At 66.6% G+C, this 213,289-nt stretch carries 189 protein-coding genes, 4 tRNA genes and 1 pseudogene (1 of these 194 only partly in view); 32 read left to right on the top strand and 162 right to left on the bottom strand.

The features are described 5' to 3' along the window. Positions 1-643 carry the 5' portion of an MFS transporter gene (locus KRX55_RS02965; RefSeq protein ID WP_248113357.1) on the bottom strand. Its footprint begins 584 nt before the window's first position, so the window shows 643 of its 1,227 coding nt (coding positions 1-643); its start codon is at positions 641-643; the stop codon falls past the left edge of the window. A 290-nt stretch (positions 644-933) separates the two neighbouring features. On the opposite strand from KRX55_RS02965, the gene KRX55_RS02970 reads away from it, so the two are divergent. Beyond that, positions 934-3,147 (top strand): NADP-dependent isocitrate dehydrogenase, encoded by a 2,214-nt coding sequence (locus KRX55_RS02970; protein WP_218406350.1) that lies wholly within the window; start codon positions 934-936, stop codon positions 3,145-3,147. A gap of 216 nt (positions 3,148-3,363) precedes the next feature. Here the strand turns inward: KRX55_RS02970 and KRX55_RS02975 are convergent, their stop codons facing one another. The 10 genes from KRX55_RS02975 to KRX55_RS03020 form a co-directional block, all read right to left on the bottom strand. Then, on the bottom strand, positions 3,364-3,810 hold the full coding sequence (locus KRX55_RS02975) for a hypothetical protein (protein WP_218406351.1): 447 nt from the start codon (positions 3,808-3,810) through the stop codon (positions 3,364-3,366). Between the two features lie 329 nt (positions 3,811-4,139). Beyond that, positions 4,140-5,273 (bottom strand): hypothetical protein, encoded by a 1,134-nt coding sequence (locus KRX55_RS02980; RefSeq protein WP_218406352.1) that lies wholly within the window; start codon positions 5,271-5,273, stop codon positions 4,140-4,142. Positions 5,274-5,284: 11 nt separating this feature from the next. Further along, a complete protein-coding gene (locus KRX55_RS02985; RefSeq protein ID WP_218406353.1) occupies positions 5,285-6,277 on the bottom strand; it encodes a hypothetical protein in 993 nt (330 codons plus the stop codon). Between the two features lie 6 nt (positions 6,278-6,283). Further along, positions 6,284-8,920, bottom strand: coding sequence for a GAP1-N2 domain-containing protein (locus tag KRX55_RS02990; RefSeq protein ID WP_218406354.1), 2,637 nt, complete (start codon positions 8,918-8,920; stop codon positions 6,284-6,286). Between the two features lie 7 nt (positions 8,921-8,927). Next, positions 8,928-11,711 (bottom strand): hypothetical protein, encoded by a 2,784-nt coding sequence (locus KRX55_RS02995; RefSeq protein ID WP_218406355.1) that lies wholly within the window; start codon positions 11,709-11,711, stop codon positions 8,928-8,930. Positions 11,712-11,759: 48 nt separating this feature from the next. Then, entirely contained in the window at positions 11,760-14,582 is a 2,823-nt protein-coding gene (locus KRX55_RS03000) for a hypothetical protein (RefSeq protein ID WP_218406356.1), read from the bottom strand. Next, a complete protein-coding gene (locus KRX55_RS03005) occupies positions 14,582-18,199 on the bottom strand; it encodes a tubulin-like doman-containing protein (RefSeq protein WP_218406357.1) in 3,618 nt (1,205 codons plus the stop codon). Before KRX55_RS03005 ends, KRX55_RS03000 begins: the two co-directional genes overlap by 1 nt. 54 nt (positions 18,200-18,253) lie before the next feature. Beyond that, positions 18,254-21,106 (bottom strand): vWA domain-containing protein, encoded by a 2,853-nt coding sequence (locus KRX55_RS03010; protein WP_218406358.1) that lies wholly within the window; start codon positions 21,104-21,106, stop codon positions 18,254-18,256. A gap of 65 nt (positions 21,107-21,171) precedes the next feature. Beyond that, positions 21,172-21,750 carry a hypothetical protein gene (locus tag KRX55_RS03015; RefSeq protein ID WP_218406359.1) on the bottom strand — a complete coding sequence of 193 codons (579 nt, stop codon included), beginning with the start codon at positions 21,748-21,750 and terminating at the stop codon, positions 21,172-21,174. Between the two features lie 757 nt (positions 21,751-22,507). Next, positions 22,508-24,118 (bottom strand): inorganic phosphate transporter, encoded by a 1,611-nt coding sequence (locus tag KRX55_RS03020; RefSeq protein WP_218406360.1) that lies wholly within the window; start codon positions 24,116-24,118, stop codon positions 22,508-22,510. A 201-nt stretch (positions 24,119-24,319) separates the two neighbouring features. Here KRX55_RS03020 and KRX55_RS03025 point away from each other — a divergent pair, with 201 nt between their 5' ends. Further along, on the top strand, positions 24,320-25,090 hold the full coding sequence (locus tag KRX55_RS03025) for a hypothetical protein (protein ID WP_218406361.1): 771 nt from the start codon (positions 24,320-24,322) through the stop codon (positions 25,088-25,090). A 175-nt stretch (positions 25,091-25,265) separates the two neighbouring features. Next, a complete protein-coding gene (locus tag KRX55_RS03030) occupies positions 25,266-26,582 on the top strand; it encodes an O-acetylhomoserine/O-acetylserine sulfhydrylase (RefSeq protein ID WP_218406362.1) in 1,317 nt (438 codons plus the stop codon). A 589-nt stretch (positions 26,583-27,171) separates the two neighbouring features. Here KRX55_RS03030 and KRX55_RS03035 read toward each other — a convergent pair. The 6 genes from KRX55_RS03035 to KRX55_RS03060 all read right to left on the bottom strand — a co-directional run bounded on the left by KRX55_RS03035 (position 27,172) and on the right by KRX55_RS03060 (position 35,031). Continuing rightward, positions 27,172-28,476: an HtaA domain-containing protein gene (locus KRX55_RS03035; RefSeq protein ID WP_218406363.1), complete on the bottom strand. Its 1,305-nt coding sequence runs from the start codon at positions 28,474-28,476 to the stop codon at positions 27,172-27,174. Positions 28,477-28,712: 236 nt separating this feature from the next. Further along, complete coding sequence (locus tag KRX55_RS03040; RefSeq protein ID WP_218406364.1) at positions 28,713-29,687, bottom strand: HtaA domain-containing protein; 975 nt, start codon at positions 29,685-29,687, stop codon at positions 28,713-28,715. 254 nt (positions 29,688-29,941) lie between these two features. Next, on the bottom strand, positions 29,942-30,763 hold the full coding sequence (locus tag KRX55_RS03045; RefSeq protein WP_218406365.1) for a heme ABC transporter ATP-binding protein: 822 nt from the start codon (positions 30,761-30,763) through the stop codon (positions 29,942-29,944). A gap of 1 nt (position 30,764) precedes the next feature. After that, entirely contained in the window at positions 30,765-31,799 is a 1,035-nt protein-coding gene (locus KRX55_RS03050) for a FecCD family ABC transporter permease (protein ID WP_218406499.1), read from the bottom strand. A 45-nt stretch (positions 31,800-31,844) separates the two neighbouring features. Further along, entirely contained in the window at positions 31,845-32,891 is a 1,047-nt protein-coding gene (locus KRX55_RS03055) for a heme/hemin ABC transporter substrate-binding protein (RefSeq protein ID WP_200260490.1), read from the bottom strand. Positions 32,892-33,033: 142 nt separating this feature from the next. Further along, the gene (locus tag KRX55_RS03060; RefSeq protein ID WP_200260185.1) at positions 33,034-35,031 is read right to left on the bottom strand and encodes an HtaA domain-containing protein; all 1,998 of its coding nucleotides are present in this window, start codon (positions 35,029-35,031) and stop codon (positions 33,034-33,036) included. A 239-nt stretch (positions 35,032-35,270) separates the two neighbouring features. Between KRX55_RS03060 and KRX55_RS03065 the strand changes: the two genes are divergently transcribed. Continuing rightward, positions 35,271-35,795, top strand: coding sequence for a hemin receptor (locus tag KRX55_RS03065; RefSeq protein WP_218406366.1), 525 nt, complete (start codon positions 35,271-35,273; stop codon positions 35,793-35,795). A gap of 109 nt (positions 35,796-35,904) precedes the next feature. Beyond that, positions 35,905-37,053, top strand: coding sequence for a homoserine O-acetyltransferase MetX (metX, locus tag KRX55_RS03070; protein WP_218406367.1), 1,149 nt, complete (start codon positions 35,905-35,907; stop codon positions 37,051-37,053). A gap of 22 nt (positions 37,054-37,075) precedes the next feature. Here metX and KRX55_RS03075 read toward each other — a convergent pair whose 3' ends face one another. After that, entirely contained in the window at positions 37,076-37,408 is a 333-nt protein-coding gene (locus KRX55_RS03075) for a DUF3017 domain-containing protein (protein WP_218406368.1), read from the bottom strand. A gap of 14 nt (positions 37,409-37,422) precedes the next feature. Continuing rightward, a complete protein-coding gene (locus KRX55_RS03080; RefSeq protein WP_218406369.1) occupies positions 37,423-38,280 on the bottom strand; it encodes a bifunctional methylenetetrahydrofolate dehydrogenase/methenyltetrahydrofolate cyclohydrolase in 858 nt (285 codons plus the stop codon). An 87-nt stretch (positions 38,281-38,367) separates the two neighbouring features. Between KRX55_RS03080 and KRX55_RS03085 the strand changes: the two genes are divergently transcribed. After that, a complete protein-coding gene (locus tag KRX55_RS03085; RefSeq protein WP_218406370.1) occupies positions 38,368-38,856 on the top strand; it encodes a tRNA (cytidine(34)-2'-O)-methyltransferase in 489 nt (162 codons plus the stop codon). Positions 38,857-38,866: 10 nt separating this feature from the next. Here the strand turns inward: KRX55_RS03085 and KRX55_RS03090 are convergent, their stop codons facing one another. From KRX55_RS03090 to KRX55_RS03125, 8 genes are all read right to left on the bottom strand, one after another. Next, complete coding sequence (locus KRX55_RS03090) at positions 38,867-39,568, bottom strand: metal-dependent transcriptional regulator (RefSeq protein ID WP_200260204.1); 702 nt, start codon at positions 39,566-39,568, stop codon at positions 38,867-38,869. A gap of 25 nt (positions 39,569-39,593) precedes the next feature. Further along, complete coding sequence (locus KRX55_RS03095) at positions 39,594-40,469, bottom strand: metal ABC transporter permease (protein WP_234034723.1); 876 nt, start codon at positions 40,467-40,469, stop codon at positions 39,594-39,596. Further along, on the bottom strand, positions 40,466-41,374 hold the full coding sequence (locus KRX55_RS03100; protein WP_218406500.1) for a metal ABC transporter permease: 909 nt from the start codon (positions 41,372-41,374) through the stop codon (positions 40,466-40,468). Before KRX55_RS03100 ends, KRX55_RS03095 begins: the two co-directional genes overlap by 4 nt. 49 nt (positions 41,375-41,423) lie before the next feature. Beyond that, positions 41,424-42,200, bottom strand: a complete 777-nt coding sequence (locus KRX55_RS03105; protein WP_218406371.1) for a metal ABC transporter ATP-binding protein — start codon at positions 42,198-42,200, stop codon at positions 41,424-41,426. A 142-nt stretch (positions 42,201-42,342) separates the two neighbouring features. After that, positions 42,343-43,545, bottom strand: a complete 1,203-nt coding sequence (locus KRX55_RS03110) for a metal ABC transporter substrate-binding protein (RefSeq protein WP_200260210.1) — start codon at positions 43,543-43,545, stop codon at positions 42,343-42,345. A 235-nt stretch (positions 43,546-43,780) separates the two neighbouring features. Then, positions 43,781-45,250 carry a PH domain-containing protein gene (locus KRX55_RS03115; RefSeq protein WP_218406372.1) on the bottom strand — a complete coding sequence of 490 codons (1,470 nt, stop codon included), beginning with the start codon at positions 45,248-45,250 and terminating at the stop codon, positions 43,781-43,783. Next, a complete protein-coding gene (locus KRX55_RS03120; protein WP_218406373.1) occupies positions 45,247-45,723 on the bottom strand; it encodes a PH domain-containing protein in 477 nt (158 codons plus the stop codon). Before KRX55_RS03120 ends, KRX55_RS03115 begins: the two co-directional genes overlap by 4 nt. A 39-nt stretch (positions 45,724-45,762) precedes the next feature. Beyond that, positions 45,763-48,942 (bottom strand): error-prone DNA polymerase, encoded by a 3,180-nt coding sequence (locus KRX55_RS03125; RefSeq protein WP_218406374.1) that lies wholly within the window; start codon positions 48,940-48,942, stop codon positions 45,763-45,765. Positions 48,943-49,197: 255 nt separating this feature from the next. On the opposite strand from KRX55_RS03125, the gene KRX55_RS03130 reads away from it, so the two are divergent. The 3 genes from KRX55_RS03130 (at position 49,198) to KRX55_RS03140 (ending at position 51,965) form a co-directional block, all read left to right on the top strand. Then, a complete protein-coding gene (locus KRX55_RS03130; RefSeq protein WP_218406375.1) occupies positions 49,198-50,091 on the top strand; it encodes a MetQ/NlpA family ABC transporter substrate-binding protein in 894 nt (297 codons plus the stop codon). A 150-nt stretch (positions 50,092-50,241) separates the two neighbouring features. Then, positions 50,242-51,285 carry a methionine ABC transporter ATP-binding protein gene (locus KRX55_RS03135; RefSeq protein WP_218406376.1) on the top strand — a complete coding sequence of 348 codons (1,044 nt, stop codon included), beginning with the start codon at positions 50,242-50,244 and terminating at the stop codon, positions 51,283-51,285. Between the two features lie 2 nt (positions 51,286-51,287). Next, positions 51,288-51,965 (top strand): methionine ABC transporter permease, encoded by a 678-nt coding sequence (locus tag KRX55_RS03140; RefSeq protein ID WP_218406501.1) that lies wholly within the window; start codon positions 51,288-51,290, stop codon positions 51,963-51,965. A 149-nt stretch (positions 51,966-52,114) separates the two neighbouring features. Here KRX55_RS03140 and pelF read toward each other — a convergent pair whose 3' ends face one another. The 5 genes from pelF to KRX55_RS03165 all read right to left on the bottom strand — a co-directional run bounded on the left by pelF (position 52,115) and on the right by KRX55_RS03165 (position 59,799). Next, entirely contained in the window at positions 52,115-53,977 is a 1,863-nt protein-coding gene (gene pelF, locus KRX55_RS03145) for a GT4 family glycosyltransferase PelF (RefSeq protein WP_218406377.1), read from the bottom strand. After that, complete coding sequence (locus KRX55_RS03150; RefSeq protein ID WP_218406378.1) at positions 53,974-55,476, bottom strand: hypothetical protein; 1,503 nt, start codon at positions 55,474-55,476, stop codon at positions 53,974-53,976. The genes pelF and KRX55_RS03150 overlap by 4 nt, the downstream gene beginning before the upstream one ends. A gap of 632 nt (positions 55,477-56,108) precedes the next feature. Further along, positions 56,109-57,155 carry a putative glycoside hydrolase gene (locus tag KRX55_RS03155; RefSeq protein ID WP_218406379.1) on the bottom strand — a complete coding sequence of 349 codons (1,047 nt, stop codon included), beginning with the start codon at positions 57,153-57,155 and terminating at the stop codon, positions 56,109-56,111. Beyond that, positions 57,152-58,765: a glycosyltransferase gene (locus KRX55_RS03160; RefSeq protein WP_218406380.1), complete on the bottom strand. Its 1,614-nt coding sequence runs from the start codon at positions 58,763-58,765 to the stop codon at positions 57,152-57,154. The genes KRX55_RS03155 and KRX55_RS03160 overlap by 4 nt, the downstream gene beginning before the upstream one ends. Further along, complete coding sequence (locus KRX55_RS03165) at positions 58,762-59,799, bottom strand: sucrase ferredoxin (protein ID WP_218406381.1); 1,038 nt, start codon at positions 59,797-59,799, stop codon at positions 58,762-58,764. Before KRX55_RS03165 ends, KRX55_RS03160 begins: the two co-directional genes overlap by 4 nt. A gap of 154 nt (positions 59,800-59,953) precedes the next feature. Here KRX55_RS03165 and KRX55_RS03170 point away from each other — a divergent pair, with 154 nt between their 5' ends. Then, positions 59,954-60,625: an AMIN-like domain-containing (lipo)protein gene (locus KRX55_RS03170; RefSeq protein WP_218406382.1), complete on the top strand. Its 672-nt coding sequence runs from the start codon at positions 59,954-59,956 to the stop codon at positions 60,623-60,625. Positions 60,626-60,636: 11 nt separating this feature from the next. Here the strand turns inward: KRX55_RS03170 and KRX55_RS03175 are convergent, their stop codons facing one another. The 4 genes from KRX55_RS03175 to KRX55_RS03190 form a co-directional block, all read right to left on the bottom strand. Continuing rightward, on the bottom strand, positions 60,637-62,271 hold the full coding sequence (locus tag KRX55_RS03175; protein ID WP_218406383.1) for a Y-family DNA polymerase: 1,635 nt from the start codon (positions 62,269-62,271) through the stop codon (positions 60,637-60,639). Then, positions 62,268-63,089, bottom strand: coding sequence for a hypothetical protein (locus KRX55_RS03180; RefSeq protein ID WP_218406384.1), 822 nt, complete (start codon positions 63,087-63,089; stop codon positions 62,268-62,270). Before KRX55_RS03180 ends, KRX55_RS03175 begins: the two co-directional genes overlap by 4 nt. Before the next feature lie 115 nt (positions 63,090-63,204). Further along, positions 63,205-63,900: a response regulator gene (locus KRX55_RS03185; RefSeq protein ID WP_218406502.1), complete on the bottom strand. Its 696-nt coding sequence runs from the start codon at positions 63,898-63,900 to the stop codon at positions 63,205-63,207. 48 nt (positions 63,901-63,948) lie between these two features. Beyond that, entirely contained in the window at positions 63,949-65,154 is a 1,206-nt protein-coding gene (locus KRX55_RS03190; RefSeq protein ID WP_218406385.1) for an ATP-binding protein, read from the bottom strand. Positions 65,155-65,267: 113 nt separating this feature from the next. On the opposite strand from KRX55_RS03190, the gene KRX55_RS03195 reads away from it, so the two are divergent. Then, positions 65,268-66,593: a PspC domain-containing protein gene (locus KRX55_RS03195; RefSeq protein ID WP_218406386.1), complete on the top strand. Its 1,326-nt coding sequence runs from the start codon at positions 65,268-65,270 to the stop codon at positions 66,591-66,593. Positions 66,594-66,602: 9 nt separating this feature from the next. Here the strand turns inward: KRX55_RS03195 and KRX55_RS03200 are convergent, their stop codons facing one another. After that, complete coding sequence (locus KRX55_RS03200; RefSeq protein ID WP_218406387.1) at positions 66,603-68,834, bottom strand: hypothetical protein; 2,232 nt, start codon at positions 68,832-68,834, stop codon at positions 66,603-66,605. 309 nt (positions 68,835-69,143) lie between these two features. Between KRX55_RS03200 and KRX55_RS03205 the strand changes: the two genes are divergently transcribed. Beyond that, a complete protein-coding gene (locus KRX55_RS03205) occupies positions 69,144-69,605 on the top strand; it encodes an excalibur calcium-binding domain-containing protein (RefSeq protein WP_255567518.1) in 462 nt (153 codons plus the stop codon). A gap of 72 nt (positions 69,606-69,677) precedes the next feature. Here KRX55_RS03205 and guaA read toward each other — a convergent pair whose 3' ends face one another. From guaA to guaB, 3 genes are all read right to left on the bottom strand, one after another. Then, positions 69,678-71,264, bottom strand: a complete 1,587-nt coding sequence (guaA, locus tag KRX55_RS03210; RefSeq protein WP_218406389.1) for a glutamine-hydrolyzing GMP synthase — start codon at positions 71,262-71,264, stop codon at positions 69,678-69,680. Positions 71,265-71,340: 76 nt separating this feature from the next. Beyond that, positions 71,341-72,549, bottom strand: coding sequence for a GuaB3 family IMP dehydrogenase-related protein (locus KRX55_RS03215; RefSeq protein ID WP_218406390.1), 1,209 nt, complete (start codon positions 72,547-72,549; stop codon positions 71,341-71,343). Between the two features lie 52 nt (positions 72,550-72,601). Then, positions 72,602-74,128: an IMP dehydrogenase gene (guaB, locus tag KRX55_RS03220; RefSeq protein WP_218406391.1), complete on the bottom strand. Its 1,527-nt coding sequence runs from the start codon at positions 74,126-74,128 to the stop codon at positions 72,602-72,604. A gap of 241 nt (positions 74,129-74,369) precedes the next feature. Here guaB and KRX55_RS03225 point away from each other — a divergent pair, with 241 nt between their 5' ends. After that, positions 74,370-74,741, top strand: a complete 372-nt coding sequence (locus tag KRX55_RS03225) for a DUF5319 domain-containing protein (RefSeq protein WP_218406392.1) — start codon at positions 74,370-74,372, stop codon at positions 74,739-74,741. A gap of 103 nt (positions 74,742-74,844) precedes the next feature. Here the strand turns inward: KRX55_RS03225 and KRX55_RS03230 are convergent, their stop codons facing one another. From KRX55_RS03230 to glmS, 23 genes are all read right to left on the bottom strand, one after another. After that, on the bottom strand, positions 74,845-75,786 hold the full coding sequence (locus tag KRX55_RS03230) for a hypothetical protein (RefSeq protein ID WP_218406393.1): 942 nt from the start codon (positions 75,784-75,786) through the stop codon (positions 74,845-74,847). Continuing rightward, positions 75,783-76,352 (bottom strand): sigma-70 family RNA polymerase sigma factor, encoded by a 570-nt coding sequence (locus KRX55_RS03235; RefSeq protein ID WP_200260277.1) that lies wholly within the window; start codon positions 76,350-76,352, stop codon positions 75,783-75,785. Before KRX55_RS03235 ends, KRX55_RS03230 begins: the two co-directional genes overlap by 4 nt. Positions 76,353-76,704: 352 nt before the next feature. Continuing rightward, complete coding sequence (locus KRX55_RS03240) at positions 76,705-77,163, bottom strand: YbjN domain-containing protein (protein WP_218406394.1); 459 nt, start codon at positions 77,161-77,163, stop codon at positions 76,705-76,707. Further along, positions 77,163-77,588, bottom strand: a complete 426-nt coding sequence (locus KRX55_RS03245; protein WP_218406395.1) for a YbjN domain-containing protein — start codon at positions 77,586-77,588, stop codon at positions 77,163-77,165. The genes KRX55_RS03240 and KRX55_RS03245 overlap by 1 nt, the downstream gene beginning before the upstream one ends. Before the next feature lie 74 nt (positions 77,589-77,662). After that, a complete protein-coding gene (locus KRX55_RS03250; protein WP_218406396.1) occupies positions 77,663-78,133 on the bottom strand; it encodes a YbjN domain-containing protein in 471 nt (156 codons plus the stop codon). Further along, complete coding sequence (locus KRX55_RS03255) at positions 78,133-78,573, bottom strand: YbjN domain-containing protein (RefSeq protein WP_218406397.1); 441 nt, start codon at positions 78,571-78,573, stop codon at positions 78,133-78,135. The genes KRX55_RS03250 and KRX55_RS03255 overlap by 1 nt, the downstream gene beginning before the upstream one ends. A gap of 120 nt (positions 78,574-78,693) precedes the next feature. Then, on the bottom strand, positions 78,694-81,372 hold the full coding sequence (locus KRX55_RS03260; protein ID WP_218406398.1) for a hypothetical protein: 2,679 nt from the start codon (positions 81,370-81,372) through the stop codon (positions 78,694-78,696). A gap of 32 nt (positions 81,373-81,404) precedes the next feature. Next, positions 81,405-83,234, bottom strand: a complete 1,830-nt coding sequence (locus KRX55_RS03265; protein WP_218406399.1) for an HSP90 family protein — start codon at positions 83,232-83,234, stop codon at positions 81,405-81,407. Between the two features lie 152 nt (positions 83,235-83,386). Beyond that, positions 83,387-85,000 carry a chaperonin GroEL gene (gene groL / locus KRX55_RS03270; RefSeq protein ID WP_218406400.1) on the bottom strand — a complete coding sequence of 538 codons (1,614 nt, stop codon included), beginning with the start codon at positions 84,998-85,000 and terminating at the stop codon, positions 83,387-83,389. 12 nt (positions 85,001-85,012) lie between these two features. Next, the gene (groES, locus tag KRX55_RS03275) at positions 85,013-85,312 is read right to left on the bottom strand and encodes a co-chaperone GroES (RefSeq protein WP_200260508.1); all 300 of its coding nucleotides are present in this window, start codon (positions 85,310-85,312) and stop codon (positions 85,013-85,015) included. A gap of 174 nt (positions 85,313-85,486) precedes the next feature. Next, positions 85,487-87,037, bottom strand: a complete 1,551-nt coding sequence (locus KRX55_RS03280) for a PKD domain-containing protein (RefSeq protein ID WP_218406401.1) — start codon at positions 87,035-87,037, stop codon at positions 85,487-85,489. 73 nt (positions 87,038-87,110) lie between these two features. After that, a complete protein-coding gene (locus tag KRX55_RS03285; RefSeq protein ID WP_218406402.1) occupies positions 87,111-87,554 on the bottom strand; it encodes a hypothetical protein in 444 nt (147 codons plus the stop codon). Positions 87,555-87,692: 138 nt separating this feature from the next. Further along, on the bottom strand, positions 87,693-88,727 hold the full coding sequence (tsaD, locus tag KRX55_RS03290; protein WP_218406503.1) for a tRNA (adenosine(37)-N6)-threonylcarbamoyltransferase complex transferase subunit TsaD: 1,035 nt from the start codon (positions 88,725-88,727) through the stop codon (positions 87,693-87,695). Positions 88,728-88,804: 77 nt separating this feature from the next. Then, on the bottom strand, positions 88,805-89,344 hold the full coding sequence (locus tag KRX55_RS03295) for a GNAT family N-acetyltransferase (RefSeq protein WP_218406403.1): 540 nt from the start codon (positions 89,342-89,344) through the stop codon (positions 88,805-88,807). Next, positions 89,344-90,078: a tRNA (adenosine(37)-N6)-threonylcarbamoyltransferase complex dimerization subunit type 1 TsaB gene (gene tsaB, locus KRX55_RS03300; RefSeq protein WP_218406404.1), complete on the bottom strand. Its 735-nt coding sequence runs from the start codon at positions 90,076-90,078 to the stop codon at positions 89,344-89,346. Before tsaB ends, KRX55_RS03295 begins: the two co-directional genes overlap by 1 nt. A gap of 201 nt (positions 90,079-90,279) precedes the next feature. Continuing rightward, entirely contained in the window at positions 90,280-91,140 is an 861-nt protein-coding gene (locus KRX55_RS03305) for a hypothetical protein (protein ID WP_218406405.1), read from the bottom strand. A gap of 112 nt (positions 91,141-91,252) precedes the next feature. After that, on the bottom strand, positions 91,253-91,747 hold the full coding sequence (gene tsaE, locus KRX55_RS03310) for a tRNA (adenosine(37)-N6)-threonylcarbamoyltransferase complex ATPase subunit type 1 TsaE (RefSeq protein WP_218406406.1): 495 nt from the start codon (positions 91,745-91,747) through the stop codon (positions 91,253-91,255). A 37-nt stretch (positions 91,748-91,784) separates the two neighbouring features. After that, positions 91,785-92,897 carry an alanine racemase gene (gene alr, locus KRX55_RS03315; RefSeq protein ID WP_218406407.1) on the bottom strand — a complete coding sequence of 371 codons (1,113 nt, stop codon included), beginning with the start codon at positions 92,895-92,897 and terminating at the stop codon, positions 91,785-91,787. An 86-nt stretch (positions 92,898-92,983) separates the two neighbouring features. After that, positions 92,984-94,459 carry a bifunctional ADP-dependent NAD(P)H-hydrate dehydratase/NAD(P)H-hydrate epimerase gene (locus KRX55_RS03320; protein WP_218406408.1) on the bottom strand — a complete coding sequence of 492 codons (1,476 nt, stop codon included), beginning with the start codon at positions 94,457-94,459 and terminating at the stop codon, positions 92,984-92,986. 78 nt (positions 94,460-94,537) lie between these two features. Then, entirely contained in the window at positions 94,538-94,849 is a 312-nt protein-coding gene (locus KRX55_RS03325) for a helix-turn-helix domain-containing protein (RefSeq protein WP_370625742.1), read from the bottom strand. 57 nt (positions 94,850-94,906) lie between these two features. Then, positions 94,907-95,260: a hypothetical protein gene (locus KRX55_RS03330; RefSeq protein WP_218406409.1), complete on the bottom strand. Its 354-nt coding sequence runs from the start codon at positions 95,258-95,260 to the stop codon at positions 94,907-94,909. Positions 95,261-95,430: 170 nt separating this feature from the next. Then, positions 95,431-96,654, bottom strand: coding sequence for an MFS transporter (locus tag KRX55_RS03335; protein ID WP_218406410.1), 1,224 nt, complete (start codon positions 96,652-96,654; stop codon positions 95,431-95,433). A 122-nt stretch (positions 96,655-96,776) separates the two neighbouring features. Next, the gene (gene glmS / locus KRX55_RS03340) at positions 96,777-98,642 is read right to left on the bottom strand and encodes a glutamine--fructose-6-phosphate transaminase (isomerizing) (protein ID WP_218406411.1); all 1,866 of its coding nucleotides are present in this window, start codon (positions 98,640-98,642) and stop codon (positions 96,777-96,779) included. A gap of 163 nt (positions 98,643-98,805) precedes the next feature. Here glmS and KRX55_RS03345 point away from each other — a divergent pair, with 163 nt between their 5' ends. Beyond that, positions 98,806-99,642 (top strand): dienelactone hydrolase family protein, encoded by an 837-nt coding sequence (locus KRX55_RS03345; RefSeq protein ID WP_218406412.1) that lies wholly within the window; start codon positions 98,806-98,808, stop codon positions 99,640-99,642. 106 nt (positions 99,643-99,748) lie between these two features. Here KRX55_RS03345 and KRX55_RS03350 read toward each other — a convergent pair whose 3' ends face one another. From KRX55_RS03350 to eccCa, 10 genes are all read right to left on the bottom strand, one after another. Further along, entirely contained in the window at positions 99,749-100,171 is a 423-nt protein-coding gene (locus KRX55_RS03350) for a hypothetical protein (protein ID WP_218406413.1), read from the bottom strand. Between the two features lie 597 nt (positions 100,172-100,768). Further along, positions 100,769-102,013: a hypothetical protein gene (locus tag KRX55_RS03355; RefSeq protein WP_218406414.1), complete on the bottom strand. Its 1,245-nt coding sequence runs from the start codon at positions 102,011-102,013 to the stop codon at positions 100,769-100,771. After that, the gene (locus tag KRX55_RS03360; protein WP_218406415.1) at positions 102,013-102,351 is read right to left on the bottom strand and encodes a hypothetical protein; all 339 of its coding nucleotides are present in this window, start codon (positions 102,349-102,351) and stop codon (positions 102,013-102,015) included. The genes KRX55_RS03355 and KRX55_RS03360 overlap by 1 nt, the downstream gene beginning before the upstream one ends. A 258-nt stretch (positions 102,352-102,609) precedes the next feature. Continuing rightward, entirely contained in the window at positions 102,610-103,953 is a 1,344-nt protein-coding gene (gene glmM / locus KRX55_RS03365) for a phosphoglucosamine mutase (protein WP_218406416.1), read from the bottom strand. Between the two features lie 239 nt (positions 103,954-104,192). Then, positions 104,193-104,738, bottom strand: a complete 546-nt coding sequence (rpsI, locus tag KRX55_RS03370; protein WP_218406417.1) for a 30S ribosomal protein S9 — start codon at positions 104,736-104,738, stop codon at positions 104,193-104,195. After that, positions 104,735-105,178 (bottom strand): 50S ribosomal protein L13, encoded by a 444-nt coding sequence (gene rplM / locus KRX55_RS03375; RefSeq protein ID WP_198739066.1) that lies wholly within the window; start codon positions 105,176-105,178, stop codon positions 104,735-104,737. Before rplM ends, rpsI begins: the two co-directional genes overlap by 4 nt. A gap of 691 nt (positions 105,179-105,869) precedes the next feature. Then, complete coding sequence (locus KRX55_RS03380; RefSeq protein ID WP_200260350.1) at positions 105,870-106,160, bottom strand: WXG100 family type VII secretion target; 291 nt, start codon at positions 106,158-106,160, stop codon at positions 105,870-105,872. A gap of 36 nt (positions 106,161-106,196) precedes the next feature. After that, complete coding sequence (locus KRX55_RS03385) at positions 106,197-106,514, bottom strand: WXG100 family type VII secretion target (RefSeq protein ID WP_218406418.1); 318 nt, start codon at positions 106,512-106,514, stop codon at positions 106,197-106,199. Between the two features lie 204 nt (positions 106,515-106,718). Continuing rightward, the gene (locus KRX55_RS03390) at positions 106,719-107,747 is read right to left on the bottom strand and encodes a type VII secretion-associated protein (RefSeq protein ID WP_218406419.1); all 1,029 of its coding nucleotides are present in this window, start codon (positions 107,745-107,747) and stop codon (positions 106,719-106,721) included. A 38-nt stretch (positions 107,748-107,785) separates the two neighbouring features. Beyond that, the gene (eccCa, locus tag KRX55_RS03395; RefSeq protein WP_370625748.1) at positions 107,786-111,202 is read right to left on the bottom strand and encodes a type VII secretion protein EccCa; all 3,417 of its coding nucleotides are present in this window, start codon (positions 111,200-111,202) and stop codon (positions 107,786-107,788) included. Positions 111,203-111,722: 520 nt separating this feature from the next. Here eccCa and eccD point away from each other — a divergent pair. Both eccD and KRX55_RS03405 read left to right on the top strand, forming a co-directional pair. After that, a complete protein-coding gene (eccD, locus tag KRX55_RS03400) occupies positions 111,723-113,150 on the top strand; it encodes a type VII secretion integral membrane protein EccD (protein WP_218406420.1) in 1,428 nt (475 codons plus the stop codon). Beyond that, on the top strand, positions 113,147-114,379 hold the full coding sequence (locus KRX55_RS03405; RefSeq protein WP_218406421.1) for a S8 family serine peptidase: 1,233 nt from the start codon (positions 113,147-113,149) through the stop codon (positions 114,377-114,379). The genes eccD and KRX55_RS03405 overlap by 4 nt, the downstream gene beginning before the upstream one ends. Here KRX55_RS03405 and eccB read toward each other — a convergent pair. The 46 genes from eccB to rpsJ all read right to left on the bottom strand — a co-directional run bounded on the left by eccB (position 114,373) and on the right by rpsJ (position 152,739). Next, positions 114,373-115,632 (bottom strand): type VII secretion protein EccB, encoded by a 1,260-nt coding sequence (gene eccB, locus KRX55_RS03410; RefSeq protein WP_218406422.1) that lies wholly within the window; start codon positions 115,630-115,632, stop codon positions 114,373-114,375. The two genes, KRX55_RS03405 and eccB, sit on opposite strands and share 7 nt — an antisense overlap. 203 nt (positions 115,633-115,835) lie before the next feature. Then, the gene (locus KRX55_RS03415; protein ID WP_218406423.1) at positions 115,836-118,400 is read right to left on the bottom strand and encodes a DUF6541 family protein; all 2,565 of its coding nucleotides are present in this window, start codon (positions 118,398-118,400) and stop codon (positions 115,836-115,838) included. 161 nt (positions 118,401-118,561) lie between these two features. Continuing rightward, positions 118,562-119,524 (bottom strand): tRNA pseudouridine(38-40) synthase TruA, encoded by a 963-nt coding sequence (gene truA, locus KRX55_RS03420; protein ID WP_370625743.1) that lies wholly within the window; start codon positions 119,522-119,524, stop codon positions 118,562-118,564. Positions 119,525-119,692: 168 nt separating this feature from the next. Continuing rightward, positions 119,693-120,247 (bottom strand): 50S ribosomal protein L17, encoded by a 555-nt coding sequence (gene rplQ / locus KRX55_RS03425; RefSeq protein WP_218406424.1) that lies wholly within the window; start codon positions 120,245-120,247, stop codon positions 119,693-119,695. 94 nt (positions 120,248-120,341) lie between these two features. Next, positions 120,342-121,358: a DNA-directed RNA polymerase subunit alpha gene (locus KRX55_RS03430; protein ID WP_198739056.1), complete on the bottom strand. Its 1,017-nt coding sequence runs from the start codon at positions 121,356-121,358 to the stop codon at positions 120,342-120,344. A gap of 156 nt (positions 121,359-121,514) precedes the next feature. Continuing rightward, a complete protein-coding gene (gene rpsD / locus KRX55_RS03435) occupies positions 121,515-122,120 on the bottom strand; it encodes a 30S ribosomal protein S4 (RefSeq protein WP_218406425.1) in 606 nt (201 codons plus the stop codon). Between the two features lie 23 nt (positions 122,121-122,143). Then, positions 122,144-122,548 (bottom strand): 30S ribosomal protein S11, encoded by a 405-nt coding sequence (gene rpsK, locus KRX55_RS03440; RefSeq protein ID WP_200260379.1) that lies wholly within the window; start codon positions 122,546-122,548, stop codon positions 122,144-122,146. Positions 122,549-122,551: 3 nt separating this feature from the next. Next, complete coding sequence (rpsM, locus tag KRX55_RS03445) at positions 122,552-122,920, bottom strand: 30S ribosomal protein S13 (RefSeq protein ID WP_198734920.1); 369 nt, start codon at positions 122,918-122,920, stop codon at positions 122,552-122,554. Positions 122,921-123,144: 224 nt separating this feature from the next. After that, positions 123,145-123,366, bottom strand: coding sequence for a translation initiation factor IF-1 (gene infA / locus KRX55_RS03450; RefSeq protein WP_075724780.1), 222 nt, complete (start codon positions 123,364-123,366; stop codon positions 123,145-123,147). Positions 123,367-123,597: 231 nt separating this feature from the next. Next, positions 123,598-124,326: a L,D-transpeptidase gene (locus KRX55_RS03455; RefSeq protein WP_218406426.1), complete on the bottom strand. Its 729-nt coding sequence runs from the start codon at positions 124,324-124,326 to the stop codon at positions 123,598-123,600. A 64-nt stretch (positions 124,327-124,390) separates the two neighbouring features. Next, positions 124,391-125,185: a type I methionyl aminopeptidase gene (map, locus tag KRX55_RS03460; protein ID WP_218406427.1), complete on the bottom strand. Its 795-nt coding sequence runs from the start codon at positions 125,183-125,185 to the stop codon at positions 124,391-124,393. Between the two features lie 147 nt (positions 125,186-125,332). Beyond that, on the bottom strand, positions 125,333-125,878 hold the full coding sequence (locus KRX55_RS03465) for an adenylate kinase (RefSeq protein WP_218406428.1): 546 nt from the start codon (positions 125,876-125,878) through the stop codon (positions 125,333-125,335). Beyond that, complete coding sequence (gene secY / locus KRX55_RS03470) at positions 125,875-127,194, bottom strand: preprotein translocase subunit SecY (RefSeq protein ID WP_218406429.1); 1,320 nt, start codon at positions 127,192-127,194, stop codon at positions 125,875-125,877. Before secY ends, KRX55_RS03465 begins: the two co-directional genes overlap by 4 nt. A gap of 312 nt (positions 127,195-127,506) precedes the next feature. Continuing rightward, positions 127,507-128,304 (bottom strand): sulfite exporter TauE/SafE family protein, encoded by a 798-nt coding sequence (locus KRX55_RS03475; RefSeq protein WP_255567544.1) that lies wholly within the window; start codon positions 128,302-128,304, stop codon positions 127,507-127,509. Between the two features lie 316 nt (positions 128,305-128,620). After that, on the bottom strand, positions 128,621-129,073 hold the full coding sequence (gene rplO / locus KRX55_RS03480) for a 50S ribosomal protein L15 (RefSeq protein WP_198734926.1): 453 nt from the start codon (positions 129,071-129,073) through the stop codon (positions 128,621-128,623). 8 nt (positions 129,074-129,081) lie between these two features. Beyond that, positions 129,082-129,267, bottom strand: coding sequence for a 50S ribosomal protein L30 (gene rpmD, locus KRX55_RS03485; RefSeq protein WP_198734927.1), 186 nt, complete (start codon positions 129,265-129,267; stop codon positions 129,082-129,084). A gap of 3 nt (positions 129,268-129,270) precedes the next feature. After that, positions 129,271-129,918: a 30S ribosomal protein S5 gene (gene rpsE, locus KRX55_RS03490; protein ID WP_200260400.1), complete on the bottom strand. Its 648-nt coding sequence runs from the start codon at positions 129,916-129,918 to the stop codon at positions 129,271-129,273. Between the two features lie 40 nt (positions 129,919-129,958). Beyond that, on the bottom strand, positions 129,959-130,360 hold the full coding sequence (rplR, locus tag KRX55_RS03495) for a 50S ribosomal protein L18 (protein ID WP_218406431.1): 402 nt from the start codon (positions 130,358-130,360) through the stop codon (positions 129,959-129,961). Then, the gene (gene rplF / locus KRX55_RS03500; protein ID WP_198739048.1) at positions 130,360-130,896 is read right to left on the bottom strand and encodes a 50S ribosomal protein L6; all 537 of its coding nucleotides are present in this window, start codon (positions 130,894-130,896) and stop codon (positions 130,360-130,362) included. The genes rplR and rplF overlap by 1 nt, the downstream gene beginning before the upstream one ends. Positions 130,897-130,913: 17 nt before the next feature. Continuing rightward, entirely contained in the window at positions 130,914-131,312 is a 399-nt protein-coding gene (rpsH, locus tag KRX55_RS03505) for a 30S ribosomal protein S8 (RefSeq protein ID WP_198734931.1), read from the bottom strand. Between the two features lie 363 nt (positions 131,313-131,675). Further along, on the bottom strand, positions 131,676-132,902 hold the full coding sequence (locus KRX55_RS03510) for an acid phosphatase (RefSeq protein WP_218406432.1): 1,227 nt from the start codon (positions 132,900-132,902) through the stop codon (positions 131,676-131,678). A 102-nt stretch (positions 132,903-133,004) separates the two neighbouring features. Continuing rightward, positions 133,005-133,829: an ATP-binding cassette domain-containing protein gene (locus KRX55_RS03515; protein ID WP_218406433.1), complete on the bottom strand. Its 825-nt coding sequence runs from the start codon at positions 133,827-133,829 to the stop codon at positions 133,005-133,007. Further along, the gene (locus KRX55_RS03520) at positions 133,830-134,915 is read right to left on the bottom strand and encodes an ABC transporter permease (protein WP_218406434.1); all 1,086 of its coding nucleotides are present in this window, start codon (positions 134,913-134,915) and stop codon (positions 133,830-133,832) included. Then, on the bottom strand, positions 134,912-135,874 hold the full coding sequence (locus KRX55_RS03525) for a sugar ABC transporter substrate-binding protein (RefSeq protein WP_218406507.1): 963 nt from the start codon (positions 135,872-135,874) through the stop codon (positions 134,912-134,914). Before KRX55_RS03525 ends, KRX55_RS03520 begins: the two co-directional genes overlap by 4 nt. Before the next feature lie 239 nt (positions 135,875-136,113). Then, a complete protein-coding gene (locus tag KRX55_RS03530; RefSeq protein WP_218406435.1) occupies positions 136,114-136,626 on the bottom strand; it encodes an ArsR/SmtB family transcription factor in 513 nt (170 codons plus the stop codon). Further along, positions 136,623-137,693 (bottom strand): serine hydrolase, encoded by a 1,071-nt coding sequence (locus tag KRX55_RS03535; RefSeq protein ID WP_218406436.1) that lies wholly within the window; start codon positions 137,691-137,693, stop codon positions 136,623-136,625. The genes KRX55_RS03530 and KRX55_RS03535 overlap by 4 nt, the downstream gene beginning before the upstream one ends. A gap of 83 nt (positions 137,694-137,776) precedes the next feature. Further along, positions 137,777-138,718: a methionyl-tRNA formyltransferase gene (locus tag KRX55_RS03540; protein ID WP_218406437.1), complete on the bottom strand. Its 942-nt coding sequence runs from the start codon at positions 138,716-138,718 to the stop codon at positions 137,777-137,779. 178 nt (positions 138,719-138,896) lie between these two features. Further along, positions 138,897-139,466, bottom strand: coding sequence for a 50S ribosomal protein L5 (gene rplE / locus KRX55_RS03545; RefSeq protein ID WP_200260423.1), 570 nt, complete (start codon positions 139,464-139,466; stop codon positions 138,897-138,899). Between the two features lie 2 nt (positions 139,467-139,468). Then, on the bottom strand, positions 139,469-139,783 hold the full coding sequence (gene rplX, locus KRX55_RS03550; RefSeq protein WP_198739034.1) for a 50S ribosomal protein L24: 315 nt from the start codon (positions 139,781-139,783) through the stop codon (positions 139,469-139,471). Beyond that, entirely contained in the window at positions 139,784-140,152 is a 369-nt protein-coding gene (gene rplN / locus KRX55_RS03555; RefSeq protein WP_198734946.1) for a 50S ribosomal protein L14, read from the bottom strand. It abuts the gene before it with no gap. A gap of 462 nt (positions 140,153-140,614) precedes the next feature. Then, complete coding sequence (locus tag KRX55_RS11960; protein ID WP_218406438.1) at positions 140,615-142,405, bottom strand: siderophore-interacting protein; 1,791 nt, start codon at positions 142,403-142,405, stop codon at positions 140,615-140,617. Between the two features lie 106 nt (positions 142,406-142,511). Next, positions 142,512-143,609 (bottom strand): thioesterase domain-containing protein, encoded by a 1,098-nt coding sequence (locus KRX55_RS03565; protein WP_218406439.1) that lies wholly within the window; start codon positions 143,607-143,609, stop codon positions 142,512-142,514. A gap of 62 nt (positions 143,610-143,671) precedes the next feature. Then, positions 143,672-145,276, bottom strand: coding sequence for an amino acid adenylation domain-containing protein (locus KRX55_RS03570; protein WP_218406440.1), 1,605 nt, complete (start codon positions 145,274-145,276; stop codon positions 143,672-143,674). A gap of 62 nt (positions 145,277-145,338) precedes the next feature. Then, complete coding sequence (locus KRX55_RS03575; protein WP_218406441.1) at positions 145,339-146,652, bottom strand: SidA/IucD/PvdA family monooxygenase; 1,314 nt, start codon at positions 146,650-146,652, stop codon at positions 145,339-145,341. Between the two features lie 265 nt (positions 146,653-146,917). Continuing rightward, a complete protein-coding gene (locus KRX55_RS03580; RefSeq protein ID WP_218406442.1) occupies positions 146,918-147,361 on the bottom strand; it encodes a hypothetical protein in 444 nt (147 codons plus the stop codon). A gap of 189 nt (positions 147,362-147,550) precedes the next feature. Further along, entirely contained in the window at positions 147,551-147,841 is a 291-nt protein-coding gene (gene rpsQ, locus KRX55_RS03585) for a 30S ribosomal protein S17 (RefSeq protein WP_218406443.1), read from the bottom strand. A gap of 2 nt (positions 147,842-147,843) precedes the next feature. Beyond that, positions 147,844-148,074: a 50S ribosomal protein L29 gene (gene rpmC / locus KRX55_RS03590; RefSeq protein WP_198739025.1), complete on the bottom strand. Its 231-nt coding sequence runs from the start codon at positions 148,072-148,074 to the stop codon at positions 147,844-147,846. After that, on the bottom strand, positions 148,074-148,490 hold the full coding sequence (gene rplP / locus KRX55_RS03595) for a 50S ribosomal protein L16 (protein WP_198734954.1): 417 nt from the start codon (positions 148,488-148,490) through the stop codon (positions 148,074-148,076). The genes rpmC and rplP overlap by 1 nt, the downstream gene beginning before the upstream one ends. Positions 148,491-148,494: 4 nt before the next feature. Further along, positions 148,495-149,247 carry a 30S ribosomal protein S3 gene (gene rpsC / locus KRX55_RS03600; protein WP_218406444.1) on the bottom strand — a complete coding sequence of 251 codons (753 nt, stop codon included), beginning with the start codon at positions 149,245-149,247 and terminating at the stop codon, positions 148,495-148,497. Further along, complete coding sequence (rplV, locus tag KRX55_RS03605; RefSeq protein ID WP_200260440.1) at positions 149,247-149,612, bottom strand: 50S ribosomal protein L22; 366 nt, start codon at positions 149,610-149,612, stop codon at positions 149,247-149,249. The genes rpsC and rplV overlap by 1 nt, the downstream gene beginning before the upstream one ends. Positions 149,613-149,615: 3 nt before the next feature. Then, positions 149,616-149,894: a 30S ribosomal protein S19 gene (gene rpsS, locus KRX55_RS03610; protein WP_013241207.1), complete on the bottom strand. Its 279-nt coding sequence runs from the start codon at positions 149,892-149,894 to the stop codon at positions 149,616-149,618. 13 nt (positions 149,895-149,907) lie between these two features. Further along, positions 149,908-150,750 (bottom strand): 50S ribosomal protein L2, encoded by an 843-nt coding sequence (gene rplB, locus KRX55_RS03615; RefSeq protein WP_200253893.1) that lies wholly within the window; start codon positions 150,748-150,750, stop codon positions 149,908-149,910. Between the two features lie 30 nt (positions 150,751-150,780). Then, the gene (rplW, locus tag KRX55_RS03620; protein WP_198739022.1) at positions 150,781-151,086 is read right to left on the bottom strand and encodes a 50S ribosomal protein L23; all 306 of its coding nucleotides are present in this window, start codon (positions 151,084-151,086) and stop codon (positions 150,781-150,783) included. Beyond that, the gene (rplD, locus tag KRX55_RS03625) at positions 151,086-151,742 is read right to left on the bottom strand and encodes a 50S ribosomal protein L4 (RefSeq protein ID WP_218406445.1); all 657 of its coding nucleotides are present in this window, start codon (positions 151,740-151,742) and stop codon (positions 151,086-151,088) included. The genes rplW and rplD overlap by 1 nt, the downstream gene beginning before the upstream one ends. Continuing rightward, on the bottom strand, positions 151,739-152,395 hold the full coding sequence (rplC, locus tag KRX55_RS03630; protein WP_218406446.1) for a 50S ribosomal protein L3: 657 nt from the start codon (positions 152,393-152,395) through the stop codon (positions 151,739-151,741). Before rplC ends, rplD begins: the two co-directional genes overlap by 4 nt. A gap of 38 nt (positions 152,396-152,433) precedes the next feature. Then, positions 152,434-152,739 carry a 30S ribosomal protein S10 gene (gene rpsJ, locus KRX55_RS03635; RefSeq protein WP_003854291.1) on the bottom strand — a complete coding sequence of 102 codons (306 nt, stop codon included), beginning with the start codon at positions 152,737-152,739 and terminating at the stop codon, positions 152,434-152,436. A gap of 780 nt (positions 152,740-153,519) precedes the next feature. Between rpsJ and KRX55_RS03640 the strand changes: the two genes are divergently transcribed. The 6 genes from KRX55_RS03640 to KRX55_RS03665 are packed head-to-tail and all read left to right on the top strand — an operon-like array spanning position 153,520 to position 157,569. Then, a complete protein-coding gene (locus KRX55_RS03640) occupies positions 153,520-154,035 on the top strand; it encodes an Asp23/Gls24 family envelope stress response protein (protein WP_218406447.1) in 516 nt (171 codons plus the stop codon). Positions 154,036-154,045: 10 nt separating this feature from the next. Then, positions 154,046-154,354 (top strand): hypothetical protein, encoded by a 309-nt coding sequence (locus KRX55_RS03645; protein WP_218406448.1) that lies wholly within the window; start codon positions 154,046-154,048, stop codon positions 154,352-154,354. 60 nt (positions 154,355-154,414) lie between these two features. Further along, positions 154,415-154,600, top strand: coding sequence for a hypothetical protein (locus KRX55_RS03650; protein WP_200253904.1), 186 nt, complete (start codon positions 154,415-154,417; stop codon positions 154,598-154,600). 5 nt (positions 154,601-154,605) lie between these two features. Beyond that, positions 154,606-156,462 (top strand): Asp23/Gls24 family envelope stress response protein, encoded by a 1,857-nt coding sequence (locus KRX55_RS03655; RefSeq protein ID WP_218406449.1) that lies wholly within the window; start codon positions 154,606-154,608, stop codon positions 156,460-156,462. After that, positions 156,455-157,003 (top strand): DUF6286 domain-containing protein, encoded by a 549-nt coding sequence (locus KRX55_RS03660; RefSeq protein ID WP_218406450.1) that lies wholly within the window; start codon positions 156,455-156,457, stop codon positions 157,001-157,003. Before KRX55_RS03655 ends, KRX55_RS03660 begins: the two co-directional genes overlap by 8 nt. Continuing rightward, positions 157,000-157,569 (top strand): alkaline shock response membrane anchor protein AmaP, encoded by a 570-nt coding sequence (locus KRX55_RS03665; protein WP_218406451.1) that lies wholly within the window; start codon positions 157,000-157,002, stop codon positions 157,567-157,569. The genes KRX55_RS03660 and KRX55_RS03665 overlap by 4 nt, the downstream gene beginning before the upstream one ends. 612 nt (positions 157,570-158,181) lie before the next feature. Here KRX55_RS03665 and tuf read toward each other — a convergent pair. The 18 genes from tuf to KRX55_RS03755 form a co-directional block, all read right to left on the bottom strand. Then, positions 158,182-159,372, bottom strand: a complete 1,191-nt coding sequence (tuf, locus tag KRX55_RS03670) for an elongation factor Tu (RefSeq protein WP_218406452.1) — start codon at positions 159,370-159,372, stop codon at positions 158,182-158,184. Positions 159,373-159,804: 432 nt separating this feature from the next. Next, positions 159,805-161,934, bottom strand: a complete 2,130-nt coding sequence (gene fusA, locus KRX55_RS03675; protein WP_218406453.1) for an elongation factor G — start codon at positions 161,932-161,934, stop codon at positions 159,805-159,807. 337 nt (positions 161,935-162,271) lie between these two features. Continuing rightward, positions 162,272-162,739, bottom strand: coding sequence for a 30S ribosomal protein S7 (gene rpsG, locus KRX55_RS03680; RefSeq protein ID WP_198734970.1), 468 nt, complete (start codon positions 162,737-162,739; stop codon positions 162,272-162,274). Between the two features lie 3 nt (positions 162,740-162,742). Next, a complete protein-coding gene (gene rpsL / locus KRX55_RS03685) occupies positions 162,743-163,114 on the bottom strand; it encodes a 30S ribosomal protein S12 (protein ID WP_198734971.1) in 372 nt (123 codons plus the stop codon). A gap of 405 nt (positions 163,115-163,519) precedes the next feature. After that, positions 163,520-167,524, bottom strand: a complete 4,005-nt coding sequence (locus KRX55_RS03690; RefSeq protein WP_218406454.1) for a DNA-directed RNA polymerase subunit beta' — start codon at positions 167,522-167,524, stop codon at positions 163,520-163,522. A gap of 144 nt (positions 167,525-167,668) precedes the next feature. Further along, complete coding sequence (gene rpoB, locus KRX55_RS03695; protein ID WP_218406508.1) at positions 167,669-171,166, bottom strand: DNA-directed RNA polymerase subunit beta; 3,498 nt, start codon at positions 171,164-171,166, stop codon at positions 167,669-167,671. Between the two features lie 377 nt (positions 171,167-171,543). Further along, a complete protein-coding gene (locus KRX55_RS03700; RefSeq protein ID WP_218406455.1) occupies positions 171,544-172,530 on the bottom strand; it encodes a DUF3068 domain-containing protein in 987 nt (328 codons plus the stop codon). 175 nt (positions 172,531-172,705) lie between these two features. Beyond that, a complete protein-coding gene (rplL, locus tag KRX55_RS03705) occupies positions 172,706-173,092 on the bottom strand; it encodes a 50S ribosomal protein L7/L12 (protein ID WP_198734974.1) in 387 nt (128 codons plus the stop codon). A gap of 99 nt (positions 173,093-173,191) precedes the next feature. Next, the gene (rplJ, locus tag KRX55_RS03710; protein WP_218406456.1) at positions 173,192-173,713 is read right to left on the bottom strand and encodes a 50S ribosomal protein L10; all 522 of its coding nucleotides are present in this window, start codon (positions 173,711-173,713) and stop codon (positions 173,192-173,194) included. A 447-nt stretch (positions 173,714-174,160) separates the two neighbouring features. Then, positions 174,161-174,877, bottom strand: coding sequence for a 50S ribosomal protein L1 (gene rplA / locus KRX55_RS03715; RefSeq protein WP_218406457.1), 717 nt, complete (start codon positions 174,875-174,877; stop codon positions 174,161-174,163). Between the two features lie 115 nt (positions 174,878-174,992). Continuing rightward, positions 174,993-175,430 carry a 50S ribosomal protein L11 gene (rplK, locus tag KRX55_RS03720; protein ID WP_218406458.1) on the bottom strand — a complete coding sequence of 146 codons (438 nt, stop codon included), beginning with the start codon at positions 175,428-175,430 and terminating at the stop codon, positions 174,993-174,995. Positions 175,431-175,812: 382 nt separating this feature from the next. Continuing rightward, the gene (gene nusG, locus KRX55_RS03725; RefSeq protein WP_218406509.1) at positions 175,813-176,616 is read right to left on the bottom strand and encodes a transcription termination/antitermination protein NusG; all 804 of its coding nucleotides are present in this window, start codon (positions 176,614-176,616) and stop codon (positions 175,813-175,815) included. Between the two features lie 269 nt (positions 176,617-176,885). Then, a complete protein-coding gene (gene secE, locus KRX55_RS03730; RefSeq protein ID WP_218406459.1) occupies positions 176,886-177,233 on the bottom strand; it encodes a preprotein translocase subunit SecE in 348 nt (115 codons plus the stop codon). Positions 177,234-177,275: 42 nt separating this feature from the next. Further along, positions 177,276-177,348: transfer RNA gene (locus KRX55_RS03735), tRNA-Trp, on the bottom strand. 155 nt (positions 177,349-177,503) lie between these two features. Beyond that, positions 177,504-177,575 (bottom strand) — tRNA-Met (locus KRX55_RS03740). Positions 177,576-177,632: 57 nt separating this feature from the next. Then, positions 177,633-177,705, bottom strand: a tRNA-Thr gene (locus KRX55_RS03745). Positions 177,706-177,941: 236 nt separating this feature from the next. Next, positions 177,942-178,023: transfer RNA gene (locus tag KRX55_RS03750), tRNA-Tyr, on the bottom strand. Positions 178,024-178,119: 96 nt separating this feature from the next. After that, positions 178,120-179,163 (bottom strand): polyprenyl synthetase family protein, encoded by a 1,044-nt coding sequence (locus KRX55_RS03755; protein WP_218406460.1) that lies wholly within the window; start codon positions 179,161-179,163, stop codon positions 178,120-178,122. Positions 179,164-179,428: 265 nt separating this feature from the next. Here KRX55_RS03755 and KRX55_RS03760 point away from each other — a divergent pair, with 265 nt between their 5' ends. After that, positions 179,429-180,685: a geranylgeranyl reductase family protein gene (locus KRX55_RS03760; protein ID WP_218406510.1), complete on the top strand. Its 1,257-nt coding sequence runs from the start codon at positions 179,429-179,431 to the stop codon at positions 180,683-180,685. 4 nt (positions 180,686-180,689) lie between these two features. On the opposite strand, the gene KRX55_RS03765 is transcribed toward KRX55_RS03760, so the two are convergent. The 6 genes from KRX55_RS03765 to KRX55_RS03790 all read right to left on the bottom strand — a co-directional run bounded on the left by KRX55_RS03765 (position 180,690) and on the right by KRX55_RS03790 (position 187,005). After that, a complete protein-coding gene (locus tag KRX55_RS03765; RefSeq protein ID WP_218406461.1) occupies positions 180,690-181,379 on the bottom strand; it encodes a demethylmenaquinone methyltransferase in 690 nt (229 codons plus the stop codon). A 20-nt stretch (positions 181,380-181,399) separates the two neighbouring features. Further along, positions 181,400-182,566, bottom strand: coding sequence for a glycosyltransferase family 4 protein (locus tag KRX55_RS03770; protein WP_218406462.1), 1,167 nt, complete (start codon positions 182,564-182,566; stop codon positions 181,400-181,402). 72 nt (positions 182,567-182,638) lie between these two features. After that, positions 182,639-183,766, bottom strand: coding sequence for a glycosyltransferase family 4 protein (locus KRX55_RS03775; protein ID WP_218406463.1), 1,128 nt, complete (start codon positions 183,764-183,766; stop codon positions 182,639-182,641). Further along, positions 183,759-184,244, bottom strand: a complete 486-nt coding sequence (locus tag KRX55_RS03780; protein ID WP_218406464.1) for a DUF3592 domain-containing protein — start codon at positions 184,242-184,244, stop codon at positions 183,759-183,761. The genes KRX55_RS03775 and KRX55_RS03780 overlap by 8 nt, the downstream gene beginning before the upstream one ends. Further along, positions 184,241-185,884 carry a 2-succinyl-5-enolpyruvyl-6-hydroxy-3-cyclohexene-1-carboxylic-acid synthase gene (menD, locus tag KRX55_RS03785; RefSeq protein ID WP_218406465.1) on the bottom strand — a complete coding sequence of 548 codons (1,644 nt, stop codon included), beginning with the start codon at positions 185,882-185,884 and terminating at the stop codon, positions 184,241-184,243. Before menD ends, KRX55_RS03780 begins: the two co-directional genes overlap by 4 nt. Before the next feature lie 38 nt (positions 185,885-185,922). Then, entirely contained in the window at positions 185,923-187,005 is a 1,083-nt protein-coding gene (locus KRX55_RS03790) for an o-succinylbenzoate synthase (protein ID WP_218406466.1), read from the bottom strand. Positions 187,006-187,039: 34 nt separating this feature from the next. Here KRX55_RS03790 and KRX55_RS03795 point away from each other — a divergent pair, with 34 nt between their 5' ends. The 6 genes from KRX55_RS03795 to KRX55_RS03820 all read left to right on the top strand — a co-directional run bounded on the left by KRX55_RS03795 (position 187,040) and on the right by KRX55_RS03820 (position 192,538). After that, positions 187,040-187,981 (top strand): 1,4-dihydroxy-2-naphthoyl-CoA synthase, encoded by a 942-nt coding sequence (locus tag KRX55_RS03795; RefSeq protein WP_218406467.1) that lies wholly within the window; start codon positions 187,040-187,042, stop codon positions 187,979-187,981. 303 nt (positions 187,982-188,284) lie between these two features. Next, on the top strand, positions 188,285-189,553 hold the full coding sequence (locus KRX55_RS03800) for an inorganic phosphate transporter (RefSeq protein WP_218406468.1): 1,269 nt from the start codon (positions 188,285-188,287) through the stop codon (positions 189,551-189,553). Next, complete coding sequence (locus tag KRX55_RS03805; protein WP_200257811.1) at positions 189,550-189,825, top strand: hypothetical protein; 276 nt, start codon at positions 189,550-189,552, stop codon at positions 189,823-189,825. Before KRX55_RS03800 ends, KRX55_RS03805 begins: the two co-directional genes overlap by 4 nt. A gap of 241 nt (positions 189,826-190,066) precedes the next feature. Further along, entirely contained in the window at positions 190,067-190,381 is a 315-nt protein-coding gene (locus tag KRX55_RS03810; RefSeq protein WP_218406469.1) for a hypothetical protein, read from the top strand. Between the two features lie 33 nt (positions 190,382-190,414). After that, positions 190,415-191,587, top strand: coding sequence for an o-succinylbenzoate--CoA ligase (gene menE / locus KRX55_RS03815; protein ID WP_218406470.1), 1,173 nt, complete (start codon positions 190,415-190,417; stop codon positions 191,585-191,587). 57 nt (positions 191,588-191,644) lie between these two features. Further along, positions 191,645-192,538 (top strand): 1,4-dihydroxy-2-naphthoate polyprenyltransferase, encoded by an 894-nt coding sequence (locus KRX55_RS03820; protein WP_218406471.1) that lies wholly within the window; start codon positions 191,645-191,647, stop codon positions 192,536-192,538. 21 nt (positions 192,539-192,559) lie between these two features. On the opposite strand, the gene KRX55_RS03825 is transcribed toward KRX55_RS03820, so the two are convergent. Then, on the bottom strand, positions 192,560-192,880 hold the full coding sequence (locus tag KRX55_RS03825) for a DUF4229 domain-containing protein (protein WP_370625744.1): 321 nt from the start codon (positions 192,878-192,880) through the stop codon (positions 192,560-192,562). 75 nt (positions 192,881-192,955) lie between these two features. Here KRX55_RS03825 and KRX55_RS03830 point away from each other — a divergent pair, with 75 nt between their 5' ends. Together KRX55_RS03830 and KRX55_RS03835 are read left to right on the top strand one after the other, a co-directional pair. Beyond that, positions 192,956-193,261, top strand: coding sequence for a hypothetical protein (locus KRX55_RS03830; protein ID WP_218406472.1), 306 nt, complete (start codon positions 192,956-192,958; stop codon positions 193,259-193,261). 289 nt (positions 193,262-193,550) lie between these two features. After that, positions 193,551-193,952, top strand: a complete 402-nt coding sequence (locus tag KRX55_RS03835; RefSeq protein ID WP_218406473.1) for an ArsR/SmtB family transcription factor — start codon at positions 193,551-193,553, stop codon at positions 193,950-193,952. A 40-nt stretch (positions 193,953-193,992) separates the two neighbouring features. Here KRX55_RS03835 and rfbA read toward each other — a convergent pair whose 3' ends face one another. From rfbA to hemE, 14 genes are all read right to left on the bottom strand, one after another. Next, the gene (gene rfbA, locus KRX55_RS03840; protein WP_218406474.1) at positions 193,993-194,862 is read right to left on the bottom strand and encodes a glucose-1-phosphate thymidylyltransferase RfbA; all 870 of its coding nucleotides are present in this window, start codon (positions 194,860-194,862) and stop codon (positions 193,993-193,995) included. Further along, on the bottom strand, positions 194,859-195,491 hold the full coding sequence (gene rfbC / locus KRX55_RS03845; protein ID WP_218406475.1) for a dTDP-4-dehydrorhamnose 3,5-epimerase: 633 nt from the start codon (positions 195,489-195,491) through the stop codon (positions 194,859-194,861). The genes rfbA and rfbC overlap by 4 nt, the downstream gene beginning before the upstream one ends. A 28-nt stretch (positions 195,492-195,519) precedes the next feature. After that, positions 195,520-196,524 carry a dTDP-glucose 4,6-dehydratase gene (gene rfbB / locus KRX55_RS03850; protein ID WP_218406476.1) on the bottom strand — a complete coding sequence of 335 codons (1,005 nt, stop codon included), beginning with the start codon at positions 196,522-196,524 and terminating at the stop codon, positions 195,520-195,522. A 30-nt stretch (positions 196,525-196,554) separates the two neighbouring features. Further along, positions 196,555-197,193 carry a LysE family translocator gene (locus tag KRX55_RS03855; protein ID WP_218406477.1) on the bottom strand — a complete coding sequence of 213 codons (639 nt, stop codon included), beginning with the start codon at positions 197,191-197,193 and terminating at the stop codon, positions 196,555-196,557. A 34-nt stretch (positions 197,194-197,227) separates the two neighbouring features. Further along, positions 197,228-197,524, bottom strand: coding sequence for a hypothetical protein (locus KRX55_RS03860; RefSeq protein ID WP_218406478.1), 297 nt, complete (start codon positions 197,522-197,524; stop codon positions 197,228-197,230). After that, positions 197,521-197,649 (bottom strand): hypothetical protein, encoded by a 129-nt coding sequence (locus tag KRX55_RS11805; protein ID WP_255567522.1) that lies wholly within the window; start codon positions 197,647-197,649, stop codon positions 197,521-197,523. The genes KRX55_RS03860 and KRX55_RS11805 overlap by 4 nt, the downstream gene beginning before the upstream one ends. A gap of 366 nt (positions 197,650-198,015) precedes the next feature. Then, positions 198,016-199,005, bottom strand: coding sequence for a c-type cytochrome biogenesis protein CcsB (ccsB, locus tag KRX55_RS03865; protein ID WP_218406479.1), 990 nt, complete (start codon positions 199,003-199,005; stop codon positions 198,016-198,018). A 106-nt stretch (positions 199,006-199,111) separates the two neighbouring features. Next, positions 199,112-200,710 (bottom strand): cytochrome c biogenesis protein ResB, encoded by a 1,599-nt coding sequence (locus KRX55_RS03870; protein ID WP_218406480.1) that lies wholly within the window; start codon positions 200,708-200,710, stop codon positions 199,112-199,114. A 188-nt stretch (positions 200,711-200,898) separates the two neighbouring features. Next, on the bottom strand, positions 200,899-201,633 hold the full coding sequence (locus KRX55_RS03875) for a cytochrome c biogenesis CcdA family protein (RefSeq protein ID WP_218406512.1): 735 nt from the start codon (positions 201,631-201,633) through the stop codon (positions 200,899-200,901). 83 nt (positions 201,634-201,716) lie between these two features. Next, complete coding sequence (locus KRX55_RS03880; RefSeq protein ID WP_218406481.1) at positions 201,717-202,322, bottom strand: TlpA disulfide reductase family protein; 606 nt, start codon at positions 202,320-202,322, stop codon at positions 201,717-201,719. A 2-nt stretch (positions 202,323-202,324) separates the two neighbouring features. After that, a complete protein-coding gene (locus tag KRX55_RS03885) occupies positions 202,325-202,927 on the bottom strand; it encodes a histidine phosphatase family protein (RefSeq protein WP_218406482.1) in 603 nt (200 codons plus the stop codon). 37 nt (positions 202,928-202,964) lie between these two features. Further along, positions 202,965-204,281 (bottom strand): glutamate-1-semialdehyde 2,1-aminomutase, encoded by a 1,317-nt coding sequence (hemL, locus tag KRX55_RS03890; protein WP_218406483.1) that lies wholly within the window; start codon positions 204,279-204,281, stop codon positions 202,965-202,967. Positions 204,282-204,445: 164 nt separating this feature from the next. Continuing rightward, positions 204,446-205,870, bottom strand: coding sequence for a protoporphyrinogen oxidase (locus KRX55_RS03895; RefSeq protein WP_218406484.1), 1,425 nt, complete (start codon positions 205,868-205,870; stop codon positions 204,446-204,448). Positions 205,871-205,991: 121 nt separating this feature from the next. Next, positions 205,992-207,065: a uroporphyrinogen decarboxylase gene (hemE, locus tag KRX55_RS03900; RefSeq protein WP_218406485.1), complete on the bottom strand. Its 1,074-nt coding sequence runs from the start codon at positions 207,063-207,065 to the stop codon at positions 205,992-205,994. Between the two features lie 186 nt (positions 207,066-207,251). On the opposite strand from hemE, the gene KRX55_RS03905 reads away from it, so the two are divergent. Further along, positions 207,252-208,418, top strand: a complete 1,167-nt coding sequence (locus KRX55_RS03905; RefSeq protein WP_218406486.1) for an NAD(P)-dependent malic enzyme — start codon at positions 207,252-207,254, stop codon at positions 208,416-208,418. 33 nt (positions 208,419-208,451) lie between these two features. On the opposite strand, the gene KRX55_RS03910 is transcribed toward KRX55_RS03905, so the two are convergent. The 4 genes and pseudogenes from KRX55_RS03910 to KRX55_RS03925 all read right to left on the bottom strand — a co-directional run. Next, positions 208,452-211,124 carry a heavy metal translocating P-type ATPase gene (locus KRX55_RS03910; protein WP_441303212.1) on the bottom strand — a complete coding sequence of 891 codons (2,673 nt, stop codon included), beginning with the start codon at positions 211,122-211,124 and terminating at the stop codon, positions 208,452-208,454. A 110-nt stretch (positions 211,125-211,234) separates the two neighbouring features. Continuing rightward, positions 211,235-211,783: a hypothetical protein gene (locus tag KRX55_RS03915; protein WP_218406487.1), complete on the bottom strand. Its 549-nt coding sequence runs from the start codon at positions 211,781-211,783 to the stop codon at positions 211,235-211,237. Between the two features lie 168 nt (positions 211,784-211,951). Beyond that, positions 211,952-212,965 carry a porphobilinogen synthase gene (gene hemB / locus KRX55_RS03920; protein WP_370625745.1) on the bottom strand — a complete coding sequence of 338 codons (1,014 nt, stop codon included), beginning with the start codon at positions 212,963-212,965 and terminating at the stop codon, positions 211,952-211,954. A gap of 104 nt (positions 212,966-213,069) precedes the next feature. Further along, positions 213,070-213,289, bottom strand: a pseudogene (locus tag KRX55_RS03925) (bifunctional uroporphyrinogen-III C-methyltransferase/uroporphyrinogen-III synthase); the annotation flags it as partial.

The raw sequence follows: 213,289 nt of genomic DNA on the forward strand, positions 1-213,289 counted from the left end.
GCGCCCCGAGCTCCGTCGCGGGGCGGGTCGCAGGCATCCGGGTCATGTGCGGCATCAGGCGCCACAGGGCGACGAGTGTGCCGGTGCCGATGGCGGCCACGAGTGCGTAGGCGGCCTGCCAGCCCAGCCATTCCCCGAGGGCCTGGGCCGCGGGGACACCGATCACCGTCGCGACCGACAGTCCCATACCGACGAAGGCCACGGCCCTCCCGCGCTGCCCCTCGGGAGCGAGGGAGGCCGCGGCCAGCCCGGCGATGGAGAAGTACGCTCCGTGCGGCAGCCCGGCGATGAACCTCGCGGCGAGCAGCAGATGGTAGTTCTCCCCCAGCATCGACAGCCCGTTGCCCACGGTGAAGGCGAACATGAGGATGAGGAGCAGGCGTCGCCGCGGGATCATCCCGGTCACCGCGGTGATCAGGGGCGCGCCGACCACGACGCCCAGAGCGTACGCGGAGATGATCCGCCCGGCGGCATCCTCCCCGATGGAGAAGTCGGATGCGATGAGATTCAGCAGACCCATCGACACGAACTCGGTGGTGCCGATCCCGAAGGCCCCGGCGGCGAGGGCGAGCATCGTCCACCGCCGCCGGATGTCCGAGATCTCGGTCTGGTCGGGAAGCGGGCGGCGTCTGGGTTCGGTGATTTCACGGATTCTTCGCAACTGCACGAGGGAACCGTACTCTCAACTAACGGTGTCAGCCTCACCACGCGGAGCGATCGTGGCGGAGTCGATGGGTGGGTGGTCGCTGTGAGCTGGATCCGGATCGCCCCCGAACCGGGTTGTCCCTCTGTCTCCCGGATAGCGGGACCCGCTGCCCCGGGCGTGCCCCGAACACCATTTCCACCCTTTTCATGGGTGAGAACGCCACCGGCCGAACGTTGAACAGGTATTCTGAGGAGTCGAACCATATCCGATAATCCTGGGAGTCCCTCTTGGCTAAGATCATCTACACCCGCACCGACGAAGCACCGCTGCTCGCGACCTATTCGCTGAAGCCGATCATCGAGGCCTTCGCCTCCACCGCGGGAATCGATGTCGAGACCCGCGACATCTCCCTCGCCGGCCGGATCCTTGCCCAGTTCCCGGACCGCCTGTCCGAGGACCAGCGCGTCGACGACGCCCTCGCGGAGCTCGGTGAGCTGGCGAAGACGCCCGAGGCGAACATCATCAAACTCCCGAACATCTCCGCCTCCGTGCCGCAGCTGAAGGCCGCGATCGCCGAACTGCAGTCCCAGGGCTACGATCTGCCAGATTACCCGGACAAGGTCGAGACCGACGAGGACGCCGACGTCCGTGCCCGCTACGACGCCGTGAAGGGCTCCGCGGTCAACCCGGTCCTGCGTGAGGGCAACTCCGACCGCCGCGCGCCCGAGGCCGTCAAGAACTTCGTCCGCAAGTTCCCGCACCGCATGGGTGCCTGGACCGCCGACTCCAGGACGAACGTCGCCACGATGGACGACGGCGACTTCCGTCACAACGAGAAGTCGGTCATCATGCCCGCCGCCGACACCCTCACCATCACGCACGTCGCGGCCGACGGCAGCGAGACGGTACTGAAGGACAACCTCAAGGTCCTCGAGGGCGAGGTCATCGACGGCACCGTGATGCGCGCCGCCGCACTGCAGGAGTTCCTCGCCGCGCAGGTCGCCCGCGCCAAGGAGGAGGACGTCCTGTTCTCCGTGCACCTCAAGGCCACGATGATGAAGGTCTCCGACCCGATCATCTTCGGTTACGTCGTACGCACCTTCTTCGCCGACGTCTACGCGGCCTACGGTGACCAGCTGATGGCGGCGGGGCTCGACGGCGAGTCCGGCCTGGCCGCGATCTACTCCGGCCTGGAGAACCTGGACAACGGCGCCGAGATCAAGGCCGCCTTCGACAAGGCACTGGCCGAGGGCCCGGCGCTCGCGATGGTCAACAGCCACAAGGGGATCACCAACCTGCACGTCCCGTCCGACGTCATCGTCGACGCCTCCATGCCGGCCATGATCCGCACCTCCGGCCACATGTGGAACGCGGACGACCAGGAGGAGGACACCCTCGCGGTGCTGCCCGACTCCTCCTACGCCGGTGTCTACCAGGCCGTCATCGAGGACTGCCGCGCCAACGGCGCCTTCGACCCGACCACCATGGGTACCGTCCCGAACGTCGGCCTGATGGCGCAGAAGGCCGAGGAGTACGGCTCCCACGACAAGACCTTCAAGATCGCCGCCGACGGCGTCGTCAAGGTCACCAACTCCGCGGGCGAGACCCTCATCGAGCACGAGGTCGCCTCCGGTGACATCTGGCGCGCCTGCCAGGCCAAGGACGCCCCGATCCGTGACTGGGTCAAGCTCGCCGTGGATCGTGCCCGTCAGTCCGGCATGCCCGCCGTGTTCTGGCTCGACCCGGAGCGCGCCCATGACCGCAACCTCACCGAACTCGTCGAGAAGTACCTCGGCGAGCACGACACCGAGGGCCTGGACATCCGCATCATGAGCCCGGTGGAGGCCACGAAGTTCTCCATCGAGCGCATCCGCCGTGGCGAGGACACCATCTCCGTCACCGGCAACGTCCTGCGTGACTACCTCACCGACCTCTTCCCGATCCTCGAGCTCGGCACCTCCGCCAAGATGCTCTCCGTCGTGCCGCTCATGGCCGGCGGTGGACTGTTCGAGACCGGTGCCGGTGGCTCCGCCCCGAAGCACGTCCAGCAGCTCGAGGCCGAGAACCACCTCCGCTGGGACTCCCTCGGTGAGTTCCTCGCCCTGGCCGAGTCACTGCGCCACTTCGCCCGCAGCGGCTACGAGCGCGCCAACGTGCTCGCCGGTGCCCTGGACCGAGCCACCGAGCGTGTCCTGAACGACGGCAAGTCCCCGTCACGCAAGGTCAACGAGATCGACAACCGTGGCTCGCACTTCTACCTCGCCACCTACTGGGCGGACGAGCTGGCCAAGCAGACCGAGGACACCGAGCTCGCCGAGCTGTTCACCAAGGTCGCCGGCGAACTGAAGGACGCTGTCGACGAGATCGACGCCACCCTCATCGAGGTTCAGGGCGCGCCCGTCGACCTCGGCGGCTACTACCAGCCGGACGATGCCAAGACCTCCGGCGTCATGCGCCCGAGCGAGAAGTTCAACAGCATCATCGACGGTCTGAAGAAGTAGTTCTCCCGGACAGTCACCCGACGGGCCCCGCCACTCCATCCGGAGTGGCGGGGCCCGTCGTCGCGTGCGGGGAACCGCTCTCATCCACGGTCATCCCGCATGCGGCACCGATGTGATGTACCACAGTTCCGTCACGGAACGTCGGCGTCCTAGTTCGCGCGATGCACGGCGCTCCCGCCCTCTCCCCCGACCGGTACACCGATCCCCGGTCCGGGATCAGGGGGTGGTGTCGGCGATTTTACCCGAGCGCCCCAGAATCTCGATCAGTTCCTCGTTGACGAGTTTCCTGCCGTCAGCGGTCTCGATGTAATTGTTGGTGTCGTTGAACAACTCCAGCCAGAAGAGCTGCTGCCAGCCCCACACCATGGCGGCGACCACGGCCACCGAAGCCGCCAGTGCCGTCGAGATCTGTACCCACCGGGCCGCACCACGTTGCCGGAGCTCGGTCTGTTCGATGCTGCGGGCCTCCTCCTGTCGGAGGGCCCGGCCCATGTCGGTGCCGGAGGCTGCGGGATCCCAGGAGGGTGCCGGGTTCGGGCCGTTGCTCCAGCCGGGGGCCGGTGCCGAGGGGCCGTTCGGGCCGTTGCTCCAGCCGGGGGCCGGTGCCGAGGGGTCGTACGGGCCGGGGTTCCAGCCTTCCCGGGGTGAATTGGGTGTGTTCATGGTTACTGTCCGATCGGTGGGAGGTGGTGGTGGGTGCTGTCGTGGTGATTGCGGAAGGGGAGGCTGGACCTGAACTCAGCGATTCCCGAATGGAAAGTGTCTGCGGCCGGTTTTCTTCTCCATCTGTGTCCCCTCCCTCCCGGGGCCCGGGCGCGACTCCCCCGGCGACTGCTGTGGCCGGAGACGGGGATTATCTGTCCGTCCCTCCGACGGATGCGCCGTGGTCCGGGGAGGTTGCGCGGGGAACTGCCGCGGGGAGGGTACGTCGTCGGGCCCCGGGGCGAGGTCGGCCACCGCATCGTCGAACCAGAACTTTCCTCCATTCATCCCTACGCTCCCGGATCCGTCCGGTCACCGTTGAGCAGACCCCACTGCGCCAGGACGTAGCGGAAGGGGTCGAGACAACGGAAGGGCGCGATCCCCGACCGTGACACCGACGAACCGGTCTCCGGTGGGGTCCCCAACGCGGATACCGCGAAACAACGGTACCGCAGGCGGCGGCCGGGTTCATTGAGCCGATTCAGGAAGGCCATCGCGTCGAGACAACGCAGGAGACTCAGGACCTCGTAGTGGAGCAGTTCCGCATTGGGGAGACTGTAAGGCTGGGTGACGTCACCGGACTCACGACGGAACCCGGCACCGAAGTTGTTCATCACCCGTTGCCAGTTCACCTTGTCCTCGGCCCCGTAGTACATGTCCACCTGATCGACCTTCGCCAGCTCCTGCATCGTGTCGAACTTCGCCAGCATCAGGGCGATGAGCGTATCGTCCTCCGGCTCGATGAGGCTCAGCAGGTTCGACAGGACGGTGGCCGGGTCTTCGGTGTCGTGGGTGTCCAGCTTGGGGAGGGACGGGATCGAGCCCTCGAGGAGATTGTTGATCTCCGGCACGCGCACGGGGTCGAACATGAAGATGATCTCATCGGCGAACCGGAAGAACCGCATGCGCTCACGCATGTTGGGGAAGTGGTCCTGCGCGAAGTCCTCACCCGCGACGTCCCTGATGACGATGTGAATCGGCTGGTGGACCCGCTGCCCGTTCGCATCTGTTCTCAGGTGGGTACCGATGCGGAAGATCAGCGGCTGGTTCTGGTAGGCTCCCTCGTTCTCACCGGTACTCGTCGGTGCGGGCAGGCCCATCTGTTCGAAGAGAGGCTCCTCGAACTGCTCGCGGTAGATCTCGCGGGTCGGATCATCGGCGGGTTCGAACACGAACCCGTTGTTCTCGACGAGCTGTTCCAGCAGCTTCACGACTACGGCGATGTAGAGGGATTTGCCCGACGCGCGGGCACCGGCCATCGCGAAGGTCAACGTACCGGTCCCCGCCCAGCCGTCAGGGAGCGGGTAGCGCTCCGGGTTCGTCTGGCACGGTAGGTTCGTGCCCTCCCCCATGATCTGGAAAGTGTACGGGCAGCGCGTCGGAAGCAGAGCCGTCCTACGGTCTCCGGTGAGTGTGTTCGTCATGTCGTTGCCCTCTAGAGTCTTCCGCCGACCAGGGTGCGGGCCATGGCATGCACGTCTTCGGCGATCATGGAGGTGTCTCCGGCGGCCAGTGCCGCACAGACCTCCGGGGTGAACAGTGTGTGGGAGCAGTCGCCGGCACCGACCGGGGTCCGGGTCGTCAGCAGGTGCACGGGACCGTTGTGCCGCGCCAACGGGGCGGGAAGATCGTCGGAGACGACGAGCACCGCCTCACCGTCGCGGAGTGGCCGGTTCATCCGGAATCCGACCTCGTTGTACGGCAGTTCCAGCTGCGCCAGGCCGGCGATGTCGGCGGGACTCCCGAGCGAACGCTGCGGCTCCCCCGCGGAGCTGGAGACCATGATCCTCTTCCCCTGGGAGACCACGGACAGCACTCCGCAGGCGACGGTGTACATGGCCGCCAGCGCCTCCGGGGGCGTCGTCCGCGCCATGGAGGCTGAGGCGTCGATCACCAGGGACACGTCGCGACGGAGGTCGGCGGGGAGCGTGTCCGCCCCCACCGCGGTACACAGCGTTCCACGGACACGGCTCGACAGATCATCGAGCTCGACACCGACGATCTGCTGGTTGACCTCGATGACGACGGTCCCCGACTCGCCGGAGAGGGTGCACAGCGGAAACGAACCGAGTCCACCGACGTTGTACCGCGGGAACTGCAGACTGGTGTTCTGTGCGGCGGTCTCACCGTGCAGGAGGTACGACACCTGGGCGCTGGCGTCGTGGGGAAATGATGTGCCCCCCTGCCCCGGTGTCAGCAGAACTCTGACGGATCCCGTGAGATTGCGCATCCGGAGCCTGTCCCCACGGAACCGGAACTCCACCGAGCCGCGCTCCGGGGGGCTGGTGATGTCCGGTCCCCGGAGCTGCAGCTCAATGGGCAGCACGGTCTTCTGCTTCGTCAACACCTCGCAGGTCAGTTCGCCGAAAGCGGATGCGGGTTGACCGGTGTCATGGCGGTCACCGGGTTGCAGCTGGATGGTGGGCATTGCGTTCTACTGCCTTTCCTCGGCGGCAGGCGTGCTGCCGCCGGACAAGTGGAGTTCGATGATCTGACGGCGGACCGCCCAGTACCGTGAGTCCGGGTTCCGGGCGATGGCTTCCGGGTGCCCCAGTCTCTCGTATTCAGCTTCGAGCATCTTCCGGTGCCTCTCCAGGAATTCCCTGTGAGCGGTGGCCGTGGCGAAGTCGTCCCTGAGACAGCCGATGTAGAAGTCCCTCACCGTGGCGGCCACCGTGTCGTGCGCGGTCTGCTCCAACGCGTTCCAGTCGACGACGTCGATGAGCATGTGGTCGAGGGCATCACGGAACTTTCCGTCGGCCGTGCCGTCGGTGCTCAGCAGCGGCCTGATTCGACTGAAGTCGGCGACGGTGAAACGCAACCGCAGCAACGCCAGTACGGCGTCGGTGTCGCGGGACAGCGGCCAGTGGTCCTCCTCTGGGGAAACGAGGAAATGGGGGTGCCCCGCCCGCAGTCTGGTGATGACCCGGCCGATGTCGACCCCGGGCCCGAACGACGCCGTGAAATTGAGGACGGAGTACCCCGAGTCGTTCGCGGCCCTGATGATCCTGTCGATCCGTTCCCGGTTCTCCCACTGGCTGTACCACTCGTCCCACTGCGCGGCGAGGCGGCCTCCGACGGGCGCGGTCCCGGGATGCAGCCGGAGTTGCCGGGTGAGTTTCTCCGCCACGAGTCCGTACAGTTCGGGGGCGTCACGGTCCGGGAGGGACCCGGAATCGTGCAGCACGCGGTGCCCGAGGACCTCTATCCTGCGCAGGCCGCTCGACGTCCCGGGGAATCCGAGGGCCTCGCGTTTGTCGCTGCTGGTCAATGAACCGGGATTCCCCAGAAGCCTGCCCATCGTGTGGACATCCGATTCGACGATGCTGTTCCACCATCCCGAGACAATTGCCTGCGTGCCCCGATCGAGTGACGGGCGTCCCTCGGCGACGAACCAGCCCATGACCGCTTCCCTGTGCACCGTGACCGCCGCCCAGATCTCCTCCGGAGGATCTTCGGGATCCACCAGTCCCCTCCGCACGGCGACATCGAGCATCTCCACCGCGGCGTCCACGCAGGCGGTGGAACGGGGGGATCCGTACGTGTCGGCGGTGGCCAGGGAACCGGAGACACCCGCGTACAGCATCCCAAGTGCCCGACCTGCCGGGTATCCCGGTTCGCGGTACCCGAACTCCGGGATGCGCCGCCGCTCACGTGGCGGCTGTTCCCAGCCGTCACCGGTGCACCCGAGGCTCCGTAGTTCGTCCATCATCCGGGTCTCCCACACGACCGCGGGATCTGTGGGATCCGGATCCCCGGAACCGGCTGCGCCCCACGCCTCCGCACCATCCGGGTCACCGGCACCGGGGCCACCCCAGTCGGTGTCCCCGAACGCCTGCGACCCTCCGGGCGCGGGAACCCGGGAGCCACGGCCTGCCGAATCTCCGCCGGGCGCCGACTCCCCGAATCCGTCGAGATCGACCGCGGCGGCGAGGACTCCCCCGCGGTCCGTGGTGCCTCCGGCGATACGGGGGTCCGGTTGACCATCGCCCCAGGAGAAGGCTCCGTCCCCGGACCAGGAGATGTCCCCGGGGTCTCCGGCGGGACCCGCCAGGACGTCGCGGAATGCCGCCAGACCGGCGCCGAACCGGGGCACTTCATGCCGACTCCTCAGCGGCTCGGTCTCCTCCCGGAGTACGTCGATGATGTCGTCCATACGGTGGCGGGGGCCGCGGCCCCCGCGGATCAGGAGCTCGGCGGTGTCCGCCGACCAACCGGTCCCCGGGTCCGCTCCCCCGTCGTCGAGGGAGATGACCGTGATCCCGGGGCGGACCGGAACCAGGTGCACGTCCACGTCGGGGACGCACACCAGCGCCGGTGCGCCACCGTGATCCGCACCGGACACGGTGTTGCCACGCATGAAGGTGGTGAAACGCAGGAGGCGTTGTGCCTCGAGGGGCGACATCGTCACCGACACCGCTTTGAGCCACGAGGCCGCGGTCGCGCGGTCCGGGACGGGGAGCACGACGGTGGCGACCTGCGACTGCAGTGCGTCCTGGATCCGGTACAGCGACGCGGCCCGCCGCTCCTCGCGGAGGATGAACTCGATGGCCTCCTCGGCGGTGGGAACGCACTCCCAGCCGGGCCGGGGGCCACCGTCCGGAGTCCGGGCGAGTTGGACGTTGTCGACCATCCTGATCGTGAATGGTCGGAGAAAATCGGGTGACCCGAAGCAGTCGACCGGGTACCACGGACCATCGTCAGCCCAGGGCTGCGAGTCCACGAAGGCGTGCGTGAAGATGTTCCCCTGTCGGTTGGTGGAATCCCGTCCCGCGGGAACCGCCTGGAGATACACGCTCGCCGCCGTACCACCGATGTGCGCCTCCGGGAGGTAGGTGAAGCTCCTCGGCAGCGCATCCACCTGCGCATCGCTGATGTAGTCGCTGATCGGCTCCAGCGGCGACAGCTGGGTCACCGCATTCTGTTTTATCCACTCCCGCTGTTCCGGTGAGGCGTCGAGAGACGGGCCGACCTGCCAACCGCCGGTCCGGCGGCCGGCGGACGCGCCGAAGGACGCGAACGTCACCTGCGCCCAGCGCCCGCCCGGGTCGGGGGAGTTCATCCGTGTCATGCGGTCGTCACCCCTGCGCCCGGAGGTGCTGGCCGGCGGCCGCCGCCCGCTGCCGCAGGTAGCCGACGTTGAGCCACGCGATGAACGGATCATCCAGCGCGATACTCTGCCCCGTCTCGTCCTGCAGCTCGTCGGGGAACACCCGGAGAAACGCACCATCGGGGTAATCCTTCAGCGAGTCGAGGGTGAACCTCCAGTAGACCGGCGGCTGCTCCCCGCGCCCGGCGAACTCCCTGGCGAACAGCCCCTGCTGACCGGGCCGGGACTGGTCCTGGTGGATGCAGTCCACCGCGACGCGCACACCGTCGGCCTTCTCCAGTGGCAGCCGGTCTCTCTGGACGACCAGGGTGAAGGACCGCTCCCGACCGGTCATGGGTCGTTCGCCGAAGATCCCGATCGCGAACAGGCCGGGCTGCTGACTGACCGGCTGGATCTCGTAACTCATCCGCACGCATCCGCGGTAGGCGACGGCACCGCGCTCACCGAGAATGGATTTGCGCTGGTAGACCGTGGAGGGCTCGAGTATCACCGTGCCCCGGCTCGGCAACGGCGGGTGGAGCATCATTCCACCGCGTTTCGTGTACTCCTTCCGGTCGATCGTGCCGATGGCGACGGGATCGCCGACCCCTCCGTCTCTACAGTCATCGGGATGTTCCTGGTGGTACGCCGTCACCCGCGATGCACCGTGCGGCCATCCGAAGGTGAGCAGCTGGTGGGTGACCCGTTCGTGCAACTCGATGTTGGTTGCACCACCGACCCGTTTGAAGGGCCGGGGATTCCCGACCCGGCACACCTGTCCGTCGACGTGCACGGGGGTGAGGACGATCGAGTACCAGTCCCGTGGCCACCCCACCGTGCATCCGTGGTCGGTCCCCTCGATGCTGTTCTGCCAGTCCTGGTCGTCGAAGGTCCTCCGCAGTCCGGAGAGCTCGAGGGAATCGAGCCCCGTGATCTCCGGGGGCGGTTCCTCCTTCGTCCGGTAGATCCGGACCTCGCCGGAGGGAGGTGGGGACCAGGACACCTCGAACTCGGTGCCGTCGAACCCCTCCCGTTCCGTCACCGTGATGTCGACCGCCTGCACCTCCGCATCCACCAGGACACTCTTCTCCTCCGATGCGTCGGACATGATGGAGTCGTCGCGGATCCGCACGACCCGCGCGACGACGAACCTGTGCCGCACACCGCCCTGCGCCGTCTGCCACTTGAACCCCTTCCGGTTCGGGAGATCCGCGCAGATCTCGTTGCGCCGGTGGAACACCTGACCGTCATCGGCGCAGCTGAAGACAGCCACCCGCTCGGTGGGCTCCACGTCCTCCCACTGTCCGGTGATCTCCTGACCGACGGCACTGAGAGTGAAGTTCGTGACGGGACGGATGACGTAGGTCTCGCCGACGAGCTCGGGTTCAGCACGGAGTGCCCTCTGTTCGTCCCCGCCGCTGTTGACCCACACCTGATACATGGTGACGGCGCCGTGCTGTGGTTCGGTCTCGGCCCAGGCATTCCCGACGGTGACGCACTGCAGGTAGCCGTCCTCCGGGTCCCGCTCGAGTACGCGGTTGTCACTGACGACACGGTACAACCGGACGGTGTCGTCCCCGGTCTCCTCCGGATCGTCGGCGGGCACGCGCCAGTCGAGCCGCACCGTACCGTCCCCGTTGATCGTGCGCTGCAGCGATGCGCCGACGATCGGCTGAGGTTCGTCCATCGCCGTCATCGACCGGAAGTTGTTGAAACCGTAGCCACGGATGTCCTCCGGACGTGGCACGGTCTCATCGACGGTCCCGGTAGGCCCGTCTCCGGTCGCGGGTGTCTCCCGGGAATCCGCCGACTCCGTCGAGCCGGTCTGATCACCATCGGCCACCGGGAGTTCGGCGTCGGAGTCCCCAACCGCAGGCTCCCCGGCGATGTGTCGGGGACCACCTGCCGGATCCGGTGCCACGGATGCGCGCTGCCGCGGCTCGTCGGTCGTTCCTGCTGCGACCGAATCCTGTTCCCCGGTCCTCGGCCCCGGGTTCTCCATCACGCCATCCGTCCCGGGTGCATCCGCCTGTGGGTCTGAATCCACGGGGAGGGAGGGCCGCGACGGTTTCCGTTCGTGCCGGCTTCGGGTGACTCCGGCGCCGTCTCCCCGCTTCAGGGGCCCGTTGCCGTTGAAGGAGATCAGGGGGACACCCGAGGTGCCGTACGGTAGCTGCGACCGGGCGGATCCGGGGTCCTGATCCGCGGAACGGTCCCGGCCCTCCCCCGGGCCGCCGGGAGCTCCCAGCGTCAGGAACCGGTCCATCGAACGGTTGATCTCCCGGTTTTTGTGCGCTTCGCGGAGATCGAGCATCTCCTTGAGCTGCGGCACCCAGTCCTCGACCTGTCGGGGCCGTCCCCGGACGCCCGGTCTCAGGGCGACGGGAAAGTCGTGGGCGATCTTCCTCAGGTGCGAGTCGGTGGGGAGCATGGACTCGTCGTAACGTTTCAGCGCGAGGTTCCGCCACCGTTTCAGGAGCCCGTAGCGCGACACGATCGGGCCGCAGAACGCCGTCGGATCGTCATCGAACTCCGCCTCCCTGCCGTCGTCCGCCAGGGTCACCAGCTGGTTGAGCTCACCGTGCCAGGCCCGTACCGGGTCCGGGGCGTTGGTGAAGTCGATGGCTCCGGTCATGTCCGCGATCCGTTCGAGATGGGCCGGGGCCGGTAGCGCGGTGGCCGGATAGAAGGTCAAAGCGTAGTTGTACCACCTGCGCAGGAGCTCGATGCGGGTCTGGCGGGAGTTGAGGTTCGACATATCTGATGCTGCCACCGTTTCAGAGTTGGAGGTTCATTCCGTGGCCCGATCGCCACCGCGAAGCTACAGGTCCTTCGTCAGATCACTGTCCAGGAAACCGAAACCATCGTCCGCCGCGTGACGACCCGGGGCTCCGGGTCCCCCCGCAGGGAACTGTCCCTGACCGAAACCGGTCTCCGTCGCGGAGCCATCCTGATCGGTGGAAAACGCGTCGAGGTCAAAGTCCATCGCCGTCAGTCCGACCCCTGATTCCTCCCGGGGACCCGAGTCCCGGAGAGCCAGATAGCTGCGGTTCCCGGAGCCCGACAGTTGGACCAGTACCTGACTGCTTCCGAGACAATCCAGCGGCGAGGTTCCGGACACGATGGTGCCGGAATACACCCCGTGGAAATTCGCCACACGCCCCTGGTGGGTGATGAACGTGCCGTCGAAACGGCCGCTGTCCTTCACCGCGGGGAAGTCCACGAGGCGGTCCTCCCCGAGAACCTTCCCGTCGGTCGTCGCCAGTGGTCTCAGGAGCTGTTGCCTGCGGGCGTCCGTCTGGAGGGCGGAGGATATGCGCTCCCACCGATCCCCACTGCGGTCGACACCGAAGAAACCCGGGTCTGACATGTGGCGGGACACGACATCGAGCAGGCTGCCCGATCCGCGGCCCAGCTGGGACAGGAGAGCGTCGGTGTTGACGTCGTTGTCTATCCGGCCCTCACTCTCGTCGATCTCCGCGACGACCCGCTGTTCCGCCTTCCGGAAACACTCGTCGAGCCATCCGGTCTGGTAGATGCCGACGCGGTACCGCTGTGCGACCGCCTGGATGGCACTCTCGTCCGGGCGTGCCTCGGCCAGCAGCACCGAGTCCGGCAGTTGCGTCGCAGGACACACGGTGTCGACCGCGGCCGCCCGAACCGTACCGAAGGGGTACTGGACGACGGATCCGACGATGTCCGACACGGCGAGGAACTGGTTGTAGGCCACCTCGCAGCGGCGGATCCCGAGCTCGCAGGCCTCCAGGTTCATTTCGGCGGCCCTCAGGTCGCTCAGATACTGGTCACGACGGTTGAGCAGACGGATCTCCTCACCGGTGAGCGCGACGATCTGGAGTGAGAAGAACACCAGCCACATCACGAGCCAGCCACCGAAGTAGCGGGCCAGGGTCGATCCGGTGACTGAGTTCAGCGCGGCGAGCCACAGCGGTTCGGGTTGCGTCTCATCGCCGCCGAACATCTGGTTTCCGCCCCACCAGGCGAGCAGGAATCCGACGAGCGAAAGCACCGTCACCCAACCCAGCCAGCGCATCGTCGAGGCGAAGGTCGAGTGGTCGACGTCGGTGCGCCTCCGTGCCCGGAGCTCCGCGAGTCTCCGTTCCCGGTCCGCGTGCTCTCTCCGGAGTTCGGTACCGGTACCGAGGATCGAGCGGCCGACGAGATTGGCGAAACTGTCGGCGTGCTCGTCACGCCAGGTGTGGAAGCTGTTGATGATCTTCGGAATGTTCCGGCCCTGTCCGATGGTCGGGTCGCCCAGTGACCTCTGGAACCGGTCCGCACCCGCGATGTCGTAGGGAGCGACCGACGACATGTTGATGCGGTTGAGCAGATGGTGCGGAAGGTCGCGTCCGAAGTGACAACCCGGGCCCGGAACAACGTCGTTGGCGGAGCGCACCACGCGCGCCTCATCCGGGGCGGAGGGAACCTGCACGGCGACGGGCAATCTGGGCCGTGGGTCCTGTCCGATGCTCCTCGGTTTGCCGTCGATCATCGTCAACGACATGTTGACGTAGGTGCGCCACATGCCGCGCAGTTCCCTGGCGAGCTCGTCATCCCGGACGACACGGGACCGGGGGGCGGAACCCCGGGAACCGGGGTCCACTCCGCGGGGATCACCGCCGACCTGGATGCGGCTGCCGGACATACCGTAGAGCTTCTCCTGCAGTTTCAGCTCAGCGCTGCGTCTGCCCTCTGCGGTCAACGTCCCGAAGACCCGAACGGGGTGTTTGACGAAATTGACTGCGAACGTCTTCATGAACGTCCCGATCGCCTTCCCGGCCGTGATCCTCTGGGTACCCTCCACCTTCGGATTGACCCTCGGCCCGCGCAGCTGGTCCCGGTGGTGGTGCATGAACTCGTCGGTGGCGGTCTTCGTGAATTTCTCCTTGTCCGGAGCGTAATCCCCGTAGACGAGGCGTCCCCCGACGCTGGACGCCGGGCGCGGATTCGTTCCGGTGTCCAGGATCCCGAACTTGAGCTTCTGCTGCACCGCCTGGGCGTCGATACGGCGGTAGTAGCTACGGACGAGATGGAAGTTGCCGTCCCGTGATCGCGGGAAGTCGTGCGTGGGGTTCCCCTCGATGCCGGACCAGGCCCCGAAAACGCTGGTGACCCCGGCCGCACAGTGCAGCATGAAGTCCTCCGCGGAACTGTCGACGTCGAAGGTCACCGCGTTGTTGTTGGGCCCGAGGGAGTCCTCGGGGGCGAGCAGGAGATTGACGCAGTCCTCGAAGACGGGAAGTTCATCGTCCGTTCGGCCGCCCACACGGGTGATCATCAGGTTGGTCCGCGTGATGCCTTCGTCGAGTCCGGCGTTGAAGAACGGATCTGTCAGCCTGCGGAACATCCGCCGGTTGACGGTCCCGTCCTCCTCGTCCACGACGTTGACACAGCCGAAGCTGATCGTGTCGGGGTGAAAGCGCTGCAGAGCGTGCTGCAACATCTCCCGTTCAACGAACGGCGTCTCGCCAACCCCCATCGAGGTGACCGTGGAGTGCTGGTCCTCGAAGGTGTCGACGTCGATCCAGACGATGTCCTTGACGAGGCCCAGCAGCGCGAAATCCTCGAGGATCTGGCGGACACCGTTGGCGAAGGTACCCCGGGAAATGAGAACCGTCAGTTCCATCACAGGTCATCGGCTCCATCCAGGAAATCGGTGGTCGGGCTGTCGAATTCGGTCTCCCGGGGGGCCGCACGGAAGGAACTGCCGAACAGGTCACTCTCGGAGGACTCCGGTTCCGGTGGCCCCATCTTGTACGCCTCATCGAGCATGAGACTGATCTGCTTGGTCACCTCCGTGATGTCGAAGGCGATGTCCCTGAGGAACGGGAACCGCACCGCATCGTCACGTTTGCTGATGTCCCCCAGGTTCTTGGCGCCGTAGTTGATCCGCTGTCCCCGCGCGGCCAGATCGCCGGGCATGATCTTCCGCGCGAACTCGAAGTTCCTGCCGAGCCAGGCCTTCGCCGCCTGCACGCGCTCCTCGGGGCTGACGTCCGGCCCGGTTCCCTGGATCCGGTCCTCGGGCCGCACCGATGACGCGACACCGGGCAGCGTGCTGGTGGTCTCGTCCGGATAGAGCCCGTCGAACACCCATTGGTTGAGCAGCCGCACGCCCGACAGCACGCGGGCTCCCCGGGTAGGGGTGGTCCCGTCGTCGTAGAGGCCACGCATCACGGTGTACGGCCGTACCGATTCCATCAGGGGATAGCTTCCGGCCCGCATCCACGCGAGGGTCGAGGACTCCAGCAGGGCCGGCAGCCAGTCGATCTTGTGCCGGAACCTGCTCGGGGGAGTCAGCATCGGGGCTTCGAAGGCGATCCACGCCTGGTTGGTTCCGTCGTAGACCTGAACCGGGTTGTCGTCGTCCGTGTCGAGGGTGTTGGGGAATCCGATACGGCCGGTGAGTCGGCCGATGTACCATCCGCCGATCAACGCGTAGCGCTCCGCATCCGACATCGGCATGGCGCCCGTCATCGGCCGGGCACGACGCCACTTCCAGAACGCCGGATCCTGACCGTGGGTCGAGTCCCACTGGGCACGGATCGGTTCCATGACGGAGTCGAACACGATCGGCGCGTAGTTCGGGTAGGAACCGAAGATGTCGATGGAGCGTTCGATGCCCTGTGTCGAGAGGTTCTCCCGCAGGGGTTCAGCCCTGTTCTCGGGCTTGTAGTGGTCGTATCCACCCGCGACGTCATTCAGCGCCTTCTCGAGGGCGGCGTCACCCGCGAGCGGGATCTTCGAGAAGTTGAAGTGGTAGCTCACGGACTCGCCGTAGAGACGCTGCACGAGCTCGTTGTTGACCTGTGCGAGCGGCAGTGCCGCGGTCATCGTGCGCTTGAAGCAGTCGGCCAGGCGCAGGATCCGCTCGTTGCGCTCCGCGTCGGTCTGCGCGTTGTAGATGTAGTCCCGCAGCGACACCGAGATGAACCGTTCGAAGGAGTAGTCGCGGCGGAGCACGTAACTGCGCGCCCGCGACAGCACCTGCCTCGGGCTGGCGTGCAGTTCCAGACGCGCCGGTTGGGGGTCCCGGTTGTCGTCACCTGAGCCGGGGGTGCGCACGAGTTCGCTGGGCACCCAGGGCTCGATGAGAACCAGGAGGTCGTTCGGCGCCTTGTCCGATCCTGCCGCGGAGTCCCAGTCTCCCGCGACGATGGTGCGCGCCGCCTCCTGCAACGCGGCACTGTAGTCCACCGCGTCGCGGACGCAGGCGAGGACATCCCCCTGGAACTGCTGCGGGAACGAGCCCACGTCGGTGAGGAACACCTCGTTAGCGGCCTGGTAGAACCGCTCCGGTACGCGATCCATGGACTCATCCGGCCACAGGTTCGGAACATCGGTCTTCACCTGTGCCGCGCCGAGATTGTCGTCCTTGGTGATCTTCATCGCTGCCTCGAGATTGCGGTGTCCGGCACCGAGTATCTGCGCGAGCGGGACGAGGAAGGACTTGTCGAAGTCCTCGGCGATGGGCACCATCCGGCGCGCGGTGTTGATGATCGCACTGTGCCGAAGTTGCGGGACACAGCTCTCGATGATGCGTTCCTCGAAGCCCTGACCGTCCTGGATACGGTTCTTGTTGCCCTGCAACTGACCGCGGAGCTCATCCGACACCCGGAACCCCGGGCTCGTGGACGCGATGGCACGCAGCGCGTTGAGTGTGTTCTCCCGGAAGTCGTTGCGCAGTTTCTCCAGTAGAGCCGCGGCATAGGGTACGCCGTACCGTGCGATCTCGGCCCTGAGGATGTCGAGGAACTTCTCCTGGAGATCATCGGCCTGCGCCCAGTTCCAGAGCCCCTGGTAGAGGATCCCGCCGAGGTCGTTGCCCACCTCACCGTTGAGCTGGGCGACGGCACCGTCGATGTCGTGGATCCACTGGTTGCCCGGTCGCCCGTTGGGAGCCGGTATCCGCTCCCGTAGCCGCCCGGCCATTCCCTGGGTCCACCGGTTCACCTCCGTGTTGAAACGCCAGTCGAGCCAGGCCGGGACCCGGTCCGAAGGAGGCAGGAGACGGTTGAGCTTGTCCCGGATGATGACTGAACGCTTCTCGATGAGCTCGTTGATCTGGGTGTCGCCGTCCTCGGCGCTCGTCTCATCCAGGTGTCCCTCGAGGAGACGCTGCACCGACTCGGAGGCGAGCCGCTGCGCGGCGTATTCGCCGTACCTGTCCCGCCCCATCGACAGCTGCGCGTAGCCGAAGGACGCCCACGGGATGACGTCCCGGTTGTTCACCCCCCAGCCGTATTCAGCCGACTTCATGGAGGTTCCGCCGGTGTTGGTGATGTTGTAGTTGATGAGATCATCCAACGCGGACTGGTCCATCATGAGCGCCGCCAGTCCACGCCCGAGTGCACGGTAGACGGTTCTCGGCTTGCCGTCACCGAGCAGCGTGCCCTCGACGCCCGCTTTCACTCCGACGGGGAAGATCCGCTGCAGCGGCATCGGGTTGTGGTTCGCGAGCGGTACACCGAGCGCCCTGAACAGGGTCGCGTCGTCACGGAAGGCGGCCCCGAACTGCGCGGCGGTGAACTCCGCGAAGACGGAGAGAGCGTTCGGGTTGGTGCCCGGGCGGGCCGCGGGATCGAACGACGAGAAGATGTCGGGTGTCACGGCGAACATCGCGATGCGCTGCGGTGGTATCAGGTCCGCGAGGATCCGGCAGACGTCCAGGGCCATGGATGCTCCTGCGCCACCGGCCATCGAGGAGACGACGAACACGATCGGCTGGTTCGGTGCATCCCCCTGGTGGAGCTTCTTGTGCAGCAGGCTGACGTCATTCGCCCGGGTCAGTTCATCGACCGCCCGCCCCAGCTGCTTACGGATCTCCTGCGCCTTGGAGAGGAACAGCATACGGCCGATCCGCCGGTACTGACCCGCTCCCGACGAGATGGCGACACTGACGTCGTCGGGTTCATCGACGAGCCACGATGAAACGGTGCCCAGCTGTGCCTGACTCCCGATTGTGGCCGTGACCGTCGTGTCGATCGAGTTGTACTGTGCGTGCGCACCGCACGAGATGTAGGAGCCGCCCGCCTGCGAGACGTTGGGCAACTTGTTGATCGTCTCGCAGTCGAGGGGGACGTCGATGTTGATGAACTGCCAGCCCTTGGGCAGGGTCACCGACGCCGGGGTCGGGTAGTCGTCCGGGAGACGTTCCGCGAGCATGGACTTGAGCTGGTCCATCATGAATGCCAGGGTCTTTGCGCCCGAGCCTCCGCAACCGACGATGAGTGCCTTATGCATAGCGCGTTCCTAATCTGATTGTGTTTGTCTGGATCTCGAGAGGTTGACCGGTGATCAGGGGTGACGCCATTGTGTGGTGTCATCGTCGTCGCTGGGCGGGGCCTGTTTCCCGAAGTACCGCCCGTCCCCGAACTCTCCGGGGTCACCCGCCGCGGGGCTCTCACCGAAGTCTCCGTGGTAGCCACCGAAACCACCGGTGTGGTCACCGGAGCCACCGAATGAAGGGGGATCGCCGAAACCACCGGGGTCTCCGAAAGACGGAGAGTCGCCGGCCTGAGGGCCCTCGCCGAAGCCACCCCGGTAGCCGCCGGAGTCACCGAATGACGGAGAAGCACCGAATTCACCGGGTGCCTGGCCGAAGGAGTCCGGTCCCGCCGGAGCCGCGTACGGTTCAGCCCCCTGCATGCGGTCCCGGCCTCCCGATGTGTTCTGTGTCGTGGCCTCCTCGTACTGGTGGTTGAGCAGCTCCACACGCTGAGGAAGGCTGTTCGCGATGTTCCCGCAGAGTTTGTCCAGTTCCGCCGCGGAGGTGATCGGGAGGCGGGGAAGGATGACCAGGTCGTGGTGACCGGGCTGATCGGGACGTGCGACGAGGAAGGATGAACCTTGCACGGCCAGGGGCAGCTTCGCCCGCAGGTTCTTCTGGTCACCGTTGGTGTTGACTGACGGTGTCTGCTCGACCTCCACATAGGCCGGCGCGATCGGGTTGGGGTGGAAATGCCTGACCGTGAGCGTGTACGGGCCGGCGGTGACCGTCGTGCCGTCGTGGCCGGGCACCTGTTTGCGGGACGCGTCGTCGATGTCGATGTGCGGAGCTTCCTGACCGTCGTATGTGGGGTATCCGCTGGTGGTGTCGACGTCGATGATGACGGCGGAGAAGGGTGTGTCCGGGATCTTCGCCGCGAGCCTGCGCACGAGATAGAGCAGTCCGAGCGGAATGAGCAGTGCCAGCAGGAGTGCACCCATGAGGGCGGCGACGAAGGTCGTCTTGTTCAACGGCACGGTCACGTTGCCGCTGGCCGGGACGTGGACGATGGCCTCGTTCGTCCCGTCCAGCTTCGACACCTGGATGGGAATGGTTCCCCTGACAAGTCCATCTTTCACCTCCGCGACGGTCAGGGTGACGGGGAGCACCGTCTCCTGTCCCTTCTCCAGGCTCAGTGCGTCACCGGCCCCGGTGTGGGCCCCACCGACCCGGATGTCGCCGAAACCGTCCGGTTCCGAGGTGGTCTCGACGACCGTCCCCTCATCCACCCAGACTTTTCCGGGCCCGGTGACGGGAATGTCGACCGTGACCGTGGGCTCGGTCATGGTGAACACCACCGTGTCGGATATCTGCGGCATATCGACGGGGGTCACCGAGAGCGGCCGGCTGACCGATACCGGTGCGAGCTTGGTACCGGGAGTCTCACCGGTACCTCTGGTGGTGATGGAGAGTGTGGCATCAATCACGCCATTGGCGGGGATCCGGTCGATGGCGTCGATGGGGACATCCACCGGCCTGCCACCCGCCACGTCGATGTTCCTGGCGAGGATGACCGGTTCCGTGGCACCACCCGGGGTGAATGCGATGTCCGCCACGGCACTGCCGTCGAGTGCGTGTGGTTTACCGTCGGAGCCCACGACGGACAGGGTCAGCGACTGATCCTCACGGACGGCGAGGGAACCTCTGGAATCGTTGTCGCCGGCGGACGAGGCGAAGCTGAGGCGCAGGTCGGGTTGGATCCGCACCGAGTTGAATACACGACCGTCACCCGATGCCCCCTTGAAACGCAGTTTCCACGCACCGGCCCAATCAGCACCGGTCCTGTGCATCTCACCCACAGCCTCCTGAACCGGTGCGGTCGAGGCATTCCAGGTCACCTCCGCGCCAGACAGGGAACCGGAGTTGGCGTCGTCGAAGACGAGTTCCTCTCCATCGGGACTGACCAGAGCGAGCTGCGCACCCTGCCCGAGATCATCGAGCCCGAGGCCGACGAACCGTACGGAATCGATGGAATTGTCGAGAACGAAGGTGAAATCCTCGCGGACTCCGGTGACCCCACTGAGATCACCACCCGTGGACAGTGCCCGGTGGAAAGCCGCGAACAACGATCCCACGCTGTCCGCGGGGAAGAACGCTCCCCGCCCCGGCAGTGAACCGCAGTCACCACCGGCGGTCATCGCCTCCAGAAGACTGAAGTCCGAGCGGTTGTCGGGTGTGTCGAGACCGATGCCGACATGGTAGACACCGGCTTTCCGGAGTCTGTCCGCGATCCCGTCGGCGGCGCAGAGCTGTTGCCTGGCCCGGACATCCGCTTCGGCGGGCCCTTCGGCGGTGAGCGCGCCATCGGTGAAGGTGACCAGAAGCCTGCAGCTGTCGGGGGATCCCGAGCGGGAGAAGTCCGCGTACGCGCCGTCAATCGCATTCGCGTAGTTCGTGTACTGCTCGCCGGTGCGTTCACGGGCTCCGTCGATGATCTTCGTGACGTCACCGATGCTCTTCGCGTTCAGCGGCGTCCAGGTGCCGTAGATACCGGCGGTGTCCGACGAGGCGTTGTAGTTCTGACCGAATCCGGCTATCCGGATGTTCGTGGTGAAGCCCTGGTCCTGCTGCCGTTCCAGCAACTGCTCGACGAAGGACCGGGCCGCGGGGATACGGTTGTGTCCGGCATCCGCACCCGGCCGACCGGGATTGATGGTCCCGCCCTTGACCTCGTGGATGAGGGATTCCGTCTCATCCATGAGCAGGAGAACATCGAGCGTCCCCTTGGACGAGACGCACGCTCCGAGCTCGGTCAGTGAGTCACCCGGGGATCCGGACGCCGGCGGCTGTGCCGGGGCACCGACGGCACCGGAGTACAGAATGCACGCGGCGGCGGAGCCGACAGCTGTGGCCCGACGGAGGGTGCGGCGGTATTCATTCATGTGACTGCGTGGTCCTTCGGAGGTACGTGCGGCGGGTTCTTGACGGGGACGGAAACCTGCGGGCGTCACAGTTTGCCCACCCAGAGACCGATTTCCACGGCCGACCACACCACCGCCACGAAGAGGAGTACCACGGTCGCGAAGTACACGGCCTGTTTCCAGCTGACAATCTGGTAGAAACCGAGCGCTCGGCGCTTTGTGTCGGCGATGAAGTACAGGGACATCGCGGTGATGCCGACGACACCTGCCGCAGCCCAGGCGATGAGGGACATCGCGCGATAGGAGGAATCCGTGGGACCCATGGAACTGAAGGTGATGACGCCGGAGAGAATCAGGCTGACGACCGCGAGGACGAGACTCGGAACGAGACTCACGACGGGGGCCGAATTCTCGCTGATGGTTCCGGACGACGTCCCTGTCGGCACCGGTTCGCCGAAGTCCGCCGAGCCCGTCGTGCCGTAGTCTGGGTAGGAGCCACCACTTCCGTACTCCGCCCCGTACGGAGGTACCGCGCCACTGTAATCCTGCGGTTTAAAGTCGGAGCTCCACTCCGAGGCTTCTGAATCCCCCGGGAAGTACTGTCCACCGTCGGAATCCTGACCGAATCCAGGTGTGTAACCGTACGGGGGCCGGGTTCCGTTCATCGGTGCATCCTTCAGCTTCTGTCGGTGGCGCGTGAAAACGCAGTACTGAACCGTCCACGTCTGACGGCCGGGGAAACCAGCCCGGTCTTCGACCCAGGCGGTTCTCCCCAACTATTTTCTGCATACTCGTACGAAAATATCTTATTCCCCTTGTAGCGGTACCGCAGTGGCCACTCAGTCATGGGGGTAGATCCCGCTAAATTTCATCGCCGAAATATCCGTACCGACGGCACATCACCTGGGGTTGACCGCAGCAGCCATATGGAGAACCTGAGCGGTTGAGGGTAACCCGAAAAAGCCGCATTCCCCCTCTCCCGCCCCGAATTCTGTCCCTGTGGACCGGTTGCCACCACTGCGACAAGGTCCGCATTTGTGACTTCTCTGTTGCTGCCGAAATCCCGGGGGTCTAGAAAGACGGTCCGGGAAGACCCTGTGCCCGGAAAACTGGAGGAAGATGAGTAGTGGGCGCTTTCGTTCCGCCGCTCATTCCCGTCCTCCGTCCCCGGACAGAGACGTCACGGATTCTCCCCGGAACCGGATCGTCGGTCCGGGAGCCCGGGGTGCCGCCTGTCACACCGTGGATCACGCGGCTCCGCAGAGCCACCACCGAAGTCCGGGAACGCCGCCGGGTCCACTGGTTCCGGGCCGTCCCGGGACAGCACCGTCCCCGGGTTGGATATGACGGGGCCTCAGCGACGCAAACGGGTGGGTACGGCCATCCGAGCCCCGTACCCACCCGTCGTACACCTCTAGCCGACTAGCCGAAGATCATCGGCAGAACGAGAACCGTCCCGGACGCGACGAGCGCGGCGCAGGGAAGGGTGATCACCCAGGCCAGAGCGATGGGCTTCATGAGGCCCCAGTTGGCGGCCTTGTTGACCACACCGACTCCGAGAACCGCGCCGATGAGGATGTGTGTGGAGGACACCGGCAGCCCCAGCACAGAAGCCCCCATGACGACGCCGGCTGCCGCGAGCTCCGCGGAGAATCCGGACGCCGGGTGCATCTTCGTCAGACCCGAACCGACGGTCTTGATCACGTAGCGCCCGATGAACCACAGGCCCGCGATCAGCGCGATACCGAGTGCGAGCATCGCCTGCGCCGGAACCGCAGCCTTCGGGTTGATCGCCTCCGTCTTCAGTACGTCGAGCACCGCCGCGAACGGGCCGATGGCGTTCGCGATGTCATTGGAGCCGTGGGAGAAGGCGAACGCGGAGGCGGTGAACACCTGCATCCAGGAGAACAGCAGGAACGTCGATCGCGAGAGGTTCGTCTTCTGGAGTGTCTTGGCGAAGATGAAGACCGCCATCCAGACAGCAGCGGCGATCATCCCGAGAATGAGGTAGTTCCCTACCGCCGAAACCCCTAGGTGCAGATTCTTCAGCCCCTTGAAGAGGAGCATCGAGCCGATGACGATTGACCCGAGAGCAGCCAGGACTGGCACCCAGGTGACCAGTGCCTTGTGCGCCTCGACGTCGTCGGCCTGCGAGTTGATCCGGTGCAGCTCACGGTAGTACTCGGATTCAAGCTCATCCGGATCGTACTCGCCCTGTTCCACGAGAACGGAGTCACGGACCATGGCATTGGTGTAGGAGATCTGCTGGAGTTCGTTCAGACGCTGGAACGCCGACTTGTGCTCCTCGCGGAGCTCGGCGCGTTCCTCCTTGATCTTCCGGAGCTGTTCGTCGGCACGCTCGTTGTAGGAGAGGATGTGCCGTTTGACGAGCCAGAAAAGACCGTAGGCGACGATGCCGCCGAGCAGCGGTGACAGCACCCAGGACAGTGCGATGAGCCCGATCTGCGACCACTGGACCATCTCCCAGCCACCGGTGCCGGTGGTGAAACCGAGGGTGAGGGAAGCACCGACTATACCGCCGATGATGGAGTGGGTCGTGGACACCGGCCAGCCCATCCGGGTGGCGATGAGCAGCCAGATCGCCGCTCCGAGCAGCGCGGACATCATGATCCACACGAACTGCATCGGCTGCAGGTCGATACCCTCCAGGTTGACGATGCCCTTGCGCACCGTGTCGGTGACCTCGCCACCGGCGATGACCGCACCACCGACCTCGAAGACCGCCGCGACGATGAGCGCCTGCTTGATGGTCAGGGTGCCTGCTCCGACCGACGTACCGAAAGAGTTGGCGACATCGTTGCCGCCGATATTGAACGCCATGAACATGGCGAAGAGGATCGTGGTGAAGAGAACCATCTTGTTCGCGCCGTCACCGACGAATCCGTGGCACCACAGGGTGAAGCTGACCAGAGCAATGGCGAGCATTGACCCGAAGCAGAGATGCCACCACTTGTCCGTCCGTGTATCGGTCTCAACGACCTTCTGGACGGCTTCTAACGTGCCTGTCGACATACGGTTGTTCTCTTTCGCTTTCACTTGGCTGGATGATGAGTGCCAGGCAGACGTTAGAGAGCGCTCATGAACCGATGGTGAATGGACCCGATACCGTGGGTGTCCCGGTGGCGAATACTTGGGTGATCCGCAGGCCCCACCTCCGACGCTACCGCCGGACGAACACAGCCCGGATACGTCGATCTGGAGGATAATGAACCCATGGACACAAACCTCCCATCCCCCTTCCGCCCCCTGCTGCATCGCCTCCGTCCGTGTGGAATCACCGCGGTGCTCATGTGCGCGTTCACGATGCCCGGGCCGATGACGCCCCGGGCGGAGGCGTACACCATCACGGCGGACACCGAACGGATGGTGTGTGTGATCGACCCGGAGGAACCGGGATCGGATGTCGTCCGGTTCTGGACCTCCCTGGAGGATGACGCCCGAGAGCTGAGGTTGGTCGAACTCGACGAGGCTGATCCGGGACTACGGGCCGCGATCGAAGCCTACGACGCTGACGCAACCGGTCCGGATGCACCGGGCCCCGCCGATCTTCAGCGTCGAATCAGCGACGCCGGGGGAACCGAGGGACTCGGAATGCTGACGACACTGACCGCAGAGGAGGCCGGCGTGGTCAGTGAGCCCGATGAGCACAAGACCGAGTACACCGAGCAGGAGGCCCGGGAGGCCGCGACCGCCATCGGAGCTGATCCGGGCGCGCAGATCGCGGAGGCACTGTGGGGACAGGCCGCAGCGGGACCACGCCTCAACGAGATCAAGGCAGAACTATTCACGGCGAGAGCCGAGGAGTACAACCGCACCCAGGAACACCTGCGCCGGAGCCTGGTGGACTGCGCGGACGAACTGGAGGACGCCAGACCACTACCCACCTGGATCTGGGTACTCGGCGGTGCCGCGGCGTGCGCCCTCCTCGCGATCATCGCCGCCGCAATACTCAACTCCCGCCGACCCAACCGGCACGCGGCCTGAGCCAGATTCCTCAAACACCCCCGAATGAGAACCAAGCTGTCTATTTTTTTCAAAGCTCTGACCTCTATGTTTACCAATTAGTAGACAGAGCTGTTTACTTTTTTTCAAGTTCTCCACTACGGTGATCCCCAGCGCAGAACAATGCACCCGACACCGACAAAGGACACTGATCACCATGACCCGATACGACAACAGCATCGCAGACTCCTGGGGTTTCGAGACCCGCTCCGTGCACGCGGGACAGCCGGTCGACTCGGAGACCGGGGCCCGGAACCTGCCGATCTACCAGACCTCCTCCTACGTGTTCCGCTCCGCCGAGCACGCCAAGCAGCGGTTCGCGCTCGAGGATCTGGGGCCGGTCTACACCCGCCTCACCAACCCCACCGTTGAGGCGGTCGAGAACCGCCTGAATTCACTCGAGGGTGGTGTGCACGCGGTCCTGTTCGCATCCGGCCAGGCTGCGGAGACCGCGGCAATCCTGAACATCGCTCGCGCCGGTTCGCACGTCGTGGCATCTCCCCGACTCTACGGCGGGACGCTCACCCTGCTGAGCGTCACCCTGCCGCGCCTCGGTATCGAGACCACCTTCGTGGAGGACCCCGACGATCCCGCTTCCTGGCAGGCGGCGGTCAAGGACAATACCGTGGCCTTCTACGGCGAGACTTTCGCCAACCCCCAGGCCGACGTCCTGGACATCCCGGCCATCGCGGAGGTCGCCCACACCAACCAGGTCCCGCTGATCATCGACAACACCCTCGCAACCGCAGCGCTCGTTCGGCCCCTCGATCTCGGCGCAGACATCGTCGTGGCCTCGACCACTAAGTTCTACACCGGCAACGGCTCCGCTCTCGGTGGAATCCTGGTCGACGGAGGCAAGTTCGACTGGACCGTCGAGCGCAATGGTGAACCGGTCTTCCCCGACTTCGTCACCCCGGACCCGGCGTACCACGGCCTGAAGTACGCCGACCTCGGTGCCGCGGCATTCGGCCTCAAGGCACGTGTCGGACTTCTCCGCGACACAGGTGCGGCCCCCTCCCCCTTCAACGCCTGGGTCACCGCCCAGGGACTGGACACCCTTTCCCTGCGGGTGGAGCGCCACAATGAGAATGCCCGAAAGGTCGCGGAATTCCTCGCCGGAAACGACAAGGTCGCCACAGTCAACTACGCCGGCCTGCCGGATTCCCCGTGGTACAAGGTCAAGGAGAAGCTGGGGCTCAGGTACACCGGCGCCGTCCTCTCCTTCACCATCAACGGTGGCCGCGAGGAGGCATGGGCTTTCATCGACGCCCTGAAACTCCACTCGAACGTGGCCAATGTCGGTGACGTACGGTCACTCGTCGTTCACCCGGCGTCGACCACCCACTCGCAGTCCGATGAGGCGGAGCTGCTCCGCGCCGGCATCACCGAAGGCACGATTCGACTGTCCGTCGGAATCGAGGACATCGACGACATCATCGCCGACCTGCAGCGTGGTTTCGAGGCAATCAACTGACAACTGATGCAGTAGCACGACACAGCCCCACTTCGCTGATACAGCCGAGGTGGGGCTTCGTCGTGGCACCATCCCGATCAGGAGACACAGGCAGCTCCACCACCCACGGTCCTTTGTCCGAATTCTTCCTCACGTGTGCACCCGACGGCGGGTCATCCGGATAACCTGCCCCACCGGGCGAGCTCGCAATCACCTTCCCCGTTCGTCTACGTGGAGGTTCAGGGGGAGAACCAACAGATGAGTTCGAAGTTCACGGATAAGTCCCCGGACGGCGGTAAGGCATTCAACCACAGACGACGGAGGGCCGATCCTCTGTACCTGAAGCGGCGGGTTGTCTACGGCACACGCTTTAGAACCGTGGGCACCCAGGTTCTTGAGGGCCGGAGGACATCCAAGACTATTCGCGACGCGATTGCTCCGAGCGTTGCCTGGACCTCCGTGAGATCGAGGCATCTGGGGCCATCGATAGCCCTTTTCATTCGGAGGCGGTCCCGATCGGATGGACTCCCAGAAATGACGAAAGCGACCCCAGGATTTCCGGGGTCGCTTTCACTGAACTGTCATCTGCCCAATCGAGCAGTCAGCAGGATCAGCGGAACAGAGGCATGTTGAAGAAGTACAGGATACCCGCAAGCATCGCCAACGCGGCACCGATACCGAAGCCTCCGAAGATGCCGTTGGTGTTGTACAGCCTGTTGAGCAGGCTCTTCAGACCGTTCAGGATACGACTCACAAAATCGCCACCGCCATTGGAGTCGTCGGGATTCGTCGTGGTCGTCGGTGCGGGCTGCTCAGTCGACGTCATCGGCGCCACAGAAGTCGTGGTCACCTCCGTTGACGTCGTCGCCGGTACCGTAGCCTCAGTCGTGGTCGACGCCATCGTGGTCGACGTCGGCACCTCAGTCGTAGTCGACGACATCGTGGTCGTCGTGCCCGGCACCGTAGTCGTCGTGCCCGGCATCGTGGTCGTCGTGCCTGGCATCGTGATCGTCGTGCCCGGCACCGTGGTCGTCGTGCCCGGCATCGTGATCGTCGTGCCCTGCATCGTGGTTGTCGTGCCCGGCACCGCGATCGTCGTGCCCGGCACCGTGGTCGTCGTGCCCGGCACCGTGGTCGTCGTGCCCGGCATCGTGATCGTCGTGCCCGGCACCGTGGTCGTCGTCGGCATCTCAGTCGTGGTCGACGGCATCGTGGTTGTGGTGGCCGGGGCCTCGGTCGTCGTCGGATCCGGAGACTCACACTGCTCAACCAACGTCGCCGAAACACTCACCGGCGCCAACACCTGGCCCATCCCGTAGAACTTGGCGAAGAGCTCCGAAGCCCCCACCTCAGTCAACTTCACATCAGCCCCCGACAGACTGACATCACCGGCAGTCAGATTCGGCGCAGAATCCCACGTCACATTCGCGATGACCGCATCATCACCGGAATAGGGCGGAAGATTGTCCGGGTTGGGGTAACGCGCCGAAGAGAAGTCCATGATGATCTGGCCCTCGGTACCGTCGACCGCGATCTTCACATCCGACAAGGTCTGATCAAGCTCCCACTTGTCACCGGACTTGTGCCCGTGAATGTCGATCGTCCCCTTCAACCCGAAGACACCCTTCGACTCGGACTCGATCGTCGAACGATCAGCATCAACCTCGAACACGAACGGACCCGTCTTCGGGTTATCGATGGTCACGCCATCAGAGACAATCACCTCACCCCTGGTGATCGGAAGCGTCAGGTAATTCAGGTAACTCTTCTTGATCGACCACGACGCAGAACCCTGATCCACCGACGTGACACACCCCGCTCCTTCCTCCTCCGCAAACGCGGTCGGAACCAGAACGGAACCGGCGACCATGGTCAGAGTGAAGATCCCGGCGGTGTAATAAGTTGTTTTTTTCAAAGGAAAACTCCTGGAATAGTGTCTCGACCAAGACGGTCGAATTTGAGATGAGGCTGGGAAATATGGTCGCTGCTCGGATTTCCACGCCTCGACAGGCGGCGAAAGAGACCCGAACTCACCTGCCGACCGGAACGAAGAGCAGGGTGGATGATCCGTGTCGAGCGCCGAGGCGCACCTGCCGCATGGAAGCAGCGGGAACGCGCACGGGAATCAACACCCTGCATCAACATCAACAGCTACCGCCGGAAAAGCACCGCGAGATGCTGGAGGATGACGCCGAAGATCGTCGCTGCTCCGAGCATCGCGAAAATGCTCATGATCCCGTCGATGGGATTCCTTATCAGTGTCTTGATCAGATCTGAACCGATCGTCGATCCCTGAACTTCACCACCGTCACCCGGCTCTTCGGTCGTGCTCGTGGGGTTGGGCGATGTCGTGGTCGTCGGTGCGGGAGCCTCGGTCGTCGTCGGTGCCGGCGCCTCGGTCGTCGTCGGTGCGGGGGCCTCGGTCGTCGTCGGTGCGGGGGCCTCGGTCGTCGTCGGATCCGGAGACTCACACTGCTCAACCAACGTCGCCGAAACACTCACCGGCGCCAACACCTGGCCCGTCCCGTAGAACTTGGCGAAGAGCTCCGAAGCCCCCACCTCAGTCAACTTCACATCAGCCCCCGACAGACTGACATCACCGGCAGTCAGATTCGGCGCAGAATCCCACGTCACATTCGCGATGACCGCATCATCACCGGAATAGGGCGGAAGATTGTCCGGGTTGGGGTAACGCGCCGAAGAGAAGTCCATGATGATCTGGCCCTCGGTACCGTCGACCGCGATCTTCACATCCGACAAGGTCTGATCAAGCTCCCACTTGTCACCGGACTTGTGCCCGTGAATGTCGATCGTCCCCTTCAACCCGAAGACACCCTTCGACTCGGACTCGATCGTCGAACGATCAGCATCAACCTCGAACACGAACGGACCCGTCTTCGGGTTATCGATGGTCACGCCATCAGAGACAATCACCTCACCCCTGGTGATCGGAAGCGTCAGGTAATTCAGGTAACTCTTCTTGATCGACCACGACGCAGAACCCTGATCCACCGACGTGACACACCCCGCTCCTTCCTCCTCCGCAAACGCGGTCGGAACCAGAACGGAACCGGCGACCATGGTCAGAGTGAAGATCCCGGCGGTAAAACGGGCGGTTGTTTTCAAAGGAAACTCCTGGAATGGTGTCTCGACCAAGACGGTCGGGTTAGATAAGGCTAGCCTCAACCTACTAAGGTTAGGCAATATAGTCAATCCTCAGCTTCAGCCGCTCGGCCGGTGGTGAAGTTGGCCTGAGCTCACCTTCAGAGCGGGACGAAGACGCCGGGTGGGTGAACTGTGCCGAGTATGGAGGCGCGCGCTGACACATGGGCGAAGCCGGAACGCCCGCCGGAATCAACGCCCCTCACCAGTTGGGGTTTTCAGGCGTGTATGAGGTCGAGGAGCTCGCTGGCTGCGGAACTGATTCTCCTGCCCATTCCCCGTTCGGGGACGACCTGGATCTGGTTGGGGTGAGGATGCAACACCTCGATGGGCCAGTCGTAGACGTCGCTGAGAATCTCCTTGGTGTAGACCTCTTCGACGGTGCCCTGGGCCGCAACCCCACCCCTGGCGAGGCATGCGATCCGGTCGCAGTAGGCGCCGGCGGCGTTGAGGTCGTGGAGAACGATCACCACGGCGGCGCCGGCGCGTGCCATTCCCCGCGCGAGACCGAGAGCCTGTTCCTGGTGCCCGATGTCCAGGGCGGCGGTGGGTTCGTCGAGCAGGACGACGGGTGTCTGCTGAGCGAGCACCCTGGAGAGCGCCACACGGGCACGTTCTCCACCGGAGAGGGTCATGATGTCCCGCTCCGCGAGGTGGTCGACCTCCGTGGCTCTCAGTGCGGCGTCGATGAGCGCCTCGTCTTTCTGCGCCCGTGGTGTGCGGGCCCACGGACGCCGTCCCATCGCGACGACATCGCGGACGAGGAAGGAGAAGGACACGGAGACGTCCTGGAGCATCACCGAACGCGCTCTCGCGAGCTCGAGAGGCGTTGCCGTGGTCGGGTCCAGGCCGTTGACCGAAATACTGCCGCTGCGTACCGGAAGGTCGCCGCTGATGGCGGAGAGAAGTGTCGACTTTCCGGCACCGTTCGGGCCGATCAGCCCGAGCACCTCTCCGGCGTTGGCGTTTATCGAGACATCGCTCAGCAGGATCCGGTCGCCGAAAGCTATGCTCACATCGCGTGTTTTGAGGATACTCACGTCAGCCCCTCCCCCGCCGCATCATCCGACGCAGCAGAATGAAGAATGTCGGGCCGCCGACTATGGCGGTGAAGATGCCGATGGGCAGATCGGCGAACGCGATGAGCGTCCGGGCGGCGATATCCGAGAGGCCGATGAGCACGGCCCCGGCGAGAGCGGAAGCCGGCATGAGGATCTTGTTCGACGGTCCGGTGATCCCCCTGAGGAGATGCGGGATGATCAGCCCGACGAATCCGATGAGCCCCGCGTAGGCCACCGCTCCGGCGGTCAACAGAGTCGATGCCCCGATCGCTGCGATCCGCACGGTCTGCACGTTGACACCGATGTGCCCCGCGGCCTTGTCCCCGAGAGCGAGAATGTCGAGGGCGCTTCCGAGGAGCAGGGAAATGATCACTCCGATGACGATGATCGGTAGCACGACCGTGACGTACTTCCACTGGGCACCGTTCAGGGAACCCATCTGCCAGAAGATGATCTGCTCCCTCGAGGTGGCGGGTGCTATGTAGACCAAGAGTGAGATGGCGGCACCGCACACCGCGTTGACGGCGATTCCGGTCAGGATCAGATTGAGGACGTGGACCTGTCCGTCGTGTCGCGCCAACTGGTAGACAACCACCGTGGTGATGACGGCCGTCACGAACGCTGCCGCGGGAACCGTGGACGTGCCCAACCAGTTCCAGTTGAAGACGATCACGACCGCTGCGCCGACTCCGGCACCTGACGTGACTCCGATGACACTCGGTTCTGCGAGGGGGTTGGCGAAGACGGCCTGCATCAGCGCGCCGGCCACGCCCAGAGCGGCGCCGACGACGATGCCGAGGACCATCCGGGGTAGCCGGATGTTCCACAGGACGGACTGCTGGATCGAGTCCTGACCGGGACCTGCCATGAGGAGCGCCGGTAGTTCGGATGCGTTCAGTGTGTACTGACCGACGATGACCGAGAACACCGTCGTACCGACGAGCAGCAGCACGAGAACGATGAACAGGAGGACCCGGTTCCGCCGTCTGATCTGGAAGGCATTCCGGTCGCGGATCGAATCGGTGCCCTCCCTCGGAAGTGATGTTGTCGGGGCCGGCACCTACTTCTTCTCCGGGGCGTAGAGCTCGATGGCGAGACGTTCGAGGAGGTCTCCGGTCTGCGGCCCGAAGGCGAGCGCCTGGCCGTCGGGAACCGTGACGATCCGCCGGTTCTGTCCGGCGATGGTCTGGGCGACACCGGGGCGTTCCAGCAGACCGTCGATTCCGTTGGTGGACTCGAGCCCCTTCTCCATCATGATGAATACATCTGGGTTGAGTTTGGCCAGGGATTCGGCGTTGGCGGGGGACGCGGTACGTATTCCGTTCTCCGTGGCGACGTCGATACCGCCGACACCCTTGATCAGTTCATTGACTCCGTCCTCTTCGCCGAGGATGAAGAAGACACCACCGGTGCCCCGCGCGTACAGGAACGCCATGCGCAGGGGATCCTCCGGGGTGATGGTGCGGATGTCCTCGACCGCCCGCTCATATTCCTTGACGGAGCGCTCGGCGAGCACTTCCGCGTCCTCGGGCAATCCGACGACGCCGCCGAGGGTGATGATGTCCTCGCTGATCCCGTCGACGGTGTGCAGGGGTTCCATGACCACAACGGGAACGCCCACGTCCCGAATCTGGTCGATGGCCTCGCGCGGCCCGATCGAGTGATCGATGATGACGAGACTGGGATCGAGTTCGAGAATCGCCTCGACATTGATGTTGTGGCCGCCCTGGGTCACCACCGGGAGATCGGCGAGGGAGGGTTCATCGGAGCTGACGGTCCGCCCGATGATCGACTCCCGCATACCCAGGCCGATGAGGGTCTTGGTGTAGGCGCCGTAGAGATCGAGTGCGAGTACCCGGGAGACGTCATCCACTACCACGTCGTACCCGTCCGCATCGGTCAGTTCGACGGGCAACATGGGCTGGGGATCGTCGGTGACGGGCACAGGTTCCCCGACCCCGGTCACAGCGTTCACACCGGTGATCGTGCGGGGATCAGGTAGATCCGCGGGATCGGGTAGTTCCGGCAGTTCAGCGCCGACCGCGGCCGCCGCGGGCGCCCGGTCCGGTTCTGCACCGCCGTCGGTTCCGGAACAACCGGCCAGCACGGTGGCCGTGCACGTCAGGGAGACGACTGTGGCGAGCGCTTTTCGGGTGAGCCGCGATCGGAGGGTGTGGCGGGTGTTGAACAACGTGGAGGACCTTTCGCAGGGGGATCGTGAATCAGTGTGGAGCGTTCCGGTTGTCCGGCTATCCCATTGGGTTCCGGGACACGAATGAGGTCAGGGTGGCGCCAGCGACGACGAAGGCCGCGAGGATCAGCAGGAGCGGTGTGGTCAAAGTCCCGGTCTGGCTGCTGACCGCCACATTCTCGGTGTCCTGGGGTTCGGAGGAGGGACCGGTCGACTTGATCTTGAACTTCCCCGAGCCACCCTTCTCCGCTTTGAAGCCGCCATCGGTTTTTCCTGCGGCGCCGGGCATACCGGGCTTGCCGGAGGTTCCCCCCGCTTTCGCACCGAGCCGCTCGGCGGCACCGCCACCACCGCCCGTTCCGCCGGACGCTGACGCATTTCCGCCCTGTCCTGCGGCGCAGCTGGCGGATCCGCCGAGTACCGCCGCGAAACTCAGCGGAGCCATCTCCTGCCCTTCAGGGTAGAAGTCGGCGAAGGCGGACGCCCCGGCCTGCGTCAGGGTGACCGAACTGGTCTGCCCGGTCACCGAATCCGATGAGACGTCCAGCTGGCTGAACGCCAGGTTGGCGACGGCGACACGGCCGTAGCTGTTCGAGACACCCTCCATGTCGTTGGAGGTGATGTCCGCTATGAGAACTCCGGAGTTTCCGTTCCACTGGACCTCGAGATCGGCGATGGTGAGATCGAGTATTCCACCGTGGCCGGTGAACCGGACCGATCCGGGCATGAGCAGGGAACCGGTCCCCGTGGACGGGTTGACCGCACCGGAATTGCCGGAGAAGAGGAACTCACCGTTACTGTGACCGACTCCGTTGAGCTCCCAACCACCGTTGGCGATCGTCCCGGAGATGTAGGTCTGGAACGAGGTCTTCACCCCCCAGGCGGCCTGGGCTTCGACCACCCCGAGTGAACCATCGTCGGTACAGACGTCGCCCCCCGCGGCTCCGGCTCCGGCGGAAGCTCCACCACCGGCGTTCCCACGATTCCCCGCGGCGCCGACGGCGACGCCACCGGTCTTTCCGGCACCGGCGGTTCCCCCGGCTCCGGCAGTGCCTCCGGCTGCGGCACCGGCGGCTTTGGCACCACCCGCGGTGGCGCCCTTGGTGCCGGTGTTACCGGGCTTCTTCGATCCCCCGGATGCGTTCCCCTGTGCGGCTCCGCCACCGTTGAGCTCGTCTCTGTCCTCGGCGAACCGTTTTTGCAGCTTGTCGGTGTTGTCGAGGAACTTGTCGGTGGTCCCCATCAGGTTATTCAGGGAATCGAGGTGATCATTGACGGAGTTGACCGCATCGATGCCGACCGATTTGGTTCCGGTGTTCTTTCCGCCGCTGGCGCCTCCACCGGTTCCGCCGCCGGTGGAGGGCTGCTTGCCACAGACCTTCTCGAGCGTGGCGCTCAACGCGATGTCGTCGAATTCCTGACCTGCCTGGTAGAAACCGGCGAAGATCGCCGCACCGGCGGACGACAGGTTGACACTGCCGGTGAAGTCGAGGGATCCGGAGGTGAAGTCGGGGGCGTTCGAGAGCCGGATGTCCATGAACTCCGCGTCATCGGCCGTGATCTCACCGGCGACGTTCGTCGTGCCCGGTTCGAGTTCCAGACCCTTGTAATCGACGACGAGCTTGGCATTCGTGCCATCAACAACGAGTTTCATGTCGGAGAGCGTGAAATCGAGGGCGTATTCGCCGGGCCCCTGTCCACCCTCACCTTCATGCCCGAAGAAACGCAGGGATCCCTGGAGCGGAATCGTCCCGGTGTCTTCGTCGACCACCTTCATCGCGTCTGGGTCTGCGGTGAATATGAACTGTTCGGGTCCGCTGTCGAAGCTCACTCCGTCCAGATCCCAGCCACCTCGGGTGCCTCCGGAACGGATGTACGACATGAAGGATTTCTTGAAGCCCCACCGCATGGCACCGTCGATCCTGGTGTAGGAGTCCGAGCAGTCCTCGGCGACAGCGGGGAGGACGGGCAGGACCATGAACCCCATGGCGGCGGTGGCGGCGACGGTGGCGGTGATGCGGCGTACCGGTCGAATGAATGGCGAACGCAAGGTCATGCGTCGTCCTTTCTGGAGTGCTGTTGTTCTTGGGTTGTGGAAACGGGGTTTCCACGAAATGCTCCCGGGATTCTTACCCGGCGCCGAGATCGGTGGGTGTGCCTGTACACCGCTTACCGCGGACGACTGGGTCACGAATCTATCACTGTGTTTTTCACCAGGCTAGACTAACCTAACGAATTCGTCGCTAGCTAAAACCCCGAACCCCACCCCCTGCACCGAGGACAGCCACACCAACCATGAACGAGAACACATTTGAACACCTCTACCCCGACATCGACCCGGACACCCCTCTCCCCCCGACCAGGGGGGAGAGGTTGGGAATGACCGTTTCTGTCGCGGTATTCGCGTTCGGAGCGGCTGCGGGGGAACTCATCATCGCCGGAGTCGGTTTCGGCCTGCTGATGTTCTGCCTCGTCGCCAACAGCCTCAAGATGCGGCGGAAGATCCGAAACGAGGCCCGCTCGCGGTTCCCTGGTGAGGACTGGGCCGAGTACGGGGTGGTCAGGAGCCTTCGACTCGACATTCTCGTTCCACTCCTCTGGCTGATAGCGACCGTGGCGTGCGCTCTCGTGTTCTTCTTCACCCCGGCCAGCTGGTATCCGTGGGCGCCTGCGGGCGCGGCACTGCTGTGCGCGGCGATCATGTGGTTCATGCCGGGGATGTCTCCCGTATGGTCGAGCCGGGAGCCGGGCCCGGATGACGGGCTTCCGGACCTCGCGATGCCCCCATACCCGGAGGAGAGCGAGACACAGACCGCATAGTCCGACACCCCCGGTTCCGGGCACGCCGGGCGGGTTTTCATCTGCATTGAACTAGACAGAGCGGTCCGTCTACGATGGTTGCACAGTGCGCCGACCAACGGAGACCCCCATGAACAGCCAACCATCAGAGCAGTCAGTATCTTCTCCGCGATCAGCACCCTTCCCGGAATACGGAAAGGTGGCGGTACTCCCCGTGGGTGACGTCCACACCGAAGCAGGCGGGGTGGTTCATGACGCGAGAATCGCCGTCCAACGGTGGGGTGAGCTGCGCAGTGAGCCCGACGGATCGACGAACATCATCCTCATCGAACATGCCCTCACCGGCGATTCCGATGCCGTGAACTGGTGGAACGGGCTGATAGGGCCCGGCCTGCCCCTCGACACGAATCTGTTCTGCATGGTGTGCACCAATGCACTGGGCGGATGTGCCGGCTCCACCGGGCCTGCGTCCCCGCACCCCGACGGCGGGCCCTGGGGATCACGGTTCCCCGCACTGTCCATCCGGGATCTGGTCACCGCCGAGCGTCAGCTTCTCGATGCCCTGGGTATAGGCAGAGTCGCTGCCGTGGTCGGTGGTTCGATGGGCGGGGCGCGGGCACTGGAGTGGACCCTCATGCATCCGGAGCGGGTGGGGGCGGCCGCGGTGCTGGCAGTTTCCGCGCGTGCCAGCGCCTGGCAGATAGGTATCCAATCGGCGCAGATATCGGCGATAACGAATGACCCGGAATGGCTGAAGGGTGACTATCATTCATCCGACGGATACCCCCGACAGGGGCTGGCCGCCGCCCGGCGGATAGCACACCTGACGTACCGCGGGGAGCAGGAGATCGACGAGCGCTTCGGCACCGACGCCCAGGACGGAGAAAACCCGCTCGGGATTTTCCGGGATCCCGGCCAGCGATTCGCGGTGCAGAGCTACCTCGACTACCAGGCCAGGAAACTGGTCGAGCGCTTCGATGCGGGATCCTATGTCGCACTGACCGAGGCACTCAACCGCCACGACATCGGCCGCGGACGCGGCGGACTGAACAAGGCCCTGTCGGAGATACGCGTTCCGACTCTTGTCGCCGGAGTGGACACGGATATCCTCTACCCGTACCACCAGCAGGAGCACATCTCACGCAACATCGGGAATCTGCTGGGGATGGCGAAGATCGTCTCTCCGGTCGGACACGACGCATTCCTCACGGAGACCCGACAGGTCGCCCGGATACTGAGGCGATTCCTGGCGCTGGCGGTCGGCGGGGATCAGGAATGACGCCTCGGACTACGCTCCACCGCTAGCTGCCGAGCGGATCGACCGACATCGCCAGGAACGCCATCGATCCCCCCATGAGGAGTGTGAACGGGGTGTCGAACTTGCGGGAGCGGACGGCGAACACCCCGAGTGTGCGGGAGTCGCAGGTGACGCGGATGACACTGAGCCAGATCAACGCACATCCGAGCAGGAATGTGGCCCTCCGCCAGTGTTCGGTCAGCGCGAAGCCGATTACCACGAGAAACGCGGCGAAGAGAAGAGCCATGAACGCCCGTTGGATGACGTGGGGAACCCGGGAAGGTGGCAGACCGACATCGTGCGGGTTGTCGATCCCCGGGATGTAGGAGGAACCCATGGGTCGTTTCCCGGTCACTCCATCCCGGCCAGTAGCTCCGCGCGCTCCACGACGTTGCGTACGAGAAAAGCTCTGGTGAGCGGACCGACACCACCGGGATTCGGGGACACCGCACCGGCTACCTCCCACACATCCGGGTGAACGTCCCCGGCGAGCTTGCCGTCCTTGCGGGACACCCCGACGTCGAGGACCGCGGCGCCCGGCTTCACCATGTCCGGCGTGATCATGTGCGGGACACCGGCTGCGGCGACGATGACATCGGCGGCGCGGGTCTCGGCTGCCAGATCCTTCGTACCGGTGTGACATAGCGTCGTGGTCGCGTTCTCGCTGCGCCGGGTGAGCATCAGACCGATGGGACGGCCGACCGTCACTCCGCGCCCGATCACGACAACCTTCGCACCGTTGAGATCGATTCCGAATCGCCGGAGGAGGTGAATGGCGCCGTTCGGGGTGCACGGCAGCGGAGCCGGCTCGTTGAGCACCAGTTTGCCCAGATTGACGGGGTGCAGGCCGTCGGCATCCTTGTCTGGGTCGATACGCTCGAGGACGGCGTTCTCGTCGAGGTGCTTGGGCAGCGGCAACTGGACGATGTAACCCGTGCAGGCGTCATCCGCGTTCAGTTCGTCGATGACGGCGTTGAGTCCCTCCTGGCTGACGTCGGCGGGGAGGTGCCTGCGAATCGAGTTCACACCGATCTGCTCGCAGTCGCGGTGCTTCATCTTGACGTAGCTGTGGCTCGCCGGGTCGTCGCCGACCAGGACGGTGGCGAGTCCGGGGACCACCCCACGCTCGGCGAGCCGGTCCACTCTCCTCTTCAGGTCCTCGAAGATCTCGTCGCGATAGAGCTTGCCGTCAAGTTTCTGTGCAGTCACGCGGACCATTATTCCACGGCCCGGGGTGTGACCGCAGGCCCCGACCCGGATCGGGGAGAAAGAAGACCCCCACTAGGATCGGGACCTATGAGTGAGACCGGTGATCACGCAGTTCTGCATGTCGTCTTCGACCGCCCGTGCATACCGCCGAACACGGGCAACGCCATCCGCATGTGTGCGGGCACCGGAGCACATCTCCATCTGGCCGGCCCCCTGGGCTTCAATCTCGAGGAGAAGAACCTCCGCCGGGCCGGCCTCGATTACCATGATCTCGCGGAGGTGAGCGTCCACGAGAACCTTGTCGCGGCACTCGACTCGATCCGCGGAGCCCGGGTGTTCGCATTCACCACCTCCGCCACACGGTGGCACGATGACATCAGCTACCGGCCCGGCGACGTCCTGCTGTTCGGCACGGAGCCCGACGGCCTGGACGACGCAGCGCTGGCGAACCCGAGGATCACGGAACGGGTACGCGTCCCGATGCTCCCGGAGAGACGGTCGATGAACCTGTCCAACTGCGCGGCGGTGGCGACCTATGAAGCGTGGCGCCAGCTGGGGTACCCGGGGGCGGTGTAGCCGGAAAACCTCAGTCACGGGTGACGTAGATGGCCGCCATGCCGGCCGCCGTCATCGGTACATCGGTTGAGGCGTGTTCCCCGTGGGGTCCCTCCGGCCGTTCGACCCGGACGACGGACATCCCCGGGAACAGAGGGGGGAGCACAGTGAGTCCGGCGCCGGGCCGGATTCCGTGGTCCGCGAGGTAGCGCAGGAGTTCCGGATCACGGTCGCTGACCCTGCCCACCGTCACCTCTACTCCCTCTTCAACGCCGGTGAGAACTTCTGCGGGGATGTCGACCATCTCCCCGTCGACATCGGGGATCGGATCTCCGTGGGGGTCACGGACCGGGTGTCCGAGATGGGTGTCGATGCGTTCGATGAGTTTATCGGAGACGGAATGCTCCAGTACCTCCGCCTCCTCGTGGACCTCGTCCCAGGTGTAGCCGAGGGTCGTGCAGAGGAACATCTCGAGAAGCCGGTGCCTGCGCATCATCCCCAGCGCCAGGCGACTCCCCTCCCCGGTGAGGGCCACCCCCGAGTACGGTCGGTGACTGACCAGACCCCGGTCGGTCAGTCTCCGTACCGCCTCTGAGGCGGTCGATGTCTTCTGGCCGGTCTGCGCCGCCACGTCCTTCAGCGCGGCCGGTTCACCGGTGCGCTCGCAGATGTCCCAGATGACCTTGAGGTAGTCCTGGGATCTGTCGGGCAGATCCGAGAGGCTTGTTCCCACTGTCTCTCCCTTCCCCGTGTTCCTTCTATCTCCGGCTTGCGATCAGACGTCCGGCCGCGAGGCATCCCACGTAGAAGACACCGGCCGTCAGCGCGATCATGCCGCCCGCGGAGAGATCCGCCTTCACCGCGAAGGCGAGTCCGACCGCTCCGATGGCCACACCTGCCAGAGGTGCCGCGATGAATAGACCCCTGGTTGATTTCATCAGGGGCTGCAGTCCTGCGGCGGGCGCGGCCACGAGCGCGATGGAGAGAATCGTACCGACCGCGGGAATGATCACGACGATGGCGGCGCAGATCAGGCCGAGGATGATGCCCTCGGCGATGGTTGCACTGTGTCCCGCGGCGCGGTACCCACCCCCGTCGAAGGCGTAGAAGATCAGCTGCCGTCCGAAGGTGACGAGTACGACCAGGGTGATCACGAGGACCACGGCTGCCGCGAGGATGTCGGTCCGGTTGACGCTCAGCACGGAACCGGTGAGGAACGACTCGATCTTCAGCGGCAGGGGCTGGAACCATTTGCTGAGGAAGTAGCCCAGTGCGAACCCGAGGGTGAGCACGATGCCCGCCGAGGCCTGGGACGACTGCCCGGCGATCCGGGTGAGCCGGTGCATCAGCCAGGACAGGGGTACGCACGCCAGAAGAGCCCCCGCGAAGAGGAAGAGTGAGAGCACCGCGTGTTGTGTGTCATTGTCGAGATTCCAGCCTTCAGCAAGCCCTTTTCCGAGCACGACGCCCAGGATGGCCCCGGGGAATGTGCCGTGGGAGACGGACTCGACGAAGAAGACGCGCTGATGGAGGACCGCGAGAACGCCGACGAGTCCGGCGAGGACGCCGACGATGATGATCTCCAGGATGGGTAGCTGGAGAATTGTCCACAGGGTGGAGTCGAAGAAACTCATGCCACACCTCCGGTGGGTACGTTGCCGTATGCCGTGGAGCCTTCAGGGTCGACGACTCCGACCCCGGAGAACTTCGTCCGCAGCCACCGGACAGGCAGGGCCAGGAAGAACAGGGCTATGACGGACAGTGCGACCGACGCCTGGGGGGAGACGGGGTGCGGGGTGTCCAGAGTCATGATGATCATGCCCGCGTATCCGCCGATGACGCCGACCGCGATGGCCACCGGGATCATGAGTGACACGCGTTCCACCAGCAACCGCGCGGTGGCACCGGGAACGACGAGATAACCGATGACCAGGAGGACACCGACGGCGGAAGCCGAGGACACGACGACGGCGGCGATGGCGCCGTTGACCATGAGGTCCACAGCGAACCCGGAGATCCCGGCGGCACGGGCGCCATCCCGGTCGAACGCGGTGAATATCTGTTCCTTCCAGGACACCGTGATGATGGTGAGAGCGACCAGACAGACGAGGACCGATTCGACGAACCTGTCCGGGGTGACCTCCAGCAGACGTCCGAACATCAGGGCCTCGAGCTGACCGGAGCGGTCACCCTTGTAGAGGGACAGCACGATACCGGCGGAGAAGAACGAGGTGAGCACGACGGCGGTACCGGACTCGGAGACCTTCGTGGTGCGCCTTCCGACGGCGGTGAGTGCGATGACGATGAACACGGCGCAGATGGCGGCACCGGGGATGATCATGTCGAGTCCGCCGTAGACGGCGCCCGCGACGATCCCGGGGAACACGGAGTGCACCATGGCCTCGGCGTTGAACTCCAGGCACCGGAGGTTGATGATGACCCCGACGAGTCCGGCGACGACACCGAGGAACATCAGCATGAGGAAGGGACGGAAGAGGTAGGGGGCTGCGGCGATCGTCTGCAGACCAGGGACATCCATGACGACGAGTCTGAGCGACTCGACGGCGTCGGTGACACCGGCGATGAGGCTATCCCACATGAAGTGCCTCCTCGAGTCCTGATCCGACGAATTCGTCCGTGCTGCGACTGCCGTAGGCCTTCTGGAGGTTGTCCGGTGTGAGGACGCTGTCGATGGGCCCGAACGCGATCTGCTGCCCTGCCAGGAGGGCGACATCCTCGCAGCATTCGTAGGCGAGTTTGAGGTCGTGTGTGGACACGACCACCGCCACCCCCTCCTGTTTGACGGAGTGGATGATCTCCAGCAGGGCCTCCCGGTTGGGCTCGTCGAGTCCATTGAACGGTTCGTCGAGGAGGATCATCCTGGGTGACGCGACGATGGAACGGGCGAGGAGGACCCGCTGGCGCTGTCCACCGGAGAGTTCACCGAAACGGAGGTTGGCGCGATCGGTCAGTCCGACCCGGTCGAGTACGGCGTCGACACGTCCACGGTGTGACGCCCCGGGGCGCCGGAGCCAGCCGAGCTCCGCGTAGAGCCCCATCATCACGACCTGCCGCACGGTGACCGGGAACGTGGCATCGAGATCCGCGACCTGGGGTACGTAGCCGATGGCCCCTTTGGGGACCTTTCCATCGCCACGCCCGAGGATCTCCATCGTGCCGGAGACCCGGACCGTACCGAGGATGCCGCGGAGCAGTGTGGTTTTCCCGGCCCCGTTGGGGCCGATGAGTGCGAGGGCCTTTCCCGGCTGGACTTCACCGGTGACCCCGGTCAGCGTCGGGGAGCCGCCGTAACTGAAGCTCGCGTCAACGTAGCGCAGCGCCGGGACAGACTGTGATGTGGCCATTGATTTCTCCCTTGATGGAACCGGTATCTGTTATTGGTGAAAGTGAATGCGGTTAAGGTCCCTAACGCACGAGAGCCGCATCCCGGCGGACGGGACGCGGCGAACTCGCTTCAACGTGAGGTCGAGGGGAAAAAGCCCTGTCTCACAGATCTTTCGGGGTGTAGGGTTCGAGGATCTCCGGAACGGGAGCCACGGTGCCGCCCCATGCACGGACGAGGTTGGTGACGTTGTGCATGATGGATCCGATGTAGGTCTCCCCGTCGGTGCCGACCGGTCCGAGCGAATCTCCGTAGAGTGCGTCGTCACCGATGACGGCTTTCACTCCGGCGGCACTCGCGATCGCCTCGATCGACTTGGAGTTGTTGGAGTTCTCCGCGAACAGGGCCTTCGCGCCGGACTCACGGACCTTGTCGGCCTCGGAGGCGATGTGGTCCGCGGTGGCGTCGGCCTGGTCGTTGAAGTCGGTCAGCGCCGTACCGATGAAGTCGATGTTGAACTCATTGGAGAGGTAACCGAAGGCGTCATGCGACGTGAACAGAACCCGGTTCTGGTCCGGGACGGAGGCGAAGGACTCGGCGGCCCACTCATCAAGGGCCTCAAGCTCCTTCTCGAAGCGGCTGACATGCTCCTTGAACAGGTCGGCGTTCTCGGGGGACGCCTCCTCGAGCGCGGCTCCGATGTTCTGCACCTGGACCATCGCATTGTGGGGCGAGGTCCACACGTGCGGGTCGAAGATGAACTCGGGTTCCTCACCTGCGGCGGTGGCGAACGGCCACTCGCTGATGTCGACCTGTTCCACACCACGGTAGATCTTGTACGGCAGATCCTTCTCGGCGGCGAGGACCTTCTCCTTGTCCGACTTCTCGTCCGAGGTCAGGACGCCGCTGGTCACCACCATGGTGCCGTGGAATCCGGAGGACTCGACGGCGTTGTCCAGGAAGTGTTCGAGATCCACGCCGTTGACCATGAACAGGTCCGCATCGGTCATCGCCGCCATCTGCTGAGGCGTCATCTCGTGGTCATGGGCGGAGGCGTTGGGTGCCAGGATGCAGGTGAGGTCCAGTTCCGACTCGGCGGCACCGGGATCGGCACCGAAATGGGTGGTGTTCCCGTCTGATCCGGTCTTGTTGAAGGACAGCTCCGCATCAGCCGACTTGTCGGTGGCGATCTGGGTGACATAGTCGCAGATCTGGGTGGTGGTGGCCACCACCTTCACGGATTCACCGGAGACCTTCTCGACTTCTCCGGTTCCGGCGTCGCCGGATCCGGAATCGGATCCGCACGCGGTCATGACGAGCGAGGCAGCGGTGCAGGCGGCGAGAGCCGCAACTTTTCCGAGCTTCATGGTTCGCAGTCTCTTTTCAGCAGTTTCCGGGTCGCCCTCCACCGGATCGAGGAGAATCCGGGGGCCACCCACCAGTAAGTACATGGTAACCATACCCAGAAACAGCGGCGCCACAAACCTGAATCTTCAACGCATTGAACTTCATTGTGTCGAACGAACTTTAATTGCACATGAATCCCATTATTCTCCCAGCACACGCACACGGACCCCCTCGCGGCAGCTCTGCCACTCCCCCTCATTCAGGGGTGTTCACCCCTTTCCCCACCGACGGTGGATCGGGCAGCCGACGGCGTCGCAGCAGCTCGAGCAGCCACTGGGCATCGGTGTTCCGGAGATCAGCCGCCACCATCTGCACCGGCCCCTCCACCAGGTGCAGCTGCACGGAGGCGAGGTCCAGCAAGCGCCCGATCGGTCCCGTTTCCAGGGTGATCTCCTGGATGTGCGGTAGTGCAACCATCGACACCCGACGGGAGAAGCGACCTCCGTGAAGAATCACGGCATCCGGAAGATCCCGGTCATCTGCCCCCACCCCACCTGCAAACGTGACCGCCCGGCGACCCCAGCAGATCGGCGACACCCATCGGGCCCGGCGCGGGCTCCGCAGGTCCGGACGGGTCCACCCCTCCGGTTGCGCTGATTCCTCGACCTCCGGAGCCGTCAGCGGGCTGAGCAGTGCCGCAACCCGGATCGCCTCCTCGCGGGTCCCCACCGGGAGAATCTTCGTCGTCCCCCCTCCCTCGGACATCCCGTAGCCAGCCACACAGACTTGTACCGACCACCACCCGGCGAGCCTCCACAAGGCCTGCTGACGGATCTCCACGGAGTGCACCCGGGACATCTTCAGCGTCTGCCTGCGGCGATCGGCGAGTCCGTAGGCGATGTCCAGATCCTCACCGCCTTCTTGCCGGACAGTGAACCGCCAGGAGTTGTCGATGAGATTCCACATGGCGGGGATCGCACCGATGAACAACGGCCACAGCATCCCCAGAAATCCCGGTTGGATGATGACGATGATGAAGGCCGGTGCGGCGAGCAGGAACCACCCGGAGAGAAATGTCGCAACGAGAGACCTGACCACGGGGATCGGGGCCACGATGAGCTCTCCGGCATCCGCCCCCGGATCCGGTTCCGTATCCGGGTCCCCAGCGGACGGGATATCCCGCACTCGGGTTCCGGTGCCCCCCTTCCCCAGGAGCTCGAGGATCTCCATGCGGAGCCGCTCGGCCGTCCTCCTGTTCAGATAGGAGATCTCGATGACGGAGTCGTCCCCACCTGCGGTCTCGATACGGACCGCCGCGAGTCCGAAGATCCGGGCGATGACCGATTCCACGAGGTCGACCGCCTGGATGCGGTCATAGCGGGCGGTCCGGACCCGGACCCCCACCACCCCCTGCCGGTGTACGACCTCTTCCCCGGTGAGCCGGTATCCGGCGGCCCGCCACCAGATGCCGGAAACCAGCCAGACCAGTGCGCACACCGCGGCGAACCCACCGATCCCGATCAGCAGCGGGCGGACGTCCACGTGGATCTTCCCGGAGACCAGGCCCCGCAGGGCCTCGAACACCGACTCCACCGTGTTTCCCACCACGACGGCGACGAGGGCGAGCAGAACCGTCCAGAACCTCAGCAGTGGACTGATCCGGTGCACACGTCGGTATCCATCGGTCCCGGAGTCACGGGCATCAGCTTCCGGGGAAGTGCTCACAGCCCGCTCATCCTCTCCCGGGCCTTGACCGCCAGGCGGTCCCTCAGAGCTTCGGCGGTGGCCGTGTCCAGCCCCGGGATCTCACTGTCGGAGGTCGAGGATGCGGTGTGCAGGGTGAGGGTCCTGAGCCCGAAGCGGCGCTGGACGGGCCCCGAGGTGAGGTCGACGAACTGCACCCGGCCGTAGGGAACGACGGTGAACGTGTACCAGACCCGCCCCTTGGTGATGAGCAGCTCATCCGTGGTCTCGGCCCATCCCAGCAGCCGGACCTGCGCGGGGATCAGCCATGCGAGATACACGGTGGTGAGGAGCATGAGCACGAGACCGATCCAGAACCAGGGGGTCCACCACCAGACCGCCGCCGCGCATCCCAGCGCGAGGAGTACCGGTACCGGGAGCACGGTGATCAGCCGGGCCTTCGCGAGCGCAGGGGACACAGGATTGAGCGGAATCGAATCAACGGGGGCTGCCATGGGATCCATTGTGCCGAACCTCGCGGTGACCGTACACGGTCACCGGAAGTCCCGGGAACCGGTGGAGAGCAGCTCCGCCGCGGGGAAGGGTTCCAACAGGTCCGCCAGGATCGCCGCGGAGCCTGACGCGTTCTGGACGATGCCCCGGATGACCAGGGCGTGGGCGGTCCTGGCGAGCAGTCGCTGCCTGGCCCAGAGACCCGGGGGGACGATGATGTTCATCAGTCCCGTCTCATCCTCCATCCCGAGGAAGGTCACGCCGCTGGCGGTCCGGGGCCGTTGCCGGTGGGTGATGATGCCCGCGACCCTGATCCGGGCACCGTCGCGTTGGCTGAGCAGACGGTCGGCCGACACGATCCCCCGGGCATCGAGCGCGGCGCGCAGGAGCGCGACCGGCTGCCGGTCGTGGGTGACTCCGGTCGCGGCGATGTCGGCCGCCAGCAGTTCGAAGGATGTCATCCCGGGGAGTGCTGGGGCCTCGATCCCGGAAACCCCGGGCAGCATCCCTTCCTTCTCCGTCGCGGCGACACCTGCCTCCCACCGGGCCCGACGACGACCCACCCCGAGGCAGTCCGTCGCCCCGGCCCCGGCCAGCGCCTCCGTCTGCGCGACACTCAGGCCCGCCCGCCGGGCGAGGTCCGCGATCCCGGTGAACGGACCACCGGTGGTCCTCGCCCCGATGATCCGTTGCACCGCCTTCTCCCCCACTCCCCGGACGAGATCCAGCCCGAGCCGGATGCGGCCGTCAGGGCAGTCCGCGACGGCGGCCGAGTCGTTGACGGAGACCGGGTCCACCGGTACTCCGTGGCGTCGCGCATCGGCGATGAGGGACTGCGGCGAGTAGAAGCCCATCGGTTGCGCCCGCAGGAGACCGGTGCAGAACTCCGCCGGGTAGTGGTACTTGAACCACGCGGAGAAGTAGACCAGCGACGCGAAGGACTGGGAGTGGGATTCGGGGAACCCGTAGGCGGCGAAGGCGACCATTTTGTTCCACAGGTTCTCGGCGACATCGCCGGTGATGCCGTTGTTCTCCTCGAGTCCGGTGAAGAACCGGTCGCGGATGCGAGCCATGCGTTCCGGGGAGCGTTTGGACCCCATGGCCCGCCTCAGTGCATCAGCCTCGGCACCGGTGAAGCCCGCGGCGTCACGGGCCATCTGCATGAGCTGTTCCTGGAACAGGGGCACCCCGAGGGTCTTGGCCAAGGCGGGTTCCAGGCAGGGGTGGTCGTAGGTGACCGGCTCCTCGCCGTTGCGCCGCCGGATGTAGGGGTGCACACTACCGCCCTGGATGGGGCCAGGACGGATCAGCGCGACCTCGACGACAAGGTCGAAGAACTCCCGGGGCTTCAGCCGCGGCAGGGTGGACATCTGGGCCCGGGACTCGACCTGGAACACGCCGACGGCGTCGGCGCGCGCGAGCATGGCGTACACCTCCGGTTCCGCGAGATCCAGCTCCCAGAGGTTCACCGTCCTGCCACGGTGTTCAGCGACGAGATCGATCATGTGGTGCAGCGCCTCCAGCATGCCGAGGCCGAGGAGATCGAACTTGACCAGCCCGGCCACGGCGCAGTCATCCTTGTCCCACTGCACGATGCTGCGTCCGGCCTTGCGGGCCCACTCCACGGGCACGACATCGGCGATGGGGCGGTCACAGATGACCATGCCCCCGGAGTGGATGCCCAGGTGCCGGGGTTGTCCGATGAACCGTTCCGCGAGTGCGACGACCTCCGCGGGCGGCTCGGCCGTTCCCTTCGACCACGCGTCGCAGGCACCCTGCGGGTGTCCGAGCGCCCTACCCGCGTCACGGACGGCCCCGCGGCGACGGTAGGTGATGACGTTCGCGACCTGGGCGGCGTTGCCCCTGCCGTAGCGGGAGTAGGCGTACTGGATGACCTCCTCGCGACGGGTGGACTCGATGTCGATGTCGATGTCCGGCGGGCCGTCCCTCTCCGGGGAGAGGAAGCGTTCGAAGAGCAGGCCCGCTCCGACGGGTTCGACATTGGTGATGCCGAGCGCGAAACAGACCGCGGAGTTCGCCGCCGAGCCACGCCCCTGGCAGAGGATGTCGCGTTCCCGGCAGAAGTCGACCAGATCACAGACGATGAGGAAGTAGCCGGGGAAGTCCAACTGTTCGATGATGTCCAGCTCATGTTCCAGTTGTGCGTGGACGAGGGATCTGAGGTCTGCCCCCCTGCGGGCGTACCTCTTCCGTGCACGCCGCTCCGTGAGCTCCCGGAGCCAGCTCATCTCGGTGTATCCGTCGGGGGTGTCGAAGCGGGGAAGCTCCGGGGCGATCAGGTCGAGGGTGAAGGCGCATTCGGCGGCGATCTCGATTGTGGTCCTGCGTAGCCGGTCGCTGCCGGGAAGAGCCCGGGCGATGTCTCCACCACTCCGGAGCCAGGTGCCGCCCATCGGATGAAGGCGAGGTTCCGCCTGCTCCAGCCCGGACCGGAGGCGGAGAGCATGCTTCGCTCCCGCGACACGGGCATCGTGACGGGTGGCCGCCCGGGGAATCGAGCTGACCACGGCCCGCAGCCCGAGCCGTTCGGCTTCTGCGAGCAGGTGTTCGTTTCCGTCCACGTCACCGGGACACATCGTCCAGGAGAGCTGGACCGCGACGCATCCGGCACCGAATGCGTCGATCAGTTCGGGCAGACGTTCCGTCCAGGTGGAGTCGGCGAGAATCTGCCAGGTACCGGACGCCCGCTCACCGAGGACCGGGAGCGGTGGATACACGGGTGCGCCCTTGGCGCCGGCAGCCATGTGCGCGTCGGTCACGGCGTGGCTGAGTCGCCGGTAGCCGTTCGCACCGCGGCAGAGCACACAGAGGATCGCATCTTCGCCGAGGGTGAGCTCCGCGCCGAAGACGGTGGCGAGCCCGGTGCCCGCGGCGGCCTCGGCGAAGCGGACCGCCGAGTAGAAGCCGTCGCGATCCGTGATCCCGAGCGCGGTGAGCCCGATCTCGACAGCCCGTTCGACGAGACTGTCGGGGTCCGAGGCACCGGAGAGAAAACTGTAGGAGCTCCGGGCGCGCAGTTCCGCGAAGGGGAACCCACCTCCCGGAGCAATGGGGGTTTCGGGAACTGATCCCAGTTCAGGAAGGGTAGAAGCCGGAAAAATCCGCCCTTTCACCCCTCCGGAGAGAATCCTCTCCAGCATTCTCCAGTCCATCGGACGACCATTGAATCCGAGACCACCACCCCATTCCATATAGAACATATTAGCGATTTGACCGTCGTCGCGACACCCCGCCCACATGCGACGCCCTTACCCGCCCGGCCGGTCACGACTCTGCTCCCCATACCCCGACACTAGACCGAGCTGTACACGAACAGGACACACTGCTACGGTAATACGAGCGGAATGGCAGAATGCTCTGTCTAGCCCCCACCGGGACACCCGCTTACCCCTCCACCGCGTCAGCCGGGTGGAACAGATAGACAACAGTCAGACCCCGACAGAAAGCTTGAACCCATGAACCTCCGCCGTTTCACCACCATCGCCGCCGCCGGCATCTTCGCCGCGGGTTCCCTCGTCGCATGCGGTGACGACTCCGCAGACTCCACCGGCGCCTCCGGTGAAGAGAGCACGAAGATCACCATCGGCACCACAGACGCCGGCGGCAAGGCATGGGAGGTCTTCGAGGAAGAGGCCGACAAGGCCGGCATCGACCTGGACATCGTCAACTACTCGGACTACAACACCCCGAACAAGGCACTGTCCGAGGGACAGCTCGACGTCAACCTCTTCCAGCACCTGAAGTTCCTCTCCGAGTACAACGTCGGCACCGGCGACGACCTCACCCCCATCGGCTCCACCGAGATCGTCCCGCTGGCGCTGTTCTGGAAGGGCCACGATTCCCTCGACGGGATCGAGGGCGAATCCGTCGCCATCCCGAATGACTCCTCCAACCAGGGCCGCGCCATCAACGTGCTGGTCCAGGCCGGTCTGGTCACCCTCAAGGAATCGGGCCTCATCACGCCGACCCCCGCGGACATCGACGCGGACAAGTCCAAGGTCTCCGTGACCCCGGTCGCCGCCCCGCAGACCACCACCGTCTACCACGAGGGCAAGCCCGCGATCATCAACAACACCTTCCTGGACCGGGCGAACATCGACCCGAAGTCCTCGGTGTTCCAGGATGACCCGACCTCCGAGGAGGCCGAGCCCTACATCAACGCCTTCGTCGTCCGCTCCGAGGACGTCGACAACGAGGGTATCCAGGAGCTCGTCGAGATCTGGCAGAGTGACGCCGTCACCGAGGCCGTCGCCGAGGAGTCCAAGGGCACCTCCGTCCCCGTCAAGCGCTCCGCCGCCGATCTGAAGGAAATCCTGGATCGCCTCGAGGACAAGCTCAAGAACCAGTAGGCGGAATCCTCTTCCGCGGGTGATCCCCGTCACTGACGCGGATCACCGGCCACCGGCCCCGGCGGAGTACCGTCGGGGCCGGTGGCACGCCGTGACGACGGTATCCATCCAGCAGACACCTGCTCCTCCCCACAGAATCGAGCAAACACCGTGGCAGACACCGACACCTCACAGCCGGGAACCAGGGTCGAGTTCCGGAACATCAGCAAGGTGTTCACCAACAAGAGAACCTCGACCACCGCTCTCGATGACGTCTCCCTGACCGTCGAACCGGGCGAGATCATCGGAATCATCGGATACTCCGGTGCCGGTAAATCGACACTGGTCCGGATGATCAACGGCCTGGACACCCCCACCTCCGGGGAACTGCTCCTCGACGGCGTCAATGTCGTCGGCATGTCGGAGAAGAAGCTGCGTCAGCTGCGACGCCGGATCGGCATGATCTTCCAGCAGTTCAACCTGTTCAGCTCCCGCACGGCGGCGGGCAACATCGCCTACCCGCTGAAGCTCGCGGGGGTCGGCGCCTCGGAGCGTAAACGCCGGGTGCAGGAGCTCCTGGAGTTCGTCGGCCTGGGTGACAAGGGTGACAGCTACCCCGAGCAGCTGTCCGGTGGGCAGAAGCAGCGTGTCGGCATCGCCCGCGCGCTGGCGACGAACCCGTCACTCCTGCTCGCCGACGAGGCGACCAGCGCCCTCGATCCCGAGACCACCCACGATGTGCTGGACCTGCTCCGGAAGGTCAACCGGGAACTGGGTATCACGATCGTCGTGATCACGCACGAGATGGACGTGGTGCGCAAGATCGCCAACAAGGTGGCCGTGATGGAGAACGGCCGCGTCGTCGAATGGGGCAGCGTGTACGAGGTGTTCTCCGATCCGCAGACCGAGGTCGCCAGGAAGTTCGTCGCCACGACCCTGCGCAACACCCCGGACCAGGTCGAGGCCGACGATCTCCTCGCCGGCGAGGGGAGACTGTTCACCATCAACCTCACCGAGAACTCGGGTTTCTTCACCGCTGCCGCCCACGCACGCTCGGCCGGGGTGAGCATCAACATCGTCCACGGCGGTATCACCACTCTGGAGCACCACTCCTTCGGCAAGGTCACCGTCAGACTCACCGGCGATGACGCCCCCATCGAGACGTTCCGTGACGCCCTGGACCGCACCACCGACATCGAGGAGATCCTCAGATGACCATCACCACCCAAGCACTGGACTTCGACTGGAACCGTTTCGGCGGAACATTCATCGACGCGATCGGCGACACGCTGCTCATGGTCATCGTGACCATGATCGTCGGTGGATTCCTCGGACTGATCATCGGCGTCCTTCTCTACAGCACCCGCTCCCAGGGGGTGCTGCGGAACAAGTTCGTCTACACCGTGCTCAACCTGCTGGTGAACTTCATCCGCCCGATCCCCTTCATCATCCTCATCGCCGCGATCGGTCCGCTGACCCTGAAGGTCATCGGCACGACCGTCGGTACGAACGCGGTCATGTTCGTCATGTCGATAGCCGCGACATTCGGTGTGGCCCGGATCGTGGAGCAGAACCTGGTGTCCATCGATCCCGGTGTCGTCGAGGCCGCCCGCGCGATGGGGGCCTCCCCCCTGAAGATCATCACCTCGGTGATCATCCCCGAGGCACTCGGACCACTGATCCTCGGCTACACCTTCCTGTTCATCGCCGTGGTCGACATGTCCGCGATGGCCGGAATCATCGGCGGCGGCGGTCTCGGTGACTTCGCCATCACCTACGGCTACCAGTCCTTCAACTGGTCGGTCACCCTGGTCGCCACCCTGGCGATCATCGTGATCGTGCAGATTGCCCAGCTCCTGGGGAACTGGCTGTCCAGGAAGGTCATGCGCCGCTAGTTCTTCTCCCCGGTGCCGTTCGCCACGGTCGATCCCGGTGGCAGGGAACCCACGAACCGGTGAACCCCGGTGCCGGGCCCGATATCGGGTCCGGCACCGGGGTTCACCGGCTGTCCCGGGACGGTGCCCGCGGGAGAGAACTCCGTCAGTCAGCGTCCAAGTACGCGGAGTACGGCCCTTCCCGCGGCGCGGGCGGTCGCTCCACCGGCATCCCGGACTCCTCCCGTCATCTTCTCCATGCAGTTACGTATCGCGGCGGAGCGCTGGGCACCGGCCTGTATCCGTCTCCTGCCCCGGTCCTGTTTCCGGCGCCGCAGCCAGCGGCGTTTCGGGTAGTCGCGCCTCAGTTCGGCGACGCTCGTGGCACTGACGATGTCCTCCGAACCACGCCCGAGGTCGGCCGTCCGGTTTCGGACGACCTCGGGGCTACCGGCCCCGAGGCGGCGGTAGATCGCGTTGTAGCGGGCCATCACGGTCGGCATGAGGAATGTTCCCCGGAGCCTGGCCAGCGCATTGAGGTGCCAGGTCTTGTACAGCTCACCGGACTCGACGACCGATGCGATACCACGGGCCAGCGCCTCGGTGTCCCCGGGACTCACCAGGACACCACAGGGACCGACCACCTCACCGTCCGGCCCCGGGAGCGGCAGACACACGAGCTCATCCATGCCACCCACATTGGTGCCCACGATCGGGAGACCACAGGCCATGGACTCGAGGACGACGATCGGCTGCCCCTCGTTGAAGCTCGCGAGGACAAGACCGTCGTAGGTGTGCAGACGTTCCCGGATGTTGACCGTCCCCTCGAAGTTGACGTAGTCCTCGATGCCCAGTTCGCGGGCGTAGTCGAGGCACTCCTCGTAGTACTCGGGTAGATGGTTCGTCGGTCCCAGGACATCGATGATGATGTCCTCGTGGCCTCCCCGCACGAGCGTCGAGATGGAGCCCAACAACTCGTGGATGCCCTTGATGGGGACGACCCGCGCGATGCAGGCGAAACGCCATTGTTTCTTTACCCCTGCGGCGATCTCGGCCAGCGCCTCTTCGCGGATGGCGCGCCCCTCGGCGAAGTCCTCCCAGCGCATTCCGTTGGGCAGGACCTCTGACTTGGCGGGATCGCCGCCGAGAGCCGCAGCTTCATCGATGGCGGTGGGGTACAGATAGGTGATGTGGTCGGCCGACGGATACAGAATCGCGCCCATCTCGATCCACCACCGGGTCCACAGGTAATCCGGGGTGTTCGTGGGCAGCTCCAGGTGACTTTCCCTGGTGACCGGAAGACTCATCGTGCGGCCGAGAAGGGTGTTCACCGTGTCACGGACGTACAGGTTGTGCTCCGTGAGCAGGAAGGCCCCGTCATGTTGCCGGGCCGCCACGGCCGCGACGAGGCTCGCGTAACCCGTCGTATGGGCGTGATAGACCTTGGCGGGCGGGTGGACGCGGTCGATGAGGGCGTAGGCGAGTGAGAAGAAGTCCCGGACCGTCCAGAACAGATCACCCACAGTGGTGTCATCGTGGTTCGGCATCGCTCCTATCGCGGCCTCCATCATCGCCCGGGTACGGATCACCGGCCAGAGCCGCCAGGTCCGGGTGACGGGGTTGACGGATTCCTCCCACAACCGCCACAAGCTGTCGGGGTCCCCCTCGATCCCCGCCTTGAGGGCGGACACGAAACGCTGGGTCACCTCCTCATCGGATCGCTTCCCCCACCCGGTACGGTCGTGGACCGCGGCCCTGAAACCGTCGTGGTTCTCCTCGAGGGAGAGATACACGACGTCAATCCACGCCACGTTGTCCGGCACTCCGTAGAGATCTTCACTGGGGCGCTGAGAGTCCCAGGCGATGTGGATGATCCCGTACGTGAATTCCGGGTTGTGGGTGATGATGTCGTGGACCACGGCGGAAACCCCGCCCCTGAGGAAGGGGTAGGTCGATTCCATGACTATGGCGACATCGACCGCTTCGAGTTCTCTGTCGTCTCCCGGGAAACGGATCTTCGGGTTCGAATTCACCACTCCACCGCCTGCTTCCAGAACAGTTCGAATGAGGCGTCGGAGACGACTCTCCGGCACTCCCGGGTCCCCCACATCGCCGCGGCGACATCGACGACGGCCAGGATGAGCAGCGCCGGCGCCAGCGGAGCGAGACTGATGAGGAGGACCGCGGCGACGAGATGCACCGCACAGAGCCCTGCGGCGGACCAGCGACTCTGCAACTGGGCCATCTGGAATGTGACCAGCATGAGTGTCAGCATCGCCAGGGGGCTGACGGTCAGGGCGAGCAGTTCGGGCGAGTACACGAAACCGAACCAACGGAAGGCGAACATCATGCCGAGGCCGACCGCTGCCGCCACCCCCACGGTGACGATGACCGTGTTCTCGACGCGGCGGGCGACCTGCCGCAGGCTCTCCTGCAGGTGACGGGCGGGAACAACGTCAACCAGGTTCTGCATGTCGTCCAGGGCCCTGCGGAGTACCTCGTACTGACCGGCGAAGTAGACACCGGTGGCGACCACCATCGGTACGAGTGCGACGTAGACGACGTAGATGTTGACGCCCCCGGGATAGAGATGCCCGACGATCAGGAACTTGTCGGACCACAGGACACAGGCGTAGAGCAGACCGAGAACCAGTGCCTTTCCGGCGGTCCCGGCGGGTAGCACGGTGGGGTTGAGCAACCGGAACAGCCCACGCCCGAGGACGAGGGTCGTGGGAATGATCCCGACGACCGGAGCGAGCCACCACAACCCCGGGGCGATGAACAGAAAACCCGCGTAGCAGCTCCAGGCAGCGATCATCGTCCGGAATCGGCGGGTCTCCTGCAGCGGGATGAGGGACTGTGCGAACAGCATGTTGGTGAAGACGCCGAGTGCGTAGAACGCGGTTTCCGGAGCCCCCCACCCGAAGAACAGGTTGATCACGAGGGTCGCGGCCGCGAGTGGCGGCAGGATCCACGCCACGAGGCTCGGCCACACCGAACAGAATTCACCGTAGAACCGGGCCCGTTCCTCGGAGCGGACCCCCTCCGGTCCGCGGTCTACACCGGAGAGCGGCTCGTAGACGGGCATGCAGACACCTCCGGAGAGCCACGGAACGGTGACCGAGACCGCAAGTACCACGGTCATCGTCGTCGTCTGCCCGATGGATGTCCGGAGAAGAGTGTCGGTGATCGTGGGAAAGACCGTCATGAGCAGGATGGTCGGGGAGAGCACCGAGGCCAGCTGGACCAGACTCGTCCGGCTCCCCCCTCCACGTCCGGTGATCCAGACGGCACCGACACCCGCAGCGACGAGGATGCCCACAGCGAGGACGGCGGACATGGCGGACGGGATGTGCTGTCCGGCGAGCAGGAACCATGCACCGACCGTGAGGACGGCCAGTCCGGCGAGCACGAACCACCTGCCCCAGGTCGTGAAAAACCCGTTGCGGGATGCGGAGTCCTCCGGGCCATCCGATGGCGCGGAGGCTTCGGGCCTACTGGTGATGTGAATATCTGGGATGGTTCTGTGCATAGCTGGCCGCTCCTCGGGCAATCGTGTCGGACGGGGCGTCGGGTGGGACCTCAGAAGACGCGCCCTGGGGAGCATCACTGAGACGTCAGGGATACCGGCAGATCGGGCACCGTACGGCACCGGGACTGTGGCTGGTCGTTGGAGATGGATGGGGGCCGATGTCGGCAACAGCGGACGCACACACCGTTCGCCGTCTCCGACAGCAGAGCGTCGTCCGCCGGGTGATCGGAAACGCTGCCCTGTTCCACCATCTATGCCGATAGATTCCGGTCACGCAATGTCCGGCCCATGGGCAGCACCCCCGCGGCACATAAACCGAATTCTCGTATTGCCCATGAACGTTTGTGGTCAATACTCATACGCCTAAAGCTTGCGACCTGCGGTTAGCTCTTAGAAACGAACATGTCGGAATTGGCCGCCCTCCGGCCACGGGGAAGCCACCCCCCTACGGCTAACGCAATTAGCCGTAGGGGTATTATATTACGTGTAAGATATCAAAAAGGTCACGATTGCGCATTCCCGGCTCCCCAACTGATGAAAACGCCGAAATCACCCCTCAAATGAGTTACCAATGCACACACTGAGAGCTTTCCACACACCGGAATGGAGTTTCAGCTTGATTTTCCTGCCGATCAATGATCCGAACAAATAACCCCACGCCACGGATCGAGGGATTCCCCTCCCCATCGGGAGTCCAGATACACCCGTTCAGAACACAGGTTGATAACAGCACGGCCACGGGTCAGCCGTCTCCCGTATACGCCCTCCCTCAGCTCGACCACCCCCTCCGGACACGGGTCACCCAGATCCAGGTCCACCAGTTCCGTCCACGGGGCCGCATCGTATCCGTCGTGGTCCGTCGCGGTGACCGCGAGGTCCGACGTCGGGGCGAACACCCAGGCGGCGGCCAGCGCCAGGGTGAGGTACGGATCCCCGGGGTGTCCTGTCCCCGGGGTCCGGGCGATCGTGAGTCCCGGCGCGGTCAGGCTCTCGACCTGTGCGAGAACAGCAGCCGTGTCCAGTCGTTGCCCGGCGGTTGTCCCCCAGGCCATCCAGCATTCCTCCAGCCCCCCTCCGTACCTGCTGTGTCTCCGCCACCGCCCCTCCTCCCTCCGGGATTCGGCGATGTTGGGGACGAGAACCTTGTCCACGTCGTTGAGTGCCCGGCCCGCGGCGCACACCAACCGGTCGAGCGCATCGCGGATCACCGGCAGTCCCGTCCCGCCCTCCAACGGCGGACACAGGTCGTAGTAGTCGTCGAACACGTCGTTGTCGGCCATCACCCCGTCGAACGGGGAGTCCCGGAAGTTCGCCACCACCGCTTCGACCCAGGCGGCGCGGTAGCGGGGATCCCAGACCCGCTGCTGGAGATGGCCCGGATACCGGGCCCACTCGATGAGGGAACCGTCGAGTCTCCGGGCACAGGTGTCGAGGGCCCGGGCCTCGGCCGGAGGTAACCCGGAACTGTAGACGGGGCCCGGCTCATAGGTGCGTATCGACGACAGACACTGGTAGGCCAGCACCGTCACATCGCTGTTGCGTGCCTTGAGCTGTTCCGCGAAGCGGGTTTCCCAGGGTTGGAGGATCACCGCGCGGTAGCGCCGCGCCGCCAGTGCGAGCTGTGCCTCGGTCAGCGGACCGCCGTAGCGGATCCAGGCGAGTCTGGGACGTGGTTTCACTGGTGCTCTCCTCGGTGGGGACGGTTGTAGCCGGTGCCGAACATGTGTCGTGCGGTCGGTGCCCCGGATGCCCGGGGCGCACCCCGATCCGCGGCGCGGCCGGGGGGCATCTTCCCCAGAACCACCGGACCATGACGTGGCGTCTCATCCGGTGAAGGTACGCGAGTTTCCGGGATCGCGAGGCCGATCTCCCGCCACACATCGCGATAGCCGGTCACTGTCCGGGTTGCAGGGCGCGCGGCGCCCCGCCGTCGGGCCCCCCTCACCCAGCCACGGTACCGGGAGCCACCCGCGGTCAGTGTCTCCAGCGCATCCACCAGATCCATCACGGACCCGGGAGCCACGACGGGTCCTGCGGGCAGGTGTCCGGGGCCCGCGACCAGGTCGGCGACATCACCGACGTCGCTGACGACGACAGGTAAACCACATGTCATGGCCTCGAGGACCGCCAACGGCTGCCCCTCCGTCAGACTCGGTAGGACGAGTGCGTCATACCCGGTGATCACGGGCCGCAATCGGCGGGGGACGACGGCGCCCTCGAACCTGACCAGGTCCCCGATCCCGGCATGGTCCGCACGTTCCCGGCACCGCGCCACGAGTTCCGGATCATCCAACGGGCCGATGAAGTCGACGGCGATCTCCTTCCCCTCAGCAGCCAACCGTTCGACCGCGGCCACGAGAACCTCGATCCCCTTGTCCGGTACGAGCCGGGCGAGACACAGCAACCTGTTCCGTCGTGTGGGAATGAATGCCCTGGACAGATAGCGCATCAACGACGTTATCCGGGCGATCCCCTCCACCCGGTGGGCGCCGTTGGGCACGATCCTGGTCAGTCGCGGCCGACACCCGAACCTCCCGGCCCGTTCCGCCGCCCGCTCGGACAGAAACACCGACGCATCAGCGGCACCGTGAACCGCCACCGCCAGCCCGCGGTACCAGTGCAACCACACCTGATCCGCGGAGTGCACCCCGTCGAGATCCCGCGCGGCGTCATCGACCGTCAGGGAGTGCTCACTGACCACGAGCGGTGCTCCGGTCCGGAACGCGACCAGCACCCCGAGGGCACCCGCCCACCGCGCGGACTGTGCATGGACGACACCGGTCTCCGGATAACTCCGCGCGGACAGTCCCAGGACCACATCCACCAGTGCCCCTACCGCCACCCGGGCGGTCCCCGTCGTGCACCAGTGTGAGGCCAGCGCATCGACGACCACCCTGACGGGTGCCCCCGCGTCAGGTGCACCGCCGGTCAGGTACCCGAGCAATCGGTCCAGCGCTACCGTGTCGCCGGTGGCGGCGGTCTCCAGCAGTGCGGGGAGCTGTTCGATCGGTCCGGTAACCGGGCGGTGACGGGTGGCGGTGTCGACCAGCGACAGTACGTCGATCCAGCGGACCGACGTCGGCACCCCGTAGCAGTCCGTTTCCGGTTCGGTCAGGCACAGGTGAACGATCCCGAAGCTCAGCTCCGGGTTCCCCGCCAGCAGCTGATCGACAACCGTCCCGACGCCACCGATGTGGAACGGATACCCGGAATCGACGATGAGCAGCACATCGACCGGAGGCAGTTCAGTCGTCCCGTCATCCGCCCTGCGGATGATCAGCTGATTCACTCCCCCGGATCCAGACGCAGGAATCCGGTCACTTCCCAGGTGTCGGCCGCCGCCGGTTCCTTACCGCAGGACTTGAGGACCGGAGGAAGGTCCCGGTGCCGGAGTTCCACCGACCAGCGGCCTCCACCGGGCCGGACGACCGTGCGTCGCACGGTGTCCGCGGTCGGGGCCCCGTCCCAGAACACGGCGAGTTCCCCCGGCGCCACGGGACATTCCCTCGCGGCCAGCTCCGCGGCCACGTACACCTCGGCCGCCTGGCCGGGACCGTCATAGCAGCCCCTGCCTCGCAGGCCGGGCAACGGAAGTTCACCGCGCGCCAGGGTCGCCAGCATCGCCATCCCCTGATCCGTGCTGATCCGACCGTAGGAGTAACCCCAGGGAAGGAGAATCATCGACGGTGCGAAACGGTGCCCTCCGGTGTGCGAGGATTCCCACACCACATCAGGTGACTCGCCGGTACCGGATTCACTCCCGGCACCGTCGACGGAACACGGCCCCGTGCTTCCATCACGGAGAAGAGCCTCCATCGAGGAGGCTGCGGAACGCATGGCACTCGCCATCGGGCGCCCCTTCACCGCGCAACACAGATCGCGCTTGCCGTGCGTGCAGACGAGTACCAGGGGGTGGGAGACCGGACGCATCCCGAGTACGGCGTTGCGCCCAGGCCCGCTCAGGTCGAGGGCCAACACGTCCTCCATCCCACCGGGCAGGTCACAGGCCTCGATCGACGGGGGCGGAGCGTCCGGGGACGGCGATGAGGTGAAGATCAGGTAGGCCCGGATCGGCACCCCCTCGTGGGAGTGTCGCCCCGGCCTGCGGATCAGGTGGAACGCGGCTCCGGCCCCCTCCACGAATTCCCGGATCCGGTCCGCGAGTTCCCCACCGAGAGCCTCCCCGTCGAGCACGTCCCGCCCCCACCCGTGGGAATGCTCGACGATGAGATAGGTGGTGCCTTTCTTGGCGGTTCCCGGCAACGGCTCACCGTGGGCATCGGAGCACCTCGGGGGGCGGGCGGAATCCGTTCTGGAACTCATGTGCCAAGAATAACCACGACGGGACCGGACGCATCCGGGTGGGCGGCCACGGGCCGACGCCGCGGACGGTGTCTTTCACAACAATTCTCTCACGATCCCACACAATTCGACCGAGAACTTTCCCTGATGCCCCGGCGACAGTTACCGTGAAGCCATGACTCTCCCACCTGTGAAAATCTCGCCGCGACACACTGTCGGGGTGATCGGGGTGGCCAGCGCACTCGCACTGTCCGCCTGCGGCACCACCGACGGCGGCGATCGCTCGGTCGACCCTGTCACCGCGGTGGGCACCGTCACCTCCACCATGACGAGGACGTCCTCCCCGAGCGGTCAGGATGAATCGGGAACCACCGGGGCCACACGTGCCGACGCCGGGCTCACCCCGCTGGGGGACGCCGACACCACGATGAAGACTCTGCGCCCGGAGCCGGGGGCGCAACTCGTGGTCACCGGGGTCCGGCTGGGAACGCACGAGGGCTTCGACCGTGTTGTCTTCGATCTCGCCGGCGACGGATCCCCCGGCTGGTTCATCGACTACAACGACCGCCCGGCGGAGCAGGGGAGCGGATTCCCGATCGAGTTCCCCGGAGACTCCGCGATCGAGGTCAACATCGACGGCACCACCTACCCCTTCAACCTCGGCATGGAAGCCCCGCAGATCGGGACGACCACAGGCCCCGGCCCCATCGTGGCGGGTGTGACCTCCGGGATCAGCTTCGAGGGCCGAACCCAGTTCGTCATCGGGGTCAACGGTGGCAGACACCCCTACTCCGTCCAGACCCTGGAGAATCCCTCCCGGCTGGTCATCGACATCCTGCGGGGCTAGGGCCGACCCGGTCAGCGGTAGCTGGCCTCGATGAGCCACCGTTCCTTCAGCCACATCAGCAGCCACGCCTGGCACCCGGCCCCCTCCCGATCCGACGTGTCTTCGGCGATGATCTGCACCCGCGCGCACCTGAACCGGGCATCCGGGTCCCACCACCGTTCGTCCACGGGCCACGGCCCGGCCCATCCGGTCACCCGGTACCGGGCCGTACCCCAGTGCACCGTGTGCGGTGGTCGGTCGAGCAGGACCTCAGCCGTCACCTTCACCGGATGATCCCCGGCGTCGAGGAGTCGCACCCGGGACGCCGGGTGCGCGACTCCCCCTCCGCACCTGGCCGGATGCGGGCCGGGCACCGCACCGGGCCATCCGGAAGCATCACGGACCGGGCCGCGGTCCTCCCCCACCGGGACGAACTCGATGCGTTCGACCGGACTCCGCCCTCCGGTGGGCCGGGGACGGAGAACCGCATCCGTCCCCAACACCGACTGCACCCGGGTGATCACCCGCCCCGCGGCACCATCGGCCGCGGTACCGGTGTCCCACAGTCCCGTCCCCTCCGGGGCCGTGACCTCCACCGGGTCGAGTGTCAGCCGGACGATCCCGGAATCCGGGGCCCCGTCGTCCGGGACTCCGGCACCGGGGGTCTCCGCCATGCGGGACGTGAGCCATCCGTCGAGCTGCCACCGCACCCTCTCCGCCGTCGACTGCTCGGTGAGCGGTTCCCGGGTGCGCCAGATCCGTTCGAGCACACTCTCCCGTCCGTCCACGAGGATCCTGGCCTGCACCTTGAGTCGTCGACAACACAGGCCGGCATCAGCCAGCCGCAGGTGCAGCCTCGTGGCCAGCGCGCGGGCGAGGAACGCGGCCTCGTCGACCCTGGCGACGGGAATGTCCGGTTCATGGTTCACCGCCAGTGGGGTCGCCGGGAGTACCGGTGCGATCGCCCCGGCGGTCTCCGCGCGGGCCAGTCGGTGCAGCGCGGCCCCGGATACCCCGAAACGGGTCATCACCGCCGGCCCGGGGAGAGCCGCGAGTTCACCGAAGGTCCGCACCCCGAGCTCCACGAAGGTCTCGACGGTGCCCGGAGCACAACCGAGCGCATCCTCCGCGACAGCGAGCCGGAGGTCCCCGGGTGCGAGGAACTCGGCGGAGCCGCCCTCCGGGACCACCGCCCCCACACGGGCGGCGATGAGTGCGGTGGCGATCTCGTCGGCGATCCCGGCGAAACAGTCCACACCGGCGAGCGCCGCCGCGTCGATGAGCCGCTGCGCCGCGGTGTCCTCCCCTCCGTGGTACCTCGCCGCCGCGGCCGCGTCGACGATGAGCAGCCCGGGGCGCAGCACCTCGACGGACGCGGCGACATCATCCACCCCGGCCAGCACCTGCTCGAACATGCGGGCGTCGCGCTCCGGGACGTCGTCGATCAGTGTCAGTGCCGGACAGATCTCGCGGGCCCGCCGCAATCTCATCCCACGACGCACACCGGCCTTCCTGGCCTGAACCCCGCAGACCTTCACCACGCCCCGCACCGGGCCCGATCCCGCGACGGCGACCGGGGCACCGCCATCGGGCACATCACCGGCGAGCACGGCCGCCTGGATCGGCCAGTCGGGAAACCACAGCGCCAGAATCCGGGTGGCACTCATCCCGCCCGGACCACCTGCAGCCCCGGAATCCGGGGTGCCCGTCGGGCGACCCCCGGCGGATCAGTCCCCGGATCCCGCCCCACCCGCAGGAGAACCTCCCGCGGCGGCGCCCCTTTCGTCACGACCTCCACGGAGAGATCGAAACCTCTGATCCGGCCCGAACCGGCACCGACGCCGTGATAGGCCGTGATGTCCGCGTCGATCCGCACCGCGGGTGCCGGGAACCGGGCGCCGACGACGAGAAGGGCGGCGGTCCCCCGCCGCACCCTGGCGAGCAACGACCTGGTCTGCGTGGCACTGACCCGGACGTTCCCGGCACTGCGGTGGACGACGAGGTCCATCCCCTCGACGAGCATGCCTGCGACGGAGAAGGACCTGTCCCCCGGGTCCGGGACGACCACGATCGAGTCGAGGACCCCACCGGCGTCGGCGACTCCGGTGAGCAGGAGATCCGGCCACCCGACCACGGCCACGTGGGAGCCGCCTCCTGTCGCGGCGGCGAGGAGCTCGATGATGAACGCCGGGCAGTCCGCCACCGTGGTGATCGCACGACGCGGGAGCCCGCCCCCGGGCAGACAGTCGGCGAGCGCCCCTGGAACCGGGACCACGGAATGCGCGGTGACACCGGCCGCACCGGTTTTCCCGGCGGTATGCAGGGAACGGTGTCTCCCCCCGGGAGCCGCACCGGACACCGGCGCGGAACGGAGATCGGACGCGGTCACCGGGGACGATCCACCGCCCATCGTCGCGAGTGCGGCCTTCAGTGCACGGACACGCTCCGGGCGGTCCAGCCCGGACAGGTCGGGAGCGCGGACCACACCGTCACCGGTTCGAACATGTGTTCCATTCACATCCTCAGTCAACTCGACGTGCGCGGCGATTTCAAGCCGGATCCGGGCGATCCCCGATCAGCACAGGTGGAAGGAGGTTTCGTCAGTCCAGCTTGTGGGACTGCGCCCACCGGGTGAGTGCGTGCCGGTTGGACTGCTGGGTCTTGCGCAGGATGTTCGAGGCGTGGGTCTCCACCGTCTTGACCGAGATGAACAGCTCCGTGCCGATCTCCCGGTAGGTGTATCCGCGGGCGAGCAGGCGCAGGACCTCGAGTTCCCGCCGGGTGAGAGCGTCGACGAGCGGATCCGCCTGCGGTACCGACTGCTGCCTCTCGACGGCGGCGTCCGCCTCAGGTGCATCCACCACACCGGCACCGGCTCCGGCGTCCGGTGCACAGAAGGCGTCGAGAACGAATCCGGCGAGTCTCGGGGAGAACACCGCGTCACCGTCCCGGACCCGGCGCACCGCATCAGCGAGTTCCTCCCCGGAGATCGTCTTGGTCACGTAGCCGCGTGCCCCCTCACGGATCACGGCGATCACGTCCTCCGCAGCATCGGACACGGACAACGCGAGGAACACCGTGTCCGGGCACCGGCGCCGGACCTCCCGGATCACCGCACATCCACCACCGTCCGGCATGTGGACGTCGAGGAGCACGACGTCAGGGGCCGTCGAGACGATCCCCTCGACCGCCTCAGTCACGGTGCCCGCCTCCCCGACGATGTCCGCCACCCCGGACAGTTCCGCCCGCACCCCCGCGCGGAACACCGAGTGGTCATCCACCAGAAACACCGTGATCATGTCCGCTCCGTCCACCTCACCCGTCGCATCTGCACACCCCCGAGATTACCCGTCGACGGGCACACGGAGGATGACCTCGGTGCCGTCTCCGGGGGCGGATCTGATCTGCACGGTGCCACCGGCGCGGGTGACCCGGCCCCGCACCGATTCCACCAACCCGTGGTGTCCGTCCGGGATCTTCTCCGGGTCGAATCCACAGCCCCTGTCCCGGACGTAGACGGACAGTTCCCCGGCGAGGTTCTCGGCGTAGACGTCGATCTCCCGGACACCGGAATGCCGCGCGGCGTTGACCATGGATTCCCGGGCCGCGAGGACGAGCGCCCGGGTGGTCTCGGTGAGGGGGCCGTCCGCACCCACGGTGACCGGTGCGATCCGGACGGAGTATGTGTCCTCGACCTCCCCGCACGCGAGTTTCAGCGCGGCGAACACGGTGGTGGCGGCACCTGCAGCAGCGTTCTCCCGCTGGCCGAACAGCCACTGCCGGAGCTCACGTTCCTGACTGCGCGCGAGTGCGGCGATCTCCGTGTCCTCCCCGGCGCGCTTCTGGATCAGCGCGAGTGTCTGCAGGACCGAGTCGTGCAGTCGGGAGGCGATCTCGGCGCGTTCGGCGGCCGCGAGACGTTCCGCACGTTCCAGGGTGAGTTCCTCCCACATCTTCAAACCGAGTGGCACGCCGAGAACCGCGACCCCCGCGAGGGTGAGCAGCACCGCCATGAGGGTCGTCCCGAAGGCCTGCCGGTTCTCCCAGTTCACCAGCACGAGAACGATCCCGGTGAGCACGAGCGTCCCGCCTGCCAGGAGCGTGGGCACCCCACCGCGCAGCTCCGAGAAATCCATGCCGCGGTCATAGGTGCGCCAGACGATGACGGCTCCGAGTCCGACGATCAGAAGCGGCCACCATCTCACCACCGTCGACCCGGCGACCAGGGCGAAGGCGGCCAGCGACCCGACGACGGCGAGCACGACCAGGAGATGATCCGTCCGTGACGCCTCCGGCGCCCCGGCAGGTGCTCCGGGGGCCGGGGCACCTTCGGTCTGACTGAACAGCACCCAGATCAGCGCGTAGCAGAGCACCCCGGCACCGCTGAGCAGGCAGCTGAGGGCGAGCAGCAACCGTACGATCCGGACATCGACCCCGAGGTGCCGGGACAGCCCTGTCGCCACTCCCCCGATGACGCGCCCCTGACGGACCCGGGTGAAGCGGGGATAGGGCCGTGGTGGTGTCTGGGCCGGAGCAGGGGGTGTCGCCATGATCCCAATGATCGCACCGGTCTCATCAGGGAGCATCAGGGACCACCCTGATTTCCTGATATTCAGGGTGGTCCCTGATGTGCCGCCACCGTTCCGGGTATCAGAATGAAGACATGGACAACACACCTCCCCCCACGGCCCCCGGTACCCGCGACATCAGCGACACCCTGCGTCAGATGTGGGCGACCCGTCCGCCCCGTATCCCCTCCGACCAGGGTGGAAACGGAAAGATCGCCGGTGTCTGCGAGGGAATCGGCACCCGTTACAACGTCGATCCCACTCTCATCCGTGTCGCCTTCACCGTCGCGGCCCTGTGCGGTGGTGGAGTGCTGCTCTACCTCCTGGCGTGGCTCATCATGCCGCGCTGGTCCGTCCCGGTGTCCCCGGTGGAGGCGATCAGCCGGGCGGGCTCCGACCCCAGGTTGAAGAGCGAACGTTCACTCGGCTACACGCTGATCATCGTCATGCTGCTGGTCGCCTGGCCCGCCAGTTCCTCCGACGTGTTGTCCTCGTCGACGCTGCTGACGACGCTCGCCGGCTTCGCCGCATGGTGGCTGCTGCACAACCGGCAGCCGGACCCCCCGGAGGGACTGCTCGTCACCTCCCCCGACACCACCGACAACGGAGCAGACGCCGACACCGGAACCCGGTCACCGGAACCCGGAGACAACGGGATGCGGGTCTCACCGAACCCGGGTCTCGTGCACCTGAAGCCTGCCGAGGGCTACGACATTCCGGACGCACAGCCGGTGCCGCCAGACTGGGATCCGCTGGGCACGGTACCCGAGCTGTGGAACCTCCCGGAGCCGGGTCCCGTCCCGGCTCCGCCGCCAACCAGGAACCGGTGGATCACCGCGGGCGGGATCATCGCACTCGTGATCGGAGCGGCGGGCGGGATCGGACTGATCTCGCTCGGCATCGGTACGGCGTTCTTCGCCCTCACCGTTCCCTCTGTGGCCTGGACGTTCTGCGTCGGGGCACTCCTCGGGGGAACCGGCATCGGCGTGGGGATGCTCTCCCGGGGAGGTCTGCGCAAATCCGCGCTGATCCTGGGAATCGGCACCGTCGTGGCCCTGAGCGTCACGGCGGGCGGTACCCCCAGGATCAACTTCAGGGTCGGGGGTGACACCGCATCGACCCGCATCGCCCCGACGTCCGGGGACACTCTCCCGTCCGACGTGGACAACGGTGTCGGGAAAACCGAACTGGATCTGCGTGGACTGCAACCGCTGACCGAGAGCCGGAAGGTGGCCGTGTCCAACGGCGTGGGCAAGACCGTCGTGTGGTTGCCGACCGATGTGCCGGTCACACTGAACTGCTCGAACGGCGTCGGCAAGTTGGTGTGCACACCGGGTGACTACAACCCCGGTGCCGAGGGCGGACGACTCACCCTCGACGTGTCGAACGGCGTGGGCAAGGTCGTGGTCTACACCGAGTGACCGGCGGGTTCACTCCCGCCCGCGGAGGACGGCCCGGAACCGTTCCCGCAGACCGTCGGACCAGGTGTCGTGGTCCCTGTCGGCGCGGTCGGCATCCGGGTCACCGCCCTCCGCGCGGAGCAGCTCCCTGACCCGCACGAATCCCGGGGACCCGACCAGCAGATGGGCGACGAACACAGCGATCCACACTCCCGCGAGCTGCGCCCCGTACAGCGTGGGGGCGGGGTCACCGCCCGCGATCTGCCGGTAGGCCACCAGGAAACCGGCGGCGACGGGAACCGTGATGAGCACGGCGGTGAACAGCTGACGACGCAGGTGCAGCACGAAACCACTGACCCCCGCGTCCCGGTCCGCCGCGTAGTCGGCACGGCGGCGTTCCCACATCCGGGCACCGGCGGTGAGCGTCAGCAGGTAGAACACGGAGAGGGCCACCGCGAACAGCAGCGCGGTCAGCAGGGCCGCCGTGGCCGAGGACCGCTGGACATCGGTGTACACACCGTCACGCGCGATGGGATAGACACGATCACCCGATTCCTGATCCCCCACCAGTCCGGTGAGGACAAACGCCGTCCCGATGAGTTCATCCGGGTCGCAGAGACACGTGACGGATTCGGCGAGTTCGCGCGTCCCCGGGAGCAGATCGGGGTCGAGAACCGAGAAGTCCCGCGGGGTGAGGGCCACGATGGGCCGGTTGTCCGGACGGTTCGGTGCACCGGTGCCGTCCAGCATCGACACCGCCGCAGGATCGTTCCCCTCCCGGATGACGGTGAGGCCATCGGTGACACCGGAACCGGTGACGGTCTCCGTGTCCCCCCACACCACGGCGACCCCCTGGCGGAGCTGGCCGGTGGCCGGGATCGACTCCGGCTGCCCGACGATGAGCAGGACCCTGTCATCGGCGACGGGGATCTGCGCGGTGAGACCCGGATTCTCCTCCATCTCCCCGGCGAGCACCAGCAGATCGGGGCGTACCTCGAACGCCTTCGAAATCTCCTCCATCCGGGCCTGGAATTCGGGATCCACGTCGGAAGTCCGCAGCACGCTGACGGGCCCGTCCGGTTCATTCGCCGCGACCCCCAGCTCCCGCATCTCCCCGCCACTGCGCGCTGTCGCGAAGGTGAGCGCCATACCGAGGACGAGACCACCGACGACACAGAGCACCGCCCATCCCGGAACAGATGCCAGGTCCCCGGGCAGACCGCGCCTCCGGCCCCCCACGGCTCTCCCCTTCCCGAGGTCGCCGAGGGAGATCTTCGCGGGGATGATCAGGACAGCCCCGATGATCACCGCCCAGATCACGGCGCACAACAGCAGAGACAGCAGCCCGACGGTGAACACCGTCCCGAAACCGACGAGCGTCGTCGCACTGAGCCTGACGAGGTACACCAGCCACACCGCGAGCACCCCGGCCCCGGCACCCGCGGCGAGCACGGAAGCGAACCGGATCAGCCCTGCCCTGCCGTCGACACGACGTAGCTGAGTCACACTGAGAGCGACGCCCACGGCGAGCAGGAGCAGCATCGTCGCGACACTGAACTTCCCGAACGTGGAACCGGCGAAGTCACTGCCGGAGCGGGGCAGCGCCACGGTCGTCTCCACATCATCGAGACCGGCCGACCGGAGAACATCCCCGACGGCGCCGGCGAGCTCGGGTGCCCCGTCACCGGCGAACAGCCACGTGTCCCGGGGGCCCGGGACCTCGAAGCCCTGCAGCGCCACGACCGGGGTCTTGCCCACCAGGGCACCGGCGGGGAATGTTCCCGTGATCGGGTAATCCAGAGGCGTGCTGAACACCGTCTCATGGAGGAATCTCCGCTCCTGCGACGCCGACAACACCGGTGTGCGCGCCGACTCCCCCGGGGTCTCCGGCAGGGCGGTGGAGATCAGGGTGCGGTCCCTTCCCAGTTCCGCATCCAGCTCGTCCAGGCCCGCGACGTGGAAGCGACCGTCCGGATCGTGCACCGCGAACGCCCCGGTACCGCCGCTCGAGAAGGCCAGCACCGACATGCCCCGGGAATCCGCCAGATCGGCGATCTCCCGCTGCAGCTCCACCTGCTCCTCCGGATCGAGGTCGCCGGCACCGGCGGCCGTCGCCCGGAGCGTCGGCCCGGAATACCCCAGCCGCATCGCGGTGGCGATCGAGCCACCTTCGACCACCAGGAGCATGAAGATCATCACGACGACCGCGATCAGAGCACTGATCACACCGGGGAGGACGATACGTGCGGGATTCCTGTCCACGTTGACTGCCACCTGTTCTTCGACGGGTACCGGCCCGGGCCATGACCGGCCATCCGGCGCCCCGGGGCAGAGCTGACCACCCCGGAGGGCGGCTTTCCCCCACAGTAACCCAGACCGGATTCCTCCGTCCGCGGGGTCGTTCCGCGGTGCCCGGACCGGAAGCGGCGGATCCTGTACCTCCGGATGCGGTGCATGACCGGAATACGGCGGATCACCCGGTCAGCATCACCTACCGTGGGAACTGAGAGTTTCTCCGGGCGTTCCCGGGACCCCCACCGCACCGTACAGCCACCCGAATCGAGGAAAACCATGTCACCCCAGCACAGATCCGGACCCGCACGTGTCGCGCGGATCACGTCGCTGACTCTCGGAACCGTCCTGTCGCTGGGTCTGCTCACCGCCTGCGATGACCCGGACGAACCGGCCGGAGACGACACGGGCGGCCGGGTGACGGTCACGGACAGCATCACGGAGGTCCGGACCGAGACAAGCACGGAGACCGAGACCGCCGCCGGGACGACGGGCACACAGACACCGGAACCGGCGCCAGCACCTGAGCCGGGGGCAGCACCTGAGCCGGGGGCAGACACCCGGATGCAGGGCTTTCTCGCCCCCGCCCCCGCTCCCGCGCCGGCACCCGCCCGCCCCGCGTCCACGCACTTCTCGAACTGCCGGGAGGCCCGTGCGGCAGGTGCCGCGCCACTCTACGAGGGCAGCCCCGGGTACAGCCGGAAGCTCGACCGGGACGGCGACGGCGTCGCCTGCGAGTGATCTCCGGCCGGAGACAGGAGGAAGGCCCCGCACAGGGTGTGCGGGGCCTTCCTCACGGAACGGGTGCGGAATCTACTCCCACTCGATCGTTCCCGGGGGCTTCGAGGTGCAGTCGAGCACGACGCGGTTGACGTCGGCGACCTCGTTGGTGATGCGCGTGGAGATGCGCTCCAGGACGTCGTAGGGGATGCGGGTCCAGTCGGCGGTCATCGCGTCCTCGGAGGACACGGGGCGCAGCACGACCGGATGCCCGTAGGTGCGTCCGTCACCCTGGACGCCGACGGAACGGACGTCGGCGAGCAGCACCACGGGGCACTGCCAGATCTCCCCGTCCAGGCCCGCGGCGGTGAGCTCGGTACGGGCGATGAGGTCCGCGGCACGCAGCGTCTCCAGACGCTCGGCGGTGACCTCACCGATGATGCGGATACCCAGGCCCGGCCCCGGGAAGGGTTGGCGGCTGACGATCTCCTGCGGCAGGCCGAGCTGACGACCGACCGCACGGACCTCGTCCTTGAACAGCAGGCGGAGCGGCTCGACGAGCTCGAACTCGACGTCGTCGGGCAGGCCACCGACGTTGTGGTGGCTCTTGATGTTCGCGGTACCGGAGCCGCCACCGGACTCGACGACGTCCGGGTAGAGGGTGCCCTGCACCAGGAAGTCCACCGAGGATCCCTCGGGGGCGGACTCGAGGACACCGGCGACGGCGCGCTCGAAGGAACGGATGAACTCCGCGCCGATGGCCTTGCGCTTGGCCTCGGGATCGGTGACACCGGCCAGCTTCGACAGGAAGGCGTCCTGCTCGTGGACGGTGACCAGCTTCGCGCCGGTCGCGGCGACGAAGTCCCGCTCGACCTGTTCCCGCTCCCCCGCACGCAGCAGACCGTGGTCCACGAACACGCACGTCAGCCGGTCACCGATGGCGCGCTGCACCAGGGCCGCGGCGACGGCGGAGTCGACGCCACCGGACAGCCCGCAGATCGCACGCCCCTCGGGGCCGATCTGCGCGCGGACCGCCTCGACGAGCTCGTCGGCGATGTTCGCCGCGGTCCAGTTCTGCTCGATCCCGGCGATCTCGGTGAGGAACCGGGTCAGCACCTCCTGGCCGTGCGGGGAGTGCAGGACCTCGGGGTGGTACTGGACACCGGCCATGGACCGTTCCGCGCACTCGAAGGCTGCGACCGGTGCGCCCGCGGAGGACGCGGTGACGGTGAAACCCTCCGGTGCGGCGTGCACGGCGTCGCCGTGGCTCATCCACACCTTGTGGGTCGCCTCGAGGCCGTCGTGCAGGACGCCGCCGTTGACGTTGAGGTCGGTGCGCCCGTACTCGCGGTCCCCGGTGTTGGCCACGGTGCCCCCGAGGGCGTGGGTCATGGCCTGGAAGCCGTAGCAGATACCGAACACCGGGATCCCCAGGTCGAGCAGCTCGGGGCGCAGCTCCGGCGCGCCCTCCGCGTAGACCGAGGACGGTCCACCGGAGAGCACCAGCGCGGCGGGGTTCTTGGCCCTGATCTCCTCGACGGTGGCGGTGTGCGGGACGACCTCGGAGTAGATCCGTGCCTCACGCACCCGACGGGCGATCAGCTGCGCGTACTGGGCGCCGAAATCGACGACGAGCACCGGGCGGTGATTCGTTGCGGTAGCTTGCTTTGAGTCAGTCACGGGACGTACTTTACCGCACCCACCGACCCGTACCGTGCCCGGAACAGACCATTCCGGGCACGGGGAATCACGGAGTTCAGAAACCGAAGCCGGCGGAGACGCTGAGCTGCACCCGCTGGAAGCTCTTCAGGTCGGTGTAGCCGCACTTGGCCATCGCCCGGCGCAGTCCACCGACGTAGTTGAGCATGCCGTGCGGATCGGTGGACGGACCGTGGAGCACGGTCTCCAGTGTGGGGGCGTTCTCCGTGGTGTCGGTGCTGTCGAAGTCATTCCCGTTCAGCTCCGCGGCGAGCGTGGCATCCACCCAGGATGGCTCGACGATGCCCCGGGGGAACCGCGGGTGCGCCGCGGAATGGGGCCAGTAGCAGCCCTTCGCAGCGGCCTCGCGCGCCTTCGCCAGCGGATGCCCGAGGATGACGCCGTCCGCACCGCAGGCGATGGCGGTCGCCGCGTCCCCGGAGGTCTCGATCTCCCCGTCGGCGATGATGTGCACGTAGCGGCCACCCGTCTCATCCAGGTAGTCGCGGCGGGCCGCGGCGGCGTCGGCGATGGCCGTGGCCATCGGACAACCGATGCCCAGTGCCACGTCGTTGGTGCTCGCGCCGCCGCCGACGATGACACCGGCCGCGCCGGTCCGCATGAGGTGCAGCGCGGTGGTGTAGTCCGCGACACCGCCGGCGATGACGGGTACGTCGAGGGAGCCGATGAATTCCTTGAGGTTCAGCGGTTCCCCACCGGTGGCCACGTGCTCGGCGGAGATCATCGTGCCCTGGATGAACAGCAGCTCGGCACCCGCCTTGATCACGACGGGGGCGAGTTCCCGGGCGTGCTGCGGGGTGACCCGGACGGCGACGGTGGTGCCGGAGGCGCGGACCTCGGCGATACGGGCGGTGAGCAGATCCTCGTCGATGGGCGCGGCGTGCAGTTCCTGCAGGACACGGGTCGCCTCGGAACCGTAGAACTCGGGACCCGACATCTCGGCGTTGACGGCCTCGCGGACGCGCTCGACGGCACCCTCGAGGTCGGTCTGCCGGCCCCAGAGCCCCTCGGCGTTGATGACGCCGAGGCCGCCCTGGCGGCCCATCTCGATGATGAACTCCGGGGTGGCCAGGGCATCGGTCGGGTGGGAGATGAACGGGTTGTCGAAGGTGTAGGCGTCGATGTGCCAGCTGGTGTCGACGTCCTTCGAGGACCGGGTGCGCCGGGAGGGGATGATCTGGATGTCCGACAGCCGGTAGCTGCGGCGGGCCTCGCGCCCGATTCCGATTTCGACGATGTCACGCATGGTGGTGGTGCTCCTTGGGTGGTGTGCCCGGCCGGAGCCGGGCGGCCGGGGTTCAGCGCTGGTAGTAGTTGGGGGCTTCGACCGTCATCTGGATGTCGTGCGGGTGGGATTCCCGCAGCCCGGCGGCCGTGATCTGGACGAACCGGGCACGCTGCAGGTCCTCGATGGACGCGGAGCCGGTGTACCCCATCGCGGCCCGGAGCCCGCCGACGAGCTGGTGGGTGATCGTGTCGATCGAACCGCGGAACGGGACGCGTCCCTCGATGCCCTCGGGGACGAGTTTCTCCTCGCTCTTGACGTCGGCCTGGAAGTAGCGGTCCTTGGAGAAGGAACGCTTCTCGCCGCTCAGGCCACGGCCCTGCATCGCGCCGAGGGACCCCATGCCGCGGTACATCTTGTACTGCTTGCCGTTGACGACGACCGTCTCACCGGGTGCCTCGGAGGTGCCTGCGAGCAGCGAGCCGAGCATCACGGTGGAGGCGCCGGCGGTCAGAGCCTTGGCGATGTCGCCGGAGAACTGCATGCCTCCGTCGGCGATGATCGGCACACCGGCGGCCTTCGCGGGTACGGCGGCCTCCATGATCGCGGTGATCTGCGGTGCACCGACACCGGCGACGACGCGGGTGGTGCAGATGGAACCGGGGCCGATGCCGACCTTGATGGCGTCCGCACCGGCGTCGATCATGGCCTGCGCCGCGGCGCGGGTGGCCAGGTTGCCGCCGATGACGTCGACCTTGTGGCCGAATTCCTTCTTCACCCGGGACACCATCTCCAGCACCCCGCGGTTGTGGGCGTGGGCGGTGTCCACGACCAGTACGTCCACGCCCGCGTCGACGAGGGCCGCGGCGCGGCCCCAGGAATCGTCACCGGTACCGATGCCCGCACCCACGAGCAGACGTCCGGACGAATCCTTGGATGAGTCCGGGTACTTCTCCGTCTTCACGAAGTCCTTCACGGTGATCAGCCCGACCAGACGTCCCTCGTCGTCGACGATGGGGAGCTTCTCCACCTTGTTCGCGCTGAGCAGCTGGAGGGCATCCTCCTTCGCCACGCCCTCCTTCGCCACGACGAGCGGCATCGCCGTCATCACCTCGGCGACCTTCCGGGAGAAGTCCCGCTCGAAGCGCATGTCCCGGTTCGTGCAGATGCCCACGAGCCTGCGGTCCCCGTCGATGACGGGGAGACCGGAGATCCGGTAGCGGGCGCACAGGGCGTCCACCTCGCCGATCGTCATGTCCGGGGTACAGGTGACCGGGTCGGTGACCATACCCGACTCGGAGCGCTTCACCATCTCGACCTGCTGGGCCTGATCCTCCACCGACAGGTTGCGGTGCAGGACACCCATGCCGCCCTGCCGCGCCATCGCGATGGCCATCCTCGCTTCGGTGACCGTGTCCATGGCAGCCGAGATCAACGGGATGTTCAGCCGGATGTTCCGCGTGAGCTGCGAGGAGGTGTTCACCTCGCTGGGGATCACATCGGAGGAGTCCGGGATCAGCAGGACATCGTCGAAGGTGAGGCCAACGAGCGCGACCTTGTTCGGGTCGTCGCCCCCGGTGGAGACGCGGTTGTCAGTCAAGGTGGGTCATCCTTTTCTCGGGTGGTGGGACTGAATCGGCACGGGGTTCCCCTCCCCGGAACGACGCCCGGAACCTGTTCTCACGGACAGCTCCGGAAAACAGGCACGCACCGAGTCGGTTCGGAGAGGTGCCATGACATACAACAGTAGCGCGCAGGGTGGTCACGGGGGTCACCGACCGCAGGTTCGTTTCGCCTGTCTTTGGTTGCCGTTTACGGGCCGCACCCTTAGGGTGGCCTGTGTGAACTTTGATTCTATGATGCCTCCGGACCCCTTCGCGGGCGACCCGAATGATCCCGCATCGTTCCTCGAGGCGGACGAACCGTTGCCGCCACTCAGCGATGAGGACCGGGAACGTGTCCGGGAGGACCTCGAGCTCGTCGGGGAATTCCGGCGCGCACTGGAACCCCGGGGGGTTCTCGGGGTGTTCTTCATGTGCGAGGACTGCGACGAACAGCACTACTACGACTGGGACATCATGGCCGCGAACATGCGCGCCACCCTCGCGGGGGAGCTGTCCCCGGTGCATGAACCGTCCGTCCGCCCCGATCCCTCGGCCTACGTGCCCTGGGACTACTGCCTCGGATTCCTCGACGGGATGGAGGCGCGGTAGCCGGCACCGACACGGCAACCTCGTTTCTCGCTGACCCGGGACACGGGAAAACCCCGGATCCTCCAGACAGGATTCCGGGGTTTCGTCGTCCGCGCGGGGCAGCTCACCGACCGGGGAACGGATCCGTTCCGGTCGTGGGCGTCCCGGTCGGTACGGGGTCCACTACTTCGCCGACGTTGTCGGCCGTCGCTCCGTGACCACCGTCCGGTGACGGTGGTCGGGTGGTGTCGTCGACACCGTCCGGCACCGGCAGCGGATAGGTTGACGGGGGTATCCCGGACGGCGGGGAGGGTATTCCGGGAACGGCGCCCGGGAGGGTGCTGTCCGGCGGCGACGCGGGCCCCTCGACGGAGGCGGTGACGGTGACCGTCGCGGGTTCCGGCGGCGTCTGCTGTTCAGGTGTGACAGTGACCGTCACGGTCTGGGGGACGGCCGTGTGCCTGGTGGGGTCCGCCTTGGCGGCGTTGCGCGTGTTGATCTCCTTCGCCATGACCCTGGCCTGTTCCAGCAGTTCCAGGGCTCCGGCGACATCACCGTTGGCGTTGCGGTTGTCCGCCTCCTCCAGCGTGCTCGCGAGCTCCACGACGGAGGCGTGGTCACCGAACATGGCGGTGTTGACGCCCCAGAGCGCGCTACCGGGTTCCGCGTTGTACACGGCGGTGCCACCGCCGGCGATGACGAGAGTCGCGGCCGCCGCACCGATCAGTCCGTGGACGAAACCGGGGACCGCCCGGCGACGACCGGCGAGACTGACCACCCGCGCGCCGCCACCGGTGGCGGTCTTCTCCGCAGCGGACCCGGTGACGGGAGCGAACCGCGTCGTCACAGGTGACTCATCCACCAGACCCGGCTGATCGAGCGAGGGAGCCGGCGGCATCGGGGCGTCGACCTCCGCCTTGAGGCCGAGCAGCAGCCCGGCAAGTTCATCGTTTCCCCCGGAGGGGTCGACACCGTGGGCGAGGTCGTTCAGGAAGGCGTCGGTGCGGAACAGGTTGTCATCCTGTCCTGCCCCCACGCCCGCGTCCTCGGGTCGGCGGTCACTCATGCCTGGCGCTCCTGCTCATTCAGCTTCTTCCGCAATGCCGCGAGCGCCCTGTGCTGGGCAACTCTGACTGCTCCTGGGGTACTCCCCACGATTCGCGCGGTTTCCTCCGCGGACAGGCCCACGAACACCCGGAGGGTGACGATTTCGCGAGCCTTGTCACTCAATGAATCGAGAAGTGCGCGCACTCTGTTACTACCGTCGTTGACCAGCGCGTAGTCTTCCGGTGTGTCTCCCTCCCGAATGTAATCGGGAACTTCATCGGTGGGATTCGACAGGTCCCTCGACAGTGACCGGTGCGCATCGGCGACCTTGTTGGAGGCGATCCCGTAGACGAACGCCATGAATGGGCGGCCCCGGTCGACGTAGTTGGCGACGGCCGTCGTGACCGCGAGACAGGTCTCCTGGGCGACGTCCTCGGGCGTGGGGTGCCGCCCGCCCCCGATCCGCGCGCGGGCGTACCGCAGCACCATCGGGTGCACGATCTCCATGATCCGCTGGAGCGCGGACCGGTCACCGCCGGCCGCCAACGGCACGAGTGCCGCCAGTTCGCGCTCTGAATCATTCACGCTGTGGACCTCTGCATGTTCCGACTTTCCTGGTCACATTCACCCGGGATCTCCATCTGCGGCATGGTGCCGGAGGGTGGAGCCACGGGCTCACTGCCTCGACAGTCTAGTTGACGCACCCGACGGGTGAGGCCCGACACAGACCACGGTCGGCACAGGGTCCCGCCCCATACCGGTTCAACCGGCCCCGATACGCCACCACCGGCCAGTGATCGGGCCCCTCCGTCACAGGTGTTCCCGATCTCCTGCCCCCCTGCCGCACCCCTACAGGTCACCCCACCGGCCTCTCCCACCGACCATGGGGTCGTCCCCGGGGAAAACACCTGGAGATCCCTTCGGACCGCCGGGTCTCCTATCCGGTGGTGAGTTCGAACTCCGTGCAGAATCTGTCGATGGCGGGCAGCACACCCCTGAGCATCAGATCGAGCTGCTTGTCCAGCTGCGCGTCCGTGAGACCGGCCTTGATGAAAATCCCGCCCTCGGCCTTGATGTGGATTCCGTCGGCGTCACGTTTCTTCAGTGCGGTGATGAGGTGGTTCCCGGCGTTGAATGCCGTCGTCCAACCGAGAACATCATCCTCCCGGTCGACGGGCAGGCGGGGGCGCATCTCGGCGCTGACGACGGCGAAGGCGTCGGATGCGAGGATGAACATGACCGGAATGTCGTTGAAGAAGCAGTAGTACACGGGCAATTCACCCTGCATCTTCGACACCGCGAGGTTCTGCCTGGCCAGGGACTCCTCCAGGCGTTGCGGGGTGACCGGCGTGGGTTCGTCCACGACCTTCTTCGAACCAAACTTGAACCAGGCCATCAGTTGTCTCCCTCTTCCACCGGCTGCACGAGGCCGGGAAATTCTTCGTCGATTCTGTCGGCCGCGCGGAAACTGACCTCGAACGCGACGTCTATGAAGGTGCCGAGCTGCCCATCCGTGAGCCCGGTGTCGGTGTCGACCACATTCTCGAAAACGATGTTGTTGCCGTCGCCCGAAATGACCGTTCTCGGCATAACCATTTCGGTGTTGAGGGCATTGGCGGCTGCGGCCGCGCGACCTTCATCGTCCTTCAGCTTTCCACGCCGATAACCGGCGATCCGGAGCAGGTCCTCTCCGATGGTGAAGAAGAAGAGGATCTCCTCGTAGCCGACGACGATGTCGTTGTCACCGTCCCTGAAGAAGCTGAGCCCTTTTCCGGTGAGATAGTTCTCCACCCGGGCATCGGTGACCCTGGGTAAAGCCATGTGCTGCACTTCCTTTCACTGGTCTGCGCGGGCCTGCGGCCCGCAGGTATCGGACGGGGGAGTCGACCGCGGGGTCAGTTGTCCTCCCCCGGGGTACCGGGTTCGAGATCGAACTCCTGGCAGAAGTTCCCCATGGTACTCAGGGTTCCGACGAGCATCAGCTCGATCTGCTCGTCGAGCTGCCCCTCCGTGAGTCCACCCTCGATGAAGAGCATCCCGTCGGCCGCCGCGTAGATGCCGTCGTCATCGACGTTCTTCACGGTGGTCACGAAGTGGGTTCCGGCGTTGACCGTCTTCGCCCAGCCGAGGACCTCCTCCTCCCGTTCCACAGGTAGTCGTTCAAAGGTCGAGGCACTGAACACCACGGCGAAGGGGAAGGAGGCGTCGACGATGACCGGGAAACCGTTGATGATGCAGTAGAACCGTGGGGCTCCGTCGTCGGCACGGTCGACCGTGAGCTCCTGGCGGGCCAGTGCCGCCTCGATGCGTTCCGGGGTGACCGGCGTGGGGACCTCGGCGGCCGTCTTCGATTTGAACCAGGCCATCAGTTCTCCTCCTCGGGGGACTCTTCTGCTGCGGGTGCGAGGTCTGGAAGATCGGCAGCGAGGCGTTCCCCCGCCATGAAACTCGTCCGGAAGGACATGACGATGAACGCTCCGAGCTGTTCGTCCGTGCGTCCCGAGGTCGTCTTCAGTGCATTCTCGAAGATGACGCTCGGTTGCGCGCCCGCGATGACCGTCTTCGGTGCCACCAGGTCCTGGTTCAGGGCATTGGCTGCGGCGAGTGCCCGGCCGACCGCATCATCGTCCGTCAGCTCCGCGTGCCACCAGCCCGCGACCCGCAGGAGGTCCTCCTGAACGGTGATGAAGAACGTGAAACCGTCGAAACCGACGACGATGTCGTCATCGTCGTCCCTGCCGAAGTTGAGTCCCTCACCGGTGAGGAAACTCTCCACCCGGGCGTGGGTGACCTTGGGTAACGCCATGTTCGGTGCATCCCTTCATGTCTGGGGTCGTCCCCGGCCGCGGCTTTACCGTCCGGAGTGTGCTGGAGAACACGACCCACTGTAGTTTCATGAGACTATTCTCGCTATATGGGGATCGATTCAGTCGTCCCCCACTTCCCGGATCCGCTGTTCGGCGGCACGCCGTACGGGGTTCCCGATGAACCGCTTCCCGGACAGGGACTCGAGCGCCTCACGGGCGGCCTCCACGGAGGCCGCCGGCTCGTCACCGTAGAACCGCGCGTCCGACACCATCATCAGGGCACGTGCCCGGTCCACGGGCTCACCGAGGCGCCCGAATCCGGCCGCCGCCGCGGTGGCGTAGTCCACCGCGGCGAGGAACCGCATCGCGTAGAGGTTCATGTAGGCCTTGTCCACCAGCCAGTCCGCCTCCCGCCACTCCGGGGTCTTCGGTCCCGGATGCTCCGGATCGTTGACCAGTGCGCGCAGCGTGTCCAGGAGATCATCGACCACGGCCATGTCGGCGTCACCGACGTATCCGGGCTGATTCACCGCTGCGGCACAGCACTTGTACAGGGACATCGCATAAGCCTCACGGTACTTGTCCACCTTCTCCCGCAGCTGCTCGTCCGGGCCGTCTCCCGACGCCGGACGGTCGGCCGCCTCCCGCCACATGGAGCGGGACACCTCGATGATCCGGTGCCAGGTCGACACCGCGCGACGGGATTCCCCGGCATGGTCGAACGCGACGGCCGCCTGCTGCAACGCCCCGAGCTCCCGCTCCCGGTCCTTCCGCCGGGCCATGTGCCCGGCGATCCTGAGCATTTCCTCCCCCGCCTCGTCGTGGAACTCGAGCTTGGCGAACACCCGGACCAGCGACTCACGGAGATCCAGCTCGGCCCGCGATCCGGGGTACCCGGAGATCTTCATCAGCGCCGTCTCGAGGACTTCCGCGGCCTCGTGGTACCGGTGCGCGGAGATCAACAGTTCCCCGAGTGTCTGCGCCGCGATGAAGGTCAGACCGGGTAACTCAGCCGCGGCACAGAGATTGAGCATCTGCCGGGCGCAGTCGATGCCCTCATCGAGGTAGCCGGCGTCGCGGGCGCCCCGGGCGAGGAAGAGCAGGGCCGTCAGTCGTACGCCGACGGGTTCAGCAGACCCGGTCCGCATCGCGGTGTCCGCGGCCTGGCAGGCCTCCATGACCTGCCCCGAGCGGAGGGCCGCCGCGGCGTCCTCGATCAACCGGTACGCGGGGTCTCCGGTCGTACCGGGGAGTTCCTCGGTCTCGGCGTCGAGATCTACCCCGAGGAACCACTCCGCGTCGCCGACGGCACGCTGCCACGCGCCTCGAAGCTCGTCGGGTACCCCGGCGGCCTCCGGGCTGGTGCGCAGCCCGGGGTGGTCGAGCAGGAGGTGGACCGCATGGTGCCAGTGGACGGTCTCGATCTCGTCCCCCACCGCGGCATTCGCGGCGAGTGCCTCCGCGAGATCATCACCGCGCCACCAGCCGGTGACGTCGATGGGGACCACCGGTGGCTCATCGTCCCCGTCATCCGGAGTCTCCGTGGTCTGCCCGGTGGATGCCCCGGGGGAGGTGATGACCTGATAGTCGGCCTCGTCGGGGGTGAACATACCGGACACGTCGGCGACGGTGCCCTCCGCCGGTTCGGGCAGCGGGGTGACCGGTGCCGGGTCGATGAGCCGCTGCAGCGACGTGACGTGTACCGCGTGCTCCATGCCCGGACGGGCGTCGAACTGTTCGGCGATCGTCGTGGCGAGGTCCAGGAACCAGGCGCGCGCCTCGGCGAGGGTCGGGTGGGCCAGTGTCTCGATACCGGTCACCCACGGCAGATTCTCGCCGGGCAGAGTGACATCGAGCGTGCGGTCCGTGGCACCGGGGATCCGGTCGAGGAGCACGACCGCGGCGGCCGCGAGATTCAGCAGGTCCCGGTGGTCCTCGGCGCGTTCCCACCAGGGCAGGTGACGGATGAGGATGGCCTCGGCCCGCTCGAGCCGTTCCGGTCTGCCTGCGGCGCCCGACAGTGCGAGGTAGCGGATGTGGTCCGCGTGCTGGGCGAGATCAGCCGGGTCGCGGCGGTAGCGGCGGTATCCGCGGACGTGGGCGGACCACGCCCTGGCGTCCTGCCCCGTCCGCAACCAGGGTTCGAGCATCTCGGTGAGCAGGCCCTCGGGTTGCGACGAACAGCTGTTCTCCATGTCGGGGAGCGCCGCCTCGCCGATCTCCCGGGCGATCTCCCACTCGCCGCGGCTGGCGTGATACTCGACGCGCTGTTCGGGGCTGCAGCCGGCGCAGTCGGCGAGCTCGGAGTCGGGGAGATTCAGCCACTCGGCGTAGGTGTCCTCGACTCCGTCCCCACCGGTGTTCCGGAGGAATCCCAGGCGGCGCATCGCCACGGCACGTCCCGGATCCCCCAGCTCCCGGTAGTAGTCGGTCATCAGATCGAGCAGCGAGCGGTACTGCGCGACAGGTACATCGGGGTTGTTGGCCACCGCGGAGAGCACGTACTTGAGGTTCCAGGCGTGCTTGTGGTGCAGGCCGGGGCCGAACAGGTCGGGACGGCGTGAACGCATCTCCTCGACGTAGGAGAAGGGCGCGATGCAGCGGTAGTTCCGTCCGTCCATGCAGTAGGCCGTGCAGAGCTCCGCGTGGCAGATCAGTGCCTCCTCCAACCGGTCGGTGTCGACGGCGAGCTGGGCGGCCTCCGCCCAGAGTTCACTGCAGGTGCTCCCCCACGGTGTGCTGTCGGCACGGTGCATGAGGAGTCGGAGTTCGTCGTGCTGGTTGTCGGGGTCGGTCATGGGGTGCTCCTGGTCGTCCGGGTGGTGGTTGTTCATGCGTGGCCGCGATCTTCGAGTGACGCGCTGATCAGGGCGGTGAAGAGATTGGAGGACCAGGCTCTCACCTGGGCGTCCATACGGTGTCTGCCGCTGAGCAGGGCCTGGACGTAGAAGCCCCGGATCGCCGACTCCACGACCACCGGGCTACCGCCTCCGGCGGCGGCCCCGGTGAGCTGGTGGATGATGCCGGCGTTGGCATTCAGGATCAGCTGGGGTGCGTGGTCGTCGGCCTTCTCGGGGTGCATGAGATCGACCAGCCCGGCGAACAGACCCTCGTCGCGCCGCTGCCTCTCCTCCAGCGCCCGGCCCGCGGCGTCCGGGTTGGGCAGGAACAGCACCGCCATCGTGGCGGGCAGAAACTTCCGCACGACGATGTTCAGCTTCTGTCCCTCGAGGGCGCGTTCGGCGGCGTCCACGAGGGGGATCAGTGCCGCCTCGGTACCCAGGTCGACCTTCTCGAGGACACCGAGGACGTCCCGGGGGTCGAGTTCGGCGATGTCCGCTTCCGGCCGGTCGAGTCTGATCTGACCGATGAGCTCCTCGTCGTAGGAGAAACCGGCATTCACGATGCACAGACCGTTGGCCTCGGCCACGGGGCTCAGGGCGCGGAACCGGTCGTCGGTCGTCGCGTAGGCGATCCGCCCGTGTTTCCCGAGGATCTCGTCGAGGGTGAGCATCCCCAGCGAGGTTGAGAACGGGACGCTGGAGGCCACCAGCGCGCGGGTCTCCGCGTCGGTCACGGCCAGGGCCTTCAGCCCGGTGAGGTGGAGGGCGAGGAACTCCCGGAACCGGACGGGCTCCCGCTCTGCGAGGTTGTTCATCCAGTCCCGGATCGCGGCACCGATTCCCTGTCGGGTCTCCTCCAGCAGTTCGTCGTCGAACAGGCCCTCGCGGGAGGCCGTCGGTTTGAGGTGCTCCGCGTCAGCGACGACACGGACGAAGTACGCCCACTCCGGCACGACGTCGTAGGCGCGCCCGGACAACAGCATCCGGCGCAGATACACGCGGTGGTGCTGTTCCTGGCCGGGATGCCCCGCGCGCGCCGACACGAACGCGATCCCGCGGAGACCGGCGACGGGAACATCGAGTGGAACCTGGTCGAAGGGGGTGAAGCCGAACTCCTCGTCACACCAGCGGGCCGCAGCTTCCCGGTCCATCTCCCAGGGCGCGACTGTCTCGCTTAGGCACTCCGGTTCGGCTCCCTTCCGGGCGAGGTTCACCGTCACCGGGAGGTGACTGCCGTAGGACAGGATCCGGCGGCGCAGCACCTCGTGTTCGGCGTGCCGCTCCCCCGGCATCACCTCGAGGGTCACGGTGGTGCCCGGACCGGTGAGTTCCGGGGGCAGATCATCGTCGGTGACCACGGTCGCGGACCAGGTTCCGTCGTTGGAGCCACGCCAGCACACCGGTTGTCCGGGGGTCATGGCGGAGCGACTGTGGACGGTGATCCGCGGGGAGACCATGAAGCAGGACAGCAGACCGATACCGAACTGCCCGATGAAGTCGCTGCGGGACATCCCCCACTCGTCACGTTTCGACGACGCCCCGATGGTGGCGAGCAGCCCCTCGGCCTGCTGCGGGGTCAGGCCGATGCCGGTGTCGGTGACGGTGATCCTGGTGCCGTCGGTGACGACCCGGATCTCGGCGGGGCAGCCCGGGTCGATCGCACGGTGCGCGGTGATCGCGTCGACGCCGTTCTGCAGGAGCTCCCGGACGAAGACCTGGGGGCCTGAGTAGAGGTTCCGGCTGAGGATCTCGACGATCCCGCCGAGATCGACCTGGAAGTTGTGGCTCTCAGCGCGTGCGCCGTCGGGCTGGGTCATGGATCGTTCGATGCCTTTCTCGGACGGTCTCTGTGGGCTGCACCAAGAATACGGTTTCCCCGTGGAATACAGCGGACCCGGCCCCACATTTCACCGTGAGTCTCGCGTTCGGTGTGGTGGGGCCGGGTCCGGGCCGGTGTCAGGCGTTCGGCCTAGTGATGGTGGCCGCCTGCCGGGGAATCCTCTTCCTCGGCGGGCTTCTCCACGATCGACGCCTCGGTGGTGAGCACCATGCGGGCGACGGAGGTGGCGTTGACCACCGCGGAGTGGGTGACCTTCACGGGGTCGATGATGCCCGCGTCGATGAGGTTGCCGTACTCGAGGGTGGCGGCGTTGAAGCCTTCACCGTTCGGCAGCTCGGCGGTCTTGGCGACGACCACGGAACCGTCGACGCCTGCGTTCTCGGCGATCCAGAAAGCGGGCTTGACCAGTGCCCGGGACAGGGCGAGGACGCCCACCTTGGCGTCACCCTCGAAGTCCTCGGCGTAGGTCCTGAGCTCGCGGGCGATCTGCACGAGTGCGGAACCGCCACCGGCGATGACACCCTCCTGCGCGGCCGCGCGGGCTGCGTTGATGGCGTCCTCGACGCGGAGCTTGCGCTCGCTGACCTCGGTCTCGGTGGCGGCGCCGACCTTGATGACGGCGATGCCGCCGGACAGCTTGGCCAGGCGCTCCTGGGCCTTCTCCCGGTCCCAGGAGGAATCCGTGGACTCGATCTCGCGGCGGATCTGGCCGCGACGGTTCTCGACCGCCTCCGCGCTGCCCGCGCCGTCGACGATGACGGTCGAGTCCTTGGTGACGGTGATGCGGCGTGCGGAGCCGAGTGCGTCGAGGTCGATCTCGGAGAGGTTGATGCCGACCTCCGGATCGACGATCGTCGCGTCGGTGACGACGGCGAGATCATCCATGAACGCCTTGCGACGGTCACCGAAGTACGGGGACTTCACGGCGACGATCTTCAGCGTCTTGCGGATCGAGTTGACCACCAGCATCTGCAGCGGTTCACCCTCGATGTCCTCGGCGACGATGAGGACCTGCTTGCCGGAATCGACGATCTTCTCCAGCAGGGGAAGGAAGTCGGGCAGGGAGGAGATCTTGTTGCGCACCAGGAGGACCAGCGCGTCTTCGAGGATCGCCTGCTGCGCGTCGATGTCGGTGATGAAGTACGGGGACAGGAACCCCTTCTCGAAGGAGATGCCCTCGGTGATGTCGAGGGTGGTGTCCATCGTCTGGGATTCCTCGACGGTGACGACACCGTCCTTGCCGACCTTCTCCATCGCGCCGGCGACCATCTCGCCGACCTCCGGATCGCGGGAGCTGACGGTGGCGACGTTGGCGATGTCCGATGCGGAGGCGACCTCGTTGGCGCGTTCCAGCAGCAGTTCGACCGTGCGCTCGGAACCGGCGGCGATACCGCGGTTCAGCTCGATGGGATTGGCACCCGCGGCGACGTTGCGCAGGCCCTCGTTGATGAGCGCCTGGGCGAGCAGTGTCGCGGTGGTGGTGCCGTCACCGGCGATGTCGTTCGTCTTCACTGCGACGGACTTCACCAGCTGGACGCCGAGGTTCTCGAAGGGCTCCTCGACGTCGATCTCGCGGGCGATGGTCACACCGTCATTGGTCACGGTCGGGCCACCGAAGGGCTTGTCCAGCACGACGTTGCGGCCGCGCGGGCCGAGGGTGACCTTGACCGCGTCGGCCAGGGTGTCCACGCCGGCCTGGATGCCCTTCCGGGCCTCCTCGTTGAATGCGATCAGTTTAGCCATGGAAAAACCCTCTTACTTGGTCACGACGGCGAGAATGTCACGGGCGGAGAGAATGAGGTACTCCTCGCCCGCGTACTTGATCTCGGTGCCGCCGTACTTGGAGAAGATGACGGTGTCACCCTCGTTGATGTCCAGCGGGATGCGGTCGCCCTTTTCGTCGAAACGGCCCGGGCCGACGGCCACGACGGTGGCCTCCTGCGGCTTCTCCTTGGCGGAGTCCGGGATGACCAGGCCGGATGCGGTGGTGGTCTCAGCTTCGTTGATCTGGACGAGGATCTTGTCCTCGAGGGGCTTGATGTTGACGTTCGCCACGATGAATTCCTCCATGTGCTCGGGAAGTTGAATGTGATTGTGCCGGTTGAGCTTGCCCAGCACAGCCGTCGTCGCGGGTGAACAACTGTGTGTCAAACAACCTACTGGCACTCTACCCTCGCGAGTGCCAGCACTCAACCGTGCGGGGTGCCACCCGACAACGGCCGCGCCGCATCATCCGGTACTCCCCCACGCCTCCACTCCGGTGCTCCCCGACCGGGCGGGCATCGCCCGCAACGCCGCGTCCAACTCTGCCGCGACGTCACCGGAATAGACCCGCACCCACCGTCGGTCCACCCCGGTACGGCCCCGGGAGTCGGTCACCGTCAACGTCAGCAGGTAGGTTCCCGGATTCCGCCACACGTGCTCCACATAATTCCCGCCCGCGGAATCCACGACCGTGCCGTCCCCGAAATCCAGCCGCTGGTGCACGGGTCCGTCGGCGAACACCCTGGACAGCATCCCCGTCACCCCCGCGGGCTGGCCCGCGAACCAGATGCCCGGCGCGTCGAGGACCGCATTCGGCGCCGTCGCATGATCGGAGACCACCGTGAGTACCGCATCCGCAGTACCGGCCGCGGCACGACCGACGGTCTCCCGTCCTACGCGCACCTCCGTGCCGGCCACCGTGATCATGTTCCGCGTGGACGCTCCGTCGGGCTCCGGATCAGCGATGACGTCACCGACGGGCCGCCCGGCGGGATCGGTCAGTGTCGCCGCGACGGCGGCAGCGTCCCGGGTCGATGGGAGCAGCCACCGATTCACCCCGTCACGCACCACCGCCACCCCGACGCGGGAATCCGGATTCGCCCCGGTGACCGCATCCATGATCCGGGGGATCCCACGCGCCAGCTCAGCGAGTACGGCGGGTTCGGCGGTGTCGATGAGCAGAATCTCGTCGACGGGGCGGGTGACCGCCACGCGCTCCCCACCATCCAGCCGCGCCCTTGCCCCGGCGGTCCAGGCGGACAACGTGTCGGCCACCGCGCGGTCCGCCGCGTCCTCGCCGGGGATGCCGGTGAAGTAGCTGAGGTGGGTCTCCACCGACGTCCCCGCCGGATCACAGAAGACGTCGTTCCGGTAGCAGTAGTCGATGCCCTCCTGCCCCGGGGCGTTGAGCGACCGTGCGGTCTCCCAGGGCCACACGGGCGGGACGGCGCGACCGGGCACCGGCGGTGCGCTACCGGTGTTCCGGGGAGGACGGCCGTCACGGAGCGGGTTTCCCAGGTACAGCACCCCCGGCAGATGAGCCGCTTCGGAGAGTGCCCGCTCGGCGCCGTTGAAGACCATGGCCCCCTGCGAGTATCCGACCGGTATGACCACAGGCTGACAGCCGCCCGCCTGCAGGTCGGCCACCCGGCGCACGGCGGACCGTCGCCCCTGTTCGACGGAGCCCACCAGTTCACCGAGGCGCCACGCCTCGACCGCCGGGTACTCCTCCGGACCCAACGCCCGGACCGAGAATCCGTGGAGGTCGGCGCGTTCCAGCAGTCGGGAGATGGCCGTACCCTCCCATCCCGTCGACGGGCCCGCGGCACCGGGGTACTGCCGTCGGCCGCTGAACTGGGATCCGGATCCCCGGGCGGTGAGTACCACCGGCTCCGGACAGAGGGGAACCCTCGGGGAGGTGGCGGTCTGTGCCGCGGCGATCCCGGTACCACCCACCGACGCCGCCCCGGCGACCACCAGTGCGAGCAGTGTGCGAATGGTCCTGCTGCGGGACATGGGCACTCCTGACGGCCGGCTGTCGTTCGTTTCCCCGACAATCCTAACCGGAATGACAGCACCCGTGCTGAAGCTACGCGCCGTCGGCGTCGTTCTCCCGGCGCGCGATGGCGAGCACCGATCCACGCCACAGGGAGTACTCGTCGGGCTCGTCATCCCGGTAGTTGCGCACCGCCTGGATACCACGGTCGACCTTGGCGATGTCCTTCTCGGTGACATCCGCGCCGTCCGCGCCGATGAAGATCACCGGGCCGCAGATGGCGGACGTCGGATCGGTGAGGAAATTCGCGTTGCCCGTGGCGGCCTTGTTCCGGGCCATCGACGCCACCGGGTTCGGCTCGGCACCACTCGCTTTCGCACCCGCCGAGTACAGGGCCGCCAGGGTCTCTCCGTCGTCCTGGAAGGCGACGTGGACGCGGTCGTTCTCCAGGGCGCCGAGGAAGCGCGCGGCCTCCTCGATCTCGAAGGTGAGGGTGTGGCTGGTCAGATCGGGGTAGACCAGGTAACCGATGCTCATGCGGAGGATACTCCAGGGGTTTCGTCGGGACGGGCGGTGTTCAACGAAGCAACGGTATCCCGTCCGGCACACCCGGAACGCGATGTCGGGGCATCTTCCCCGACAATTCACCGGTGCGTACCCGGTTGTTTGCCGGGGTTATACCTGGGGGATCTCGACGTCGAGCCCGGGATCCGTTCCGGCCACCAGATCACTCGGTCCGGCGCCCGCCGCGATCCGGTGGGCGGCGAGTGCGGCGATCATCACCCCGTTGTCCGTGCAGAGTCTGAGTTCCGGGACCCGGAGCTCGACGCCGGCGGCACCGCAGCGTTCCTCCGCCAGTTCCCGCAGCCGGGAGTTCGCGGCCACTCCCCCACCGAGGAGCAGCACCTTCGCTCCGACGTCCCCGCACGCGCGGACCGCCTTCCGGGTGAGGACGTCGACCACGGCCTCCTGGAAGGACGCACACACGTCCGACACGTCGATGACCCGCCCCTCGCGCTCGGCGGCCTCGACGTGGCGGGCCACCGCCGTCTTCAACCCGGAGAAGGAGAAGTCGTGGCGGGAATCATCGCGGCGCATCATGCCCCGCGGGAAGTCCACCGCCCTGGGGTTCCCCCGTTTCGCCAGACGGTCGATGACCGGGCCACCCGGATATCCGAGCCGGAGCAGACGCGCGACCTTGTCGTAGGCCTCACCCGCGGCGTCGTCCAGGGTGGACCCCAGCTCCCGCATAGGCAGCCCTACACCGTCGACCTCGAGCAGCTGCGTGTGACCGCCGGAGACCAGGAGCGCCACCGAGTGCGGCAGGTCCCGGCCGTCGAGCGTCGCCACCGCGACATGCCCGCCGAGGTGGTTGACCGCGTAGAACGGCACCCCCCACGCCGCCGCGAAGGCCTTCGCCGCGCTCGCCCCGACGAGCAGCGCACCGGCGAGCCCGGGGCCGATGGTGCACGCCACGGCATCCGGACGGTCGATACCCGCCTGCCGGAGAGCCTCCCGGGTGACCGGGCCGATCGACTCCAGGTGCGCACGCGACGCGATCTCGGGCACGACACCGCCGAAACGGGCGTGCTGATCCATCGAGGAGGCGACGACGTCCGCGAGGATCTCCAGTTCGGGTGTCACCCCGGGACCGTGGGTGATGCGCACGATGCCGACACCCGTCTCGTCGCAGGAACTCTCGACGCCCATGACGATGGTGCGGCGGATCGTGTCGTCACCGTTCTGTGCCGGTTCCGGGATGGTCGACGTGTTCACGGGTCGTTTCCTCACAGGTTGTCTCCGGTGGCCGTCCGCGCTGATGCGGGATCGCGACGCATGGTGTACGCGTCCGCACCCGACGGCTGATAGTAGTTGCGGCGCACACCCAGACGGACGAAACCGTACCGCTCGTACAGGGTGATGGCCGGTTCATTGTCGCACCGCACCTCCAGGAACACCGGGCCGGAGCGTTCATCGGCGGCGGCGAGCATGGCCTCCAGCAGCTGACGGCCGATACCGCGACGCTGGTGTGCGGGGTCCACGCCGATGGTGTGCACCTCGAACTCGGGGTCATCAGGAGGACCGGCCATGGCGAGGATCGCGTAGCCCACGAGGCCGCCTGTTTCCTCGAACCCGGCACCCGGACCACGGGACTGATCCGCGTCCCCGGTCTCCACCGCCGCGAGGCAGAGGCAGAAAGGGTTTGCCATCTCCGAACGGAACGCCGCGGCACTCCACGGATCATCCCCGGGAAAGAGGATCCGCTCAAGCTCGGCGCACCGCTGCACGTCGACCGGTGCGAGACGCCGGATGACGACGGACCCCATCACAGTTCCACGTCCGGTACTGCCGGACTGATCGGTTTCGGCTTCGGCGGCACCGCGTCCGGGCGCCGCAGGTAGAGCGGGACGATGGGCTCCGGTTCACGGGCCAGATCGGCCGCACGGACGAGCGACACCGGCGACGGCGAGAGGTCCAACGCCGGCACCTCGGCGAGCGTGTCGACCCGGAGCTTCTCCGCCAGACCTTCCGGGACGCTGAGCGAACCGACGACACCGACGAGTTCAGCGACGTCGGCGGGTTTGTTCACCGCCGGCCCCCCGACGCGGACCGGTACCGCACCGGTGTCCGTGCGTTCGTAGCTGGCCCAGTAGACCTCCCGCCGTCGCGCATCGGTCGCGATAAGAATCCGGGATTGTACGGGGTTCTTTTCCGCGAGCCGGATCGCGATGGAATCCAACGAGCACACACCGTGCACCGGGATACCGAGCGCCTCCCCGAAGGCGGTGGCGGTCGCCATCCCCACCCGCAGTCCGGTGAACGGCCCGGGCCCGCATCCGACGACCACCGCGTCGAGATCCACCGGCTTCAGGTCCGCCTCATCGAGACACTCCAGGATCGACGGCGTCAGGCGTTCACCGTGCTGGCGGCAGTCCGGGAGGATGCGCTCGGCGACGGAGCGGACAGTCGGAGTGGTGCTTCCGTCGACCGGCCCATCGGAGGCCGTGACGATACCGGTGACGATGGTCGGTGTGGACGTGTCGATGACGAGGATGTGCACGTGGGACACTGTAGTGGATGGCCGGTGCCGGCCGGAGGTGCCGGGGAAGACTGTTGACCTCAGCATCAGCAGCACCGGATTATGCCGTGAGGAGAAGGACCACAACATGAGTACCGATGACACCCCCACCATCGACCAGTTTCGCCCGGTGGTTCTCAGGTGAGCATGCTCCGAAACCTGGACTGTCGCCGCACGGACAACTCAGGGCACAGGGAGTTCCACCTGGTCGAGATCGATCTCCCCGTCGGGATCCGACCAGCCGTCTGAACTGCTCCAGATGATGGAGAAGGGCATGGGGTTGCCCGGTTGCGTGAACCACGTGAGGATCGGTCCCCTTGCTCCGAAGACGTACTCGGACGGGAGCTGATCAATGTTCGGGGGAGCTCCGGTGCACATTGTCGTCTCCGCTATGACACGTGCCCCATCCTCATTCAGTGCGGCCGCGAAGCGCTGCAACACGGTCGTTTCTTCCCATTCCTCGACACGGGCACCGCCGGCTTCCGTCGCGTAGGTGAAGTCCAGCGCCGGAACGACGACCCTGTCGAACATCTTCCCCTCACCCCGGGAGTACCCGGACACCAGGTGATCGACACGATGCAGCAGACCGAAGGCGTCGATGTTCTCCGTTTCCGCGGGACATTCCGCGAACCAGACGTTCACCGAGGTACCCGAGGGCAGCCGCATGTGCACGCTGACCACCGGGGTCCCGTCCACGTCGACGACGCTGTGCTCCCCGATTGCCACGCCGTAACGCTCCGCATCCCGGTAATCGGTGAAATCCCGGGGTTCAGCGGGTTCAGACAGATCCCATGCCAGCCTCCCCGTGTCGATGGTCGCGGTCACCGACACCGGAAAGCCGTCCGGAGGGCTGAAGGTGATCACCGCGAGCGCGGCGAGATCAGCGGGAATCCCACGGTCCAGTTCCACCGGAAGGTGGACGTGCAGACCTTTTTCAGAGAGTCCCCGGGCGGCGGTACCCAGGGTCACCGGGTCGAATGCGGCCACGCCCCCGATGACCGGGATCAGGAATGAAGGGGTCGGCAGATCATGCACAACACTCACGGTTGCTCCTCAGTGTGTCGTCCGGGCGCCCGGCCACGGGGTTCGCGTCATTCTCCCACGAACCTACGCCTGCTTTCAGGCGTCCTCCCCGTCACGTTCACGGGGCGGGGACCTATCTCCGCAACCGCCAACTGAGGATCCGCGCCTCCGACTCCGGGTCCTCCCGCACCGCGGTCTCCCGGTCGAAGGTGACCTCGAGCCAGGTGTCGGCTAGTTGTTCCACCAGCCCCCCGCCCCATTCGGCGACGATGACGGCGTCGTCGAGTTCGGTGTCCAGGTCGAGTGAGTCGAGAGCCCCGAGGGCACCGACCTCGGCGTCGGGGTCCTCCCCGAACAACCGGTAGGCGTCGACGTGGATGAGGTCGGGACCTCCGGTGAGGGAGCGGTGCACGCGGGCGATGACGAACGTCGGGGACGTGACCCGGCCCTTCACCCTCATCCCCTCCGCCAGGCCCTGGGTGAAGGTCGTCTTGCCCGCGCCGAGCGGACCGTCGAGAATCACCACGTCCCCCGCTTCGAGTGCTGCGCCGAGTTCCGCCGCGAACGCGCGGGTGTCGGCGGCGGTCTCCAGCCGCGTGGTTCCGGAGGTCGGGAACGTGGACTTCATCGGTGTTCTCCCACTGTGTGTTGCCTGACGGACACGGTCACCGCCCCACGTACCCGCGGACCACGCGCCCGTGCGGGCGGCAGATGATCTCGTAGGGGATGGTCTCCAGCGCGTCGGCGACCTCGTAGGTCGTCATCTCGCCCGAGGTACCGGGCCCGAAGATCAACGCCTCATCACCCGGGTTCACCCCACACGGATTCGACCCGAGGTCGATGACTATCTGGTCCATGCACACGACGCCGACCTGCGGGTAGCGGTGACCGTCGATGGTGACCCCGATCTTCCCGGCGAGCGCACGGGCCAGGCCGTCGGCGTAGCCCATGGACACGACGGCGAGCGTGCCCTCGTGCCCGGCGCGCCAGGTGTGCCCGTAGGAGACGCCCTCCCCTGCGGCGACGGGTTTGACGACGGTGACGGTCGCGGCGAGTGTCATCGCGGGCCGGAGAGCGCTGTCCCCGCCGGCGACGGGGTCGAGTCCGTAGAGGGCGAGCCCGGGCCGGACCATGTCGAATCCGAGGTCACCTCCGGTGAGCACGGCGGGTGAGTTCGACAGGTGGTTGACGGTCGGGTTGAGGCCGGCGTCCCTCGCGGCACGGACAGCGTCGCGGAGCCTGGCGGCCTGGGCGTCATTCTCCGGGTTGGCGGGTTCGTCGGCGCACGCCAGATGGGAGAACACACCGGTGACCTCGACGGCGTCGGAGGCGTCGGCCAGCATGCCGAACACCGGGCCCCAGTCGCAGGCCGGCACCCCGGAACGGTGGAGACCGGTGTCGGCTTTGACGGTGACCCGAGCAGTGGTCCCGAGGGATCTCGCGGCGTCGATGACCGCGTGTGCGTGTTCCGGGGAGCTCACCCCGAGGTCGATGTTGTCGCGGATCGCGGCGGCGATGTCCTGCCCCGGTGTCCAGATCCACGACAGCACCGGGGCGGTGATCCCGCCGGCCCTCAGTGCATGGGCCTCGGTGAGGGTCGCGACCCCGAACTGGTCGGCGCCGTTGTCGGCCATCACCGCTGCGACGCGCGGGGCACCGTGGTTGTAGCCGTCCGCCTTGACGACGGCCATCAGCTGCGAGTCACCGGCACGTCGCTTGATCAGCCGGGTGTTGTGCGCGATGGCGGCCAGATCGATGCGGGCGGTGAGCAGTTCCATGGTGGTCCATTGTGCCACGCGGGCGAACCGGGTTCCCGTTGGTGTCTCCCCGTTCGTCGACGCCCGTCCGTCCCCACCGTCGCCTGTCACCGGTCGGGGTTCACGGCCTCGTGGACGACGCCCCGGACGGCCTCTGCGATGTCACCGGATGGGACCGGGCCACCGCAGGCCAGGGCCGCCTCGGCGTGTATCTTCGCCGCGAGCGCCACCATCCCGGGGTCGGCGCGGTGGGCGATGGCGGCACCGGCGATCCCGGTGAGCACGTCCCCGGAGCCGGGCGTGGCGGCCCAGGAGCATCCGGCGTCGACGAGGAGACAGTCATCGGCGGTGGCGATGACGGTGACCCGCCCCTTGAGCAGGACGCAGCAGTTCAGTTTCTCCGCCAGCGCGCGGGTGGCGGCGATCCGGTCGGGTCCCGGGGCGGTGCCGGCGAGGCGTCCGAACTCGCGGTCGTGCGGGGTGAGCACGGTGAATGCGCCCCGACCCCCACGGGCGGTGACGACCTCGGCGAGTTCCGTGCGGGAGGAGACGAGGGTGAGCGCGTCGGCGTCGAGAAGCACCGGCAGGTCGGTGGCGAGGAGATCCGCGAGGATGCCGGCCTCGTCGTCCCCGGTTCCGGTTCCGGGACCGACGGCCCACGCCTGGACCTGACCCGCCTCACCGGTCGTGGCGGTACCGATGACCTCGGGATGGGCGGTGGTCACCGCGTCGTGGCAGCTCCCGGCGAAGCGGACCATCGGGGAGGTGGCGCGCAGGGCCCCGGCGGTGGCGAGGACCGCCGCCCCGGGGTACCTACCGGATCCCGCGTGGATGCCCACCACTCCCCCGGTGTACTTGTCCGAGGTGCGACCGGGCCGCGGCCAGGCGACCAGGTCCGGACGTTCGACGAGTCGGGCGTACGGGGTGTGGCCCTCCAGTTCCCGGTCGATCCCGAGGCCGTGGCAGGTGACGGTTCCGCAGTGTTCCGCGCCGAACACGTGCACGGGTTTCAGCGCACCGAAGGTGACGGTGTGGTTGGCGGAGAGATGGTCGTCGTGGGCGTACCCGGTCATCGGGTCGACACCGCTGGGGATGTCGACGGCGACGACGGTCGGACCGGTGCCCGTGTCTCCGGTGTCGCAGCCGCGGATGATCCGGGACGCGGCCGCACCGTGCCCCCGAAGACCACCGGATGCACCGATTCCGACGATCCCGTCGATGATGAGGTCGGCATCCAGGATATCTCCGACAGGTTGTTCCCCGGGTTCACGCCAGCGGGCGCGGGGCCCGAGGCATGCGGACGCCTCCCCGTGCAGCGTCGAGCCGACGGGCCACACCGTGACACCTGCACCACGACGGGCGAGCTCGGCTGCGGCGAACAGCGCGTCGCCGCCGTTTCCCCCCGAACCGGCGAGGACCAGAACCTTCGCTCCGGCGGCCCCTGCGCGTCGACGGTCGCGCAGGATTCGGTCGCAGTCCACCGCCAGGGAGTGCGCCGCACGGCGCATGAGGCCCCCACCGAGTTTCTCCAGCAGCGGTCGCTCGGCGGCGCGGACGGTGTCCGGGGTGTGGACGGGGATCATGGTTTCATCTCCTGGAAGGTGACGGCGATGAAATCCATGGTAGATGGTGTGGGCACCATCGACAGAGGAGAAAACCGGTCAGCCGCCGGCCGGGCTGAGGCGTATCTCTTTTCCGAGCGCTGCTGCCAGGCGGGAGACAGTATCGAGGGTCGGGTTTGCGCGACCATTCTCGATCCGGCTGATCTCCGCCTGATCCACCCCGCTCACCTCAGCGAGCTCCATCTGCGTGATTTTCCGTTCCTTCCTGGCACAGGAGAGCTCGCCCGCGAAGGCGAGCTGCATGCTGACCTCCGCCTGAAAAACGCTGGTGGCCGCTTCATTTACTGTGCTGTCATCGTCTGACCAGTCTTTCCTGACGCGTGCTGCGAGATCATGGAAGTTCCTACTCACCGCCACACTCCTCACTATGTGCCATAACCCATAAAGTATTCTCCGTGCATGCACGCATCAATCTTCCTTGCGTCTCTCTTTTTCCCTCCACTTCTTGAGTTCCCTCCTCACGGCCCTGATTTCCCTGTTCTGCCGCTTGGGTGAAGGATCACGCTTCTTGTCATACCCTCCGAGCAGGATGCAGAAAACCCGGAGGAGGACTCTTCGGTCCACGCCGCCGCGGAGATCTTCGGGGAGAGATTTTCCGGCCTCAGAGAGAATCGAGTGCAGGGACCTTCTCATCCGAAACTCGTATATCCCACCCTTGAGGGGCTTGCACCATTCACTCCGACACGTGTCTTTACCCAGGACACCGAGCACGTTGACGAGTGCGGCTTCAAGAACAGCCTGCTCATACTCGGGGAGCTTCACGAAGACGCGCTCAAATCTTCCCCCGTGGTGAGGGTCCACCCACCGTTTCCCGAAGAGTCACGCTCACCCATAGAGAGCCGCATACCCACTACATATGTACGTGGGGCCTGGTGAAACACACCTGGAATCGCGATCCTGTGTACGGAGACGACCGGAAACCCAGGGGTTCTCTACCCCATCTGGCGCACCCTAGACCGTCGCCGCTTGCGCGTGACGCGCGCTCCCACGACGGCGAGTGCGCAGGCCGCGGCTACGCCGAGTCCTGCGACCAGCAGAATCGTCTCGCTGCCGCCGGAGGTGCCGCCGGTGAACAAGGGCAGGGGGTGTTCGCCCGCCTGTCCGCCGATGAAGGCCCCCGAAGCGATGCCGATGTTGAAGGCACCGGAGTTGAGGCCGGATCCGGCCTCGGCGTTGTCTCCGGCGGCGCGGAGCACCCACGCCTGGGAGACCACGGAGATCGCACCGCCGAACAGTCCCCAGGCGAGCATGACCAGGCCCGCGGACAGCGGCGAACCGACAAACAGAGCGAACGCGAGCAGTGCGGCGACGACTCCGGCGGGAATGATCACGACGGTGGCGTCGAGGGAACGTTTCATCAGCGGACCCGCGAGGAAGTTCCCGGCGAGCCCGGCGATACCGAAGATGAACAGTTGGGTGCTGATCCCGGTGACGGGTACCTCGCCGAGATCCTGCAGGAGCGGTGAGGCGTAGGTGTAGGCGGTGAAGTGCGCGGTGACGAGAATGAGTGTGTAGGCCACACCGAACTGGACCCCACGCAGTCGGGCGGTCGCCGCGATGTCGCTCAGACTGACCGCCGTGGTGGTCGTGGCCGCGGGGACGAGCAGGATCAGGCCGAGCGCCACGAGGAGGGCGGCACCGGCCACGACGATGAACGCCTCCTCCCAGGAGGTCCGCTCCCCCAGCCAGGTCGCCAGCGGCACCCCGAGGACGATGGCGGCCGCCGCACCGGAGAAAGCCACCGTGAGGGCCTTCGGGGCGTCCTCCTCCGCCGCGACGCGGACGACCGTCGCACCGAGGAGCGCCCAGAACATGCCGAGCGCCACCCCGACGAGGATGCGGGAGGCCAGGAAGAACCCGGCCGTGGGCGAGAGCGCCGAGAGCACGCCCGAGATCGCGTTCGCGGCCAGGGCACCGGCGAGGATGAATCGCCGGTCGGTGCGCCCGACGAGCTTCGGGGCGAAGATCGCGACGATGCCCGCGAGGATTCCGGGGACGGTGACGCCCAGACCGATCGTGCCGTGGGAGGTGCCGAGGTCATCGGCGACGAGGGTCAGGACACCGATGGGCAGTTCCTCCATCGTGGTCATCACGAAGATTCCCAGGCCCAGCATGACGATGCCCGCCCAGGGTGTGCGGTTGGCCGTGTCGGACAACGGTGTCGATTCCTTTCCTCGGTGTGGTCGCGCGAGTACGCCCCGCGACCACGAGGTGGCGCGGGGCGTGTCGTGACGCCGGTGTGCGGAACCGCGGCGTCGACGGCTGACGAAGGGGGAGACTACTCCACGGTGACTGACTTCGCGAGGTTCCGGGGCTTGTCGATGTCATCGTTGCCGCAGTGTCGGGCGATGTCGGCGGCGAGGAACTGGAGCGGCACGGTCGCGAGCAACGGCTGCATGATCGACGAGGACTCGGGGATGCGGATGAGCCAGTTGGCGAACGGCTCGACGGAGGTGTCCCCCTCTTCGGCGATGACGATGGTCTTCGCTCCGCGGGCACGGATCTCCTGGATGTTGGACACGATCTTGGAGTGCAGGACCTTCACGCCGTTCGGGCTGGGCACGACGACGACCACGGGCAGGTCCTCCTCGATGAGCGCGATCGGGCCGTGCTTGAGCTCACCGGCGGGGAACCCCTCCGCGTGGATGTAGGCCAGCTCCTTGAGCTTCAGCGCGCCCTCGAGGGCGACGGGGAATCCGACGCCGCGGCCGAGGAACAGCATGGTGCGGATCGTGCCGAGGGTGTCGGCGATCCGGGAGATGTCACCGGCGCAGTCGAGCAGCTTCTCGATCTTCGCGGGGATGGCCTCGAGGTCCTCCCAGATGTCGGCGATCTCGTCGGGGTATTTCGTGCCGCGCGCCTGTGCGAGCGCGAGGCCCACGATGTAGTTCGCCGCGACCTGGGCGAGGAACGCCTTCGTCGAGGCGACACCGATCTCTGGGCCGGCGTGGGTGTAGAGCACGGCGTCGGCCTCGCGGGGGATCTGCGCGCCGTTGGTGTTGCAGACGGCGAGGACCTTCGCACCCTGCGCCCTGGCGTGGCGCACGGCCTCGAGGGTGTCGGCGGTCTCCCCGGACTGGGAGACCGCGATGACGAGGGTCCGTTTGTCCAGGATCGGGTCGCGGTAGCGGAATTCGCTGGCCACCTCGATCTCGACGGGGATGCGTACCCAGTGCTCGATGGCGTACTTGGCCAGCAACCCGGAGTGGTAGGCCGAACCGCAGGCGACGACGTACACCTTGTCCAGGTTGCGCAGGTCATCGTCGGTGAGGCCGTCCTCGTCGAGGTGGATACGGCCGTCGACGAAGTGCCCGGCGAGGGTGTCACGCACCGCGGCGGGCTGTTCGTGGATCTCCTTGATCATGAAGGAGTCGTATCCGCCCTTCTCCGCGGCGGCGAGATCCCAGTCGATGGTGAACGGGCGACCCTCGGCGGGGCTGCCGTCGAAGTTGAGCAGTTCGTATCCGTCGGCGTCGATCACGACGACGGTGTCCTGCCCGAGCTCCACCGCGTCGCGGGTGAACTCGATGAATGCGGCGACGTCGGAGCCGAGGAAGGTCTCTCCCTCACCGACACCGACGATCAGTGGTGTGGAGCGGCGCGCGGCGATGATCTCGCCGGGGTGGTCGGCGTGGGTGAACAGCAGGGTGAACGCGCCCTCGAGGCGGTTCAGCACGTCCAGCGCGCTGGCGCGGAAGTCCCCGGCGGTCTCTCCGTCGTTGTACGCGCGGGCGAGCAGGTGTGCGGCGACCTCGGAGTCGGTGACCGACTTCATCTCGACTCCGTCACGCTCCAGCTGCTCGCGGAGCGGGGCGAAGTTCTCGATGATCCCGTTGTGGACGATCGCGACCTTCCCGTCGAAGGAGACGTGCGGGTGCGCGTTCTCGTCGGTCGGGCGGCCGTGGGTGGCCCAGCGGGTGTGACCGATGGCGGTGTGACCGACCAGGTGGTCACGCCCGGTCTCCGCGATCTTGTCCACCAGGTTCGCCAACTGTCCGGCGCGTTTGACGTACTGGATACCGCCGTCATCACCGACGACCGCGATACCCGAGGAATCGTATCCGCGGTACTCCATCCGACGCAGCGCTTCCAGGGCGATGTCGAGGCCCTGCTGTTTACCTACATATCCAACGATTCCACACATGCCGACCACTTTAGTGGACGAACGGACCGGATCGATCTCAAGCACCCGGCGCGCCTCACGCCATTCGGGTGCCGTGATCATTCGGCGGTGGATCGGACCACCCGACTGACGCGGGAACCGGAACGAGTGTGGTGATGTACACAGGTGAACTATCCTGGGTGTCGTGGCTCAGAAACTGAAGAAGCAAATGTCCAAGCTGTCCCGGCGTGGCCCGCACCGGGTGATGGTCGGCGATCTCGATGTGGCGGGTCTCCCCGGCAAGATCTACACGCCCGCCGAGGGGGACGGTGTCCCCGGTGTCGTGTTCGGCCATGACTGGTTGACCGGTGTGGACAAGTACCACCGGACTCTCAGGCATCTCGCGAGCTGGGGGATCGCGGTCGCGGCCCCTGCCACGGAATCCGGTGTTCTCCCCGACCACCGGGGGTTCGTCGCGGACATGGAAACCTGTCTCCAGATTCTCGCGGGCGTGAAGCTGGGAGCGGGGAAGGTGACGGTCGCACCCGGGAAGATCGGTGTGGCCGGACACGGCATGGGCGCGGGCTGCGCCATCCTGGCCGCCGCGGACCGCTCCGCCGTGCGGGCGGTCGGAGCTCTCTATCCCGCCGTCACGAGTCCTTCGTGTGTGGCCGCGGCGAAGGCGGTGTCAGCTCCGGGACTGGTCGTCGGTTCCGGACGCCCGTTCCTGATCGACGCCGGAAGTCCGGCTGAGGTCGCCGCGAACTGGGGGTGCGAGGACGTGGTCTACCGCGTGGTGGACAGGGGGACCCAATTCAGTTTCCCGGAACGTATCGGCACGAATCTCGCGATCGGTGTGGGTCTGCCGAGATTCTCCGCCCAGGAGGCGGCCCGCGCACTGCTCACCGGCTTCCTCCTCCATCAGCTGGACCATGACAAGGACTTCGCCGCGTTCTCGGACCCGGAGGCGGATCCGGGGAAGGGCGTGACCGGATACACCACCGAGGAGCTGGCGGACGAAGCTGAGTCCCTGGTCTCCTGATCTTCGCCCGGTGACCGGGAAGGACGACGCCCTTGCCCGGTCGTGGGTTCCCCCGGATCCGACGGGAACAGCCACATCCCGCGGGCCCCGGTTCGACCCGCTCCCGTCAGGCGAAGGGGATGGCGGCACTGGTGGATACGAACATCACGAGATACTTGATCACCTGGAGCACGAACAGGGCGGCCACGACGATCGCGACCCCACGGAACCAGCTTCTGCGGTCCTCCCGCCTCCGGTTCTCCGTCGGCGGAACACCCCACTGCTTCACGACGACATCGTCCACGTGCACCCGGTACAGGGACGCAGCCGTCTCCCGGATCGCCCGCTCATATCTGTCGGCGTCGACATGCGTCCCCGGCACCCTGGCGTTGAGAACCTGCTCCGCCAGGGGAGGCACCCCGTTCACTTTCGCGGCATCGTGCGCGAGCTTGCCGAGCAGTTCGAGGAGCGATCCCGCCCCTTTGACCGGCATTCTGGGGCCGTCCGGGTATTCCCTGTCGGGGATACTGACCGTGTATTCGGAGAGCACGCCGTCGAGGGTCTCGTCCAGCGGCGTCTTCAGTATTCCTCGTGGTTGGGGTTGATCTGCGCGGCACACGGAGTGGCACACATCCGAAAGCACCGGCAACAGGGCCTGTGCCCGGATCGTCGCAACGGAACCCGCGCAGCATGGACCTGCCCCTCCGGGCCGGGTCACACCCGTGTTTCAGTCGGGTGAAAAGGGCCCCGGCCGAACTGAGCCGGCTGTCGCAGCGTTCCGCTGTGGCCAGCTGTGACGTGACCAGGTTCCCACCGATCACAATTGCAGACACCGGGTTGTCCCACGGCGTCCCGGACTCAAGTCCCCGACGGTGTCAGTTCCATCCCCGACGAAGCACGCCTCTGGTCGCAGTCCGTGGTCGAGGGGCGGCAGCGGGTGGATTCTTCTGAGGCGGGTCCGGGACGTGGGGTTCCCCGCTGCTTCGCGCACCGGGGAAGGGATCTCCGATGCGCTGCCTTTCCCGAGCTTTTTTCTCCGCCGCCTCACGCGCCGATCTGTGCACCCGCTCGAGGGCCTTCTCGAACTCGGTGAGACGCTGGATGGAGCGCTGTTCGAATCCCGCGATGAATCGGTCGAACTCGTCACTCACCACTGCCCCACCTTCCGCGCGGTTCCGGGGTTTTCCTCACCGGATGACGGGTAACCGCCGTCATGCTTGGGCTCGGGATTGGTTACCGGCGCAGGCCCGGGAGACGCGTCTTCCCGTGGTACCCCGTCCCCGGGAGCCGGTGTCTCAGTCTCAGGGGGAGGTCCACCGACGGGATCCGTGGATTCGGGCTGCGGGACGGGTTCCGGTCGACCATCGGCCGCGGTATCCGGTTCCGGGGGAGTCGCGGCCACGGTATCCGGTTCCGGTGATTCCGGGACACCGGGAAGGTCGGGAACCCCTGTACCGCAGGAGAACTGGTCCAGGGCATCGTGAGCCAGTTCAGCGAGGAGTCCGGCACCGATCAGTGCGGTTCCGACACCGACCGCTCCGAGAATTCCGGTGCACGGTCGCGGATCGATGCCACTTCCCGCCCACTCCCCACCGGATGCGGAAACATCGGGTGGAACCGGCCCCGGCGATCCGGGGTCACCATCCGGGAGGGGCCGACGGGGATACCAGTGGGCGGCTGCGTCGAACAGGGCTTCCGCCGCCGGGGTCAGGGGCGCCGGCGGGGCGTCCGCGACCGTGGCCTGACCCGTCATGAGGTGGTTGAGCCCCCCGCACATCGTTTCATCCCGGTCCACGCACAGCCCCCAGATCTCGTGGGCGCATTCATCGACGAGCGTGGCGGCGGCACTCACGAGCCGACGGAAGCACTCCCAGTCCCCGTCGCCGTAGGCCTCATCGATCATGCGCGCCTGTCCCCTGATGGCCGACAGTGTCGCCCGGGCGGTCACCCCGGCGGCCTCCCCGGACATCCGGCACAGGGTCGCGTTCGCGGATATCGCCCGGGCAGCCTTGTCCAGTGCCTGATCCTGTCGCGTGCGGTGCTCGAGATACTCCGTTGCGACGGCACCGAGTCTGTCCCCGATCAGCTTTCCGATTCCCTCATCGCCGAGTTCGTCGATAACCTCGGAGACTCGGTCGACCACCGGTTCAGGCCAGGTGGATCCACCGGCAGCTGTGGCCGATTCGAGAACCGCGGTGGGGTTGAAACCCCTGACGGTCCCGGTGGTCTCCGCCAGTTCCTCCGGCGTCACCCGCGGTCCGGTCCACGTACCGCGGGCCGCGGCGCACAGCTCCTCCACGACAGCGCGGTAGTCCTCCACCGCTCCATCGAGCATCCGGACGCCGGTGTCCGCGTCTTCCGCATCCCCCGGGCACGGCAGCGTTCCCTTCATCACGGCAGCCTTCCCAGATCAGCGCTGAACGCCTCATCCTCCGATGTGAGTTCGGTGATCTGTGCCAGCGCCGCGGCCACGGTGGCGCGAACCGCCTCCAACCGGTGAGCCGTCGACGCGTGAAGGCGCATGAGCTGACTGTCCAGTTCGTCGGCGAAATCCCGGAATCCCGTCCCCAGGCCGTCCCCGACGGGTGCCGGGGACATGCCCGAATGTCGCTCCTGCTGTAGCTGGACCTCGTCCAGGAGCCGTCTCAGAGCCGGAACCGCGCCGTCGCTGATACGGAAGGATGCCGTACCGCCCGTTGCCGGGTGGCCGGGGTTGTGACCGTCATCCACGTTTGAACCTCTTCATCAGTGCCACGGGGGCCTCGCCGGGACCGGGAATCACGGTGTCGGATCTTCCCGATAATCGTTTCTGGCCCTTAGACCGGGTCCTGCGCCGAAACGGTTCCCCGTACCGCTCACGCGAACCGTTCATTCTGGTCGCGCATCGGAAACTCACTGGCGACCAGCGCGAACGCGGTGACCGTACGAACCATCGGGGGTACGCCGGGGGTATCAACGGAGAGGTTCCGGTGGTTCGCGATCCGACACTCAGATCTCAGCGACGACGGCGGCCAGTCTCCCGGCCACGCGGCGGGCGGTCTCGGCGTCCGCCGCTTCGACCATGACCCGGTAGAGCTCCTCGGTGCCCGAAGGGCGGAGCAGCACACGCCCGGTGTCGCCGAGTTCTTTCTCCGCCGCCTCGGTGGCCTCGGTCACCCGGGGACTGGACGAGATGACCGACTTGTCCGACACCGGAACGTTGATGAGAACCTGGGGCAGAACCTTCATCGCGGCGGAGAGTTCCTTCAGGGACTTCCCCGTCTCCGCCATCCGGGCCATGAGGGTCAGTCCGGTGAGCGTACCGTCACCGGTCGTTCCGTTGTCGGGCAGGACGATGTGGCCGGACTGCTCACCACCGAGGGAGAAGCCACCTGCATTGAGATCCGCGAGAACATACCGGTCCCCCACCTTCGTCGTACGCAGGGTGATTCCCGCCTCCTCCATGGCGAGTTTGAGTCCGAGGTTGCTCATAACGGTGGCGACGAGGGTGTTCTTGCGCAGCTCCCCGTTCTCCTTCATCGCGATGGCCAGTATCGCCATGATCTGATCCCCGTCGACGACCGTGCCCTCCGCGTCGACCGCGAGGCACCGGTCGGCGTCCCCGTCGTGGGCGAGACCGAGGTCCGCACCGTGTTCGATGACCGCCTGCCGCACCTGATCGATGTGCGTGGATCCGCACCCGTCGTTGATGTTGTACGAGTTCGGTTGATCGTGGATGGCGATGACCTCGGCACCCGCAGCCCCGTAGGCGAGAGGTGTCACCTCGTGGGCCGCGCCGTTCGCGCAGTCTACGACGACCCTGATTCCCGACAGGTCGCGGGTGACGGCCTGGGACAGGTGCTGCAGGTACCTCTCCTGCGCATCGTGCGCCTCCTCGAGGACCCGTCCGATCCCGTGCCCGGTCGGCCCACCCTCCGGCAGTCCGGCCATCGCCGCCTCGATCTCATCCTCGACCTCATCGGCGAGTTTGTGCCCCCCTGCCGCGAAGAACTTGATGCCGTTGTCCGGCATCGGGTTGTGTGAGGCGGAGATCATGACGCCCATGTCCGCTCCGTAGTCGTCGGTGAGGAAGGCGACCGCCGGGGTCGGCAGGACGCCGACACGCAGGACGTCGACTCCCTGGCTCGCCATGCCCGCGGAGAGCGCCGCGGCGAGCATCTCCCCCGAGACCCGGGGATCCCGACCGACGATGGCCATCGGACGGCGTTTGGAGGTGCGGTTCTCCTTGGTCAGGACATGGGCGGCGGCAGCCCCGAGGCGGAGCGCGAGGGGCGCCGTCAGAGCCTTGTTCGCCAGTCCGCGTACACCGTCAGTTCCGAAGAGTCGAGTCATGTGTCCATTATGCCGGTACGCCTCCCCTGGTACGCGCGTCGGGGTAACCCAGTTCATCGAAGGCGCCCTGATGGGGCCCGAACAGCATTCTCACCATGTCTGATGACGCCGGACACCGGATTGGACCCGGTGAATGAATGCCCACCACCCGGAACGGCGAAGGCCGCCGCACCCACGCGAGTGGGGAGCGGCGGCCTTCGGTTCCCACGGTGTGCGCGGGAAAGAGGATCCGGAGTGGATCAGCGCTTCGAGTACTGAGGGGCGCGGCGGGCCTTGTGCAGACCGGCCTTCTTGCGCTCGACGGCACGGGCGTCACGGGTGAGGAAGCCGGCCTTCTTCAGTGCATCCCGGTCAGCCGGGTTGTAGTTGATGAGGGCACGGGCGATCGCCAGGCGGAAGGCGCCGGCCTGGCCGGTGGGGCCGCCACCGCCGAGGTTGGCGTGGATGTCGAACTGTCCCTCGCGGTCGATCAGGGCCAGCGGAGCCTTGATCAGCTGCTGATGCAGCTTGTTCGGGAAGTAGTCCTCGAGGGAGCGACCGTTGCAGAAGAACTGGCCGGATCCGGCGGTCATGCGGACGCGCACGATGGCACGCTTACGGCGACCGACGGTCTGGATGGGGTGATCCAGCTCAGCGGGTGCAACCGGGGCATCCTGCTCGGCTTCGGTCGTCTCGGGGGCGATCGCGTCACCGATGGTGGTGGTGAACTCCTCGGTCGCGGCCTGTGCGGCGGCGATGTCGGAGGCCTCGGCGGCCTGGGGCTCGTTGGTGTTGTTCTCGGTCACTGGGCCACCTGCTTGATCTCGTAGGTCTCGGGCTTCTGGGCAGCGTACGGGTGCTCGGAGCCGGCGAAAACGCGCAGCTTCTTGACGGACGCACGGGTGAGCTTGGTGTGCGGCATCATGCCCTCGATCGCCTCGAAGACGACACGCTCGGGGTGCAGCTCCATGGAGCGCCCCAGGGTCATGGTCTTCAGACCACCCGGGAAACCGGAGTGGCGGTAACGGAACTCACGGTCCCGCTTGTTGGACGAGATGTGGACCTTGTCGGCGTTGATGACGATGACGTAGTCACCGCAGTCGACGTTCGGCGCGTAGAGCGGCTTGCCCTTGCCGCGCAGCAGGTCGGCGACGTGCGTGGCCAGGCGGCCGAGCACCACGTCGGTGGCGTCGACGACATACCACTTGCGGGTGATGTCACCGCTTCTCGGGTGGTAAGTAGACAAAATGACTCCTCTGAAGAGCGTTGTGTCGAAAACTGCCGGCCACGAATCAACGTGCGGATGATCAGATACGGCGGCCGGTGGAGACCCGCACTGATCCGCTGTCCCCCGCAGAACTCTCGCCGCATCCGTTCGGCCTGAGCCGTTTCGGATCGGTGCGACGGGGTCAGCGGGAGACTCCACACACAGAAACGTCAGTCTAGGGGATGAGTGGGAAAACTCCAACCCTACGGCGTGGGAGGCCGCCCGACGACAGCCCCATCTCCCGGGAACGGAAGACGGGGCATGCGTCCGGACGGCCCGTACCCGGGTTGAGCGGCCCATTCTGATGGAGCTTCCGTCATAGCGCTGGGGGACACTGTTGAACGGATGGACGGGACAGCTCAACCCGGTGACCGAACGGAATCGGTGTCGACCGCACCGCAGACGAAGTCCGGGATCAGGTACCCCGGCCCAGGGTTGTTCCCACACCCCACTCATCGAGGGAGGCGGTCAAGGGACGGGAACACCACGGACGGCGACGGGACGGTCCGATACGCCGCGCAGACGACGCGGGATCGGGGATCCGGCGGACGATGTGTGGTTGCACGGGAAGAGCGGCTCGCCGGATCCGGTGGTCAGGGGCTACGGAACGGAACAGGATCTGTGCGGCATCACCCCCTCGGCCGAGCCGCATGCACGGGCGGACATGACGTCAGCTCCAGCTGGCGGCGGCCCGCCGGTTGATGTCACTCATCCGGTCGTTCCCCTCACCCACGGTGCGGGCGATGGTGTCGAGAATGAGGTTGAGTTCAGCTGCGGCGTTGTCCCATTTCTGTTGGGCGGCCTGGTACTCCACGGCCGAATCGCCTTCCCAGGCTTCCGCCATGGGCCGGATCTGACGTTTGATCTCCTCCAGCTGCTGGCTGATGCGGCCTGACGTCGCGCGGATGTCTCCGACGACAGCGGCGATCTCGCCGAACTGGTAGCGGATGGTGGATTCCATGTTGGGTTCCTTTGGTTGATGATCGGGGACGGGACCTCAGAGCTGCAACCCTGCGACGTCGGTCCGGCGGAGAGCGTCGGCGTTCTGTGCCTCGACGTTCTCGAAGGCTCCGGCGTTGCTCCGGAGATTCTCGGAGATGGCACCCAGGGATTCCTGGAGCTTGACCGCGGCGTTGTTCCAGCGGCCCATGAGTTCATCGAACGACACCTGTGCGGCGCCATCCCACGACCCGCGGACCTGCTCGACCACGGAGCGGAGTCGGCCGAGTTCGTTCCGGATGTCGTCGTTGGTGGTGTCTACATTGGCGGCGGCCTGTTTCATGACGGCCGCTTCGGTGCGGAAGATCTGACTCACTTCTGGCCTCTCTCGTTGCCTGAATGTTCGGGACTATGGAGCACGCGTTCCCGGTGAAGGGACAGACGTCTGGCCGGGTGTCTGTCGCGTGCCTCCCGGATTCCGGACTCCGGGGAAAAAGCTCTCCGCCGTCCGGCTTACCGGGGTGCGGGTCTTTCTGCTCTTTCACTAGGGTGAGACCCACCGAACCACCGGCTGGTTCCGTCATTCGACGAGATTCTCCGGATTCTCTTCTTTCCGCAGGACAACGCTGTTCACCGCCATGCGGCAGATCGCCCGTTGGGCGACGGTGGGAGCGATCCGGGTGTGACATCCGACGCTCATCTGGTGATCCTGATCGACCCAGGTGATCCAGTCCACGAACGATCCGTCACCCGGATCCTCGCGGTAGGCCACAGCCTGCACCCCGGGTCTCAGACCCGCGCGATCCGAACGATGAAGGACGGGATCGGTCTCCACACGCATCGAGGTCTCCTCGAGAATCGTCTCCGGGGGAAGACCCAGGGCCGGATCCGAGGCCAGATGTATCCGGAGGTCCGGATCCGGCCCCGTCGCCATGACGCCACCGGTCTTCCCGGGATTCAGGATGTACCCGGCGGGCAGCGCGACGCTGATGCCGCCGGCCTCGAGCACCACACTGCCCGGCTGCGGGTCCGGTGGCTTCGCGGACACCGCGGGCTCCGGGTGGGGTGAGGTCGATCCGGGCGCGGTCGCGGAGGGCACCGTCGGGGTGGGTACGGGAACGGTGCCCGCCCTCTCGGATTCCTCGACCGGACTGATCTCGTCCCGCAGACTCCACCAGGAGACCGCGACGACACCGAGCACGACGGCCACGATCGCCGAATGGAAGAGGGTCGGCCGGAACGGTGCCCGGTGACGGCTCCCGGACCGTGGCCGCCGGATCGTGGGAACACCGTCCGCCGGCACGTCGGTGACGCGGTGTGCACCGCCACGGTCCCCGACGGATGTCTGGAGGACGCCGTCGTCGACCTCCGCGCCGTCAGCGAGCAGGACATCGGTGAGCAGACCCGCCGAATCAGGGTCGGTCGCGATCACCGTGACCCGGGCCCCCTCCCAGGTCCCGCCGAGGAGATCCTTGGCCTCCGCCACGACGGTATCGAGCCACCGGGGACTGTCCTCGGGAACCAGGTCGTTCCGGAAGATCGTCTGTTGTCCTCCTTCGGTGTCGGTCAGTTCGAAGACTGTGGCGGTCGCCAGGATGGTGATGCGCATCAGTGAGTGACCTTTCTGTCGTTTCCGCGGACCCGGGGTCATGGTCGGGCTGTCTGGCAGGTCCCTTGGACAGTTCCACGGGTCATCCAGGTTCCCCGGCCCGGAGGTTGCGGGACGGGACGGATCCCGAAGAGGGAGCCTTCGTCGCGGTCGGCGTCGAGGAGGAGCACAGCGGGCGATTGATCGCGGAGCTCCGAGATGAACGGGTCGTACAGGGCCCGGGATGCGCCCCCCGACTTGCGGGTCAGCACGACGTGCAGTCCGATGTCCCGCGCGTGCGGGATCAGTGCGCGGAGAGGCGTCAGTACGCCGTCGGCGAGGAGATCATGGTCCTCGATGATCAGGAAGATCTCGGGACCCGACCACCAGGACCTGTCCCGGAGCTGCTGTGCGGTGACATCGATCCCCGGGAGGCGCCCGCTGAGGGTGGCCAGTGTGTTCGTCACCGCCGCCACGACCGCATCAGACGTCGCCGCGTACACGGCGACCATCGATTCGTCGAGCGCTCCCAGATGGGTACGCCGCGGATCGAGCACGACCATGCGGGCGGACTCCGGGCCCAGCGCGGTGATCCCGGAGACGATGGTCGATACCAGGGTGGATTTCCCGGATCCACGCGAACCGAGGCACAGCAGGTGCCCGTCCACTTCCGGGTGCCAGTCGAGAGGTTCAAGGCGCGGTCCCCCCACCCCGAAGAGGATGCCTCCGGCCGGGCCCGCGGCATGTTCGCCGGAGCGGAGATCAGCGAGCGGAATGTTGCCGGGGAGCTCCCGCAGCCGGGGAACCGGGACAGACCCGGACTCCTGTGAACGTCGGAGCACATGCGCGAGATCCTGTGCACCGGAGTTCGCAGTGAGCATTGGCTCCCCCTCACCGGTGATGCCGCGTCCCGGGAGCGACGGGAGACTCTCCTGGGCACGCCTGTTGACGAGGGAATCCAGGGGCTCGGTGAGTTTCAGCTCCATCCGGTGGCTGATCAGGTCGCGGATGGCCGGCCGGATGGAGGTCCACCGCTGGGTGGCCACGATGAGATGCACCCGGCTTCCCGGCCCTTCTGCGGCGATCCGCGAGAAACAGTCCCGGAGGTCATCCGAGATCTCGACGACCGACTGCCAGCCGTCGACCACGAGGAAGGTGTGCCGGTGTTCCGCCTCGTCGATAAGGCCGATCACCTCGTCGATGATGCGTCGTGTCTTCTCCGGCTCGCCCCTGCCCGCGCACCCGGCGACGTGCGGCAGCACCCCCAGATCCCCGAGACTACGGCCACCGTAGTCGAGAACGTAGAAACGGACGTCGCCGGAGCCGTGGGTGACGGCGAGGGACAGCATGATGCTGCGCAACGTCGTCGACTTTCCCGTCTGCGGTCCACCACAGACGGCCATGTGCCCACCGGTTCCGGTGAAGTCGACGCTGTACGGGTCCTGGCGCTGCAGGAACGGCCGGTCGATGATCCCCAGCGCACATGTCAGGAAACCCGGCTCTCCCGGGCGCCGGGGGTGGTCCGGGGAACCGGCGATCCGGTGGATCTCCCCCAGCCCGATCGACGCCGGCAACGGGGGCAACCAGATCCGGTGGGCGGCCATCCCCCTCGCCCGCGCGGCCGTGACGGCGGCGGAGACCACCGAATCAAGAATCGTCGGTCCGGTACCCCGCGACTCGGCGGGGCCGGCAGGAGGCCGCACCTCGTCCACGTCCACATCCGACCAGGCGTCGTAGTGCCGTACCTCCGATCCCGTCCCCCGAGCCGGAGGTCCCGTGTGCGACTCCACCTGAGTCGGTGCCGAGACGTAGGCTGCCCGAAACCGTGTCAGCTGCTCCGCTTCCGCCCGTAGGTAGCCCGTACCGGGTTTCGGAGGCAGGAAATACGCGTCCGGAACCCCCAGCACCTGCCGTGATTCAGCCGCCGAGAAGGTCTTCAGTCCGATCCGGTACGACAGGTGTGACTCGAGTCCCCGGAGTCGTCCCTCATCCAGCCGTTGGCTGGCCAGCAGGAGATGCACCTGCAGCGACCGGCCGAGACGTCCGACCGCGGTGAACAGATCCGCGAAATCAGGATGCTGCCCGAGCAGCTCCGAGAACTCGTCGATGACGATGAGCAGGGCCGGGAGGGGTTCCAGGTCGTCCCGCTCCCGTGCCGCGGCATTGTGCTCGGTGACGTTGGCGAAGCCCCCGGCCCGACGCAGCAGTTCCTGTCTCCGGTTCATCTCACCGGAGATCGCGTCGTGCATGCGTTCGACGAGGTGCGCTTCGTCGGAGAGATTCGTGATCACGGCCGACGTGTGCGGCAGCCCCTCCAACCCCAGGAATGTGGCTCCGCCCTTGAAGTCGACGAGCACGAGGTTGAGTTCCTCGGGGGTGTGGGTGGCCACGAGTGCGATGACGAGTGTCCTGAGGAGTTCCGACTTTCCGGATCCAGTCGCCCCGATGCACAGTCCGTGCGGTCCGACTCCTCCGTGGGCGGATTCCCGGATGTCGAGCACCACGGGTTTCCCGGAGTCGTCCACACCGATGGGTACCGCCAACCGGTCTCCCCCGCGCCTGTTCCAGAGTTCGGTGCCGGACAGTTCGGATACGCGACCGAGGCCGAGGAGCGCGAGCAGGTCCGCTCCGGTATCGGGACCGGTGTCGGAACGCGGCCGCCGGTATCCGGTCATGGACCTGGCCAGGGCCGTGATCTCCTCCTGCGTCAGTGTGTCCGCGGTACCGAGTTCTTCCTGCCCCACGCCCGAGACGACGCTGACGGAGCCGTCGACGTACAGGAGGAGGCCGTCGGTGCGGGCGATCTCCCCCAGTTCGGTACCCGGGCGGGAGTCGATGTCGATGACGGTGGTGACGTCTCCACCGATGGCGAGTCCGTCCCTGTACCCCGGTCCCGTGATCAGCACCCGGAACGCGGCGCTTCCCGGGCGCCGGGAATGGGGCAGCCACTTCGTCCAGCCGTGGCCGGGGAGGGTGGAGGTGATGCCCACCGCGTCAGGCCCGTGGTGGAACGCGAGCTGTGCGACGAGCGCCCGGACCAGTCCCTCCGCCCCCGGACCGTGTATCCCGATCACCGGGAAAGCACCCAGGTGCACGGCGAACGGGACATCGCGGACGACGCCGATGGTGTGCATCATCTGCCGCAACGCCACCATGCAGACCGGATCGAGGTCCTCCGGAGCCCCGGTGTCGGAGACGGTGACCGGGGTGCACAGTCGAACCGGCCCCAGTCCGACCCTGATCTCGAGGGCGTCGGGATCGGTCGCACGTCGCTCCCACATCCTCGGAGAACCGGCCCGACCGTGCAGACTCACCGGATCGGGGTGGTGGTGAAACTCGGAGATCCGCTGTTCCGCGGCATTCCGGCGGGCGCGTTCTGTGACGGCGGACAGGTGCCGGAGGTACACCCTCCGTTGTTCGTCGGGGTCATCCGCACCGGTGGGATTGACCATGGCGAACATGCTCACCAGCATCATCAGGGGAAAGATGAGCAACCCGGGGTTCATCCCCCGACCGCCCATCACCATCAGGCCGATCATCGCCGCCAGGACCAGCACCATGACCAGGGGCATGAGCAGGCGTACCAGGGGAATGGGACGGGGCCTGGCGGCAGGGGGAACCGGATCGACGTGCAGCTCGCCGGTCGGGGGCGGTGGTGCGGGTTCACGTTCAGCGGGGCTCAGGGGAACGACGATTCCGTCGTTTCGGGGAGAGGGCACGGCGGTTCCTCGTGCTTTCCGGGGGTCAACTCCGGCGGATCCACTCCCGGAGGCTCTCCACCGTCGCCCGTCACAATTCAGCGCGGTGATGGATGGTGCGTGACGGTGCGACGGTCGATGCCGCGGTGTGGTGTCCGTCGGAAAACGTGCCCGGATCCCCAAATCCGGCTGGACTTACAGGCAATTATAGGCCATCCTAAGTTCGGTTGCACATGTTCTACCCGGCCCGTCGGCAGGGCCCCTCATCACCCGGGATCCGCCGCAGGCCTATCCGACCATGCCGTACGCGACCATCACACAGGGGGAACCAGTGGCCGTCGACCACGCTCTCCGCATCACCGTCCGGATAACACCGGACGCAGTTGATCTCCATCCGGACGCCCCCGGCCTTCCGCCACCGGAGATAGACCTCGTCCTACCCGTGCACGCCAGTATCGCCGAGATCCTCCCGGAGATCCTGGATCTCGCCGGACTGCCCGGACACCCCGGCCCCTGGGTGGCCTCCACCGCAGTGGGGGTTCCTGTGGAGACCGCGATCCCGCTGACCCACACGGCCCTCCGACAGGGTGGGATTCTCGTGCTGTCACCGGGAACCATCCCGGACGCACCGGTTCTCCGGGATGCCGCGGAGATCCTCTCCGACGGGAATCAGCACGACTCCCCCCGCGGTCTCGGAACAGCCGCCGCCCTGACCGGTATGATCGCCTGTGCGGCACTGGCGGTCACGGGCGCTTTTCCCGGAAGCGATCTCCTGCCCGGCCCTCTGCGGCTCGGACTGCTGGGGCTGCTCTGTCTCGTGGTCGCGTCCCGGATCAGCTCCCGGGAGAATGACGCGGCGAGCTCTGCGATCACGGTACTGGTGACCGGGGTCGTGATCTCATCCGTTGCCGCGGTGGTCACGGGGATTCTCGGTGGAACTCCGATCACCGGGGGAAGGCCGGATACCGCCGTGGGAGCCGCTGCCGTCGGTGGGTGTCTCACCGGCGCGGTTGTTCTCTGCCTCTGCGGTTTCTGTTGCCGCGTGAAACCGGAACCCGCCGCGATGTTGGCCACCGGCATCCTTCTCGCGCTGTCGGGGGCCTGCGTTTTCCCCGTGGCCCGCGACTACCCGGGGGTGGCCGCCGCAGTGACGGGCTTCGCACTGATCGGCGTCACCCTTCTGCCGTCCCTCACCATCAGGGCGGCTGGCCTCACTGTTCCGCGGTTGCCCCCGTCCGGTGAGTACACGGGAACCCCGGAGGATCCTGACCCGGATGTCGGCGAACACGCGGCGTACGCCCGGAGCCTGCTTTCCGGGGCACTCGCCGGAACCGCACTACTGGGTGGTTCGGGTGTCCTCGCTGTGGGATGGTCCGGAGGTGGTTTTCCCGCGGCGCTGTGTCTGACCACGACCATCGCCACTGTTCTCCATGCTCTCCGGCACCGGGATCCGCTGGCGGTCTGGGCACTGTGGATCTGGGCGTTGTCCGGTGCCTCAGGGACCGTCCTCGCGGGAATCCGGTCCGATTCGGTGGGTGTCGTGGCCGTCAGCTCGGTCACGGCCGTGGCCGTCCTCACCGCCCCGTGGTGGGGCCGTTGCGTAGCGGAGTTCCGACCGGTGGCGGTCAACTGGATGGAACGGCTGGAGACTCTCGCCGTCGCCGCGGCTCTCCCCCTCGCCGCACACATCCTCGGTGTGTTCGCCCTGATCCGGGGACTCGGATGAGAAGGATCCTGACCGGTTCCGGAATCGCGGTGATGTGCGTCTGCGTCGTAGTGCCGGCGTGCGCGGAGCCTTCTCCCGGTCGACTCCCCGACCCGGACTGCGCGGTCGTCGTTCCGGCCTCCCCCGCTGACGTTCCCGCCCCGGACGATGTCCCGGAATCGCTGGCGGTGGCCCACCGGTTCGCCACCGGAGCCGGCGTCCGGGTCGCTGTCATCGACACGGGCATCACCCCGCATCCGCGTCTACCTCCGGTCATTCCCGGTGGTGACCTCGTTGTCGTCGGGGAACGGCGGGAGGATGAGCCTCCGCTGCCCGACGGAGCGGTGGATGACTGTGACGGGCACGGCACGATCGTCGCGGGCATTCTCGCCGCCAACCCGTCCCCGGACGACGGTGTCGTCGGGGTTGCTCCGGGAGTGGAGCTGATCAGTATCCGGCAGACCAGCAGCCGCCGCGCCGCGGAAACGGTCGGTGCGGGCGGTAGCCTCGCCTCCCTCACAGATGCCATCAACCTCGCACTGGACGGGGGCGCCCGCGTGATCAACATCTCGCTCGTCAGTTGCCTTCCTCCCGGCACCGCAGACCGGATCGACACCCACGAATTCGATGCCGCGCTCGCCCGCGCGGAGGAGCAGGGGACGGTGGTCGTCGCCGCGGCGGGCAACGCGGATGAACGGTGTCCGGAGGACAGCACCGTGCTGCCCGCCCACCGACCCACCGTCGTTTCCGTGTCATCCCTGGACACCGCACACACCATCGCAGGATATTCGGTCGCCGGCCCAGCCCCCCTGTTGTCCGCTCCGGGCCGGGTCCCCCTCGCGCTGTCCCCGGATGGTGTGGGGTTCACCGTCGGGCTGGCGGAGCCGTCGGGTCCCCGGGAATTCGAGGGCACGAGCTTCTCGGCTCCGGTCATCAGCGGGACAGCGGCCCTGTTGATGGAGCTGCATCCGGCCGATTCCGCCGCGGGAATCCGGGCCCGGCTGGCCGGAGCCGTCGACCCGGCCACCGGAGCGGTGGATCCGGCGGAAGCGGTGACTCACCTCCCCTCCGATTACCGGGGCATCCCGCATCCCGTCACGGTCACCGCACCCGTTGAGCCCCCCGACGGGGTCCGGGTCCGGACCGGAGTGACCGTGACGATTCTGCTGTGCGTCGTCGGGCTGATGCTGATCATCCGGCGCACGGCACGCTTCCGGTTGCGGCGGACCGGACGGCACGCGGGTCAGTAGCGTGGCTCGAGTGCCCGCTCCCGGGTCAGCGATTCACCGGCGGGCAGCAGCCGGATGATGGACCAGGGTGCACGAGCGGGGCTTCCGACCCCGATGACGGCGAGTTCTCCGGCGGTGCCGACACTGTGCCTGAGCCCGGTGTCGGCGATGAGATAGTAGCCGTGACCGGTGTCCACGCCGATCCCGTTGACGACGGTCGGTGCGTACCGGGTGGCGGTGGAATCCCCGGACAGGGCGACACCTGCCCCCGGCGCGTAGATCCCCGGACCGGGCGCCGTGTCACCGATGACACCCAGGTGCCCGTCGTCGCCGATCGCACAGATCGCCTCCTGCTCCGGGTCGATCCAGTCGAGTGCCGTCGCAGGGAGCCTGATGTCCTCGGGTGTAGCGTCCGGGCGCGCGGCCGGCCCGTCCTGGGGCACCGCACGTTCCGCGGCGCCGAGATCGAGCAGTATCCCCCGTTGCAGTGGACTCAACCGGAGTATCCCGTCCGCGCGCAGCAACCAGGATTCCCTGCCGCTGCTCAGCAGCACCCCGGAGTTCGGCGGGCGCTCGTACGGGGGTAGTTCGCGGATCGCATTGAGTATCTCGGGTGGAGGCTCCCAGACCGGGGTCTGCGCCGTGATCCCGAGACGTCGACGCAGTACCCTCCCGAACCGGGTGGTCGGATCCGGCAGAGCCACACGGCCCACGGCGGTGACGACGTGATCCACCCCGCCTACCCTCGCGTAGACCCCGGAATCCGCTGGCGGTGGGGCTGGTGGTGGACCGAAGGCGACCGTGACGTCGACGGTGGACTGGCACACGCTCCACACCAGATCGTCCGGGATCGTCTCGGCGACAGCTCCGGGTGCGCCCGGTATTCCGACGGGCACACCGCGGTCCAGTTCGGCGAGCACCGAGTCCGCGGCATTCACGGGCTCCACGTCGGATCCCGCGATCAACCGTGCGGAGACCAGGTTGCCGACGGGATGGAGACGACCGTCTATCCGCGAATAGAGGGCACCCGACTCCGCCCTCACGACAGCGGCGTCCCCCGGGTCGGGTTCGGGGACGAAGAGTGCCAACGCTCCGGATGCGAGCCCGGCGAGCACGCATCCGGCGACACCGAAGAGGATTCCCCGGCGGCGCCTGCCGAGTGGGTCATGGATCATCCGGGTGTCGCCTGTGACGAGACCGTGTTCCAGGCGGCGGACGAGAAACCTGTGACCGCTGACCTGGGCGCGGGTGGTCGGAAGCGGGAAATGGTTCATCAAGGGCTCCAGCGGCGGGGGAGGGACTGGGGCACGTCGAACCCGTGTTCCGCGCCCTTGATCGCGGAATCACGGCTCCGGTCGGGCGTCCCCTGCGCACCGGACCGGTTGACGGAGATCGTGGGATCTCCGTGACCGACTGTCTTCACGTCATGTTATCGCCTCTGCAGCCGGTATGGAACCCCGGGCGCGGAGAGTGCGCACTATTCGGCCGCCTCGGCGGCTTCGCGCCGCTCCTTCTCCAGTTCGGACTCGAAGTGTTCCGCCGGACCCTTCAGGAGCCTGCTCGGCCGATGGTGGTACGGACGCAGGCCGTCACCTGAATTCGCCGGAGCGACTCCGGCTTCCGCACGGGTCGGCAGCGGGGGCAGTGGTTCAGGTGAGTTGCCGGGACGACGCATCCGGTCCAGCTCCGAATCGGTGAACCACTCGTTGACGGCGTAGATCGAGACCTGCCGGTCCTTGTACACGGGCGTGACACCCGGGGTGTTCCAGAGCTCGACCTCCATCTCCGGCACCGGCTCCTGGAAGGCCCAGAAGTTCGGCGGTGAGACATAGATGTAGCGGACATTCAACTCCTGCGCCGCACGGTCGACCTCGTTCTCCATGTTCGGATGCCCGAGGTTTCCGGTACCGAGTTGGTTCGGGTTCCAGAACATGCGGTTCGTCGCGCTGGTCACCGGGACGGTCGGCCACAGATAATGCCGGAACACATTCGGCAGACCGTTGTACGGGTACATCCAGCCGGAGCCGTCCGCCGGATTGCTCATGATCGTGCCGTCGTACGCCAACGGCTGCTTCGCCAGCCAGCGGAACGCCTTCAGGTCGGTCGAATCGACCATCCGGCCGTCCCGCGCCGCCCCGATGGCGAAGTCCGAGACGAACTGCATCTCCTCGTCGGCCTCCTGCACGAGGAGAAGACCACCGATCAGTGCGGCGACGACCGTCAGCGGGACCGAGACCACCGCGAACCTGCGGACCGGCCCCAGGAGAACCGTTCGCACCACGGTGGCGAGGGCCACCGCGGCAGCGGCGGCGGTGAACATCGCCACCGGCATCACCAGACGGTGGGGCGTGTTGTAGTGGAGGGAACCGATCTGGGTGGCCAGGCCGCTCCACCAGGTCTCCCTGAAGGGCAACAGGGAGTTCACCGTGACAACCACGCTGATGAACCAGAACAGCGGAGCCCACAAGTTCCGGCGCCACAGGATCAGGATCACCCCACCCACGGCAGCGGCCCAGAGCAGCGGCTCGTTCACCCCGAAGGCCTCGGTGTGCCGTGTCTGCATCTGGATCGCCACCCACCACGATTCACGCCGCGTCAGATCCTCGGAGGCGACGAAGGACTTGACCTCCTCGCTCTGACCGAGACCGGTGAGGATCTGCGGGAGCAGGATGATCGTCGCGACGAGGCCTGTCGCCGCGAGAACCAGGAAGTCACGGATCCGGGGGCAGATCCGTTCCCCGTGGTTCGTCGGGCGACGGGTGGGACGCCACAACAGGTCCAGGATCCACCACAGCCCGAGAACGAGAACGACGATGGTGGCGGCGGAGGGGTGTGTCTCGATCATGCCGATGAAGACGAGGGCCGCGGCGAATGCACGGACCGGGGCCGCCGGAACCGACATGAATAGCGCCAGAACGATGAAGGCCATCCCGATGGACGCCAGGTAGGGCCATGCCCCGACGTAGTAGCCGATCCAGTACAGGACCGGCATGGGTACCACGATGATCGCGGCGAATCCGGCCGCGATCTGCGCGGTCAATCCCCGGTTCCCGACCATCCGCCACGCCAGCACGGACACCGCCAGGGGAAGAAGCAGCGCTGGAAGCACGATCGAGGTGAGGTTGATCGCCGCGATGGGGGACATTCCGGTCAGTTCCCGAACGATCGCCGCGCCGGCGTGCCAGGCCGTGGGATAGAACAGCACCTCCCGCGACTCGGTGTTCTGGAGCTCGCCCATCCTGGTCGGGGACGCGACGCCGGTCTCCTGGATGAAGCGCACGACACTCGCGTGCCAGTGCACGTCCCACCCCTGGAAAATGTTCTCCAGCCCGTACCTCGTCTCCCGGAGGAGACCGAGACTGCGGGACGTCAGCAGGACGAACGCGACCAGTACGCCGGAGGCGGGAAGAACCCACACGGGGTCGAAGATGGAACCTGCGAGCCAACGTTCCTCGCGACGCCGGGACCGTTCACGGACTTCCTCCGCACTGCGCAGACCCGGTTCGGGAGCGATCTCCCGTGGTGTCCGGGGGGCGGAGACGCTGTCGTCCCCCGTCTCCGGGGGATCGGATTCCTCCTCCACGGAAGCCGGGGCGACGGATCCCGCGTCGGCACAGGGTTCGGTGGTTCCGGATGCCACCCGGTGAGTCGGGTGTGTTCCGCCGCCGGTGTCGTCGGTCTCCGTGTCAGCGGAACCGTCACCGAGCTCTTCATCCGTGTCCCGGGAAGCACTGTGCCCCCGCGCCGTTGTTCCCCCGTCCCCCCGGGCCTTCGAGAAGTTCCTCCGGGTGACCGCCAGCGCAGACAACCGCCAGCAGACCGCGAGGATGAGAATGAAAGCGGTGAACACGGAAACGCTCCGCGTGTCGTAGGCGAAGGGGGTGAGTCCGTAGAACCAGGCGGCGAGCCCGTAGACACCGAAGGTCGCCGGCACGGCCGCCGCCGCCGCCCACGGGGCGCGGACACCGGAGACCCGGCAGATGAGGAATCCCGGGACCGTGAATACCAGTACCGAGATGAGAGCTGCCTGATACAGGTCCATGGGACGTCCTCACCTCCTCGTCATCATTCGTCGACTGCCCCACGCGGCGGCGGACAATTCGTGGCCCGGACAAACGGTCCCCGGAGCCCCTTCCGCACAACGTTCAACCACCAGAGTGTAGCCCGCGGCCCCGGGTACGGTGGGCAGGACGCGCTACGGTGTCACCGGTTGTCCGCAGGTTCGTCCTCGAAGTGGGGGTTGTTCTCCGGACAGCCTTTCCCGCGGGCGCGGTGTTCCTCCCCCTCCAGAACCCGGACACCGCGGGTCTGCTCCGCGCGTTCGGCCAACCCGGTGTCATCGGGATAGTCGACGCCGATCAGGGTCAGGCCTTTCGCGGGCGCGACGGGGACGAGCTGGGACCGTGTCCGTTCGTCGAGCAGCCCCTCGGTGAAACCCCGCTGCCGACGCCCCTCCCCGACCGCGAGACACGCCCCCACCAGCGAGCGGACCATCGACCAGCAGAATGCGTCCGCGGTGACCTCCGCGAGGTAGAGCTCCGGTTCCGCCGGGGTGGAGATGTCGTGCCAGGTGAATGCCTGGAGGTCGCGGACGGTCGTCGCGCCGGCCTTGGCACGGCAGAAAGCGGCGAAGTCGTTGAGCCCGGTCAGGACCTCCGCTGACTCCCGCATCGAATCGAGATCGACGGGCTTCGGCCAGTGCGCGGTGTCCCTGGACCTCGTGGGCAGGGCACCCCGCGGATGGGTGGTGACCCGGTAGGTGTAGTGCCTGCGCAGCGCGGAGAAGCGGGCGTCGAATCCTTCAGCGGCACGAACGCACCGGTGAACCCGTACATCCTCCGGGAGGAGCTTCGCGAGCCTGCGGACGAGCGTCGCCGGATCGTCGCCTATGGAGCGGGTGTTCAAGCTGGCGCGCGGTACGTCCACGTGCGCAACCTGGCCGGTGGCGTGGACACCTGCGTCGGTCCGCCCGGCGACGGTCAGCTTCGCCGGATATCTCAGGATCTTCGACAACGAATCCTCGACGGTCGCCTGCACGGTCCGGAGCTCCGCACCGCCGGAGGGCTTCTGCCGCGCCCAGCCGTGGAAATAGGTGCCGTCGTACGCGAGATCGAGGCGAAGTCGGATCAGGCCCGGGTCATCAGCGGTGGAGTGCAGGTCTTTCACAGCGCACGAGTCTACAGGTACCCGTACCGCACCGGGGTATCCGCATTGGACGGTGCTCCGGGATGAAACACGGAAAACCCACGCTCCGTGGAGCCCCTGTTCCCAGGGGTACGGAGCGTGGGTTTCCGATGGCTTCCGGTCGAAGGTCCGGAGTGGACGGAGGGAGAACTACTTCTCTTCCTCGGCGGCCTTCTCGGGCTCAGCTTCGGCCTCGGCCGGGGTCGGAGCCTCGTCCTTCTCGGCCTCGGCGGCCTCTTCGGCGGCCTGGGCGTCGGTGGCTTCGTCGGCTTCGACCTCGACGAGCTCCTCCTCGGCCTTCTTGGAGGCTGCTGCGCGTGCGGCGCGGGTGGCCTCCGCGGAGACGGTCTCCTCGAGGACGAGCGAGATCTGGCTCATCGGGGCGTTGTCGCCCTTGCGGTTCTCGAGCTTGATGATGCGGGTGTATCCGCCGTCACGGCTCTCGAACTTCGGCGCCAGCTCATTGAAGAGGTAGGCGACGACGTCCTTCTGGTTGACCAGCTTCAGGACGTTGCGGCGGTCTGCGACGGTGCCGCTCTTGGCCTTGGTGATGATCTTCTCCGCGTAGGGACGCAGAAGCTTCGCCTTGGCATCGGTGGTCTTGATAGCGCCGTGCTCGAACAGCTGGGCAGCGAGATTCGCCAGGATCTTCTTCTGGTGCTGCGCCGAACCGCCGAAACGGGCGCCCTTCTTGGGCTTGGGCATTGGGGGTACTCCTCGTGTACGTGTGTGTGAGCGCGGCGGCCGTCATCCGGTGATCCGTGGACCTCCGGGGCCGCCTGGGCGTGCTACCCGGGTTTTACTCGGAATCGTCGCCGTCGATGTCGATGAAGTCACCGGTCTCGGCGTCGTATCCCTCAATGGTGGAGGGGTCGAAGTCCTCGGGGGCGTCCTTCAGGGTCAGACCCAGGTTGGCCAGCTTGATCTTCACCTCGTTGATCGACTTCTGACCGAAGTTACGGATGTCGAGCAGATCGGACTCGGTGCACTCCGCGAGTTCACCGACGGTGTGGATCTCCTGGCGCTTCAGGCAGTTGTAGGAACGAACGGAGAAGTTCAGGTCCTCGATGGCCATGCTGTAGTTGGCGTTGGTCTCGGTCTCCTGGGTGGAGGGGCCGAGATCGATGCCTTCAGCGTTGGTGTTCAGCTCGCGGGCGAGACCGAACAGTTCAACCAGGGTCTTGCCTGCCGACGCGAGAGCGTCGCGGGCGGTGATGGAGTTCTTCGTCTCGACATCGATGACCAGCTTGTCGAAGTCCGTACGCTGTGCGACACGGGTGGCCTCGACCTTGTAGCTCACCTTGAGCACCGGGGAGTAGATCTGGTCCACGGGAATGCGGCCGATCTCGCCGGTGTCACCGGTCAGGGTGGCGGGAACGTAGCCACGTCCCCGCTCCACGACCAGTTCGATGTCGATCTTGCCCTGCTCATTCAGTGTGGCGATGTGGAGGTCCGGATTGTGGACCTCGACGCCTGCCGGCGGCTCGATGTCGGCAGCGGTGACCTCGCCGGGGCCCTCCTTGCGGAGGTACATGACGACGGGATCGACCGAGTCCGAGGACAGCACGAGTCCCTTGATGTTCAGGATGATGTCGCTGACATCCTCCTTGACACCGGAGATCGTGGTGAACTCGTGGAGGACACCCTCAATCTTCACGCTGGTCACCGCGGCGCCCGGAATGGACGACAGCAGGGTGCGGCGAAGAGAGTTGCCGAGGGTGTAACCGAAACCGGGCTCCAGAGGCTCGATGGTGAACCGGGAGCGGGAGGAGTCGATGTACTCCTCGTGGAGCTCCGGACGCTTTGAGATGAGCATTGCTTGAAGATCTCCTTATGTGACGCCCGCTATTTGACGTCAGTAGGCAGACGATATGACGGTGTGGACGAATCCACGCGACAGTTCCCCGCGGGACCGTTCCTCACTCACCATCCGGGGATGGTCGATGCGGGACCGGGCCGCGGGATGAACCGGTTACTTCGAGTAGAACTCGACGATGAGCTGCTCCTGCAGCGGAACGTCGATCTGGGCACGCTCGGGCAGCTGGTGCACGAGGATGCGCAGGGTCTCGGGAACAACCTGGAGCCAGGCCGGGACGACGGAATCGACGAGCCGGTCCTGGGCGTCCTCGAACCATTCCATCTTCCGGGACTTCGGACGGACATCGATGATGTCGTACTGGGAGACCTGGAAGGACGGGACGTTGACCTTCTTGTTGTTCACGGTGAAGTGACCGTGGGAAACCAGCTGGCGTGCCTGGCGGCGGGTCCGTGCGAGGCCAGCGCGGTAAACCACGTTGTCAAGACGGGACTCGAGCAGGATGACCAGGTTGTCGCCGGTCTTGCCGGGGCGACGGTTCGCCTCGGCGTAGTAGCGGCGGAACTGCTTCTCCATGACGCCGTAGGTGAAGCGGGCCTTCTGCTTCTCCTGGAGCTGGAGCAGGTACTCCGACTCCTTGATGCGTGCGCGTCCCGCCTGTCCCGGGGGGTACGGGCGGCGTTCGAAGGCCATGTCTCCGCCGACGAGGTCGACGCGGAGACGGCGGGATTTACGGGTGACTGGGCCGGTATAACGAGCCATAGTTTGTCTGTTTCCTTTCCCTGCTAGACGCGGCGACGCTTCGGCGGACGGCAGCCGTTGTGGGGCTGGGGCGTCACGTCGGTGATCTGGCCAACCTCAAGGCCGGCGGCCGAGAGGGAACGGATAGCGGTTTCGCGGCCCGAGCCCGGGCCCTTGACGTAGACGTCGACCTTCTTCATGCCGTGCTCCATCGCCTTGCGGGCGGCGTTCTCGGCGGCCATCTGTGCGGCGAAGGGGGTGGACTTGCGCGATCCCTTGAAGCCCACGTGGCCGGAGGAGGCCCACGAGATGACGGCACCGTTCGGGTCCGTGATGGACACGATGGTGTTGTTGAAGGTGGACTTGATGTGTGCGGCGCCGTGCGCCACGTTCTTCTTTACGACGCGGCGGCCAGTGCGGCGCGCGCCAGAGCGTGCTTTAGGAGGCATTGGTTACTTCTTCTTTCCGGCGATCGTCTTCTTCGGACCCTTACGCGTACGTGCGTTGGTCTTGGTGCGCTGGCCACGGACAGGGAGTCCACGACGGTGGCGGAGACCCTGGTAGCAGCCGATCTCGATCTTGCGGCGGATGTCCGCCTGAACCTGACGGCGGAGGTCGCCCTCGACCTTCCAGGTTGCTTCGATCACGTCGCGGAGGGCGGCGATCTGCTCATCCGTGAGGTTGTCGGTACGCAGGTCCGGAGAGACGCCGGTCTCTTCCAGCAGCTTCTTGGCTCGGGCGGGCCCGATACCGTAAATGTAGGTCAGAGCGACCTCCATGCGCTTGTTGCGCGGGAGATCCACTCCAGCAAGGCGTGCCATATGGCAGTTTCCTTCCGGTTGGTCCGGTGGTTTTCCCCACACCCGTCCCCGTCTGCTGATGCTTCGTCCGGGCGGATGCCGGAAAGTGGATCAGGGGTACACGGGGCTTCGGCCACCGATGCCGAAGGTGCGTGATGCACGTGCCACGGAGCGGTTTCAGGCCGGTTCTCGCGAACCGGCGCAGAGCGCTGGACACGTGCGGTGAGTGTGGAGGCTGATGGTCTTTACTTGTAGCGGTAGACGATGCGGCCGCGGGTCAGGTCGTAGGGGCTCAGAGCCACGACGACACGGTCCTCCGGCAGAATACGGATGTAGTGCTGGCGCATCTTGCCGCTGATGTGCGCAAGAACCTTGTGTCCGTTGTCGAGTTCGACCCGGAACATCGCATTCGGCAGGGGCTCGACGACGCGGCCCTCAACCTCGATGGCGCCTTCCTTCTTAGCCATATCCTCCACGTTTCTCCGGTGCCGCACCTGGGGCGCGACGTCATCCGGTAGATAGTTGACTGCATTGTCTTTTCCGACAAGCGGTGCGCATGGTGGTGCACACCAACGTCTGACAATACGCGGAGCACAACCGGAGTGCAATCTGAACACTGAAACGGCCCGCCGGGCCACTCCGCTGGAGTGCCCTGACGGACCGGTGTCGACCGGATTCCCCGGCCGGGGATCGTCGCTTCAGTAGACGTAGACCATGTCGCCGATCTGGAGGGTGTCGAAGTACTTCACCGCGTCCGCGTGGTTCAGATGGATGCACCCGTGGGACATGAGGTTCACGCTGCCCTCATGGAAGGCGATCCCGTTGTTGGTGAAGTAGACCGAGTAGGGCATGGGCGCGTTGTTGAATTCCCGGGAGATCTCGTCCCGGACCTTCCGGTTGACGTAGTGCCTGCCCCGCGGGGTCTCGTACCCGGCCGCACCGGAGGAGATCGGTACGGCACCGTGGGTGATCCGGCCGTTTTCCTGCAGCCAGCTCCGCTGATTCCCCAGGTCGATGCAGGCACGGGCCTCGGGAGGACAGCTGCCCCGGTCGAACTCCGGTGCAGGAGCCGGCGCGGGTGCGGGTGCGGGAGGAGGCGGCACCTGACGCGCCGCCTCCTCGGCGTTTCGCTGTGCGATCAGTCCCGGAAAGAAAAGGTCGACGGTGCTGTCCGTCGCCGCCCTGACCCCGTCTCCGATGACCGGGGGTAACCCGTTGCTGCGCCGGTGGACGTCGTTCCTGATGTTCCAGGCGTCATTCGCGAGGTTGCTGGAGCCACTGGGTGCGACGGAGGACCCCGGAACCGGAGCCGCACCGGCGGTCGGCGGCGACAGAAGGAATCCCAGGGTGAGCGCCAGAACGGCGATGACGAGAAGCCTGCGGGGCGTCGTCATCGCCGTCGAGGAACCTGTACGAGCTGAATACATGGGAGTAATCCTAGTCTGCTGTGCGAAGGAGTCGGAAGTCCGGCTGCGTGTCATCCCGGAACGGTCAGTGTCTGGGGGTGAGGATCCGGGGACCGTGGACCGTTGCCGCGACCGTGTGCTCCCAGTGGCTCGCCCGGGATCCGTCGAGGGTGACCACCGTCCAGTCGTCCTCCAGGACCGCCGAGTCCGGGGTTCCCGTCGCGAGCATGGGCTCGATGGCGAGGACACTGCCCTCCCCGATGACGGGGCCACGTCCGGGCCTGCCTTCGTTGGCGAGGAACGGATCCTCGTGCATCTCACGTCCGATGCCGTGGCCACCGTAGCCGTCGACTATGTGGAGGGTGACCCCGAATTTCTCGGCGGCCTGCGCTGTGGCCCGGCCGAGTGCGTGCGAGACGTCGGTGAGCCGATTTCCCGGGATCATGGCCTTCAACCCCTCGGCGAGAACCCACTCGGTGGCGTTGTTGAGCCGCTCCGACTCGTCGTCGAGATCACCGATGCCGAAGGTCCAGGCCGAATCCCCGACCCAGCCGTCGAGGGTCGCCCCACAGTCGATGGAGACGAGGTCGCCGGTTCGCAGAACCGTCTCCGCGTTCGGGATACCGTGGACGATGACGTCGTTGACGGAGGAGCAGATAGAGCCGGGGAAACCGTGGTATCCGAGGAAGGTGGGGATCGCGCCGTTGTCCCGGATCGTGGCCTCCGCCACGGCGTCCAGCTCCAGAGTGCTCACCCCGGGTGCAGCGGCCGCCCTAACGGCCTGCAGAGCCCTGCCGACGATCTCGCCGGCCGCCTGCATGGCGTCGAGTTCTCCCGCGGTGCGGACGGGCATGGTACGGCGGCGTTTTCGGAAAGCCATTGTTCTCTCTACTCCTGGGTTCGGTGCTGGAAACGGGGCCGGGACGGAAACGGTCCGCCCGGAAACGCCGGAGGACCGGCCCACTGGAGCGGGCCGGTCCTCCGGTCTCCCCTGTCGTCGTCCGTGCGGGGCACACGGGGTGGTCCGCTACTTCGCGAGAGCTGCCATCGTACGGGCGTTGATCTCCTCGACGGACCCCTCGGCCTCGATCGGGATGATCACGTCCGCGTAGTGGTCGATCAGGGGTGCCGTCTCATCCCGGTAGACACCGAGACGCGTGCGGATCGTCTCCTCGTTGTCATCCGCTCGTCCCCGGGCGAGCATCCGCTCAACGACGACGTCCTCCGCGACCTTGAACTGCACGACTCCGTCAAGTTCATGGCCCGACTTCTCGAGCATGCCTGCGAGCAGTTCCGCCTGCTCGACGGTCCGGGGAAAACCGTCGAGCAGGAAGCCCTTCCGTGCGTCCTCCTCCGCGAGCCGCGATTCGACCATGCGTGCGGTGACATCCGTCGGGACGAGCTTGCCGGCGTCGATGTAGCTCTTGGCTTCGAGCCCCAGCGGGGTTCCCTCGCCGATGTTGGCGCGGAAGAGATCGCCGGTGGAGATGTGCGGTACGTCGAGCTTCTCGGACAGGATGGCTGCCTGAGTGCCCTTCCCTGCACCGGGGGGACCGAGGAGAACGAGTCTCATTTGAGGAATCCTTCGTAGTTGGACTGCAGCAACTGGCTTTCGATCTGTTTCACCGTGGTCAGTGCGACCGACACGAGAATCAGGATCGCGGTACCACCGAACGGAGTCGAACCCGAAGAGGTACCGACACCCAGGTCGAGCATGAGGTTCGGGAGCACGGCGATGATACCCAGATAGAGGGCACCGACGAAGAGCAGCCGGTTCATGACGTAACCGAGGTATTCAGCGGTGGGGCGCCCGGGACGGATCCCGGGGATGAATCCACCGTACTTCTTCATGTTCTCGGCCTGCTCGTTGGGGTCGTACTGGACCGATACATAGAAGTAGCTGAAGAAGATGATCATGGTGAAGTACAGGACGATGTACTGCCATGACGACGGGGTCTGCAGATACTGGATGACGTTGTTCTGCCACCAGTTGTCGGGGGAGACGTTTCCGCCGGAGTTGATGATCTGGGTGATCAGGACCGGGACGTAGATGATCGACGACGCGAAGATGACCGGGATGACACCACCCTGGTTGACCTTCAGCGGCAGGTACGTCGACGTACCGCCGTACTGCCGGCGCCCGACCATACGCTTGGCGTACTGGACCGGGATGCGACGCTGTCCCTGCTCGATGAAGACGACACCCACGACGAGAATCAGGACCGCGATGAGCACGAGGGCGAACACGAGCCCGCCGGAGCTGGCCAGGATGCCCGCGCCATCGGTCGGGAGGCGGGTGGCGATACCCGCGAAGATGAGCAGCGACATACCGTTGCCGATACCGCGTTCGGTCATCAGCTCGCCGAGCCACATGAGCAGCACGGCACCCGAGGTCATCACGAAGACGAGGAGGATGAGGTCGAAGATGTTTCGCTCGGGGACGAGCACCTCGAAGCCGGAGCCCAGCAGCTGTCCACGATCCGCCAGGGCGACGATGCCCGAGGACTGGAGGAGGGCCAGCGCGACGGTGAGATAACGCGTGTACTGCGTCATCTTCGCCTGCCCGGACTGCCCCTCCTTCTTCAGCTCCTCGAAGTGGGGGATCACCACGGTCAGCAACTGCGTGATGATGGATGCGGTGATGTAGGGCATGATGCCCACCGCGAAGATGCTCAACTGCAGCAGTGCGCCACCGGAGAACAGGTTGATCAGCGAGTACACGCTGGACTGATCCTGGGTGAGATCACGCAATCTACCCGCGATCGCGCCGTAGTTGACGCCCGGGGACGGTATCTGGGCACCGATCCGGTACAGAATGATCATCGCGATGGTGAACAAGATCTTCTTGCGTAGATCAGCGTCCTTGAATGCCGAGACGATGGCGGACACATATCCTCCTGCTGGCTCCCCCGCCGCAGAAAGCCCCGTCAAAGGACTTCGGCCCGCCATCGGGCCCGCGGTTTCATGGAGAAGGTGACGGTAATTGAGATTCTTCTTCAGAGCACCCCATCAAACCCGGCAACCGCTGGCGGGCGGGTCGGTCAGTGGCGCAGAAGTTGTACGACTACGTAACCCTACCAGCTGACAGAGCGGCGTACACATGTAGGGGTTCTTCTAGGTTCCCCTTCGGCGACCCCTCGCCGCGGCACACCATCCGTACGGTGGGACAACGCCCGACCGGACGGATGAGTGGAACCTAAGTCAGACACCCGCCACGGTTCGCGCCAGTGTGATCATCCCGACGATTCCGACCAGGGCACCGAATGCCGCCGACAGTGCCGCCGGCGGTATCCGCTGGGACAGACGTCCGGCGAGCACCCCACCGACCATGGAACCACCGGCGAACATGAGAACCAGGCTCCAGTCGAGTACGAAGGACTTCCCGGCGATCCCGGTCAGTATGGAGACACCCGCCGCGATGATCATCACGAGCAACGATGTTCCGGTCGCCTGGCGCATTCCGAACCCCATGACCACGACGAGGACGGGGACGATCGCGAAACCACCTCCGACCCCGAACAATCCGGTCAGCAGCCCGGTCGCCCCCGCAGCTCCGGCAACGAGGACGAGGGAGCGACCTGTCGTTCCACGGTTTGCTCCCGGCGGGCGGGAGCCTGCATCTGCGGAGCCTCCACCGCGCAGGTCCCTGAACGAGCTGACGATCATGGTCGCGGAGACGGCGAGCAGCAGCGCGGAGAAGGCGAGGAAGAGGGTCTCCGCATCCAGTTGTTCATTGATCAACCGGCCGGGCACCGCGCCGAGGGTGGTCATGGCGCCGAACACGAGCCCGTCCCGCCACCGCACCTGACCGCGCCGTGCTTTGCCGGGAAGAGCGACCGCAGCCGTCAACGCGACGATGACGAGTGAACCGTTCGTCGCCGCATGTTCCGACTGGCCGAGGAGGTAGGTGAGAACGGGCACCGCGATGATCCCTCCACCCGCCCCGAGTGCCCCGACGACGGCACCTACCAGCAGGCCGATCCCCGCAGCACCGAGCATGCTCACGACGCGGCTTCCCTTCCAGGCTCCATGATGGACGTATAGACCCACACCAGCGTAGGGCAGCGTCGCCGGACACGCGCGATCACCCGGGGGAGAGGTCCGAAAGATCGCGGATGAGTGTCCCCGTGGCCCCGGGTGGGTCCGGGGTGTCCGGTCTCTCCCGTGAGTCGTCCCGCCGCCCTGCGGTTCGACGGATGACGGGACGGACAGGGCATACAACGGGAGAACCCCGTACCTCCGGCGACGGAGATACGGGGTTCCTGTGTTCCACGCCCGGGCCTCTACGGTCGGAGTGGAATCCGGCAGGCGGTTGTTACTTGCCTTCGGCGGTCACGGAGCCGCCCGCGGCCTCGATCTTCTCCTTGGCGGAGTTCGAGAACTTGGTGGCGGTGACGTTGACCTTGACGCTGATCTCGCCGTTGCCGAGAACCTTGACGGGCTGCTTGGCGCGGACGAGGCCGGCTGCGACGAGGTCGGCGACGGTGATGTCGCCGCCCTCGGGGAAGGCCTTCTCGAGATCCGAGACGTTGACCACCTGGAAGGTGACCTTCGCCGGGTTCTTGAAGCCCTTCAGCTTCGGCAGACGCATGTGGAGCGGCATCTGGCCGCCCTCGAACGCCGCCGAAACCTGCTTGCGGGCCTTGGTGCCCTTGGTACCGCGACCGGCGGTCTTGCCCTTGGAGGCCTCGCCTCGACCGAGACGGGTCTTGGCCTTGTTGGCGCCCTTGGCGGGGCGCAGATCGTGAAGCTTGATGGGATCGCTCATTTAACTACCTACTCCCCCGCCACTTCTTCGACCTCGACCATGTGGCGCACCACGTTGACCAGTCCGCGCACCTGAGGGGTGTCGGGCCGGACCACAGAGTGGCGGATGCGCTTGAGACCGAGAGTACGCAGCGAGTCCTTCTGGTTCTTCTTGGCACCGACGGTGCCCTTGAGCTGGGTGATCTTGAGGGCCATTGGTTAAGCCTCCTTGCCTGCGCGAGCGCGCAGCATCCGGGCCGGGGCGACCTCTTCGAGGGTCTTGCCGCGGCGGGCCGCGACCTCTTCGGGGCGGACCAGCTGCTTGAGACCGGCGACGGTCGCATGCACGACGTTGATGGCGTTGTCGGAGCCCAGGGACTTGCAGAGAATGTCCTGGACACCGGCGCACTCAAGCACGGGGCGCGCTGCGCCACCGGCGATGACACCGGTACCGGGGGCGGCCGGACGCATCATGACGATGCCTGCGGCGTCCTCGCCCTGAACCGGGTGGGTGATGGTGCCGGCGATCATCGGGACGCGGAAGAAGTTCTTGCGAGCTTCCTCTGCACCCTTCTGGATGGCCGCGGGAACTTCCTTGGCCTTGCCGTAACCGACACCGACCATGCCCTGGCCGTCGCCCACGATCACGAGAGCGGTGAAGCTGAAGCGACGACCACCCTTGACGACCTTGGACACGCGGTTGATGGTGACGACGCGCTCGATGTACTGGTTGCGCTCGTCCTGCTGCTGGTTGCGACGGTCATCGCGGCGTCCTCCGCCGCGACGATCGTTGCGGTTGTTGTTGTCTTTGCTGTTGGTGGTGCTGTCGGCGGAGCGTCCGCCGTCACGCCGTTCACGTCCCGGCATTACGCGATCCTTCCGTTGTTGATCTTGGTGAAAGCGGTCATCAGAACTTCAGACCACCTTCGCGGGCGGCGTCGGCCAGAGAGGCGACACGGCCGTGGTACTTGTAGCCGGCGCGGTCGAACTTGACCGCCTCGATGCCGGCGGCCTTCGCACGCTCGGCGATGAGGGTTCCGACCTTGGCGGCGCGGGCCTTCTTGTCGCCCTCGGAGCCACGGATGTCCGGTTCCATCGTGGACGCGGCGGCCAGGGTGTGGCCGGCCAGGTCGTCGATGATCTGGACGTGCATGTGGCGCGAGGTGCGGTGCACCACGAGACGCGGGGTCTCCGCAGTTCCACGCATGTGCTTGCGCAGGCGCGCATGACGGCGCGTGCGGGCGACACGACGGCGGGTGGAGATGTCCCGACCGATGGGGAGGCGCTTGTTCTGTGCAGTGTTGCTCATTACTTACCCGTCTTTCCGACCTTGCGGCGGATCTGCTCACCGGCGTAGCGGATGCCCTTACCCTTGTAGGGGTCATCCTTGCGCAGGCGGCGGATGTTCGCGGCGATCTGGCCGACCTTCTGCTTGTCAATACCCGTGATGGAGAACTTCGTGTTGCCGTCGACGGCGAAGGTGATACCCTCCGGAGCTTCGATCAGGATCGGGTGGCTGTAGCCGAGAGCGAACTCGAGGTTGCTGCCCTTGGCCTGGACACGGTAACCGACACCGAAGATTTCCATCTTGATGGTGTAGCCCTCGGTGACGCCGACAACCATGTTGTTGACCAGCGAGCGGGACAGGCCGTGCAGGGCGCGGCTCTTGCGGTGATCGTCCGGGCGGGAGACGATGATCTCGTTCTCCCCCTGGGCGACGGTGATCGGAGCCGGGATGGTCTGGGTCAGGGTTCCCTTGGGACCCTTGACCTGGACATCCTGGCCGTCGATGGTGACGGTCACGCCGTTGGGGACGGCGACCGGGTTCTTACCGATACGCGACATTGTTGCTCAATCCTCCCTTACCAGACGTAGGCGAGGACTTCTCCGCCTACACCCTTCTCGGTAGCCTGACGATCGGTCAGCAGACCCTGGGACGTGGAGATGATGGCCACGCCCAGGCCTCCGAGGACCTTCGGCAGGTTGGTGGACTTGGCGTAAACGCGCAGGCCCGGCTTGGACACTCGGCGAACGCCCGCAATGGAGCGCTCGCGGGACGGGCCGTACTTCAGCGTCAGCGAGAGGGTCTTGCCCACCTTCGCATCTTCGACGCTGTAGTCGGCAATGTAGCCTTCCTGCTTCAGAATCTCGGCGATGTTCGCCTTGAGAGTCGAGGACGGCATCGACACGGTGTCGTGGAACGCGTTGTTCGCGTTGCGCACGCGCGACAGCATGTCGGCGATAGGATCAGTCATGGTCATGGCAGACCAGTAGCCTTTCTCGTTGCGGTTCCCCTGATCACGCTAATGACCACCCGGCGTTATCATCTTCTCCCTGGCCACTTGTCGCCACAGGCCACTTAGTAGTGGTGCAGCTCGCTGCCAGCAGTAACCGATGGACGCCATCGGGCGGGGGGCCTACAACAAAGTAGGAGTGGAACGTCTGTACGTTTTCGTGGCGGTGTTGCCACAAGGGACCTGCACGGCGGCCACTGAAAGATGCACGGGGCAACGCGACAGCGGACGGACGCAAGTCCAGCGGATCACGTTACCGCAGCTGGACGTCGATAGGCAACCCGTCGGTGACGTTCCGGTCCGCCCCCCTCAGCCCGGCCCCGCGAGCCGCTATCCGCGGAGGCGCACCTGTCCCTCCGGAGTCACCGTGACTTCCGCCGACATCGCGGCGGCGAGGTTGAGCCGCTGCCAGGAGCCCCCCGGCCCGGTCTCGTCGAGCGGCATACCGGCGGGCCCCGCGGTCAGCCGGAGAATCTCGGCTCTCTGCGGGTAGGAGAGATCCGGAAAAGTCCCGAGCAGCAGATCAGGCGCCGCCTGTGGAACGATCATCGCCGCGGCCGGGTCACCGACCGGGGTGAACCCGTAGTTCATCCGCCGGGTGTACTCCCCCACCGGGTCAGCGGAGTACGCGGGCCCCCGGGACGCGCATTCACCGGGGGGCGCTCCGCACCGCCACTCGAGTTCGGCACGGATCTCGGCGGCGGCCGCACGGAGATTGGCCCGCATCTTCGGATCGTTCCACCGGTCCGCCGCCGCGGCGGTTCCGGTCATCCTGCCACCGATGACGTCGAGCGGGTAGTGGACGCCCATCACCAGGCGGTGCTCACCCGCCTCCGATCCGCGGGCGAGCAGCTGCGGCCCGAACTCGGGGAGCATCACCGCGAGCAGGGTTGTCGTCCACGTCGCCTGGTTCGTGTGACCGGAGGGGAAGGACTTCGAGGTGCTGTAGAAGTTCCGGTCTCCGACGGTGTACCTGGTGATGCGGTCGGGCGCCACCACGAAGGGGCGCGGGTTCGCGAAGATCTCCTTCTCCACGAACGTGGAGCTCGCCGGCCCGCCGGCGCGGGCCAGCCACCCGCCGCCGAGCAGCATCCGGGTCTTCGGGAGGCGGTTCTCGGCGAGGGCGTCGCGGAAGTGTCCGGCCAGGTTCGGACCGAGCGCGTCCGCCAACGGGTCCAGCACACCGTCCAGGTCGGCCCGGGCGTCAGCCTGGGCCCGGCGAACGCGCTCCGGATCCGAGGCGGCGGCGTTGTTGACCGCGATGACCTGTTCGAGGTTGGAGTCCATCACGTCCGGGTTCTCCCGGAGTTGCGTGAATGAGTCGATCACGTCGAGATAGACGCCGTAGGGGTGGGAACTGATGTCGGAGATGTAGCCCACGTAGTCCTGGGGGCCGAAGGGAACGGGGACCGGTGCCCCGTCGTGGTGGACGGGGATCTCCTGCCCGGGAAGCTGCGCGGGGATGGGTGGCAGATCGACCGCCTGTGCCGGTTGTGCACAGAGGGCGGTGAATCCGATGGCTGCCACTGAGGCGGCGGCGCGGCGACGGTGAGACATGCCCGTCAGTCTAGGGGCCACGACCGGCGTCCCGCGGCGATCTCACGGGACGCTCACCGGATCGTCACCGCCCGTTCATACCGGGTGGGGGTGGCGGGGGTATTAGTTTCTCTTGAGCTCGTGTTCGAGCGCGTCGAGTTCCCCGCCACCGGCCATCTGGAGCGCGAGCTCGTCGATGCCGGTGTCGGCACGGTTCACGGCGAGTATCTGGCGTCCGAGCCCGAGCACGACGAACTCGTCACCGACGAGGTACGCGTGGTGCGGGTTGTGGGTGATGAGGATGACGGCGATTCCGCGGTCGCGGGCGTCGGCGACGAACTTGAGCACCATGCCGGACTGCTTGACGCCCAGTGCCGCGGTGGGTTCGTCCAGGATGACCACCCGGGCACCGAAGTAGATCGCCCGGGCGATGGCCACGACCTGTCGTTGACCGCCGGAGAGCTGATTCACCTGGACATCCACGTCGGGGAGATCGATGCCCATCTCCAGCAGCTGCTCGCGGGTGATGCGGCGCATCTCCGCGGCACGCAGGTGCCCGAACGGGCCCGCGGTCAGCTCCTGGCCGAGGAAGAAGTTCCGCCAGACGGGCATCGTCCCGACGACCGCGAGATCCTGGTAGACGGTTGCGATGCCGGCGTCGAGCGCGTCCTTCGGGCCACGGAAGTGCGCGACCCGCCCGTCGATGACAACGTCCCCGGAGGTGGCGGGGTGAAGTCCGGAGAGGATCTTGATGAGCGTGGATTTCCCGGCGCCGTTGTCACCGAGGATGCAGGTGACCTCCCCCGCACGGACGGTGAGGTTGACCCCGGACAACGCGTTGAACGCCCCGTAGGACTTGGCGACCTCGCGCAGTTCGACGATGGGGGTTCCCGGGGCCTCCGGACGGGCGTCCGCGGCCTTGGGGCGGGTGTCGGTGGTGGTGTCCATCTACCTGTTCTCCGTGTAGTTTGCCGTCGTCCTGTTGGCGATGACCGCGAACAGCAGCATCGCCCCGAGGAAGAACTTGAACCAGTCGGGGTTCCATCCCGCGTAGACGATGCCCTGGTTCGTCATGCCGAATATGAGGGCACCGATCGCGGTTCCGACCGCGGTTCCCTTGCCGCCGGTCAGTGCACAACCGCCGATGACGGCGGCGATGATGTAGAGGAACTCGTTGCCCACGCCCTGCCCGGCCTGGATGGAGTCGAAGGCGAAGAGATTGTGCATACCGACGAACCAGGCGGCGAACCCGACGAACATGAAAAGCACGATCTTGACCCGACGGACGGGGACGCCGACGGCCTCGGCCGCGGCCTTGTCTCCACCGACCGCGAACACCCAGTTTCCGAACCGGGTCTTGTAGAGGATGTAGCTCGCGACCGCGACGAACAGCAGCCACCAGAACACGGTCACCTTGACGTTCACCCCGCCGATGCTGACAGAGCTCGCGAAGATCACCTTGGCGGAGCTGAAGCCGTCCATGTTCCCGATCGAGTGGGTGGCGACCTGTCCGGCGATGAGTTTCGTCAGCGCGAGGTTGAGCCCCTGGAGCATGAGGAACACCGAGAGGGTGATCAGGAACGAGGGGATCCCGGTGCGGGTGACGAGGAAGCCGTTGAGTGCGCCGATCGCGAGGGCGGTTCCGAGGGAGAGGAACACACCGACCCAGGAATTCAGGTGCAGGTGATAGTTCAGCATCGCCGCGGCGAGCGCGGCGGAGGTGACCGCGACACCCGAGGAGAGGTCGAATTCGTCGCCGATCATGAGCATGCCGACGGCGAGCGCCATGATGCCCATGGTCGATGACGCGTAGAGCACGGTGGCGAAGGCGTCGGGTGTGCGGAACGGCGGGGCCACGATCATGAAGAGGGTGAAGATGATGACCGCACCGACGAGGCTGGCCAGTTCTGGGCGACGGATGAAGCGGTCGAAGACCGTCCGCTCCCGGAGCCGGTCGTCGGCCGCGCCGTTCGCCGGGGGGCCGGCGTCCGTGCTCGCGGCCGCATCACCGGCGGAGGTGTGCCCACGAGTCATCGAAGACCTTCTGTTGCGGCGTCGGCGATGGAGTCGACGTTCTTGGCGTCGACGAAGGAGGGGCCGGTGAGGACAGGCTTGCCGCCGCCCAGGGTCGATCCGTTGCGGATCGCGAGCCAGATGGCGTCCACGGCGAGGTATCCCTGCACGTAGGGCTGCTGGTCGATGGCCCATTCGATGGTGCCGTCCTTGATCGCCTTGACCAGTTCAGCGTTGGTGTCGAAGGTGGCGATCTTGGCGTCGCTGCCCGCGTCCTTCGCCGCGTCGATGCTGGTGATCGCGACCGGCGCGACCAGCCCCATGATCCAGTCGACGGAGGGATCCTGGGCGAGCTTCGCCTGGACGGTGGAGGCGACCGAGGTCATGTCCATCCCGTTGACGTAGAGGATCTCCATGTCCCCGGAGTCCCCGAGGCCCTTCTTGATGCCGCCGCAGCGGGCTTCCTGGGAGGAGTTGCCCTGTTCGTGGATGACGCAGAGGACCTTCTTCGCGCCGTCGGTGGCGAGTCGCTCGCCGGCGAGTTCACCGGCGATGGACTCGTCCTGCCCGAAGAAGGCGGACAGGTCGTAGTCGGTGTAGTCGTTCATTCCTGCGTTGAGCCCGACGACGGGAATCCCGGCATCGACGGCCTTCTTCGCGGCCGGCCCGATGGCCTCGGCGTTGGGTAGCGTCACGGCGATACCGTCGACGTCGGCGTCGATCGCGGACTGAACGAGGTTCGCCTGGTTCGGCGCCTGGGGGTCCGAGGAGTACCGCAGCTCGATGTTGTCCTTCTTCGCGGCATCCTCCGCACCCTTGCGCACGAGATCCCAGAAGGTGTCACCGGGAGCTCCGTGGCTCACCATCGCGACGACCGCGCGGGGCGTGTCGACGGTCCCACCGCCTGCGGAGTTCGAACCGGACTCCGGGGCTCCGCCCGTGGATGAGCAGGACGCGAGCGCGAGCGCTCCTGCGGTTATGGTTGCGGCGACCGCGGAGACCCGACGTGCGGGCCGGGTGCGGGGGGCGCGGTCACGGGAGAACAGCGTGGACAGGTCTTTGAGTTTCACAATGAGTCATTGAACGCACCCGCGAAACCAAAAACAAGCTGGCTGAACTGCGTATTTACCGATTCAGTGAACATGACCAGCGGGATAACAGCAAAAGAAATTCAGTCGGTGGAGCACCATCGGCCCCGTTCGGGTTCCAACCCGTCACGCTACCGGTCGTGCGCCGATGCGCCCCTGAACTCTCCGGCGACATCACCGGCGGACGCCAAAAGGACCAGCAGCGGCACGACCCCGGGCGCCGGAACGTGGTATCTCCCGTCCCCGTCGCGTTCGATGATTCCGGCGGACTGCAGCGGCTTGAGGTGATGGTAGAGGGGACCCGGCGAGCTGTATCCGAGGAGCTCCTGAAGCTGCTTCGGGGCGGCCGGTCCGGCGATCAGTTCGCGGAGCATGACCAGCCGCACGGGACTGGAGAGGGCGGTGAAGATCTCCGCGATCTTCTCCCCCGGCAGGAGGCGTGCGGCCTCGGCTTCGAGCGTGATCGCCCACCGGAGCTGCTCCGGTGCCGTCAACTCACCGCTGTACCGGACGGTTCCGGTGATCGCCCCCTGTCCGTCGGTGGACGGCGGTTCCGGGGGCCCGGGGTTCTCGAGCCTGCGTACCCGCGACTCAAGGTCGGTGACGCGTTTCCCGAGATCCGCGAGTTCCTGTGCTTCAGTCATTCTCCACACGTTAGCTGGTCGAGTGTCCCGTCGGAGTCGACCGCCCGCAGCATGAGATCCTGCCACGCGAAGGAACGCAGCATGTCCGCGTTCCCCTCTTCGGGCACCTCGTTGGTGATCAGGACGGCGACTGCCGCGGTTCCGTCCTCACGTCGGATCTCCATGGCGTCGGCCAGCACCCCCGGAAGGCTGCCGCCCTTGTGACCGATCGCGGTGTACTCCTCCGGGTCGGTGTGCTCCAGGTGACGGCGTGCGATGTCACCCGCGGGCCCACCACCGCCGGTGGCGAGAGCGGTGTAGACGGCGGCGAGGTCGCCGGCGGTGGCGGTCGCGGTGCCGCGGAGGATGTCCCGCTGCACGGCGTACCCGACCGGCGTGCGGTGCAGGATGTCGGCGGCCCATTCGGCATCCTCCCGGTATCTGCGGGATGCCGCGGTCGGATCACCGGCGACCTCGGGGTCGAGGATCGCGAGCATCGATCCGAGGTAGTCGGGGATGCGGGGGTTGCTCCATCCGGCCCCCTCTGCCGCGGCCGTCAGGGCGCCCGGGCCGAGTTCCTCGGCCAACCAGTCCGCGGCTGCGTTGTCGGACTCGATGATCATCGCGCTGACGAGGTCGTCGAGTGCGACGGTGGCGTCCGGGTCGGAGGTCACGGCAACTCCGGGAGCCATTTCCCGGGCCTGAATTCCCAGCCGCTCGAGTGCGGCGACGTGGGCACCACCGTCGAGGGGCAGATAGAAGGCCTCCCAGTCGGAGACCGCTACCTGTGTGTCGGGCCGGAGGGTGCCGTCGGCGACGGCGTCGGCGTAGGCGAGCAGGTGGATGATCTTCGCCGCGGATGCGACGTCCAGCGGCGTGTCGGCGTTCTTCCGCACGGTGTCGGGGCCGTCGGGTGTCGCGGCATCGGGGATGACGACGAGGGCGGTGTCATCCGGGTGGGCCGCGAGATGGGTGATCCATCCCGGGGTGGTGGTCAGGTCGGCGTCGGTGCCGGTCCGCGGACACTCCGCCACAGACTGGTTCGACCCGGTCTCCGTCGGTGTCGTGGCACAGGAACCCAGGGTCACTGCGCTACAGAGGATGGCTGCGGTGAGAGTTCTGGCGAGACGCTGGTTTGATATACCTCTAGAGGTATATCAACGGATCCCCGCTATCTGGATTCCGGACGCAGGTAGGCCCCGGGACGGATGACCTGCCCCGGGTTGTCGATGTCTGTCCCGTCCGCCAACCGGATCCGGTTGATCTGCACGCCGTGCTCCCGGCCGGTGTGGGCCGCGGGACCCGCGACGACGACGATGTGTTCACCGTCGGTCACCACCCGCCCCGGGGTGCCGCCGAACCGCATGGGGCTGATCTCGACGTCGATCAGGTAGATCAGCTGATCCCCCAGGTAGACCCACGCGTTGAAGAAGGGGTCGCAACTCGCCCGCACGAGGTTGAACACCGCGCGGGCGCCGAGAGAGAAGTCGACGCCACAGTCCGCCGGGCGACGCCGGTGGAAGTAGGTCCACTGTTCGGGATCCTGCGGCGTCGGCACCTTCCCGGCGTCGAGGGCGTCGAGGGAGTCCCGCAGAACCGGTCCGACCAGATCGAGACACCGGTCGGTCAGCGTCAGTGCGTCGTCGGAGTCCGTCACCCGGGTGGCACGCTGGGCGACGATGGGACCGGTGTCGAACCCCTCGGCCATCAGGTGTCCGGTGACCCCGACCTCGGACTCGTCGTTGATCAACGCCCAGTTCGGCGCCCCGAATCCCGCGTATTTGGGCAGCAGGGAATCGTGGATGTTCAGCGTTCCCAGACGCGGAGCGTCGTACACGTCCCGTGCGATCACCGACGTCCAGTTCGTCACCACCATGAGATCCGCGTCCGCCTCACGGATCGCCTCCGCGGCGGCGCCGTCGAGGCGCTTCGTCTCGATGACCGGGATTCCACGCTGCCGGGCGAAAGCGGCGACGTCCTCATCCATTCCGGCGTAGTACGGATCGTCGATCGGCGGCTGGGTGCAGACGAGCACGATCTCATGCCCGCTGTCGGCGAGGGCGGTGATGGAACGGTAGCCGAAGGTGGCGAAACCGGTGAAAATGATGCGCATGCCCGAATCGGACCTCTTTCCGGTGGGTGTAGATAGGGAAGCCTCAACAACGGACATCGTAGCCGAGCGGTTCAGCCTCCCCTCCACCGAGGGGCCTGAGGCGAAACCCGGAAATGCGGAACCGCCCCCTCCGGATGTCCGGAGGGGGCGGTTCGACCGATCGGCCGGAAAGCGCTGTCTAGCGCTCCTGGCCCGGCTTCTTGAAGGGGAAGCCCAGCTCGCGGAGCAGGGCACGGCCTTCATCGTTGTTCGTCGCCGTTGTGACTACGGTGATGTCCATACCACGGGGGCGGTCAACCTTGTCCACGTCGATCTCGTAGAACATGGTCTGTTCCGTGAGGCCGAAGGTGTAGTTGCCGTGGCCGTCGAACTGCTGGTCCGAGAGTCCGCGGAAGTCGCGGATACGGGGCAGGGCGACGGTCAGCAGGCGGTCCAGGAACTCCCACATGCGGTCACCACGGAGGGTGACGCGGGCACCGATGGGCATGCCCTCACGCAGCTTGAAGTTTGCGATGGACTTCTTGGACCGACGGATCTCCGGCTTCTGACCGGTGATCAGGGTGAGGTCCTCGAGCGCGCCGTTGATGAGCTTGGCGTCGCGGGCGGCGTCGCCGACGCCCATGTTCACGACGACCTTGACGACGCCGGGAACCTGCATGACGTTGTCGTAGTTGAACTCTTCAGACAGTGCGGTGCGGATTTCCCCGCGGTAGCGGGTCTTCAGACGAGGGGTGTAGTTCTCGCTCATGTTCAGATGTCCTTCCCGTTGCGTCGGGAGATGCGCACGCGCTTGCCGTTCTCATCGATCCGGTAGCCGACGCGGGTCGGGTTTCCGTCGGAATCGATGACCATGACGTTGGAGACATGGATCGGCGCTTCCTGGGTGACGATGCCACCGGACTCGGCGCCACGCTCGGGCGCGGAGTTCGCGACGTGCTTCTTGATGCGGTTGACTCCCTCGACCAGGACCTTGGAGCGCTTCGGGTAGGCCTCGATGACCTTGCCGCGTGCGCCCTTGTCCGGACCGGAGATGACGAGGACGTTATCGCCCTTGTGGATCTTCATTTAGATTACCTCCGGTGCCAGCGAGACGATCTTCATGAACTTCTTCTCACGGAGTTCACGTGCGACGGGGCCGAAGATACGGGTACCGCGCGGATCGCTGTCGTTCTTGATGATGACGGCTGCGTTCTCGTCGAAACGAATGTAGGAGCCGTCCGGACGACGGGTCTCCTTCTTCGTGCGGACGATGACGGCCTTGACGATTTCGCCGGCCTTCACGTTGCCGCCGGGAGTGGCTTCCTTGACGGTGGCGACGATGACGTCACCGATACCGCCGAAGCGTCGGGTGGAGCCACCGAGAACGCGGATGCACAGGATCTCCCGTGCACCAGTGTTGTCGGCGACCCGCAGACGCGATTCCTGCTGAATCACTATGGGTCTCCTGACCTGGATTTCAATGTGCGCCGGATTTCCGACCCGGACGCACGCGGTCTGATGTACTTGCACGGCCACTGACGCTCCGGGGAGAACCCGGTGAAGGCGACGAACACCGTACATGAGCGGGCACCGGCCGATCGGCCATGGTGGGACCGGCGATACCCGCGGTGTCGAAGGGTCTCGGCCCGCGCTCGGAAACGCACGGCGGGCCGACCCACGTCAGCGACCGAATCATTCAATCACATGCAGCGCAGCGCAGCAACCCGCCCCGGACCCACCCCACCCACGGTCTCGGTGCGTGGGGACGATGACGGGCCCGACGTATCCGGTACCTGGGATTTCTCCCGGGTCCCTTCCCCCTCCTCCGCCCCGGGAGTGAACCGTGTCCGGTGCCCCGGAAGGACCGCCGTTCCCGGCGGACCCGCTTCACGCGATGTGGACGGTTTTCCGCCCCGACTACCGTCGGGTGGCCGTGACCACCCAGGAACCCCAGCCCACGGGCACGGCCCCGTCCACCTTGTAGCCCGCGCGTTCGAGCGTGTTCCGGATGTCCCGGCGCGTCGGCAGCGATGTGCCCGCCACACACAACCGCACCAGGTCGTCGACGTAGTCGTCCGCGTCCCCGCCGCTCTCCTCGACCTGCCGCGTCACCAGCACCAGTTTCGGCACGCCGGTGGCGGCGAGCAGATCGGCGGGTCCGGCCGGGACCGCCAGAGCGAACGGATCGACCAGCACCAGCATATCCACGTCGTCGACGGTTTCCCCCGCCGAGTAGCTGCGGCAGGTCACCTCCCCGGTGAGGTGTTCGTCCGGTACACCGCCGGGGACAAGGCACACCACCGACACATCGGGGCGACGGTCGCTGCACTCCTGCGCGTAGACATCCGCGGCGGCACCGGCGAACCCCACCACCGGACGGCGTGCCCCGTCGGTCACCGCATCCAGAGCCTCCACCACCGCGGGCGCCGTCGATGCCGCCGCTGACGCCTGCCGCTGACGGTCCACCCGGTCCGCCAGCGCGGCTGTGTCGATCTCCCCGGCCCCGTGCGCGGTGTCCAGTTCGACGGCCCCACCGGTGCGCACCGCGTCGTCGAGGTGCAGAAACGCGAGCAGATCCACCAGCCCGGAACCGGCGAGCGTCCGCACCGCGCGGGACTCGGGATCCGCGAGTTCCCGGCCCATCGCCGTGAGCCTGATCCGGGTCACCTCGGGCACCCCGCCCCGGTCCGCCGTCTCAAGCCTCAGAAGGCCACGGGCCTCGAGATACCGGGCGAACCGCAGCACGGCGGATTCAGTTGTTCCGGTTTCCGCGGCCACCGCCGCCGGAGTGTCCTTTCCGTCGTCCACCGCGGTGAACAGACCGATCCGCACCGCGGCGCGCAGTGCCAGACCGCCCGAGACGTCCGCGAGTTCAGCCAGCGCGTGCAGGGGTGCCGCTCCACCACCGTCATCGTCGTTCTGCTCGCGCCAGTACCCGGTCACCTCCCGGTCGGCCGGGTCCACGCCATGGTTCCTGATGACCTGACGCATCCTCCGCAGCTGACCCGCCTCCCCGGCACACCACACGTAGACGCGACCGGCGGGCCACTCCAGCATCTCGAACGCCTCGGCCAGATTTCCCCCCTCGGCGCGGATGACCCACCGCAGGTCCACGTCCGCTGCGGTGGTGAGCTGTTGGACATCGTGTCGTTCGGCCACCTCCACGAGGGCGGTCACCGGAGTGCCGGTGGGTAGGTCCTCGAGGCATCTCCCGATGGCCGGGAGCGCGGTCATGTCCCCCACGAGGACGAGATGGTCGGCGTGGGTGGGCAACGCACCGCACCGTTTCGGACCCGCCACCCACACCCTGGCTCCGGGTGCCGCGGAGACCGCCCAGTTCTCCGCGAGCCCCTTGCCGTGCCGGGCGAAGTCGATGGTGACCTCGCCTGCGTCTGCGTCGTACTTCCGCACGGTGTAGGTCCGGAAGAGCCGGTTGACCTCATCATTCCACTTCAGCCGGCCGTCTCCCCCCGGCGGCGGGTACGGCCGGGATCCGGTCACCGGATCCGGGAAGATGATGCGGACGTCGTCGTCGAAACCGTCGCTGATGAACTCGGGCATCCCGTGCCCGTCACGGGTGTGTGCCCGAAGCCCCGGGCCACCGAGAACGACGCGTCGCATTCCCGGGGTGAGGTCCTCGGAACGGATCACCTCGAGTTCCCGGATGCTGATCGGGTGGATGTCGTGGGTTCGACTGCTCCGCGTCATGTGCAGTGGTGTCCTTCCGGGAATCGGGGTGCGAAGATCAGGGGCACTCAGGCTACCGGGCCGGGTACGGTCCGCGGTCCTGGACTCCCCCGCCCCTGGGGCGGCCTCAGTCGCCGAGATGGCGTTCGATCACGGGCGCCATGGACTCCCACGCCCGGACGGAACTCATCGCCAGGTGAGTGCTGTCGACCGTGTGTGAGCTGACCGGCTCGACGCCGTCCAGATCCTCCCACGCCTTGAGCGGTTCCCAGTTCAGACCGGCCATGTCCGTCGTGTCGCCGGCACGAAGCACGAGAACCGGACCGGTGTACGGCGACCGGGTCGCGGTCATGTGGATCATGAAGCACCGTCCGGAAGCGTCCTTCATCGCGTCGATCTCCTCCTGCGAGAAGTTGGGGGCGTTGGCGGCCCGGATCATCTCTCCGATCAGGGCGTCATCGAAGTGTCCGAGTACGGCCATGATGTCGCCGAACCCACCGTCGCCGGGGAGCTCCGGGATCTCTTCATCCGGCTTGTGGTGCCGGATGAAGGTGTCCAGTGCGGCGGCGAGACCGTCCGGTGTGTCCGGCGCGATCCCGGAGGGGTAGGCGTCGATGACGCCGAGGAAGTCGACCGTCTCGCCGTCCTGCTGGAGCATGCCCGCGATGGTGTGGGCCAGCGCACCGCCGGAAGAGTAACCCAGCAACCGGTACGGCCCCTCCGGCTGCACCTGCCGGAGTAGATCGAGATAGTGGCGGCAGAGCGCGTCGTGATCGAGACCGATCGACAGGGTGGTCTCGGCGTCCGGGAGCTGCACCCCGATGACCCGGTGGTTCCCTTCGAGGAGCCCGGCGAGTGGGGCGTAGCTCCAGGCAAGTCCGACGACGGCGTGGAAACAGAAGATCGGGGCACCGTCACCGCCGGAGAAGTCGACCAGTACGCCCTCCCCGGGGAGCTGGGCGCGGGCCGGAGCTTCCTCCCCCCCGATGGTGGCCGCCGAGGCGATGGCCTCCGGCGTCCGGTGCGTCAGGATCGTGTCGACTCCGACGTCGAGTCCCGCCCGACGGAGACGCCCCAGGAGCTTCATCGCCGACAGGGAGTGCCCGCCGCAGGCGAAGAAGTCGTCACCGGATCCGATGTCGGTTCCGGTGAGTTCGCTCATGTTCCGGGCGATGAGGTCCGTCGCCTCGGCGCGATCCGGTACGGAACTGGGATTGTTGCTCATGATTGTGGGGCTCCTCGGGAAGGTGCTTGGAGTGGGTGCGGGAGAACGGGGAGGCGGGGCCTTCAGGCGCGGTCGTGGTATATCCGGACCAGCGCACGCCGATCGAGTTTCCCGTTGCCGGTGACGGGGAGTTGATCGATCCTGGTGATGGTCGACGGCACCGCGTAGGCCGGAACCCGGTCCCGCAGGTGCGCCGTCAGCGTGTCGAATTCCGGGCATCCCGGTTCCGCGACGATGAACCCGCGCAGCTCCGGGTGCTCCCCGGTCGTGTCGGCGACCGCCGCGGCGGCACGGACGCCGTCGAGGGCCGCGAGTGCGGATTCGACCTCGCCGAGGGTCACGCGGTTGCCGCGGATCTTCACCTGGTCGTCGACACGACCGGCATAGTACATCTGACCCTTGTGCCAGCCGGCGAGATCACCCGTCCGGTACATCCGCCCTCCGTCATCGCCCTCGAAGGGGCTGGGGACGAACGTCCGCGCGGTGAGCTCCTCATCACCGACGTATCCGGCGGCGAGCTGAACCCCCGCGAGGTAGAGTTCGCCGGTCTCGTCGTCACCGACCTCGTTGCCCCCGGCATCGAGGATGTGGACGGTGACATTGTCCTCGGGGAGGCCGAGCAGGCACGTTCCCTCCGGGCAGGGGGGAGTCGAATCCGCGGTGTACTCGACGCACGTGACGTCCATCGCCGCTTCCGTAGGTCCGTACAGTCCGAGTATCCGGCACCCGATCTCGTCGAGGCAACGCTGCGCCAGATCCGTCGGGACCGCCTCTCCTCCGAGGAGCAGGAACCGGAGACCGTTCAGAACCTCGAGGGAGTCGCCGAAGTCCTCGAGGACCTCGGCGACGACCCGCATGTGACTCGGAACCATGGACAGCACCGTGACCCGGTTGTCCCGGATGACGTCCACGAAGCCGTCGACGTCCCCCGGCCACCAGTCCGCCGCGGGTAGCACGACGGCGCCTCCACCGGCCAGTGGGGTGATCATCTCCGCGACACTCACGTCGAACCCCACGGGCGCCTTCTGCATCCACCGGAGGTCCTCGACCGGCCCCAGTGTGCGCACGAACCACTGCATGTGGGCGGCCGCTCCCCGGTGGACGTTCAGGACGCCCTTCGGGGTGCCCGTCGTCCCGGAGGTGTAGATGAGGTAGACGCCGTCATCCGGGGTGACGGGCCGGGTGAGCTCGTCCGGTTCGACCGCGGAGGTGTCCCCTTCCGGTGACAGGGGGACCGGGATCACCGGCAGGTCCGTGGTCGGCAGCTCCACGTCGCCGACGGTGAGCACCAGAACGGGATCGGAGTTGTCGAGTATGAACGCGATGCGCTCCACCGGATTCGAGGGATCGACGGGCGTGTAGACACCACCCGCCCGGATCACGGCCGCCGCGGCGATCGGCAGTGCGGCCGATCGCCGGGCGACGACCGCGACCCGGTCCCCCGTGGAGACTCCCGCCCCGAGGAGGGTTCGGGTGAATGCGTTGACCCTGGAGTCGAACTCACCGTGGGTCAGGGTCGCGTCAGCCGCGATCACCGCGTCGAGGTCCGGGTGCCGCTGCGCGGCGAGCCGGATCATCGCGTCGACGGTCCCGGGTTCGACCGGGATCACCGGGCCACGGTTACGGGAGGGTACCGGTCGGAGCTGGGTGGGTGAGATTGAGTTCATGGATCCGTTCTCGTGTGATGGTCTGATGTGCCTGGCCGGGTCGTCGTCACCGGGGAATCCGGTCACACCCTGTCGCTGGTGGCACGGCTGCCCGCGGAGACGAGTCCGTCGCCGTCACCGGAGATTCCCCCGAGGATGCGGTCCGCGAGGAGTCCGAGACAGCTGAGATTTCCGAAACCCGGCCCCTGGTTGAATCCGGCGAGCGTCGGGAGCACGAGAGTCGGGTTCATTCCGTCGACCGTGAGGTCCCTTCTGATGCTTCCCTCGATACCGGTGACGAACGCCGCAGACCTGACTTCATCGTGCGGATCGAATCCGGCGGCGACGGCGAGCCGGGCCCGCGCACCACCACCGAGGAGACCGAGGAACCAGGACGGGTCGGCGCCACGGGCGTCGATGACGGTGTCGGCGGTGATGGAGCTCCCGGGTTGTTCCACGTGGACGACGGGTCCGACGGCCCCCGCCGTCACGGATGAAACCGACCCCATGACGTGCCTGCACCTTCCGTCGCGCCCGATGAGTTCCAGGGACTGCAGGGAGAGCACCCCCCGGTCCGTCCGGTAGAGCATGGCCCGTCGCGTGGCGGCGTCGAGTGACGTCCAGATCTCGGGGTCGGTGTAGAGCGCGTTCTCCTGGAAGTTCTCTCCCCGGGACAGGAGGCAGGCGGTGGGTGCGACGGTGATGATCTCGGCGACCCGGTGCGTCGTCAGCTCCTCGATGATGCTCGCCGCGGTCTCGCCTCCGCCCACGACACAGACCCGACCCGTGAATCGGGCGTCCGCGGCGATGCGGGCCCAGAAACCGGCGACGCTCAGAACGTTGCTGTGACGGAGGAACCGACGTTCACTCGTTCCGGGCCCGGTGAGCATGAGGGCCTCCGAGGACAGGATCCTCGGCGTCCCGGAGATGGTGTCCTCCACCCGGATGTGCCAGCCACCGGCCGAGATTTCGGCGTTGGTGACCCGGCCCGGTACGGGGGTCAGCCCGATTCGTTCGCTGACCCACCGGAGGTAGGCCGCCCATTCGCTGTGCATCGGCTGTGGTCGGCCCCTGTCGATCCACCCGGCGTACGTCCCCGCGTCAATGAGATGGGACGTCCAGGACAACGCGGACATTCCACGGTCGATCTCGGTGTCGATCCGGTGGTCACCGGTGAGTTCGGTCCGGTACGGGAAGCCGAGGTCCTTCTCCGGGGATGTCCCCAACCGGTGACGGCCGTCGGTCCAGCCGCCTGCGGCCAGCCAGTGTGCGCCGACTCCGTGGGGATCGATCACCGTTATCTCCGGTACATCCAGACCGAGGTGCCGGGCAACGTGGGCTTTGGCCGCCACCGCCAGTGCTTTCGGTCCGGCTCCGACGATGGTGAGGGTGCTCACTGGGATCTTCCGCTCCTGTCATTGTGTGGCGTTACGACACCGGATCTGTAGCTGCGGGACAGCACACCAAATCACCAGCCGGTCCACGGAATCGTTGACTCCCCGTATACCGTAGGGCAGCCTTGGCTTCAGCTCCCACCACCTTAACACTGTCGCGAGCCTCACCTAACCCGTGACACCCTATTTGAGTTGTGTCGGGCTTTGACCGGCGACGCCCCGATCACCGGGATCCGTGGAGCGGGAAACGACGGAGAGGGCCAGCATTTCAGGACCCCGTCAAGTCCCCCACGCGCCGGATCAACGGCTGGAGCTCAGCCGAGATGCGTTCAGCGACGACCACCCCGATGCTCAGGGTCTCCATGATGAACTCATCCAGTTCCATCGCGGTAACCGGCTCCCCGACCGGAAGATCGAAGGTGACCGCAAGAATCCCCACATCGGGGAGGAACGAAACCTCGCCCGGTCCGGGGATCGTGTTGAGGGCGGTCGCCAGCATCTCGCCGGCGAGCGTCTCCGTCCGACCCCGGAGCACCCGCGGGTGGGCTGTCGTCACGGTCAACCGGCTCCCCGGCCCGTCCATCCTGAACCAGTAGGTGAGGTCACCGACGATCACGATCAGTTCGCCGTCGCGTGTTCCGGTACCGAATCCGAGTGCGTGGAGGCGTTCCCGGATGAACCTCATGTCCATTGCCGGCGTGGCTGTTGACATCGTTACCTTTCTCTTGGGTGGGAGGGAGGTGATCACCCCGGCGGAGTGCGCGCCGGAACGAAAAAGGGCCCGGGACGCCTGAAGGCCCCGACCGGGTTCGGTCGGGGCCTTCAGGCTGGCTGGTCCGGCGAGTTTCCCGTGGCGGTCACCCGACCACCGGGAAGGGACACCGGATGAAGCCAGGTCGGACTAGCGCGCCTTCTCGACGATGTCGAGGAGACGGAAGTGCTTTTCCTTGCTCAGCGGGCGGGTCTCGATGATGCGGACGAGGTCGCCGACGCCGGCGGTTCCGTCCTCATCATGGGCCTTCACGCGGCTGTTGGTCCGGATCGTCTTGCCGTACAGCGCGTGCTGACGACGATCCTCGAGCTCGACGACGATGGTCTTCTGCATCTTCGTCGAGACAACGTAGCCGGTGCGGACCTTACGGGCGCCCCTCTCGTTGGTGGATTCCTGGTTGTTCACGTTTGCCTCACTCATGATTAGCCTTCAGCTCCCGGAACGACGGACAGACCCAGTTCACGCTCACGGATGACCGTGTAGATGCGGGCGATGTCACGCTTGACCGTCTTCAGGCGACCGTTGTTGGTCAGCTGGCCGGTGGCCATCTGGAAGCGGAGGTTGAAAAGCTCCTCCTTCGCCTCGTTGAGGCGGGTGACAAGCTCCTCGGCGTTGAGCTCGCGGAGCTCGAATGCGGGGGTACCGGTGGCCATTAGAGCTGGTCCTCCTTCTTGATGATGCGGACCTTGCAGGGCAGCTTCTGGGCTGCACGGCGGAGTGCCTCGAGGGCGACTTCCTCGTTGGCGTAGCTCATCTCGAAGAGAACGCGGCCGGGCTTGACGTTGGCCACCCACTTCTCGACGGGGCCTTTACCGGAACCCATACGCACGCCGAGCGGCTTCTGGGTCAGGGGGCGGTCCGGGAAGATGTTGATCCACACCTTGCCACCACGCTTGACGTGACGGTTGATCGCGATACGTGCGGACTCAATCTGACGGTTGGTGATGTAGCACGGCTCAAGGGCCTGGATGCCGTAGTCACCGAAGGTGACCCGGTTTCCGCCCTTGGACACACCGGTCCGGGTGGGACGATGCTGCCGGCGGTACTTGACGCGCTTGGGGATAAGCATGTGTCTAGCCCTCCTGCTTCTGCTCGGCGCGCTGGCGACGCTGGCCGCCGCGGCGCGGACGCTCGCGACGATCGGCGGCACCACGACCGCGACGGTCCGACGGTGCGTTGAGCTCACTCTCACGCTTGCCGCCGACGACGTCACCCTTGTAGATCCAGACCTTCACGCCGATGCGGCCGAAGGTGGTGTGGGCCTCGTAGGTGCCGTAGTCGATCTCGGCGCGCAGGGTGTGCAGCGGAACGCGACCCTCGTGGTAACGCTCGGTGCGGGACATCTCGGCGCCGCCGAGACGACCCGAGCACACGACCTTGATGCCCTTGACCTGCGGCTGGCGCATCGCGGACTGGATGGCCTTACGCATCGCGCGCCGGAAGGCCACGCGGTTGGTCAGCTGCTCGGCGATGGACTGCGCCACCAGCTGAGCGTTGGCGTCGATGTTCTTGACCTCGAGGATGTTCAGCGCGACCTGCTTGCCCGTGAGCTTCTCCAGCTCGCCGCGGATGCGGTCGGCCTCGGAGCCGCGGCGACCGATCACGATGCCCGGGCGGGCGGTGTGGATGTCGACGCGGACGCGGTCGCGGGTGCGCTCGATGACGACGTCGGCGATGCCGGCGCGGTCGAGGCCCTTGGACAGGAACTCACGGATCTTGATGTCTTCAGCGACGTAGTCGCTGTACTGCTTGTCGGCGTACCAGTGGGACTTCCAGTCGGAAGTGATGCCCAGCCGGAGGCCGTGGGGATGAATTTTCTGGCCCACTACTGAGCACTTCCCTTCTGGCTCTCAACAACCACGGTGATGTGGCTGGTGCGCTTGCGGACGTGGAAGGCACGACCCTGGGCGCGCGGACGGAAACGACGCATCGTCGGTCCCTCGTCGGCGTAGGCCTCGGAGATGACGAGTGAGTCGCGGTCCAGGCCGAAGTTGTTCTCGGCGTTGGCTGCCGCGGAAGCGACGACCTTGGCAACCGGCTCGCTGGCCGCCTGCGGGGCGTACTTCAGGATGGCGAGGGCCTCGGTCACGGACTTGCCGCGGACCAGATCGATGACCCGGCGTGCCTTCATGGGGGTTACGCGGACGTAACGGGCCGTCGCGCTTGCGGACGTGATGGTGTCTTCGCTCATCGCTTATCGACGTCCCTTCTTGTCGTCCTTGATGTGACCCTTGAAGGTCTTGGTCGGGGCGAACTCGCCCAATTTGTGTCCGACCATCGAGTCGTCCACGAACACCGGCACGTGCTTGCGACCGTCATGGACGGCGAAGGTGTGACCGATGAAATCGGGGAGAATGGTGGACCGACGGGACCAGGTCTTGATGACCTGCTTGGTGCCCTTCTCGTTCTGTGCATCAACCTTGGCGAGGAGGTGCTCATCGACGAACGGGCCTTTTTTGAGGCTGCGTGGCATTGTCTGTTACCTCCTAGCGCTTCTTGTTCTTGTTGCTGCGGCGACGACGCATGATCAGCTTGTCGCTCGGACGATTCGGGCGGCGGGTCCGGCCTTCAGGCTGGCCCCACGGGGAAACGGGGTGACGACCACCGGAGGTCTTGCCCTCGCCACCACCGTGCGGGTGGTCGACGGGGTTCATGACGACACCGCGGACGGTCGGGCGCCAGCCCTTCCAGCGCATACGGCCGGCCTTGCCCCAGCGGATGTTGATCTGGTCGGCGTTGCCGACCTCACCGATGGTGGCGCGGCAGCGGATGTCCACGCGGCGGATCTCGGAGGAGGGCATACGCAGGATCGCGTACTTACCTTCCTTGCCGAGAAGCTGGATGGACGTTCCCGCGGAACGGGCCAGCTTGGCACCCCCACCGGGCTTCAGCTCGACGCAGTGCACGGTGGCACCGGCCGGGATGTTGCGCAGCGGCAGGTTGTTGCCGGGCTTGATGTCGGCGTTGGGGCCAGCTTCGACGATGGCACCCTGACGCAGGTTACGGGGGGCGATGATGTAGCGCTTCTCGCCGTCGACGTAGTGCAGCAGCGCGATGTTGGCGGTGCGGTTCGGGTCGTACTCGATGTGAGCGACCTTCGCCTCGATTCCGTCCTTGTCGTGCCGCCGGAAGTCGATCAGGCGGTACTGGCGCTTGTGTCCGCCACCCTTGTGGCGGGTGGTGATGTGGCCGTGAACGTTACGGCCGCCGGTCTTGTGCAGGGGACGCAGCAGTGACTTCTCCGGCGTCGAACGAGTGATTTCCTCGAACATCGACACGGAGCTTGCGCGCCGGCCCGGCGTAGTCGGCTTGTACTTGCGAATAGCCATGGGTTTTCTAAGTCCTTACCTTCGGCGCGCTTACGCGGCCGAACCGCCGAAGATGTCGATGGAATCGCTGCCTTCAGCGAGCGTCACGAAGGCGCGCTTGGTGGCCTTGCGCTGACCGAAACCTGAGCGGGTGCGCTTGCGCTTGCCCTCACGGTTGGCGGTGTTCACGCTGGCGACCTTCACACCGAAGATCTGCTCGACAGCGATCTTGATCTGGGTCTTGTGGGCGTCCGGGGAGACGAAGAACACGTACGTGCCCTGCTCCATAAGTCCGTAGGACTTCTCGGACACCACCGGGGCGATGATGATGTCACGCGGGTTGGCGATCGTGCTCATTAGTTCTCCTCCTCCTTGACCGCGCCGGTGGCACGGTTGATGAAGGTGGTCAGAGCCTCAACGGAGAACACGATGTCATCCGACTTGAGGACGTCGTAGGTGTTCAGCTGGTCCTCGGTGAGGATGTGCACGCCCGGCAGGTTGCGGACGGACTTCCAGGAGGTGACGTCCTCACGGGAGAGGACGACCAGCACGTTGCGGCGTTCGGTCAGACGCTCGATGAAGGCGCGGGCCGACTTGGTGGACGGCGTCTGGCCGGCGACCAGTTCGCTGACCACGTGGATGCGCTCGTGGCGCACGCGATCGGTCAGGGCACCGCGGAGCGCGGCGGCCTTCATCTTCTTGGGGGTGCGCTGGGAGTAGTCGCGCGGCACGGGGCCGTGCGAGATACCGCCGCCGGTGAAGTGCGGAGCGCGGATCGAGCCCTGACGGGCACGACCGGTTCCCTTCTGGCGGAACGGCTTACGACCGCCACCGGACACCTGTGCACGGGTCTTGGTGGAGTGCGTGCCCTGGCGCTTGGCCGCGAGCTGTCCGAGGACGACCTGGTGCATCAGTGCAACTGATGCCTCGCGGTCGAAGATCTCGGCAGGCAGCTCGACCTGACCGGCGGTTGCCCCGTCGGCCTTCTGGACGTCAAGCTTGAGGTTGGTCATGCGTGTGCACCGCCCTTCACTGCGGTCTTAACGGTTACGACGCCGCCACGCACACCCGGGATCGCACCCTTGATGAGCAGGATGTTGGCGTCGGCATCAATCTTCTGAACCTTGAGGTTCTGGGTGGTGACGCGCTCATTACCCATGCGTCCGGCCATCCGGGTGCCCTTGAAGACACGACCGGGTGTGGCGCAGGCGCCGATACCGCCGACGCGGCGGTGGGCCGCCTGGTTACCGTGGGACGCACCCTGACCGGCGAAACCGTGGCGCTTCATCGCGCCGGCGTAGCCCTTGCCCTTGGACGTACCGGTGACGTCGACGAAGGTGGTGCCCTCGAAGATGTCGACGGTGACGTCCTGACCCAGCTCGTAGCCGGAGACATCGTCCATGCGAATCTCCGCCACGTGCCGGCGGGGGGTAACGCCAGCCTTCTTGAAGTGACCGCCGGCAGGCTTGTTCGCCTTGCGCGGGTCAATGTCGCCGTAGGCGATCTGGATGGCGTTGTAGCCATCGGTGTCGATGGTGCGAATCTGGGTGACCACGCACGGCCCAGCTTCGACAACGGTGACCGGGATGACCCGGTTGTCGTCGTCGAAGACCTGGGTCATACCGAGCTTGGTGCCCAGAATGCCCTTGATCTCTGTTTCACTCATTACTTATTCTCCACTGGCTGAAAGACTGTTGTACGCGATCACTGGATGTTGACGTCGACGCTTGCGGGAAGGTCGATGCGCATGAGCGCGTCGACCGTCTTCGGCGTCGGGTCAAGGATGTCGATGAGGCGCTTGTGAGTGCGCATCTCGAAGTGCTCGCGCGAGTCCTTGTACTTGTGGGGAGAACGAATAACGGCGTAAACGTTCTTTTCAGTGGGCAGCGGCACCGGGCCGACGACGCGTGCACCCGTGCGGGTGACGGTCTCGACGATCTTGCGCGCGGACGCGTCGATCGCCTCGTGGTCGTAGGCCTTCAGCCTGATGCGGATCTTTTGTCCCGCCACGTTTGTCCTCTTCCTTCGCTTCCCCACGTCGCGATGATTGGTGGGGGTCGCTGTTGTCATCTCTATAACGTTGTCCGGCCGTGGAACACGGAAACTCGGGCGCAACGCCAGTTGTCCTGACCTGAACCTGTCTGAAAATCTGACCGGGCGAATCTCCGGGTCACATGAACCACAAACAACCACCCAGTTTCCACCGCACAGAGACCGGTTTCGCAGCCGGTCCGGATGGATGTCCGGAAGGGTCTGGCGAACTGGTTACTGTGAGCGTCTGAGGTGTGTCAGGTCGTCGGGATGAGGTCCACTCGACGCCGGGCCCCGGATGGCGGAAATATATTCAGCCGTCCGACCTCCGGCGTGGGCGGGCATCCTGCCTACTGCCGCTGTTTATTTGCCATGTTCCCGTGATGATTCCCGGCCCCCGCCGTGCTGGGAGCCGAGGCTCCCGTCAGTGGCGGAGACACCGAGATTCCGGCGGTTACCCGACCAGGCCGGGCAACCACAGGCACCAGGTGCCATGTTTGCCCCACCAGCGCCATCGTCCGATCCGCGGGTCGCGACTTTTCCAGCCTCGATGTCCACGCACAAGGATATGCCGTGTTGGAGCAACCCAAGCATTGAAACACACCCCTCGCCGAGTGGCAAGCGAACCCCCGAAAAGCGACAAACATGTAACGTATTACACACAGGGCGGCACGACACCCGCACCCTCACCTAGGATCAACCTAGTGCACCGCCGATGAGTGCACCCCCCTACCGCTTGATTACACGAGGAGCATCTCAATGAGCGAAAACAAGTCCGACAGCAAGTCCCCCGCCACCGCTGAAGAGAACAGCGTCGTCGAGCGCAACTCCGCTCTCGAAACCGATCACGGCCGCACCCACATCGATGACGTCGTGGTGGCCAAGATCGCCGGCATGGCAGCACGCGAGGTCTCCGGTGTCCACGCCCTTGGCGGCGGCGCAGCCCGCGCACTGGGCGCCCTCCGCGACATGGCGGGCTCCCGCGTCGATGTCCGGCAGGGTGTCTCCGTCGAGGTCGGCGAAACCCAGGCTGCCGCGGATGTCGCGATCGTCGCCGAGTACGGCGTCGCGATCCACGAGCTTGCTGAAGCCATCCGCCGCAACATCATCAACGCCATCGAGCGGATGACCGGCCTCGAGGTGACCGAAGTCAACGTCACCGTCCACGACGTGCACCTCGAGCTGGACGACGACAACGAGGAGCCCGCGGAGGAAGAGGTCAAGGAAATCGAGCCTGCCGAAGTTTCCGCCGACCACGAGCCCCGCGTCAAGTAGGACCGACTCCGTGCAACCTGATCCCATCCCCCTCGCGCAGGCCGAGACACTCCGGGACGAGATTCTCGCTCTCCCGGGAGTCGCCGGCATGCACGGTGGGCAGTTCGGTGAGGTTGCGATGCTCTACCCCGGCACCCGGGTGCGTGGACTCCATCTGTTCACACCCCGGGGTCGACCGGACGAGACCCGGATGGAAATCCATCTCATCGCAGATCTGTCTCAGCTACCCGACCTCGGCAAACTCGCCGAAGAGATTCGCACCATCGCGGGAAGATACGTCCCCGACACCGTGGACGTGTTCTTCAGCGACGCAAGCTGACCCACTTCCCAACCGTACTGCACACCTGTAACCATCACACTTCGACTCTGAAAGAGTGTCATGAAATCTCTCACTGTGACCGGCCTCATTCTCGGCTTCGCTTTCGCCTTCGCCGTGATCTTCGGTGGACTGGTCGGCTTCCTCTGGGCCCTTCTCTTCGTCACCGTCGGTGGCGTCATCGGAGCCCACTTCGACGGCAAGATCGACCTTCGCGCCATCATCAACGGCTCCGGTAACAGGGGGTAATCTCGTTGACGAAACGTTCTGGAAGATCCCGCGAATCCGAGCGGCACTCCAGCACCGCACCCTCGACCCCGGCGGACGGACGCCGGAACGGTTCCGAGGAGACCACCGGTTCCCCCGGTGCGCGACTCCGCGCGGAAGCTGACCGTCGGGCCGATCAGGCCCTCGCCGAGATCGCCCGTGAGGACGCCAAGGCTGAAGAGGACCGCCGCATCCTCCGGGAGAACGGAATCGCCGTCGAATCCTTCGACTCCGATGGTGGAGACTCCGTCAACTCCGGTCCCCGGTCCGAGAAGTCAGCGGAATCTCCGGATTCACTTTCGTCAGAGACCTCCGTCCGACCCACGTCCGTCGAGTCCGTTTCCGACCGCGGGAACGGAGCCGGAGCAGCGGATCCCACCCCGGAGCCCACGCCCGTTCCAGCCGCCGACGGGCAACCCGATACACCCCCCTCCCCGGACCGTGGGGCCACCGTCACCGAGTCGGATCACGAAGACGGGACCTCGTCCGAGTCTGACGACACACCCGTCGAGGAGAACACCGACGAAACAGCCGGTTCCCGGACCGTATCCGCTCCCGCCGTTTCAGAGGCCGCGGATTCCGACATCACCGACGGATCTGAGCCGGCAGGGGACACGGTGCCGGAACATCTCCGTGCCCCCGTGGAACCTGAGGACCACAACCCGAGCCGCGGTCGGGTGAAGATCTCCGAGAAGACCGTCACGAAGATCGTCCGCCGGGCTGCAGCGAGTGTGCCCGGTACCACGGATCAGGCCGGCGGCCTGGATGTGCTCGGACGCAACTACCCGCGCTTCGACGTCGAGCTCGACAGCAACTCCGATGCCGTGGCGATCGACGCCTACATCGCCGTCAGCTGGCCCTCCCCCGTGACAAGGGTCGCCGAGACCGTGCGTACGACCATCTTCGACTGGGTACGCGACATGACCGACATTCCGGTCGTACGAGTCAACGTAACCGTCGGCCCGATCGTCCCCGGTGCAGACCGCGTGACCGAAGCCGAGCTCAGCGCCTTCGACACGACACCCACCCTCCGGCCCGTAGTCGTGACCGCGACGAACGCGGCTCTCGACGAGATCATCTGTAGCGCCCGCAACTCCGACCTCACTCCGGTGTCGGTCAGATCCGTAAGTGAGCGTCTCCGGCCGGTAGCCATCTCGGGCCCGGACAACGCCGCTCTCCGGGGTATCTCGACCGGGGCCCCCGGAGACCTCCGGCCGATCACGGTGACCGCGTCCGGGGAACTCCGCGACGTATCGGTCACCGGTGACGCAGCCGCACTGGTCCATTCGCCCGAGGTCTCCCCGGAAGCTCCGTTGGGAGACATCACCGTCGCCGATCCCCGGCCGCTCGCGGACATCACCGTCGCAGATCCGCTCCCCCTCGCAGCGATCACCGTGCCGGAGCCTGCGCCGTTGAAGTCCATCGCGGCACGGGAGCTGCCGACGGTCACGGTCTCCGTGCCCGAGGCACCAAGCCCCCGATCCGTGTCGACACCACGGCCACGGCCCCTGCAGAAGGTGGAGTCCCCTGAGCCCACCCGGTTGGCGAGCGTCCGCGCCCCGGACACCCACCGTCTCGCCCAGATCCACGCCGAGACAATCCGCGTGAGCCCCGTCAAGGCACCCCGTCCGACCCGCCTGACACCGGTCAGACAGAACTCGTCCGAGGCACCGCGTAAACCCCGCGTCGACCCCCGCCGCGCTCCAAAACCGCGGAACGGGACCGGTCAGAGGGAGATCACAGTCGCCTCGAGGGAGCTCCGGCCGATCACGGTCAAACCCAGTACCATCATTCCGGTCAGCGTCGACCCTGCCAACGCAAAGGCGGTTTTGAGAGATGAGTGAAGTCCAGACGGTCCGCGGGCGCCGACCCGCCGCCAGTCCCGCGGCGAGGTATCTCGCTGTGCTGTTCGGGCTGCTTTTTCTCGCAGGCGCAGCAGTCGCCGGACGTGATCTCTACATCCGGTACACGGACGTCGACTGGCAGCCGTGGGTCTCCTCCGCCACCACATGGATCGGAGACCTCAGCTACCGGAACTGGATGCTCCCCGCGGGTATCGCTGCCCTCATCATCGGTCTGCTGCTCATCTGGGCGGCCATCCGTCCGCGGACGAAGACGCACCGGGAGATCGACTCCGACATCGCCGTCTGGATGCGCCCGGTCGACATCGCCAGAATGTGCACCGCGAGTGCCCAGCGCGTCCCGGGCGTCATGGGCGCTCACACCGTCGCCCGGAAGCGGTCCATCGATGTGACGGTGATCGGAAACACACAGGACCAGAGACTCCGCGAGGAGTTGCAGCAGTCGCTGCAGCCCCTGGCGAACCTCGTCGCCGGTTCGCCGGCACTGAACGTCAAGGTCCAGAACAAGGAGGCCACCAAGTGAGCCACGGACTAGCTTTTGTCGACCGCCTGCTCGTCTTCATCGTGGGCCTCGCACTGACGTTCCTGGGCTTGTGGTCCATCGGCCTGTTCCTCGACGTCCCCGAGGCACGACGCGTCACCTCCTACGCCGATCAGGGGATGTGGGCCAACGCACCCGATCTCGGCTGGTACGACTGGGCACTCGTCGGAGTACTCGTCGGCGGAATCATCATCGGCCTCTGGCTGGTTATCGCGAACCTCCGGCGCCGGTCGATCTCCGTGGTCAACAGCGCGTCCTCCACGGACATGGGCGACATCAACTTCAACCTCGGCACCCTCGCGGAAGCCGTCGCGGACTCGCTCGAGGACACCCACGGTGTCTCGAAGGTCCGGAAACGTGTTGTCGTCGACCGGGGCCTCACCACCATCGAGTTCACCGTCGACGCCGCCTCCGACTGCAGCGTCCCGGGTATCCGGACCGCAGTCGAACAGGCCGAGCGGGATCTCCGCGACGCCATCGGCCCGAGCGACGCGGCGACGTCCTACCGGATCCACATAGACAGGGTTCCGCAGAACCGCGAACTCTGATTCAGCTGAAGGTCGTCCCACGGACCCACAGGCCCCGTCACGGTCTCCCTTATTTCCGGGAGAAGGCACGGGGCCTTTCCGCTGTCCGGTGTTTCCGGGGCCTCGCGGCGCGCCGCGCACCGGGCTCCGGTCGATGTGGGTCGTGGTTCGTCCGGAGGACCCCGTATCCTCCGTGAAATAGAAGGTCCTACCTGATCTGGGGGAAGGACTCCCCGGTGCGCCGAAGCGCCAGCCGCTTCAGGGAGACCGGGGCTCCGTCCGCGGGTCACGGGAGGACAGTCACCATCGGCCCGTTCGCGTCCACCCACGCCGCGGGTGGGCCCGGGATCTGGCCACCCCTCGGGCCGAGCCATTTCCGTTCTTCCGCTCCCCCGGAACAGATGCGGTGGCGGAAACGCTCCTTCTCACCGCATCCGTCCAGGCACCGGTCGGCCGGAAAGCCGTTTACCGGCCCTTGACCGTCGATCTCAGTACACGCCCGTCCATCGAGTCCTACGAGTCACGTCCGTTCCCGGAAACGCGGAAACCCCGTCCCACGCGGAACGTGGAACGGGGTTTCGGTGCCCCGGCCCCGGGGTGTTTCATCCCGGGAGCCGGTTCAGATCATCGCTGTTACTTGATGATCTTGGTGACACGGCCGGCACCGACGGTACGGCCGCCCTCGCGGATGGCGAAGCGCAGGCCCTCGTCCATGGCGACCGGCTGGATCAGGGTGACGGTCATGTCGACGTTGTCGCCGGGCATGACCATCTCCGTGCCCTCCGGCAGCTTAACGACGCCGGTGACGTCGGTGGTGCGGAAGTAGAACTGCGGACGGTAGTTGTCGAAGAACGGGGTGTGACGGCCGCCCTCATCCTTGGACAGGATGTAGACGGAGCCCTCGAACTCGGTGTGCGGGGTGTAAGCGCCCGGCTTGGCCACGATCTGGCCACGCTCGACGTCCTCGCGCTTGATACCACGGAGCAGCAGGCCGCAGTTGTCGCCGGCCTCGGTGTAATCGAGCAGCTTGCGGAACATCTCGATACCGGTGACCGTGGTGGTCTGGCTCTTCTCGCGGATGCCGAGGATCTCGACCTCCTCGTTGACCTTCAGCTGACCGCGCTCGACACGGCCGGTGACGACGGTGCCGCGACCGGTGATGGTGAAGATGTCCTCGATGGGCATCAGGAAGGGCTTGTCGGTCTCGCGCTCCGGGTCCGGGATGGACTCGTCGCAGGCCTTCATGAGCTCGACGATCTTCTCGGACCACTCGGGGTCGCCCTCGAGAGCCTTCAGAGCGGAGATGTGGACGATCGGGGCGTCCTCATCGAACTCCTGCTCGGCGAGGAGCTCGCGGACCTCCATCTCGACGAGCTCGAGGATCTCCTCGTCGTCGACCATGTCGCACTTGTTGAGCGCGACGAGAATGTAGGGAACGCCGACCTGGCGCGCGAGCAGAACGTGCTCACGGGTCTGGGGCATCGGGCCGTCGGTGGCGGCCACAACGAGGATGGCGCCGTCCATCTGAGCCGCGCCGGTGATCATGTTCTTGATGTAGTCGGCGTGACCGGGGGCGTCGACGTGCGCGTAGTGGCGCTTCTCGGTCTGGTACTCGACGTGGGAGATGTTGATCGTGATACCACGCTCCTTCTCCTCCGGTGCCTTGTCGATGGCGTCGAAGGCGAAGGCCTGGTTCAGATCCGGGTATGCCTCAGCCAGAACCTTGGTGATGGCTGCGGTGGTGGTGGTCTTACCATGGTCGACGTGACCGATGGTACCGATGTTGACGTGCGGCTTCGTACGCTCGAACTTCGCCTTTGCCACTGTATGTCCTCCTGGACTTCGCGGTGGCTACGACTCTCGCAGCCACATAGGTGGTAGTGCCATACTGCCGGCAGCCCCACGTCTTTCGAAAGGGGGCATACGGGTATGACTGGTTCATTTTTTGTGCCAGTTACCTGATACTAGGTGCTCAACCCGCGTTTTTCAAACGGCGGATCAAAGCCGGTACCTCGGGTAACGGCCGGCTCAACCTCCGTGCGGGGAGGTTCAGCGGACCGCTACCCGAAACTGGAAGATTTTCTCGGGGGCGATCAACCGGCACTCATCCGAGTAGCGGCATCGCTTCCCTTGTTCTCCGGGTTCAACCGGTGCCACGCCTCTTCCCGTGCCCGGTGGAATCGGACCCCCGGGAAGAGGTGGGGCGTCCGGGAGGAGTCCCTGTTCGGGTGCTACCCTCCCGGACCGGCGGTCCTCTTAGCTGGAGGTGCCGTTGCGCTCGGCGATGATCTCGGACGCGACGTTCGTGGGAACCTCAGCGTAGGAGTCGAAGATCATCGAGTAGTTGGCGCGGCCCTGCGTCTTGGAACGCAGGTCGCCGACGTAACCGAACATCTGGGACAGCGGGACCTTGGCCTTGACGACCTTGGCACCCGCGCGGTCTTCCATGGCCTGGACCTGGCCACGACGGGAGTTGACGTCGCCGATGACCTCACCCATGTACTCCTCGGGCGTGGTGACCTCGACGGCCATCACGGGCTCGAGCAGGACCGGCTTCGCCTTCGCGACGGCTTCCTTCAGCGCCTGCGAACCGGCGACCTTGAAGGCCATCTCGGAGGAGTCGACCTCGTGGTACTGACCGTCCAGCAGGGTCGCCTTGATGTTGACCAGCGGGAAGCCGGCGAGGTAGCCGTACTGCATCGCATCCCGGATACCGGCGTCGACGGACGGGATGTACTCGCGGGGAACGCGACCGCCGGTGACGGCGTTCTCGAACTTGTAGGTAGCGGACTCGCCCTCCTCCAGCTCCTCGGGATCCGGGGAGTAGGGATCGAGCGCGATGACGACCTTCGCGAACTGGCCCGAACCACCGGTCTGCTTCTTGTGCGTGTACTCGAGCTTCTCGACGGGCTTGCGGATCGTCTCGCGGTAGGCGACCTGCGGGGCACCGACGTTCGCCTCGACCTTGAACTCGCGACGCATGCGGTCGACGAGGACGTCGAGGTGGAGCTCGCCCATACCACCGATGACGGTCTGGCCGGTCTCGTCGTCCAGCTTGACGGTGAAGGTCGGATCCTCTTCAGCCAGCTTCTGGATGGCGGTACCGAGCTTCTCCTGGTCCGCCTTGGACTTCGGCTCGATGGCGACCTGCAGAACCGGGTCCGGGAAGTCCATGGACTCCAGGATGATCTGGTCGTTGAGATCACACAGGGTGTCACCCGTGGTGGTGTCCTTGAGACCGATGAACGCGTAGATGTTGCCCGCGCGTGCCTCGTCGACCGGGTTCTCCTTGTTGGCGTGCATCTGGAACAGCTTGCCGATGCGCTCCTTGTTGCCCTTGGTCGCGTTCATGACCTGGGCACCCGGATCGACGCGACCCGAGTAGACGCGCACGAAGGTCAGCTTGCCGAAGAACGGGTGAGCGGCGATCTTGAAGGCCAGGGCGGAGAAGGGCTCGTCGACACTGGGCTTACGGGACAGCTCCACCGTGTCGTCGCCGACCTTGTGGCCGTGGACCTCGCCGATGTCCAGAGGAGTCGGCAGGTAGTCGATGACGGCGTCGAGCAGGGGCTGGATGCCCTTATTCTTGTAGGCGGAGCCACAGAGAACCGGGAAAACCTCGGAGTTGACCGTCATCTTCCGGATGGCGCCCTTGATCTCGTCGATCGACAGGCCGTCACCACCGAAGTACTTCTCCATGAGCTCTTCGTCGGATTCGGCGACAGCCTCGAGCAGCTTCTCGCGGTATTCCTCGGCGAGCTCCTTGAGGTCCTCGGGGATCTCCTCGTAGGTCGGCTCGGCTCCGATGTCGACCTTGCCGCGCCAGGTGATCGCACGCATGTTCAGCAGGTCGACGACGCCGTCGAAGTCATCCTCTGCACCGATGGGCAGCTGGAGAACCAGCGGCTTGGCGCCGAGGCGCTCGATGATGGTCTTGACGGTGAAGTAGAAGTCCGCACCCAGCTTGTCCATCTTGTTGACGAAGCAGATACGAGGAACCTCGTACTTGGCGGCCTGACGCCACACCTGCTCCGACTGGGGCTCGACGCCCTCCTTGCCGTCGAAGACGGCGACCGCGCCGTCGAGGACACGCAGGGAGCGCTCAACCTCGACGGTGAAGTCGACGTGACCGGGAGTGTCGATGATGTTGATCTGGTTGTTGTTCCAGAAACAGGTGACCGCGGCGGAGGTGATGGTGATGCCGCGCTCCTTCTCCTGCTCCATCCAGTCGGTGGTCGAGGCACCGTCGTGGGTCTCGCCGACCTTCCGGTTGATACCGGTGTAGAAGAGAATTCGCTCGGTAGCGGTGGTCTTGCCGGCATCGATGTGGGCCATGATGCCGATGTTGCGGACCTTATTCAGGTCAGTAAGCACTTCTTGTGCCACAGTGTTCCCCAAACTCGTTGGTTCTTGGTGATTGCCCGGACGTTCGCCCGGACGGTGTTGTCACCGGTGGATATGAATTCTTTGCCGTACCGCGCCACGGCCCGTACCCGGGCCAGCCGCTCGTGGAGAGCTTAGGCGCTCCGGGTGAACCGGAGGTGAACGGCGCCGGATGCCCCGCCACCCGCATGAGATGCGGGCCGGGAACGACCGACCGTCGATTAGCGCGACGACCCCGCCACCGGACCGCGGCGTTCCGGCGACGCCGGATACGCGAGGCATCCGGGACGCCGGGTGTGACACGGTGTGAACGGCGAGGGGGTCATCAGCTGATCTGCTCTTACCAGCGGTAGTGGGCGAAGGCGCGGTTGGCCTCTGCCATCTTGTGGGTGTCCTCGCGACGCTTCACCGAGGCACCGAGACCGTTGGCTGCATCCAGGATCTCGTTGGCAAGACGCTCGGTCATCGTCTTCTCACGGCGCTGGCGCGTGAAGTTCACGAGCCACCGCAGAGCGAGGGTGTTGGCGCGGCCGGGGCGGACCTCGACGGGCACCTGGTAGGTGGCGCCACCTACGCGGCGGGAGCGGACCTCGAGGTCGGGCTTCACGTTGCCGAGAGCCTTCTCGAGGGTGCCGACGGGATCGGTTCCGGTCTTCTCGCGGCAGGTCTCGAGCGCACCGTAGACGATGCGCTGTGCGGTGGACTTCTTGCCGTCCAGGAGCACCTTGTTGACCAGCTGGGTCACGAGCTCGGAGTTGTAGACCGGATCCTTGACTACTTCGCGCTTCGGCGCTGCAGACTTACGCATGTCTTACTTCTCCTTCTTCGCGCCGTAGCGGGAACGGGCCTGCTTGCGGTCCTTGACACCCTGGGTGTCGAGGGAACCACGGACGATCTTGTAACGGACACCGGGAAGGTCCTTCACACGGCCGCCACGCACGAGCACCATGGAGTGCTCCTGCAGGTTGTGGCCCTCACCGGGGATGTAGGCGGAAACCTCGATACCGGAGGTCAGGCGGACACGCGCGACCTTACGGAGCGCCGAGTTCGGCTTCTTCGGGGTGGTGGTGTACACGCGGGTGCACACGCCACGACGCTGGGGTGAACCCTTGAGCGCCGCGGTCTTCACCTTGGTGGTCTTGTCATGGCGGCCCTTACGGACCAACTGCTGAATAGTGGGCATGAACCGTCTTTCTTGTCTGATCGGCTTCCTCGGTTCGATGTCGCCGACCGAGTACTGTACGTTCCTTGCTTGTCGCCTGAAACCGCAAAAACTAATGTAAACGCGCGAAACCCAGTCAGCCGCTCTCGCTGGCCTACCGGGGAAATTCAGGCTCCCACCATGGAGACGTGGGACTGATGGATCAGACTACCCCATCAGTCACAGAAAAACCAACTCCCCGTCCGTCGGTAGGACGGTCGGCCGTCCGCCGACCCGTGGTGGTGGGTTTTCCGCGCCTTCCGCCCGCCCTTGCACCCCGTCCCCGGATGAATCGGTGCGGAACGGGAAAGCCCCCGGTGCCCGTGCTGATGCACGCACACCGGGGGCTCGGCCGGAGCGGTGGTGTCCACCGCTCCCCCACCCGGACTAGCTGTAGTCGTCCAGCGGGACGGAGGCGCCGGTGAACTCACCGTAGCCGTCGTCGCCGTAGATCGAGTCACCGTAGGTCGGGATCGCGTACGCCGCGTTGCGCGCCGCCTCGGTCGGCTTGACAGAGATGTTGCGGTAGCGGGAGATACCGGTTCCGGCCGGGATGAGCTTACCGATGATGACGTTCTCCTTCAGGCCGATGAGCTTGTCGGAGCGCTTGTTGATCGCGGCATCGGTGAGCACCCGGGTGGTCTCCTGGAAGGAGGCCGCCGACAGCCAGGACTCGGTCGCGAGCGAAGCCTTGGTGATGCCCATGATCTCACTGCGCAGGGCCGCAACCTCGCCGCCGGCCGCGCGGACCTCGGCGTTGGCGAGCTTCGCCTCGGCGAGATCCACGAGCGTCCCGGGGAGGAACTCGGTGGAGCCGGACTCGATGACGGTGCCACGACGCAGCATCTGGCGGATGATGATCTCGATGTGCTTGTCGTGGATCGCCACACCCTGGGCACGGTAGACGGCCTGCACCTCGTCGATGAGGTGCTGCTCGACGCCGCGGCGACCGAGAACCTCGAGGACGTCGTGCGGGTCCGCCGGGCCGCGGAGCAGTCGGTCGCCCACGTCGACGTGGTCGCCCTCCTGCAGCGTGCGGTCGATGTGTGAACCGGGAGCGTACTCCATCGGGGCGTTGATCATCGCGAGACCCTGCCGCTTCGACAGCTTCTCGTAGACGACCTCGTCCGATCCGTCGTCCGGCGTGATCGTCAGGGTCCAGAAGTTGCCCTCGTCCTCGAGGTGCACCGTACCGGCGACCGAGGCGATCGGGGCCTTGTTCTTCGGGACACGCGCCTCGAAGAGCTCCTGGACACGGGGCAGACCGCCGGTGATGTCGCCACCGACGCCACCCTGGTGGAACGTACGCATGGTCAGCTGGGTACCGGGCTCACCGATCGACTGTGCCGCGACGATGCCGACGGCCTCTCCGATGTCGACCTGCTTGCCGGAGGCCATCGAACGGCCGTAGCACTTGGCGCAGACCCCGGTGGGGGTCTGACAGGTGAGGACGCTGCGGAGCTTGACCTCCGCGACACCTGCTTCGACGAGAGCATCGATCTCGAGCTCACCCAGATCGGAACCCGCCTCGAGGATGACCTCACCGGACGCGTTCGTCGCGTCCGCGGCGAGCACACGGCCGGTGACCGAGGTCTCGATCAGCTGGTGCCTGCGGTGACCGGTGACGTTGCCCAGAGCGTCGGTGACCTCGACCGCGACCGGGGCCTTGACACCCTGGCGGGTGGCGCAGTCCTCCTCGCGGACGATGACGTCCTGCGCGACGTCCACGAGACGACGGGTCAGATAACCCGAGTCGGCGGTACGCAGCGCGGTGTCGGCCAGGCCCTTACGAGAACCGTGGGAGTTGTTGAAGTACTCCAGGACGGACAGTCCCTCTCGGAAGGAGGTCTTGATCGGGCGGGTGATGTAGTCACCCTTCGAGTTCACGACCATGCCCTTCATGCCCGCGAGCGTCCAGATCTGGCGCATGTTGCCGGCGGCACCGGACTTCACGATCATCGGGATCGGGTTGTCGTCGGGGTACATGTCCTCGACGGCCTTACCCACGGTGTCCGTGGCGTCCTTCCAGAGCTCGACCAGGCGGTCGTAGCGCTCACGCTCGGTGAGTGCACCCTGGACCCAGTACTTGCGCTCGACCTCACGTGCCTCGGCCTCGTAACGGTCGAGGATCTCGGCCTTGTTCGGGAGCACGAGCACGTCGGACATGGTGATGGTGACACCGGACCGGGTGGCCCAGTAGAAACCGGCGTCCTTCATCTTGTCCATGGTCTGCGCGACGGTGATCATCGGGTAGCGCGAGGCGAGGTCGTTGATGACGTCACCGAGCAGGATCTTGTCGGTGCCACCGCCCTTACGGACCATGACGCCCTCGAGATACGGGTAGTTCCACGGCAGCAGGTCGTTGAACATGATCCGGCCGAGTGTGGTGTGCGCCATCCAGACGTCACCGCGCTTCCAGCCGTCGGGGAACTGCTCCGCCTCGATGTCCGCCGGGGGACGCAGGTGCGAGATGCGGACCTTGATCGGGGCCTGCAGGCCGAGCACCCCACGGTCGTACGCCATGATGGCTTCGGCGAAGGAACTGTAGACGCCCCTCTCGGGGCCGTTCTCGGTCGCGGGCTGGTACGCGCCCTGACCACCGAGTTCCTCGGGGTTCTTGTCGAGCGTGAGGAAGTACAGCCCGGTGACCATGTCCAGTCGGGGCATGGCCAGCGGCTTACCCGACGCCGGGGAGAGGATGTTGTTCGAGGCGAGCATCAGGATGCGGGCCTCGGCCTGGGCTTCGGCGGAAAGCGGCAGGTGGACGGCCATCTGGTCACCGTCGAAGTCGGCGTTGAAGGCCTCACACGCGAGCGGGTGCAGCTGGATGGCCTTACCCTCGACGAGCACGGGCTCGAAGGCCTGGATGCCCAGGCGGTGCAGGGTGGGGGCACGGTTCAGCATCACCGGGTGCTCGGAGATGGCCTCCTCGAGCACGTCCCAGACCTCGGGACGCTGGCGCTCGACCATGCGCTTCGCGGACTTGATGTTCTGCGCGTACTCGCGCTCCACGAGGCGCTTCATGACGAAGGGCTTGAACAGCTCCAGCGCCATCAGCTTCGGCAGGCCGCACTCGTGCAGACGGAGCTGCGGACCGACGATGATCACGGAACGACCGGAGTAGTCGACGCGCTTACCGAGCAGGTTCTGACGGAAACGACCCTGCTTGCCCTTGAGGAGATCCGACAGCGACTTCAGCGGGCGGTTGCCCGGGCCGGTGACCGGCCGGCCGCGACGACCGTTGTCGAACAGGGCGTCCACGGACTCCTGCAGCATCCGCTTCTCGTTGTTGACGATGATCTCGGGGGCACCGAGATCGATCATCCGCTTGAGGCGGTTGTTGCGGTTGATCACGCGACGGTAGAGGTCGTTCAGGTCGGAGGTGGCGAACCGGCCACCGTCGAGCTGGACCATCGGGCGCAGCTCCGGCGGGATCACCGGGATGCTGTCCAGGACCATGCCCGCGGGGTCGTTGCCGGAGCGCTGGAACGCTGCGACGACCTTGAGTCGCTTGAGTGCACGGGCCTTCTTCTGGCCCTTGCCCTCGTTGATGATGGTGCGCAGTTCCTCGGCCTCGGCGTCGAGGTCGAAGTTGCGGATGAGCGTCTGGATGGCCTCCGCGCCCATGCCACCGGTGAAGTAGTCCTCGTAGCGGTCGACGAGTTCGGAGTAGATCGTCTCGTCCACGATCATCTGCTTCGGGGCGAGCTTGACGAAGGTGTTCCAGATCTCGTCCAGACGGGCGACCTCCCGCTCTGCGCGCTCGCGGATGTGCTGCATCTCCTTGTCGGCGGCGTTCTGCACCTTGCGGCGCGCGTCGGCCTTGGCGCCGGCGGCCTCGAGCTCGGCGAGGTCCTCCTCGAGCTTCTGTGCCCGGTCCGCGATGTCGGATTCGGCGTCGGCCTCGACGTCCTTCTTCTCCAGGAGCATCTCTGCCTCCAGGGTGGAAAGGTCGTTGTGGCGGGCCTCGTCGTCGACGGAGGTGATGATGTTCGCGGCGAAGTAGATGATGCGCTCGAGGTTCTTGGGCGCGAGATCCAGCAGGTAACCGAGGCGCGACGGAACACCCTTGAAGTACCAGATGTGGGTGACCGGAGCGGCGAGCTCGATGTGTCCCATGCGCTCACGCCGCACCTTGGACTTGGTCACCTCGACGCCGCAGCGCTCACAGATGATGCCCTTGTAGCGGACACGCTTGTACTTGCCGCAGGCGCACTCCCAGTCGCGGGTGGGTCCGAAGATCCGCTCGCAGAACAGGCCGTCCTTCTCGGGCTTGAGGGTTCGGTAGTTGATGGTCTCCGGCTTTTTGACCTCGCCCTTGGACCAGCGGCGAATGTCGTCGGCCGTAGCAAGGCCGATGCGGAGTTCGTCGAAGAAGTTGACGTCGAGCACGTAACTCCCTTTCCCCCCGTCTTTCCGGGGGTGTTGTGTGAAGAAGAAGAATATCGGTGATTAGCTGCCCGTCCCGCGGGCCGCCCGCCCCGGTGGGGACAGGCACGACCCGCGGTCAGACCGTCGTGCGGTGCCGGGTGACCGTCAGGCCACGTCGTCGGTTCGCTCGTCGCGGGACAGGTTGATGCCCAGGGAGGCACCGGCCTGATCGAACTCGTCGTCGTCGGTGGTCCCGAGCTCCATCGGGGTGCCGTCGGCCGAGAGGACCTCGACGTTGAGGCACAGCGACTGGAGCTCCTTGAGCAGGACCTTGAACGACTCCGGGATACCCGGGTCCGGGATGTTCTCGCCCTTGACGATGGCCTCGTAGACCTTGACACGGCCGACGACGTCGTCGGACTTGATGGTCAGGAGCTCCTGCAGGGTGTAGGCGGCGCCGTATGCCTGCATCGCCCACACCTCCATCTCACCGAAGCGCTGTCCACCGAACTGGGCCTTACCACCGAGCGGCTGCTGGGTGATCATGGAGTACGGGCCGGTGGAACGGGCGTGGATCTTCTCGTCGACCAGGTGGTGCAGCTTCAGCATGTACATGTAGCCGACCGACACCGGGTAAGGGAAGGGTTCACCGGAGCGACCGTCGAACAGCTGCGCCTTGCCGTTGCCGTCGACCAGAGTCTGGCCGTCACGGTTCGGGCGGGAGTTCGCGAGCAGGCCCGCGAGCTCCTCGTTGGAGGCACCGTCGAACACCGGCGTGGCGGTGAGGGACTCCGGCGGGACGTCGTAGAGCGACTCGGGCAACGTCTTGATGAGCTCGGCGTTCTTGACGTCCTCCGGGTCGACGTGCCAACCCGCGGCGGCGAGCCAGCCGAGGTGGACCTCGAGAACCTGGCCGATGTTCATACGACGCGGGACACCGTGGGTATTCAGGATGATGTCCACCGGGGTGCCGTCGGGCAGGAAGGGCATGTCCTCGGCGGGGAGGATCTTGCCGACGACGCCCTTGTTGCCGTGGCGACCGGCGAGCTTGTCGCCGTCCTGGATCTTGCGTTTCTGGGCGACGTAGACACGGATCATCTCATTGACGCCGGCCGCGAGGTCGTCATCGTCCTCGCGGGAGAACCGGCGCACACCGATGACCTTGCCGGTCTCACCGTGCGGAACCTTCATGGAGGTGTCGCGGACCTCGCGGGCCTTCTCACCGAAGATGGCACGCAGGAGGCGCTCCTCCGGGGTCAGCTCGGTCTCCCCCTTGGGCGTGACCTTGCCGACGAGGATGTCGCCGTCACGGACGTCGGCGCCGATGCGCACGATACCGCGGTCGTCGAGATCCTTGAGGACCTCCTCGGAGACGTTAGGGATCTCACGGGTGATCTCCTCGGCACCGAGCTTCGTGTCGCGGGCGTCGATCTCGTGTTCCTCGATGTGGATCGAGGTGAGGACGTCCTCCTCCACGAGGCGCTGGTTGAGGATGATCGCGTCCTCGTAGTTGTGGCCCTCCCACGGCATGAATGCGACGAGCAGGTTGCGCCCGAGCGCCATCTCGCCCCGGTGGGTACCGGGGCCGTCCGCCAGGACCTGGCCCTCCTCGACGCGGTCACCCATGTTGACGATGGGCTTCTGGTTGTAGCAGGTGCCCTGGTTGGTCCGCTGGAACTTCCGCAGCATGTAGGTGTCACGGACACCGTCATCACCCATCACGGTGATGAAGTCGGCGGCGATGTTCTCGACGACACCGGCCTTGTTGGAGATGATGAGGTCACCGGCGTCGTAGGCGGCGCGCAGCTCCATGCCGGTGCCGACGTACGGCGATTCGGCACGGACCAGCGGCACGGCCTGCTTCTGCATGTTCGCACCCATCAGGGCACGGTTGGCGTCGTCGTGCTCGAGGAAGGGGATCATCGCCGTGCCGACGGAGACCATCTGGCGGGGCGAGACGTCCATGTAGTCGATGCGCTCGCGGTCGACGACCTCGTTGTCGCCGCCCTTCATGCGTACGACGACCTGTTCCTCGGTGATCAGACCATTCTCGTCGTAGGGCGTGTTCGCCTGCGCGACGACGTGCCGGTCCTCCTCATCCGCGGTGAGGTAGTCGATCTCGTCGGTGAGTCGACCGTCGACGACCTTGCGGTACGGGGTCTCGATGAACCCGAAGGGATTGATCCGGGCGTACGACGACAGGGAACCGATCAGGCCGATGTTCGGGCCCTCAGGGGTCTCGATCGGGCACATCCGGCCGTAGTGCGAGGGGTGCACGTCACGGACCTCGATGCCGGCACGCTCGCGGGAGAGGCCACCGGGGCCGAGCGCGGAGAGGCGACGCTTGTGCGTCAGACCGGACAGTGAGTTGTTCTGGTCCATGAACTGCGACAGCTGCGAGGTTCCGAAGAACTCGCGGATCGCGGCGGAGACCGGACGCACGTTGATCAGCGAGGTCGGGGTGATCGACTCGGCGTCCTGGGTGGTCATGCGCTCACGGACGACGCGCTCCATGCGGGACAGGCCGACGCGGACCTGGTTCTGGATGAGCTCGCCGACGGTGCGCAGGCGACGGTTGCCGAAGTGGTCGATGTCGTCGGTCTCGACCGGGATGGTCGTTCCGGCGGGTGACTTCATCGAGTTCTCGCCGGCGTGCAGCCGGACGAGGTACTCGATGGTGGTCGCGATGTCGTCCTCGGTCAGCGTGAGGTTGCCCTCGTTGTCGCCGCCGAGCCCCAGCTTGCGGTTGACCTTGTAGCGACCGACCTTGGCCAGGTCGTAGCGCTTGGCGTTGAAGAAGGAGTTCTCCAGGAGAGACTGCGCGAGGTCACGCGTGGGCTGCTCACCCGGGCGCTGCTTCCGGTAGATCTCCAGGAGCGCCTCGTCGGTGTTCGAGACACCGTCAGCCTCGAGGGTCGACATCATGATCTCGGAGAAGCCGAAGCGCTCCACGATCTGCTCGGTGGTCCAGCCGAGTGCCTTCAGCAGCACGGTGACGGGCTGACGGCGCTTCCGGTCGATGCGGACACCGACGGTGTCGCGCTTGTCGACGTCGAACTCGAGCCATGCACCACGGGAGGGAATCACCTTCACTGCGTGCAGGGGTCGCTCGGTGGACTTGTCTATGGTCTGGTCGAAGTAGACACCGGGAGAACGGACCAGCTGGCTGACGACGACACGCTCCGTGCCGTTGACGATGAAGGTGCCCTTGTCGGTCATCATCGGGAAATCGCCGATGAAGACGGTCTGGGACTTGATCTCTCCGGTTTCGTTGTTGACGAACTCCGCCGTCACGTAAAGCGGGGCGGAGTAGTTGATGTCCTTGTCCTTGCACTCATCGATAGAGTTCTTGACCTCTTCGAAGCGTGGCGTGGACAGGGACAGGGACATATTTCCGGAGTAGTCCTGGATCGGGGACAGTTCCTCGAGGATGTCCTCCAGTCCACTGGTCACTCGGGCGCCCTCAGGCGCTTCGGCCTGGGTGCGTTCACGCCACTCGGGCGTTCCGACGAGCCATGCGAACGACTCGAGCTGCAGGTCGAGAAGACCGGGCACCTCGATGGGTTCGTTGATCTTCGCGAACGAGTAACGCTGCGGAGCTCCGGGGATTTCGGTCACTGACTTGGTCTGGCGGGAGACTGCCAAGATGCGTCCTTCCAGCACCTCACGCGGTGGGCTCACCCACGACGATGGTGGGCCCGTTCCGCTAGAATTTTTAGCATGTGGTCTGCTGTGGAACCAATCATCTCCGGATAGCACTGAATGACCTTGTCAAACCGGGTTTTTCAACCGGTCTGGCCAAGGTCGGACAGGATAACCGGAAAGAGATTCCAGCGCAACGAGCTAGCCTATACCATTTTCTTCCGGCTGTAAAGTACCAGTTTTCGGCCGACGTCCGTCGGGCCGGGAACTCCGCCAACGTTCCCCATTCGCCCCCCCCCCCCCGGGCCCGGAGAACGGGCACCGGAAGGATGTACTGCCGGCGCCACCCTAACAGATCGTCGGCGATCCGCCACCTGAAACCGCCGAACGGCACAGAATCACGGATACCGCGTCGACTCCCCCGACTCCCCTCCGCGTCGCAGCCGACCACCTGACAGCACCCCGACAAGCCCGACGAGCAGAAGCAGGGCGCCGAGTGTCAGCAGCACGGTGGTGACGGTCCGTTGTCCGGAACCGTCCGGTACCCGTTCGGCCTGGGCGATGAGCCGGTCGACGGATTCCTCCGTCCCCGCCCCGTGGAACCGGAGCACCTGTTCACGGCGTTCACCGTCGCGGGTCCCGTAGTAGGATTCCAGATCCTCCCGGATGTCCACCACCAGTCCCGTCCCGACGTCTACGTACCAGTCCCGGTCGGCCGAATAGAACAGGTATCCGGGCTCGGTGCCCCCGTCCCCGGTCTCGAACGTCGTGGTGTTGAACATGTCCGCGTACCGTGTCGCCAGGTTCGTCGGTTCGATCGTCTGCCGGTAGACGTTGAGCTGCCGCCCGCCGCGTTCGACCGTCTCCCGGTACACCGCGGGTGCGCTCCCCCGCAGGGTCGCGTCGAAGACCTCGTAGGTCGTCTTCGCCGGGTCAGCGGGGAACTTCGCCCAGAGACCGGTCACGGGGACCTGGGTGGGCGGCAGGCCGAGCTGGGACGTCATCGTGGCGGGCCCCACCGCCTCCCCCGTCGTCCGGTCCATGACGAAGCTCCACACGGACGCCTCGACGAGGCGCTCTATGTCGTCCTCGTTGGCCTCGCGCATCATCGTCGATCCGATCCGCACGGTCACCGTCTCCGCGTCAGCGGGATCGAGGAGCTCGACGTGGTGCTGGCGGATCACCGCGGCGGAGACGATCTCCCCCGGGCCCGGATTCAGTGTGGTCTCCGCGTTGCCGTCACGCACCGTCAGTGTGGTGTCCTCCAGCGACAGCGGCAGCCGGCCGTCGTCATGGAAGAAGTGCGGTGCAACCAACCCCCAGGTGATGAGGGCGGCCCCCAGACCGAGGATCAGCACCGAGAAAATACGCGACTTCGCAAGCATGACCCGATGCTACCCCGCGCACAGTCGGGTGATGAAGATCAGTTTTGCTCCGCTATCCGCCGTCGAAACGGTCCCGGAACGGGAAAACGGCCCGCAGTTCCCCGTTCTGCACGGGAATCTGCGGGCCGTTCGCCGGCCACCGTCGGACGGTGGCGGGAAGTCGAACCCGGAGGGACTACTTCAGGGAGACCTTGGCGCCGGCCTCTTCGAGCTTGGTCTTGGCGGCCTCGGCGTCGTCCTTGGACGCAGCCTCGAGGATGGCCTTCGGAGCGGACTCGACGAGCTCCTTGGCTTCCTTCAGCCCCAGGCCGGAGACGATCTCGCGGACGGCCTTGATGACGCCGATCTTCTTGGCACCGGCGTCCTCGAGAACGACGTCGAACTCGTCCTTCTCTTCCTCGGCGGCGGCAGCGGCACCGGGGGCGCCGGCGGCGACGGCGGCGACCGGAGCGGCGGCGGTGACGTCGAAGGTGTCCTCGAAGAGCTTCACGAACTCGGAGAGCTCGATGAGGGTCATTTCCTTGAAGGCCTCGATGAGCTCGTCATTGGTGAACTTAGCCATGGTGGCAGTCCTTTCAGTTGGTGGCCCGGGTGCACCGGGCCGAAAAGTTTGTGCTGTGGTCTAACTCTGTGCGTCTCGCGCCGCGTGGCGGGAGACGACTTATTCTTCGCCCTGCTTCTTTTCCTGGAGCGCAGCGCTGAGGCGTGCGATCTGGGAAGCGGGAGCGTTGAACAGGCCTGCGGCCTTTGCCAAGCTGCCCTGCATGGCGCCCGCCAGTTTCGCGAGAGTGGTCTCGCGGTTGTCCAGCTCGGCGATGGCTTCAACCTGAGCCGCGCTCAGGAATTCGCCGTCCATGTAGCCACCCTTGACCACGAACGCCTTGTTTTCCTTGCCGAAGTCCTTCATCGCCTTGGCTGCGTCAACAGCCTCGCCCTCGATGAAGGCGATTGCGGTGGGACCGGTCAGGATGTCATCAAGACCTTCGACGCCGGCTTCTTTCGCAGCCAGCTTGATCATGGTGTTCTTGGCGACGGAGTAGGTGACATCCGAGCCGAGAGCCCGACGCAGTTCAGTGGTCTGAGCCACGGAGAGACCGCGGTACTCGGTGAGCACGACGGCGTTGGTGGACTCAAAGCGCTGCTTGAGTTCAGCCACTGCGGCGACGTTCTTCGCGTTAGCCATTACTTCGCCTCCTTCCTCATGTGTGTAGGTCGTCTGATCCGCCGGGGCTCTCTCACGTCACCGACCGCGTGAACGGTGGAAACATGAAAAAGCCCCGTGCAAGAGCACGGGGGGCGCACCTCGGGAAGAGGGAGGCTCCAAGTGTCTCCTGCGTGGGCCGTTCCGCGGTGCGGAAACCTTCGATCCCGGGTACCGGGATGACCGACGGTCTTCGGTGAAACTTGAGCTCGTCGCGTGGAAAACGCGCCGTTCAAACTTCGGTGGGTCAGTGTATGCACGCGGACCCGGCGGGTCAAATCACGGGTGGCCGCTTCCCCGTGGGTGCACGCCCCGGGCACTCCCCCGGGGACGGAGGACCGGAGACGCGGAGCGCCCCGCGTTCCATCACGATGGACGGCACGCGGGGCGCTCCGGTCGACCCGGCAGTCAGGTCAACGATGGACTTATCTAGACCTGGGGCTCGTCGAGGTAGTTCTTCACCACGGAGTTGTCCACGGGGATACCGGGACCGTTGGTGGAGGAGATGGTGATCTTCTTCAGGTAGGCACCCTTCGAGGAGGAGGGCTTGAGACGCAGCAGCTCGTCGATGAGAGCGCCGTAGTTCTCCGCCAGCTTCTCGGCGTCGAAGGAGGCCTTGCCCAGCACTGCGTGCAGGTTGGAGGCCTTGTCGACACGGAAGGAGATCTTACCGCCCTTGATCTCGGTGACGGCCTTCGCGACGTCCATGGTCACGGTACCGGTCTTCGGGTTGGGCATGAGGCCACGGGGGCCGAGGACGCGGGCGACGCGACCGACCTTGGCCATCTGGTCCGGGGTGGCGATCGCGGCGTCGAAGTCGGTCCAGCCGCCCTGAATCTTCTCGATCAGTTCGTCGGTTCCGACCATGTCGGCGCCGGCTTCTTCGGCCTGGGTCGCCTTCTCGCCTGCGGCGAAAACGACGACGCGGACGGTCTTACCGGTGCCGTTCGGCAGGGAGACGGTGCCGCGGACGAGCTGGTCGGCCTTGCGGGGGTCGACGCCCAGACGGATGGCGACGTCGACGGTGGCGTCGAAGTTGTCGGAGGAGGTCTCCTTGACCAGGCGCGCGGCCTCGATCGGGGCGTAGATGCGGCCCTCGTCGATCTTCTCGGCCTTGGCGCGGTATGCCTTGGACTGCTTGCTCATTGTGATTCCTTAGTTTTCAGATGGTGAAAAGCGGGTGGGAATTTGTGGTGCGGGCCGAAGCGGGCCCTCCCACGTGCTCCGTGACCCGTGGTGCGGGCACGGAGCTTCAGGGATGTTAACCCTCGACCTCGATACCCATGGAACGGGCGGTGCCCGCGATGATCTTCGCCGCGGCGTCGATGTCGTTGGCGTTGAGGTCTTCCTTCTTGGTCTCCGCGATCTCCCTGACCTGCGCCATGGTGACCTTGCCCACCTTCTGGGTGTGCGGGACGCCGGAGCCCTTCTGCAGGCCGGCGGCCTTCAGCAGCAGCTTGGCTGCCGGCGGGGTCTTCAGCTTGAACTCGAAGGAGCGGTCCTCGAAGACGGTGATCTCGACGGGGACGACGTTGCCGCGCTGCTGCTCGGTGGCGGCGTTGTAGGCCTTGCAGAATTCCATGATGTTGACACCATGGGCACCCAGGGCGGGGCCGACCGGCGGGGCCGGGTTGGCCTGTCCCGCCTGGATCTGCAGCTTGATCAGGCCTGTGACCTTCTTCTTCTTCTTCGGGGGCATCGTAGTACCTCTTCCTTGTTACCGACGGCGGTGGCCGATGTCCGTGTGTGGGCGTGACCGGGACGAACCCGTTCCGAGATCACGCACAACCACCGTCGTCGTCCGGATGCCGGGCCCCACCCGCAGTTCCGACTGCGTTGAAGGCGTAACCCGGCCACCGGGGATTGATGTGTGGGTTCCCGGATCCCCGTGCACGGGTGCACGTCGTTGTCCGGGTCGGCGCGTCCCCTTCTTCAGCTCCTCCACCGTCACCGGCTTCCCGGGGCTGCGATCCGGACACACGCAATTGACCAGACTACCCGACCCGGCGGAGGGACACAAAACCCGCCCGGCGGCCTGACAGCCGTGACGGACGGGTTCTGTGTCGTGGAGATGGACCGACCTAGGTCAGTTTCTCGACCTGGTCGAAGGTGAGATCCACCGGGGTCTCACGGCCGAAGATCGAGACGAGCGCCTTGAGCTTGCCGCCTTCGGCGTCGATCTCGGAGATGGTCGCGGAGACGGAGGCCAGGGCGCCGGTGAGGATGGTGACGGCTTCGCCGACCTGGAAGTCCACCTCGATCTGCTTGCCCGCGGACGGGGAGGGCTGTGCGACCAGCTTCTCGCCGGAGGCGTCGACAGTCCCCTCCTCGCCCTCGACCGGGGTGGTCTCCTGCGGCATCAGGAACTTCGCGACGTCACGGTGCTTGACCGGGGTGGCGTTGCCCTCGTTGCCGACGAAGCTGGTGACCCCCGGGGTGTCGCGGACGACGGACCAGGAGCGGTCGTTGATGTCCATGCGGACGAGAACGTATCCGGGCAGGAGCTTCCGCTTGACCGGCTTCCGCTTGCCGTCCCTGATCTCGATGACCTCCTCGATCGGGACGACGACATCGTAGATCGAGTCCTCGACCTCGAGGGTCTGGGCACGCATGTCCAGGTTGGTCTTCACCTTGTTCTCGTAGCCGGAGTAGCACTGGATGATGTACCACTGGCCCGGGAGTTTCTTGAGCTCACGGAGGAACTTGCGGAGGCGCGCCTTGTACTCGGCGAGTGCCGCCTCCCCCTCGCTCTGCTCCGCAGCGTCCCCGTTGTCGTCGCCGAGCGCCGCCGCGGCCGAGGCCACGTCGGTCGGCGCCGCGGTGGTCCCGGACGCCTCCGCGCCCTCCGCTTCCGTGAGGGCGTCCTCGGCCGTGACATCACCCAGGTCCGGCTCACCGGAGTTTTCCGTCATCTGCAGGTCCGCCTCCTGCACAGGCTGCTCGGGGGTGACGGCCTCGTCGGCGTTCTCGGGGATGGTGTTGTCGTCGCTCATCTGGGTGTACTCCATTGGGTTTTCGGTCGGGTGGGCGGAGGTGCGGGCCGGGCCCGGTGGGTCTTTTCGCCACATTCTACGCCGACCCCCTCATGAAATATCCCGCCGGACCTCGTGGGGTCGGGCGGGATACTGCGTTGAAAGTGTTCGTGCACGGCATTCTAGTTGGCTGTGAGCACCTTCTCAACTCCGAGTCCGGCGAGGAAATCAACCCCGGACACCAGTGCGGTCAGGACGATCAGGAAGATGAGCACGATGATCGTGTAGATGAACATCTGCTTGGCGGTGGGCCAGATGACCTTCCGCATCTCCCGGACGACCTCGGGGAGGAAGTTGCCGACGCGCGACGCGAGGCCGGATCCCTCGTTTCCGTCACCGGAGACGGCGACGGATTCGCGCGCCTTCTTGGCGGCGTAGGAGTCGCTGCTGGTGGTGGCAACCCCCGCAACCTGTCGCTTACCGGCCGGACGCGCCGAACCTGTCGGCTTCGGCTTGTTTTCGTCGGTCACGGTGCGGTGCTCCTCGGATCTGCGTGCGCATAAAGTGTCTTGCAGGGGCGACAGGACTTGAACCTGCAACCTGCGGTTTTGGAGACCGCTGCTCTGCCAGTTGAGCTACGCCCCTTCATGCACTGCGTTCTGCAGTACGCGACTACCCTACCAGACGTACGAGGGCCGGATGTATGCGCCGTCGATCGCCCCCGTGGGCACCCGCAGGAATACCAGAGAAACACCGTCCCGACACCCTTGAGGGGCCCGGACGGTGGATCGATATCCCGGTAGCGATGGCGAGAATTGAACTCGCGACACAACGATTATGAGTCGTTTGCTCTACCACTGAGCTACACCGCCATGTGGTCGTTTCTCCACGACCGCGACCGTAGAAGACCCCGGCGGGAAAAACAACAGAGCCCCCTGACAGAATCGAACTGTCGACCTTTTCCTTACCATGGAAACGCTCTGCCGACTGAGCTAAGGGGGCACAGCCTCTTGGAATCGTACGGCATGCGCCCGCTCCGTTGAAGCCTCACAAAGATTAACCTGTTCCCACCAGGCTGCACAAATCAGCAGTTCAAAGCCATTTTTCCGGGCCCCGGACAACGCCGTCACGGACGGTCGGGAACCGGCGCGTCGGACCCGCGAGGACCCCGGAAACGGGGAAAGCCCGTTCCGGCGGATCTTCGTGGAAGATTCCGACCGGAACGGGCCGTCACGATGTGCCAGGTGATGGATTCGAACCAACGTAGGCATAGCCGACGGATTTACAGTCCGCTCCCTTTGGCCGCTCGGGCAACCTGGCGTGCGCCGCTCACGCGGTGCACTGAACACTCTACTACGCCGTGAGTGGCGCGACGCAAGTCCGCATGTCAGCAGACATTTTCCGGCTCCACACCGGTCAACCGACGCGGCTCACCGTGAATCGGGTGAGGGTGCGGAGTGCGGCGGTGGTCTCGTTCTGCGGCAGTTTCGCGAGTTCGGCCTCGGCGAGTTCCACGTAGTGGTGGACGTCAGCCAACGCCTTCTCCCTTCCCGTCGACCGGTGCAGGAGATCGAGGACCTCGGCCACCTCGTCATCATCGATGACTGGCCCCGTGAGCCGGGTCCGGAGTTCGTCCCCCACGGTGCTCTGCTCCTCCAACGCATAGAGGACGGGCAACGTGAACACGCCCTCCTTGAGGTCCGTCCCGGGGGTTTTCCCCGATTGGGTGGTGTCGGAGTAGATGTCGATGATGTCGTCGACGATCTGGAACACCGTGCCGATGGCGTATCCGAAACGGTGCAGTGCGTCAATCTGCCCGGGGGTCGCGCCACCGTGCAGCCCACCGAGAAATCCCGCGGAAGCGATGAGCACGCCGGTCTTCTCCCGGACGACCGCCCGGTAGTGCTCGATCGGGTCCCCGTCGCCGGGCCCGACCGTTTCCCGCATCTGGCCGGTGACCAGCTCTCCGAAGGTGGCGGCGAAGTGCGCGACGGTGTCGACTCCCAGCTGCGCCATGATCCTGGAGGCCCGGGCCAGCAGGTAGTCTCCGGCGAGGATCGCCATGGAGTTGCTCCACCGGCTGTTCGCGGAGTCCACCCCCCGTCGCTTGTCCGCTTCGTCCATCACGTCATCGTGGTACAGGGTGGCCAGGTGGGTCATCTCCACGACGACCGCCGCCTTGATGACGTCCGCGTTCGCAGGGTTCGCACCGTACCGGGACGCGAGGAGCGCGAACATGGGGCGGAAGCGTTTCCCGCCGGCCGCGGCGAGGTAACGGACCTTGTCGGTGACGAACCCTTCACCGACGGTGAGTTCGGCCGCGAGGAGTTCCTCGACCTCACGCATGCCGGAGGAGATCGCCTCGTTGAGTTGCTCGTCTCCCAGGTTGACGGACGCTCCCCGGGAGAACGTCTTGTCGTGGTCGCCTGGACCGTGCGTCACGGTACGGCCGTTACTCATGCGGTTGCCCTCATTGTCTTCTCGCGGCGGGCTGGACCGGCCGCCGGATTGGAGTGGTGTGCTGGGACTGATTCCGGTTCCCGGATACCGACGTCGTACGACGTCGTCTCCGTGGATGCCGCCGGGGTGATGCCACGTTCCCGCGCGACGGACCCCGCGGGCCCGGAGCGGACCCGGGATCAACCGTAGTCGACGCGGGCGGTCACCGGACACTCCGGGGTGAAAACCCGCCGGGTCCCGGAAGTGCGACAATGGAGCGGTGAGTATCTCCCGGTCCCGGACCGCATCAACCGACGTCCTCGTGGTGGGGGGTGGCCCCGCCGGAGCCTCCGCCGCGATCCACGCGGCGAACCGCGGTTTCGACGTGCTCCTCGTCGACGCCGCCCGTTTCCCACGCGACAAGACCTGCGGTGACGGACTGACCCCACGTGCGATGCACCAGTTGCAGCTTCTGGGGTTCGGGCCGGAGATCGCCGGCGGCTACCGGTCCCGCGGCCTGAAGCTGCACGGTTTCGGCGGTGACGTGACGGCACCGTGGCCCCCGTCCGCGTTCGGTCGCGAGGGATCCGCGATGCGCCGTACCGAGCTCGATGCGCTCCTGTTCGAACGCGCCCGTGCCACCGCGGGCGTGACGGTGTGGGAGGAGTGCCCCGCCGTCGACCTCTCCATCCGCGGCGGCCGGTTGGAGTCGGTGACCCTGACCGCGCCCGACGGGGGACGCAGGGTGCGGTGCGGCACGGCCGTCGTCGCCGACGGGGTCCGCTCCCCCATCGGCAAGAAGCTCGGCCGGACGTGGCACCGGGATGAGGTGTACGGGATCGCCGCCCGCGCCTACTGCACGACGCCCTTCTCCGACGAGGAGTGGATCCACTCCCATCTGGAGCTCCGTGATGGGTCGGGTGTGGCGCAGCCGGGCTACGGGTGGATCTTCCCGCTGGCCGAGGGGCACGTGAACATCGGCTGCGGGGCGCTGTCGACGACGGCACGGCCCGCCAAGGTGAACACGAAGAAGCTGCTCACACACTACGCCGGGCTCCGACGGGAGGAGTGGCGACTCGGGCCGGAGACCGACGTTGCGGGTGCCCTGCTGCCGATGGGAGGCGCGGTGAGTGGGGTGGCCGGTCCGAACTGGATGCTGATCGGGGACGCCGCGGCGTGCGTGAATCCGCTCAACGGCGAGGGGATCGACTACGGACTGGAGACCGCGCGTCTCGCGGCGGAGCTGATCGACCCACGTCGCGACCTGACGGTGGTGTGGCCCCGGGTACTGCGGGAGAACTACGGGGAGGCGTTCCTGCTGGCCCGGACCGCGGCCCGGTTGCTGACCCATCCGCAGCTGCTCCCGATGGTCGGGCCACTCGGTTTCCGGGGACCTCAGGCGGGACCGCTCATGCGCGCCACAGCGCGGTTGATGGGCAACCTCGTCACGGACGGGGACCGGGATGTGGTTGCCCGTGCGTGGCGTGCCGCCGCCGGGGGTTACTACCGGTTGCGGGGTTCCGGCCCGGTCCTCTGGGAGTGAGCCCCTACGCGGGTTTCACCGCCGAGTGCAGGGCGGTGACACCGCCGGTCAGGTTCTGCCAGCCGACCTCGGTCCAGCCGGAGGCGGCGATCTCCCGGGCGAGCTGTTCCTGGTCGGGCCAGGCGCGGATCGACTCCGCCAGATACTCGTAGGCGGAGGGGTCCGACGACACGACCCGGGCCAGGGCGGGCAGTGCGCGCATCAGGTACTCCTTGTACACCTGCGCGAACACGGGGACGACCGGGGTGGAGAACTCGGCGATCGTCAGCCGTCCGCCCGGCCGGGTCACGCGGGCCATCTCCCGGAGCCCGGCACGGGTGTCGGCGAAGTTGCGGAGTCCGAAGCTGATGGTGACCGCGTCGAAGGACCCGTCCGCGAAGGGCAGGGCGAGACCGTCGCCGGCGACCTTGGGCACGGCGCGGTGCGCACCCGCGGTGAGCATCCCGGAGGAGAAGTCGCAGGCCACACACCATGCACCGGAGCGGGCCAGCTCGACGGTGGACACGGCGGTCCCGGCGGCGAGGTCCAGGACGCGTTCACCGGGGCGGAGATTCAGGCGCTGCCGGGTGCGGCGGCGCCAGTGACGGTCGCGTCCGAGGGACAGCACCGTGTTCGTGATGTCGTACTTCGCGCCGACGGCGTCGAACATCCGCGCGACCTCGTCGGGATTCTTTTCCAGGGATGCCTTGACCACGTGTCAAGGCTACGCGACGGCTAGCGCCACCGGGCCCATGCCCCGGGCCGTACCCCGGTGGAACGTTCCGCCCGACGCTGATCCGCGAGAACCGCCGAATAGTGTCCGCGCAGTTCACCGCAGACGCCCTCCCATGTCCGTCCGGAGACCCGGTCGAGCGCCGTGGCGGACATGCCCGCCAGATTGTCCAGGACGCGGTCCACCGCCGCGGGCAGGTCCGCACTGAACGTGGCGACGTCGAGAAGGTCCCCGTTCTCGCCCGGGGTGATGAGGTCCACCGGTCCACCGGCACGCGGCCCGATGGTCGGCACACCGGAGGCCTGCGCCTCCTGGATGGTCTGGCAGAACGTCTCGAACTCGCCGGGATGGACGAACACGTCGAAGCTGGCGTACGCCCTTCCCAGGTCCTCTCCCCCGAGGGCCCCGGTGAATACCGCTCCGGGCAGTGCGTCGCGCAGGGCACCGTACTCGGGTCCGTCGCCGACGATCACGAGCTGCAGATCATCGCGTCCGGACAGGGAGGCCAGCCGACCGACGCCCTTCTCCGCGGCGAGCCGGCCGACGTAGCCGACGATGCGCCGCTCACCGGTCGGATCCCAGGAGCGGCGCAGTCGGTCACACCTGTGGACCGGGTTGAAGCGCCCGGTGTCCACGCCCCGGGCCCACCTGTGGACGTCGGTGATGCCGTGGGATCTCAACGCCTCGATCGCGGGCGTCGCGGGGGCGAGGGTCCGGGCACAGGAGTTGTGGATCAGGCGCGTCCACTCCCACGCGGCGGTCGACAGCGCCGACAGGTGGTACTTCTCGGCGAATCCGACCACGTCCGTCTGGTAGACCGCGACCGCCGGGACCTTGAGCTGCCGGGCGACGAACGCCCCCGCCGCCCCGAGGACGAACGGGCTGGCGAGGTGCACCACATCGGGCCGGAACGAACGTAACGCGTGGTTGACGGCGGGGACGGGGACCCCGACGGGCAGGGAGTTGATGAGCGGGACCATCACGGTGGGCACCCGCACCACCGGGAAACCCGCGTAGGAGACGACCTCCTCCTCGAAGTCCCGCGCACCCGGCGCGATGACGAGAGCGTCATCACCGTGGCGGTTCAGGTGCTCGAGCACCCGGAGCACGGAGTTGGTGACGCCGTTGACGTTGGGGAGGAAGGATTCGGCGACGATGGCTACACGCATGTCCCCGATGATGGACGCTCCGGTGGACGGTGAGGTCACGGGTGGGTGACAGGAGAATGACGATGTCCGTAACTATCGGTGGCGCAGGATCCGCCGGTAGTGATCCACGAGTTTCGAACAGAGGACCGGCCAGGTCCGCCCCTCGACGGCACGCCGGGCGGCGACCGACATGGTGTCCCGCCCCGCCAGGACGCGGTCCACCGCCGCGGGCAGGTCCGCACTGAACGTGGCGACGTCGAGAAGGTCCCCGTTCTCGCCCGGGGTGATGAGGTCCACCGGTCCACCGGCACGCGGCCCGATGGTCGGCACACCGGAGGCCTGCGCCTCCTGGATGGTCTGGCAGAACGTCTCGAACTCGCCGGGATGGACGAACACGTCGAAGCTCGCCATCACGCGGGCCAGCTCCGTCCCGTGGAGTGCCCCGGTGAACACCGCACCGTCCAGTACGCCCTGCAGGAGGCCTCGTTCGGGTCCGTCGCCGACGATCACGAGCTGCAGATCATCGCGTCCGGACAGGGAGGCCAGCCGACCGACGCCCTTCTCCGCGGCGAGCCGGCCGACGTAGCCGACGATGCGCCGCTCACCGGTCGGATCCCAGGAGCGGCGCAGTCGGTCACACCTGTGGACCGGGTTGAAGCGCCCGGTGTCCACGCCCCGGGCCCACCTGTGGACGTTCCGGATCCCGTGGTCGGTGAGCTCGGCGATCGCCGCGGTGGACGGCGCGAGGGTACGGGCACAGGAGTTGTGGATCATCCGGGTGACCCGCCAGGAGGCGGAGATCAGCAGCCGGAGGTGGTAGCGGAGGGCGAAGCCCGCGACATCGGTCTGGTAGACCGCGAGCGCCGGGACCTTCAACCGCCGGGCGGACAACGCACCGGCTGCCCCGAGGACGTACGGGCTGGCGAGGTGGATCACGTCAGGCCGGAAGTCACGCAGTGCCCTGTGTACCAGCGGGACCGGGACCCCGACGGGCAGGGAGTTGATGAGCGGGACCATCACGGTGGGCACCCGCACCACCGGGAAACCCGCGTAGGTGACGATCTCCTCCTCGTAGTCCCGCGCGCCCGGCGCGATGACGATCGCCTCGTGACCGTGCGCGGCCAGGTGCTCGAGGATCCGGAGCACGGAGTTGGTGACGCCGTTGACGTTGGGGAGGAAGGACTCGGCGACGACGGCAACCCGGAGACTCTGCTCAGACACCGGCGGGCCCCTCCCCGCGACGGGCGCGCCGGCGGTCCATCACCGCAATGAGCCACCAGGCGGCCGCGGCCAGGAGGCTCGCGGCGGCGGCGGTTGCGAGAGCCGGGGGGAGGGCCTGGCGGAAGTCCCTGCCGGAGATCTTCACCAGGTCGGGGTTCGAGCGGTCGTAGTCCACCCATACCCCGCTGCCGGTGGCCAGGTCCCCGGGGTAGAGCACACCTTCCTCGGGGGCCCGGAGAAGACCGCTCTCGTCGCGGTACTCGACGGTCGTCCGCCACAAGCCGCCGTCGGTTACCGTCGCGTAGGCTTGCGCCCGGTCGGCGGCGATCGTCCGGTCGTTCAGCCAGGGGCCGACGATCATGGCGAGGGCCATCAGCATGGCGGCCATCCAGAACAGGATCACCAGCTGGTGCTGACGGCGGCGTGCCCGGTCGCGGGGCACACGGGCGAGTGCCGCTCGGAGCGGATTCCGGGTCACCTGCCGACCACCTTGCCCGACAGTGCTTCGTGCAGCTTCCGCCGGGTGGAACGGGTGGTGCGGGCCTCGATGATGAGCGGCGGATGCGGGAGTTCTATCGATTCCTCGAGTTCCCGGATGAGGTCGGCGAGGGTGTCCACCGCGCGGTGTTCCCAGCCGTTGGCGGCGGCCAGGGCGGAGATGTCGACGCCGTGGGGGGTGCCGAACACGCGCTCGAAGTTGTCCCGGAGTCCGGGTGCCCCGGCTTCCAGGGTCTCGAAGATCCCGCCGCCGTCGTCGTTGGCCACGACGACGGTGAGATTGTTCGGGAACGGATCACCGGCACTGATGAACAGGCCGCCGGAGTCGTGGAGGAAGGTCACGTCGCCGAGCAGCGCGACGGTGCGTGGTGCGCGTGGTGCGGTCCGGTCCCGGGCCTGCGTGGCCAGGGCGACACCGACCGCCTGGGAGACGCTGCCGTCGATACCCGCCGCTCCGCGCGGAGCGTGGGTGGCGACGCCGTCGAAGGGGACCCCGACCAACGCGATGTCACGGACGGGATTCGACGCCCCGACGAAGAGGGTGTCACCGACCGCGAGACCGTCGGCGACCGCGGCCGCGACATGGAGGCCGGTGAAGCCCAGGTCTCCGTCCTCGAGAACCTCACGGACCGCCTCGGCCGCCTGTCCACCCGCGACGTCACAGAGTTTCAGCCACTGTTTCGTGGGCTGACCGTCCACACGTACCCGGCTGGCCACCCGGTGCGCGTTCCCGGCCGGATCGGTGTATCCGTCGGAGCGGGTGAGCACAGTGACCTCGATGCCGGGGTCGGACATCAGCGCCAGGACCTCACGGTGCAGGGTGGGGTGCCCGATGACGACGAGCTGTTCCGGACGGGTGCGCAGGACGTGCCCCTCCGCCGACACCTGTTCCCGGGTGAAGAGTCCGGCGGCCGCGGGGTGCACGGGCCGGTCGGGGGCGGGTGCGGTTGGCTCGGCGATGGTGGGGACGCCTGCGAGTTCCTCCACCGGCCAGGCACCGTCTCCGGCGATCACGAGGGTGGGCCGCGTCAGGTCGAGGTGGGCGGTACCCCAGTCGCGGTGGGGCCGGCGTGACGGTGGGTGGCCGACTGGCGGGGCGGCGGGTGCCGGTGGTTCCGGATCGACGAGCGGCGTGTCGAATGCGACGTTGAGGTGGACACGGTCGTGCGCCAGCGCACGACGGGTGACCGCGGCCGCCTGGACCGCGTCGGCACCGGCGTCGATCGTGACGCACTCGGCGAATGCCGCGAAGATGCCACGCTGGTCGATGGTCTGCGAGGCACCGGTGCCGATGAGCCGGGAGGGCCGGTCCGCGGCGAGCACGACGAGCGGGAGATCACTGTGGCGGGCCTCCACCATGGCGGGGAGGCAGTTCGCCACGGCTGTCCCCGAGGTGACGATCACGGCGGCGGGCCGGTGGTCCACCCTCGCCATTCCTAGGGCGAGGAACGCGGCGGAGCGTTCGTCGAGGCGGACGTGGAGCGTGATGTCGGTGCGGGCCGCGACGGCGAGTGCCAGCGGGGCACTCCGGGACCCGGGACAGACGACGACGTTCCGGATCCCGGCGGCGGCGAGCTCCGCGGCGATCGCGGCAGCGGTTGCGGTGGCGGGGACGGTCATGATCTGCAGAGTCTAACCGGGTTCACCCGTCCCGGTTGTCACGCACCGACCTGATGCTTCAGGCACTCCAGGGACTCGCGCAGATGGGTGTGCCAGAAGTCGACGGTGCGGGTATCCGTCGCCAGTCCCGCGAGTCGGTCGGGGTCCGGCTCCACCGGAGCACAGGAGAGATGACCGTCGACGATCGCCCGCCCGGCGGCGGCGGGATCGACGACGTCCTCGATGAAGAACCCCCCGGTCCCCAGTCCCGCCGGAGCGGGTGGGACGTCGATCTCGTCGTCGTCGGTGTGCCCGGGCAGGGCGGCCACCGCGGCGAGTCCGGCGTTCAGTCCGACGGCCGTGTCGAGTGCACTGGCGACGGTGACCGAGACCCCGTGGGCGGCGATCCTGTCCGCGATGTCGAGCAGCCGCCGCACACCACCGAGCGGCGCCACCTTCACCACCGCGACGTCGAGGGCACGGGCCTCGAGCACGGCGAACGGATCACCCGCACGCCGGATCGACTCGTCGGCGGCGACCCGGCAGAAGATCCCGGAGCGGACCAGCCGCCGGCGCAGTTCCGCCAGTTCCGCGGTGGTGGCACAGGGCTGTTCGAAGTAGTCGAGGGGACCGAACGCACGGGCCGCGTCGAGTGCGCGCTCCACGGTGAAGCCCCGGTTCGCGTCGACGCGGACCAGCGCATTCGGAACCTGCTCCCGGACCACGGCGATCCGGGCGACATCGTCGTCGAGGGTCTGTCCGGGTTCGGCGACCTTCACCTTGACCGTGCGGCAGCCCGGGAACCGGGAGAGAACACCGGGTACCTCATCGGGGGTCACGGCGGGGACCGTCGCGTTGATCTCGATACGGTCGCGTTCCGGGGCGGGCGCCCCGAGGTACGCCATCTCGACCGCGCCGGCCAGCCAGGCCGCGGCCTCCCCCGGACCGTAGTCACGGAAGGGCGCGAACTCGCCCCAACCGGCGGGGCCGTCGATGAGCAGCGCCTCCCGGCCGGTGATCCCCCGGAACCGCACCCTCATCGGCAGGGCGACGACGTGCGAACGGCCGATGAGCTCATCGGCGTCGAGGGTCGAGACGAGCTCGATGAGGCGGGGATCCAGGGGGGCGTGGGTGAACGGCATGGTACCCAGAATACGAAACGCTACCGTTGTCCCCATGGACACACCGGACTACAGCACCGACAATCCCTTCGACCCGACGCAGTGGCGTGAGGTCCCGGGCTTCGACTTCACCGACATCACCTATCACCGACACGTCGGTGAGGGACGGGTGGATGGCATCGTGCGCATCGCCTTCGACCGCCCCGAGGTACGCAACGCCTTCCGCCCGCACACCGTCGACGAGCTCTACCGCGCGCTCGACCACGCCCGTCGCACCCCCGATGTGGGTTGCATACTTCTGACCGGAAACGGTCCCAGCGGGAAGGACGGCGGTTGGGCCTTCTGCTCGGGCGGGGACCAGCGCATCCGCGGGCGGTCCGGCTACCGGTACGCCGACGGCGAGACCGCCGACACCGTGGACGCGGAGCGCGAGAAGGTCGAGGGGGGCCGCCTGCACATCCTCGAGGTCCAGCGGCTGATCCGCACGATGCCCAAGGTGGTCATCGCGGTGGTCAACGGGTGGGCCGCCGGCGGCGGACATTCCCTGCACGTCGTCTGCGACCTGACGATCGCCTCCCGCCAGGAGGCGCGGTTCAAGCAGACCGACGCGGATGTGGGGTCCTTCGACGCCGGCTACGGTTCGGCGTATCTGGCGAAGCAGGTGGGACAGAAGTACGCCCGGGAGATCTTCTTCCTCGGGCGGACGTATGACGCCGACCGGATGCAGCAGATGGGGGCGGTGAATGAGGTCGCGGACCACGGGGCACTGGAGGACACCGCCGTGGAGTGGGCCCGGGCGATCAACGGGAAGTCCCCCACCGCCCAGCGGATGCTGAAGTTCGCCTTCAACCTCACCGACGACGGATTGATGGGTCAGCAGGTGTTCGCCGGCGAGGCGACGCGCCTGGCGTACATGACGGATGAGGCGGTGGAGGGCAGGGACAGCTTCCTCGAGAAGCGTACCCCCGACTGGTCCGCGTTCCCGTACTACTATTGATCGGACCCCCGGGTACGGGAGGGACCGGGAACCAACCCGCCGATCGGCAGAATTCACCTAAAGTTCATCTTTCCGTTTCCGGCCCATCGCGGTGACCGGCCCTGGGCCCCACCACCGCTCCCGACACACCCCACCTCACGGTAAACGCAGGTGAAACAATGGGGGAACGTAAACCATCGGGTGAGGAAACTACAGTTTAATACCCCCATTTGTGCAAAATCATCGGACGGGAGCCATCCGGACCTTCCGATCACCTGTTCTTTCCGCCATGACAGGGGCAGATCTGCGGCATACTCCTTTGATGTGACCGAATTGATCATCCTGCTCATCGTGGTTGTCACGGCTCTCGCCTTCGACTTCACCAACGGCTTCCACGACACCGGCAACGCCATGGCCACATCAATCGCCACCGGGGCGCTCCGCCCGAAGGTCGCGGTGACGCTCTCGGCCGTCCTGAATCTGGTCGGTGCGTTTCTGTCGGTGGAGGTCGCCACAACGGTGGCCAAGGGGGTCGTCGACCTCGACCAGTTCAACCTCGCGGACCCGGGGCAGGCGCACCAGCTGCTCCTCGTCGTCTTCGCTGGCCTGATAGGCGGCATCGTCTGGAACCTGATGACCTGGCTGCTCGGCATCCCCTCCTCATCGTCGCACGCCCTCGTCGGTGGTCTCATCGGCGCGGCGGTGGCGTCCCTGGGAATGCAGGGTGTCGCCTGGAACGGCGTGCTCGCGAAGGTCGTCGTCCCCGCTCTCTGCGCTCCCGTCGTCGCCGGTCTGGTCGCCACGGTCGGAACCTCACTGGTGTACCGGTTCACCCGCCCGGTCGCCGAGAACGACAAGAACCGGTATTTCCGCTGGGGACAGATCGGCTCCGCTTCCCTCGTCTCCCTGGCCCACGGCACCAATGACGCGCAGAAGACGATGGGCGTCATCTTCCTCGCGCTCGTAGCGACGGGCGGCCTCGGAGCGGACGCGGGTATCCCCTTCTGGGTCAAGTTCTCCTGCGCCATCGCCATCGCGCTCGGCACCTACATGGGTGGCTGGCGGGTCATCCGCACCCTCGGCAAGGGCCTGGTGGAGATCGATTCCCCACAGGGGATGGCGGCAGAGACCTCCTCCGCCGCCATCATCCTCACCTCCTCCCACTTCGGTATGGCGCTGTCCACCACCCACGTCGCAACCGGATCGATCATGGGGTCCGGGCTCGGACGGAAGGGTGCGGAGGTCCGCTGGAGCGTCGCCGGCCGAATGGCCGTCGCCTGGATGATCACCCTGCCCGCCGCGGCACTCGTCGGCGGACTGACGTGGCTGCTCGCCCACACGGTCGGCACCGCCACGGATGACCTCGTGGGGGTCATCCTCGCCTTCGCCGTCCTGGTCATCCTCGCCGGCCTCATCTTCGTCCGGTCCCGCCGCGCTCCGGTCAACTCCGGCAACGTCAACGCAGACTGGGACGCAACGACCAACCGTGTCGCACCACCGGTGGCGGTCATCCCCGATCACGAGGACCCGTTGAGCCCGGCCGACACCGTCGGCACCCGAATCAGTGACTCCGCCGAGAGGACCGTCCGATGAGCGCCGCCACCCTGATATCCGATCTGCTGCAGGTACTCCTGGCCGGACTCGTCCTCGGCGCCGGACTCCCGGCCCTGTTCGCGGTCGGCATCCGCCTGGCGACCCCCGCAGCGACCAGTACGGCGCAGAGCGTTCCCGTGTGGCGGAAGGGGCTCGCGGGCCTGTGTTTCGCGGTGATCATCGGTGCGATCATCCTCGGCATCATGTGGATCACCAAGGGTGTCTTCCACGACGCCTTCGGACTCGACCCGTTCGGCACCGAGGCCCACTGATCCCACCCCGGACCGCTTCCGGCCCCGGCACGCAGATCTCCTGCGAGCCGGGGCCGGACTTTTTCAGCCCGGCCGGGAAATTCCCGGCTTGCACCCCGGCGGACTGATCGCTAATCTAATCAATCATTGTTATTCACCAACTAATTCTGCACCCCATCATCGTTGATCGTCCACTAACTGATCCGGTGGCGCAGACCACGCGGATCCCTCGCGATCCCCCCCAAGAAAGGAGGCCGGCACAATGTCCCTGCTCCACGTGTCCGCCACGAGTCCACTACGCGGTGCAGTCGGCCGGATTCTCAACTGGCTGCGCCCGGCGCCGGCACCTGTGCCCGCTCCCCTGACCGTCCTCGCCGAACCCGCGAAGATCCGGGAACTGCTCAAAGAGGATGACGACATCTTCGTCTGGTACCTCATCGAAGCCGGCATGACCCCTGCGACCAGGGAGGACGTCGAACTCGCCTGGATCATCCTCCACGGACTGCGCCCCAGCGAGGAAACCGTCTCCCACCTCCGCGACGAGGTCCTCGAGCCGCTCGGGCTCAACGCCGGTTAAGCGACACCGCACCGGGACGTAGACTCTGCTCCCATGAGCACCCGAATCCTGCGTCCGCTGCCCGTCCCCCCGGACGATCCCGCGGCGGTACTCCCCGACCTCGCCGAGGCAATCGCCGGAAACGCCACCTGGCTTCCGGTGCCGGGTGGACCGGGGCGGGCGGACCGGGACCGGGCGGATCTGCTGATCCGCTCCCAACGTTGCGGAGAACCCGTGGACCCGGGGACCTCGGTCGTGGTCGCCACCTCAGGATCGACGGGAACACCCAAGGGCGCTCTCCTGACCCCCGCCAATCTCGTCGCCGCTGCGGACTCCACCCATTCGGCGTTGGCCGGGGAGGGCCACTGGCTTCTGGCGATGCCCGGCCATCACATCGCGGGCCTGCAGGTTCTGGTCCGGGCACTGGTGGCCGGAACCGAACCGGCCTGTCTCGACGTCTCCACCGGTTTCCACGTGGAAGCGTTCGCCGACCTGTCCGCCCGACTGTCCGCCACCGCCGCATCAGAGGGACTTCCCGTCTACACCGCACTGGTCCCGCTGCAGCTCGCCAAGGCCCTGGACACCCTCACCGGCATCGAGGCACTCCGCGGATTCGACGCGATTCTCGTCGGCGGTGGTCACCTCCCCCGGCATATCCGGAGCTCCTGCGACCGCCTCGGAATCCGCGTCGTCGCCACCTACGGATCATCCGAGACCACCGGTGGCTGCGTGTACGACGGACGCCCGGTACCCGGAGCCGGGGTCAGGATCCGTGACGGCCGCATCCACCTCGGCGGGCCGATGATCGCGGCCGGCTACCGGACCGCACCCCCGGACGACGACTCCTTCGCCGAACCCGGCTGGTTCGCGACACACGACCGCGGGGAGATCAACGACGGAGTACTCACCGTCACCGGACGCCTGGACGACATCATCGACTCCGGTGGGCTGAAACTGGACCCCGGCATCATCGAGAACGCGATGCTCGACATCGGAGGAATCGACTCGGCCTGTGTCGTCGGCGTGCCCCACCCACGACTCGGGCAGGCCGTGGTGGCGGCCTACACCGGCTCGATCGAACCGTGGGAGGTCGTCGAGGGCCTGGATGATCTGCCCAGGTGGCAACTGCCGAAGGAGATCCGCCGCCTGGCGACGATGCCTGCCACCGGCCCCGGAAAACCCGACCGTGACGCCGTCAGGAGGCTGTTCGCCGCACGGAAACGGTGAACGCGGGTGCGGGGTGCCGATTGAGCACGCGACACGGCGGTCCGCCAAGATGGTGACATGGCTGATTCAACCACCACCCCGTCACCCCGGCCCGCGGACTGGATCGAGGGAGCTCGTCCCCACACCTGGCCGAACGCATTCGCACCCGTCATCGCGGGCTCGGGAGCGGCCGCCGCAGTCGGCGGATTCGTCGCCTGGAAGGCGGTCTTCGCGGCAGTGGTCGCCCTCGCACTCATCATCGGGGTCAACTACGCCAACGACTACTCGGACGGCATCCGCGGCACCGACGATGATCGCTCGGGCCCGCTCCGGCTGACCGGGTCCGGACTCGCCCGCCCTGAACATGTCCGGGCGGCCGCGTTCGCCGCCTTCGGTGTGGCCGGTGTGTTCGGACTCGTCCTCGCCGCGACGAGCGCGTGGTGGTTGATCCTTCTGGGCGTGGCGTGCATCGCGGGCGCGTGGTTCTACACCGGCGGGAAGAACCCCTACGGGTACCGGGGACTCGGCGAGGTCGCCGTTTTCGTGTTCTTCGGTCTCGTGGCGGTGCTCGGCACCGAATTCACGCAGGCCGGCCGGATCACGTGGACCGGACTGGCCGCCGCGGTCGCGGTGGGCTGCTTCTCCTCCGCGGTGAACCTGGCCAACAACCTCCGGGACATTCCCACCGACGCGGACAGCGGAAAGATCACCCTCGCGGTCCGGCTCGGGGACCCGGGAACCCGCCGCGTGTGGGTCCTTCTCGCCGGGGCTCCCTATCTGCTGAGCCTGGCCATCGCCGCCGCGCACCTTCCGGCACTCGCCGCGGTCATCGCGCTACCGGTGTCGGTCGTGGCCGCCGAGCCGGTGGTTCGGGAACGGACGGGACGGGATCTCATTCCGGTCCTCGGCGCCACCGGGAAGGCCATGCTCCTGTGGTCGACGGTCACGGCGATCTCGCTGGCACTCAGCTGAACACGCTTCTGGACCGTGAAGTCAGCGGGCGGCCAGCTGGCTCTTGACCCACTCCTTGTGCGCCTGCCGCTGCGCATTCCACACAGCCAGATTCCGGGTCACCCTGAGGCGTAATGACCGGAACACGAACATCGAGAGCGGGAACGCGACCAGCAGTGCCAGCAGCGATGAGATGACCAGCGGAACAGGTGCACCGATGAGGATGGCCAGTCCCTGGATGATCACGGTCAGCAGAAGGAACAGGCCCAACCGGGCCAGGCCGTAGAGCACCATGTCCCGTCGGACGCGACCACGTAGTTCCCGGTCGAGTTCCGGGGCATCATTGACGGCATTTTCACTCACATCCACCGACACTACTAAACACCGGTACAGGGACCGTATTGTTGTTGGGGTAAACCCTGTCGGAAGGAATCCCCTGTGGGACGTCTCATACTGCTGCTCCTGATCATCGTCGTCGTCGTTCTGGTGTGGAAGGCCTTCGGCCCCGGGAGTCGCCGGCGCTACCGCACGACACCGGTGCAACCGCAGATCAAGGGCCCGGACGACGACGATGAGTTCCTCTGGAGCATCAAGAAACAGCGTTTCAAGGAACGCCGGGCGGCCGAGCAGGCCGCCCGCGAAGAGGAGGAGCGCATGCGGCGGGCACGGGAAAAGTACACGCAGCGGCCGGAAACGTCGACCGAAGGCGACGGATCCGACGATCCGGACTCCTCCCCGAAGTGACTTTAATCACTTTCCGGACCTGCACCATATCCTCATCACCGGCACCATCGGCCGACCGACGCTGAATCGCCACCAATTCAGGTACCCCGCCGCCCGTGCCACATAGGTCCAGCACACCCCCGGTTTCTGGACGTGCGGGGACCGGGCCCGGAACCCGGAACGGACCGGACCCACCCCGCGACTCCACCGGGCGAGCCCACCTTCGACCCGATCCAGTTCGATCAAAAAGGCGGGGACCAGCGGTTATTAGGCTACCCACAGTTACGCTATATTGGGCAGCATGCCCTTCATGAAACAGCCGACCGACCCCACGAGCGGAGAATCGGGCCACCACAAGGACGCCCCCACCTCCGGAGGTATCGCCGTCGACGAACGCCCGGATTTCACGGGCGACCATGCTGTCCGGGCACTTCCCCCTGAGCTCAGCGAACGCGCCAGCGAGCTGTTCAAGGCACTGGGGGATCCGACTCGACTGAAACTCCTCTATCTCATCGCGGAGAGCGACACCACCGAGATCTGCTCCCACGAGCTGTCCGTCGCCCTCCAGGTCTCCGCGCCGACGATCACTCACCACATGAAGAAACTCGCCGCGGCCAAGCTGGTCAACCGCGAACAACGCGGAAAGTGGGCGTACTACACCGTCAACTCCGACGAGTTCAACCGGGTCCACTCCCTGATCCACGCGCTGTGACAGCCGGCGTCACCCTCCCCCCGGAACGGAGGTCGACGCTTCATCTGCCCCGCTGCAGGGTCTGCAGCAGATAGTCTCCGTAGCCGGACTTCCGCAGTGTCTGCGCCCGCTCCGCGAGCTCGGCGTCGTCCAGATACCCCATCCGCCATGCGACCTCCTCCGGGCACCCGATCTTCAGTCCCTGCCGCTGCTCGATGGTGCGCACGAAATCCCCTGCGGCCATGAGGAGGTCGACCGTCCCGGTGTCGAGCCACGCGGTACCCCGGGGCAGCACCTGAACCTGCAGCCGCCCACGTTCCAGATAGGCGGAGTTGATGTCGGTGATCTCCAGTTCCCCCCGGGCGCTCGGTGTCAACCCCCGGGCGATCTCGACGACATCGTTGTCGTAGAAGTAGAGCCCCGGTACCGCGTAGTGCGACTTCGGTTCCGCAGGTTTCTCCTCGAGCGCCAGCGCGCGGCCGGAGGCATCGAACTCGACCACCCCGTATGCGGAGGGGTCCGCGACCCAGTACGCGAAGATCGCACCACCCTCCGGCTCCGTGAACCGCCTTAGCTGGGTCCCCAGTCCCGCACCGTAGAAGATGTTGTCCCCGAGGATCAGCGCGACCGAATCATCACCGATGTGCTCCGCCCCGAGAATGAACGCCTCCGCCAGACCGTTCGGTGCGGTCTGCGTCGCGAAGCTCAACCGGATGCCGAACTGATCCCCGTCGCCGAGCAGCCGCTCGAACTGGGGCCGGTCGGCGGGGGTCGTGATGATCAGGATGTCCTCGATCCCGGCGAGCATCAGCGTCGACAACGGGTAGTAGATCATCGGCTTGTCGTAGACGGGGACGAGCTGCTTGCTCACACCCAGGGTGATCGGGTGCAGACGCGAACCGGTGCCTCCCGCGAGGATGATGCCCTTCACAGTCCGGCGTCCTCATTCGCCAGTGCCCAGCCGTTCTTCAGATCGGACTCGTGGGCGAGGCAGTCCCCGACGTCGGGGAGCATCCCGGACGCCCGTGCGGACGCCAGGGACGGCGCGGCAGCATCCTTGTCGGACACGATCCGGTCTCCCGGCACCACCGGCCAGTCGATGCCGAGCTCCGGGTCGAAGGGGTCGATGCCGTGCTCGGCGTCCGGGTTGTATCCGGAGGAGGTCAGGTACACGACCGTCGCATCGGTGACCGCGGCGAACCCGTGGGCGAATCCAACCGGGATGTACAGACAGCGCCGGTTCTCGTCGTTCAGTTCCACCGACACGTGCCGACCGAAGGTGTCTGAGCCGGTGCGGATGTCGACCACGACGTCGACGATCCGGCCGTGCACGCACGTCACCCACTTCGCCTGCCCGGGCGGGACATCCGCGAAGTGCAGTCCCCGCACCACTCCTGGCCGGGACACACTCAGGTTCGCCTGCTGCAGGTCGAGTGGATATCCGGTGTGCTCCTCGAATCGGGAGGCCGAGAACCACTCGTGGAAACTCCCGCGTGAATCAGGGAACACGCGGGGATCGTCGACGAGGATCTCTGGCAGGTCGGGATGTGGTGCAGGCATGTCCCCAGTCTATCCGGGCTGTACGCGGCTAGCCGATGACCTCCTCGGTGGCGGCGTAGTTCGCCTCGGCTGAGGACCGGGCCTCCCGCCACCACCCGGGGTTGGCCCGGTACCAGTCGACGGTCTGCTCGAGCCCCGCCCGGAAATCCGTGTAGCGGGGTCGCCATCCGAGGGCCGTCGTCGAGGAGGAGTCGATGGCGTAGCGCCGGTCGTGACCGGGACGGTCGGTGACATGCACGAAGTCGTCCCTTCCACGTCCGAAGATCTCCAGCAGGTCGCCCACCACCTCGCGGTTCGATCGCTCACCGTCTGCACCGATGAGATAGGTCCGTCCGATCTCACCGCGCTCTATGATCGTCCAGACCGCGTCGTTGTGGTCGTCGACGTGGATCCAGTCCCGCACATTGTCACCCGTGCCGTAGAGACGCGGGGTTCCCCCCTCAAGGAGTGCGGTGATCTGCCGCGGGATGAACTTCTCCGGGTGCTGGCGTGGACCGTAGTTGTTGGAGCAGTTGCTGATCGTCGCCCTCAGTCCCGCAGAACGGACGTAGGCCCGCACGAAGTGGTCGCTCGCGGCCTTCGACGCCGAATACGGGCTCGAGGGATTGTAGGGCGTCTCCGGGGTGAACCTGGCTGGATCGTCGAGTGCCAGGTCCCCGAACACCTCGTCGGTGGAGACGTGGTGGAACCGGACCCCGTGCCGTGCCGCGGCCTCCACGAGTGTCACGGTCCCCTCCACGTTGGTGCGGACGAAGGCGAAGGGGTCGCGCAGTGAGTTGTCGTTGTGGCTCTCGGCGGCGAAATGCACCACGAGATCCGCTTCCGCGACAAGCTCGTCGACGAGGTCCGCCGCGCGGATGTCCTCCTTCAACAGCGCGAACCTTGCGGGATCCAGTCCCGTGAGATTCGCGGGATTGGCGGCGTAGGTCATCGCGTCCAGGACGGTGACACTGGTGTCGGGGCGGCTGTCCAGGGTGCGGCGGACGAAGTTCGAGCCGATGAAACCGGCACCACCGGTGACGAGGATTCTCATGTCGCAGATTCTAGTGCCGGTAGCGACCGGTCAGTGCCCCGCGGCGACCAGTGCGGCCATGAGAAGGAGAAGGAGACCGCCGGCCGCCTGGAACCACATCATTCCGCCTTCGGATCCGGTGAGCCAGTCCCGGACCCGGGCGGCGGCCTCCACCCAGCCGGCGTCGATGATCAGGCCGGTGATGATGGGGACCAGACTGAGGATCACCAATCCCGGCAGGGGGTCGACGCCCGCGGGCAGATATCCGGGGATGATCGTGCCGAACATGACGATCACCTTGGGGTTCGATGCGCCGACGAGCAGACCGGAGATGAACGCCGATCTCACGCCACTGTCCTCCGGCCGGATCTCGGGGATCTCGAGTCCTGTCGGCCGCCGGTGCAGATGCCATGCGGCACGCAGATAGACGATCCCCAGAGCGATCAGCACCACCACCCCCACCCAGCGGAGGACGGTGAGGAAGCTCGAGGTTCTCGCCGCAATCGTCCCGACCGCGGTGAGGATGAGAACTCCGGTGAACGCGATTCCGAGGGTGTTCCCCACCACCCCGGCCATCGCCGGGCGGCGCCCCACCGCGAGTGCCTGTCCGACGAGGAACACGATGCTCGGCCCGGGAACGGCGATGAGTACGGCGGACACCACGGTCAGCGCGAGGACGGCGGACAGCACAGAGCGTTTACCCCTGATCCAGAGAGTTGTCGGATTACCCGGGACACCCTACGGCACGGATGGCGTCACCGTTCGTCCGGGCCATCGCGGAATCACTCTGCCCCCGCCGGGACACGACCCCGGACTTCCCGCCGCTGAACCGGATGCTTCCCGGGAAACGGGCCCACCGGTGGCGTTCGCCGTCGACCACGCGGAACAGTGCGCCCGACTTTGCGTTGACCGTCAGCCCGCCACTCAGCGGAACCACGACGCGGAACAGAATCAGCGCGTCTCCGAGTTCCGTTCCAGCTGAGTGGTCTCCTCCTGCGCTGATGAGTTGGGCGCGGATCACACGGTGGGACCGGTGGGCGAAACGACCACCGGCGAGTCAGTGCTGACCTCGACGACCTCATTGTCCCGACCGTCGGCGACGGTGTCCGTTTCGTCGGTACCGGCCGGCGGATCGGTGCGGTACACGACCGAAGTGCATGTGGGGCCCCGGAAGGCCGGTGAAAACACGGATGAGGAACAGAATCGCCCGGCGCGAAGGCGACGCCGCCCGGAGCACGGATGACCAGAACCGGTTATTTGGGGGGACACGCACCGGCACCGTCACGCCCGGATCTCGGTCGATCACGGCATCCGAACCGCAGGGACCGGATGGTGGGGTACAGAGGTCCCCGGAGAGGCCCCGGCGATATCCGGACCACCTGTTGCGGGATGTTCGACGATCCTGCCGTCACTGTCCGTCCCACCGGGTCCGGAGAGATTCTCCGCCGGAGCCCATACCCCACAGAAAAACCCTCCCGCCACGGGGAGGGTTCACCGGGTCCGATCAGAGGGTCAGTTGGCCAGTCCCGCGTAGGAGTGCAGGCCGGCGGTCACCAGGTTGATGAAGAAGAGGTTGAAGACCATCGCCGCGAGTCCCGCGATGTTGATCCAGGGGGCTGCCTTGCGCCAGCTCGGCGTCGAACGGGCGTGGAGGTACGCGGCGTACAGGATCCAGGTGACGAAGGACATCGTCTCCTTGGGGTCCCAGCCCCAGAAGCGTCCCCAGGCCGATTCCGCCCAGAGGGCACCGAGGATGACCCCGAGACCGAAGACCGGGACCGCCCAGGCCGCCGCACGGTAGGCGATCCGGTCGAGCGTGTCGGCACCCGGAAGCGGACGGAGGATCTCACCGATCTTTCCGTGTTCCTCCCCCTTGGGCTGGGCCTGCCTGAACAGGTAGAGCATCGACGCGACGCCGGAGAGCATGCAGATCCCGGCACCGAAGGACACGATCGACACGTGGATCGGCAGCCAGAACGACCGGAGTGCGGGAACCACCGGCGCGGAGGCGACATGCAGCTTCGTACCGCCGTAGAACATGAGGATGAGCACGGGAACCAGCAGCCAGGGCCACATGGCCCTCAGGTCCTTCCGCTGGATCACCAGTGCCGCGATCGCCATGGTGAGGAAGGTGACGAGCGAGATGTACTCGTAGAGGTTGCCCCAGGGGAACCGGGCCGCGGAAAGGCCCCTCAACACGATCGACGCCCCCTGGAGGATGAGCCCGAGCCACAGCATGGACTGGACCATTCCGCCGAGCTTGTCGACGCCACGTGCCGATCCTGTAGTCCCCACAGGTGGCTGCGGGGTGTCCCCGGCGACCGTCCCGGTTCCCGAGACACCGACGAGTTCACGCTCACGGACTGCGGTGGTCTCCGTTGCGACCTCACTCGAACGGCGGATGTAGTAGACGAGCGCGATGATGAGACCGATGACGTAGATAACGAAAGCGGTCCGGTAAGACAGATCGGAGAAATACGCCAGGTTGCTGTTGACGGGCATCAGATCCAACTCTCGGTGTCACATGTTTCCGGCCGCGGCACGATTAAGCCGTGGTTGTTCAAAAGTCCAGCTTACGCTACCTCGATGAGGCGATTCCACCCCGAACTCACTCGTCGTCGTCCTCGTCGTCGTCCGGGAGACCGAGGAGTCTGCGGTGGAATCGTCCGTGTTCCTCGCCCCATCCGGCGCTGTCGGTGCGGGACAGCCCGGCGGTCTCGACGACCGTTCCCCCGTTCCCGTCGGTGCGGACGCGCACCCAGACGCGACGCCGTTTCACGGCGAGCGAGAGCACCAGTCCCCCGAGCATCGCGATGGCGCTGACGAGGACCCACCGCTGGGTCGGGTCGTGACTGATCTGGAGGTTGACGAACTCATTCGCGCCGTCGAACGTCACACGCGTCCCGTCATCCAGTGTCACTGATTCCCCGCGCAGCAGATTCACGCGCTCGATCTTCTGCATCGCACCACTGTGGATCTGTCCGGAGTCCAGGCTGAAGATGCTCTGTCCCCTGCCTGCGTCGAGGCCCGTGTCGCCGCGGTAGATGTCGATCGCCAGTGCGGGATCGCGCATGACGGGGAACGCGGAGCTCAGGAGTTCCCCGTTCTCACCGGTGAACTGGGCGGTGGGGGCGAACAGTCCCTGGATTCCGAGCTGGTTCTGACGCCGCTCGAACAGATCCGGGTACATTCCCGCCGGGGGGTCGAAGCGCATCGCGCCGGACGAGAGGAAGTAGGTCAGATCATCGGGCCGGAACTGCACCATCTGGGTGCGCGACTCCCCGTTCGGCCAGGTCACCGTGATCCGCGGAGCGAACCCGTGGCCCTGGAGGTAGATCCTGTCGCCCTCGATCCGGAGCGGATGATTCACCCGCAGGGTGTAGGGCTCCCACTCCGAGGGGTCGGTGAAGATGCCGTCGCCCTTCGCCCACCTGATGTTCGAGGTGAACATCTCGGCCTGGCCGTTGGGCAGGTAGTCCGCGGTGAAATCCTCGACCTCCACGCAGAACGGGGAGAGGTCGGTGCCGTCCACCAGCGTGCCCCACCTGTAGGAGTCGTAGTTGGCGAAGGCGGTGTTGCAGAACTGGGAGTTGTCCGCTCCCGCCACGACGATGACCTGTCCCTCGTAATACACCAACCTGCCGAATCCGATGGTGAAGAGGATTCCGACCAGACCCAGGTGGAACACGAGGTTGCCGAATTCGCGTGCGTATCCGCGCTCAGCGGACAGGGATCTCGCTCCCGCACGGTCCTCCTCCGCGGAGTATTCCGCCACGCGCCATCCCCTGAGCAGGCCACGGGCCTCGGTGAATATCTCGTCGGGTGTCTGTTCCACCGTCCCCGATCCGTGGTGCGGGAGCCGGGACAGGTTGCGGGGCGTCCGCACCGGGCGGCTGCGCATGGAGCGGTAGTGCTCGATCGAACGCGGGAGAATGCACCCGATCAGGGAGATGAACAACAGGACGTAGATCGCGGTGTACCAGCTGGAACTGAACACGTCGAACAGTTCGAGCCGGTCGTAGATTTCCGCGACTCTTCCGTTGGCCTCTATGTAGTCCGTGACCGTCTGTTCGTTGAGCTGCCGCTGCGGAAGCAGGGCGCCGGGGATCGCGCCGAACGCGAGGAGGAACAGCAGCGCCAGGGCGGTGCGCATGCTGGTGAGCCAGCGCCATGCCTTCAACGGATAACTGGAGAGGGTGGTCAGCATCGTCGGGGTCTTCGTCCTCCAGCGGGAAACGGGTGCCGGGGTGACTGGGCCCCGGATGGGTCATCGACGTGTCAATCTACCAGTCGTGGCACCCGCGGCCTGATTCGTGGATCTGAGGATACGTACCGCCCGGGGTGGATGCCGCTCACCGGAGAAGCGTCGGTCGTGGAGGGACGCCGGTGAACCGTCTAGATCAGTGTTCCGCCGTATTCGACGGTCCACTGCCGGACCCAGTTGATGAAGTGCGCCCACTGGCCGCTGATGAGGGCGAGCCCCACGAGGATCAGGGTCACTCCGCCGATGATCTGGATGGTTCGGGAGTGTCTCCGCAGCCAACCGACCCCCCGCATGGCGGAGGCTGACCCCAGGGCCACGATGATGAATGGGAGTCCGAGTCCGAGGCAGTAGGCGACGATGAGTGCGACGCCGCGCGCGGCGGTCATTCCTTCCGTTCCCACGGAGACGGAGATGATCGCGGCGAGGGTCGGCCCCAGGCACGGGGTCCATCCGAGCGCGAAGACACCACCGAGAAGGGGCGCGCCGACCCAGGTGGACCACTGGCGGGGGTGCATCCTCCGCTCGGTCTGGAGGGGCCGGATGAATCCCAGGAACGCGACGCCCATGATGACGGTGACGACTCCGCCGATGCGTTGGAGCAGTTCGGCGTTGAGGGTCAGGGCGCTGATGGCACCGAAGACGGTGGCGGTGGCGAGGACGAAGATGACGGTGAAACCGAGGACGAACAGCAGTGCGGCTCCCGCGACGCGCCACCGTCCGCGTCCGGCGACGCGGGGGCCGCCATCGGACGAATACTCCATCTCCCCGCCGACGACACCGGCGAGGTAGGACATGTATCCGGGAACGAGAGGGACGACGCAGGGGCTGGCGAAGGACACCAGTCCAGCGAGTGCCGCCGCGAGCATGCCGAGCAGCAGCGGACCGGACACCGCCGCATCAGCCACGCGGGAACCGAACCCGGCATCCGCGAGCGGGATGAGCCCGTCGGTCACGGTGCTTCCTCCAAAAGCGGCCCGGTGACGGCGAGGATGTCATCTGCGGTGATCTCCCGGAGGAACACTGCCGCGGGCCGGTGCTTCCTGTCGAGGACGATCGTCGTGGGGATCACGGAGGCGGGGATACCGCCGAGGGCAGCCGCCGTCTTGAACGGCGGATCGTAGATGGAGGGGTACGTCAGTCCGTTGTCCGCCATGAAGTCGCGGGAGATCTCCGGGGAGTAGTCCCGGACGTTGATGCCCAGGACCGTGCCCCCGTGTTCCTCGAGCGCCTCCTGGACGACCTGGAGGTCGTCCGATTCCGTGCGGCAGGGGCCGCACCACTGGCCCCAGGCATTCAGGACGACGACCTGGCCGGCGTAGTCGGACAGGTCGATGGTCTCACCGGGATTCTTCAGCGACTCCCCGGAGAACGGGGTGACCGGGCGGCGTTCCTCCTCGGGGTAGGTGATCTCGAGGGCACCGCCGGGCGAGGCGAACTGGAACGTCTCCACCGTCGCGGCGGGGGTGTCCGCGTCGCCGTCGGTGGAGCAGCCGGCGATCAGGATCGCCGTGGCCGCCAGGACAGCGGTGAGTGTGCGGCTGGGGCGGGAGGGCATCGTCAGATCTCCTGCGCCGGTTCCGTGTAGTAGATGTCGCTGATCTCGCTGTCCTGGAACACCAGGGAGGTCACGGACGCGAGGTTGCACTGACGGGACAGGTGCGCCAGCGGCAGTTCCTGGACGGTGCGCTGCACGCAGACGACGGGCAGCTGGTGGCTGACGAGGATGGCCTCGTGCCCCTCGGCGTCGTGACGGGCCCGCTCAACCGCGGCCATCATCCGTTCTGCGATCTCGGTGTAGGGCTCGCCCCAGCTCGGTTCCCACGGGCGGGTCAGCAGCGGCCAGCGGGAGGGGTTCCACAGCTGGGACCGCCATCCCTTGGTCCGCAGTCCCTCGAACCGGTTCCCGGCCTCGAGCAGGTTCTCGTCGGTGTCGATGTCGCAGCCGGTGATCCGGGCGAAGGGCTCCGCGGTCTCCTGAGCCCGTTGCAGGGGCGAGGCGCGGAGAACCGTGACGTCGTGACCTGTGAAGCTGGCCGCGGTGCAGGCGGCCTGGCTGCGCCCCCTGGCGGAGAGCCGGTATCCGGGGATCCTTCCGTAGAGGATGCGTTCGGGGTTGAAGACCTCTCCGTGCCGGACGAGGTGGACGATCGTGGTGCTCATGGGGCGCTTTCGGTCGTGGTGTGGGGCTTGGGCTGGGTCAGGCGGTGGCCGCGGCGGCGGCCTTCGCCGCGGGAACGAGGGCGGCCTCGATGCGTGCGAAGTCGTCGTCGGTGAGCGCGGACGAGACGAACCAGGTCTCGAACACGGACGGGGAGACGAACACCCCGTTGTCCAGCAGTGCGTGGAAGAAAGGCGGGAAGCGGAAGGTGTCGGCGGCCTGCATGTCCGCGAAGTTCCGGCCCTCGCCGTCGGCGAAGCGGACGGAGAGCATGTTGGACGCGCGCTGGATGTGGTGGGCCACACCCTCACGGGTCAGGGCCTCGGACACGAGGGCGTCGAGCCGGTCTGCGTTGGCGTTCACGGTGTCGTAGACCTCCGGTGTTGCGAGGCGCAGTGACGCCATGCCCGCGGCCACGGCTACGGGGTTCCCGGAGAGGGTTCCCGCCTGATAGACGGGCCCGCCGGGAGCGAGGCGCTCCATGATGTCGCGGCGGCCACCGAATGCCGCCGCCGGCAGCCCACCGGAGATGACCTTGCCGAAGGTCGTGAGGTCTCCGGCCACCCCGTCGACGCCGTACCAGCCGGAGTAGGAGGTGCGGAAGCCGGTCATGACCTCATCGATGATCAGGAGGGCGCCGTCTTCGTGGGCGATCTCCTTCAGCGCGGCGTTGAAGCCGGGGGCCGGGGCGACGGTGCCCATGTTTCCGGCTGCCGCCTCGGTGATGATGCAGGCGATCTCACCGGCGTTCCCGGCGAAGGCGGCACGCACGGCGCCCAGGTCGTTGTAGGGCACGACGATCGTGTCCTGCGCTGTCGCCCCGGTGACCCCGGGCGAGTCCGGGAGGGAGTACGTGGCGACGCCGGAGCCGGCGGAGACCAGCAGCGAGTCGACGTGCCCGTGGTAGCAGCCGGCGAACTTCAGCACCTTCGGCCGTCCGGTGTATCCGCGGGCCAGTCGGACGGCCGACATGGTGGCCTCGGTGCCGGAGTTGACCAGGCGTACCTCGTCGACGCTGGTGCGCTCGACGACGAGCTCGGCGAGTTCGACCTCGGTGGTGGTGGGGGCGCCGTAGCTCAACCCACGGGTGGCGGCGTCCTGCACGGCGGCGACGATCTCGGGGTGGGCGTTGCCCATGAGCATCGGGCCCCAGGAGCAGAACAGGTCGACGTAGTCGTTGCCGTCGACGTCGGTGAGGTGGCTGCCCTCGGCGGAGGCGATGAAGCGGCTCTGCCCGCCGACGGAACCGAAGGCCCGGACGGGCGAGTTCACCCCGCCCGGGGTGAGTGCACGGGCGCGCTCGAACCAGCGCGCTGAGCCGTCGGTGTTCTGGGACGTCGGAAAGCGTGGAGTCATGGGGCCATTGTAGGCGGTGCCGACGCGGGCTCCACCTTGCGCGGTCGGGACCGCCGGAACCGGACCGTTCGCCTCCGGAGAGCCCGGGCCCTGTCGTGCGGGGAGCGCAGAGCAGCTCCTTGATTCTCCACCCGTCACGGTGACGATGTGTGCGGGCCCAGGGGCTAGTTGCCTTCCGCGAGCCTGCGCGCCGCCGCACGTGCACCGGCGATGACCGCCGGCACACCCACGCCGTCGACCCAGGCGCCGGCGACGTCGACGGCCGGGATCTCACCGAGAGCCGCTCTCACGGCGGCGACGGTGTCGAGGTGGGTGTCGGAGTACCGGGGAAGCCCGCCCCACCAGTAGTGGGTGTAGATCTCGGAGAGCCCGGCGGCGCGTCCGTCGAACCCGGTGATTTTCTGCAGGTCGTCGAGGGCGTGATCGACGAGTTCGTCCTCCCCGATCTTCAGCATGGAGTCGTCGCCGAAGGTACCGAAGGAGGCCCGCACGAAGGCCCCTCCCCGTTCGCCGATGTGCGGCCACTTCTTCGAGGAGAAGGTGAACGCCTTGGCGTGCATGTCGGGTTCATCGGCGGCGATGAGGATCCCGGAGTGGTCGGGCAGACCGTCACCGGAGTCGAAGCGCATGCCGACGACGACGGAGGAGGACAGTTTCACGGCCCGCGCTGCGGTCGCGGCATCGGGGGCGACGTCGCGCAGGAGGACTGCTGCGGTGGGGGCCGGGACGGTGCCCAGTACCCGGTCGTAGGCGGTGTCGCCGGCCCCGGTGATCCGGTACCGCCCGTCCTCGGGCACGATCCCGGAGACGAAGGTGTCGAGGTGGATGTCCGCTCCGGACTGTTCGGCGAGCTCCTCGTAGAGCTCGGCGTATCCACCGCGGAAAGCGCCGAACACGGGGGTCTTCTCCGGGGTGAGCTTCTCCTTCGGGGTCAGGGTCTTGCGTGCCTGCTTCCTCTCGTCGAGATTCTTCAGCGCACGGCTCAGGGTGACTCTCTCCCCGGCCCCGGCGAGGGCGTCGAGCTCCGCGGCGAGCTGTGGCACGGTGGCTCGCAGCCCGAGTTCATCTGCGGGGCAGGAGTAGACGCCGCCGAGGAGCGCGGAGACGACGTGGTCGACGACGTCGTCGCCGAAGCGCTCGCGCACCAACCCACCGACGCTCGTGTCCGCGCCGACGGTCCAGTCGATGCCGGGTGCGTCGCCCTCGGCGTCGATCCGGGCGCGGGTGTCCTCCCCGACGAGGTCCCCCAGGGACGCCGAGGCGGAGGGGATGCCCATGACGGTGTCGTGCGGCAGGGGGTGCAGCCGCCCACCGGAGTAGATCATCGAGGTGTGCGGCCCGGGGTGCACGATGCTCTCGGCGAGGCCGAGTTCGGTGAAGAACTCCGTCGCGTCGGCGCGGAACGCGAGGTAAGCCTCGGCGCCCATGTCGGTCGGCCCCGCGTCGAACGCGACGGTGTGCAGTTTGCCGCCGATGCGGTCGGTGGCCTCGAAGACGTCGATGTGCGCGTCCGGATCCAGGGTGTGGATCTCGCGGGCGGCGGTGAGGCCGGCGAGACCGGCTCCGATGATGGCGTACGAGGTGCTCACGGGTTAGACAGTGCTCCTGTGGGAAGGGGGCTCGTTGGTGTTCGGGTGTTTCCCGCCCAAGCCTAGTACCCCGGCGCGCCCCGGGACCCGCGGGTCGTGGCGCGTGGAGCAGGCATCCGTTCTACCCCGCGTGGATCGCGGCGACGGCCGCGGTGATCGCGTCGGGATCGGTGTCCGGGAGCACTCCGTGACCGAGGTTGAAGATGTGCCCGGTGGCGTCTCCGGCGGCGATCGCGGCGGTGGCTTCCGCGCGGATGCGGGTGATCTCCTGCTCAACGACCTTCTCTCCGGCGAACAGGAGGGCGGGGTCGAGGTTGCCCTGCAGGACCTTCGGGCCAGCGGTGGCGCGGATGCGGCGGGCCGCCTCGTCGAGGGGCACGCGCCAGTCGACGCCCATGACCTCGCTGTCGGCCTCCGCCATGGAACCCAGCAGTTCGCCGGTGGTCACACCGAAGTGGATGCGCGGGATCTCCCCGGCGATGCTCGCCAGGATCTCGGTCGAGTAGGGCAGGACGTGGTCCCGGTAGTCGCGTTCGGTGAGGAACCCCGCCCAGGAGTCGAACAGCTGCATGGCGTCGATGCCCGCCGTGACCTGGGTGCGGAGGAAGGCGGTGACCGTGGGCACGATGCGGCGCATGAGCGCGTGCCAGGTATCGGGATCGGCGTGCATCATCGCTTTGGTGACCTGGTGGTTCTTGCTGGGCCCACCTTCGACGAGATAGCTCGCGAGGGTGAAGGGCGCACCGACGAAGCCGATGAGCGCCTGGGTGTCGGTCAGTTCATCCAGGATGAGGTCGATGCCGGCGGCGACGGGTTCTACCTCGTGGTCCAGAACAGGGAGCGCGTCGACGTCCGCGCGGCTGCGGATCGGGTGCTCCACCACCGGGCCACGGCCCGGGACTATCTCCACGTCGACGCCGGCGGCCTTGAGCGGGACGACGATGTCGGAGAACAGGATCGCCGCATCGACGTCGTGCCTTCGGACGGGCTGCATGGTGATCTCGGCGAGCAGGTCCGGCATGAAGCAGGAGTCCAGCATCGCGATGCCCTCACGGACCTTCCGGTACTCCGGCAGCGAGCGTCCCGCCTGGCGCATGAACCACACCGGCGGGCGGGAGGGGGTCCGGCCGGCGGCGGCGTCGAGGAGAGGGGCGTTGTCGAGCGTGCGGCGGGCCGCCGGTGAGGGTGCTGTCATGCGTCCCATCCTGCCTGACCCTCTCACCCGAAGGCCAGACGGACGGCCCGGTGGTCGGGTGAGAGAGAGGAACTCGTATGAATACGCTCACACTCCACCCGCGAAACACCCCCCTTCATGCCACCGGGGGTTTAAATGGTGAAGTCACGTTCATTTCCCCGGCAGAAGATCGTAGAGGACCCACCCATGAGCGACCATCATCCAGCGACACTGACCGACGCCGAGATCTTCGCGGCGCACGAGGGCGGCAAGATCGGGACGATGTCCCGTCGGCCACTGGACACCGTGCACGACCTGTCCATCGCCTACACACCCGGTGTGGCCCGGGTGTGTGAGGCCATCCGGGAGGATCCCGCGCTCTCCCACGACTACACGTGGGCCGGCCGCAACGTCGCGGTGATCTCCGACGGCAGTGCAGTTCTGGGACTGGGCGACATCGGAGCCAGGGCGGCGCTGCCCGTCATGGAGGGCAAGGCCCAGCTGTTCGGCCGGTTCGCCGGGCTCAACGCGGTGCCCGTCGTGCTGGACACCACGGACGTGGACGAGCTGTTCGCCACGATCGTGGCCCTTGCGCCGTCGTTCGGTGCGATCAACCTCGAGGACATCTCGGCACCCCGATGCTTCGAGCTGGAGCGTCGCCTGATCGAGGCCCTCGACATCCCGGTGATGCACGATGACCAGCACGGGACGGCCATCGTGATCACCGCCGCGCTGCGCAACGCGTGCACGCTCCTGGACCGGAAACTCAGGGACCTGAAGGTGGTCATCTCCGGTGCCGGCGCCGCGGGTGTCGCGTGCGCGAAGATGCTCATCCACGCGGGTATCCGGGACATCGTGATGCTGGATTCGAGGGGGATCATCCACCCGGACCGCACTCCCCTGAACTCCGTGAAGCAGGAGCTAGCGCACATCACCAACCCCCGCCGTGTCTCGGGCGGCGTGGCCGAGGCACTCGCCGGCGCGGACACCTTCATCGGGTTGTCCCGCGGGCACGTCGGTGAGGACGCACTCAAACTCATGGCCCCGGATCCCATCCTGTTCTCCCTGGCCAACCCCGATCCGGAGATCACCCCGGAGCTCGCGTACACCTATGGGGCGGTCGTCGCCACCGGACGCAGCGACCTGCCCAACCAGATCAACAACGTGCTCGCCTTCCCCGGCATCTTCCAGGGGGCGCTCGCCGCCCGGGCCACGGGGATCACCCCGGCGATGAAACTCGCGGCGTCGAGGGCCATCGCGGACATCGCGGCGGAGCGTCTCGACGCGGAGTACATCGTCCCCTCGCCGCTCGACGCGCGGGTCGCCCCCGCCGTGAGCACAGCGGTGCAGGCCGCGGCGCTCGCTGAGGGCTGATCCCGGGCGCGGGTGGGCGGCGGCGATGCGCCGTCAGAACTTCCTGACCCGCTGCGAGCGGTACTCGATGATGAGAGAGGAGGCGACCATGAGGACGGTCGCCGCCATCGGGTGCAGGACACCCGCGGCCGCGGCGGCCATCGCCACCCCGTTGTAGGTCCAGGCGAGAATGATGTTGCGGTCCGCGAGAGCCGACACCCGGCGGGACAGGACGATCATCTCGGGCACGGTCTCGACGTCCTCCCGCAGCAGCACGACGTCGGCCTCGTCGTGGTCGAGGTCGTCTGCGGAGCCCATGAGTACACCGATGTCGGCGACCCGGAGGCAGCCGAGGACCGAGGTGTCGCCGACCATCGCGACGGTCTCGCCGCGGGCGTGCACGCTGCGCACCGCGATGTCCTTCTTGCCCGGTGCGATACCGGCCAGCACCTTCGAGATTCCGAGGTTGTCGGCGAACCGACGCGCGACGGGATAGGTGTCCCGGGTCAGCATCATCGTCTCCAGTCCGAGGTTCTCCAGTTCCGCGACGGCGTCGATCGCATCGTCCTTGACCTTGTCGTAGAGCGTGATGACGCCCCGTGCCCTGCCTTTCCAGCTGACCACCAGCGGGGTGCCGCCGGCGACGGATGCGGTCGCGAGGCGACCGTCGAGTTCCGAGAGGTCCCGCGGGCGCCACAGCGTGGCTTCAACGGTCCGGAGCTCGAGGTTTCCGTCGGAGTCGGGCATCGGGATCTCGACCTGTCCGGAGAAGTTCCCGCCGTCGGTGATCCGGACGTGGTTGACCTCGATCCAGTGCGGGACCTCCTCGCCGCCGGCCCCCGAGTCGCGGGCCTCACGGGCGGCACGGACGAGTGCCTTGGACACCGGGTGGTCACTCTCCATCGCGAGCGCGCCCGCGACGCGGAGAACGAGTTCGGGATTCTCCCCCAGCTCGGTGGTGATGGTCTCGAGCGCCATCTCACCCTTCGCGAGGGTGCCCACCCGGTTGAAGATGACCGTGGTGACCTCGTCTAGCTGGCGCATGGTCTCAGCGTTGCGCATGAGTACGCCGCGCCGGGCGGAGGTCTCGATGCCCAGTCGCATGGCGATCGGGGTGGACAGTGCCAGTGCGACAGGTCCGACGCAGGCGAGCATGGCGAGACCGGTGGCGAACGCGGCGTTGAGGTTGCCGCTGATCAGCCACCAGAGGAAGAAGTCGAGGGTCGCGAGGCTGAGCGCCCACGGGACGAGCAGCGACGCGGAGCGGGTGGCCAGCTGCGCGGAACGGTTCTGGTACTGCGAGGCCTCGGCGATCCACCGGTGCATGCTCGCCAGGCGGGTGCGTGAACCGGTGCGCTGCACACGGATCTTCAGCGGCCCTCCGAGGTTCATGCCGCCGGCGTAGACGTCGCTGTTTACCTTGACGTCGAGTGTCTCCCGGCCACCACCGATCAGCCCGGGCACGATGGTCGAAGCACCACCGATGACCCGACCGTCGGACGGGATGACCTGGCCGGTGGGGACGATGATGTCGTCGCCGACGCGGACCTCCTGCAGAGGGATGGTCTTCTTCACCGGTTTGCCGCTGCGCGCGTTCTTCCTGACCACGGTCACCGCGGAGACCGAGGACTCGATGTTCTGTCCCTCCTCGTCGAGCAGGGAGTTCCTGCCGGACCGGGTGGCCAGCCGTCCCGCCAGGAGCAGAACGGTCGATCCGCAGGCGACGTCGAGGAAGAGTTCCCCGGAGGAGAAGATCGAGTGGTTGACGGCGAGCCATTCGGGGGATGACGTCCATCCCACGTCACCGGCCTTCGTGAAGGTCAGCATCATGATCGACCACAGGTAGGCGGAGATGATCGCCACCGAGCTGGCGGCGTCCAGAGCCGACATACCCCGGCGCAGTCCGGCGACCATCGCCCGGTGGAACGGCCACGCTCCCCAGAGGACCACGGGGGTCGCGAGGGCGAGGCACACCCACTGCCAGTAGTCGAACTGCAGGTCGCGGAAATAGTTCATCACCAGGACGGGAATGGTCAGTGCGAGGCTGACGAGAAACCGGAGCGGCGTGAGCAGGGCCCGGGCGGTGAAGAGCACGTCGGTGGGCTCCGCCTCCCGCGGGAGGGTCCGGACGTCCGACCGCAGGCGCCCCTTGTCCCGGGATTCCTGATCCACCTCACGGGGGGTCCGCGGGCCGGGACGGCGGCCGAGTCCCCGGATGGCCAACCCCGACCGGGAGTGCCGGTGCTGGGCGAGACGTTTCCGGCGGTTCGCTATCTCCAGGCGTTCCGCACGCCGGCGAAGCGATGACCGGGTGAGATACGCCTTGACCCCCACCTCCGAGAGCCTGCGGATCAGTTCCTCCGGATTGACGTCGTCCGGCACCGTCACCCACGCGGTCGACGTCGGGTAGATCACGCTCGCGCGGACACCCTCGATGTCGTTGAGGGCACGCTGGATCTCGGTGACGTGCACCGCGGACTTCACGCCGTCGAGTTCGAGGGCGAAGGAGGTCCATCCGCCGCCGGACCGGCGGGCGAGGCGCAGCTGGAGTGACTCATCCCCGTTGCGGGGCCCGAGACCCGCCATGCGGGCGGCCTCCTTCGCCTCGGCGATCGCCGAGGCGACCTGACGCTCCGATTCCTTCAGCTCCTCCGGGGTACTGTCCTGGACGAAGACCTCGGGAATCGGATTGTCGGTGGTCGTGGGGTCATCCTTTTTCGGCGTCACGGTTTTTCCTGGAGTCGGTCGGAAGGTGGACACACCCGGTACGCCGGGTGGAACGGTCCTCGGTGTTCGAATCTACCCGGATCAGGGCACGGATCACGGGGTTTTCCCGGCTACCGTCCCGGAACCCCCGGGGATCCCCCGTCACCGCCGTCCCCCTCCCGCCAATCGACGGCGTCGGGACGACGGCTGAAGATCAGTCCGAGGACACCGGCGACGGCGGCGAGGATCTGCAGGCTCCCGTCGATGAGGTACAGCGCCGTCGGCGCGGCGGTTCCCGTGGGGCTCGTGGTGAACACGACGACCGCACGGACCGCGAAGTAGACACTGAAGAACACCAGCAGGGTCCGCAACCACTTCCGGCCACTGTTGCGTGCGTACCCGTAGACGGCGAACGCGAGGAGAACCATGATCCCGATTCCCAGTACTCCGGCCATGATGATCGCGGCGGTGATCACATCGTCGACGGGAACCCCACGGGTGCCGCCGAAGTCCGCGTTGGATTTGACCGCGGATGGATCGATGAGGCTGATCACCACATTGAATATCTGGTGGATGATCTCGAGGACCACCATCGCCCACCACAGCTGGACCGCGAGTCGGGCGGATTCCGGGATGGTGGGGGCCGGTTTCGCCTGGGGCCGCCCGGGCTGCTGCGTCATACGGGTGTCCTGTCGTCGGGGATGGTGTGCCGGGTCGATCAACGGATCCCGGGCGCCGTCGGCGACCACCGACGATCGGCGGTGCCCCGGGGATCCTGCGGAAGGACCGCTCCCCACGGTAGTTGCCGGTGCGCAGGGGACCGACGTCGGGGGACGGTATCAGCCCGGCTAGGCCCACCGGTCCTGCAGCCTGCGGGCGGCGTCCACCGCGAAATAGGTCAGGATCTGGTCCGCGCCCGCGCGCTTGATGGACGTCAACGACTCCATCATTACGGCGTCGGCGTCGACCCAGCCGTTCGCTCCCGCGGCCTTGATCATCGCGTACTCGCCGGACACCTGATACGCGGCGACCGGAACGGGTGAGGTGTCGGCCACCGCCCTCAGGACGTCGAGGTACGGCAGCGCCGGCTTGACCATGACGAAATCGGCACCCTCCTCGACGTCGAGTTCGACCTCGAGGAGGGATTCCCGGAAGTTGGCGGGGTCCTGCTGATAGGCGCGCCGGTCACCGTCGAGGGAGGACCCGACCGCCTCCCGGAAGGGACCGAAGAAGGCGGAGGCGTACTTCGCGGAGTAGGCCATGATCGCGACATCGCCGTGGCCCGCGTCGTCGAGGGCCTCCCTGATCGCCGCGACCTGGCCGTCCATCATGCCCGAGGGACTGACGATGTGGGCGCCGGCCTCCGCCTGGGAGACCGCCATCCTCCGGTACAGCTCCACGGTCGCGTCGTTGTCGACGATCGTCTTCCCCGAGCGGTCCTCGGTGAGGACACCGCAGTGCCCGTGATCGGTGAATTCGTCGAGGCAGGTGTCGGCCATGACGAGTATCTCGTCACCGAAGCGCTCGCGGACAGCGGCGATGCCACGGTTCAGGATGCCGTCGGCACGCCAGGCGACGGAACCGGTGGCGTCCTTGTCCCCGGGGCGGGGAACACCGAACAGGTCGATGCACCGGATCCCCGCGTCGCGCGCATCCTCCACCGCGGCGAGGAGCGAGCCGGTGGTGTGCTGCACGACGCCGGGCATGGAGGCGATGGGGTTGGGTTCGTCGATGCCGTCGGCGATGAACATCGGGAGAATGAAGTCCGCGGGGCGGAGCGTGCTCTCGGCGACCAGCTCACGCATCGCCGGGCTCGTGCGCAGACGGCGCGGGCGACGGACCGGACGGGAAGAAACAGTCACGGGAAACAGACCTCTCGAAAGGGTTGCGGGTGTCGGAAAGGGACTCACCTACTGTCCTACTCCCCCACGTGCGGGCCGTGCACGGCCCGCACGTGGGGGAGGGATCAGGAGTTCGTCCGCCGCGAGCGACGCTTCTTGCGCGGGGGCGGCAGCTGCCCGGCGGCCCGCAGGGCAGCCACGTGGGCGGCGAGTGCATCGACGAGCTCGGCGACCCCGGCGACCTCCGGCTGGACATCGACCCTGAGCCCCATCTCCGCGGCGGTGGCCGCGGCCATCGGGCCGATGCAGGCGATGATCGTCCGCTGGTGGGGCTTGCCCGCGATG

This window comes from Corynebacterium sp. TAE3-ERU16, assembly GCF_019209935.1.
GTDB lineage: Bacteria > Actinomycetota > Actinomycetes > Mycobacteriales > Mycobacteriaceae > Corynebacterium > Corynebacterium antarcticum.

What these genes read in the sequence shown, in the direction of transcription:
- KRX55_RS02975 (WP_218406351.1), bottom strand. Translation starts at nt 3,810, where the DNA reads ATGAACACACCCAATTCACCCCGGGAAGGCTGGAACCCCGGCCCGTAC.
- KRX55_RS02980 (WP_218406352.1), bottom strand. Translation starts at nt 5,273, where the DNA reads ATGACGAACACACTCACCGGAGACCGTAGGACGGCTCTGCTTCCGACG.
- KRX55_RS02985 (WP_218406353.1), bottom strand. Translation starts at nt 6,277, where the DNA reads ATGCCCACCATCCAGCTGCAACCCGGTGACCGCCATGACACCGGTCAA.
- KRX55_RS02990 (WP_218406354.1), bottom strand. Translation starts at nt 8,920, where the DNA reads ATGACACGGATGAACTCCCCCGACCCGGGCGGGCGCTGGGCGCAGGTG.
- KRX55_RS03000 (WP_218406356.1), bottom strand. Translation starts at nt 14,582, where the DNA reads ATGGAACTGACGGTTCTCATTTCCCGGGGTACCTTCGCCAACGGTGTC.
- KRX55_RS03005 (WP_218406357.1), bottom strand. Translation starts at nt 18,199, where the DNA reads ATGCATAAGGCACTCATCGTCGGTTGCGGAGGCTCGGGCGCAAAGACC.
- KRX55_RS03010 (WP_218406358.1), bottom strand. Translation starts at nt 21,106, where the DNA reads ATGAATGAATACCGCCGCACCCTCCGTCGGGCCACAGCTGTCGGCTCC.
- KRX55_RS03015 (WP_218406359.1), bottom strand. Translation starts at nt 21,750, where the DNA reads ATGAACGGAACCCGGCCCCCGTACGGTTACACACCTGGATTCGGTCAG.
- KRX55_RS03020 (WP_218406360.1), bottom strand. Translation starts at nt 24,118, where the DNA reads ATGTCGACAGGCACGTTAGAAGCCGTCCAGAAGGTCGTTGAGACCGAT.
- KRX55_RS03025 (WP_218406361.1), top strand. Translation starts at nt 24,320, where the DNA reads ATGGACACAAACCTCCCATCCCCCTTCCGCCCCCTGCTGCATCGCCTC.
- KRX55_RS03030 (WP_218406362.1), top strand. Translation starts at nt 25,266, where the DNA reads ATGACCCGATACGACAACAGCATCGCAGACTCCTGGGGTTTCGAGACC.
- KRX55_RS03060 (WP_200260185.1), bottom strand. Translation starts at nt 35,031, where the DNA reads ATGACCTTGCGTTCGCCATTCATTCGACCGGTACGCCGCATCACCGCC.
- KRX55_RS03065 (WP_218406366.1), top strand. Translation starts at nt 35,271, where the DNA reads ATGAACGAGAACACATTTGAACACCTCTACCCCGACATCGACCCGGAC.
- metX (WP_218406367.1), top strand. Translation starts at nt 35,905, where the DNA reads ATGAACAGCCAACCATCAGAGCAGTCAGTATCTTCTCCGCGATCAGCA.
- KRX55_RS03075 (WP_218406368.1), bottom strand. Translation starts at nt 37,408, where the DNA reads ATGGGTTCCTCCTACATCCCGGGGATCGACAACCCGCACGATGTCGGT.
- KRX55_RS03085 (WP_218406370.1), top strand. Translation starts at nt 38,368, where the DNA reads ATGAGTGAGACCGGTGATCACGCAGTTCTGCATGTCGTCTTCGACCGC.
- KRX55_RS03095 (WP_234034723.1), bottom strand. Translation starts at nt 40,469, where the DNA reads ATGAGTTTCTTCGACTCCACCCTGTGGACAATTCTCCAGCTACCCATC.
- KRX55_RS03100 (WP_218406500.1), bottom strand. Translation starts at nt 41,374, where the DNA reads ATGGATGTCCCTGGTCTGCAGACGATCGCCGCAGCCCCCTACCTCTTC.
- KRX55_RS03105 (WP_218406371.1), bottom strand. Translation starts at nt 42,200, where the DNA reads ATGGCCACATCACAGTCTGTCCCGGCGCTGCGCTACGTTGACGCGAGC.
- KRX55_RS03110 (WP_200260210.1), bottom strand. Translation starts at nt 43,545, where the DNA reads ATGAAGCTCGGAAAAGTTGCGGCTCTCGCCGCCTGCACCGCTGCCTCG.
- KRX55_RS03120 (WP_218406373.1), bottom strand. Translation starts at nt 45,723, where the DNA reads ATGGCAGCCCCCGTTGATTCGATTCCGCTCAATCCTGTGTCCCCTGCG.
- KRX55_RS03125 (WP_218406374.1), bottom strand. Translation starts at nt 48,942, where the DNA reads ATGTTCTATATGGAATGGGGTGGTGGTCTCGGATTCAATGGTCGTCCG.
- KRX55_RS03130 (WP_218406375.1), top strand. Translation starts at nt 49,198, where the DNA reads ATGAACCTCCGCCGTTTCACCACCATCGCCGCCGCCGGCATCTTCGCC.
- KRX55_RS03150 (WP_218406378.1), bottom strand. Translation starts at nt 55,476, where the DNA reads ATGCACAGAACCATCCCAGATATTCACATCACCAGTAGGCCCGAAGCC.
- KRX55_RS03165 (WP_218406381.1), bottom strand. Translation starts at nt 59,799, where the DNA reads ATGAGTTCCAGAACGGATTCCGCCCGCCCCCCGAGGTGCTCCGATGCC.
- KRX55_RS03170 (WP_218406382.1), top strand. Translation starts at nt 59,954, where the DNA reads ATGACTCTCCCACCTGTGAAAATCTCGCCGCGACACACTGTCGGGGTG.
- KRX55_RS03175 (WP_218406383.1), bottom strand. Translation starts at nt 62,271, where the DNA reads ATGAGTGCCACCCGGATTCTGGCGCTGTGGTTTCCCGACTGGCCGATC.
- KRX55_RS03190 (WP_218406385.1), bottom strand. Translation starts at nt 65,154, where the DNA reads ATGGCGACACCCCCTGCTCCGGCCCAGACACCACCACGGCCCTATCCC.
- KRX55_RS03195 (WP_218406386.1), top strand. Translation starts at nt 65,268, where the DNA reads ATGGACAACACACCTCCCCCCACGGCCCCCGGTACCCGCGACATCAGC.
- KRX55_RS03205 (WP_255567518.1), top strand. Translation starts at nt 69,144, where the DNA reads ATGTCACCCCAGCACAGATCCGGACCCGCACGTGTCGCGCGGATCACG.
- KRX55_RS03215 (WP_218406390.1), bottom strand. Translation starts at nt 72,549, where the DNA reads ATGCGTGACATCGTCGAAATCGGAATCGGGCGCGAGGCCCGCCGCAGC.
- KRX55_RS03230 (WP_218406393.1), bottom strand. Translation starts at nt 75,786, where the DNA reads ATGAGTGACCGCCGACCCGAGGACGCGGGCGTGGGGGCAGGACAGGAT.
- KRX55_RS03240 (WP_218406394.1), bottom strand. Translation starts at nt 77,163, where the DNA reads ATGGCCTGGTTCAAGTTTGGTTCGAAGAAGGTCGTGGACGAACCCACG.
- KRX55_RS03245 (WP_218406395.1), bottom strand. Translation starts at nt 77,588, where the DNA reads ATGGCTTTACCCAGGGTCACCGATGCCCGGGTGGAGAACTATCTCACC.
- KRX55_RS03250 (WP_218406396.1), bottom strand. Translation starts at nt 78,133, where the DNA reads ATGGCCTGGTTCAAATCGAAGACGGCCGCCGAGGTCCCCACGCCGGTC.
- KRX55_RS03255 (WP_218406397.1), bottom strand. Translation starts at nt 78,573, where the DNA reads ATGGCGTTACCCAAGGTCACCCACGCCCGGGTGGAGAGTTTCCTCACC.
- KRX55_RS03260 (WP_218406398.1), bottom strand. Translation starts at nt 81,372, where the DNA reads ATGACCGACCCCGACAACCAGCACGACGAACTCCGACTCCTCATGCAC.
- KRX55_RS03265 (WP_218406399.1), bottom strand. Translation starts at nt 83,234, where the DNA reads ATGACCCAGCCCGACGGCGCACGCGCTGAGAGCCACAACTTCCAGGTC.
- groL (WP_218406400.1), bottom strand. Translation starts at nt 85,000, where the DNA reads ATGGCTAAACTGATCGCATTCAACGAGGAGGCCCGGAAGGGCATCCAG.
- KRX55_RS03280 (WP_218406401.1), bottom strand. Translation starts at nt 87,037, where the DNA reads ATGTCCCGCAGCAGGACCATTCGCACACTGCTCGCACTGGTGGTCGCC.
- KRX55_RS03285 (WP_218406402.1), bottom strand. Translation starts at nt 87,554, where the DNA reads ATGAGCATCGGTTACCTGGTCTACCCCGATCTGACCAGCCACACCCTC.
- tsaD (WP_218406503.1), bottom strand. Translation starts at nt 88,727, where the DNA reads ATGGGCGTCGAGAGTTCCTGCGACGAGACGGGTGTCGGCATCGTGCGC.
- KRX55_RS03295 (WP_218406403.1), bottom strand. Translation starts at nt 89,344, where the DNA reads ATGGGGTCCGTCGTCATCCGGCGTCTCGCACCGGTCGACGTGCAGCGG.
- tsaE (WP_218406406.1), bottom strand. Translation starts at nt 91,747, where the DNA reads ATGAAGTCCACGTTCCCGACCTCCGGAACCACGCGGCTGGAGACCGCC.
- alr (WP_218406407.1), bottom strand. Translation starts at nt 92,897, where the DNA reads ATGGAACTGCTCACCGCCCGCATCGATCTGGCCGCCATCGCGCACAAC.
- KRX55_RS03320 (WP_218406408.1), bottom strand. Translation starts at nt 94,459, where the DNA reads ATGATCCCCGTCCACACCCCGGACACCGTCCGCGCCGCCGAGCGACCG.
- glmS (WP_218406411.1), bottom strand. Translation starts at nt 98,642, where the DNA reads ATGTGTGGAATCGTTGGATATGTAGGTAAACAGCAGGGCCTCGACATC.
- KRX55_RS03355 (WP_218406414.1), bottom strand. Translation starts at nt 102,013, where the DNA reads ATGAAGGGAACGCTGCCGTGCCCGGGGGATGCGGAAGACGCGGACACC.
- glmM (WP_218406416.1), bottom strand. Translation starts at nt 103,953, where the DNA reads ATGACTCGACTCTTCGGAACTGACGGTGTACGCGGACTGGCGAACAAG.
- KRX55_RS03380 (WP_200260350.1), bottom strand. Translation starts at nt 106,160, where the DNA reads ATGGAATCCACCATCCGCTACCAGTTCGGCGAGATCGCCGCTGTCGTC.
- KRX55_RS03390 (WP_218406419.1), bottom strand. Translation starts at nt 107,747, where the DNA reads ATGCGCATCACCATCCTGGCGACCGCCACAGTCTTCGAACTGACCGAC.
- eccCa (WP_370625748.1), bottom strand. Translation starts at nt 111,202, where the DNA reads ATGATGCTGGTGAGCATGTTCGCCATGGTCAATCCCACCGGTGCGGAT.
- eccD (WP_218406420.1), top strand. Translation starts at nt 111,723, where the DNA reads ATGCCGTACGCGACCATCACACAGGGGGAACCAGTGGCCGTCGACCAC.
- KRX55_RS03405 (WP_218406421.1), top strand. Translation starts at nt 113,147, where the DNA reads ATGAGAAGGATCCTGACCGGTTCCGGAATCGCGGTGATGTGCGTCTGC.
- eccB (WP_218406422.1), bottom strand. Translation starts at nt 115,632, where the DNA reads ATGAACCATTTCCCGCTTCCGACCACCCGCGCCCAGGTCAGCGGTCAC.
- KRX55_RS03415 (WP_218406423.1), bottom strand. Translation starts at nt 118,400, where the DNA reads ATGGACCTGTATCAGGCAGCTCTCATCTCGGTACTGGTATTCACGGTC.
- rplQ (WP_218406424.1), bottom strand. Translation starts at nt 120,247, where the DNA reads ATGCCCAAGCCCAAGAAGGGCGCCCGTTTCGGCGGTTCGGCGCAGCAC.
- KRX55_RS03430 (WP_198739056.1), bottom strand. Translation starts at nt 121,358, where the DNA reads ATGCTCATCTCAAAGCGTCCGGAGCTCCACGAGGAGTACATCGACTCC.
- rpsD (WP_218406425.1), bottom strand. Translation starts at nt 122,120, where the DNA reads ATGGCTCGTTATACCGGCCCAGTCACCCGTAAATCCCGCCGTCTCCGC.
- rpsK (WP_200260379.1), bottom strand. Translation starts at nt 122,548, where the DNA reads ATGCCTCCTAAAGCACGCTCTGGCGCGCGCCGCACTGGCCGCCGCGTC.
- rpsM (WP_198734920.1), bottom strand. Translation starts at nt 122,920, where the DNA reads ATGGCACGCCTTGCTGGAGTGGATCTCCCGCGCAACAAGCGCATGGAG.
- infA (WP_075724780.1), bottom strand. Translation starts at nt 123,366, where the DNA reads ATGGCTAAGAAGGAAGGCGCCATCGAGGTTGAGGGCCGCGTCGTCGAG.
- KRX55_RS03455 (WP_218406426.1), bottom strand. Translation starts at nt 124,326, where the DNA reads ATGTATTCAGCTCGTACAGGTTCCTCGACGGCGATGACGACGCCCCGC.
- map (WP_218406427.1), bottom strand. Translation starts at nt 125,185, where the DNA reads ATGGCTTTCCGAAAACGCCGCCGTACCATGCCCGTCCGCACCGCGGGA.
- KRX55_RS03465 (WP_218406428.1), bottom strand. Translation starts at nt 125,878, where the DNA reads ATGAGACTCGTTCTCCTCGGTCCCCCCGGTGCAGGGAAGGGCACTCAG.
- KRX55_RS03475 (WP_255567544.1), bottom strand. Translation starts at nt 128,304, where the DNA reads ATGCTCGGTGCTGCGGGGATCGGCCTGCTGGTAGGTGCCGTCGTCGGG.
- rplO (WP_198734926.1), bottom strand. Translation starts at nt 129,073, where the DNA reads ATGAGCGATCCCATCAAGCTTCACGATCTGCGCCCCGCCAAGGGCGCC.
- rpmD (WP_198734927.1), bottom strand. Translation starts at nt 129,267, where the DNA reads ATGGCCCTCAAGATCACCCAGCTCAAGGGCACCGTCGGTGCCAAGAAG.
- rpsE (WP_200260400.1), bottom strand. Translation starts at nt 129,918, where the DNA reads ATGCCGGGACGTGAACGGCGTGACGGCGGACGCTCCGCCGACAGCACC.
- rplR (WP_218406431.1), bottom strand. Translation starts at nt 130,360, where the DNA reads ATGAGCAACACTGCACAGAACAAGCGCCTCCCCATCGGTCGGGACATC.
- rplF (WP_198739048.1), bottom strand. Translation starts at nt 130,896, where the DNA reads ATGTCGCGTATCGGTAAGAACCCGGTCGCCGTCCCCAACGGCGTGACC.
- rpsH (WP_198734931.1), bottom strand. Translation starts at nt 131,312, where the DNA reads ATGACCATGACTGATCCTATCGCCGACATGCTGTCGCGCGTGCGCAAC.
- KRX55_RS03510 (WP_218406432.1), bottom strand. Translation starts at nt 132,902, where the DNA reads ATGTCTCACCGTCGCCGCGCCGCCGCCTCAGTGGCAGCCATCGGATTC.
- KRX55_RS03515 (WP_218406433.1), bottom strand. Translation starts at nt 133,829, where the DNA reads ATGGACACCACCACCGACACCCGCCCCAAGGCCGCGGACGCCCGTCCG.
- KRX55_RS03520 (WP_218406434.1), bottom strand. Translation starts at nt 134,915, where the DNA reads ATGACTCGTGGGCACACCTCCGCCGGTGATGCGGCCGCGAGCACGGAC.
- KRX55_RS03530 (WP_218406435.1), bottom strand. Translation starts at nt 136,626, where the DNA reads ATGACTGAAGCACAGGAACTCGCGGATCTCGGGAAACGCGTCACCGAC.
- KRX55_RS03540 (WP_218406437.1), bottom strand. Translation starts at nt 138,718, where the DNA reads ATGCGCATCATTTTCACCGGTTTCGCCACCTTCGGCTACCGTTCCATC.
- rplE (WP_200260423.1), bottom strand. Translation starts at nt 139,466, where the DNA reads ATGAGCGAGAACTACACCCCTCGTCTGAAGACCCGCTACCGCGGGGAA.
- rplX (WP_198739034.1), bottom strand. Translation starts at nt 139,783, where the DNA reads ATGAAGATCCACAAGGGCGATAACGTCCTCGTCATCTCCGGTCCGGAC.
- KRX55_RS11960 (WP_218406438.1), bottom strand. Translation starts at nt 142,405, where the DNA reads ATGACGCGGAGCAGTCGAACCCACGACATCCACCCGATCAGCATCCGG.
- KRX55_RS03565 (WP_218406439.1), bottom strand. Translation starts at nt 143,609, where the DNA reads ATGAGCAACAATCCCAGTTCCGTACCGGATCGCGCCGAGGCGACGGAC.
- KRX55_RS03570 (WP_218406440.1), bottom strand. Translation starts at nt 145,276, where the DNA reads ATGAACTCAATCTCACCCACCCAGCTCCGACCGGTACCCTCCCGTAAC.
- KRX55_RS03580 (WP_218406442.1), bottom strand. Translation starts at nt 147,361, where the DNA reads ATGTCAACAGCCACGCCGGCAATGGACATGAGGTTCATCCGGGAACGC.
- rpsQ (WP_218406443.1), bottom strand. Translation starts at nt 147,841, where the DNA reads ATGAGTGAGGCAAACGTGAACAACCAGGAATCCACCAACGAGAGGGGC.
- rpmC (WP_198739025.1), bottom strand. Translation starts at nt 148,074, where the DNA reads ATGGCCACCGGTACCCCCGCATTCGAGCTCCGCGAGCTCAACGCCGAG.
- rplP (WP_198734954.1), bottom strand. Translation starts at nt 148,490, where the DNA reads ATGCTTATCCCCAAGCGCGTCAAGTACCGCCGGCAGCATCGTCCCACC.
- rplV (WP_200260440.1), bottom strand. Translation starts at nt 149,612, where the DNA reads ATGAGCGAAGACACCATCACGTCCGCAAGCGCGACGGCCCGTTACGTC.
- rpsS (WP_013241207.1), bottom strand. Translation starts at nt 149,894, where the DNA reads ATGCCACGCAGCCTCAAAAAAGGCCCGTTCGTCGATGAGCACCTCCTC.
- rplB (WP_200253893.1), bottom strand. Translation starts at nt 150,750, where the DNA reads ATGGCTATTCGCAAGTACAAGCCGACTACGCCGGGCCGGCGCGCAAGC.
- rplW (WP_198739022.1), bottom strand. Translation starts at nt 151,086, where the DNA reads ATGAGCACGATCGCCAACCCGCGTGACATCATCATCGCCCCGGTGGTG.
- rplD (WP_218406445.1), bottom strand. Translation starts at nt 151,742, where the DNA reads ATGACCAACCTCAAGCTTGACGTCCAGAAGGCCGACGGGGCAACCGCC.
- rplC (WP_218406446.1), bottom strand. Translation starts at nt 152,395, where the DNA reads ATGAGTGAAACAGAGATCAAGGGCATTCTGGGCACCAAGCTCGGTATG.
- KRX55_RS03640 (WP_218406447.1), top strand. Translation starts at nt 153,520, where the DNA reads ATGAGCGAAAACAAGTCCGACAGCAAGTCCCCCGCCACCGCTGAAGAG.
- KRX55_RS03650 (WP_200253904.1), top strand. Translation starts at nt 154,415, where the DNA reads ATGAAATCTCTCACTGTGACCGGCCTCATTCTCGGCTTCGCTTTCGCC.
- KRX55_RS03660 (WP_218406450.1), top strand. Translation starts at nt 156,455, where the DNA reads ATGAGTGAAGTCCAGACGGTCCGCGGGCGCCGACCCGCCGCCAGTCCC.
- rpsG (WP_198734970.1), bottom strand. Translation starts at nt 162,739, where the DNA reads ATGCGTAAGTCTGCAGCGCCGAAGCGCGAAGTAGTCAAGGATCCGGTC.
- rpsL (WP_198734971.1), bottom strand. Translation starts at nt 163,114, where the DNA reads ATGCCCACTATTCAGCAGTTGGTCCGTAAGGGCCGCCATGACAAGACC.
- KRX55_RS03700 (WP_218406455.1), bottom strand. Translation starts at nt 172,530, where the DNA reads ATGCTTGCGAAGTCGCGTATTTTCTCGGTGCTGATCCTCGGTCTGGGG.
- rplL (WP_198734974.1), bottom strand. Translation starts at nt 173,092, where the DNA reads ATGGCTAAGTTCACCAATGACGAGCTCATCGAGGCCTTCAAGGAAATG.
- rplJ (WP_218406456.1), bottom strand. Translation starts at nt 173,713, where the DNA reads ATGGCTAACGCGAAGAACGTCGCCGCAGTGGCTGAACTCAAGCAGCGC.
- rplA (WP_218406457.1), bottom strand. Translation starts at nt 174,877, where the DNA reads ATGAGCAAGCAGTCCAAGGCATACCGCGCCAAGGCCGAGAAGATCGAC.
- rplK (WP_218406458.1), bottom strand. Translation starts at nt 175,430, where the DNA reads ATGCCCCCGAAGAAGAAGAAGAAGGTCACAGGCCTGATCAAGCTGCAG.
- KRX55_RS03755 (WP_218406460.1), bottom strand. Translation starts at nt 179,163, where the DNA reads ATGAGTAACGGCCGTACCGTGACGCACGGTCCAGGCGACCACGACAAG.
- KRX55_RS03770 (WP_218406462.1), bottom strand. Translation starts at nt 182,566, where the DNA reads ATGCGTGTAGCCATCGTCGCCGAATCCTTCCTCCCCAACGTCAACGGC.
- menD (WP_218406465.1), bottom strand. Translation starts at nt 185,884, where the DNA reads ATGACCGTCCCCGCCACCGCAACCGCTGCCGCGATCGCCGCGGAGCTC.
- KRX55_RS03790 (WP_218406466.1), bottom strand. Translation starts at nt 187,005, where the DNA reads ATGCCGTTCACCCACGCCCCCCTGGATCCCCGCCTCATCGAGCTCGTC.
- KRX55_RS03795 (WP_218406467.1), top strand. Translation starts at nt 187,040, where the DNA reads ATGGACACACCGGACTACAGCACCGACAATCCCTTCGACCCGACGCAG.
- KRX55_RS03805 (WP_200257811.1), top strand. Translation starts at nt 189,550, where the DNA reads ATGAGCGCCGCCACCCTGATATCCGATCTGCTGCAGGTACTCCTGGCC.
- KRX55_RS03810 (WP_218406469.1), top strand. Translation starts at nt 190,067, where the DNA reads ATGTCCCTGCTCCACGTGTCCGCCACGAGTCCACTACGCGGTGCAGTC.
- menE (WP_218406470.1), top strand. Translation starts at nt 190,415, where the DNA reads ATGAGCACCCGAATCCTGCGTCCGCTGCCCGTCCCCCCGGACGATCCC.
- KRX55_RS03820 (WP_218406471.1), top strand. Translation starts at nt 191,645, where the DNA reads ATGGCTGATTCAACCACCACCCCGTCACCCCGGCCCGCGGACTGGATC.
- KRX55_RS03835 (WP_218406473.1), top strand. Translation starts at nt 193,551, where the DNA reads ATGAAACAGCCGACCGACCCCACGAGCGGAGAATCGGGCCACCACAAG.
- rfbC (WP_218406475.1), bottom strand. Translation starts at nt 195,491, where the DNA reads ATGCCTGCACCACATCCCGACCTGCCAGAGATCCTCGTCGACGATCCC.
- rfbB (WP_218406476.1), bottom strand. Translation starts at nt 196,524, where the DNA reads ATGAGAATCCTCGTCACCGGTGGTGCCGGTTTCATCGGCTCGAACTTC.
- ccsB (WP_218406479.1), bottom strand. Translation starts at nt 199,005, where the DNA reads ATGCCCGTCAACAGCAACCTGGCGTATTTCTCCGATCTGTCTTACCGG.
- KRX55_RS03870 (WP_218406480.1), bottom strand. Translation starts at nt 200,710, where the DNA reads ATGCTGACCACCCTCTCCAGTTATCCGTTGAAGGCATGGCGCTGGCTC.
- KRX55_RS03875 (WP_218406512.1), bottom strand. Translation starts at nt 201,633, where the DNA reads ATGCTCGCGGCGGCACTCGCTGGACTGGTGTCCTTCGCCAGCCCCTGC.
- KRX55_RS03880 (WP_218406481.1), bottom strand. Translation starts at nt 202,322, where the DNA reads ATGCCCTCCCGCCCCAGCCGCACACTCACCGCTGTCCTGGCGGCCACG.
- KRX55_RS03885 (WP_218406482.1), bottom strand. Translation starts at nt 202,927, where the DNA reads ATGAGCACCACGATCGTCCACCTCGTCCGGCACGGAGAGGTCTTCAAC.
- hemL (WP_218406483.1), bottom strand. Translation starts at nt 204,281, where the DNA reads ATGACTCCACGCTTTCCGACGTCCCAGAACACCGACGGCTCAGCGCGC.
- hemE (WP_218406485.1), bottom strand. Translation starts at nt 207,065, where the DNA reads ATGACAGCACCCTCACCGGCGGCCCGCCGCACGCTCGACAACGCCCCT.
- KRX55_RS03905 (WP_218406486.1), top strand. Translation starts at nt 207,252, where the DNA reads ATGAGCGACCATCATCCAGCGACACTGACCGACGCCGAGATCTTCGCG.
- KRX55_RS03915 (WP_218406487.1), bottom strand. Translation starts at nt 211,783, where the DNA reads ATGACGCAGCAGCCCGGGCGGCCCCAGGCGAAACCGGCCCCCACCATC.